General features: G+C 58.6%; 216 protein-coding genes and 1 tRNA gene (2 of these 217 only partly in view). 110 read left to right on the top strand and 107 right to left on the bottom strand.

Annotation, left to right across the window (positions count from 1 at the left end; all coding sequences use genetic code 11):
- The 4 genes from AC2TEL_RS05210 to hslO all read right to left on the bottom strand — a co-directional run.
- On the bottom strand, positions 1-324 hold the 5' end (the start) of the coding sequence (locus AC2TEL_RS05210) for an ABC transporter ATP-binding protein (protein WP_480902360.1). 1,527 nt of this gene lie to the left of the window's left edge; only the first 324 of its 1,851 coding nucleotides appear in the window; the start codon lies at positions 322-324; its stop codon lies beyond the left edge, outside the window.
- A gap of 191 nt (positions 325-515) precedes the next feature.
- On the bottom strand, positions 516-1,670 hold the full coding sequence (locus tag AC2TEL_RS05205; protein WP_480902357.1) for a CCA tRNA nucleotidyltransferase: 1,155 nt from the start codon (positions 1,668-1,670) through the stop codon (positions 516-518).
- Entirely contained in the window at positions 1,667-2,266 is a 600-nt protein-coding gene (locus tag AC2TEL_RS05200; RefSeq protein ID WP_480838667.1) for a CoA pyrophosphatase, read from the bottom strand. Before AC2TEL_RS05200 ends, AC2TEL_RS05205 begins: the two co-directional genes overlap by 4 nt.
- Positions 2,256-3,242: an Hsp33 family molecular chaperone HslO gene (gene hslO, locus AC2TEL_RS05195; RefSeq protein WP_480838665.1), complete on the bottom strand. Its 987-nt coding sequence runs from the start codon at positions 3,240-3,242 to the stop codon at positions 2,256-2,258. Before hslO ends, AC2TEL_RS05200 begins: the two co-directional genes overlap by 11 nt.
- A gap of 76 nt (positions 3,243-3,318) precedes the next feature.
- Between hslO and AC2TEL_RS05190 the strand changes: the two genes are divergently transcribed.
- Positions 3,319-3,765, top strand: a complete 447-nt coding sequence (locus tag AC2TEL_RS05190) for an NUDIX domain-containing protein (RefSeq protein WP_480902356.1) — start codon at positions 3,319-3,321, stop codon at positions 3,763-3,765.
- Positions 3,766-3,775: 10 nt separating this feature from the next.
- On the opposite strand, the gene AC2TEL_RS05185 is transcribed toward AC2TEL_RS05190, so the two are convergent.
- The gene (locus AC2TEL_RS05185; protein ID WP_480902353.1) at positions 3,776-5,047 is read right to left on the bottom strand and encodes a PP2C family protein-serine/threonine phosphatase; all 1,272 of its coding nucleotides are present in this window, start codon (positions 5,045-5,047) and stop codon (positions 3,776-3,778) included.
- A gap of 157 nt (positions 5,048-5,204) precedes the next feature.
- Here AC2TEL_RS05185 and AC2TEL_RS05180 point away from each other — a divergent pair, with 157 nt between their 5' ends.
- Positions 5,205-5,534, top strand: a complete 330-nt coding sequence (locus tag AC2TEL_RS05180) for an Hpt domain-containing protein (RefSeq protein ID WP_480838662.1) — start codon at positions 5,205-5,207, stop codon at positions 5,532-5,534.
- Here AC2TEL_RS05180 and ilvA read toward each other — a convergent pair.
- Together ilvA and AC2TEL_RS05170 are read right to left on the bottom strand one after the other, a co-directional pair.
- Positions 5,531-6,757 (bottom strand): threonine ammonia-lyase IlvA, encoded by a 1,227-nt coding sequence (ilvA, locus tag AC2TEL_RS05175; protein WP_480902350.1) that lies wholly within the window; start codon positions 6,755-6,757, stop codon positions 5,531-5,533. The two genes, AC2TEL_RS05180 and ilvA, sit on opposite strands and share 4 nt — an antisense overlap.
- A gap of 57 nt (positions 6,758-6,814) precedes the next feature.
- The gene (locus AC2TEL_RS05170; RefSeq protein ID WP_480902509.1) at positions 6,815-7,546 is read right to left on the bottom strand and encodes a hypothetical protein; all 732 of its coding nucleotides are present in this window, start codon (positions 7,544-7,546) and stop codon (positions 6,815-6,817) included.
- A 174-nt stretch (positions 7,547-7,720) separates the two neighbouring features.
- Between AC2TEL_RS05170 and AC2TEL_RS05165 the strand changes: the two genes are divergently transcribed.
- The 4 genes from AC2TEL_RS05165 to msrA all read left to right on the top strand — a co-directional run bounded on the left by AC2TEL_RS05165 (position 7,721) and on the right by msrA (position 10,515).
- Positions 7,721-8,947, top strand: coding sequence for an argininosuccinate synthase (locus AC2TEL_RS05165; RefSeq protein WP_480902348.1), 1,227 nt, complete (start codon positions 7,721-7,723; stop codon positions 8,945-8,947).
- Between the two features lie 32 nt (positions 8,948-8,979).
- Positions 8,980-9,384: a DUF1810 domain-containing protein gene (locus AC2TEL_RS05160; protein ID WP_480902507.1), complete on the top strand. Its 405-nt coding sequence runs from the start codon at positions 8,980-8,982 to the stop codon at positions 9,382-9,384.
- A 79-nt stretch (positions 9,385-9,463) separates the two neighbouring features.
- The gene (locus tag AC2TEL_RS05155; protein ID WP_480902346.1) at positions 9,464-9,745 is read left to right on the top strand and encodes an SCP2 sterol-binding domain-containing protein; all 282 of its coding nucleotides are present in this window, start codon (positions 9,464-9,466) and stop codon (positions 9,743-9,745) included.
- Positions 9,746-9,843: 98 nt separating this feature from the next.
- The gene (msrA, locus tag AC2TEL_RS05150; protein ID WP_480902343.1) at positions 9,844-10,515 is read left to right on the top strand and encodes a peptide-methionine (S)-S-oxide reductase MsrA; all 672 of its coding nucleotides are present in this window, start codon (positions 9,844-9,846) and stop codon (positions 10,513-10,515) included.
- Here msrA and AC2TEL_RS05145 read toward each other — a convergent pair.
- Together AC2TEL_RS05145 and AC2TEL_RS05140 are read right to left on the bottom strand one after the other, a co-directional pair.
- Positions 10,512-11,384, bottom strand: coding sequence for a ribokinase (locus AC2TEL_RS05145; RefSeq protein WP_480838651.1), 873 nt, complete (start codon positions 11,382-11,384; stop codon positions 10,512-10,514). The genes msrA and AC2TEL_RS05145 overlap by 4 nt on opposite strands.
- Before the next feature lie 3 nt (positions 11,385-11,387).
- On the bottom strand, positions 11,388-13,643 hold the full coding sequence (locus tag AC2TEL_RS05140) for an NADP-dependent malic enzyme (protein WP_480838649.1): 2,256 nt from the start codon (positions 13,641-13,643) through the stop codon (positions 11,388-11,390).
- A gap of 160 nt (positions 13,644-13,803) precedes the next feature.
- Between AC2TEL_RS05140 and mutS the strand changes: the two genes are divergently transcribed.
- Positions 13,804-16,419 carry a DNA mismatch repair protein MutS gene (gene mutS, locus AC2TEL_RS05135; protein ID WP_480902505.1) on the top strand — a complete coding sequence of 872 codons (2,616 nt, stop codon included), beginning with the start codon at positions 13,804-13,806 and terminating at the stop codon, positions 16,417-16,419.
- 58 nt (positions 16,420-16,477) lie between these two features.
- On the opposite strand, the gene AC2TEL_RS05130 is transcribed toward mutS, so the two are convergent.
- Positions 16,478-17,041: a nucleotide exchange factor GrpE gene (locus tag AC2TEL_RS05130; protein WP_480838647.1), complete on the bottom strand. Its 564-nt coding sequence runs from the start codon at positions 17,039-17,041 to the stop codon at positions 16,478-16,480.
- Between the two features lie 10 nt (positions 17,042-17,051).
- A complete protein-coding gene (gene hrcA, locus AC2TEL_RS05125) occupies positions 17,052-18,116 on the bottom strand; it encodes a heat-inducible transcriptional repressor HrcA (RefSeq protein WP_480861986.1) in 1,065 nt (354 codons plus the stop codon).
- Between the two features lie 112 nt (positions 18,117-18,228).
- On the opposite strand from hrcA, the gene rph reads away from it, so the two are divergent.
- The 4 genes from rph to AC2TEL_RS05105 are packed head-to-tail and all read left to right on the top strand — an operon-like array spanning position 18,229 to position 21,054.
- A complete protein-coding gene (gene rph, locus AC2TEL_RS05120) occupies positions 18,229-18,942 on the top strand; it encodes a ribonuclease PH (protein ID WP_480902341.1) in 714 nt (237 codons plus the stop codon).
- Entirely contained in the window at positions 18,939-19,553 is a 615-nt protein-coding gene (gene rdgB / locus AC2TEL_RS05115) for an RdgB/HAM1 family non-canonical purine NTP pyrophosphatase (RefSeq protein ID WP_480861984.1), read from the top strand. The genes rph and rdgB overlap by 4 nt, the downstream gene beginning before the upstream one ends.
- Positions 19,543-20,697 (top strand): radical SAM family heme chaperone HemW, encoded by a 1,155-nt coding sequence (hemW, locus tag AC2TEL_RS05110; protein WP_480902339.1) that lies wholly within the window; start codon positions 19,543-19,545, stop codon positions 20,695-20,697. Before rdgB ends, hemW begins: the two co-directional genes overlap by 11 nt.
- Positions 20,698-20,700: 3 nt before the next feature.
- The gene (locus AC2TEL_RS05105; RefSeq protein WP_480902337.1) at positions 20,701-21,054 is read left to right on the top strand and encodes a YbaN family protein; all 354 of its coding nucleotides are present in this window, start codon (positions 20,701-20,703) and stop codon (positions 21,052-21,054) included.
- Here the strand turns inward: AC2TEL_RS05105 and AC2TEL_RS05100 are convergent.
- From AC2TEL_RS05100 to AC2TEL_RS05070, 7 genes are all read right to left on the bottom strand, one after another.
- Positions 21,044-21,940 carry a ParB/RepB/Spo0J family partition protein gene (locus tag AC2TEL_RS05100; RefSeq protein ID WP_480902335.1) on the bottom strand — a complete coding sequence of 299 codons (897 nt, stop codon included), beginning with the start codon at positions 21,938-21,940 and terminating at the stop codon, positions 21,044-21,046. The two genes, AC2TEL_RS05105 and AC2TEL_RS05100, sit on opposite strands and share 11 nt — an antisense overlap.
- Positions 21,941-21,960: 20 nt before the next feature.
- Positions 21,961-22,764 (bottom strand): ParA family protein, encoded by an 804-nt coding sequence (locus AC2TEL_RS05095; RefSeq protein WP_480838633.1) that lies wholly within the window; start codon positions 22,762-22,764, stop codon positions 21,961-21,963.
- On the bottom strand, positions 22,757-23,380 hold the full coding sequence (gene rsmG / locus AC2TEL_RS05090) for a 16S rRNA (guanine(527)-N(7))-methyltransferase RsmG (protein WP_480902333.1): 624 nt from the start codon (positions 23,378-23,380) through the stop codon (positions 22,757-22,759). The genes AC2TEL_RS05095 and rsmG overlap by 8 nt, the downstream gene beginning before the upstream one ends.
- Entirely contained in the window at positions 23,377-25,245 is a 1,869-nt protein-coding gene (mnmG, locus tag AC2TEL_RS05085) for a tRNA uridine-5-carboxymethylaminomethyl(34) synthesis enzyme MnmG (protein WP_480902330.1), read from the bottom strand. The genes rsmG and mnmG overlap by 4 nt, the downstream gene beginning before the upstream one ends.
- 12 nt (positions 25,246-25,257) lie before the next feature.
- Positions 25,258-26,544 carry a tRNA uridine-5-carboxymethylaminomethyl(34) synthesis GTPase MnmE gene (mnmE, locus tag AC2TEL_RS05080; RefSeq protein ID WP_480902328.1) on the bottom strand — a complete coding sequence of 429 codons (1,287 nt, stop codon included), beginning with the start codon at positions 26,542-26,544 and terminating at the stop codon, positions 25,258-25,260.
- A gap of 31 nt (positions 26,545-26,575) precedes the next feature.
- The gene (gene rho / locus AC2TEL_RS05075; protein ID WP_480838625.1) at positions 26,576-27,847 is read right to left on the bottom strand and encodes a transcription termination factor Rho; all 1,272 of its coding nucleotides are present in this window, start codon (positions 27,845-27,847) and stop codon (positions 26,576-26,578) included.
- Between the two features lie 122 nt (positions 27,848-27,969).
- Positions 27,970-28,419: a CopD family protein gene (locus AC2TEL_RS05070; protein WP_480838624.1), complete on the bottom strand. Its 450-nt coding sequence runs from the start codon at positions 28,417-28,419 to the stop codon at positions 27,970-27,972.
- A 403-nt stretch (positions 28,420-28,822) separates the two neighbouring features.
- Here AC2TEL_RS05070 and AC2TEL_RS05065 point away from each other — a divergent pair, with 403 nt between their 5' ends.
- The 4 genes from AC2TEL_RS05065 to dnaQ are packed head-to-tail and all read left to right on the top strand — an operon-like array spanning position 28,823 to position 31,557.
- Positions 28,823-29,422: a Maf family protein gene (locus AC2TEL_RS05065; RefSeq protein WP_480902325.1), complete on the top strand. Its 600-nt coding sequence runs from the start codon at positions 28,823-28,825 to the stop codon at positions 29,420-29,422.
- Positions 29,419-30,252, top strand: coding sequence for a shikimate dehydrogenase (locus AC2TEL_RS05060; RefSeq protein WP_480902324.1), 834 nt, complete (start codon positions 29,419-29,421; stop codon positions 30,250-30,252). Before AC2TEL_RS05065 ends, AC2TEL_RS05060 begins: the two co-directional genes overlap by 4 nt.
- Positions 30,249-30,842 carry a dephospho-CoA kinase gene (gene coaE / locus AC2TEL_RS05055; RefSeq protein ID WP_480902321.1) on the top strand — a complete coding sequence of 198 codons (594 nt, stop codon included), beginning with the start codon at positions 30,249-30,251 and terminating at the stop codon, positions 30,840-30,842. Before AC2TEL_RS05060 ends, coaE begins: the two co-directional genes overlap by 4 nt.
- Positions 30,835-31,557, top strand: coding sequence for a DNA polymerase III subunit epsilon (gene dnaQ / locus AC2TEL_RS05050; protein WP_480902319.1), 723 nt, complete (start codon positions 30,835-30,837; stop codon positions 31,555-31,557). Before coaE ends, dnaQ begins: the two co-directional genes overlap by 8 nt.
- A 25-nt stretch (positions 31,558-31,582) precedes the next feature.
- On the opposite strand, the gene secB is transcribed toward dnaQ, so the two are convergent.
- Entirely contained in the window at positions 31,583-32,083 is a 501-nt protein-coding gene (gene secB, locus AC2TEL_RS05045; RefSeq protein WP_480838614.1) for a protein-export chaperone SecB, read from the bottom strand.
- A 54-nt stretch (positions 32,084-32,137) separates the two neighbouring features.
- Complete coding sequence (locus AC2TEL_RS05040; RefSeq protein ID WP_480902316.1) at positions 32,138-32,638, bottom strand: FxsA family protein; 501 nt, start codon at positions 32,636-32,638, stop codon at positions 32,138-32,140.
- 108 nt (positions 32,639-32,746) lie between these two features.
- On the opposite strand from AC2TEL_RS05040, the gene AC2TEL_RS05035 reads away from it, so the two are divergent.
- The 3 genes from AC2TEL_RS05035 to AC2TEL_RS05025 are packed head-to-tail and all read left to right on the top strand — an operon-like array spanning position 32,747 to position 35,030.
- The gene (locus AC2TEL_RS05035) at positions 32,747-33,406 is read left to right on the top strand and encodes a Tim44/TimA family putative adaptor protein (RefSeq protein ID WP_480838611.1); all 660 of its coding nucleotides are present in this window, start codon (positions 32,747-32,749) and stop codon (positions 33,404-33,406) included.
- Complete coding sequence (gene mltA, locus AC2TEL_RS05030) at positions 33,403-34,443, top strand: murein transglycosylase A (protein WP_480902314.1); 1,041 nt, start codon at positions 33,403-33,405, stop codon at positions 34,441-34,443. The genes AC2TEL_RS05035 and mltA overlap by 4 nt, the downstream gene beginning before the upstream one ends.
- On the top strand, positions 34,443-35,030 hold the full coding sequence (locus tag AC2TEL_RS05025; protein WP_480902312.1) for a Smr/MutS family protein: 588 nt from the start codon (positions 34,443-34,445) through the stop codon (positions 35,028-35,030). The genes mltA and AC2TEL_RS05025 overlap by 1 nt, the downstream gene beginning before the upstream one ends.
- Here AC2TEL_RS05025 and AC2TEL_RS05020 read toward each other — a convergent pair.
- The 3 genes from AC2TEL_RS05020 to hslU all read right to left on the bottom strand — a co-directional run bounded on the left by AC2TEL_RS05020 (position 35,027) and on the right by hslU (position 38,745).
- A complete protein-coding gene (locus AC2TEL_RS05020; protein ID WP_480838605.1) occupies positions 35,027-36,247 on the bottom strand; it encodes an MFS transporter in 1,221 nt (406 codons plus the stop codon). The two genes, AC2TEL_RS05025 and AC2TEL_RS05020, sit on opposite strands and share 4 nt — an antisense overlap.
- The gene (locus AC2TEL_RS05015; protein WP_480838603.1) at positions 36,244-37,341 is read right to left on the bottom strand and encodes an alpha/beta hydrolase; all 1,098 of its coding nucleotides are present in this window, start codon (positions 37,339-37,341) and stop codon (positions 36,244-36,246) included. The genes AC2TEL_RS05020 and AC2TEL_RS05015 overlap by 4 nt, the downstream gene beginning before the upstream one ends.
- Positions 37,342-37,437: 96 nt before the next feature.
- A complete protein-coding gene (gene hslU / locus AC2TEL_RS05010) occupies positions 37,438-38,745 on the bottom strand; it encodes an ATP-dependent protease ATPase subunit HslU (RefSeq protein WP_480838601.1) in 1,308 nt (435 codons plus the stop codon).
- A gap of 198 nt (positions 38,746-38,943) precedes the next feature.
- Between hslU and AC2TEL_RS05005 the strand changes: the two genes are divergently transcribed.
- Together AC2TEL_RS05005 and AC2TEL_RS05000 are read left to right on the top strand one after the other, a co-directional pair.
- A complete protein-coding gene (locus tag AC2TEL_RS05005; RefSeq protein WP_480838600.1) occupies positions 38,944-39,342 on the top strand; it encodes a DM13 domain-containing protein in 399 nt (132 codons plus the stop codon).
- Positions 39,343-39,449: 107 nt separating this feature from the next.
- Positions 39,450-40,691, top strand: a complete 1,242-nt coding sequence (locus AC2TEL_RS05000) for an MFS transporter (RefSeq protein WP_480902309.1) — start codon at positions 39,450-39,452, stop codon at positions 40,689-40,691.
- Here AC2TEL_RS05000 and hslV read toward each other — a convergent pair.
- Positions 40,683-41,240 carry an ATP-dependent protease subunit HslV gene (gene hslV, locus AC2TEL_RS04995; RefSeq protein ID WP_480902308.1) on the bottom strand — a complete coding sequence of 186 codons (558 nt, stop codon included), beginning with the start codon at positions 41,238-41,240 and terminating at the stop codon, positions 40,683-40,685. The genes AC2TEL_RS05000 and hslV overlap by 9 nt on opposite strands.
- Before the next feature lie 197 nt (positions 41,241-41,437).
- Between hslV and AC2TEL_RS04990 the strand changes: the two genes are divergently transcribed.
- The gene (locus tag AC2TEL_RS04990; protein ID WP_480838594.1) at positions 41,438-41,632 is read left to right on the top strand and encodes a DUF1127 domain-containing protein; all 195 of its coding nucleotides are present in this window, start codon (positions 41,438-41,440) and stop codon (positions 41,630-41,632) included.
- 61 nt (positions 41,633-41,693) lie between these two features.
- On the opposite strand, the gene AC2TEL_RS04985 is transcribed toward AC2TEL_RS04990, so the two are convergent.
- The 10 genes from AC2TEL_RS04985 to regB all read right to left on the bottom strand — a co-directional run bounded on the left by AC2TEL_RS04985 (position 41,694) and on the right by regB (position 54,296).
- Positions 41,694-42,056 (bottom strand): Lin0512 family protein, encoded by a 363-nt coding sequence (locus tag AC2TEL_RS04985; protein WP_480902306.1) that lies wholly within the window; start codon positions 42,054-42,056, stop codon positions 41,694-41,696.
- Positions 42,053-42,403, bottom strand: a complete 351-nt coding sequence (locus AC2TEL_RS04980) for a Lin0512 family protein (RefSeq protein WP_480902304.1) — start codon at positions 42,401-42,403, stop codon at positions 42,053-42,055. Before AC2TEL_RS04980 ends, AC2TEL_RS04985 begins: the two co-directional genes overlap by 4 nt.
- A 72-nt stretch (positions 42,404-42,475) precedes the next feature.
- A complete protein-coding gene (trxA, locus tag AC2TEL_RS04975) occupies positions 42,476-42,796 on the bottom strand; it encodes a thioredoxin (RefSeq protein WP_480838588.1) in 321 nt (106 codons plus the stop codon).
- Between the two features lie 59 nt (positions 42,797-42,855).
- The gene (gene addA, locus AC2TEL_RS04970; protein ID WP_480902303.1) at positions 42,856-46,215 is read right to left on the bottom strand and encodes a double-strand break repair helicase AddA; all 3,360 of its coding nucleotides are present in this window, start codon (positions 46,213-46,215) and stop codon (positions 42,856-42,858) included.
- Positions 46,212-49,139 (bottom strand): double-strand break repair protein AddB, encoded by a 2,928-nt coding sequence (gene addB / locus AC2TEL_RS04965; RefSeq protein WP_480902300.1) that lies wholly within the window; start codon positions 49,137-49,139, stop codon positions 46,212-46,214. Before addB ends, addA begins: the two co-directional genes overlap by 4 nt.
- Positions 49,132-49,818, bottom strand: coding sequence for a nucleotidyltransferase family protein (locus AC2TEL_RS04960; protein WP_480902297.1), 687 nt, complete (start codon positions 49,816-49,818; stop codon positions 49,132-49,134). The genes addB and AC2TEL_RS04960 overlap by 8 nt, the downstream gene beginning before the upstream one ends.
- On the bottom strand, positions 49,815-50,819 hold the full coding sequence (locus AC2TEL_RS04955) for an aminoglycoside phosphotransferase family protein (protein WP_480902295.1): 1,005 nt from the start codon (positions 50,817-50,819) through the stop codon (positions 49,815-49,817). The genes AC2TEL_RS04960 and AC2TEL_RS04955 overlap by 4 nt, the downstream gene beginning before the upstream one ends.
- A complete protein-coding gene (gene tsaE, locus AC2TEL_RS04950; protein ID WP_480902293.1) occupies positions 50,816-51,286 on the bottom strand; it encodes a tRNA (adenosine(37)-N6)-threonylcarbamoyltransferase complex ATPase subunit type 1 TsaE in 471 nt (156 codons plus the stop codon). The genes AC2TEL_RS04955 and tsaE overlap by 4 nt, the downstream gene beginning before the upstream one ends.
- Positions 51,287-51,326: 40 nt before the next feature.
- A complete protein-coding gene (locus tag AC2TEL_RS04945) occupies positions 51,327-52,835 on the bottom strand; it encodes a PAS-domain containing protein (RefSeq protein ID WP_480902292.1) in 1,509 nt (502 codons plus the stop codon).
- A 63-nt stretch (positions 52,836-52,898) separates the two neighbouring features.
- Positions 52,899-54,296: a sensor histidine kinase RegB gene (regB, locus tag AC2TEL_RS04940; protein ID WP_480902289.1), complete on the bottom strand. Its 1,398-nt coding sequence runs from the start codon at positions 54,294-54,296 to the stop codon at positions 52,899-52,901.
- A 91-nt stretch (positions 54,297-54,387) separates the two neighbouring features.
- Between regB and AC2TEL_RS04935 the strand changes: the two genes are divergently transcribed.
- Positions 54,388-55,008: an SCO family protein gene (locus AC2TEL_RS04935; protein ID WP_480838572.1), complete on the top strand. Its 621-nt coding sequence runs from the start codon at positions 54,388-54,390 to the stop codon at positions 55,006-55,008.
- A gap of 85 nt (positions 55,009-55,093) precedes the next feature.
- On the top strand, positions 55,094-55,648 hold the full coding sequence (locus AC2TEL_RS04930; protein ID WP_298382043.1) for an ActR/PrrA/RegA family redox response regulator transcription factor: 555 nt from the start codon (positions 55,094-55,096) through the stop codon (positions 55,646-55,648).
- Between the two features lie 106 nt (positions 55,649-55,754).
- On the opposite strand, the gene AC2TEL_RS04925 is transcribed toward AC2TEL_RS04930, so the two are convergent.
- A complete protein-coding gene (locus AC2TEL_RS04925; protein ID WP_480902287.1) occupies positions 55,755-56,120 on the bottom strand; it encodes a hypothetical protein in 366 nt (121 codons plus the stop codon).
- Between the two features lie 106 nt (positions 56,121-56,226).
- On the bottom strand, positions 56,227-56,820 hold the full coding sequence (locus AC2TEL_RS04920) for an HD domain-containing protein (protein ID WP_480902285.1): 594 nt from the start codon (positions 56,818-56,820) through the stop codon (positions 56,227-56,229).
- Between the two features lie 206 nt (positions 56,821-57,026).
- Here AC2TEL_RS04920 and AC2TEL_RS04915 point away from each other — a divergent pair, with 206 nt between their 5' ends.
- Together AC2TEL_RS04915 and ahcY are read left to right on the top strand one after the other, a co-directional pair.
- Complete coding sequence (locus AC2TEL_RS04915; RefSeq protein WP_480838566.1) at positions 57,027-57,341, top strand: hypothetical protein; 315 nt, start codon at positions 57,027-57,029, stop codon at positions 57,339-57,341.
- Positions 57,342-57,442: 101 nt separating this feature from the next.
- The gene (gene ahcY / locus AC2TEL_RS04910; protein ID WP_480838564.1) at positions 57,443-58,831 is read left to right on the top strand and encodes an adenosylhomocysteinase; all 1,389 of its coding nucleotides are present in this window, start codon (positions 57,443-57,445) and stop codon (positions 58,829-58,831) included.
- A 67-nt stretch (positions 58,832-58,898) separates the two neighbouring features.
- Here the strand turns inward: ahcY and AC2TEL_RS04905 are convergent, their stop codons facing one another.
- A complete protein-coding gene (locus tag AC2TEL_RS04905) occupies positions 58,899-59,546 on the bottom strand; it encodes a DUF899 family protein (RefSeq protein WP_480902282.1) in 648 nt (215 codons plus the stop codon).
- A gap of 189 nt (positions 59,547-59,735) precedes the next feature.
- Here AC2TEL_RS04905 and AC2TEL_RS04900 point away from each other — a divergent pair, with 189 nt between their 5' ends.
- Entirely contained in the window at positions 59,736-60,077 is a 342-nt protein-coding gene (locus AC2TEL_RS04900) for a DUF2853 family protein (RefSeq protein ID WP_480838561.1), read from the top strand.
- Positions 60,078-60,295: 218 nt separating this feature from the next.
- On the opposite strand, the gene AC2TEL_RS04895 is transcribed toward AC2TEL_RS04900, so the two are convergent.
- The 5 genes from AC2TEL_RS04895 to tsaD form a co-directional block, all read right to left on the bottom strand.
- A complete protein-coding gene (locus AC2TEL_RS04895; protein ID WP_480902279.1) occupies positions 60,296-61,489 on the bottom strand; it encodes a hypothetical protein in 1,194 nt (397 codons plus the stop codon).
- A gap of 159 nt (positions 61,490-61,648) precedes the next feature.
- Positions 61,649-62,071, bottom strand: a complete 423-nt coding sequence (locus tag AC2TEL_RS04890) for an EVE domain-containing protein (protein ID WP_480838557.1) — start codon at positions 62,069-62,071, stop codon at positions 61,649-61,651.
- On the bottom strand, positions 62,071-62,340 hold the full coding sequence (locus AC2TEL_RS04885; protein WP_480838555.1) for a YciI family protein: 270 nt from the start codon (positions 62,338-62,340) through the stop codon (positions 62,071-62,073). Before AC2TEL_RS04885 ends, AC2TEL_RS04890 begins: the two co-directional genes overlap by 1 nt.
- A 1-nt stretch (position 62,341) precedes the next feature.
- Positions 62,342-63,304 (bottom strand): NAD(P)H-dependent glycerol-3-phosphate dehydrogenase, encoded by a 963-nt coding sequence (locus AC2TEL_RS04880; RefSeq protein ID WP_480838553.1) that lies wholly within the window; start codon positions 63,302-63,304, stop codon positions 62,342-62,344.
- Positions 63,301-64,398: a tRNA (adenosine(37)-N6)-threonylcarbamoyltransferase complex transferase subunit TsaD gene (tsaD, locus tag AC2TEL_RS04875; protein WP_480861976.1), complete on the bottom strand. Its 1,098-nt coding sequence runs from the start codon at positions 64,396-64,398 to the stop codon at positions 63,301-63,303. The genes AC2TEL_RS04880 and tsaD overlap by 4 nt, the downstream gene beginning before the upstream one ends.
- A 19-nt stretch (positions 64,399-64,417) precedes the next feature.
- Here tsaD and AC2TEL_RS04870 point away from each other — a divergent pair, with 19 nt between their 5' ends.
- The 3 genes from AC2TEL_RS04870 to AC2TEL_RS04860 are packed head-to-tail and all read left to right on the top strand — an operon-like array spanning position 64,418 to position 67,991.
- A complete protein-coding gene (locus AC2TEL_RS04870) occupies positions 64,418-65,209 on the top strand; it encodes a uroporphyrinogen-III synthase (RefSeq protein WP_480838549.1) in 792 nt (263 codons plus the stop codon).
- Between the two features lie 54 nt (positions 65,210-65,263).
- Positions 65,264-66,508, top strand: a complete 1,245-nt coding sequence (locus AC2TEL_RS04865) for a COG4223 family protein (RefSeq protein WP_480902276.1) — start codon at positions 65,264-65,266, stop codon at positions 66,506-66,508.
- A 10-nt stretch (positions 66,509-66,518) separates the two neighbouring features.
- Positions 66,519-67,991: a heme biosynthesis HemY N-terminal domain-containing protein gene (locus tag AC2TEL_RS04860; protein ID WP_480838545.1), complete on the top strand. Its 1,473-nt coding sequence runs from the start codon at positions 66,519-66,521 to the stop codon at positions 67,989-67,991.
- A 79-nt stretch (positions 67,992-68,070) separates the two neighbouring features.
- Here the strand turns inward: AC2TEL_RS04860 and AC2TEL_RS04855 are convergent, their stop codons facing one another.
- The 8 genes from AC2TEL_RS04855 to AC2TEL_RS04820 all read right to left on the bottom strand — a co-directional run bounded on the left by AC2TEL_RS04855 (position 68,071) and on the right by AC2TEL_RS04820 (position 77,093).
- Positions 68,071-68,913: a fumarylacetoacetate hydrolase family protein gene (locus AC2TEL_RS04855; protein ID WP_480861974.1), complete on the bottom strand. Its 843-nt coding sequence runs from the start codon at positions 68,911-68,913 to the stop codon at positions 68,071-68,073.
- A 93-nt stretch (positions 68,914-69,006) separates the two neighbouring features.
- Positions 69,007-70,509: an aldehyde dehydrogenase (NADP(+)) gene (locus AC2TEL_RS04850; RefSeq protein WP_480902273.1), complete on the bottom strand. Its 1,503-nt coding sequence runs from the start codon at positions 70,507-70,509 to the stop codon at positions 69,007-69,009.
- A 13-nt stretch (positions 70,510-70,522) separates the two neighbouring features.
- The gene (locus AC2TEL_RS04845; protein WP_480902271.1) at positions 70,523-71,635 is read right to left on the bottom strand and encodes a fumarylacetoacetate hydrolase family protein; all 1,113 of its coding nucleotides are present in this window, start codon (positions 71,633-71,635) and stop codon (positions 70,523-70,525) included.
- A gap of 230 nt (positions 71,636-71,865) precedes the next feature.
- Positions 71,866-72,870 carry an endonuclease/exonuclease/phosphatase family protein gene (locus tag AC2TEL_RS04840; protein WP_480902269.1) on the bottom strand — a complete coding sequence of 335 codons (1,005 nt, stop codon included), beginning with the start codon at positions 72,868-72,870 and terminating at the stop codon, positions 71,866-71,868.
- Positions 72,867-73,907, bottom strand: coding sequence for an ABC transporter ATP-binding protein (locus tag AC2TEL_RS04835; RefSeq protein WP_480838534.1), 1,041 nt, complete (start codon positions 73,905-73,907; stop codon positions 72,867-72,869). Before AC2TEL_RS04835 ends, AC2TEL_RS04840 begins: the two co-directional genes overlap by 4 nt.
- A 12-nt stretch (positions 73,908-73,919) precedes the next feature.
- Positions 73,920-74,708, bottom strand: coding sequence for an ABC transporter permease subunit (locus tag AC2TEL_RS04830; protein WP_480840183.1), 789 nt, complete (start codon positions 74,706-74,708; stop codon positions 73,920-73,922).
- 126 nt (positions 74,709-74,834) lie between these two features.
- Positions 74,835-75,716, bottom strand: a complete 882-nt coding sequence (locus AC2TEL_RS04825) for an ABC transporter permease subunit (protein WP_480861969.1) — start codon at positions 75,714-75,716, stop codon at positions 74,835-74,837.
- 75 nt (positions 75,717-75,791) lie between these two features.
- Complete coding sequence (locus AC2TEL_RS04820) at positions 75,792-77,093, bottom strand: extracellular solute-binding protein (protein WP_480838530.1); 1,302 nt, start codon at positions 77,091-77,093, stop codon at positions 75,792-75,794.
- 256 nt (positions 77,094-77,349) lie between these two features.
- Here AC2TEL_RS04820 and AC2TEL_RS04815 point away from each other — a divergent pair, with 256 nt between their 5' ends.
- From AC2TEL_RS04815 to amaB, 3 genes are all read left to right on the top strand, one after another.
- Positions 77,350-78,354, top strand: a complete 1,005-nt coding sequence (locus AC2TEL_RS04815; RefSeq protein WP_480902266.1) for a LacI family DNA-binding transcriptional regulator — start codon at positions 77,350-77,352, stop codon at positions 78,352-78,354.
- Positions 78,355-78,486: 132 nt separating this feature from the next.
- Positions 78,487-79,593, top strand: coding sequence for a saccharopine dehydrogenase family protein (locus tag AC2TEL_RS04810; RefSeq protein ID WP_480838526.1), 1,107 nt, complete (start codon positions 78,487-78,489; stop codon positions 79,591-79,593).
- A gap of 18 nt (positions 79,594-79,611) precedes the next feature.
- Positions 79,612-81,108, top strand: coding sequence for an L-piperidine-6-carboxylate dehydrogenase (gene amaB / locus AC2TEL_RS04805; RefSeq protein WP_480902503.1), 1,497 nt, complete (start codon positions 79,612-79,614; stop codon positions 81,106-81,108).
- A gap of 39 nt (positions 81,109-81,147) precedes the next feature.
- Here amaB and AC2TEL_RS04800 read toward each other — a convergent pair whose 3' ends face one another.
- A complete protein-coding gene (locus AC2TEL_RS04800; protein WP_480902263.1) occupies positions 81,148-82,725 on the bottom strand; it encodes a DUF5928 domain-containing protein in 1,578 nt (525 codons plus the stop codon).
- Between the two features lie 142 nt (positions 82,726-82,867).
- Between AC2TEL_RS04800 and AC2TEL_RS04795 the strand changes: the two genes are divergently transcribed.
- Positions 82,868-83,686 carry a sulfotransferase family protein gene (locus tag AC2TEL_RS04795; RefSeq protein WP_480838521.1) on the top strand — a complete coding sequence of 273 codons (819 nt, stop codon included), beginning with the start codon at positions 82,868-82,870 and terminating at the stop codon, positions 83,684-83,686.
- A gap of 166 nt (positions 83,687-83,852) precedes the next feature.
- On the opposite strand, the gene ilvD is transcribed toward AC2TEL_RS04795, so the two are convergent.
- Positions 83,853-85,685 (bottom strand): dihydroxy-acid dehydratase, encoded by a 1,833-nt coding sequence (gene ilvD / locus AC2TEL_RS04790; RefSeq protein ID WP_480902260.1) that lies wholly within the window; start codon positions 85,683-85,685, stop codon positions 83,853-83,855.
- Between the two features lie 107 nt (positions 85,686-85,792).
- Here ilvD and AC2TEL_RS04785 point away from each other — a divergent pair, with 107 nt between their 5' ends.
- The 4 genes from AC2TEL_RS04785 to AC2TEL_RS04770 all read left to right on the top strand — a co-directional run bounded on the left by AC2TEL_RS04785 (position 85,793) and on the right by AC2TEL_RS04770 (position 88,766).
- The gene (locus AC2TEL_RS04785) at positions 85,793-86,368 is read left to right on the top strand and encodes a helix-turn-helix domain-containing protein (protein WP_480902257.1); all 576 of its coding nucleotides are present in this window, start codon (positions 85,793-85,795) and stop codon (positions 86,366-86,368) included.
- Entirely contained in the window at positions 86,365-86,634 is a 270-nt protein-coding gene (locus tag AC2TEL_RS04780; protein ID WP_480838515.1) for a CBU_0592 family membrane protein, read from the top strand. The genes AC2TEL_RS04785 and AC2TEL_RS04780 overlap by 4 nt, the downstream gene beginning before the upstream one ends.
- A gap of 93 nt (positions 86,635-86,727) precedes the next feature.
- On the top strand, positions 86,728-87,582 hold the full coding sequence (gene sseA, locus AC2TEL_RS04775; protein ID WP_480902255.1) for a 3-mercaptopyruvate sulfurtransferase: 855 nt from the start codon (positions 86,728-86,730) through the stop codon (positions 87,580-87,582).
- On the top strand, positions 87,582-88,766 hold the full coding sequence (locus AC2TEL_RS04770; protein ID WP_480902252.1) for an amino acid aminotransferase: 1,185 nt from the start codon (positions 87,582-87,584) through the stop codon (positions 88,764-88,766). Before sseA ends, AC2TEL_RS04770 begins: the two co-directional genes overlap by 1 nt.
- Before the next feature lie 69 nt (positions 88,767-88,835).
- On the opposite strand, the gene AC2TEL_RS04765 is transcribed toward AC2TEL_RS04770, so the two are convergent.
- Positions 88,836-90,164, bottom strand: coding sequence for an ammonium transporter (locus AC2TEL_RS04765; RefSeq protein ID WP_480861968.1), 1,329 nt, complete (start codon positions 90,162-90,164; stop codon positions 88,836-88,838).
- Positions 90,165-90,197: 33 nt separating this feature from the next.
- On the bottom strand, positions 90,198-90,536 hold the full coding sequence (locus AC2TEL_RS04760; RefSeq protein WP_480861967.1) for a P-II family nitrogen regulator: 339 nt from the start codon (positions 90,534-90,536) through the stop codon (positions 90,198-90,200).
- Positions 90,537-90,793: 257 nt separating this feature from the next.
- Here AC2TEL_RS04760 and AC2TEL_RS04755 point away from each other — a divergent pair, with 257 nt between their 5' ends.
- Positions 90,794-92,974, top strand: coding sequence for a transglycosylase domain-containing protein (locus AC2TEL_RS04755; RefSeq protein ID WP_480861966.1), 2,181 nt, complete (start codon positions 90,794-90,796; stop codon positions 92,972-92,974).
- Between the two features lie 64 nt (positions 92,975-93,038).
- Here AC2TEL_RS04755 and leuB read toward each other — a convergent pair whose 3' ends face one another.
- Entirely contained in the window at positions 93,039-94,142 is a 1,104-nt protein-coding gene (gene leuB / locus AC2TEL_RS04750) for a 3-isopropylmalate dehydrogenase (protein WP_480902249.1), read from the bottom strand.
- A 91-nt stretch (positions 94,143-94,233) separates the two neighbouring features.
- Here leuB and AC2TEL_RS04745 point away from each other — a divergent pair, with 91 nt between their 5' ends.
- Entirely contained in the window at positions 94,234-94,761 is a 528-nt protein-coding gene (locus tag AC2TEL_RS04745; RefSeq protein WP_480838504.1) for a redoxin domain-containing protein, read from the top strand.
- Between the two features lie 39 nt (positions 94,762-94,800).
- Here the strand turns inward: AC2TEL_RS04745 and AC2TEL_RS04740 are convergent, their stop codons facing one another.
- From AC2TEL_RS04740 to leuC, 5 genes are all read right to left on the bottom strand, one after another.
- Positions 94,801-95,829, bottom strand: coding sequence for an endonuclease/exonuclease/phosphatase family protein (locus tag AC2TEL_RS04740; RefSeq protein ID WP_480902246.1), 1,029 nt, complete (start codon positions 95,827-95,829; stop codon positions 94,801-94,803).
- Positions 95,826-96,605 (bottom strand): hypothetical protein, encoded by a 780-nt coding sequence (locus AC2TEL_RS04735; RefSeq protein WP_480902243.1) that lies wholly within the window; start codon positions 96,603-96,605, stop codon positions 95,826-95,828. Before AC2TEL_RS04735 ends, AC2TEL_RS04740 begins: the two co-directional genes overlap by 4 nt.
- A 381-nt stretch (positions 96,606-96,986) precedes the next feature.
- On the bottom strand, positions 96,987-97,592 hold the full coding sequence (leuD, locus tag AC2TEL_RS04730) for a 3-isopropylmalate dehydratase small subunit (protein ID WP_480902240.1): 606 nt from the start codon (positions 97,590-97,592) through the stop codon (positions 96,987-96,989).
- A 42-nt stretch (positions 97,593-97,634) separates the two neighbouring features.
- Positions 97,635-98,189 carry an HdeD family acid-resistance protein gene (locus AC2TEL_RS04725; RefSeq protein WP_480838496.1) on the bottom strand — a complete coding sequence of 185 codons (555 nt, stop codon included), beginning with the start codon at positions 98,187-98,189 and terminating at the stop codon, positions 97,635-97,637.
- Positions 98,190-98,226: 37 nt separating this feature from the next.
- Positions 98,227-99,630: a 3-isopropylmalate dehydratase large subunit gene (gene leuC / locus AC2TEL_RS04720; protein ID WP_480838494.1), complete on the bottom strand. Its 1,404-nt coding sequence runs from the start codon at positions 99,628-99,630 to the stop codon at positions 98,227-98,229.
- A 261-nt stretch (positions 99,631-99,891) separates the two neighbouring features.
- Here leuC and AC2TEL_RS04715 point away from each other — a divergent pair, with 261 nt between their 5' ends.
- The 4 genes from AC2TEL_RS04715 (at position 99,892) to AC2TEL_RS04700 (ending at position 102,770) form a co-directional block, all read left to right on the top strand.
- Entirely contained in the window at positions 99,892-101,244 is a 1,353-nt protein-coding gene (locus AC2TEL_RS04715) for a mechanosensitive ion channel family protein (RefSeq protein ID WP_480838492.1), read from the top strand.
- Between the two features lie 164 nt (positions 101,245-101,408).
- Positions 101,409-101,768, top strand: coding sequence for a ribosome silencing factor (rsfS, locus tag AC2TEL_RS04710; protein WP_171181054.1), 360 nt, complete (start codon positions 101,409-101,411; stop codon positions 101,766-101,768).
- Between the two features lie 44 nt (positions 101,769-101,812).
- Entirely contained in the window at positions 101,813-102,283 is a 471-nt protein-coding gene (gene rlmH / locus AC2TEL_RS04705) for a 23S rRNA (pseudouridine(1915)-N(3))-methyltransferase RlmH (protein WP_480902237.1), read from the top strand.
- Position 102,284: 1 nt separating this feature from the next.
- Positions 102,285-102,770, top strand: a complete 486-nt coding sequence (locus AC2TEL_RS04700) for a flavodoxin family protein (protein ID WP_480902234.1) — start codon at positions 102,285-102,287, stop codon at positions 102,768-102,770.
- 3 nt (positions 102,771-102,773) lie between these two features.
- Here the strand turns inward: AC2TEL_RS04700 and AC2TEL_RS04695 are convergent, their stop codons facing one another.
- A complete protein-coding gene (locus AC2TEL_RS04695) occupies positions 102,774-103,121 on the bottom strand; it encodes a hypothetical protein (protein ID WP_480840182.1) in 348 nt (115 codons plus the stop codon).
- Between the two features lie 35 nt (positions 103,122-103,156).
- Positions 103,157-103,867 (bottom strand): DUF599 domain-containing protein, encoded by a 711-nt coding sequence (locus tag AC2TEL_RS04690; RefSeq protein ID WP_480838484.1) that lies wholly within the window; start codon positions 103,865-103,867, stop codon positions 103,157-103,159.
- Positions 103,868-103,947: 80 nt separating this feature from the next.
- Between AC2TEL_RS04690 and AC2TEL_RS04685 the strand changes: the two genes are divergently transcribed.
- The 6 genes from AC2TEL_RS04685 to AC2TEL_RS04660 all read left to right on the top strand — a co-directional run bounded on the left by AC2TEL_RS04685 (position 103,948) and on the right by AC2TEL_RS04660 (position 110,173).
- Positions 103,948-105,387 carry an FAD-linked oxidase C-terminal domain-containing protein gene (locus tag AC2TEL_RS04685; RefSeq protein ID WP_480902232.1) on the top strand — a complete coding sequence of 480 codons (1,440 nt, stop codon included), beginning with the start codon at positions 103,948-103,950 and terminating at the stop codon, positions 105,385-105,387.
- Between the two features lie 44 nt (positions 105,388-105,431).
- Complete coding sequence (locus tag AC2TEL_RS04680; protein WP_480902229.1) at positions 105,432-106,532, top strand: FAD-binding protein; 1,101 nt, start codon at positions 105,432-105,434, stop codon at positions 106,530-106,532.
- A 4-nt stretch (positions 106,533-106,536) separates the two neighbouring features.
- A complete protein-coding gene (glcF, locus tag AC2TEL_RS04675) occupies positions 106,537-107,859 on the top strand; it encodes a glycolate oxidase subunit GlcF (protein ID WP_480902226.1) in 1,323 nt (440 codons plus the stop codon).
- Between the two features lie 118 nt (positions 107,860-107,977).
- Positions 107,978-108,769, top strand: coding sequence for a trypsin-like serine peptidase (locus AC2TEL_RS04670; RefSeq protein ID WP_480838476.1), 792 nt, complete (start codon positions 107,978-107,980; stop codon positions 108,767-108,769).
- Positions 108,766-109,581 (top strand): trypsin-like serine peptidase, encoded by an 816-nt coding sequence (locus tag AC2TEL_RS04665; protein WP_480902223.1) that lies wholly within the window; start codon positions 108,766-108,768, stop codon positions 109,579-109,581. The genes AC2TEL_RS04670 and AC2TEL_RS04665 overlap by 4 nt, the downstream gene beginning before the upstream one ends.
- A gap of 124 nt (positions 109,582-109,705) precedes the next feature.
- Complete coding sequence (locus AC2TEL_RS04660; RefSeq protein WP_480838472.1) at positions 109,706-110,173, top strand: Hsp20 family protein; 468 nt, start codon at positions 109,706-109,708, stop codon at positions 110,171-110,173.
- Between the two features lie 162 nt (positions 110,174-110,335).
- On the opposite strand, the gene AC2TEL_RS04655 is transcribed toward AC2TEL_RS04660, so the two are convergent.
- From AC2TEL_RS04655 to AC2TEL_RS04620, 8 genes are all read right to left on the bottom strand, one after another.
- Positions 110,336-110,911: a Rieske (2Fe-2S) protein gene (locus tag AC2TEL_RS04655; protein WP_480902220.1), complete on the bottom strand. Its 576-nt coding sequence runs from the start codon at positions 110,909-110,911 to the stop codon at positions 110,336-110,338.
- 239 nt (positions 110,912-111,150) lie between these two features.
- Complete coding sequence (locus AC2TEL_RS04650) at positions 111,151-112,290, bottom strand: S41 family peptidase (RefSeq protein WP_480902217.1); 1,140 nt, start codon at positions 112,288-112,290, stop codon at positions 111,151-111,153.
- A gap of 154 nt (positions 112,291-112,444) precedes the next feature.
- The gene (locus AC2TEL_RS04645; protein ID WP_480902214.1) at positions 112,445-114,628 is read right to left on the bottom strand and encodes an esterase-like activity of phytase family protein; all 2,184 of its coding nucleotides are present in this window, start codon (positions 114,626-114,628) and stop codon (positions 112,445-112,447) included.
- A 355-nt stretch (positions 114,629-114,983) separates the two neighbouring features.
- Positions 114,984-115,985 carry a tryptophan--tRNA ligase gene (trpS, locus tag AC2TEL_RS04640; protein WP_480902212.1) on the bottom strand — a complete coding sequence of 334 codons (1,002 nt, stop codon included), beginning with the start codon at positions 115,983-115,985 and terminating at the stop codon, positions 114,984-114,986.
- 235 nt (positions 115,986-116,220) lie between these two features.
- Positions 116,221-117,117, bottom strand: a complete 897-nt coding sequence (locus AC2TEL_RS04635) for a MurR/RpiR family transcriptional regulator (protein WP_480838462.1) — start codon at positions 117,115-117,117, stop codon at positions 116,221-116,223.
- 80 nt (positions 117,118-117,197) lie between these two features.
- On the bottom strand, positions 117,198-118,559 hold the full coding sequence (locus tag AC2TEL_RS04630; RefSeq protein ID WP_480902209.1) for an aminotransferase class III-fold pyridoxal phosphate-dependent enzyme: 1,362 nt from the start codon (positions 118,557-118,559) through the stop codon (positions 117,198-117,200).
- A 21-nt stretch (positions 118,560-118,580) separates the two neighbouring features.
- The gene (locus AC2TEL_RS04625) at positions 118,581-119,684 is read right to left on the bottom strand and encodes a mandelate racemase/muconate lactonizing enzyme family protein (RefSeq protein ID WP_480902206.1); all 1,104 of its coding nucleotides are present in this window, start codon (positions 119,682-119,684) and stop codon (positions 118,581-118,583) included.
- Between the two features lies 1 nt (position 119,685).
- A complete protein-coding gene (locus AC2TEL_RS04620; protein ID WP_480902203.1) occupies positions 119,686-122,163 on the bottom strand; it encodes an FAD-dependent oxidoreductase in 2,478 nt (825 codons plus the stop codon).
- Positions 122,164-122,321: 158 nt separating this feature from the next.
- On the opposite strand from AC2TEL_RS04620, the gene AC2TEL_RS04615 reads away from it, so the two are divergent.
- The 5 genes from AC2TEL_RS04615 to AC2TEL_RS04595 all read left to right on the top strand — a co-directional run bounded on the left by AC2TEL_RS04615 (position 122,322) and on the right by AC2TEL_RS04595 (position 125,844).
- Positions 122,322-123,410, top strand: a complete 1,089-nt coding sequence (locus AC2TEL_RS04615; protein ID WP_480838454.1) for an aromatic ring-hydroxylating oxygenase subunit alpha — start codon at positions 122,322-122,324, stop codon at positions 123,408-123,410.
- A 54-nt stretch (positions 123,411-123,464) separates the two neighbouring features.
- On the top strand, positions 123,465-123,848 hold the full coding sequence (locus AC2TEL_RS04610; RefSeq protein ID WP_480838452.1) for a carboxymuconolactone decarboxylase family protein: 384 nt from the start codon (positions 123,465-123,467) through the stop codon (positions 123,846-123,848).
- A 657-nt stretch (positions 123,849-124,505) separates the two neighbouring features.
- Positions 124,506-125,051, top strand: a complete 546-nt coding sequence (locus tag AC2TEL_RS04605) for a replication/maintenance protein RepL (RefSeq protein ID WP_480902199.1) — start codon at positions 124,506-124,508, stop codon at positions 125,049-125,051.
- A gap of 152 nt (positions 125,052-125,203) precedes the next feature.
- Positions 125,204-125,569 (top strand): hypothetical protein, encoded by a 366-nt coding sequence (locus tag AC2TEL_RS04600; protein WP_480902196.1) that lies wholly within the window; start codon positions 125,204-125,206, stop codon positions 125,567-125,569.
- Complete coding sequence (locus AC2TEL_RS04595; protein ID WP_480902193.1) at positions 125,569-125,844, top strand: hypothetical protein; 276 nt, start codon at positions 125,569-125,571, stop codon at positions 125,842-125,844. Before AC2TEL_RS04600 ends, AC2TEL_RS04595 begins: the two co-directional genes overlap by 1 nt.
- 34 nt (positions 125,845-125,878) lie before the next feature.
- Here the strand turns inward: AC2TEL_RS04595 and AC2TEL_RS04590 are convergent, their stop codons facing one another.
- Positions 125,879-126,217 carry a hypothetical protein gene (locus tag AC2TEL_RS04590; protein ID WP_480902191.1) on the bottom strand — a complete coding sequence of 113 codons (339 nt, stop codon included), beginning with the start codon at positions 126,215-126,217 and terminating at the stop codon, positions 125,879-125,881.
- The gene (locus AC2TEL_RS04585; RefSeq protein ID WP_480902189.1) at positions 126,214-127,203 is read right to left on the bottom strand and encodes a plasmid recombination protein; all 990 of its coding nucleotides are present in this window, start codon (positions 127,201-127,203) and stop codon (positions 126,214-126,216) included. The genes AC2TEL_RS04590 and AC2TEL_RS04585 overlap by 4 nt, the downstream gene beginning before the upstream one ends.
- Before the next feature lie 199 nt (positions 127,204-127,402).
- Between AC2TEL_RS04585 and AC2TEL_RS04580 the strand changes: the two genes are divergently transcribed.
- Genes AC2TEL_RS04580 through AC2TEL_RS04570 form a run of 3 tightly spaced genes read left to right on the top strand, consistent with a single transcriptional unit; the run spans position 127,403 to position 129,916 of the window.
- The gene (locus AC2TEL_RS04580) at positions 127,403-128,197 is read left to right on the top strand and encodes a DNA adenine methylase (RefSeq protein WP_480902186.1); all 795 of its coding nucleotides are present in this window, start codon (positions 127,403-127,405) and stop codon (positions 128,195-128,197) included.
- Between the two features lie 25 nt (positions 128,198-128,222).
- A complete protein-coding gene (locus AC2TEL_RS04575; RefSeq protein WP_480902185.1) occupies positions 128,223-128,747 on the top strand; it encodes a hypothetical protein in 525 nt (174 codons plus the stop codon).
- Entirely contained in the window at positions 128,744-129,916 is a 1,173-nt protein-coding gene (locus AC2TEL_RS04570) for a DGQHR domain-containing protein (protein WP_480902183.1), read from the top strand. Before AC2TEL_RS04575 ends, AC2TEL_RS04570 begins: the two co-directional genes overlap by 4 nt.
- A gap of 55 nt (positions 129,917-129,971) precedes the next feature.
- Here AC2TEL_RS04570 and AC2TEL_RS04565 read toward each other — a convergent pair whose 3' ends face one another.
- Positions 129,972-131,195, bottom strand: coding sequence for a tyrosine-type recombinase/integrase (locus tag AC2TEL_RS04565; RefSeq protein WP_480902181.1), 1,224 nt, complete (start codon positions 131,193-131,195; stop codon positions 129,972-129,974).
- A gap of 123 nt (positions 131,196-131,318) precedes the next feature.
- Positions 131,319-131,408: transfer RNA gene (locus AC2TEL_RS04560), tRNA-Ser, on the bottom strand.
- Between the two features lie 373 nt (positions 131,409-131,781).
- Between AC2TEL_RS04560 and AC2TEL_RS04555 the strand changes: the two genes are divergently transcribed.
- A complete protein-coding gene (locus AC2TEL_RS04555) occupies positions 131,782-132,654 on the top strand; it encodes a FecR family protein (RefSeq protein ID WP_480902179.1) in 873 nt (290 codons plus the stop codon).
- Positions 132,655-132,922: 268 nt separating this feature from the next.
- Entirely contained in the window at positions 132,923-135,166 is a 2,244-nt protein-coding gene (locus AC2TEL_RS04550) for a CHASE2 domain-containing protein (RefSeq protein WP_480902176.1), read from the top strand.
- A 216-nt stretch (positions 135,167-135,382) separates the two neighbouring features.
- On the opposite strand, the gene hemC is transcribed toward AC2TEL_RS04550, so the two are convergent.
- Positions 135,383-136,342 carry a hydroxymethylbilane synthase gene (gene hemC / locus AC2TEL_RS04545; protein WP_480902174.1) on the bottom strand — a complete coding sequence of 320 codons (960 nt, stop codon included), beginning with the start codon at positions 136,340-136,342 and terminating at the stop codon, positions 135,383-135,385.
- Positions 136,343-136,449: 107 nt separating this feature from the next.
- Here hemC and hemE point away from each other — a divergent pair, with 107 nt between their 5' ends.
- On the top strand, positions 136,450-137,484 hold the full coding sequence (gene hemE / locus AC2TEL_RS04540; protein ID WP_480902172.1) for a uroporphyrinogen decarboxylase: 1,035 nt from the start codon (positions 136,450-136,452) through the stop codon (positions 137,482-137,484).
- Between the two features lie 43 nt (positions 137,485-137,527).
- On the opposite strand, the gene AC2TEL_RS04535 is transcribed toward hemE, so the two are convergent.
- Positions 137,528-138,652, bottom strand: a complete 1,125-nt coding sequence (locus tag AC2TEL_RS04535) for a CaiB/BaiF CoA transferase family protein (protein ID WP_480902170.1) — start codon at positions 138,650-138,652, stop codon at positions 137,528-137,530.
- Positions 138,653-138,801: 149 nt separating this feature from the next.
- On the opposite strand from AC2TEL_RS04535, the gene AC2TEL_RS04530 reads away from it, so the two are divergent.
- From AC2TEL_RS04530 to uvrC, 7 genes are all read left to right on the top strand, one after another.
- Positions 138,802-139,326, top strand: coding sequence for an SRPBCC family protein (locus AC2TEL_RS04530; protein ID WP_480902168.1), 525 nt, complete (start codon positions 138,802-138,804; stop codon positions 139,324-139,326).
- Positions 139,327-139,417: 91 nt separating this feature from the next.
- A complete protein-coding gene (locus AC2TEL_RS04525) occupies positions 139,418-140,347 on the top strand; it encodes an ABC transporter ATP-binding protein (protein ID WP_480902166.1) in 930 nt (309 codons plus the stop codon).
- Positions 140,344-141,105, top strand: coding sequence for an ABC transporter permease (locus AC2TEL_RS04520; protein WP_480838437.1), 762 nt, complete (start codon positions 140,344-140,346; stop codon positions 141,103-141,105). The genes AC2TEL_RS04525 and AC2TEL_RS04520 overlap by 4 nt, the downstream gene beginning before the upstream one ends.
- 104 nt (positions 141,106-141,209) lie before the next feature.
- The gene (locus AC2TEL_RS04515) at positions 141,210-142,007 is read left to right on the top strand and encodes a S49 family peptidase (protein ID WP_480838435.1); all 798 of its coding nucleotides are present in this window, start codon (positions 141,210-141,212) and stop codon (positions 142,005-142,007) included.
- Between the two features lie 168 nt (positions 142,008-142,175).
- Entirely contained in the window at positions 142,176-143,138 is a 963-nt protein-coding gene (locus AC2TEL_RS04510) for a calcium/sodium antiporter (RefSeq protein WP_480902163.1), read from the top strand.
- A 21-nt stretch (positions 143,139-143,159) separates the two neighbouring features.
- Positions 143,160-143,939, top strand: coding sequence for an SDR family oxidoreductase (locus AC2TEL_RS04505; protein WP_480838431.1), 780 nt, complete (start codon positions 143,160-143,162; stop codon positions 143,937-143,939).
- Between the two features lie 290 nt (positions 143,940-144,229).
- A complete protein-coding gene (uvrC, locus tag AC2TEL_RS04500) occupies positions 144,230-146,104 on the top strand; it encodes an excinuclease ABC subunit UvrC (protein WP_480838429.1) in 1,875 nt (624 codons plus the stop codon).
- Here uvrC and AC2TEL_RS04495 read toward each other — a convergent pair.
- Positions 146,101-146,985: a DMT family transporter gene (locus tag AC2TEL_RS04495; protein ID WP_480902161.1), complete on the bottom strand. Its 885-nt coding sequence runs from the start codon at positions 146,983-146,985 to the stop codon at positions 146,101-146,103. The two genes, uvrC and AC2TEL_RS04495, sit on opposite strands and share 4 nt — an antisense overlap.
- Before the next feature lie 177 nt (positions 146,986-147,162).
- Between AC2TEL_RS04495 and pgsA the strand changes: the two genes are divergently transcribed.
- The 4 genes from pgsA (at position 147,163) to AC2TEL_RS04475 (ending at position 149,861) form a co-directional block, all read left to right on the top strand.
- Positions 147,163-147,831, top strand: a complete 669-nt coding sequence (pgsA, locus tag AC2TEL_RS04490) for a CDP-diacylglycerol--glycerol-3-phosphate 3-phosphatidyltransferase (protein WP_480902159.1) — start codon at positions 147,163-147,165, stop codon at positions 147,829-147,831.
- Positions 147,832-147,834: 3 nt separating this feature from the next.
- Entirely contained in the window at positions 147,835-148,080 is a 246-nt protein-coding gene (gene moaD / locus AC2TEL_RS04485; protein WP_480838423.1) for a molybdopterin converting factor subunit 1, read from the top strand.
- A gap of 4 nt (positions 148,081-148,084) precedes the next feature.
- Positions 148,085-148,528 carry a molybdenum cofactor biosynthesis protein MoaE gene (locus AC2TEL_RS04480; protein WP_480902157.1) on the top strand — a complete coding sequence of 148 codons (444 nt, stop codon included), beginning with the start codon at positions 148,085-148,087 and terminating at the stop codon, positions 148,526-148,528.
- A 124-nt stretch (positions 148,529-148,652) separates the two neighbouring features.
- Entirely contained in the window at positions 148,653-149,861 is a 1,209-nt protein-coding gene (locus AC2TEL_RS04475; RefSeq protein WP_480902155.1) for a trans-sulfuration enzyme family protein, read from the top strand.
- 20 nt (positions 149,862-149,881) lie between these two features.
- Here the strand turns inward: AC2TEL_RS04475 and AC2TEL_RS04470 are convergent, their stop codons facing one another.
- The 3 genes from AC2TEL_RS04470 to ubiA form a co-directional block, all read right to left on the bottom strand.
- On the bottom strand, positions 149,882-150,202 hold the full coding sequence (locus tag AC2TEL_RS04470; RefSeq protein WP_480838416.1) for a hypothetical protein: 321 nt from the start codon (positions 150,200-150,202) through the stop codon (positions 149,882-149,884).
- A 1-nt stretch (position 150,203) separates the two neighbouring features.
- A complete protein-coding gene (locus AC2TEL_RS04465; protein ID WP_480902152.1) occupies positions 150,204-152,108 on the bottom strand; it encodes an OmpA family protein in 1,905 nt (634 codons plus the stop codon).
- Positions 152,109-152,174: 66 nt separating this feature from the next.
- Positions 152,175-153,137 (bottom strand): 4-hydroxybenzoate octaprenyltransferase, encoded by a 963-nt coding sequence (ubiA, locus tag AC2TEL_RS04460; protein WP_480902150.1) that lies wholly within the window; start codon positions 153,135-153,137, stop codon positions 152,175-152,177.
- 12 nt (positions 153,138-153,149) lie between these two features.
- On the opposite strand from ubiA, the gene AC2TEL_RS04455 reads away from it, so the two are divergent.
- The 7 genes from AC2TEL_RS04455 (at position 153,150) to AC2TEL_RS04425 (ending at position 161,228) form a co-directional block, all read left to right on the top strand.
- A complete protein-coding gene (locus AC2TEL_RS04455; protein ID WP_480902147.1) occupies positions 153,150-153,875 on the top strand; it encodes a 16S rRNA (uracil(1498)-N(3))-methyltransferase in 726 nt (241 codons plus the stop codon).
- Positions 153,845-154,720, top strand: coding sequence for a GNAT family N-acetyltransferase (locus AC2TEL_RS04450; RefSeq protein ID WP_480902146.1), 876 nt, complete (start codon positions 153,845-153,847; stop codon positions 154,718-154,720). The genes AC2TEL_RS04455 and AC2TEL_RS04450 overlap by 31 nt, the downstream gene beginning before the upstream one ends.
- Positions 154,717-155,244: a hypothetical protein gene (locus tag AC2TEL_RS04445; RefSeq protein WP_480838407.1), complete on the top strand. Its 528-nt coding sequence runs from the start codon at positions 154,717-154,719 to the stop codon at positions 155,242-155,244. Before AC2TEL_RS04450 ends, AC2TEL_RS04445 begins: the two co-directional genes overlap by 4 nt.
- A 76-nt stretch (positions 155,245-155,320) precedes the next feature.
- Positions 155,321-156,691: a glutamate--cysteine ligase gene (locus tag AC2TEL_RS04440; protein WP_480838406.1), complete on the top strand. Its 1,371-nt coding sequence runs from the start codon at positions 155,321-155,323 to the stop codon at positions 156,689-156,691.
- Positions 156,692-156,773: 82 nt separating this feature from the next.
- Positions 156,774-157,847: a phenylalanine--tRNA ligase subunit alpha gene (pheS, locus tag AC2TEL_RS04435; protein ID WP_480902145.1), complete on the top strand. Its 1,074-nt coding sequence runs from the start codon at positions 156,774-156,776 to the stop codon at positions 157,845-157,847.
- 903 nt (positions 157,848-158,750) lie between these two features.
- The gene (locus tag AC2TEL_RS04430; RefSeq protein WP_480902142.1) at positions 158,751-159,365 is read left to right on the top strand and encodes a GNAT family N-acetyltransferase; all 615 of its coding nucleotides are present in this window, start codon (positions 158,751-158,753) and stop codon (positions 159,363-159,365) included.
- A 90-nt stretch (positions 159,366-159,455) separates the two neighbouring features.
- The gene (locus AC2TEL_RS04425; protein WP_480902140.1) at positions 159,456-161,228 is read left to right on the top strand and encodes an adenylate/guanylate cyclase domain-containing protein; all 1,773 of its coding nucleotides are present in this window, start codon (positions 159,456-159,458) and stop codon (positions 161,226-161,228) included.
- A 52-nt stretch (positions 161,229-161,280) separates the two neighbouring features.
- On the opposite strand, the gene AC2TEL_RS04420 is transcribed toward AC2TEL_RS04425, so the two are convergent.
- From AC2TEL_RS04420 to AC2TEL_RS04380, 9 genes are all read right to left on the bottom strand, one after another.
- Entirely contained in the window at positions 161,281-162,186 is a 906-nt protein-coding gene (locus AC2TEL_RS04420; RefSeq protein WP_480838396.1) for a pentapeptide repeat-containing protein, read from the bottom strand.
- Positions 162,187-162,335: 149 nt separating this feature from the next.
- Entirely contained in the window at positions 162,336-163,634 is a 1,299-nt protein-coding gene (locus tag AC2TEL_RS04415) for a gluzincin family metallopeptidase (RefSeq protein WP_480902138.1), read from the bottom strand.
- 48 nt (positions 163,635-163,682) lie between these two features.
- Positions 163,683-165,011, bottom strand: coding sequence for a TfuA-like protein (locus AC2TEL_RS04410; RefSeq protein WP_480902136.1), 1,329 nt, complete (start codon positions 165,009-165,011; stop codon positions 163,683-163,685).
- Positions 165,008-166,213: a YcaO-like family protein gene (locus tag AC2TEL_RS04405; protein ID WP_480902134.1), complete on the bottom strand. Its 1,206-nt coding sequence runs from the start codon at positions 166,211-166,213 to the stop codon at positions 165,008-165,010. Before AC2TEL_RS04405 ends, AC2TEL_RS04410 begins: the two co-directional genes overlap by 4 nt.
- Positions 166,214-166,347: 134 nt before the next feature.
- Positions 166,348-166,890: a DUF3833 domain-containing protein gene (locus AC2TEL_RS04400; protein ID WP_480902133.1), complete on the bottom strand. Its 543-nt coding sequence runs from the start codon at positions 166,888-166,890 to the stop codon at positions 166,348-166,350.
- Positions 166,887-167,498 carry a DUF3833 domain-containing protein gene (locus AC2TEL_RS04395; RefSeq protein WP_480902131.1) on the bottom strand — a complete coding sequence of 204 codons (612 nt, stop codon included), beginning with the start codon at positions 167,496-167,498 and terminating at the stop codon, positions 166,887-166,889. Before AC2TEL_RS04395 ends, AC2TEL_RS04400 begins: the two co-directional genes overlap by 4 nt.
- The gene (locus AC2TEL_RS04390; protein WP_480902129.1) at positions 167,495-168,718 is read right to left on the bottom strand and encodes an MFS transporter; all 1,224 of its coding nucleotides are present in this window, start codon (positions 168,716-168,718) and stop codon (positions 167,495-167,497) included. The genes AC2TEL_RS04395 and AC2TEL_RS04390 overlap by 4 nt, the downstream gene beginning before the upstream one ends.
- Positions 168,718-169,263, bottom strand: coding sequence for a hypothetical protein (locus AC2TEL_RS04385; RefSeq protein ID WP_480902127.1), 546 nt, complete (start codon positions 169,261-169,263; stop codon positions 168,718-168,720). Before AC2TEL_RS04385 ends, AC2TEL_RS04390 begins: the two co-directional genes overlap by 1 nt.
- Complete coding sequence (locus tag AC2TEL_RS04380; RefSeq protein WP_480902125.1) at positions 169,226-170,548, bottom strand: NAD(P)/FAD-dependent oxidoreductase; 1,323 nt, start codon at positions 170,546-170,548, stop codon at positions 169,226-169,228. Before AC2TEL_RS04380 ends, AC2TEL_RS04385 begins: the two co-directional genes overlap by 38 nt.
- 192 nt (positions 170,549-170,740) lie before the next feature.
- On the opposite strand from AC2TEL_RS04380, the gene AC2TEL_RS04375 reads away from it, so the two are divergent.
- Positions 170,741-171,466 carry an SDR family NAD(P)-dependent oxidoreductase gene (locus AC2TEL_RS04375; protein WP_480902123.1) on the top strand — a complete coding sequence of 242 codons (726 nt, stop codon included), beginning with the start codon at positions 170,741-170,743 and terminating at the stop codon, positions 171,464-171,466.
- A gap of 3 nt (positions 171,467-171,469) precedes the next feature.
- Here AC2TEL_RS04375 and AC2TEL_RS04370 read toward each other — a convergent pair whose 3' ends face one another.
- Both AC2TEL_RS04370 and AC2TEL_RS04365 read right to left on the bottom strand, forming a co-directional pair.
- Entirely contained in the window at positions 171,470-173,122 is a 1,653-nt protein-coding gene (locus AC2TEL_RS04370; RefSeq protein WP_480902121.1) for a DUF6504 family protein, read from the bottom strand.
- Positions 173,123-173,188: 66 nt separating this feature from the next.
- Positions 173,189-173,479: an I78 family peptidase inhibitor gene (locus tag AC2TEL_RS04365; RefSeq protein ID WP_480838376.1), complete on the bottom strand. Its 291-nt coding sequence runs from the start codon at positions 173,477-173,479 to the stop codon at positions 173,189-173,191.
- Between the two features lie 130 nt (positions 173,480-173,609).
- Here AC2TEL_RS04365 and AC2TEL_RS04360 point away from each other — a divergent pair, with 130 nt between their 5' ends.
- Positions 173,610-174,722: an S-(hydroxymethyl)glutathione dehydrogenase/class III alcohol dehydrogenase gene (locus tag AC2TEL_RS04360; RefSeq protein ID WP_480902120.1), complete on the top strand. Its 1,113-nt coding sequence runs from the start codon at positions 173,610-173,612 to the stop codon at positions 174,720-174,722.
- Positions 174,723-174,788: 66 nt separating this feature from the next.
- Here AC2TEL_RS04360 and AC2TEL_RS04355 read toward each other — a convergent pair whose 3' ends face one another.
- The 3 genes from AC2TEL_RS04355 to AC2TEL_RS04345 all read right to left on the bottom strand — a co-directional run bounded on the left by AC2TEL_RS04355 (position 174,789) and on the right by AC2TEL_RS04345 (position 179,283).
- Positions 174,789-175,745, bottom strand: coding sequence for a DMT family transporter (locus AC2TEL_RS04355; RefSeq protein WP_480902118.1), 957 nt, complete (start codon positions 175,743-175,745; stop codon positions 174,789-174,791).
- Between the two features lie 155 nt (positions 175,746-175,900).
- Positions 175,901-176,314 (bottom strand): group III truncated hemoglobin, encoded by a 414-nt coding sequence (locus tag AC2TEL_RS04350; protein WP_480838370.1) that lies wholly within the window; start codon positions 176,312-176,314, stop codon positions 175,901-175,903.
- A 50-nt stretch (positions 176,315-176,364) separates the two neighbouring features.
- Positions 176,365-179,283: an error-prone DNA polymerase gene (locus tag AC2TEL_RS04345; RefSeq protein WP_480902116.1), complete on the bottom strand. Its 2,919-nt coding sequence runs from the start codon at positions 179,281-179,283 to the stop codon at positions 176,365-176,367.
- 120 nt (positions 179,284-179,403) lie between these two features.
- Between AC2TEL_RS04345 and AC2TEL_RS04340 the strand changes: the two genes are divergently transcribed.
- On the top strand, positions 179,404-179,868 hold the full coding sequence (locus AC2TEL_RS04340) for a DUF1203 domain-containing protein (RefSeq protein ID WP_480902114.1): 465 nt from the start codon (positions 179,404-179,406) through the stop codon (positions 179,866-179,868).
- Here AC2TEL_RS04340 and AC2TEL_RS04335 read toward each other — a convergent pair.
- A complete protein-coding gene (locus AC2TEL_RS04335) occupies positions 179,865-180,857 on the bottom strand; it encodes an ABC transporter ATP-binding protein (RefSeq protein WP_480902501.1) in 993 nt (330 codons plus the stop codon). The two genes, AC2TEL_RS04340 and AC2TEL_RS04335, sit on opposite strands and share 4 nt — an antisense overlap.
- An 87-nt stretch (positions 180,858-180,944) precedes the next feature.
- Here AC2TEL_RS04335 and AC2TEL_RS04330 point away from each other — a divergent pair, with 87 nt between their 5' ends.
- Together AC2TEL_RS04330 and polA are read left to right on the top strand one after the other, a co-directional pair.
- On the top strand, positions 180,945-181,124 hold the full coding sequence (locus AC2TEL_RS04330; RefSeq protein ID WP_480838364.1) for a zinc-finger domain-containing protein: 180 nt from the start codon (positions 180,945-180,947) through the stop codon (positions 181,122-181,124).
- A 127-nt stretch (positions 181,125-181,251) separates the two neighbouring features.
- Positions 181,252-184,053, top strand: a complete 2,802-nt coding sequence (gene polA, locus AC2TEL_RS04325) for a DNA polymerase I (protein ID WP_480902112.1) — start codon at positions 181,252-181,254, stop codon at positions 184,051-184,053.
- A gap of 99 nt (positions 184,054-184,152) precedes the next feature.
- Here polA and AC2TEL_RS04320 read toward each other — a convergent pair whose 3' ends face one another.
- On the bottom strand, positions 184,153-184,908 hold the full coding sequence (locus AC2TEL_RS04320) for a hydroxypyruvate isomerase family protein (protein ID WP_480902110.1): 756 nt from the start codon (positions 184,906-184,908) through the stop codon (positions 184,153-184,155).
- 125 nt (positions 184,909-185,033) lie between these two features.
- On the opposite strand from AC2TEL_RS04320, the gene AC2TEL_RS04315 reads away from it, so the two are divergent.
- Entirely contained in the window at positions 185,034-186,026 is a 993-nt protein-coding gene (locus AC2TEL_RS04315; protein ID WP_480902108.1) for a DMT family transporter, read from the top strand.
- On the opposite strand, the gene AC2TEL_RS04310 is transcribed toward AC2TEL_RS04315, so the two are convergent.
- Positions 186,023-186,604, bottom strand: coding sequence for a DUF1285 domain-containing protein (locus AC2TEL_RS04310; protein ID WP_480838356.1), 582 nt, complete (start codon positions 186,602-186,604; stop codon positions 186,023-186,025). The two genes, AC2TEL_RS04315 and AC2TEL_RS04310, sit on opposite strands and share 4 nt — an antisense overlap.
- Before the next feature lie 64 nt (positions 186,605-186,668).
- On the opposite strand from AC2TEL_RS04310, the gene AC2TEL_RS04305 reads away from it, so the two are divergent.
- The 5 genes from AC2TEL_RS04305 (at position 186,669) to AC2TEL_RS04285 (ending at position 195,629) form a co-directional block, all read left to right on the top strand.
- Positions 186,669-187,676 (top strand): AAA family ATPase, encoded by a 1,008-nt coding sequence (locus AC2TEL_RS04305; protein WP_480838354.1) that lies wholly within the window; start codon positions 186,669-186,671, stop codon positions 187,674-187,676.
- Entirely contained in the window at positions 187,673-188,548 is an 876-nt protein-coding gene (locus AC2TEL_RS04300; RefSeq protein ID WP_480838352.1) for a DUF58 domain-containing protein, read from the top strand. The genes AC2TEL_RS04305 and AC2TEL_RS04300 overlap by 4 nt, the downstream gene beginning before the upstream one ends.
- Complete coding sequence (locus tag AC2TEL_RS04295) at positions 188,545-191,307, top strand: DUF4159 domain-containing protein (protein ID WP_480902105.1); 2,763 nt, start codon at positions 188,545-188,547, stop codon at positions 191,305-191,307. The genes AC2TEL_RS04300 and AC2TEL_RS04295 overlap by 4 nt, the downstream gene beginning before the upstream one ends.
- Positions 191,304-193,346, top strand: coding sequence for a hypothetical protein (locus AC2TEL_RS04290; protein ID WP_480902104.1), 2,043 nt, complete (start codon positions 191,304-191,306; stop codon positions 193,344-193,346). Before AC2TEL_RS04295 ends, AC2TEL_RS04290 begins: the two co-directional genes overlap by 4 nt.
- Positions 193,347-193,412: 66 nt before the next feature.
- Complete coding sequence (locus AC2TEL_RS04285; RefSeq protein WP_480902102.1) at positions 193,413-195,629, top strand: response regulator; 2,217 nt, start codon at positions 193,413-193,415, stop codon at positions 195,627-195,629.
- Here AC2TEL_RS04285 and yaaA read toward each other — a convergent pair.
- The 3 genes from yaaA to AC2TEL_RS04270 form a co-directional block, all read right to left on the bottom strand.
- Positions 195,620-196,390, bottom strand: coding sequence for a peroxide stress protein YaaA (gene yaaA, locus AC2TEL_RS04280; RefSeq protein WP_480902100.1), 771 nt, complete (start codon positions 196,388-196,390; stop codon positions 195,620-195,622). The two genes, AC2TEL_RS04285 and yaaA, sit on opposite strands and share 10 nt — an antisense overlap.
- Before the next feature lie 34 nt (positions 196,391-196,424).
- Positions 196,425-198,464, bottom strand: coding sequence for a DNA helicase RecQ (gene recQ, locus AC2TEL_RS04275; RefSeq protein ID WP_480902098.1), 2,040 nt, complete (start codon positions 198,462-198,464; stop codon positions 196,425-196,427).
- A 78-nt stretch (positions 198,465-198,542) separates the two neighbouring features.
- Positions 198,543-198,830: a YggT family protein gene (locus AC2TEL_RS04270; RefSeq protein ID WP_480838340.1), complete on the bottom strand. Its 288-nt coding sequence runs from the start codon at positions 198,828-198,830 to the stop codon at positions 198,543-198,545.
- Positions 198,831-198,959: 129 nt separating this feature from the next.
- Between AC2TEL_RS04270 and AC2TEL_RS04265 the strand changes: the two genes are divergently transcribed.
- The 10 genes from AC2TEL_RS04265 to smpB all read left to right on the top strand — a co-directional run bounded on the left by AC2TEL_RS04265 (position 198,960) and on the right by smpB (position 207,066).
- A complete protein-coding gene (locus AC2TEL_RS04265; protein ID WP_480902097.1) occupies positions 198,960-200,327 on the top strand; it encodes an MFS transporter in 1,368 nt (455 codons plus the stop codon).
- A complete protein-coding gene (gene mepA, locus AC2TEL_RS04260) occupies positions 200,324-201,187 on the top strand; it encodes a penicillin-insensitive murein endopeptidase (protein ID WP_480838336.1) in 864 nt (287 codons plus the stop codon). The genes AC2TEL_RS04265 and mepA overlap by 4 nt, the downstream gene beginning before the upstream one ends.
- Complete coding sequence (locus AC2TEL_RS04255; RefSeq protein ID WP_480902094.1) at positions 201,160-202,044, top strand: esterase-like activity of phytase family protein; 885 nt, start codon at positions 201,160-201,162, stop codon at positions 202,042-202,044. Before mepA ends, AC2TEL_RS04255 begins: the two co-directional genes overlap by 28 nt.
- A gap of 91 nt (positions 202,045-202,135) precedes the next feature.
- The gene (locus AC2TEL_RS04250; RefSeq protein WP_480838332.1) at positions 202,136-202,780 is read left to right on the top strand and encodes a queuosine precursor transporter; all 645 of its coding nucleotides are present in this window, start codon (positions 202,136-202,138) and stop codon (positions 202,778-202,780) included.
- Positions 202,781-203,042: 262 nt separating this feature from the next.
- Positions 203,043-203,462, top strand: a complete 420-nt coding sequence (arfB, locus tag AC2TEL_RS04245) for an alternative ribosome rescue aminoacyl-tRNA hydrolase ArfB (protein ID WP_480838330.1) — start codon at positions 203,043-203,045, stop codon at positions 203,460-203,462.
- 54 nt (positions 203,463-203,516) lie between these two features.
- On the top strand, positions 203,517-204,263 hold the full coding sequence (locus tag AC2TEL_RS04240) for an SDR family oxidoreductase (RefSeq protein ID WP_480838328.1): 747 nt from the start codon (positions 203,517-203,519) through the stop codon (positions 204,261-204,263).
- A gap of 26 nt (positions 204,264-204,289) precedes the next feature.
- A complete protein-coding gene (locus AC2TEL_RS04235; protein WP_480902092.1) occupies positions 204,290-205,303 on the top strand; it encodes a P1 family peptidase in 1,014 nt (337 codons plus the stop codon).
- Between the two features lie 114 nt (positions 205,304-205,417).
- The gene (locus AC2TEL_RS04230; protein WP_480838326.1) at positions 205,418-205,831 is read left to right on the top strand and encodes a c-type cytochrome; all 414 of its coding nucleotides are present in this window, start codon (positions 205,418-205,420) and stop codon (positions 205,829-205,831) included.
- A 157-nt stretch (positions 205,832-205,988) separates the two neighbouring features.
- Positions 205,989-206,531: an isopentenyl-diphosphate Delta-isomerase gene (gene idi / locus AC2TEL_RS04225; RefSeq protein ID WP_480838324.1), complete on the top strand. Its 543-nt coding sequence runs from the start codon at positions 205,989-205,991 to the stop codon at positions 206,529-206,531.
- Between the two features lie 58 nt (positions 206,532-206,589).
- Positions 206,590-207,066 carry an SsrA-binding protein SmpB gene (gene smpB, locus AC2TEL_RS04220; protein WP_480838322.1) on the top strand — a complete coding sequence of 159 codons (477 nt, stop codon included), beginning with the start codon at positions 206,590-206,592 and terminating at the stop codon, positions 207,064-207,066.
- A 40-nt stretch (positions 207,067-207,106) separates the two neighbouring features.
- Here smpB and glpK read toward each other — a convergent pair whose 3' ends face one another.
- The 3 genes from glpK to panB form a co-directional block, all read right to left on the bottom strand.
- The gene (gene glpK / locus AC2TEL_RS04215; protein WP_480902090.1) at positions 207,107-208,585 is read right to left on the bottom strand and encodes a glycerol kinase GlpK; all 1,479 of its coding nucleotides are present in this window, start codon (positions 208,583-208,585) and stop codon (positions 207,107-207,109) included.
- A 71-nt stretch (positions 208,586-208,656) separates the two neighbouring features.
- Positions 208,657-209,508, bottom strand: a complete 852-nt coding sequence (panC, locus tag AC2TEL_RS04210; RefSeq protein ID WP_480902088.1) for a pantoate--beta-alanine ligase — start codon at positions 209,506-209,508, stop codon at positions 208,657-208,659.
- Positions 209,505-210,344, bottom strand: a complete 840-nt coding sequence (gene panB / locus AC2TEL_RS04205; protein ID WP_480902087.1) for a 3-methyl-2-oxobutanoate hydroxymethyltransferase — start codon at positions 210,342-210,344, stop codon at positions 209,505-209,507. The genes panC and panB overlap by 4 nt, the downstream gene beginning before the upstream one ends.
- A 170-nt stretch (positions 210,345-210,514) precedes the next feature.
- On the opposite strand from panB, the gene AC2TEL_RS04200 reads away from it, so the two are divergent.
- The 6 genes from AC2TEL_RS04200 (at position 210,515) to AC2TEL_RS04175 (ending at position 218,012) form a co-directional block, all read left to right on the top strand.
- On the top strand, positions 210,515-212,002 hold the full coding sequence (locus AC2TEL_RS04200; protein WP_480902085.1) for an ABC transporter substrate-binding protein: 1,488 nt from the start codon (positions 210,515-210,517) through the stop codon (positions 212,000-212,002).
- A 65-nt stretch (positions 212,003-212,067) separates the two neighbouring features.
- Entirely contained in the window at positions 212,068-213,132 is a 1,065-nt protein-coding gene (locus AC2TEL_RS04195) for a ligand-gated ion channel (protein ID WP_480902083.1), read from the top strand.
- A gap of 40 nt (positions 213,133-213,172) precedes the next feature.
- Entirely contained in the window at positions 213,173-214,120 is a 948-nt protein-coding gene (locus AC2TEL_RS04190) for an ABC transporter permease (RefSeq protein ID WP_480902499.1), read from the top strand.
- Positions 214,117-214,932 carry an ABC transporter permease gene (locus AC2TEL_RS04185; protein ID WP_480902081.1) on the top strand — a complete coding sequence of 272 codons (816 nt, stop codon included), beginning with the start codon at positions 214,117-214,119 and terminating at the stop codon, positions 214,930-214,932. Before AC2TEL_RS04190 ends, AC2TEL_RS04185 begins: the two co-directional genes overlap by 4 nt.
- On the top strand, positions 214,929-216,527 hold the full coding sequence (locus AC2TEL_RS04180; protein ID WP_480902078.1) for an ABC transporter ATP-binding protein: 1,599 nt from the start codon (positions 214,929-214,931) through the stop codon (positions 216,525-216,527). The genes AC2TEL_RS04185 and AC2TEL_RS04180 overlap by 4 nt, the downstream gene beginning before the upstream one ends.
- Positions 216,528-216,560: 33 nt before the next feature.
- Positions 216,561-218,012, top strand: a complete 1,452-nt coding sequence (locus tag AC2TEL_RS04175; RefSeq protein ID WP_480902076.1) for an aldehyde dehydrogenase family protein — start codon at positions 216,561-216,563, stop codon at positions 218,010-218,012.
- Between the two features lie 3 nt (positions 218,013-218,015).
- On the opposite strand, the gene pncB is transcribed toward AC2TEL_RS04175, so the two are convergent.
- Positions 218,016-219,308: a nicotinate phosphoribosyltransferase gene (pncB, locus tag AC2TEL_RS04170; protein WP_480838302.1), complete on the bottom strand. Its 1,293-nt coding sequence runs from the start codon at positions 219,306-219,308 to the stop codon at positions 218,016-218,018.
- Positions 219,309-219,472: 164 nt separating this feature from the next.
- Here pncB and AC2TEL_RS04165 point away from each other — a divergent pair, with 164 nt between their 5' ends.
- Positions 219,473-220,006 (top strand): hypothetical protein, encoded by a 534-nt coding sequence (locus tag AC2TEL_RS04165; protein ID WP_480902073.1) that lies wholly within the window; start codon positions 219,473-219,475, stop codon positions 220,004-220,006.
- Between the two features lie 2 nt (positions 220,007-220,008).
- On the opposite strand, the gene pncA is transcribed toward AC2TEL_RS04165, so the two are convergent.
- Complete coding sequence (gene pncA, locus AC2TEL_RS04160; protein WP_480902071.1) at positions 220,009-220,602, bottom strand: bifunctional nicotinamidase/pyrazinamidase; 594 nt, start codon at positions 220,600-220,602, stop codon at positions 220,009-220,011.
- A 96-nt stretch (positions 220,603-220,698) separates the two neighbouring features.
- Between pncA and trhO the strand changes: the two genes are divergently transcribed.
- Both trhO and AC2TEL_RS04150 read left to right on the top strand, forming a co-directional pair.
- Positions 220,699-221,604 (top strand): oxygen-dependent tRNA uridine(34) hydroxylase TrhO, encoded by a 906-nt coding sequence (gene trhO / locus AC2TEL_RS04155; protein ID WP_480838296.1) that lies wholly within the window; start codon positions 220,699-220,701, stop codon positions 221,602-221,604.
- A gap of 65 nt (positions 221,605-221,669) precedes the next feature.
- Positions 221,670-222,170 (top strand): potassium channel family protein, encoded by a 501-nt coding sequence (locus AC2TEL_RS04150; RefSeq protein ID WP_480838294.1) that lies wholly within the window; start codon positions 221,670-221,672, stop codon positions 222,168-222,170.
- A gap of 15 nt (positions 222,171-222,185) precedes the next feature.
- Here AC2TEL_RS04150 and AC2TEL_RS04145 read toward each other — a convergent pair whose 3' ends face one another.
- Positions 222,186-222,515 (bottom strand): hypothetical protein, encoded by a 330-nt coding sequence (locus tag AC2TEL_RS04145; protein ID WP_480838292.1) that lies wholly within the window; start codon positions 222,513-222,515, stop codon positions 222,186-222,188.
- Positions 222,516-222,940: 425 nt separating this feature from the next.
- On the opposite strand from AC2TEL_RS04145, the gene AC2TEL_RS04140 reads away from it, so the two are divergent.
- Positions 222,941-225,385 carry a GcvT family protein gene (locus tag AC2TEL_RS04140; protein WP_480838290.1) on the top strand — a complete coding sequence of 815 codons (2,445 nt, stop codon included), beginning with the start codon at positions 222,941-222,943 and terminating at the stop codon, positions 225,383-225,385.
- A complete protein-coding gene (locus AC2TEL_RS04135; RefSeq protein WP_480838288.1) occupies positions 225,382-226,743 on the top strand; it encodes an MmgE/PrpD family protein in 1,362 nt (453 codons plus the stop codon). Before AC2TEL_RS04140 ends, AC2TEL_RS04135 begins: the two co-directional genes overlap by 4 nt.
- Positions 226,744-226,855: 112 nt before the next feature.
- On the opposite strand, the gene AC2TEL_RS04130 is transcribed toward AC2TEL_RS04135, so the two are convergent.
- Positions 226,856-227,098: the end of a hypothetical protein gene (locus tag AC2TEL_RS04130; protein ID WP_480902069.1), read on the bottom strand. It continues 1,914 nt past the right edge of the window; 243 of the gene's 2,157 nt are visible here — the last part of the coding sequence; its start codon lies beyond the right edge, outside the window; it ends in the stop codon at positions 226,856-226,858.

Genomic DNA, 227,098 nt, shown 5'->3' with positions numbered 1-227,098 from the left:
AGCGTTGTTGAGCAGCAAAACATCGATCACATGCAAAAGCGGCCTTAGCAGCAGAATGAAAGCTGCCATCAGCAAAAGCTCGGTGCCGTGCGCCTGCCAGACCTCGGTCGGGGAACTGCCCAAAAGGTCGACAACACGGCCCATATAGTAGATCAGCCCGATCTCAACACCGGCCACGATTACCGAAAGCAGCGCGGCCCAGACGAAGACGCGATAAAAAGGTCGCGAATAATCCAGCATGAAAGGCCACAGCCGCGTCGGCGGCGTGTCAACTTCGTCATAGGCGACAAATGGGTCTACGAGGTTTTCGAAATAGCGAAACATGGAGTGTGCTCCGATTGAGCAGTAAATAGGTCATGCGAAGTAAGATGGCGCCAGAACACCACCCCAACGGGTCACGTGTCCCGGCTTTAGCCGAACCAGATCCCGTAATACATTCGCATTCCTCCATCCATGTGACAGGCGCACCCTAGCCACAAACGGTTAGGCTTGTCATCCCCTTTTGAGACTTAATTTCACTTGGACAGCAATTCCTTGCGTGTCATCGCAAAATCCGAGGCGATCCAGCGGGCTTCAAGCTCGGCCAGTTTTTTGCCCAATGCCGGGCCCGAGAAAGCGGGGATCAGGTCAGCGGCCTTGATCGGAAAACTCGCCGCCGCGCCATGTTTCAACTGTTCCGCCAGATCGGCGGTCCAGGGCTGTTCGAGGAACGCGCAGCGCAGCAGGGCTTCGCTCAGCCCACCCTCGGCGCCGTTGCGATATCCCAGCTCGGCGATACTGGCCGATCCTGTTGCCTCGTCGCGCATGCGGCTCAGCCGTTGCAACTGTGCGCGACTCAGTCTCAGGGTTGCGGCGACCTCGGGCGGGACGATCACTGCCAGACGGCGCACCGGGTCAGGCGTGGCCACTGCGTCCTGTTCGAGCTTGATCAAAACGGACAAAGACCGGTCATCTGCACCGGGAAGAAGTTGCGCCAGAACACCAGCGCTGCGCATCGCCGCCACAGACGGTGCCGGATCGGGCGCGCCAAGCAGCTTCAGCAGTTCGGCCCCCACACGTTCACGCGACAGGCTTGCAAGCCCATCGAGATTGGCCGCGATGGCCGCCAGCGCGTCTGCATCGAATCCCGCATCCGCGTCTCCGTACCAGGCGTGAAAACGGAAGTAACGTAATGAGCGCAGGTAATCCTCGCGAATGCGGTCCTCGGCCCGTCCGATGAACCGGACACGGCGCGCCTGAAGGTCGGGCAAGCCCCCCAATGGATCAAGTATGGTGCCATCAGGATGCGCATAAAGTGCGTTCATCGTGAAATCGCGCCGCGCAGCGTCTTCCTCGACCTTGTCCGAATAGGCGACAACTGCTCGCCGACCATCGGTTTCCACATCCCTGCGAAAGGTCGTGACCTCGTGCGGAACACCTGCGCTGACGATAGTGACGGTCCCGTGGTCAATACCGGTTGGAATGGGTTTGAGCCCCGCCTGTTGCGCCAATTCCACCACCTGTTCGGGCCGCGCATCCGTGGCAATATCAATGTCCGAGACCGGGGCCTGCAGCAGCGCGTTGCGGACACATCCCCCGACGAACAAGGCCTGCGCACCGGCGTCGGCCAGCGCGGCGCACACTTTCTGCGTCGCCTCGGCCGCGATCCAGTCTTCGGTGATCCGTTTCATTCATTCACCCGCGCTGCCAGCCCTCGCAAGATCCGTGCCGTGGCGCCCCAGATGTAATATGGGCCGTAAGGCACGGCGAAATAATACCGCTTCTGACCACGCCAACGACGCGATTCGATCACATAATTCGCCGGGTCCAGCACATGCGCAAGTGGGACCGAAAAAACCTCGTCAACCTCGCCACGCTCCGGGATCGGTTCAAAGCCGCTGTCCAGCACCGCCACCACCGGAGTGACGGAAAAGGATGTCACGGTTTCATGAACGGGCAGCTGGCCCAGGACGCGCGGTACATCCGGCGGCAGGCCTATCTCTTCACGGGCCTCTCGCAGGGCGGTAGCGGTGACATCGGCGTCACCTTCATCCTGTTTGCCGCCGGGAAAGGCGATCTGGCCGGGATGATGCTTCAGCGCCGAAGATCGTTTGGTCAGGATCACGCAGGGCACATCATATGCCACGGAAACAGACACTAACACGCCAGCAGGCCGCAGTTTTCGCCCCGGCGGCAGGTTGACGTCCGGGTTCAGGTCAAAATCGCTGGACCCGGTGCCGGGGCGGCCCAACGCCGCCACCAGCTGTTCGATCGGGTCACGCACCATCCGAGTCTTTGGCTTCAAAACCCACGGTGCGGGGATCCAGCACGTAGTGGGCGCCACAGAACTGGCAGTCGGCCGTTACCGTTCCCTCATCCGTTGTCATCTTGGCAATGTCCTGAGCCGAGTATATCGACAGGCTTTGCCGCACACGCTCTTCCGAGCAGGTGCAGCCGAATTGAACCGGCTGGGCGTCATACACACGCGGCTGTTCCTCGTGAAACAGACGAATCAACAGATCCGTCGGCGCAACCGACGGCCCGATCAACTCAAGATCCTCGACCGTATCCAGCAGGATGTTTACACGGCCCCAGTTTTCGCCCTCTTCCCCGTCAACCAGATCGGCGGCGGTCAGGATGTCTCCGCTTCCTTCACTGGTTGCGGCAAAGGGCGAGGCCTTGGGCATGTGCTGCAACATGACGCCACCAGCGCGCCAATGTTCCCCTACACCCGGCTCGGTCGACTTGCCAAAGCTCAGCGAAAACCGTGTAGGCAATTGTTCTGACTGGGCAAAATAAGCCTCGGCGCAGGCGCGAAGCGACCCGCCCGCCAGCGGTGTGATGCCCTGATAGGGCTGCGTTCCCTTACCCTGATCGATGAGGATGGCGAAGTACCCCTCGCCCACCTGATCAAATGGCGCCGAATCCGTCAGCCGATCCCGATCGAAACTGGCATAGGCCCGGATCTGCGCGGGCTGCCCTTCTTGCTTGGGCGCATAGTAATCGGTGGCGATCATCCGCACGGCGCCCTTTGACTGCACCTGCAGCGACAATTTCCAGCGCAGCGCAACGGTCTGACCGATCAGGGCGGTCAGCAGCGCCATCTCGGCGACCAGCGCCTCGACCTGTTCCGGATAGTCGTGCTGTTTCAGGATGCCGTCCAGCACACCGTCCAGTCGCGCCACGCGACCGCGCATATCCGAGACGTCGAGTTGAAAGGGCAGGACGGTGTCGTCCCACGCGATTTTCGTTCCAATAGACATGGGGTTTCCTTACACGCCACAGGTTGGCATACCGCCACCATATAAGTCCAACAAACCGGGTTGAAAGGGGCCATACATGATCCGACGGTTTGGTGAAACCCCAGAGCCGGGACGTAAATACATCCGGCGGCCCGGCGTCTATGTGTTGTTGCCCCGCGGGCGCTCGTTGCTCGTCACATGGTACGACGATGGCATAAACCCGGAACTGCAACTGCCCGGCGGTGGGATCGATCCCGGCGAATCCCCAATAACCGCCCTGCACCGCGAGGTTTATGAGGAAACCGGCTGGCTGATCGCTGGACCCCGCCGCGTCGGTGCCTTTCGGCGATTCACCTTCATGCCCGAATATGATCTTTGGGCCGAGAAAGTCTGCACAATCTATCGTGCACAGCCGGTGCGCCGCATGGGACCACCGGCCGAAGCGTTTCACGAAGCGCGCTGGATAGACATCGATGATGCGGTGCACCTGTTGGGCAACGAAGGGGACCGACATTTTACCGGTCTTCATTTGCTGGGGGTGTAAACCGCGATTGTCACGACCCGTTGTATTCGAAGAACACGGCTGAAACGTCATCTTCCATGCCGCTGTCAGGCGCCATGACCTGCGTCAGCCGCCAGAACATGTCGTCCAGAAACTCGGGCCCGGTCCGGTCCGCCACGCAATCCGTCGCCATTTGCAAAAAACCGCCTTCGTCCAGGAAGCTGCCATCTTCGAGCGGACACTCGGTAAACCCGTCCGAATAGAGCAGCAGTTTGTCGCCTGGCTGCATATAGGTTTCCGTTCTGTGAAATTGGGCGTCGGGCAATAGCCCGATCGGCAGACCACCCTCGCCCAGAAACTCTGCGCTGCCGTCCCGTCGCAGTAGAAGCGGATGGGGGTGACCTGCCTGCACCATCTTGAGATGCCCGTTGCGCAGATCGATGATGGCATAGACCATCGTGAAATACTCTTCGATCCCGGCATCTGCCATGAGCCGGGAGTTCAGCAGCGCCGCAACTTCCTCGGGCGGCAACAGCGCGTAGAATTTGTTGAACCGCCGCTCCATCGCGATGTTCTGATCAAAATGCGTGCTGGACAGGTACCCGCCCAGCCGCGCTGTCATCATCGCCGAGGTAATACCGTGGCCGGAGACGTCGATGCTGTAGAATCCCAATCGATTGACGCCCGGTGAAAACATCCCAACCAGGTCGCCGCCGATGTGGCCGCAAGGTTTCAAAAGCAGGCTGACCCGAGACATGCCAAAGGTGCCGGTCAACTCGGGCACCAGAGATTCCTGAATTTTTCGTGCCTGCATCAAATCCTTGTCGATGGCGTCATGGGCCAGCTTCAGCTCATCCAGCGCCAATTCGATCATGCGATTTTTCTCGGACAGCTCACGTTGCATATCCAGAATACGTGCACCGGCCGAAATCCGCGCCCGAAGTTCATCCGCCTCAAGTGGCTTGATCAGAAAGTCGTCCGCCCCCGCGTCCAGCCCTCGTGCCACTTCCTGCTTTTCGCTTTTTGAGGTCAACAGAATGAAATAGCTGTACTGGTCATTGCCCAGCGCACGAAAGGCCCGGCAGAACTCCAGCCCGCTCATCCCCGGCATCACCCAATCGCTGAGAACCAGATCGGGCGGAGTGTCCCGACACAACGAAATCGCGTCCTCGGCATTGTCGGCCTCGGTTACCTCAAAGCCCCATTTTTTGAGCGAAGCCGCCAGAATACGCCTTTGCAAGCGGCTGTCGTCCACAATCAGCACATTTTGGATCGCACCAAAGTCCAGATCGACCCTGGCCTCGGTTTGACTGGTTACTGACACCCTGGAATCCTTGCGCGGCCTAAACGCTTCGAAGCTAACCGCACGACACTTAATATCCGGTGAAAGACCAATTGGCACCGCAGCCGAAAGGCCCTTAACGCACTCTTTACCGGTCTATCCTACCAATTCGATATACGGATGGATGCAGGGGGTAGCGATGATTCACTGGCCCAGAGTCAAACAATTGCGCGACGAAGTCGGTGCTGAGGAATTTGATGAGGTGGTTCAGATTTTCCTGGATGAAGTGCAGGAGGTTATCGCCCGCCTGAATCAGGACACCACCCGGTCACAGATCGAACAGAACCTGCATTTCCTGAAAGGCAGCGCGCTTAGCCTGGGGTTCGACCACTTCTCGAAACTTTGCCAAGACGGCGAGCGCCGCGCGGCCGCCGGTGAAAGGATGGAGGTCGACTTGCGTGAAATTTTATCCGTGTTCGATCAGTCCAGGCAAGTATTCGAGGCCGGATTGCCCGAAAACCTTGGTTAGATCACGAACTGCGCCAACGTCTCGTCTTCGGTTATGTCAGTATAGGTAAAACCGGCCTCGTCCAGATGGGCAAACAGGCGCATGAAGTTCTCGGGCTTGCGGGTTTCGATCCCGATCAGGACAGACCCGAAGTTGCGCGCGGATTTCTTCATGTATTCGAACCGCGCGATATCATCTTCGGGGCCGAGAATGCCCAGAAACTCCTTCAACGCTCCGGGTCGCTGCGGCAGGCGCAGGATGAAGTATTTCTTGACGCCCGAATAGCGCTGCGCCCGTTCTTTGACTTCTGGCAGGCGTTCGAAATCGAAATTGCCGCCAGAGGTGACGCAGACCACGGTCTTACCGCGGATAAAACTCTGAATATCGGCCAGCGCTTCGATCGCCAGCGCGCCCGCGGGTTCCAGAACGATGCCTTCGACGTTCAGCATCTCGATCATCGTCGTGCAGATGCGATCCTCGGACAGAACCAGGACATCCGACAGGTGGCGGGATTTCAGCAATTCATACGGCTTTGCGCCAATTCTCCCAACCGCCGCGCCGTCGACGAAATTGTCGACATGGTCCAGCGCCACCGGGTGCCCTGCCGCCATGGCCGCATGCAGACACGCCCCGCCCTTGGGCTCGACGAACAGGCAATGGGTACGATCCCCGAACCACGTCGCCACGCCCGAGGACATGCCGCCGCCACCCACCGGCAGAAGCACGTGATCCGGCACCCCGCCCAGCTGCGCCTCGATCTCGACAGCCAGCGAAGCCTGCCCCTCGATCACGTCTTCATCGTCAAACGGGGACAGAAAATGCCCGCCCTGCTCGGCGCACCAGACCTGCGCCGCGGAAAGCGTGTCGTCGAAATAATCGCCGGTCAGGTGAACTTCGATATTGTCGCCGCCGAAAATGCGGGTCTTCTGGATTTTCTGCTGTGGCGTCGTCACCGGCATGAATATCACACCCCGGACGTTCAGGTGTTTGCACATGAAGGCCACGCCCTGCGCATGGTTGCCGGCGCTGGCGCAGACAAACAGATCCTGACCCTGCTGCTTGCGCATGGCGTTGAACGCACCGCGAATCTTGTAAGACCGCACCGGGCTGAGGTCTTCGCGCTTAAGCCAGATATCGGCGCCAAACCGGTCGGACAGATGGGCATTCCGCTGCAGAGGTGTGGGCGGAAAGACAGTGCGCATCGCCTGTTCGGCGGTGCGGGCGCGGGTCATGAAGTCAGTCATGACCGTTTCACTGCCGCATCACCGGCGAAAGGGCAAGGAATACATATGTGTACGGGTTCAGGACAGCTCGCGTTTTTCGATGAAGACGCCATAGATTGTCGTCAGGATACTGACATTGATCAATGGAACGATCAGCATCGTCGCAAACAGCACAATCAGGACGCCGATGATGGGGATGAACAGAAGCAAGGAGGCCAAGAGCTGAAGCAAGAGTTGGAAGAGGACGGACAAAATGACCAGAAGCAAAATGGCTCCGCTTGCGCCCGAGGTTGCCTGCCACGCCTCAGATAGTGTTATCGGCTTTCCGATGGCTGCGCCGGGCAATATCGGAGAGGCCCGATAAAATCCGATGGTAAGAAAGATGACCAAGGCCAACCAGACCAGAATTCCCAACGCCGCCGAGGCCTGCGCCATCGCACCCATTATTAGCATCGCAGGTAACATGATTATGAGAGCTATCAGAAAGAGCATCAGGAGACGCCCGAAATAGGCGAGAACTCGGTCGAACCGGAAGGGTGGAACAACGCCCGTGGGGTATTCTTCAAGCAGGACAAAACGGTGCCACGACACGACAATCCAAAGCATGACCCCAAAAACAACCGCTACAAGACATAATAGAAACCCAGCGAAAGATCCTGCTGTCACCCCTTCAGGAAAGCCTGTTGTTTCACTGTTGAACTCTTCGAAAGGGATACCAAACAGATAAATCAGACCGATGGCTAACAAGCCACCAATCAGCGCTGGTACAACAGAAATCTGTAATGCCTGCGTCAGGTTCCTAAGAACCATCTTCACCGAATGCAAAAAATCTCTAACCCCAACATCAAAACCGCCCCTTCAACCAATCCTTGTTCTCTATTCTCCCGTTTCACCCCAATTCCCACTCTGCGTCAATGCTGCCAACTTGCCCCCGCGTCCAAAACCGGCTAGGGGCCAAGCGATCTACGCATAAAGGGAAGTCAGATGTCCGCGCCCAAGAAAGTTGTTCTGGCCTATTCCGGTGGCCTTGATACCTCGATCATCCTGAAATGGTTGCAGACCGAGTATGGCTGTGAGGTCGTCACCTTCACCGCCGATCTGGGTCAGGGCGAGGAACTGGAACCCGCCCGCAAAAAGGCCGAGCTGCTGGGGATCAAGCCGGAAAACATTTATATCGAAGATATCCGCGAGGAATTCGTCCGCGACTTCGTCTTCCCGATGTTCCGCGCCAATGCGGTTTATGAAGGGCTCTATCTGCTGGGCACCTCGATCGCGCGGCCACTGATCTCGAAACGTCTGGTCGAGATTGCCGAGGCGACCGGTGCCGATGCTGTCGCCCATGGCGCGACCGGCAAGGGCAACGATCAGGTGCGGTTCGAGCTGGCGGCTTACGCGCTGAACCCCGACATCAAGGTGATTGCCCCTTGGCGTGAGTGGGACCTGACCAGCCGCACCAAGCTGTTGGAATTTGCCGAAGCCAACCAGATTCCGATTGCCAAGGACAAACGTGGCGAGGCGCCCTTCTCGGTCGACGCCAACCTGCTGCATACCTCGTCGGAAGGTAAGGTTCTGGAAGATCCCGCCGACATGGCGCCCGATTACGTCTACCAGCGCACCGTCCACCCCGAGGACGCGCCGAATGAACCGGAATTCATCGAGATCGGTTTCGAAAAAGGCGACCCGGTCAGCATCAATGGCGAGACGATGAGCCCGGCCACGATCTTGACCAGGCTGAACGAGTACGGCGGCAAGCACGGAATCGGTCGTTTGGACCTGGTCGAGGGTCGCTTCGTCGGTATGAAGTCACGCGGCATCTACGAAACCCCCGGCGGTACCGTCCTGCTGGAGGCGCATCGCGGGATCGAATCCATAACCATGGACCGTGGTGCGATGCACCTGAAGGACCAGCTGATGCCGCAATATGCGGAGCTGATCTATAACGGCTTCTGGTACTCGCCCGAGCGTGAGATGCTGCAGGCGGCTATCGACAAGTCGCAGGAACATGTCACCGGTACCGTCCGCGTGAAACTGTACAAAGGTCTGGCCTCGACCGTTGGCCGCTGGTCCGATCATTCGCTCTATTCCGAGGCTCATGTGACCTTCGAGGAAGACGCCGGTGCTTATGATCAGAAAGACGCCGCAGGTTTCATCCAACTGAACGCGCTGCGTCTGAAGCTTCTGGCCGCGCGCGACAAGCGTCTGTCCAAGTGACCGAAGACGACGATATCGACAACGAGCTCGATATGTTCATCGAAGCGCAGGACACGGTTTGGGCCGATGTGCTGCGCGAACTGGAACAAGGGCAGAAATCCAGCCACTGGATGTGGTTCGTGTTTCCGCAACTGGCCGAACTCGGCCGGTCCCATATGGCACAGCTATACGGGATCGAGGATCTGGACGAGGCAGCGACCTATCTCGCCCATCCTGAACTGCGCCGCCGATTGATCGAAACCTCCCGGTTGATGCTTTTGCACAAGGGGCGTGACGCAAGCGACATTCTGGGTGGAATCGACGCAAGGAAACTGCGGTCGTCCATGACGCTGTTTTCTTCAGTTCCTGATGCGCCAGCCGAGTTTCAGGCTGTTCTTGAAGCCTTTTATGGCGGTAAGCCGTGTGACCTGACCTTGCAATTCTTGCGGGGGGCCTAGCCGCAGGTTCCCGTCAGGTCACCCTTGCCTGATGCCGGCTCCGACCTTTACGCAATCGGAAATTGCGAAAGGAAATCTAATGCTTCAGGACATCGCTGATGGGATCCAGAAAGGTCTGGACGGCAAGACTTTTGACGGGTCACTGAAATTCGATTGCGGCGACGATGGTGTTATCGTTCTGTCCGAAAATCGGGCCTCGACTCAGGATCAGGAGACCGACTGCACCATCCGGATATCCCAGGAAAACTTGACCAAGTTGCTGACCGGAAGGCTGAACCCGATGACCGGCGTGGCACTGGGTAAACTCAAGATAACGGGCAATATGGGTGTGGCGATGAAGCTGGGCCAATTATTGGGCTGAGCTCCGATAAACTCGCTTCACCAGCCTGTGACAAACCATGTCAGCGGATTGCCACGAGGGCAAAGACAAGGCAGCCTCGTCTCGGAAGGAGACTTGCCATGATCCGGACCGTTACCCTCAACTGCCTTAAACCTATCCTTCTGTTTGCCCTGATCGCTCTGGTCGCGTTGCTGCGTGCCATGCCTGCCCCGGCAGCTGGGACGGAAACGCTGACGGTTGCCGGAGGCTGTTTCTGGTGCGTCGAATCCGATTTCGAGTCCGTCCCCGGTGTGATCAGCGCGGTATCCGGTTATACCGGAGGAACGACGGCCAACCCCACCTACGATCAGGTCACCAAAGGCGGTACAGGCCATTATGAGGCCGTTCAGATTACCTTTGACCCGTCGCGCGTGTCCCGCGAGACGCTGCTGAGCATGTTTTTCCGCTCGGTCGACCCAACAGATGCCGGTGGCCAGTTCTGCGATCGCGGAAACAGCTATCGCACGGCCATTTTTGTCTCTAACACAGGGGAAAAGGCGCTTGCGCAATCGGTCAAAGATGACGCGCAGCGGGCTTTGGGGCAAACGATCGTAACTCCGATTCTTGACCAATCGACATTTTATCCGGCCGAGGCGTATCACCAGGATTACTACAAGGGGAACAAACTGGTGTTCACGCGGTTTGGCCCCAAACGGCAGAACAACGCATACAAAGCGTATCGCAAAGCCTGCGGCAGGGATGCGCGGGTGAAACAGCTTTGGGGCAGCGACGCGCCTTTTGCCAGTTCCTAACCGAGCTGCGCTTCGCGTACTTCTTTCAGATCAGGGATAACGTCGGCCGTACCGTGCCGCGTGACCATCAAGGCCGCGGCGCGGTTTGCCTGTGCAATCGCCTGCGCCATTGGCATATTGCGGTCCATTCCCGCCAACACATACCCCGTAAACGTGTCGCCTGCACCGGTCGTGTCCACCGGCTGAACGTCATGGGCCGCAAAATCAACCGGTGCGCAGCCTTGCCGATAGTAACGCGCGCCGTCAGAGCCCAAAGTCACAATGACATGCTCGACCGGCAGGTCCGAAGGCGCGAGGCCTGTAGCTTGGCGCAATTGGTCGGCCTCGATCTGATTCAGGATCAGGAAATCCAGGTAAGGCAGAACGGCCTGAACGGACTCGGCCTGAAACGGAGCGGCCGCGTAGCAAACGGTTAGTCCTTGTTCGCGCCCCATCCTTGCCGTTTCAACCTGCAGGTTGGTTTCGTTCTGCATCACCAACAAGTCGCCCACAACTGCCGCAGCAAGGGCCTGTCCCACCTGATCCCTATCGATGGCATGGTTCGATCCCTGAAACAGGATGATGTTGTTTTCGCCCTGCGCATCCACGGCAATGATGGCGTGACCCGTAGGTACGCTTGCCTCGGCAATGTATCTTGTGTCGACACCGTATTCGGTAAGGCGATCTTTTGCCCAACGCCCATCCGAACCAACGGCCCCGATATGCGCAACCCGCGCCCCGGCCCGGGACGCCGCAACCGACATATTTGCGCCCTTGCCGCCCAGAAACCGGTCCAGACGATTGGCCGACAGAGTTTCCCCCGGCCCGGGCAGGTGCGGCACATCATAGATCATGTCCGCGTTGATCGAGCCAAGGTTCCAGATCGTCATGACTTACCCGATATCGCAGGAGGCCAGAATGGCCATGTTCAGAATGTCGTTGGCTGTCGACACGGTCGAACAGATTTGAATCGGCTTGTCGACGCCGGACAGGATCGGGCCGATCACGGTCGCTCCGCCCATCTCCTGCATAAGTTTGGTCGAAATAGACGCCGAGTGCCGCGCCGGCACGATCAGAATATTTGCCGGTCCGGTCAGACGCTGGAATGGATAGACCGCCTGCTGTTCCACATTCAGGGCCACATCCACGGTCATCTCGCCTTCGTATTCAAAGTCGACGCCGCGCTGATCCAGAACGGCAGGCGCACGGTGCATCTTCTCGGCTCGTTCCGACACCGGATAGCCGAAGGTTGAAAAGCTGACGAAAGCAACACGGGGTTCAAGCCCCATGTGACGCGCCACAGCGGCCGAGCGTTCGGCGATATTGGCCAGATCGTTTTCGTCCGGCCACTCATGCACCAGTGTATCGCCGATCAGAACGATCCGTCCCTTGTGCAGCAGGGCGGTCACTCCGGCCGCACCATGGGCGGCATCTGCGTCGAAGACATGGTTGATCCGATCCAGTACATGTGCCGATTTGCGCGTTGCGCCCGTCACAAGGCCGTCGCCATGCCCATGCGCCAGCATCAGAGAGGAAAAAACGTGCCGGTCGCGGGCGGCCAGTCGGTGGATATCCTTGCTGTCGAAACCCTTGCGCTGCAATCGCTCGTAAAGAAAGCTCTTGTAGATATCGAGATGCGTTGTGTTGGCAGCGTTCACCACTTCCAGTTCGCGTACGGCGTCGCCCAAACCGGCTATTTCCAGCTTCTGTTTCACATCATCCGGACGGCCTACCACCAGCGCTTTACCAAAGCCCGAGCGTTGATACATCACGGCTGCGCGCAAGACGCGGGGATCGTCGCCCTCGGCAAAGATCATCCGGCTTTGCGCTGCACGGGCCCGGGCGTTCAGGCCGCGCAGGATGCTGGCGGTCGGGTCCATGCGCGATTTCAGGCTCAGCTCGTAGGCGTCCATGTCGATGATCGGACGCCGTGCCGCACCCGTGTCCATGCCGGCCTTGGCCACGGCGGGGGGAATGCGGTGGATCAGGCGAGGATCGAACGGGGTCGGGATGATGTAATCACGACCAAAGGTCAGCGACTTTCCATAGGCCATGGCGACCTCATCCGGCACATCCTCGCGCGCCAGACGGGCCAGCGCATGGGCGCAGGCAATCTTCATCTCATCATTGATGGCGCGCGCATGGATATCCAGCGCGCCCCGGAACAGGTAGGGGAAGCCGAGTACGTTATTGACCTGATTGGGATAATCGCTGCGGCCCGTGGCGACGATGGCATCGACGCGGACCTCATGTGCCTCTTCCGGAGTGATCTCAGGGTCGGGGTTCGCCATCGCAAAAATCACCGGATTGTCGGCCATACTGGCAACCATTTCCTGCGTGACCGCACCCTTGACCGAAACACCCAGGAACACGTCGGCGTCCTTCATGGCCTCGTCCAGCGTGCGCAGCTTGGTCGAGATCGCATGGGCCGACTTCCACTGGTTCATGCCTTCTGTCCGGCCCTGATAAATCACGCCTTTCGTGTCACAGACGATACAGTTCTCATGCTTCGCGCCCATGGCTTTCAGCAGCTCGATACAGGCGATCCCGGCAGCACCTGCACCGTTCAGGACGATCTTCACATCTTCGATCTTCTTGCCTGAGATATGCAGCGCATTGATCAGACCCGCCGCGCAGATCACCGCCGTGCCATGCTGGTCATCGTGGAAGACCGGAATATCCATCTCTTCCTTCAGGCGCTGTTCGATGATGAAACACTCAGGCGCCTTGATGTCTTCCAGGTTGATGCCGCCAAATGTCGGCCCCATCAGGCGCACAGCGCGGCAGAACTCATCCGGATCTTCGGTGTCCAGTTCGATATCGATCGAGTTTACATCGGCGAACCGCTTAAACAGAACAGATTTGCCCTCCATCACCGGTTTCGAGCCCAGCGCACCCAGGTTGCCGAGACCAAGCACAGCGGTCCCGTTCGAGATCACAGCCACCAGATTGCCCTTGTTGGTATAGTCATAGGCAGTCTCGGGCGCTTCGGCGATGGCTTCACATGGAACAGCGACACCGGGGCTGTAGGCCAGCGACAGATCCCGCTGCGTGGTCATGGGAACGGTGGCCTGCACCTCCCACTTGCCGGGGGTGGGGTCGAGGTGAAAGGCCAGTGCCTCTTCTTTGGTGATCTTCGCTTTGGGCATTTTAAACGTCGTTTCCATGACTTCGGGGCTGATGCCTCATAGCGCAGGCAGACGCGCGCCTCAACGAGAATACTTTTCACCTTTCGCAGCAGATGGTGGATTTGTAAGGTCGCGCCCGGAATACGCCAAAAGGGGGCCGCTCTTGTCCACAGTCACGCCGATGATGGCGCAATATCTCGAAATCAAAGAGGCCCATGCAGACGCCCTTCTGTTTTATCGCATGGGTGACTTTTACGAGATGTTCTTCGAAGACGCCGTCAACGCCGCCGAGGCGCTGGACATCGCCCTGACCAAACGCGGAAAGCACAATGGGTCAGACATTCCGATGTGCGGCGTACCGGTTCATTCGGCTGAAGGCTACCTGCTGACGCTGATCCGAAAAGGCTTTCGCGTCGCCGTGTGCGAACAGATGGAAAGCCCGGCTGAGGCGAAGAAAAGAGGCTCTAAATCGGTGGTAAGGCGCGATGTCGTGCGTCTGGTGACGCCCGGAACGCTGACCGAAGACGCGCTGTTGGAAGCGCGCCGCCACAACTTTCTGGCCGCCTATGCCGAGGTGCGGGATGAGGCCGCGTTGGCATGGGCCGATATCTCGACCGGGGCGTTTCACGTGATGCCTTTGACGCCGGTCCGGCTCAGTCCTGAACTGGCACGATTGGCCCCGTCGGAACTTATCGTCGCCGATGGCGTTGAGCAGAAATTGCAGGAACAGGTTGTTGATCTGGGCATCTCGCTCACTCCGATCGGGCGCGCGAGCTTCGACAGCACTGCGGCGGAAAAACGCATCTGCGGTCTGTTTCACGTGAGCGCGTTGGATGCATTTGGGAGTTTCGGGCGCGCCGAAACTTCTGCCATGGGCGCGTTGATCGATTACCTTGAGATCACGCAGAAGGGCAAGCTGCCCCTGCTGCAAACCCCGCTGAAGGAATCCGAGGACCGCGTCGTCCAGATCGACGCCGCCACCCGCCGCAATCTGGAACTGACCCGGTCTTTGTCCGGCGGACGGGCCGGATCGCTGTTGTCGGTGGTCGACCGCACCGTCACACCCGGCGGGGCGCGGCTGCTTGAACAGCGGCTCTCCAGCCCGTCCCGCAATCTGGACGTGATCCATGCACGTCTTGATGCCGTCTCATTCGCTGCCGAAGACAGCCTGACCGCCTCGGACCTACGCGAAGCCCTGCGCAAAATCCCCGATCTCGACAGGGCCCTGTCTCGTCTGTCGCTGGACCGCGGTGGCCCACGCGATCTGGCAGCGATCCGCAATGGTCTGACGCAAGCCGCTGCTATTGCCGAGATTTGCGCGGAACAGGATCTGCCTGTCGTACTGGCAACTGCTGTTCAGAACCTTGTCGGTTTCGACGACCTTTTGCGCCTTCTCGACGAGGCTCTGATTGCCGAACCACCCCTGCTGGCGCGTGACGGCGGGTTCATAGCGCCCGGTTTTGACGCGAAGCTGGATGAAGCTCGTACTCTGCGCGACGAAGGCCGCTCGGTCATCGCCGGGTTCCAGAGGAAATACGCGGAACACACCGGTATCGCCTCGCTGAAGATCAAACACAACAACGTGCTGGGCTACTTCATCGAAACAACAGCCACCCACGCCGAAAAAATGTTGAACCCACCATTCAGCGAAACATATATCCACCGCCAGACCACGGCGAATCAGGTGCGGTTCACCACCGTGGAACTCTCCGAGATCGAAACCCGCATCCTGAATGCGGGCAATCTGGCGCTTGAGATTGAAAAGCGGCTCTATCAAAGGCTATCAAGCGAGATTTTGACCCTCGCTGCCCGCCTCAACCAAGCTGCCCGAGGGCTGGCCGAACTCGACCTGACCACCGCGCTGGCCGATCTCGCGCGTGGAGAGAACTGGTGCCGCCCCCAAGTCGATGCCTCGCGCGCCTTTGACGTTCAGGGCGGGCGCCATCCGGTCGTGGAACAGGCGCTGCGCCAGCAGAGCGGCGATGCCTTCATCGCCAATGACTGCGATCTGAGCGCGGATCAGGGTGCCGCCATCTGGTTACTGACCGGCCCCAACATGGCCGGTAAATCGACCTTCCTTCGGCAGAATGCTCTGATCGCCCTTCTGGCCCAGATGGGAAGCTATGTCCCGGCGGAAAATGCACGCGTCGGTTTGGTCAGCCAGTTGTTCAGCCGCGTCGGAGCGTCGGATGATCTGGCCCGCGGGCGCTCGACCTTTATGGTCGAAATGGTCGAAACCGCAGCCATTCTGAACCAGGCAGATGATCGCGCTCTCGTCATCCTCGACGAAATCGGGCGCGGCACCGCAACTTATGACGGCTTGTCCATCGCCTGGGCCACTCTCGAACATTTGCACGCCACCAACCAATGCCGCGCCCTGTTCGCCACGCACTATCACGAACTCACCGCCCTTGCCGGTAATCTGGAGGGCGTCGAAAACGCCACGGTCGCAGTCAAGGAATGGGAAGGTGAGGTCATCTTCCTGCACGAGGTTCACAAGGGCGCCGCCGACCGATCTTACGGTGTTCAGGTCGCCCAATTGGCGGGGTTGCCTGCCTCGGTGGTCGAGCGCGCCCGTATTGTGTTGGATCAGCTGGAAAAAACCGAACGTGAAGGTGGCAAGCAAAAAGCCCTGATCGACGATCTGCCCCTTTTCTCAGCCGCGCCACCCCCGCCGCCGCCAGCACCCAAAGCCTCACCGGTGACAGAAATGCTGGCCGAAATCTTACCCGACGAACTCACACCGCGCGAAGCCCTCGACCTGATCTACAAATTGAAAGAGGCGGCCAAAACCTGACCGCCCCTTCATCTTTTTAAAAATACTCTCGCCGAAGGCACGCGCCCTCAGGCGCGTTTCAACTCGCTGGTGTCGACGACACGCCAACCTGCGCGGGACGCAGCAGACGGTCATGCAACATGAACCCTTCTGCCGAAACTTGAATGATGTCGCCCGCACGGGTGCCAGGCACTGGCGCTTCGAACATCGCTTCGTGAATATTCGGGTCGAACCGATCGCCGACCTCGGGCGTGATCACTTCGATCCCGTGTTTTTGAAACACGTCTTTCAACGCGCGCATCGTCAGCTCGATACCTTCAATCAGACCAGCGGCAACCTCTTTCTGCTCGTCGGTTGCAGCTTCAAGCGCGCGTTTCATATTGTCATAAACCGGCAGCATGTCGCGGGCCAGTTTCGATCCGCCATACTGTTCAGCATCGCGGCGGGCCTTGTCGCCGCGCTTGCGCGCGTTTTCGGCATCCGCCAGCGCACGCATGAACTTGTCTTTGTAATCATCCCGCTCAGCGCGCAGTGCGTCGATCTCAAGCGCTTCTTCGCTGATCTCTGCCAGTTCCTCTGCCAGCTCTTCCGCCTCGGCGGTTGCAATGTCGTCCAGAAAATCTTCGTTCTTGGGCTCTGCCATCTCTTACCCTCTAGCTCCGATCGGATATCAGCTTGCCGACCAGTTGCGCCGTATAATCCACGATTGGCACGATCCGTCCATAATTCAGACGCGTGGGCCCGATGACCCCGACCGCACCGATTATCTTTCGATCAGCGTTCATATATGGAGACACCACCAAAGAGGAACCCGAAAGTGAGAAAAGTTTGTTCTCGGAGCCGATAAAAATTCGCACACCCTCGCCTTCTTCGGTCAATTCGAGGAATTCTGCGATGTCCCGCTTGCGTTCCAGATCGTCAAATAGTGTACGAATCCGATCAAGCTCTTCCTCCTGACCGGTTTCGCCCAACAGATTCGCCCTCCCCCGCACGATCAGCCGGGCCGAGTCGGATTCGCCGCCGTCCCAGGCAGCGATCCCGCTATCCACCATCTCGCGCGCCAAATTATCGATCTCCTGCTTGCGCGCGGCGATCTGAGTTTGCATCTGGCGGTGTACTTCACTCAAAGTCCGCCCTTCGATCAACGCGTTCAGGAAGTTTGCAGCCTCGCGCATCGAACTGGGCGTCTGCCCCGGCGGCGGTGTGAACAGGCGGTTTTCAACATGCCCATCTGCAAAGACCAGAACCACCAATGCGCGGTCGTGGCCAAGCGAAACGAACTCGATATGTTTGATTTCGGATTCGTGCTTGGGTGTCAAAACCAATGAGGCGCCGTGCGTCACATGAGACAACGCCGATCCGACGCGATCAAGCATTTCGCCAACATCACCAGCGTTAGAGCCTAGTGTTTCGTCAAGTTTCTGCCTGTCATCCTCACCTAGATCGCCGACTTCGAGCAAACCGTCGACAAACATCCGCAGACCCATCTGCGTTGGCACACGACCTGCGCTGACATGCGGGCTGTCGAGAAGGCCGAGAAACTCCAGATCCTGCATCACATTTCGCACAGTTGCGGCGCTGACTTTTTCCGACAGGGTGCGCGTCAGGGTGCGGCTTCCGACCGGTTCGCCGCTATCCAGATAGCTCTCGACGATCAGCCGGAACACTTCCCGCGACCGGTCATTCATCTCGTCCAGAATTTTCTTCGCTTCGCTCATCGGCGTTCCCCTGCTGGTCCGTCATTAAATAGCAGGCATGTGAAAGGTCAATCGGGGTTGCATCACGACAGCAGGCAGCGTTATCCCCAAGCCAGCAAACAAAGGATTTTCCATGCGACCCTCTGGACGAGATTTAAGCGAAATGCGCGACGTTTCAATCGAAACGGAGTTCACCAAACACGCCGAAGGTTCCTGCCTGATCAAAATGGGCGACACCCATGTGCTGTGCACCGCCACGATCGAGGATCGCGTGCCGCCTTTCATCAAGGGATCCGGGCTGGGCTGGGTCACCGCCGAATACGGGATGCTGCCGCGCGCGACCAACACGCGAATGCGTCGCGAGGCGGCCTCTGGCAAGCAAGGCGGTCGCACCGTGGAAATTCAGCGCCTGATCGGCCGCGCCTTGCGCGCCGGTGTCGATCGGGTCGCATTGGGAGAGCGTCAGATCACCGTGGACTGCGATGTGATCCAGGCCGATGGCGGCACCCGCTGCGCCTCGATCACCGGCGGCTGGGTCGCGTTGCGTCTGGCGGTCAACAAACTGATGAAAGCGGGCGACGTGATCTCGGATCCCTTATTAGACCCTGTTGCTGCGGTTTCTTGTGGAATCTATGCGGGTCAGCCTGTGCTGGATCTGGATTACCCGGAAGACAGCGAAGCCGGCGTTGACGGCAACTTCATCATGACCGGTTCCGGAAAACTGATCGAAGTGCAGATGTCGGCGGAAGGCTCGGTCTTCAGCCGCAGCCAAATGGATCAATTGATGGATTTGGCGGAAAAAGGCGTGGCCGAACTGGCCGCCGCGCAAAAGGCCGCCACCGCATGACCCGCAAGTTCGAGGGCGACAAGTTACTGGTGGCCACGCATAACAAGGGCAAGCTCGAGGAGATGGAGCATCTCCTCGAACCTTATGGCGTGACAGTAGTTGGCGCAGGTGAAATGGATCTTCCCGAACCGGAGGAAACCGAGGACACCTTCGTCGGCAATGCACGTATCAAAGCGCATGCCGCAGCCAAGGCCACTGGCCTACCCGCCCTGTCGGACGATTCCGGAATCACCATCGACGCGCTGGACGGAGCGCCAGGCGTATACACGGCCGATTGGGCCGAAACGGGCAATGGCCGGGATTTCCTGATGGCCATGACCCGCGCCCATAACGAACTCGAGGCAAAAAGCGCAACCCATCCGCGCACCGCTCAGTTCCGCAGTACGCTGGTGCTGGCCTGGCCTGATGGTCACGACGAAGTATTCGAAGGCATCGCCCCCGGTCATCTGATCTGGCCCATTCGCGGTGAGGGTGGCTTTGGTTATGATCCGATGTTTGTCCCTGACGGCTATGACATTACTTATGCCGAGATGGATCGCTGGGAAAAGAACAAGATCAGCCATCGCGGCCGCGCGGTTGAGATGTTCGTGAAGGGCTGCTTTGGCGGATGATTGGCGCAACGGGGGCTTTGGCCTGTACGTGCATTGGCCCTTTTGCGAGGCCAAATGCCCTTATTGCGACTTTAACAGCCATGTGTCAAAAACTATTAATCAAAAACAATGGCTTAACTCGTATCTGAGTGAACTGGAGCGGTCCGCAGCAGAAACACGCGGCCGCGTTCTGAACACGATATTCTTTGGCGGCGGCACGCCTTCTTTGATGGCCCCCGAAACCGTTGACGCGATCATTGCCCAGGCCCGCACCCATTGGCGACCGGCCAATGACATGGAAATCACGCTCGAAGCGAACCCCGGTTCGGTCGAAGCCGGACGGTTCGCCGCCTATCGCGACGCGGGGGTCAACCGCATCTCGATGGGCGTTCAGGCGCTGAATGACGAAGACTTACGCCGTCTGGGCCGTATACACACTGTGGCAGAGGCCCGCTCGGCCTTTGACATCGCGCGAAACTGCTTCGACCGTGTCAGTTTTGATCTGATTTATGCCCGGCAACATCAACCACTGGATGCGTGGCAGGCTGAGTTAGGTGATGCACTTTCAATGGCGATCGATCACCTATCCCTTTACCAACTGACCATCGAAGAAGGCACCGCGTTTGGTGATCGCTATGCGGTCGGTAAGCTGCGAGGCTTACCGGAAGATGACAACGCGGCGGATATGTACCTGGCGACCCAGGAAATTTGCGAAGCACACGGCTTGCCCGCCTACGAGATTTCCAATCACGCGCTACCCGGCGCGGAGTCGCAACACAATCTGATCTATTGGCGGTATGGGGACTATCTTGGAATTGGTCCCGGTGCTCATGGTCGGATCACGCTGGACGGGCACAAATATGCAACGGAAACCCACCTTAATCCACAGCGTTGGCTGGATGCGGTTTCGCAGGGAAACGGTGAAAAAGCGCGGGCGTCATTGCCCACAGATGATCAGGCAAACGAATACCTTATGATGGGTTTGCGGATCACAGAGGGACTAGATATTGACAGATTTACCAGGCTTTCCGGTCGCACACTACCCCAGCCCAAACTGAAGCATCTGACTGAATTGGGCATGATTCAATGCCAAAACGGGCGATTGATGGCTACGGCAAACGGCCGCGCCGTGCTGAACGCAGTGATCCGGGAACTGTTGGAGTAGATGATGCATTATCTCTGGGCCGGATTGGGGTTGGTCTGCGTAGCGCTTGCTGCGGTCGGGATTGCTCTGCCCCTGCTGCCGACAGTTCCATTTCTGTTGCTGGCCGCGTTTTTTTTCGCGCGGTCCTCATCTCGGCTGCACAACTGGCTGATCACGCACCCTGCTTTCGGCCCCTTGATATTGGACTGGCAGAGTTCCGGCGCTATTCGACCTGCTGCAAAAAAGGCGGCAACGCTGTCCGTTGCCGCCGTCTTTGGTTTGTCGGTACTGTTTTCCGCTCCTACGCATGTTCTGATTATTCAGGCATTCGTTTTGAGCGCGGTAATGATTTTTATCTGGACCCGCCCTAACGGCTGAGCTTGGCGCACAAGTCATCCAGTTGATCAAGATTTTCATATGTCAGCACGACCTGTCCCGTCTCGCTGCCGGCCTTATGATTAATAGCCACTTTCATCGCCAAAATTGCGGACAGGTCCTTTTCCAGCGCGCGCGTGTCCGCATCCTTTCCGGCATTCAGGTTTCTCGACCGCGGTGCAGGCTGGTCTGAATTCGATTGCTGTTGCTTCTTGACCAAATTCTCTGTTGCGCGAACCGAAAGGGCGTCGCGCACGACCTTTTTCGCCAGTGCGGACGGATCCTCGGCTGTAATAAGCGCACGCGCATGTCCGGCGGACAGTTTACCTTCGATCACCAAAGCTTGCACGTCCATCGGCAAAGACAGCAGGCGCAACAGGTTGGCGATATGACTGCGGCTTTTACCCAAGGCTTCGGCCATCTTTTCCTGGGTGTGACCAAATCGGTCCATTAGCTGCTTATAGCCAGCCGCCTCTTCTACTGCATTCAGATCAGCGCGCTGAATATTCTCGATAATGGCGACTTCGAGGACCTCGGTATCATCGAAATCCCGAACGATAACCGGGATGTCATGCAGTTGCGCCATCTGTGCCGCGCGCCAGCGGCGCTCGCCCGCAACGATTTCATATTGGCCGCCGTCGACACTGCGGACAATCAAAGGCTGGATAATACCTTTTTCCTTGATCGACGCGGCAAGTTCATCCAACTGCTCTTGCGAAAATGTGCGGCGCGGCTGGTCCGGGTTCGCCCGCAGTTTTTCAATCGGAACTTTCAGATCGGGTCGGCGCGGCTCGGTCGGCGCCAAGCCATCCACTTCAGTCGTTACATCCGCCATCAATGCGGACAATCCCCGCCCCAATCCTCTGGGTTTGCCTTTTTTGGCGTTCACTTCGCCCTCCTGACGGCCGCTTAGACGGCTACTTTGTTATTCTTGTACATGACTTCGCGTGCCAAATGCCGATAAGCCATCGCACCCAGCGACCCAGAATCGTACTGCAAAACGGGTAAGGAATAGGACGGAGCCTCACTGACCCGCACATTTCTGGGTATCTTGGTTTTAAATACCATCTCACCCAGATTGTCACGCGCGTCTTTTTCAACCTGACGGGACAAGTTGTTGCGGTTGTCATACATGGTCAACACAACACCTTCGATTCTCAGGTCCGGATTCGCCGTCTGACGGACCTCGCGAATGGTCAGCATCAGTTGTGAAAGCCCTTCCAACGCAAAGAACTCACTTTGCAACGGCACCAGAACGGAATGCGCAGCAACCATCGCGTTGACGGTCAGCAAGTTCAGCGACGGCGGGCAGTCGATCAGCACAAAGTCCAGACCAAAGGCGTCGATTGCAGTCTGGCGCAACGCATCATGCAAAAGATAACTGCGTTTCTCGTTTGAAATCAGTTCAATATCTGCCGAACTCAGATCAACCGTCGCCGGGACGACCATAAGGTTCTCGATTTCGGTGTCCTGTACCACCGCTTCCAGAGGGGCATCATCGAGAAGCAAGTCGTAAGTTGTCCAATCGCGATCATCGATCCCCAACCCGGTAGATGCGTTGCCCTGCGGGTCCAGATCGACCACCAGAACTTTGCATCCTGCTTCTGCTAGCCCGGCTGCCAGGTTGATTGCTGTTGTTGTCTTTCCAACTCCGCCTTTCTGATTGGCAACCGCGATTATCCGGGGACCTGAAGGACGAGACAGATCAACCACGTGTGACTCCTTTGATCTTCAGAATGACGGCCTGGGGCTCGGTTATGCTTGTAATTGCTTCCGCTTGAAATTGCCATTCTTCGCGCGCGTCCGCCATCTCTTTTTCCCAGCTTTCGCCTTTCGGCAACAATGCTGTTCCGGAATTGCTTAAATGTCTGTCGCAAAAGGAGAATAGTGTTTTCAAATCCGCCAGCGCGCGCGCCGATAATATGTCGGCGTTCAAAGGATCTATCGCTTCAATACGCCGTGAAACAACAGCACAATTCCCCTTGCACTCGCGAACCACGTTCCTCAGGAACGCGGATTTACGCTGATCGCTTTCAACAAGGGTAAATTTCGTTTCCGGCGCTTCCTCGATTGCGATAATGGCGCAAACCAGCCCCGGAAAGCCGCCCCCACTGCCCAGATCGACCCAATGGGCCGCTGGACCAGCACACCGGTAAACCTGGATCGAATCCTGTATGTGCCGCGTCCACAATTCCTGCAAACTGTTGCGTGACACCAAATTGATTTTGGGGTTCCACCGCTTCACCAGTTCGGCATACAGCTCCAGGCGCTCGAATGTTTCACGTGAAACATTCAGATCGACAGAATCCGGGCCATTTTCCGATTTCATGCCTTGCGAACTTTCTGATCGCGTCGCAACCGGGCCAAAACCAGTGTCAGCGCGGCCGGAGTAACGCCTTCTACTCGACTGGCCTGAGCTATATTGGCCGGTTTGGCGCTGGACAATTTCTGCTTCATTTCCGTCGAAAGGCCATCCAGCGCAAAATAATCGAAGTTCGCTGGAATCGCATGAGCCTCATCCCTTTTCATCGCTTCCACATCCCGTTGTTGGCGTTCGATGTAATTGGCGTAAAGCGCATCGCGTTCTATTTGGCGTCGGGTTTCGTCATCGGTTTCGTACAATTCCGGAATCAAGGGCACAAGGTCTTCAAAAGACACGTCAGGAAACGCAAGGATGGCCATTCCATCTCTGCGGTTACCGTCCTGATTTACAGAAATCCCGGCGGAACGGATTTCTTTTGGCGTGTAGTTTTGCGATGTCAGCCTGGATTTTACTGCACTCAGCCTGTCCATCTTTTCACGAAACACCTGATGTCGGCGGTCACCGACACATCCCAGCTGTATGCCAATGGGGGTCAACCGCTGATCGGCATTGTCAGCCCTTAGGGAAAGCCGAAACTCGGCCCTGGATGTAAACATACGATAGGGTTCTGCAACACCGCGGGTGGTCAGATCGTCGATCATCACGCCGATATAGCTGTCGGCCCTAGTAAAATGGACCGGTTCCCGCCCCTGCGCAGCCAGAGCGGCATTCAAGCCAGCAACAAGACCTTGTGCCGCGGCTTCCTCATATCCAGTGGTGCCATTGATCTGACCCGCAAGATATAACCCCGGGACATCAGAAAGAGAGAGCGAAGAAGTCAGACTACGAGGATCTACATAGTCGTATTCAATGGCATATCCCGGCTGCAGAATCTTGGCGTTTTCAAGCCCCTTGATGGACTGAACATACTCAATCTGAACGTCCTGCGGCAACGACGTCGAGATCCCATTAGGGTACACGGTGTGGTCACTAACCCCTTCTGGCTCCAGGAAGATCTGATGAGATTCTTTGTCGGCAAAGCGTACGATCTTATCTTCGATCGACGGGCAGTATCTTGGGCCTATTCCGTCAATATGACCGCCGTACATGGCTGATCGCGCCAGGTTTTTTTCGATGATCTCATGTGTTCTTGCATTTGTGTGTGTAATACCGCACGCGATCTGAGGGGCGCTTACAGTCTTGGACAAAAAGGAAAATAACGTGGGTACTTCGTCACCCTCCTGCCTTTCAAGAACATCCCAATCAATCGACCGGCCATCCAGTCTTGGTGGCGTGCCTGTCTTCAAGCGGCCAATAGGAAGATCAAACGCATCCAGACGTTCGGCCAGCTTTACCGATGGGCGGTCACCCATTCGACCCCCGGAATGTGAGACATCGCCAATGTGGATCACGCCACGCAAAAACGTCCCTGATGTCAGGATGACCGCTGACGCAGGAATTTCTGATCCATCGCTTAGCGCCACACCTGTTACAGCGTCACCGGACATCAAGAAATCCACAACTTCGCCGGTGACAATTGTCAGGTTGGATTGCTCTGATGTCCTCTTTTGCATTGCTGATCGGTATAATGCCCGGTCCGCTTGTGCCCGCGGTCCTTGAACGGCCGGGCCCTTTCGACGGTTCAACAAGCGAAACTGAATTCCTGCCTCGTCCGCGACCCGCCCCATGACGCCGTCCAGTGCATCGATCTCGCGAACAAGGTGCCCTTTGCCCAGGCCGCCAATCGCCGGATTACAGGACATCACACCGGCGTCCTTTTCGGACAATGTCACCAAAGCCGTAGTCGCACCCATACGGGCGGCGGCATGTGCGGCCTCTGCCCCGGCATGGCCAGCACCGATGACAACAACATCAAACTTCGAATGTTTCACGTGAAACACTCCTCATTTTCCAAGGCAGAAACTTGCGAATATTTCATCCAGAAGTGTTTCCACGTCTATTCTGCCTACCAGAGATTCAAGCGCCCGGATTGCTGTTCTCAGCTCTTCCGCCGCGATATCATACATGTCCGGGCCCGATTCCAGAATATTCTGCGCCGCGCCAAGCGCCTGCAATGCCTTTTGCATTGCTACTCTGTGGCGTTCCCGCGTCGCTATACCAGATCTAGTGGTTCGCGTGCTCAGCTTCTGCGATATATCTGAAATAAGCTGATCGATGCCCTGCCCGGTTTTACCGGAAATTCCACCGACTGACCTGTCTCTCAAGTCGGACTTTGGAAGGACCTGGATGTCACCGTCCTGAGCAGGAATGCCCAGCCCGTCCAGCGATTCCGTCAGAAAGACCCTCAAATCGGCCGACATGGCGCGCTTTCTGGCAAGCTCGATTCCCAGATTTTCGACATGATCGTCTGTCTGTCGTAACCCGGCCGTATCCAGCAGTGTTACGGGTAGTCCAGCAAGGTCCATGCGAACTTCAATGACATCGCGCGTTGTCCCTGCATATTCAGACGTAATGGCAGCTTCACGCCCGGCCAATGCATTCAAAAGCGTGGATTTCCCCGCGTTTGGCAGCCCGACAATTGCAACCTCGAAGCCGGTGCGAATGCGTTCCGCAATCTTCACACCCGCGGCCTCTCGCTCAAGATCAGCCACAACGCCCGCGATCAGTTCACGGACTTCCGGCGTTACATCCGTCGGAACGTCCTCATCCGCAAAATCGATCACGGCTTCCAGCAAAGACGCCGCCCGGATCAGATCACGGCGCCATCGTTCCGCCAGCTCACCCAAGGCACCAGCGAGGATCGTTTGCGCCTGAACACGCTGCGCCTCGGTTTCCGCATCGATCAGATCGGCCAGCCCCTCGACCTGCGCCAGGTCCATCTTGCCGTTCTCCAAGGCTCGGCGCGTGAACTCACCCGGCTCTGCCAGTCGAAGATCTTCGAATTCCGACAGGGTCCGAAGCACAGCGTTGATCGAGGCAGTACTGCCATGAATTTGAAACTCAGCCACATCTTCGCCTGTGAAGCTGGCCGGAGCCTCAAAAGTCAGGACCAGACCGTCATCCAGTTTCGACCCGTCCCGAGCCCGAAAACTGCGCACGCACATTCCGCGCGGCGGCAGATCGCCACCGGTAATTTCATCTGCGGCCGAATGCGCCTGTGGGCCGGACAAGCGGATGACCGCAACACCAGCTTTGCCTTGTGCGCTGGCCAAGGCGAATATCGTATCCATTCGAAGGCCTCGCGTCGGTTACAAGACCGTATCAGGTATTCATCGAGTCGAAGAACTCGGAATTGGTCTTGGTCTGTTTCAGCTTGGACAACAGGAACTCGATTGCGTCGGTGGTTCCCATCGGGTTGAGAATCCGGCGCAGAACGAAAGTCTTGGCCAGATCGCCCTTGTCGACCAGCAGGTCCTCTTTCCGGGTACCGGACTTGAGGATATCGATCGCCGGGAACACACGTTTGTCTGCAATCTTGCGATCCAGAACGATTTCCGAGTTACCGGTGCCCTTGAATTCTTCGAAAATCACCTCGTCCATCCGGCTGCCGGTGTCGATCAGGGCGGTGGCAATGATGGTCAGCGATCCGCCCTCTTCGATGTTCCGTGCCGCACCAAAGAACCGCTTTGGTCGTTGCAAAGCATTTGCGTCCACACCACCGGTCAGAACTTTACCCGAAGATGGAACCACGGTGTTAAACGCCCTACCAAGTCTTGTGATCGAATCGAGAAGAATAACAACATCTCGTTTATGTTCGACCAAACGCTTGGCTTTTTCGATGACCATTTCCGACACGGCCACGTGGCGCGTCGCCGGTTCGTCGAAGGTCGAGGACACAACCTCACCCTTCACCGAACGCTGCATGTCGGTCACCTCCTCCGGGCGTTCGTCGATCAGCAGAACGATCAGGTAGCACTCTGGGTGGTTCTGTTCGATCGAATGCGCGATGTTTTGCAGGATCACGGTTTTACCGGTCCGCGGCGGCGCCACGATCAGAGAACGCTGACCCTTACCAATTGGCGAAACCAAGTCGATCACACGGGCTGACTTGTCCTTGATGGTGGGATCCTCGATCTCCATCTTCAGGCGTTCATCAGGATACAATGGCGTCAGGTTGTCGAAGAGAATCTTGTGTTTGGCCTTCTCAGGCTCTTCAAAATTGATCTTCGTGACTTTGGTCAGCGCAAAATAGCGTTCGTTTTCATCCGGGGCTTTGATGTCGCCCTCAACCGTGTCTCCGGTCCGCAACGAATGCTGGCGGATCATGTCGGGCGAGACATAGATGTCATCCGGACCCGGCAGATAGTTCGCTTCGGGCGAGCGCAGAAAGCCAAATCCGTCCTGAAGAACCTCAAGCACACCGTCGCCGCCGACAGTCCAGCCCTCATCCGCGCGTTCGCGCAGGATCTGGAACATCATCTCGCCTTTTCGCATGGTCGAGGCGTTTTCAATCTCCAGCTCTTCGGCCATCGCCAGAAGGTCTTTAGGGCTTTTGGCCTTCAGGTCGGCCAGATTCAGGGCATCAGTTGTCATGATATATACCTTCACCGCGTACAGCGCGGCACGAAGTGGAATTTCAGTATGGAAGATACGCCGCCCGGACGGGCGTGTTATGCGTTACATACGCATCCATTAAGCCAGAGTCAAATAGGCCCTCAGAACTTCAGAACGACCGCCAGAACGATGGCAACCATCAAAATGGTGGGAACCTCGTTCATCATGCGATACTGGCGCCCTGTGAGCGTGTTTCGGCCTTCCAGGAAATCCTTGCGACGGGCCATAAGCCAGTGATGGAACCATGTCATCCCGATCACGGCCGCGCCCTTCACCCAGGGCCAGCTCCAGTCCCACCCGACGATACCCGGCGTGAACACCATGATCAGACCGCAGACCCACGCCGCAATCATCGCCGGTCGCATGATCACACGCAGCAGCTTCTCCTCCATTTCCAGGAAGATTTCCTGCGCCCCGTCGACCGCCTGCGCCTTTTCTACATGATAAACGAATAGTCTGGGCAGGTAGAACAGCCCGGCCATCCACGAAATGACGGCCATGATGTGCAGGGACTTCACCCATGGGTACAGCGTGAATAGTAGATCCGTCATTTCGGTTTCCGACTTGGCCTGACCCTCCCTAATAAAAAAAATAGAAAAGAAAAAGGATGATGGTTTTGTTGGGAGGAGAAAAACCGTGGATTACTTTTTTACCCAACACTTTTCCCCAGGAAGAACAACACTTTTCGGCCAGATAGCGATTCTGTTGAAATCAAAAATTTGATTATAAAAACAATATGATAAGCTGGGAAAATTACCAAGGTCATGGGGATAATTCCGGGAATAACTTCGGACAACCCGGTTATCCTGAATTCCGAACTTATCCTTGTCCCGACTGGATAGTATCCGAGCGACTCGGAGAAGATTTTCGCGAAATTCCCCGGGTTGCGTGTCAACCAGAAAACCATACAAACCACCCCGGAACGTTCATCGAATTGCACACGGGGTTTTCCACATGTCTGTCCCCATTGTCCTGGCTTCTGGGTCCGAGATCCGCGCGCAACTGTTGCGAAATGCAGGTGTGCCGATTTCAGTTCAGACTGCCCGGGTGGACGAGGACACCGCCAAGCGAGCCTTGCTGGCCGAAGGCGCCTCACCTCGCGATATTGCCGACACCCTGGCTGAAATGAAAGCGCGCAAGGTCAGTGACAAGTTTCCCGATGCCATGGTGCTGGGCTGCGATCAGGTTCTGGATTTCGACGGGCAGGTTTTGTCCAAGCCTGAAACACCGGAAGAGGCGATGGCCCAGCTAAAGGCGATGCGGGGCAAGCGGCACATGTTGTTGTCTGCGGCCGTCATCTATCAGAATGGTGAACCCCTCTGGCGGCATGTCGGGCAGGTTCGATTGCGGATGCGCGTCAGTTCGGATGCCTATCTGCGTGACTACGTGGCGCGGAACTGGGACAGTATTCGTCATGCCGTCGGTGCTTATAAGCTGGAAGAAGAAGGTGTCCGGTTGTTCGCCACCATTGACGGCGACTATTTTAACGTCTTGGGTATGCCCCTGTTGGAGCTTCTCAATTTCCTGGCCGTTAACGGAGTGATTGATCAATGACGGACCACCGCATCCCCCTGGCCGGAGTGATCGGACATCCTGTTGCACATTCCAGATCGCCGAAACTGCATGGGCATTGGTTGAAAACCTACGATTTGGTGGGGCATTACATTCCGATGGATGTGGCCTCCGCCGATCTTGAGGTGGTATTGCGTACATTGCCAAAGGCCGGCTTTGTCGGGGCCAATGTGACCGTGCCACATAAAGAAGCGGCATTGCGTCTGGCCGATCATGTGTCGGACCGGGCGTCTGTCATCGGTGCGGCAAACACATTGGTGTTTCGTGAAGATGGCTCGATCCACGCTGACAACACAGACGGCTACGGGTTCATGGAAAACCTGCGCAGCGGTGCGCCGGACTGGAACCCAAAAGACGGTCCGGCAGTGGTGTTTGGTGCCGGCGGAGCGGCGCGCGCTGTTCTGCACGCACTGGCACAGGCCGGTGTGCCCGAAATTCTGCTGACCAATCGCACCCGCACCCGGTCTGATCACCTGAAAGAGGAATTCGGTCAGCGGATTACTGTGGTCGACTGGGTTCAAGCGGGGAATGTCATCGAAGAAGCCGAGCTTGTGGTCAACACTACGTCACTTGGAATGCAGGGTCAGCCGGAACTGCGCGTGCCTTTGGACGGTTTGCAGCCCGGTGCCGTTGTAACCGATCTGGTCTACGTGCCGTTGAAAACGCATCTGCTGGCACAGGCCGAAGAGGCCGGATGCACCACGGTGGATGGTTTGGGCATGTTGTTGCACCAGGCGGTTCCGGGGTTCGAACGCTGGTTTGGATTGCGCCCCGAGGTGGATTCGGAAACTCGCGCGGCGGCGCTGGCATGAGTTTCGCGCTTGGCCTGACAGGCTCGATCGGGATGGGAAAAAGCACCACCGCACAAATGTTCGTGGACGAAGGCTGCGCGCTTTGGGATGCTGATGCGGCGGTGCACAGGGTGTATTCCAGGGGCGGCGCGGCAATCGATCCGATGTCAGCGGCTTTTCCATCGGCCATCGTAGATGGTGCCGTCGACCGGACCGCGCTTAAGACGATTATCGCGTCCGATGCTGAGGCTCTGAAGACAATCGAAGCGATTGTGCATCCGTTGGTAGCGGCAGACCGTGCTGCGTTTCGCGAAAATGCAGCGGCTGATATTTTGGTGTTCGACATTCCATTGCTATTCGAAACCGGCGGCGATGCGGCGATGGATGCAGTGGCCTGTGTATCGATCCCGGCAGACGAACAAAAACGCAGGGTCATGGAGCGCGGAACCATGACCGAAACCCAGTTCGAACAGATCCGCGACAAGCAAATGCCGAACAACGAAAAATGCGCGCGGTCGGATTTTGTGATCGTGACGGATACGCTGGACCACGCCCGCGTGCAGGTGCAAAATGTGGTCAGGCAGATCAGGGCGGGAATGGCGGATGCGTGAAATAGTATTGGATACCGAAACCACGGGGTTCGATCCTGAAAGCGGTGACCGGATCGTTGAAATCGGCGCCGTCGAACTTTGGAACCATGTCGCCACCGGTGAAACCTATCACGTCTACATCAATCCCGAACGTTCTATGCCGGAAGAGGCATTCGGCGTGCATGGTATTGGCCCCGACCTGCTGGACCCACCCCGCCCTGCGGAGCCGGGGCAAATCACGCTGAAAGACAAACCGGTCTTTTCCAAGGTCGGCCAGGGATTCCGCGATTTTGTCGGTGACGCGAAGCTGGTGATCCACAACGCCTCGTTCGACATGAAGTTTCTGAATGCCGAATTGAGTTGGATGGGCGTCCCGCTGATCCCGATGGATCAGGCCATCGACACACTGGCCATCGCACGCAAACGATTCCCCGGCTCACCCGCCTCGCTTGACGCCTTGTGCCGGCGGTTCGGGATCGACAATTCGAACCGGGTCTTGCACGGAGCCTTGCTCGACTCGGAAATTCTGGCCGAGGTCTATCTGGAACTGATTGGCGGTCGCCAGCCGGACTTCGGACTGTCGTCTGTGGCCACTGGAACGTCAGGCGGCGAAGTCGACTGGCGCCCGGCACCACGCCCGACACCATTGCCCAGCCGGATCACCGAACAGGAACAGGCCGCTCATCAGGAATTTGTGGAAAAGCTGGGCGAAAACGCCCTGTGGACCCGCGCCTGACCTCGGCCCGGCGCGGGTCAATCGATCAGGCTTCGGTCTTTTGCGCCTGTTCGGCCTGGCGGCGCATCAGCTCGTTGCGGTACAGCGCAACGAAGTCGATGTTGTCCAGATTGACTGGCGGATAGCCGCCATCGCGGGTCACGTCGCTGACGATGCGGCGCAGGAAAGGGAACAGCATCCGTGGGCACTCGATCATCAGGAACGGGTGCAGCTGGTCTTCCGGCACACCTTCGATGTGGAACAGACCGCAATAGTCGATCTCGAACAGGAACAGAACGTCTTCCAGCCCTTTGGCCTTGGATTTCAGGTTCAGTTTGATCGCAACTTCGAACTGATGATCCGCAGCGCGCTTTTTCGCATCCAGGTTCACCTGAACGGCAATCTCTGGCTGTACCTCGCCCGACACGCCTTTCTGTGCCATGACGTTTTCAAAAGACATGTCGCGCACGAACTGGGACAGAACGCGCATCTGAACTTGCGGGGCGGCTTGGGCCGCGGTGTTTTCTGTGGCGCCTTCTTCGGCCATGGAACTACTCCAAATATGAATTTCGCCACTGCTTACCAAGTTGGGCGGGACACCTCAATGCTGGTGCGGCCCTTCGACCCATTTCGATGGCTTGGCAGGGTCTTTGCGCGGCCGAACCTCTGAGAATTCGCCGTCGATGATGTCGCCCTGATCGAACGATTGACCGCCCGACCGGAATTGTGCCCCAGTTCCCATCTGGAAATGCGTTATCGTCGCCTTGGATTTGAGGTAGCGGAAAACTGCAACGCGAATGCGGGGGATCAACAAGGCAAATCCAACCGCATCGGTGAAAAAGCCAGGTGTCAGCAGCAAAACACCCGACAACAGGATCATCGCGCCATGGGCCAGCGGTTCGGTCGGATCATCCAGCTCGGCAAAGGATCGCTGAAGGTTCGCCAATGCCATGCGACCTTGTGTCCGAACCAAAACGGTACCCAGAACAGCCGTCAGAACCACAATCGCAAGCGTTGGCCACAGGCCAATCAATCCACCGACTTGAATGAACAGGGCGATTTCGATGATCGGCACCAATAAAAATGCCAAGAACAGATACATTTGCGTTATCCTTTACCATAGGCCGGGATGTGGACTTGCCATCAACAGTCACCTACATAGTGGCATGAGGCCGCGTGTACAAAGTCTCGGTTCTGAAAAGAGGACAAAATGAATTCACCCCTGATCCAGCTTCTGGTGCTGGCCGGAATTGCCATTTTCCTGATTTTACGCCTGAGAAGCGTGCTTGGAACGCGGGAAGGTTTTGAAAAACCGCCGTTGCAGCAGCAGCCCGGTGCGAACAAGTCGCGGCGTGACTTTGAGGTGATCGAAGGCGGCCCGGACCATGACATCACGGATCATGTCCCCGAAGACAGCGAACAGGCGCAGACGCTTGCCGCGATGAAACGGGTCGAGCCCGCATTCTCGGTCACCGAGTTCGTGCAGGGTGCGCGCGGCGCGTATGAGATGATCGTGATGGGTTTCGAACGGGGCAATCTGGACGAAATCCAACCCTTCCTGTCCGAAGAGGTTTTTGACACTTTCGTTTCCGTCGTGGCTGACCGCGAAGACAAGGGCCTGACCATCGAAGCTGAATTCATCGGAGTGCGGGAGACCTCACTGACCGATGCGAAGTTCGACAAGGATACAAACGAGGCCGAGATCACCATGAAATTCGTGGGCGAACTGACCTCGGTCGTGCGCGACCGCGGCGGCGATATCATCGAAGGCAGCCCCAACACCGTCAAACGCCAAAAGGACAGCTGGACCTTTGCCCGTGTCATGGGCTCGGACGATCCGAACTGGCTGCTTGTTGCCACGGACGCATGATTGCCGCACTCCGGTCGCTTTTTCTGGTGGTTGTCATGACTGCCGCCAGCGCCGCCGGAGCCGAGGCGACGCGGTCCATTCTGTCATTTGAAGATCTGGACGGCTGGGCCAAGGACGATCACGGCGCCGCGCTTGCGGTCTTTCTGAACACTTGCGCTGATCTGGATGATCCGGACTGGCAAGCGCTGTGCGCGGTTGCCCGGACTTATGAGTCCGACGCCGCACGGTCATTCTTCGAACTGTTTTTTCGACCGGTTCTGGTCCAGGACGGTAAAGACGCGCTGTTTACCGGGTATTTCGAACCTGAACTGGATGGGTCGAAAACCCGGTCTGAAAAGTACCGCTATCCTCTCTACAAGATGCCGCCCGAGGCACGCGAGGTTGGGCAGTGGCTCAGCCGTCGGGAATTGCTGACGGGGGATGTGATGCAGGGGCGCGGGTTGGAAATCGCCTGGGTCGACGACCCGGTCGAGTTGTTCTTTCTGCAGATTCAGGGTTCGGGCCGTATTCGCCTTCCGGATGGCAGTGCCTTACGGGTCGGGTATGGTGGCGCGAACGGGCATCCCTATCGATCCATTGGGGCGGAACTGGTGCGGCGCGGGGCGTTGGGCGCGCATGAAGTCAGCGCCCAGATGATCCGCGCCTGGGTCCGCAAAAACCCCGAGGCCGGGGCCGAGTTGTTGTTCCACAATCCATCCTATGTCTTTTTCCGCGAGGTTACCCGTGTCGCGCCCGAGTTCGGCCCGTTGGGTGCGATGAACCGTTCAGTGACCACGATGCGCAGTATCGCGGCGGACCCGGCCTACACGCCATTGGGCGCCCCGGTCTGGGTCGAAAAGGACGGCAAAGAGCCATTGCGGCGGTTGATGATCGCACAGGACACTGGAGCCGCCATAAAAGGGGCCCAAAGGGCTGATATCTTCTTTGGTACCGGAGATGACGCCGGTCAGGCCGCTGGTCGCCTGAAAGATCCCGGCCGGATGGTTGTCCTGCTGCCGATCCAGCGCGCATATGCCCTGTTGCCGGATGAATTCTGATGTCCCGGCGCAAACTGACGGCTGAAGAGATCGAGCTGTGGCGCAAGGTGGCAAAACAGGCAGAGCGGCTGCACCCGGAACTGCCTCAGACCGTACATCCGGTTACGCTGCCCAAGCCGAAACCAACCAAAACGCCAAAATCCCGGATCGAGGCTTTTGAGCTGGGGCAGAATGCTCAGGTCAAGCCATCCCAAAACACCCTGAAACCTTCCGTCACCGAAGGCCTGCGGACCAGCCCTGTGCAAATGGACACAAAGGCATTCGGCCGCATGAAGCGCGGCAAGCTGAAGCCTGAAGGCAAAATTGACCTGCACGGGATGCGTGTCGACACTGCCCACCCTGCGCTGGTTCGGTTTATTCTGACAGCGCAGGCGTCCGGCAAGCGTCTGGTTCTGGTGATCACAGGCAAAGGTAAGGACCGGGACGAGCCCGGCCCGATCCCTACACCACGCGGGGTTCTGCGCAATCAGGTGCCGCAATGGTTGTCATTGCCGCCGCTGGCTCAGGCTGTGTTACAGGTGACCCCAGCTCATATCAGCCATGGTGGTGACGGCGCATATTACGTATATCTGCGACGCAATCGCTAAAGGCTGCGCGCCGCGCGGCTGACGCCAACCCAGACAGATAGACAGGACAACAGAAAAAAAACGCTGATCCAGAGGAATTGCGTCTCCAGCGGGATACCCGTGTCGATCAGGACGCCGGTCAATCCCGGCCCAACCGCCGACCCCAGAACCATCAATGCCGTGGCCATGGCCTTGATCGCACCGATATGACGGGTTCCGTAAAACTCGGCCCAGAACGCGCTGGGCAAAGTGCTGTTTGCCCCGACGGTGAGAGCCAGAATCACCAGTCCCAAAGCCGCACCGCCGATTGACGCTGTAAGTGACAGGACGGAAAATCCAACAGCCATCGGCAGTTGATAGGTTGGCATCATCCGAGCCGTGCCCCATTTGTCCAACGCCCAGCCGGACGCAAACATCGCCAGCATGGATGCGGCTGTGTACGCGGGGAAAAGGGCCACCAGCTGGATATGCGCCCAGCCTTTGATTTCTGCGAGATGGACCTGGTGAAAGAAAAATGCGGTAACAAAAGCTGACGGCCCCATCAGCGCAGGCGCCATGAACCAGAACAACGGATGGAACAACGCCTCTTTCCGCGTCCAGTGACGCCCTTCCATTCCTGTTGCAGAATAGGATTCGGCCAGGCTTTGCGGTGTGCGTTCCTGTCGAAGCAGGCGTATCAAAACCGGAACACCAAGCGCGGTAATGCCCGCCGCGACGACCCATAGCCACCTCCAGTCCATTACCGTCATGGCCGCCACAAAGCTGAGCGGCAGCACAATTTCGCCGGCGGCAAAGCCCATTGTCGCGATGGATAATGCCCGCCCCCTTGTCGCGGTAAACCAACGGGCCATGGCAACCATGGCAATATGGGTACTCATCCCCTGCCCGAACAGACGCAGCAGGAAGACTACTAACGGCAGCAGAACAACCCAGGTATTCAGCGCCATGACAAGCGCTGCCGCCACCAGTCCAGCCAATATCCACGGCCCGAGGGCGCGCACGCGGAATATATCCGTCAACCCACCTGCCCAGACCATCACAACGGCAGACATCGTGGTGCCGAGCGAATAGATCCCACCCCAAGCGCCATGGCTGAGCCCGAATTCGGCACGGATTTCGCCGGCAAAGATCGAGATGAAAAAAGTCTGCCCAAAGCTGGACAGGAAGGTCAGCAGAACACCCGCGCCCAGCCAGGTTGCGTTCTGGATCAGATACTGGCGCAGCCTGAACTGCGTCACGGAGAGCTGACCTGCGCCTGCCCGGTCTCTGTCAGCACGATCTCGGTCGCGCCATCCGGGTTACGCGTGCTTGGGGGCGCGATGACGTCGATACCGGGTCGATCCGGGCCAAAGGTCGAGCTGACGCGGCGGACCGAACTCAGGATGGCAAGCAGTGCCGGAGAGGTCGCGGCCACGAAATGCGACGATCCGGCATCACTGCTGAACGCCGTGGTGTCGATGACACTGATCGGATATTCGGCCAGCGCTTCGACCGAACTGATATTGCCCAACCGCTGGCTGTCCGCAGTGCCGCGCAGCCGGGCGGAAAGGTTCAGGATCTTATCCTTTTTTGACACCATCACTATGAATGGATCGGGCGGAGATTCGATGCTGTCCATCTGCGACCGGAACAGATCCACATCCAGGTCCGGGGATATCAGGATTACGCTTTCCAGATTTCGCCGGGACCAGCCAGGTTCGCGCAGTTCGGCCTGTCGCATCATCTCCATCGACAAGGCGCCGCCCATCGAATGCGCCATAAGGATCACCCGGCGCACACCCATCGCTTTGAGGTTGCGAATGGTGCTTTCAAGCCCATCGCGTGCAAACAGCATACTGTCCAGATCATAGGCATATCCTGTTCCACTGCCCTTGCTGGGCCAGGAATAGATGAAGGTTGTCCCGGGAATTCCGATGTCGTGGCTCAGTTGCGCGGCGCGGAAAGCTGTTTCGGTTTGCGTGGCGTTATACCCATGAACAAAGATGATTACGTCCTCGACCCCGCGCAGACGAGATTTCAGTTCCTGCGGTCCCGAGTACTCGGTGACGTCCGCCACAACAAACTGCTTGTTGGGGTTGGGGTTCGCGTATGAAAAGTTCAGCGTCCCGGGCGTATGCGATGGTGGGATGGAAACGGTCAGCTCCAGATACCGCAGCGCCTCGGCCCGTCTGGATCCGTATGTTCCGTCGGCTTCTTTGGCGCGCGTGGTGGTCGCAAAGACGGTAGCCGGTGTGCCGACCCTCAACGCGTCGGGCACCGTTTCAGTAACAGACCGATCCACGCAAGCGGACAGCGACAACAGGGTCACACAGATGATTAGATAGCGCAGCACAGTCGTCCCAATGAGGTTTTGTGCCCACGCTACCCAATTCCGGCCCGGCGTCCAGCCATACCTTGATGGCAGATGGCAAAATCCGGCCGGGCTTTGTTACAGAACGTAACGGCTGAGGTCCGTGGATTTGGTCAGCTCGCCTAGATTGTCATTCACAAATTTCGCATCCACGGTAATTTCCGCTCCGGCCTGATCGGGGGCTGTAAAGGAAAGCTCCTCGAAAACCCGCTCCATCACCGTGTACAGACGCCGCGCGCCGATATTCTCGACGCTTTGATTTACATCGGCCGCAATGCGGGCCAGAGCGGCAATGCCGTCTTCGGTAAACCCGACCGTGACCTCTTCCGTGCCCATCAGGGCAGTGTACTGACGGGTCAGCGCGTTGTCGGTCTCGGTCAGGATGCGCACGAAATCCGCTTCGGTCAACGCTCGCAACTCGACCCGGATCGGCAATCGACCCTGCAGTTCCGGCAACAGGTCCGAGGGCTTGGCGATATGGAACGCCCCCGATGCGATGAACAGAATGTGGTCGGTTTTGACCGGGCCGTGCTTTGTCGACACGGTTGTCCCTTCGATGAGGGGCAACAGGTCGCGCTGCACGCCTTCGCGGCTGACATCGCCGCCCCGCGCATCCGTTCGGGCGCAGACCTTGTCGATCTCGTCCAGGAACACGATGCCGTTCTGTTCCACCGACTCCAGCGCGGTACGTGTGACGGTTTCGTCATCCAGCAGCTTGTCCGCCTCTTCCCCGATCAGGGCGTCGTAGCTTTCGGCGACGGTCATCCGCTTCTTGACGGTTCGCCCGCCGAAAGCCTTGCCGAAGATATCGCCCAGATTCATCATGCCCATCTGGCTTCCCGGCTGTCCGGGGATATCGAACATCGGCATCGGGTTCGAGGTTTCGGATAGTTCCAGTTCGATCACTGTGTCGTCCAGCTCACCGGCTTTGAGCTTCTTGCGAAACATATCGCGCGTGCCTTCACGGGCATCGGTGCCGGCGATGGCCTCGATCACGCGATCCTCGGCGGCCTGATGCGCGCGCGCCTTGACGTCTTCGCGCATGTATTCGCGGGTCTGGATGATGGCCGCATCGGCCAGATCGCGCACGATCTGTTCCACGTCACGTCCGACATAGCCCACTTCGGTGAACTTGGTGGCTTCGACCTTGATGAAAGGCGCGCGTGCCAGCTTGGCCAGACGGCGGCTGATTTCGGTTTTACCGACACCGGTGGGGCCGATCATCAGGATGTTCTTGGGATAAACCTCATCCCGGATATCATCCGACAACTGCTTGCGCCGCCAGCGATTTCGCAGCGCAACAGCCACGGCGCGCTTGGCATCCTTTTGCCCGATGATGAAGCGGTCCAGTTCCGAGACAATCTCGCGCGGGGTCAGGTCGGTCATGTGTGTTCTATCCCGTTGTTTCGAACCGGAACCTAATCATAAGGCGCGAAAACACAAGCTGATCACGCTGATCTCACGCCAACACACGAAAAGCACACGGAAATTCGTGATGATGTGAATCGCTTCGTGAACCGTCCGTGCGCCATAAACGGCGTCGACGGGCAAACCTGTCCGTATCTGAAATCGGAGAAACACATCATGATGACTCGTCGTTCGCTTTTTGTGAATGCTGCTGCCGCGGGCGCGGCCCTGACACTGGCCGGCACCAATGCTGCCCTGGCCGGAGGCAAGAAAAAAGGCCAATTCGAAGGCCGGTCGAACCACATTACGACCGGTTCCGTAAACGTGATCAAGAACGGCGATCGCTATATTGTCGAACTGGGCGAAGACTTCTCGCTGGATGGCGGTCCCGATCCGCGCGTGGCGCTGGGCAAGGACGGAACATATGATCCCGACACCAAGCTGGGCGCGCTGCTGAACCTGACCGGCAAACAGTCATACGCAGTACCGCCAACCATGGACATCTCGGGTTACAACGAAGTCTACATCTGGTGCGAAGTTGCCGGTGTGCCGCTGGGCGTTGCATCACTGAACTAAACCTACCTGCGGAGGCCGGATCATGTCCGGCCTCCGAGACACTGTTAGGTGTCGCGACCTCCGTCTGCTACACTCCTCGGAAAATTTTCGAACCGGGGGCGTGCTTTATGACGAGGATTGCCAAGATCACCCTGCTGTTTGTGGTGTTTGTCGACCTGATCGGGCAGGGCCTGGTCTTTCCCATTATCAATTCACTGATCATGGAGACGAAGTCCGGATTTCTGCCGGAAAGCACCCCGGATGGGCGCCGGCATTTCTACTATGGGCTGGTGATCGGCTGTTTCTTCCTGTCGTGGTTCCTGGGCGTCGTTTACGTATCGAAGGTTTCGGACTCGATCGGGCGCAAGAACGCCTTGCTGATCTGTCTGGGCGGCGCTCTTGCAGGCTACGCAATTACAATTGCGTCTTTGTACCTAGACAGCCTTCTGCTGCTGATTGTAGGGCGATCGATCACCGGCTTCACCGCGGGCAATCAACCGATTGCACAGGCGGCGATGATCGACGGCAGCACCGACGCGGCGGACCGCGACCGTAACATGGGTTACATCGTGACCGGCGTCAGTTTTGGTCTGGTCGGCGGACCGATCATCGGAGCGGTTCTGTCGGACGCCGCCATTCTGGGCAGCGCGGCGACATTGAAAACCCCCTTCTACGGCGCCTTCGTACTGGTGCTGATCGCCATTTTCCTTGTGTTGCTCTATTTCCGGGACACCCGCACCGAACGCGCAGCATTTGTATTCCGGCCGCGGGATATCACTGACAGCCTGATTGCCGTCCGGGGGCATCCGATGGTCCTGAAAATCCTGCCGGTCTACGCGCTGTTCATGATCGCTAATGTCACGTTCTATGTGTTCGTTGACAATTTCCTGACCAGCGCGTGGGGCTATGGGGTGATTGGCGGCAGTATGGCGATGGTCGTGATCGGCTTTGCGCTCGCGTTTTCCAGTACGTTCCTTGTCAAACCCGCTCAGGAAAGGGTCAGCAAACACACGATCATTTACACCTCATTGGTGGTGATGGTGATCTGCGGCTTTGGCTTTGCCTTCAGCCCCAGCGGTGTCCTCAGCTACGTTCCCGTCTTCTTTTTCTATTTCTTTTTCGGTGTGTCCTACCCGACCATGCTGGGCCTGTTTTCTTCGTCCGTCAGCGAGGCTGATCAGGGCTGGGTCATGGGTGTGACAACAGCTGTATTCTGCCTGGCAGGCGGGGTCATGTCGCTCATCGGTGGTGGGTTGATGAGCGTCGACATCCGCATGCCCTATTACATCGTCATCGTGACGGCCGTGTTGGGCCTGATCGGGATGCACATGCGCTGGAAAGGGAAAGAGATCAAAGCGCTGTTAGCCTGAGATGGTCTCGACCGTCAGATTGCCGTTGGTGTAAACGCAGATATCCGAGGCAATTGCCATTGCTTCGCGCGCCACCTGTTCGGCAGATTTATCGCCGCCCATCATCGCGCGCGCGGCAGCGAGGGCGAAGTTCCCGCCCGACCCGATGGCGGCCACGTTGTGTTCAGGCTCCAGCACGTCCCCTGCCCCGGTAATCACGAACAACTCCTTGCCGTCAGTGACGATCAGCATCGCCTCGAGCTTTTGCAGATATTTGTCGGTGCGCCAGTCCTTGGCCAACTCGACCGAGGCACGCGCCAGCTGTCCCGGCGTGGCTTCCAGCTTGGCCTCAAGCCGTTCCAGCAGCGTGAAGGCATCGGCCGTTGATCCGGCAAATCCGGCGAGGATGTCGAACCCGCCCGGCGACAGGCGCCGCACTTTGCGCGCGGTGCCTTTGATCACAGTCTGACCCAGGCTGACCTGCCCGTCCCCGGCAATGACGACCTCATCACCTTTTTTGACGCCGATGATCGTCGTGCCATGCCATCCGGGAAAATCGCTGTCTGCCATGAATGCCTCCGTAATCTCTGGCGTCCTATATGGGCCGCGCAGGCAGAGGGCGCAACCCGTTCCCAAACTGCTCAAAAGATATGCACAAAACGCAATCCGGGGCTGTTGAACCAGCAATTGTGAGACTCGGGCTTTGATCCTAAATGAGCCTTACAACCGACACCGGGTCGGCTGTTTCACTTAAAAGGACTGCGCACATGGCAACCACTGCAAACATTCATGCGCCGCTCGGAGCAGCTACCATCCTGCACGTAGTGGACACGTTCACCACCGCATTCGACGCTGTTGTCGAATGGAACACTTCGCGTAAGACCCGCAAGCTGCTGTCGGAACTGACCGACGCCCAACTGGACGATATCGGACTGACCCGCGCGGATATCGCGAAACTCTGATCCTTCGCCAGTAATACCGATTTGGAACAGCCGCCCGGAAACCCGAGCGGCTTTTTCTTTTTCAGCTCAAAACATATGTGCCGGTTTGATCCGGAATGAAGGCTTCGATGGCGGCAGTTGCAACGACATGCCGTGTGCCCGCCACTTCGTCAAAGACATCCTGACCGCCCACTACCGCGCGCACGTCTGCCCGGCCTCTCGGCAGGTCGGCCGCCACGGCGACGCAATCCACCTGTTCCGGGTTCTGAACCCCGATCGTTACCTGCACGCGCATCTTGTTGTGATCGATTCCAAGGTTTGAAAACAAGGTGATCGATGAGTGATGCAGTGCGTCCTGCACCGCGCGGCGGGCTGCCTTGGTGTAGTCCTGACCGTACAGGTCATTTCCCATACCCATTTCCAGAATGATACGTTTCTCGCTCATCGTGCGGGCTCCAAATCGAACGAGACGGACAAAGCCGCATTGGCAATAATCGTGCGACCCGACCCGCCGGGCTTTTCAATATCCAGACCCCCCTTGGTGACGGTGATCCTGGGCTGGCCATACGGAAACACAGCAGAGAGTTTACTTGCATCGACCTGATCCGGTTTCTGAACCCCGATCTCCACATCGATGATCATCGCTTCCTTGGGAAAGCCGAACAGTTCGGCCATGTTGATCGAGTTGTGCCACAGCGCATCCCTGATCGCGCGCAGAGACGCCTCGGTGTAGTCTTCCCGCCTGAGCGATGTGCCCATACCGAATTCCACCAGAACCCGTTTCTTTGCCATCTGCTCCTCCGATATCTCAATAAAAAAGGCGCCCTTTGCAAGGCGCCTTTGATCTTTACCAATCACATTGGATCAGATGGATTCTTCAATCCAGCTTTGCAGTGCGGCTTTTGGGGCGGCACCTGCGCGGTTCGATACGACCTGACCGTCCTTGAAGATGAACAGGGCCGGAATGCCGCGGACGCCCATGGCGGCGGCGGCGTTCGGGTTGCTGTCCACGTCGACCTTGGCGATTTTCACCTTGTCGCCGTATTCGGACGCCAGTTCTTCGAGCGCGGGACCGATCTGCTTACAGGGGCCGCACCATTCGGCCCAGAAATCCACAACAACGGGGACGTCCGAGTTCTTGACCTCGGCGTCAAAGGTTTCATCGGTTACGGCTACGGTCGACATTGTCTGTCTCCTGAATGGGGATGCTTGGGTTCAGAACGTAGGTGCGGCGATTTGGGAGGTCAAGACACCCTCGCCCTCTCCAGCGCTTCTGTCACATGTTCGTGCGGCAGCCACATCAGGCTGGCTGTGCGCGTCCAAAGGATCGCGGTGCGGATCTCGCGCCCCGGATAAATTTGCGAAAGGGCCTTCGCGTAGGCCCCCATTTGTCTCAGCAGCCCTTCGGGGCAGTTCTCGGCGGCGGCAGGAACCGTGGCATTTGTTTTGAAATCAACAACCTGAACTTCCAAGTCGGTGACGATCAGACGGTCGATGATCCCGTGCACCCTCACCCCGCCCAGATCCGCCGACAGCGAGACTTCGGCCAGTGCTTCGGGCGCAAATACCGGTTTCAGGTGCTTTGCACTCAGGACTGCTGCCGCCTCGTCCAACAAGTCCCGCCTCTCCAAATCCCGCATATCCGGCAGTAGCCGGGTGCAAAGCTCGGGCCAGACATGATCCTGCGCAGCCGGTAAATGCTCCAGCAACAGGTGAATACGTGCCCCGCGCAGCTTGGCGGCCTCTTCGTCCAGCCCGTCGTCTCCGGGCAAAGCCTTTGCCCCGCCGAGGTCAGACGGGCTCAGCGTGTCTTGTGGCGGAACCGGGTCTGGCGGCAATGAATGGAACATATCCGGCAACACTCCGGGCTGGATGGGTGTGTCAGATTGCGTCACCAGCGGCAATCCCGCCCAATCCCCATGGGCCAATCTGAGGATATCGGTTCCTTCGACCTGAACGGCCCCCGCCTTCGCCATTGCCGCTTCGACCATCTGGTACCAGCTGGACCCGTCTTTGCCTACATCCCCCGCTGCGGCCACGATCAACCACTTTTCGGCCCGTGTTAGAGCCACATAGAGCAAACGCAGCCGTTCATTTTCTTCTTTTTCGCGTGCCTCGCTTCGTGCGCGTGCAATCAGATCGGGGGAGCCGTCAGCCGGTACCTTCCACACCGGTATTCCGTCGGCGACCATGATTTCGGCGTCCCTTGGCGGCGGGCGTTTACCGGTGTCCGGCAGGATCACGATTGGCGCTTCCAGCCCCTTCGAGCCGTGAACGGTCATCACCCTGATCATGTTGCCGACCCCGCTCATCTGGCGCTTGATTTCCAGATCGTCAGTCTGCATCCAGATCAGAAATCCGGTCAGGCTTGGAATATCCGTACGCTCGTAAGCCAACGCCTGCGACAGCAATGCGTTGATGCCGTCCTCCGCCTCGGCCCCCAGGCGACCGAGCAGTTTGCGACGACCATCGTGGCGGGTCAGAATGCGCTCGATCAGGTCGTATGGGCGCAGAAAGTCGATCTGTCCGCGTAGGTCGTTCAGAACGGCCAGCGTTTCCGGGTACTCCTCGGCCCGGTTGCGCAGGGCTGTCCACAAAAAGGGATCCGTCCGCCGATGCGCCAAATCGAACAACTGCTGTTCGGACCAACCGAATAGCGGAGATTTCAGGACCGTGGCCAGAGACAGGCTATCTTCCGGCGTCGCCAGAAAATTCAGCAAAGCGGCCAGGTCCTTGACCGCCAGTTCCGCGCCCACTTTCAACCGGTCGGCCCCGGCAATAGGCAAACCGGCTGCCTTGCAGGCGCGAATGATCTCGGCAAACAAGTCCGAGCGGCGCTGGACAAGGATCAGAAAATCGCCGGGCCGCACTTTTCGGCGCACGTAATTGCCGGGTTCAGTGCCGTCGTCCGGAATTGTTTCACCGGTATCGATCATCGCCTTGATCGAGTTTGCAACTTTTTCGGCCAAAACCACGGTGTGATGCCGAGCACCGGGTCGGTCGACGGGATCAGTCCAGTCGCCGTCCTCATCGTCTTCAACTTTTTCGATTACGGGCCACAGATCGACCCGACCAGGGAGGTCCGCCTTGAAGGCGCGGTGCTGCGACTCCTTGTGAAATCCCGCTTCCATGCGGTTTTCGAACAGAAAATCGACCAGAGACAGGATCGCGCTGGAGGAGCGGAAGGAATACTCCAACGTCCAATCCCACAGTTTAGAGCCTGATTCCTGCAACTTCCGCCCAAATTGTTCCCGCATCCGGTCGAAAGCTTGCGGGTCGGCGCCCTGAAACGAGTAGATCGACTGCTTTTTGTCTCCGACTACGAATATCGTGCGCTCAACCCCGGATCGGGCGCCTTCCCCGCTGGTGAATTCCTGCGCGAGTTTTTCCACGACGTCCCATTGGTCGGGGCTGGTGTCCTGTGCCTCGTCGACCAGAATGTGATCGATGCCTCCATCAAGGCGGTACAGCACCCATTCCGCCACGGCCGGGTCATTCAACACCTGCCGGGCGCGCAGGATCAGATCGTCGAAATCCAGCCAGCCGCGCAATTGTTTGCGGCGTTCGTATTCCGGTAGGAACGCAGCGGCGAACCGATGCAGAACATGTGCTTTCTGGGCGGCGACAAGCGCAAGCCGCCGCTCTCGCGCGGCCTCAACCCTCAGCATCAGGGCTTCGAGTTTCGGCATCCGGTCCGCCAACGTGCCTTCCCGCAAAGCCTTGGTTGGAAAGTTGCTGATCTTGGCGGTAAAGGGCTCTTTCGCCCCTTTACCGGTCAAAAAGACATCTTCGAAAACGGGAAGAGCAGCCAATTGAGGCTCGTTGACCATGGCAAGTTTTGTCGCTGCCTTGGCGTTGTTGCCGCCGCTCTCGGCCAGAACAGGCAGCAAAGACTGAATCAGGTCGACCTCACCCCCCAGAAACACGCTTTCGACCAGTGCATCCTCGTCAAATCCTTGGGGCAAGTCGAACCGCCGTAGCAGATCGACCCAGCCGAGAGGTCGGGAAAACAGGCTCCGCTTTTGCGTGATCGCGGCGGTCAGCCTTTCAAAACCGGTATCGGTCACAAACCGGGCAATGTCTTCGACAAGCCGTGCATGCGGGCCGTCGGCAAAATCCTCAAGGATTTCATCGCGCAGCAGGGCTGCCGCGCGGTCCTCCATCTCGGTGAATTGCGGACTGACCCCGGCTTCAAGCGGAAAACGACGCAGCAGTGACGCACAAAACGAGTGGATCGTCTGGATTTTCAACCCGCCCGGTGTCTCGATTGCTCGGGCAAACAATGTACGGGCCCGGCCGAGCTTGTCGGGGTCGACAATGCCCTCGATCCCCAGATCCGTTAGCTGCGCCAACAATGGTGCATCGCCTAGCATCGCCCATTCGCCAAGGCGCTTGAACAGGCGGTTCTGCATCTCGCTGGCGGCCGCCTTTGTGTAGGTCAGGCACAGGATATGCTGTGGCTGCACCCCATCCAGCAGCAAGCGCGCCACACGGTCGGTTAGTACTCGCGTCTTGCCCGAGCCGGCATTGGCCGCGAGCCAGGTCGAAGCATCGGGCCGCGCGGCCTGTACTTGCCGTTCGGTCGCATCATTTCGGACGGTCATGTCAGGTCCTCGGAGCGCGTCTCGGCGGTGCGGTCCCATTCGCCAAATCGTGCCAGATGGTCATAATCACCGACATCTGTGTCCTTGTGCAGCATGCGACGGGATGAGAAGCCCTGATCAGGCTCTAAATAAGCCGAAATTAGCTGTCTTAGGTCGGACAGAACCTTGTCGGGCGGTTCTTTGTCCAACGGTGCGGGGACCTCTTTGTATGTGCCGCCCATGCCGACAAAGGTGGCCTGAGCCACGGGCATAGGGTCCAACCCTTCGATTCCGCCTTGTTCGGCCAGTGCGGCCTCGATCAGCAGCTGTTTGTCGAACTTGGCCTGCTGGCTTTCTGACGGTGGCGTGCCGGTTTTGTAGTCGATAATCCGAAGCGCGCCGCGGCTGTTTCGATCGATCCGATCCGCGCGGCCGGATATGGTGAAATCGAGCGGCGCGAGTTTCAGATCCATCTTCGCTTCAAATGCAATTGGCCCACCATCAGCACGTCGTTCGGTTTCCGCGTTCAGGAAGGCATCGGCAATTCGCGTCAGACGGGCCAGCCACAGCGTCCGCGCGGTTGGCCATGCCACATGTAAGTCCAACAGTGTTTCTGCACGTTTCAGAAAGTTCTCGCGGGTCAGCAAGGCGGTATCCAGAACGCTGTCCTTGATGAAGTGCTCCAGAATCTCGTGGATAACGATCCCGCGCAACAAAGCATCCGGAGCCTGCGCCAACGGATCCAGCGGCCTCAACCGCAATACGTGTTTGGCATATATCGCATAAGGATCGCGGATCAGACGTTTGATCTCGGTCACCGTCAGGCGGCGCGGACGGGCCGCGACCGGAGGTCGGGGGGACGGGCGATGTGCGGCGTCCAAACGCGGCGCGTGTTCCAGCGCCTGTGACCATTGCAGCCACCGCTGACCACGATGGCGCATTCCGGCCAGCGCTTCAGGTCCGCCCTGCCCCGGCAACCCCTTCATCAGGTTGGTCAGACGGTTCAGCCAACGTGACGGCACGGTTTCGGCGTCATCCGACCGTGTTGAACGGGTCAGCCAAACCTCGGCCGCGCCCACGGCTTGCTGAAAATCATGCGCTGACAGGCCGATCCGCCGTTCGGGCAGCAACAATCCGGCCTTGGCACGCATTTGCCGGTTCAGCCAGGGGTCGGGCGCCGCGGCTTCGGGCCAACTGCCTTCGTTCAAGCCGCCAAGAATCAGCAGATCGGCCCCCTGGACGCGGGCTTCCAGCGTCCCCCAGATCATGATGCGCGGATGAGGGGCGTCGCGATCGCGTACTTCTTCGCCCGCAAGCAAAGCGCCCAGCAGATCAGCGAAGTCATGGGCTGTCATCCTGCCGCCATGGCCTGCCTCACCCTCAAGCGCGGTCAGGACGGCAAGCGCTTTTTGGCCTGCGTTCCTGTCCCAAAGCGTGCCGGCTTCGCCAGTTGAACCCGCCGAAATCGCCTCGGCAAGGCTGCGCAACCGGGTGACCCAGGAGTCCAAAGGCAGCTCTCCCGGCATTTGCTGGTCGCAGAAGTGTTCAATGACCCAGCGTGCCCACTCCGCGCCGGCGTCCTTTCGGGTTGCAAAACCAGAAAGGCTGGCAGCATCGGGGAATGGCGGGCCATTGCGGCGCAACTCAAGCTCCAGGTCACGCGTATGCAGTAGATGCACGCCGCGCTCGCCTCCGTCATGGCAAAGTGGATGCTTCAGCAGTGTCAACAAAGCCTCGCCGTCAAGCCGACGGGCAAACAAACCTGCCACATGTCGCAGGAAACGGCCCGGAGGAGACAGCTGCAGCGGCAGACCGGCACTATCGTCAGGCAGAATGTTCCAGCGGTCCAGCGCGGCGCTGACCTGACGGGTCAACATCCGGTCAGGTGTGATCAGGGCGGCCGTCTGGCCCGTCTCAGCCGCCTGACGCAGGCGCAGCGCGATGGCCAACGCCTCGGCACGGGGTGAGTTGGCCTCGACAAGCGTCAAGTCGGCGGTTGCACCGTCTAGATCGCTCAGGCGTGGGCCTTCGCTCATCCAGGCGTCAGTGATGGGGGCCGGGCGCAAAGCAAGGGAAATCAACCGGTTACGCTTGGGCGAGGGGGCCTGATCTCCGGTCCATGGGGTGATCTGATCCGGGTGCAGCTCCAGTTCGCGCATCAGTTTCTGAAACCGGTACTGGGGATGATCCTCGGACGTCAGGGCATCATCCATGCTTTGCCAGACGGCCTGAGGCTGGTCGAAATCGTAACCGGGCAGGATGAGCGCCCCTTGCGGCAGGCGCGCAATGGCTTTCATCAACATGAGTGTGGTTCCACGGGAACCGGTCGAGCCAGCGAGAATCACCGGATGCCGAGGCGGGTTTTCCTGCCAGTGCGAGATCAGCGATTCCACCACCAGTCGTTGCCGCGCCTGCGCGTCCAACGCGCCACCGTCTGAATAGATGAAGTTATCCGCAATACCGATAAAGGCCTGCGCCCGCGCCCAATGGCCGGACATGTCACTGACATCCAGTTGGCGAATGGCGTCGGGCGATACGCCTTCACCCTGCATTTCGTCGATCAGGGCGGCGAGGCTGTCGGATAGGTCAAACAACGATGACCGGGCGGCCAAATCCGGCTGCTGTTCGAGCAGTTTGGCGATCAACTGGGTCAGTTGCAGTTTGCGTCGCAAGGGCGGAATGGCCGGCGGTATCCGCGCCAGATCCACGCTTTCTCCCAAATCTGTGACAAGCGACAGTTTTGGAAGCAGACAAGGTGGACCCTGATCGAACAGGTCGCGGACGCGACGCGCCATACGCCGGGTGTTCACCACCAGTTGTACGCGGGCCAATGCTTCGGGCGATTGGTTGGCGGAGCGTTCGCGCAGGCCGTTTACCAGAACCTTGGGAAAGTCCGCACCCGGTGGTGCGGCAAAAACCTTTGGCTCGGTGGAGGGTTCAAACATCGGCGATCAGCCCTTGGGCAAGCGGGATCCCCTCGGGCCGGCCCACATCGCACCATCGCCCGGGATAGCTGAGGGCGAAAAGGCGACCACTTTCAATCATCTGATCCCATAGCAGGTTTAGTGAAAACGCCTCGTGCTCAAAGCTGTGCAGCCCGTCGGTTATAAGGATTTGCGCGCCGCCATAAACAAGGCCGGGACCTCGGGTGATCCTCCCGTCGGCATCTGCGGCAAAATCGCCGGACCCGGCATGGCCGATCGTGTGACCAACGGGGACACACATAAGTAGAGCGTCCATCTTTGTTGGATCCCATGCTTTTTGCAGCAATGTCAGGGGATTGGGCCCTGACCAAACGGCATCAGAGTTCAGCGTGAACACCGGATCAGGCCCAAGCAGCGGCAACGCCGCCCGCAAACCGCCGCCGGTTTCCAGGATATTTGGCGTTTCATGGGACAACAGAACGCCCTTGGGCTTCAGATGCGCGGCCATTTGATCAGCCCGGTAGTGAATATTGGCGACCGTACGTTCCGGTTGGAGATCTTCCACAAGATCCAGTGCGTGGTCGATCAGGGGTCGGCCGGCGACCGGGATCAGGGGCTTCGGGCAATTCTTCGTAAGCGCCCCCATGCGGGTGCCGAACCCTGCGGCGAACAACATGACGGCGCGCGGTATTCCGGTCATTGCTGTCTCAGCCTGGCAAGGTTCTCGGGGGTCGGTTTTGGCAGAGATTCGCGAATTATGTCAGCGACGGGAACCAGGGCAGGGTGTTCCAGATCGCGCATCAGATGAGCCCAGGCGGCCGGAATCAGATCGATGTAATGCGGTTTGCCGTAGTCGGTGGCCAGTCGGGCAAATCCGCCGAGAATGCGCAGGTTCCGCTGCGCACCCAGAACGCTGTAGGCCGTGCGAAAGTCATGGCTGTCGACGCCTGTGGCGGTGATATAGCGGTCGATCATGCGCATTTCGATTCCGGCAGGAACCGAGCGACGCACATCCTGCAACAGTGACATGAGATCGTATGCCGGATGGCACAGCATGGCGCTTTGAAAATCCAGAAGACCGACGCGGGCGACGCCCTCGCGGTCCGGTAGCCAGATCAGGTTTTCGGCATGGTAGTCCCGCAACACGACGACCCGAGTTCCGCCGGTCTCGCGGTGGAGGATGTCAGCAAAACGCAGCTCAAAACGTGACCGCGCGTCCGCGTCATGGCTGCCCAGGATGCCTTGCGCGTATTTCGTAAAGGCCAGCGCAGCATATTCGGTCATCAAAGCCGGATCGTAGCTGTCCAGGGACAACACCGGTGCCGCATGCAGGTGGACCAGAACGTCTGTCGCGGCATCATATAATTTCCGCTCGGACGAAGGATCCTTCTGTAGAACACGCGCGAACAGATCGTCGCCCAGATCCTCAAGCAATAGAAAGCCGAATTCACTGTCTTCGGCATAGATTTCGGGCGCGCTCAAACCGATTGAACGAAGATACTCAGCGACCCGAACGAATGGTTTGACATCTTCGCCTTTTTCCGGTGGCGCATCCATCAATACAGCGGTCCGGCCACTGATTGGGTCGGTCAGACGCTCATAACGACGGTTCGATGCATCTCCGGCCAGTGGGGCATGCGCGGCGTCGGTCCACGGTGTTCGGGCGATCAGCGCCTCGGCCAGAATAGCCCGGTTGGTCATAACGAATTCTCCAGTCGCGAGGTCCATTTCGGATCGGACCAAAGCAGGTCCAATTGCCGGACGTCATCGTCTCCGGGACTGGTCTGAAACTTCAGTGTTAGAGCCGATTTCGGGCTGACAGTGCCCAACTTGTCCGGCCATTCGACAATGCAAATGCCAGTCTCGAATGCTTCGGTCAAACCCAGTTCCTCGACTTCCTCAATTGCGGTCAGGCGGTACAGATCCGAGTGCCACACCTCGCCAATCCGGGTTCCATAGACCTGAACCAGCGTGAATGTGGGCGATGGGATGTCTTCCGGTTCCGTCATCACGGACTGGATCAGGGACCGCGCGAAATGGGTCTTGCCACTACCTATCGGCCCATCCAGAAGCAGAACGTCGCCGCGTTGCAGAGTCGCCCCCAGACGGGCAGCGAAATCGCAGGTTTCCTTGGGTGATTTCAGTGTGATCGACAACGGCGCATTCATGGCGCCACAATGGACCCGAGCCCGATCCTCTGCAACCGGTTCAGGCGCTGATTTTTTGCAAACCGTCGATATTTTCGACGCTGTCCAGAACGGTAAATCGCACGATTGTCGCGCCGTTTTGCATCGGACTAATTGTACAGCCAAGTTGCGGCCCGTTGCGCATCTGGATTTCCGCCGACCATTCGGCCCGGTTGTCACGCATTTCCACGAAATCCCGGATTTCGCCCAGAACAGGTGTCGCAAAGCACTGGTCCTGCCATCCTCGCGTCACATCCAGAACCGTGACGGGATCAATTCCGATCTCATCGCTTTCGCCCCAGAGCGCTTGATAGGCAAAGTTGGTAAAGGCCAGCGAACCGTCATCTGCAAACACGATTATCGCATCCGCCAACTTGTCCAGAATCGATTGCATCAGATCCATTTCCGAGCGGAACCTGCGGGTGAGTGTTATTTCAGCGGTGATATCCTCGAACAAAAAAGCAACGGCGCCATCAGGATGCGGGCGACCGCTAACGGAATAGACGGACCCCGACGGCAGAGACCAGGTTTCCTGATAATTGCCGTCCTGCGCTGCTTCGAGCAGGTCATTCATCTGCCGCCGCCAGCCGCGGTAGTTCTTGGGTTCCGGCATCATGTGCTGATCCCGCAACCGGTCAAAGAAACTGGACAGGCTGGGACGGCAACTCAGGAAATCCGGGGGCAGGGTGGTCAGGTCGATAAGCGCCGGATTGAACAGCGCCAGCTGCCGGTTGCGATCGAAAATCGCCAGCCCGATGGATAGCTGAGCAAAGGTCTTGGTCATCGTCTGAACGAATTTGCGCTGGGCAGTTTCCGCTTCGACGATGGCGTTAATATCAACGGCATAAAACAGGTGACCCTGATCCTGTTGCACATGAGTCAGATCGAACCACAGCCTTGCGTCGTCGTTGCCGGCCGTGATCGACATGCGGGTTTTACGTCCCAGCGGCGCCTCATCGACAAGGGCAGGAAACAAAGGCTCTGTCAGATCGGCGTCTGGTCCGCGGGTCTTTCGAACCAGCGAAACATAAGCTGCGTTACACCAGCGAATTTTTCCGTCATGACCCAGCAGCCATACCGGGTACGGAGCCTTGTCCATGGCGAGGCGGATCGGATCATTTGGATCGCGTCGTTTGGGACCGGGAGAACCGGAAAGATCCCTTAGCTGGACGCGAATGATCCCGTCGATCCATTCGCACAGGACCTCTCGTTCAACGGTGCAATCTATGGCCGAAACAACCAGATTGCCCTCGTTCCGCACGGGTTCCGGAGTTTCGGGAAATGCGGGAAAGTCCCGTTGCAGCAAACGCCGCAGATCGTTCCAATCGGCAATGTGCTCATACCCTGCCAGGGCGATATCCGAGTGGCTGATCAACCGGTCGCCATCGAACAGAAACACCGTGTCATACAATGAGGCCGGAGAAGACAGCCCGAAATCCGTGGACCTGTTTGGGCGGCGCGGGAGCAACCATTGAACCGCAAAGGTGATCGAGACCAGACTGATCCCGGCCAGAATGATCCAGTCCACCATGATTTCCCGCCTTTGGTAAATGCGGGAACCGTTATGGGTAACAAAGGTTAATAGCGTCTTAACTCAGATCTGGAACGGCTGGTTGGCACCGGAAGGAACCGGCGAGTCTCCGGTCTGCGCATCGACAAGGTTGCGTGGCCAGACCACCTGAACGATGGCACCGCGCCTGTCGGCCTGATCCGAGAGGTTCTGGTAGGGATCAGCGCCATTTGCGAATTTCAACTCGGCGCCACTGCGTTCCAGCAGGGTTTTGGCGATAAACAGGCCCAAACCCATACCTTCGTATTCCGGTCGCGTGCGCCTGTCGGTTTCCGACCGCCGCCGCCGCACAAACGGATCGCCAATTCGCCCGAACATGTGCGGAGGAAAGCCGCGCCCGTCATCCATGATGCAGATGGTGATCCAGTTCGTCGTCCACTCGGCCTCGACCCAGACATTGCCCCGCGCGAAATCCACCGCGTTCTGGATCAGATTGCGCAGCCCGTGGATGATTTCGGGCTTGCGCAGGATCGAGGGCTGCTGCACATCGCCATCCCCGGCCGGACCTTCATCAAAATGAATCTGTTTTCCGCGGTTGAGATGCGGTTCAGCGGCTTCGTGAATGACGCTGGACAACGGGGCCTGGCGCAAGTGCAGATCGTCTTTGCCCGCGCGCCCCATGTCGCGCAGGATATCGCGGCACCGGTTGGCCTGTTCACGGATCAATGCGGCGTCTTCCTTGAGGTCCGGCCGGTCTTCCAGCTCCTCGATCAGTTCCGAGCTGGCCAGTTTGATCGTCGCCAGCGGCGTGCCCAGCTCATGCGCGGCGGCGGCAACAACGCCGCCGAGATCGGTCAGTTTCTGTTCACGGGCAAGCGCCATGTGAGTGGCGGACAACGCTTCGGACATCGACTGGACCTCTGAACTCACCCGATGGGAATAGGCACCCAGGAACACAATGGCGATGACAATAGCCGCCCAGTTGCCGAACAAAAGGATGTCGGGGATGTCCAGAACAAGCCCCAGATTGGTTCGCAGCGGCAGGTGAAACTGCGCCAGCAGCGTCGTCAGGACAATGGCGACGCCACCGACGATCAGGGTCGAGCGGGTACTCATCACGCTGGCCGAGATCGTTACCGGACCCACAAGAAGCAGTGCAAAGGGGTTGTTCAACCCGCCCGTCAGATACAGCAGGAACGACAGCTGCAGCAGGTCGAACAAAACCATCAGGAAGTTTTCGTACTCCGACAGGCGCTTGTTTTCGGGAAACAGCAGAATTGCGGTCAGGTTTCCCATGACCGAAACGCCGATCGCCATGTAGCACAGGCCCAGTTCAAGCTGGACGTGGTAGGTTTGCTGCGCCACGGTTATTGCGGTGATCTGGCCGATGATGGCCACCCAGCGCAACAGGATCAATGTGCGCAGGCGAATCCAGCTGCTGCGCTCCTGACCCCGCCATAGACTGGTATTGGAATTTGCCATTGGTCGATTATGTCCTATTGCGTCGGCCCATCATGTTGATAGGTGTCCCGGCCGAAACGATCAACAACCCCGCTGCGACAGGATATTTGTCATGGTCCGCCTTTACGCCATTCTTGCAACTGTAGTTCTGGCCGTGGGTCTTGGCGCCATGTGGCTGCTGACACGCGGCGCAGGCTCGGATGACAAGTTCGCCCAATGCCGGACCAGCCAGATCGCAGGCGGCACAGCGGCAATCGGCGGACCATTCGAGCTGCTCAATGCCAAGGGTGAAACGGTCACCGACAAGGATGTTATCACAGAACCGACGCTGGTCTATTTCGGTTACACCTTCTGTCCCGACGTCTGCCCGTTCGACATGTCCCGCAATGCCGAAGCCGTAGACATACTGACTGAACGCGGGCAGTCGGTGACTCCGCTGTTCATATCGGTCGACCCGGATCGCGACACGCCCGAAGTGGTCGGCGATTTTGCCTTCAATCTGGGTGGAAAGACAATCGGGCTGACCGGATCGCCCGAGCAGGTCAAAGCCGCAAGCCAGGCCTACAAAACCTACTACAAGGCCCACGACAAAAGCGACGAGTATTATCTGGTCGACCATTCAACCTTCACCTATCTGGTGACGCCGCAGGACGGGTTTGTCGAATTCTTCGATCGCAACGCCTCGGCCGAGCAGATGGCGGATCAGGTCGGCTGCTTTCTGGAAAAGATGTAGCTGAAACGTGTTGTTTGACCTTTGTAACGGCGCTGCTATTACTCTTGTCTAAGCCAACGGCGTGAAATAGCGGAAAGAATAGACTATGGCGGACAGCGCTCCACTCGACATCGGTCCCGACAAATCCCTGCTTCTGGTGGACGATGACGAGCCGTTTCTGAGACGTCTGGCCAAAGCCATGGAGAAACGCGGCTTCGAGGTTGAAACCGCAGGCTCGGTCGCAGCGGGCCGCGCCATTTCCACTGCCCGCCCACCGGCTTATGCGGTTGTTGACCTGCGCCTCGAGGATGGCAACGGTCTGGATGTGGTCGAGGTGCTGCGGGAAAAGCGCCCCGACAGCCGGGTTGTTGTACTGACCGGATATGGCGCGATTGCCACTGCCGTGGCGGCCGTCAAGATCGGCGCGACCGACTACCTGTCCAAACCCGCCGACGCCACCGACATTACCAACGCATTGCTGGCCAAGGGCGACGAACTGCCCCCGCCGCCGGAAAATCCCATGAGCGCGGACCGCGTGCGTTGGGAGCATATTCAGCGGGTTTATGAGTTGTGTGACCGGAATGTCAGTGAGACCGCGCGCCGCCTGAACATGCATCGCCGGACGTTGCAGCGGATATTGGCGAAGCGCAGTCCGCGGTAACGAACCGTTCAAGAGCCGCGCCTAATATTTGAATCCCTGCTGGGAGATAGCAGCAAGGTCGGATTTGCGGGACATTGCTGCCGTCGGCGTCTTCACAGATGCGAACTTAGCCGACTAAACCAATCGTCAGTTTCTCGGCATCGATCCGCAGATGGTTGTCAGAGGATGATGTAAGCCGAACGCCCAAAGGAGTTTTAACAAAAACAAGCCCAGAAAGCTCGCTGCTAAGACTAGAAAGGCCTTGGAGTGATGACACTTCGACGTTCTCAAAACGGACGTAGATTTTTTTGATATCAAAGCGTTCATATGGGTCAACGAGGACAAGTTCAGCACGGTATTGTTGCTCAGTTAGTTCAGGTTTGTCATCAATGAAAATTCTGAGTTCCAGCACAACCCAATCATGAAACTCATCAAACTGCTTGGCCCAAGATGAGAAATTGAAGCCCGTTGAAAAATCATAAATTTCGCTCATTTAGGCCCCCCAATTTTCTTGGAAACTACATGCTCACCTTAGGTATTGGAAGGTAGGGTTATGGGGAGCTTTGGGCTCAGAAGTGACGTTCGACCAATTAGACACTTCAAAGGAGCGCTATCAATTCCCCATGCCGATCCGAGTACGCCTCCCTCACCTCAACTGGCGGTCTCAACCTGATTTCCAATCCTTCCATTACCGCTTTGTCCGGGCGACCAAAGAACTTCGTCGCCTCGGACTCGGAAAAGCCCGCGATTTGGGTGGCCTCCATCCAGGCGCTGATCTTGTCGGCCTTTTTGATCTGCCGTTTCACCGTTTTTGGCACCGCCGCAGGCAGGCCAAAGCGGATGTGGATCGCTGCCGCCAACCGGTCGTCCAGCGCACCGTAATCTGGCCCAACGGCGGATTTGACCGGCGAGATCATATCTCCGATCACATATTCCGGCGCGTCATGTAACAATGCCGCGAGCCGCCATTTTACTGGGGATTTGGGGGCGATCCGGCCAAACAATTCCTCAACCAGAAGGGAATGTTCGGCCACGGAATAGGCGAAATCGCCGCGTGTTTGCCCATTCCAGCGGGCCACAAAGGCCAGTCCGTGGGCGATATCTTCGATTTCGATGTCCACGGGCGTCGGATCCAGCAGATCCAGCCTGCGACCGGACAGCATTCTCTGCCACGCTCTGGGTTGTGTTGCCATTTTGCCATGCCCCTTGGGATCAGCCGCGATTGCGCCGCATTTTTATGCTATGATGTACCTGTCAAGATCACCTGCTGCCAACTTTTTCTTGAGCATTCGTGCTTTGCACAGGCACGAGGTGATCCCGACATAAGTACCGAGGGGGGCACATGCTCCTCCCGGTGTGCCCCTCTCGAGACCGTAACGCGTATCGAAAGGAGCTTGCTATGTTCAAGCGTTTGTTTGGAGTTGCACTGGCCTTTGGGATGGCCGCTACCGCGCCTCCCGCCTTGGCCCAAGCTTGTGCGCAGCGTGAACATGTCATCGCCAGGTTGCAGGACAGCTATTCGGAAGAGCTGGCCTTTGGCGGATTGCAGAAAACACGCGGTGCGCAGTCGGTCATGGAGGTGTGGACTTCGAAGGAAACAGGAAGTTACACCGTTCTGGTGACCCACGCCAACGGCATCAGTTGTATTGTCTCCGTTGGCACGGATTTTTTCGAGGCTGTCCCGAAAATCAAGGCAGAGGGCACGCCGAGCTGATTTTAACGCCATAAGTCCCGTTTCCGGCTATCCTCGTTGCCTCGCCCCGAAAGGGATGCTAGGGGCAGTCCGGATCAATTAATACCGGAGTGGAGTACCTGATGGCCGGGGACTATATCGTCAAAGACATTTCACTGGCCGAGTTTGGCCGTAAAGAGCTGGACATCGCCGAAACCGAGATGCCGGGCCTGATGGCCCTGCGCGCGGAATACGGCGACAGCAAACCGCTCAAAGGCGCGCGTATTGTCGGCTCGCTGCACATGACCATTCAGACAGGGGTTCTGATTGAAACGCTGGTGGCGCTGGGTGCCGATGTGCGCTGGGCGTCATGCAACATCTTCTCGACTCAGGACCACGCGGCGGCCGCGATTGCGGCGGCTGGCGTTCCGGTTTTTGCCATCAAGGGTCAGACGCTGGAAGAGCATTGGGATTACCTGGACAAATCCTTCCTGTTCCCCGAAGGCCCGAACATGATCCTGGATGATGGCGGCGACGCGACGTTGTACATCCTGCTGGGCGCACGCGCCGAAGCCGGTGAGGACATCATCCCTGTTCCGGGTTCGGAAGAGGAAGAGGTCATCAAGGCCCAGATCAAGAAGCGGATGGAAGCGTCGCCGGGTTGGTTCACCAAGATGCGTGACCAGATCCAGGGTGTATCCGAGGAAACAACCACCGGCGTGAACCGCCTGTATCAGCTGGTGAAAGACGGCCACTTGCCGTTCCCGGCGATCAATGTGAACGACTCGGTCACCAAGTCGAAATTCGACAACAAATACGGCTGCAAGGAATCGCTGGTCGACGGTATTCGCCGCGCCACCGACACCATGATGGCCGGTAAGGTTGCCGTGGTCTGCGGTTACGGTGACGTAGGCAAAGGTTCCGCCGCCTCACTCCGCGGTGCCGGTGCCCGTGTGAAAGTGACGGAGGTCGACCCGATTTGCGCGCTGCAGGCTGCGATGGACGGCTTTGAAGTCACCCTGCTGGAAGACGAAGTCGCATCGGCAGATATCTTTATCACCACCACCGGCAACAAGGACGTGATCCGCATCGAGCATATGCGCGAGATGAAGGACATGGCCATCGTCGGCAATATCGGCCACTTCGACAACGAAATTCAGGTGGCAAACCTGAAGAACCACAAATGGACCAACATCAAGGAACAGGTCGATATGATCGAGATGCCCTCGGGCAATCGTCTGATCCTGCTGTCCGAAGGCCGCCTGCTGAACCTCGGCAACGCCACCGGTCACCCTTCTTTCGTGATGTCGGCCTCGTTCACCAACCAGGTTCTGGCCCAGATCGAGCTGTTCACCAAAGGCGATGAATACGAAAACAAGGTCTACATCCTGCCCAAGCATCTGGACGAAAAAGTCGCGCGCCTGCATCTGGATCGGATCGGTGTGAAGTTGACCCAGATGGACAGCGATCAGGCGGCCTATATCGGCGTAAAGCCGGAAGGACCGTACAAGCCCGAGCACTATCGTTACTGATTTCCGCTTGCTGCGGATTGAAAACGGCGACCGTATTGGTCGCCGTTTTCATTTTCCCACCGCGTTGTCATCGCAGAGAAGGGAAGAAATCCCCGCGACCCTGCGGCGTGAAGTCCAGAACGTTCCACAAGGGCCAGGCCGCATCCATATGTCTTGGGTGCCAGTCGCTCGGCTCAAAGAACATCTCCGAACTCCAGAAGTGGTGGATGCCGTCCCGATCTTGCTGAAAGACGTTCAGGATCGGCAGTTGGCTTCCATCTTCGCCCTCCGCCAGGTAATCGCGCTGATAGTCGGTGCCAAGCGCGGAATAGAGCGGCAGGTCACTCCAACCCATTTTTGTTTTGAGCGCGGCCAGCTTTTCGGGCGTAGTCTGCGCTACTACTGCAAATGCGATATTCTGGGAAATATGGGCAACCTGCCCGTTCAACCCGTCCAGAAAGGCCGAACACATCGGGCAAGGCAATTCGGCATTTGGTCCGTACATCAACGAATAAATGGCCAAGGTGTCATGCGACCCGAACAGCGATGAAAGGGACGCAGGGGCTCCGTCCAGCGCCTTGAACGCATAATCCTGCGGAACATTCCCGCCTTTGGGCAAGCTGCGCCGCAGTTTGGCGACCTCTTCGACCCGGGTTCTCAAGTCAATTTCCGCGGCCAGAAGATCGTTGCGGGCGTTGCGGTATTCGGGGCTTTCATTCGGTAGGGAAACGGGCATGGGAATCTCCTTGCTGAACTATTTAACGCAAAGGTTAAATAAAGAGCTGCCGGAAATCAAGTGTGCCCGTTCGACGCGACAAGCTTAGGGGGAATGCGGGCAATTTTTCCCTTTGTGCAATTTCCACCTCCCGTTACCGTGTTTGCGGCGCTGGAATGGCCAGAAACGTACCCAAATCAGGAGACAACAATGGGAAAACGCGACGAACTGATCGCCAAATATGCCGAAGACCTGAAAACCAAGTGCGGCATGGATGCCGATATGGACCTGCTGACAAAGGTCACGATCGGCTGCGGCCCGGCCATTTACGACGCCGATGCATCGACTGTGGCAGCCAGCCAGGAAGGTGAACTGGAGACTGTCAAAAACAACTTCCTCATCAAAAAGCTGGGCCTGTCGGATGGCCCCGAGTTGATGGAAGGCATCAACAATGTTCTGGAAACCTATGGCATGTCCGAGCGCAACAAGTACCGTGCTGTGGTCTACTACATGCTGACCAAGCATTTCGGCAAAGAGTCGGTCTACAGCTGATCGCCTCGTTTTCCTTTGAGACGCCTGCCGGTTGCCCGGCGGGCGTTTTGAATTTGTTTTTAAGTTTAATAACTTACCATTTGAAGATCGGGGCAAAAACCGTCTAGTATCAAGCTGTGACCAGGACGGTCAGAACCAAGAACTCCAAACGCGTGTGGTGAGTCGGGAGCACGCGGGGGTAGGGAAGGTTCTGCGCCGTCAGAACCTTCCCGGAAATCTTACCGAAACTCATTGAGAAGCCGGGTAACAAATTGCTCCAGATTTACGGGCGATCGATTAGACTTGCGGCTCAGGTTTCCACCTTTGCCAGCCAGATATACCTCGATATGACCGGGTCGCGTTTTTGACCCAGCGTCCGTGAAATCCCTGGAAATACCACCGAGGGCCTTTGCCGTCACAGCGGCCATCGCCGCATCATTTTCGTGATAATAGCGAACCTGCGTCTGTTTGACCGAATAGCTCACGCGCGCAGTGGCAACCACGTCAGTTTGGCTCGCCTTCAAAGCATCCAGTACAGTGGCGCTCGTTTCCGCCGCCACACTCGCAGGAATGAAAAGCGAAATATCGGCAGCGCCGAGTGATCCTTTCGGGAAAAGCGACTCTAAACCGTCCCCTTTCGGTAAATCTGGCGGCTCCCGAAGTGCCGGAGCGACTTCATTCGCCGGCGCAAGGTCAGCCAAGATGTCCGCCGGGGCTTCTTTTGACGGAGGCGCAGGTGACAGGTCACCAACCGGCATCGCGGCGGGCGGTAAAGTTACTATGGTAATTCCAGACGACGTTGGCAGGTGTTTTACGGGCGGAAGCGGAGCGTCCAAAGCAGAAGAGGGGGCATCCGGGTCCATGTCCCCTTGCAGTCCGGACAAATCGGACTGAGCAGCGGTTTCCGTCCTTTCAATAGGGGATTGCACCGGCACCGCAATGGCAGCGTCATCGGCTGATAGCCCGGGACTCGAAAGTGAGGATTCGAGAGTGGACTCAATGACAGGGTCGAGAGGCGCGTCCACAGATAACTCTGCCTCATTGGCAGCGGACACCTGACTGGCCTGACCCCAGTCTCCCAATGCTCTGGCCGCCGCCCATTGCAAGAAAGCACCACACAGCATTGCTGCCAGAACGACTAGCAGAATGCCATTTGCCGCGTAGTTTCGGCTTTCAACCGGGGGGCGACTTGCGCCGACTTGTCTGAACACGACCTTCTCTAGCTTTGAGTCGCCCGGCTCGATTGGCGGTGTGTTTTCAGATACTTCCGGCCGATTTTCCGATGAATTCTTTTCCGCATCAAGGTCTCTGGCGCGGGCCAGTGCCTCCGCACGCTGCTGCCGCGCAATCTCCAGACGCGCTTCCCAACTACTTGAGTTCAAATCAGCAACAATATCTTCCGTTGCCCCAGTGCTGCCTTCATCGTCAGACATGGGTTCAGGCTTTCGAAATGAACAATCGATACTCGAACAACACCGAAAGATCTGAGGCAGCACAATACGCTGCCGACAAACCCCCACCCGGCGTAGCCTTAAAAATATACCATTTTTTTAAGCTATTGAGAAGATTTGAGCGCGACCGGGCCCTTGCCCTCAGTCAGCCAGGGTCTCGCCCAGCGCACATATTGCCATCCATTCCTCTTCATTCACCGGTTGAACGGACAGACGGGAATTCTTGACAAGAACCATCTCAGCCAGGCGCCCGTCTGCCTTGATCTGATCCAGCGTTACCGGTTTCGCAAAGGGACGAACCGCTTTGATATCCACACACTCCCAACGCTCATCATCGGTTGTGCTATCCGGATGCGCCTCGGCACAGACCTCAACGATTCCGACAATCGCTTTGTCTTTTTGGGAATGATAAAAGAACCCGCGGTCGCCGATCTGCATCTGCCGCATGAAGTTGCGCGCCTGATAGTTGCGCACACCGTCCCACTCTTCGCCAGCGTCCCCCTTTGCGACCTGCTGATCCCAGCTCCAGGTTGAAGGTTCGGATTTGAAAAGCCAATACGCCATCAGCCAATTACCTTTTTCCAGGGGATAAGCTCGACCGACTGAAACAGCCCGGCCTTCGCATAAGGGTCGCCGTCGGCCCAGCTCTGCGCAGTTGCCAGGTCTTCGACATCGAGAATAATCAGCGATCCGACCATCGCGTCGCCGTTCAGCAAAGGGCCCGCCTGAGCGACAACTCCGGTCTCCTCGATATAGGCCAGATGGGCGGACCGGTTGTCCAGCCGGGTTTGCAGGGCGCCGTCTTTGTCGCGCGCGATCAGTGCGATCAGCATATTATTCCTCCTTGAGCGGGCGATTGAGCAGGTTTTGGATTGCCTCGGACACACTGTAGGCGCCGTGGCTCAGATCCGCCACCGTCGTGCTGATTGGCATATCCAGACCCTCGGCTTTTGCGATCTCGGCCATGGCGCGGGCGGTTGCGACACCCTCGACGGTTGTCGTGCTGTCAAATGGGCGATTCAGACCCAAAGACAGGCCAAAGCGGTAGTTTCGGGACAGTTCAGACGAGCAGGTCAGGACCAGATCGCCCAGCCCCGAAAGCCCCATGAGCGTTTCTGTCTGCGCGCCCCGCATGGCCGCAAAGCGCTGCATCTCGGCAAATCCCCGTGTCATGAGCGCGGCCCGAGCGCTGTCGCCCAAACCGGCACCGATGGCCGCACCACAGGCAATTGCCATAACGTTCTTGAGCGCTCCGCCAAGCTCGGCTCCGATGGTGTCCGACGTTCGGTAGAGGCGCAGGTTCGCAGTGGTCAGTTCCTCCTGCAATTTCCTGCATAGTTCAACGTTCTGACAGGCCAGCGTCAAAGCCGTGGGCAGACCACGTGCGATATCGTCGGCAAAGCTGGGGCCGGTCAGAAGGGCAGGGCGTGCGTCAGGGATAACTTGGCTGATTACAGAAACCGGGCCGAGGCCGGATGACAGTTCAATCCCCTTGCAGCAGGCAACAAGCGTCTTCCCGGCCAGCGCTTGCGTGTTCTGCATCAGGGCGGCGCGCAGCTGTTGCATCGGCACCGCAACGAGCAGCACGGTATTCTGTGTGGCCATCGCCAGATCGGCGGTTACCGTCAGGTTCACAGGAAGTGAGACACCTGCGAGGCGAGCGCCGTTTTCCCGCGTTGCCTGCATCAAAAGCGCCTGCTCTTCTGATCGTGACCAAAGTGTTATTGGCCCATTCCCCGCCAACGAAATCGCCAGCGCGGTACCAAATGCTCCTGATCCCAGAACCGAAACGCTCATGCCTTGGCGCCCTTCTTGCCGCTGCCCAGCATCGACGGGCTGGTTTGATCCAGGGGCCAGCGGGGGCGGGCGGTCAGATCAAGCCCATCCCTTGCACCGGACCTAAATCGTTCGATGCCCGCATATGCGATCATGGCAGCATTGTCGGTGCACAAGCTAAGCGGAGGTGCGATAAACCGGGCACCCATTTCTGAAGAAACAGACTCTAACACAGAACGTATTGCCGAATTGGCGGCCACCCCACCCGCAACAGCGATCACGGGGTCCGACGGGTTTTCGTCAAGGTAAAGGCCAATCGCTCGTCGGGTTTTCTCGGCCAGGGTGTCAACGATGGCCTGCTGAAATCCGGCGCACAGATCAGCGCGGTCCTTGCGGGTCAAACCGCTCTGATCGCTCACGATTTGGTCGCGCATGCGCATCAGGGCCGTTTTGAGCCCTGAGAATGACAGATCGCAACCGGGGCGATCCAGCAGAGGTCGCGGAAACTGAAATCGTTTGGGGTCTCCCGACCTCGCCTCGGCCTCGACCGAAGGGCCGCCGGGCTGGGGCAGCCCCAGCAGGCGGGCGGTTTTGTCAAAGGCTTCACCGGGGGCATCGTCGATCGTGCCGCCCAGGCGAGTGAAATGTTCAGGCCCGTGGGCGACCAGGTATTGGCAATGGCCACCCGAAACCAGCAGCATGAGATACGGAAAAGCTACCCCATCCGTAAGCCGAGGTGTCAAAGCATGTCCGGCCAGGTGATTGACGCCGATCAACGGCAGACCGGTGGCGGCGCTCAACCCCTTTGCGCACATCACACCGGACATCACGCCCCCGATCAGTCCCGGACCCGCGGTCACGGCAATGGCGTCCATGTCCTGCAGCGTCAGCCCGGCGTCCTCCAGCGCCTGAATCACGCAGATATCCAGTTTTTCGGCATGAGCCCGCGCCGCGATCTCGGGAACAATGCCACCATAGGCGCTGTGCAGGTCGGTCTGACCATGCACGACCGAAGACAAGATCTCGGCTTGCGCGCCGTCTGCCTGGCGCACAACTGCGGCAGCTGTGTCGTCACAGCTGCTCTCCAATCCAAGGACTGTAAGTGTTTGCACCATTGGCCTGATCCGTTGCATCATGACTGCCAAGCGGGGTATCACCCTGCGCGGACGCAAACAATCCCAAGGCCGAAGGCGCCGCCTGTTGTATTTGTTGATGACCCGCCCTCGCGCCGCCTCGGAGAGGTTCGTTGCGCAGCTGCCGGCCCGCACCAGATCGCGGGTGACGGTCATTCATTCTCCTCTGATCGAGATCAAGGCACTACCGGTTCGGGTCCAGATGGACGGTATCCGGGGGCTGATATTCTCTTCAGCCAACGCCGTTAATGCCGCAGTCTCGCTGGGGGTGGATCGAAATCTACCAGCCTTTTGCGTAGGGCCTGCGACAACCGGAGCCGCAATGGGCGCGGGATGGCAGGCACAAATGGCGGGCGGTACTGCGGAAGAGTTGATTGCAACCTTGCTGCAGATACGGCCGGAAAGCCCCTTGATACATCTACGCGGCGAACACAGTCGGGGAAACGTCGCAGAACGGTTGACAGAGTCGGGCCTGACAGTGCGCGAGCAGCCGGTTTACCGGCAGAATCTGCTTCCCTTCTCGGACGAAGCCAAAATGGCAATCGCGGGAGACACCACGGTTCTTGCGCCTTTATTCTCGCCCCGAACGGCGCGACAATTTGCCGATGTCTGGACAGGAACCGCGCCCTTGTGGCTGGCGGCAATCAGCGAAGCAACGGCTGAACCCCTTGAAAATCTGGGCTACAGCCGCCTGAAAGTCGCCAAGGAACCCACACCCAAAAAAATGCGGAAAGCCGTTAAAAAGCTTGTGAAACTTGCGATGCGGGTTGAGAGCGCGCCAAGCGCAGATTAACTTGGTCTGGTCCGTAGTTCAGGTCTTTTTAGAATCGATAAGGGGAATGCGACGGTGGCTGGTAAGAAGAAATCCGATCAGGAACCGGTAGAGAACCCTAATCCGGACGAGATGGCTCAGGACGAAACACCTCAGCCCAAGCCGGAAAACGCAGACGCATCCCTTGACGCGGAAGAGCCGGTTGAGGAGGCAAATTCCGAAGCCGAAGCCGAAGCCGAAGCCGAAGCCGAAGCCGAAGCCGAAGCCGAAGCCGAAGCCGAAGCCGAAGCCGAAGCCGAAACGACGTCCGCACCGGTGGAAGAGAAGATCGTTGAACGCACGGTCGAAAAACGAGGCGGGTTTGTTCCGGCGCTGATCGGCGGTGTCATTGCGGCGGCAATCGGATTTGCTGCTGGAAATGCGGGTCTGTTTGCCAATGACACCAACACTTCGGACGCAATTGCCGCGTTTGAGGCGAAATTGGCCGATCAGTCGGCAGAGATTGCCAAGTTGTCGAAAGCCCTGTCCGACAGCCCGGACCTGTCCGGCCTTGCCGATCAGGTGACGGACCTGACAAACAAGCTGACACCTTTGGAAAGCGATCTTGGCGGGGTGAAGTCCAGTGTCGATGCACTGACGGGCAAGATCGATCCATTGGCCGAGCGGTTGAGCGCGCTGGAAAAACGGCCTGTCACCGAAGGCGCTTCGCCAGAGGCCGTGGCGGCCTATGAGGCGGAGTTGAAGAAACTTCAGGATTCACTGGCAACGCAGCGCGCCGAGGTTGAAAAAATGGTCGCTGACGCGCAAGCCCTTGAATCCAAGGCCGCCGCCGATGCGCAAGCCGCGGCCAACACGGCCATTCTGTCCAGATTGGTCGGCAAGCTGGACGCGGGGCAACCGTATTCCGATCTTGTGTCCGAGCTTCAGGCGGGAGGAGTGACGGTGCCGGATGCACTGTCCGCCCCGGCAGACAAGGGGGTTGCGACGATCTCGGCCCTTCGCGCGTCTTACGCTCCGGCGGCGCGAACCGCACTGGCCGACGCGCGGGACGCGGATAAGGGAACCGGGCTGGTGGCGTTCCTGCAACGCCAAACTGGCGCCCGGTCGGTGACGCCTCAGGACGGCGATGACCCGGATGCGGTCCTGTCACGGGCGCAGGCGGCCCTGGCGGATGGCGACGTTTCGACCGCGCTGACGGAACTCAAGTCTCTGCCCGAGGCCGCGCAATCTGCGATGGCTGACTGGGAACAAACGGCCCAAACACGTGTGGCCGCAGTTGAAGCCGCGAATGCGCTTGTTGCAAGCGCGAACTCGAAGTGAAGGACCTGCCATGCTGTGGTCATTGTTAAAGATCCTTGTTTTTGTTGCGATTATCGGCCTGCTGGCCATGGGCGCAGGGTACCTGATGGAAACCAGCGGCGGGGTTCAGATTACCGTTGCGGGCACGGAATACACGCTGGGCCCGTTGCAATCGGTGATCGCGCTGGGCGTGTTGGTTCTTGCGGTCTGGCTGTTTTTCAAACTGCTCAGCCTGCTGGTTGCAACGCTGAAATTCCTCAACGGTGATGAAACCGCCCTATCCCGCTATTTCGACCGCAGCCGCGAAAAGCGCGGGTATCAGGCGCTGGCCGATGGGTTGATGGCCTTGGCTTCGGGTGAAGGGCGCATGGCCATGACCAAGGCCAACAAGGCCGAAAAACTGCTGAACAAGCCCGAACTGACCAACCTGCTGGTAGCGCAGGCGGCTGAGATGACCGGCGACACGAAAAAGGCATCCGAGACCTACAAGAAGCTGGTCACCAATAATGCGACCCGGTTCGTCGGTGTGCGTGGCATCATGAAGCAGAAACTGGCCGAGGGTGATGATGAAACGGCCCGAAAACTCGCCGAAAAGGCACTGGCCATCAAGCCGCGCCACGAAGAAACACAGGATGTGCTGCTGAACCTGCAAACCAAGGCGCAGGACTGGGCCGGGGCACGTTCGACGCTGACGTCAAAGCTGAAGGCGGGGTATTTGCCGCGTGACGTATTCAAGCGTCGCGACGCCGTTCTGGCCCTGTCCGAGGCCAAGGATATTCTGGATGACACTGCAACAGTCGAACAACAAGAACACGCGATTGAGGCCAACCGCCTGTCACCCGATCTGGTTCCGGCTGCCGCCATGGCCGCCCGGGCCTATATCGCCAAGGGCAAACCGCGCGCGGCGACCAAGATCCTGAAAAAAGCGTGGGAGGTTCAGCCGCATCCTGACCTCGCTCATGCTTTCGCTGAAATTGCACCGGACGAATCCGCGCAGGACCGGGTGAAACGTTTCACGGCGCTGACCCGCATTCATCCTGAAAACATGGAAACCCGCTTGATCCTGGCCGAGCTTAACATTGTCGCCGAAGACTTCCCCGAGGCGCGCCGCGCCCTGGGTGATGTTGTGGAAAAACAGGGCGATGCACGGGCCTATACGCTGATGGCGGCGATCGAACGGGGTGAAGGCGCATCCGATGCTGTCGTGCAGGGGTGGCTGGCCCGGGCACTGAATGCACCGCGCGGGCCGCAGTGGGTCTGCAACAATTGCCACGACATTCAGGCTGAATGGGGTCCGGTCTGCCAGAATTGCCACAGCTTCGATACGCTCAGCTGGCAAACGCCGCAAACCCCGGAAATTGCAAGCGCAACTGGTGTTCACATGTTGCCGTTGATCGTCGGCGCGCTCGAGGACAAAGCCGAACCGGAACAGGTGGAAGAAAACGAAGACGTGATCGAGGCCGATGCCGATCCGATTGAGAAAGAAGCTGAGAAGCAGGCATAAGGCCCGTCGCGTTCATTTGGGTTCACGCATTACGGGCTGACGTCGGCATTTCGAATGGCGGATGCCTACAGTTTATCGCTCAACCAGCGACGACGTTCTGGCGTTGTATCCCCAAGCCTTCGATACCAAGCTCCAACTTGTCTCCCGGTCTGAGGTAAACCGGCGGATGCTGTCCCATGCCAACACCCGGCGGCGTCCCGGTGGAAATCACGTCGCCCGGCTGCAGTGACATGAAGTGCGACAGGTACGAAATGATCGTCGCCACACCGAAATGCATCGTCTTGGTCGAGCCGTCCTGATATCGGCGCCCGTTCACATCCAGATACATCGGCAGGTTCTGCGGGTCGGCGATCTCGTCCCGTGTCACCAGCCACGGGCCGATGGGACCAAACGTATCCGCTGATTTGCCTTTCACCCACTGGCCCGAGCGGTGCAGCTGAAAATCGCGTTCCGACAGGTCATTGATCACGCAATAGCCGGCAACATGGCCCATCGCCTCCGACTCCGAGACGTATTTGGCCTCTTTGCCGATGACGACACCCAGTTCGATCTCCCAATCGGTCTTGACCGATCCACGAGGTATTTCGACCGTATCGTTGGGGCCGATGATGGCCGAGGTCGCCTTGAGGAAAATCACCGGCTCCTGCGGCAACTCCATGTCGCTTTCTGCGGCGTGATCGGCATAGTTCAGACCGATGCAGATGAATTTGCCGACTTGCCCGACACAAGCGCCAATGCGGGGGTCACCCTCAACCAGAGGCAGGCTGTTTGGTTCGATCTGACGCAGTTCGGCCAGACGTTCGTCGCTCAGCACTTCACCGGAAATGTCTGTCACTATACCGGACAGGTCGCGGATCGCACCGCCGCTGTCCAGAAGGCCGGGCTTTTCCGTGCCCGCAGCGCCATAACGTAGAAGTTTCATTCACGGGTTCCTTTCACCTCGGATCGTGCAGTCACAGTTGAAGGCAATCGGCCGGTCGGTCGAGTATTGGCGGGTGGGTGATCATTCCGGTTGTCAGACTGCCTCGGGCAACAGATCTGCCGGGATGTCCTGGTAACAGACCGGGCGCAGGAAGCGACGGATTGATAGGGTTCCGACCGAGGTCGCGCCAAAATTGGTCGATGCCGGGTAGGGACCACCGTGAACCATGCTGTCGCAAACTTCCACACCGGTGGGAAAGCTGTTGGCCAGCAGGCGACCGGCCTTGCGCTCCAGCAAGGGCAGCAGGGCGCGGGCAGAGTCTGCATCCGCGTCGTCCATATGAAGGGTGCAGGTCAACTGACCTTCGACGGCGCGGGCGATCTGATGCATTTGCGCCTCATCGCGGGCACGGACGATAATCCCAAGTGGGCCGAACACTTCTTCCTGCAGAGTATGGTCGGCCAGCCAGTCATCGCCGGTGACAGTGAACAAATTGGGCGCCGCGTGGCGAGCCTCACAGCTGCTGCCGATCACCTGAGTAATACCGGTTCCGGCAGCTACCCGTGATACGCCCTCGCGATAGGCGTTTGCGATACCGTCGGTCAGCATGGTCTGATCGGCGACGGCAGACAGGGCCGTCTCGGCCGCGGATTGGAACGCGTCCGCCTCTGGTCCGTCAATGAGTACCGCGATACCGGGATTGGTGCAGAACTGGCCCGCGCCCATGGTCAGCGACCCGGCCCAGCCACTGCCAATCTCGGCGCCACGGACAGCGGCCGCATGGGGCAATATGAACATGGGGTTGACCGAACCCAACTCTCCAAAAAACGGGATAGGTTCAGGTCGGGCGGCACACAGATCGAAAAGCGCGCGACCGGCGCGCAGCGAGCCGGTAAAGCCCACCGCGCGGATCAGCGGGTGCTGCGCCAGCGCGGTGCCGACCTCGATCCCGTTGCTCTGGATCAAAGAGAAGACACCGGGATGAACACCCGTCGACCTGAACGCTGCGTCGATGGCCTGCGCAACGATCTCACCGGTGCCGGGATGCGCCGGGTGCCCTTTAACAACAACCGGACAACCCGCAGCCAAAGCTGCCGCCGTGTCTCCGCCGGCAACCGAAAAGGCCAGCGGGAAATTCGATGCTCCGAAAACCGCAACCGGCCCCAGCGGGCGCTGGATCATGCGCAGATCGGGCCGGGGCAGCGGTGCGCGGTCCGGCAGGGCCGGATCGTGGTGCAGGTCCAGATAGTCGCCCTTTTCGATATGATCGGCGAACAGGCGCAGCTGGCCGACGGTGCGCCCCCGCTCGCCCTGCAATCGGGCTTCGGGCAGACCGGTTTCCTGAGTGCCGATTTCTGTTATCGCATCCCCCCGGCTGTCGATCTCATCGGCGATGGCGCGCAGCAGCGCGGCGCGCTCGGCGCGGGAAGACCAGCCGAAGGTGGCAAAGGCGTCCTCGGCCCCGCTGACGGCGGCATCCACATCCGCAGGCGTGCCAATGGCGAACTCGCGGCTTGGTCCATGGGCGGGGCTCGAAGTGAAAGTGGCGTCCGCGCCAACCCAGGTCCCCGCGATCAGATGTTTTCCGGTCAACATGTTTAAGTCTTTCCTAAATCAAGCCCCGACGGGCCAGGTTTCGCATGAGATGAGACGCCCCAAACCGCCATTCGGGACATTCGGTCGACAGGCGCACGGTGTTGGTCAGCGCGCCCAGCTGGTCGTTGGCAATCGTGACGATATCTCCCAGCTTGTGGGTAAACCCTCCCCCCGGCGTATCGCGATCCTGTGTCGGTCCAAAGAGGGTTCCGAGAAACAGCATCAACCCGTCGGGATATTGGTGATGCCGCCCGATCGTCTGCGCCACCAGATCGGCGGGATCGCGGCTGATTTGGGACATGGACGAGGTGCCGTTCAGAACAAATCCGTCCGGTCCGGTTACGGTCAGTGTCAGTTCGGCCCGGCGCACATCGTCCAGTGTGAAGCCGTCGTCGAACAATCGGATCATCGGCCCGATGGCGCATGAGGCGTTATTGTCCTTCGCCTTACTAAGCAGCAACGCTGAACGCCCCTCGACGTCGCGCAGGTTGACGTCATTACCCAGCGTTGCACCCTTGATCTGTCCTTTCGAAGTCACCGCCAGAACCACTTCGGGCTCGGGATTGTTCCAGGTCGAGATCGGATGCAGGCCGACATCCGCGCCAAAACCCACCGAGGACAACACCTGCGCCTTGGAAAATATCTCGGCATCCGGGCCGATGCCAACTTCGAGGTATTGGCTCCAAAGCCCTTCGGATATCAACGCCTCTTTGACCTGTGATGCTGCATCCGATCCGGGGGCAATGTTCGACAGGCTTTCACCGATACGTGCGCCGATGCGGTTGCGGATGGCCCTGGCCTTCGAAGGGTCGCCTGCGGCCTTTTCCTCGATCACCCGTTCGACCATGGAGCCGGCAAAGGTCACACCGCAAGCCTTGATGGATTGCAGATCGCAGGGGGCAAGCCATTGGTGCCCGGCATCCGGCCCACCGATGTCTTCGCCCGCAGCAGCGCGCACGTATTCCACGGCGTCGTCTCGTTCCAGAACATCGCGTATGGTCGGTGCGGTCCTGGATGTGATGTCCACGACCTGCCCATCCCGTAGGGTAACGACGCAAGGGCCAAGCCCGGCGCGGTCGACGCGCCCTAGCCACAATCCGCTTGGATCAAGTGTCGGAAAAATCATTTCAGTCCCTGAGAACAAAGGCCCCGGCTGCATTCAGGCCGAAGATGGCCTCCCGGGCGCCAGTCGTCAACGCGCCTTTAGCGCCGACCCAGCCAAGGAACGTTTATTGCCCGGTATCCAGTTTTGATCGACGAAATCCAGAAGCATCGGGGTTGGTCCGACCGACACCCGGCCCGGGATTCCTGGTCAGGACCGAGGTCTGGGACCCCGGTCGCAACAGGGTCATTGCGCTAAGCGTTCGGAACAACCCGGCACCAGACGGCGTCGTGATCGGACAGCGGCCTGCCTTCCTCTGTCAGGGAAGACACCCGCCGTTTGTCGATACAGGTAAACCCGCGCGTGCAGAACCAGTCCAGCCGCATCTGCCTTGTTGGATGCGGTGTAATCAGGCTGGGCCGCGTGGTCATGCCTTCGGGTGAGCAGGACCAGTCATAGCCCCGATTTTCCGCGACATTGAACAAGGTCTCTTCCCGCCAGTCAAAGTTTGGGGGGATGTGATTTCCGGTATTCAGGTCGCCGCCAATGATCACGGGCATATCCGGCGCGAACTGGTCCAGCATATCCAGCAGCGCATCGAATTGTGCCGCGCGGTGGTCCGCGCCCGAGTTGCTTTCCAGATGGGTCGAGACGACACAGACCGGCCCGTCCTGGCCTTGCAATATCGCAGCAAGCGCCATGCGCCCGCCAACCCGGGGCTGATCGGGGTCGCCAGCACCCCCGTCGGTCATGAACCAGTGACCGTCCTGATCCAGTCGCAGCATCGCAAGCCGTTCAAACGGAACCGAACTGAGGATCGCATTCCCATGCCAACCGCGGGTATTGAAATCGTCAGTGCAATAGGCCCGTTCGGTTGGGCCACCGAGGTCGAGCTCGTGAAACTCGACCCCGTACGCATAGGTCATGCCCAGCGCGCGGGCCATGTCCTCTGTTGTGTGACGCTGCGCAGTACGGGCCATGCCATGGTCCATTTCGGACAGCAGCACGACCTGCGGCATGTAAGGACACAGATGGCTGGCGCTTTCCTCGGGGAACAGGCAGCGTTCCAGGTTCCAGGCGACAACCGATATCTCTGTTGGCAGACTTGATTCCGGTGCCTCACCGCCTGTTTGCAGCAGGTTCATTGCCGGCAGATCTGCCAGCAATGCGCGGTGGGCCTCAGCGGTGCGGGGCGCCGTAAGGATGCGCTGGTGCTCGGCCTCCGAGACCAGCGGCAAAGTCATAACGGTGTGAGTCAAAGGCGTTTTCCGGTCTCAGTTGCAAACAGGGATGCCGCGCCGGGTTTGACCGACAGGTTGGCAGGGCCGGGCGAGACCTCGGTATCCTTGCCAACATGCACCGTCAGTTTTTCCTGTCCGATCGAAGCGTGCAACAGGCGATGCGCGCCCAGTTCCTCGATGATGTCGATGTTGATCGACAGCGGCCCGGCCGGGTCCAGCAGCAGATCCTCTGGCCGGATGCCCAAGGTTACCGGGCCGTCGGTGGGCGCACCTTCCGCAATGTGAGTGTCGGCAAAACGTACCGAGCCGCCGCTGGCTTGCGCGTTCAGCAGGTTCATCGGCGGCGCACCCATGAAGGCCGCCACGAAAGTGGAGGCCGGAGCGTGGTAGACCTCGGCCGGGGTGCCGATCTGTTCGATCTTGCCGCTGTTCATCACGATGATGCGGTCGGCCATGGTCATCGCCTCAACCTGATCATGGGTGACGTAGATCGAGGTCACGCCCAGACGGCGTTGCAGGGCTTTGATCTCGATGCGCATCTGGTTGCGCAGTTTTGCGTCAAGGTTCGACAGTGGCTCGTCAAACAGGAACAAGGCCGGATCGCGCACGATGGCGCGACCCATTGCGACGCGCTGGCGCTGACCGCCGGACAGTTGCGAGGGCTTGCGATCCAGATAGTCGTCAAGGTTCAGCAGCGCCGAGGCTTCGGCAACTTTGCGATCGATTTCGGCCGCCGGAGTTTTGCGGTTCTTCAGACCATACGCAATGTTCTTGCGCACGGTCATGTGGGGATAGAGCGCATAGTTCTGGAACACCATCGCGATGTCACGATCGGCGGGGTCGATGTTGTTCACCTCGCGGTCGTCGATCAGCAGTGTGCCCTCGGTGATGTCCTCGAGCCCGGCGATCATGCGCAGCAGGGTGGACTTGCCGCAGCCGGACGGGCCGACAAGTACGACAAACTCACCATCGTCGATGTGAAAGCTGGAGGGCGTGACCGCCTCAAACCCGTTGGGATAAAGCTTGCGGATAGAGTTCAGGGAAACCTGAGCCATGGGTATTTTTCCTTACTTGTCGGATTCCGTCAGGCCCTTGACGAACCAGCTTTGGAAGAAAATGACGACGAAGACCGGCGGGATGATGGCGATGAATGCCAGCATGTTGGCGCGGCCGTATTCGGGGATATTGGTTCCCTCAAGGTCCTGCGTGATCTGTTTGATGCCGCGGACAAGGGTGAACATGTCCTCTTCGGTGGTGATCATGGTCGGCCACAAATACTGGTTCCAGCCGAAGACAAACATGATGATGAACATCGCGGCGATCATCGTGCGGCTGAGAGGCACCAAAATATCGATGAAGAACTTGACCGGGCCAGCCCCGTCGATGCGCGCCGCCTCGACCAGTTCTTCGGGGACCGAGCGGTAGTACTGCCGGAAGAAAAACGTCGCCGTGGCCGAGGCGATCAGGGGAATGATCAGGCCCTGATATGTGTTCAGCATCCCAAGTTTCTGAATCACCTCGTACGAGGGCAGGATACGCACTTCAAGCGGCAGCAGAAGCGTAGTGAAGATGATCCAGAACGCCAGTGTTGCAAAGCGGAGGCGGAAATAGACAATAGCATAGGCCGCCATCATCCCGATGATGATCTTGCCCACCGCAAACCCGATGCCCAGGATGAACGAATTGATCAGCATGCTGGTTCCGGTGTTCTTGCCGGAAAAGCCTGATGCCTCGAACATGGCCTTGTCAAAGTTGGGGCCAAGCTGATCGCCGATCTGCAAGGTGGGGCCGGTCTTGATGACCTCGACATCCGGCATGGTCGTCATTTGCAACAACACGACCAACGGTAGCAGCATGAACAGCGCCCCAAGGATCAGCACCAGATGGTCACCGATATCGCTGAGCCGGATCCGGCGCCGGGACGCAGTGGGGGTCGAGGCATCGACATTCTGTGCAGTATGAACATGTGTCATGACGAACCCTCAGGTGTAATGGATACGGCGTTCGACCAGCCGGAACTGGAAGACGGTCAAGGCCAGAACCAGCACCATCAGAATGACCGATTGCGCGGAGGACCCACCCAAGTCATTGCCGCGGAAACCGTCCACATAGACCTTGTAGACCAGTGTCATCGGGTTGTTGCCCGGCTCGCCCTTCACCAGCGTGTCGATGACACCGAACGTGTCGAACAGGGAATAGGTGATGTTGATGATCAGCAGGAAGAACCCGGTTGGCGCCAGCAGCGGGAAGGTCACGTCCCAGAAACGGCTCATCGCGGATCCGTTGTCGATCAGCGCAGCCTCGCGCACCGAGCGCGGAATGGATTGCAGGCCCGACAGGAAGAAGATGAAATTGACCGGTACCTGTTTCCAGACCGAGACGATGATCATGGCGGTGGCGGTGTCGAAGTAGTTGACACCCAGCTTAAAGTCCCAGCCGAATTTCTTGGCAAATTCGGTCAGCGGGCCCCAGCTCTGGTCGAACATGATCAGGCCAATGAAGCCAGCGACCGGGGGCGCGACCGCATAGACCCACATCAGCAGTGTGCGATAGCTGCGCGCGCCGCGGATGACCTTGTCCGCCTTGACCGCCAACAACAACGCCAGCGCCAGCGAGAAGAAGGTGACCAGCACCGTAAAGATCACGGTGAACCAGGCGATGCGACGGTATTCCGAATTTGCCGCCAGATCGGTGTAGTTATCGATGCCGACGAAGGTTGACCCAAATCCGAACGGATCCTGCAGAAACATCGATGACTGGATCGCATGCGCCGCGGGCCAATAGAAGAATATCGCGATGATGATGAGCTGTGGCAGCAGTAGCAGAATGGGCAGCCACTTCGTGTCAAAGCCTGCGCGCTTCATGCCGGCCTTCCTTTCATTCAACAAGGGCGGCGACCACAGAATCCTGCGGCCGCCGCGCCCGTTCAGGATATCAGATTACCCTTGGGTTTTCGAAAAACGCTCGAGCAGCTGGTTGGCTTCGGTCTCAATGTTCTGGAACGCTTCCTCAACCGAAGTTTCACCGGTCAGGATGCGGCCGTATTCACGGTTCATCACGTCACGGATCTGAACATAAAAGCCCATGCGATAGCCTTTGGTGTTGTCACCGGCCGGCAGCGACAGCTGCTTGATGCCAACTTCGGCCGCGGGCATCTTTTCATAGTGACCGTCAGACTTGGCCAGCTCATAAGCGGCTTCGGTAATCGGCACATAACCGGTTTCCTTGTGCCAGAAATACTGGGTTTCGGGCGAAGTCAGGAATTCAAAGAAAGCAGCGGTTGCTTCGTTTTCTTCCGCAGGTTTACCGGCCATTGCGAACAGCGACGCACCTCCGATGAAGGTCTGCTTGGGTTCGGTGGTCACGGCTTCCCAATAGGGCAGGTAGGTGGCCGAGAACTCAAATGGCAGGTCTTTCTTGGACAGGCCACCAAACGAACCCGACGAACCCAGCCAGATCGCAACCTTGCCTTCTTCGAACGGGGTCTGGTTGTCGCCCCAGCCGGTACCGAACCATTCGAAGTAACCGTTACTCTGCCAGTCCTGAACAGCGGTGAAATGCGCCTTGATGGCGTCATTGTTCACCAGAATCTTAGTGTCGATGCCATCATAGCCGTTGTTGTTGGTGGCAAACGGCAGGTCGTGGCGCGACATAAAGTTTTCGGTGAAGATCCAGGGCAAGTGCGACTGCGACAGCGCGGTGTACCCGGCATCTTTCAGTGCGGGCGCGGTGACGGTCTGGAATTCTTCCCAGGTTTTCGGCGGTGTCACGCCGGCTTTTTCAAGCGCGTCCACATTGTAATACATGATGGGCGAGGACGAGTTGAACGGCATACCGATCATCTTGTCGTCGCTGTCGGCATAGAAATAACGCACGCCCGAGATGTAGTCTTCGATGTCGAAGGCCACGCCGTTTTCTGTCAGAAGATCCTGAACCGGAATGGTCGCGCCTTTGGCACCGATGACTGTGGCTGCACCGGCGTCGAACACCTGCAGGATGTTGGGCTGCTCGCCCGCGCGGAAGGCTGCAATACCGGCGGTCAGGGCCTCTTCGTAGGTTCCCTTGAACACGGGGGTGACGACATATTCGTCCTGGCTGGCGTTAAAATCCGCAGCAATCTGGTTGACGGTTTCACCCAGCGCACCGCCCATTGCGTGCCACAAGGTGATTTCGGTTTCCGCAAAGGCTGCGCCGGACAGCAGCGTCGCGGCAGCGGCTGTGGCGATAGTCAGACGAGTCATTTTGTATCTCCGTTCAGAGAAGCCCAAAGGGCGTATTGGGATGATTTGGCCCGCAGAAATCTGCAACTCCAAATAGATAAGCACGTGATTCCACGCTTGTGCCCCGGACTAAGCCTTTGAAATTAATCACGGTTCTCAGCCCGGTTTTGCTTGCATGAAATCTGCACACGTGTTCACATACAGCCGCACTGTAACGTGGCTGTGACGAATGTGAAGTATTTTTACGAATTCGAAAAATTGAGTGTGAGCGTTTGAGATGAAGCCCAAAACCGGATCCCGGGCGAAACGGGTTACCGCCGAAGATGTGGCAAAGCTGGCTGGATCATCCCGTTCGGCGGTATCGCGGGCGTTCACTCCGGGCGCCTACCTGAATGACAAGAAACGCAAGGCAATCCTGAAGGCGGCCGAGAAACTGGGCTATCGCCCCAACGCACTGGCGGCCAACCTGCAGGCGGGTGGGTCGAACCTTGTGGCGATCTTCGTCGGCGAAATGCCGAACGAATATGATCAGGAAGTTCTCAAACACCTGACCACGGGGCTGTGCGGTGCAGGCCGCTGGCCCATTGTGATCGGAGGAACCGAGGATACAGCGCGCGAAGCCGTTTCGAACGTACTGCGCTATCCGTTGGAGGCGATTATCCTGCGCTCGGGCAGTATGAACGAAGATATCGTGAATTCCTGCGGAAAGCTGAGCATTCCGGTCATTTCCAGCGGTCGTCAATTGGATGCGCCCGGTGTTGATAATGTGAGTTGCCGAAACTCCGACGGAATGCGGCGTGGCACCATGGCCTTGCTGGACAAAGGCCGTACTCGCTTCGCCTATATCGGCGGGCCAGCGTATTTCGGTTCGTCGCATTGGCGTCGGGAAGGGCTTTGTGCGGCGTTGTCGTCCAGGGGATTGTCGCTGATAGCCGAAGAAACCGGCGATTTCACGGTTCAGAGTGGATATGATGCAGCCGAACGTCTGATGCGGGACGCTGCATTTGATGCGCTGGTCTGTGCAAATGACGCGATGGCGATCGGCGCCATGACGGCGTTGCGGGAAAGCGGGCGAAACGTTCCCGCCGATGTCTCGGTGCTGGGATTCGATGACATAGCCATGGCGGCCTGGCCCGCGTTCTCGCTGACCACACTACGCAACCCGATCCCGGAACTGGTCGGCGCAGTGATCGGGCTGTTGGACCGCAGGGCAGACGACCCGGACAAGCCCGAAGAGCAAGTGCTCTTGGAAACAGAATTGATCCTGCGGAGTAGTCATTGAGCGATGTTTTTCGGCAAATCGTCGAATTTTCCGTCGGTACGTCAAGATAATCCGTGATTTCGTCAAGATACACGCTGCTCTCCGAACAAGCTTTCCTTCAGACTTGAACAAAACGAAGTATGGAGGCGCGTTTTGAACTGGAATGTTTGTATCGTTGGGGCCGGAAAGATCGGGCAGATGGTTGCGACCCTGTTGAAAGGGTCTCGGAACTACAGCGTGACCGTTGCAGATCATGATCTGAAAGCATTGGGCGAAATTGCCAAAATGGGCGTTGGCACCAAGCAGATCGACGCCAAGAACGAAGAAGGGCTGGCCGCTGGCCTCGCTGGGTTTGATGCCGTGATCTCAGCCGCCCCTTTCTTTCTGACGCCAAAGATCGCAAAGGCCGCGAAAGAGGCCGGCGCACATTACTTTGACCTGACCGAAGATGTGGCCGCGACCAACGCCGTGCGAGAACTTGCCAAGGACAGCAACACGGCGTTCATGCCGCAATGTGGTCTGGCGCCGGGATTTGTCGGCATTGCCGGGGCCGCACTGGCAGCGGAATTTGATGAAATTGACAGCCTGCATATGCGGGTGGGTGCGCTGCCGCTCTACCCGACCAATGCACTGAAATACAATCTGACCTGGTCGACCGACGGCCTGATCAACGAATACTGCAACCCCTGCGATGCCATCGTGAATGGCGAACTGGTCAAGACCGCCCCGTTGGAGGATTACGAGGTTCTGGGCCATGACGGTGTGGAATATGAATGCTTCAACACGTCGGGCGGGCTGGGCACTTTGCCCGAAACGCTGGAAGGCAAGGCACGCGCCGTATCTTATCGCTCGATCCGTTATCCGGGCCATTGCGACATCCTGAAACTGCTGCTGAATGATCTGGGGCTGGAACGCCGCCGCGACCTGCTGAAAGAGATCTTCGAGGCCGCATTGCCGCGCACCGATCAGGACGTTGTTCTGGTCTATTGCACGGCCAAGGGCGTCATCGACGGTGAACTGCGGGAAAAGTCGCTGATCAACAAATCCTTTGCGCGTGAAATTGACGGCCAGGTCTGGAGCGCCATTCAGGTAACAACCGCCGCAGGCGTGCTGGGTGTTGTCGATCTGGTGCGCACCGGTGCGCTGCCTTCAAAAGGTTTTGTCCGGCAGGAGCAAGTGAAGCTCAGCGATTTCCTGAACACCGAATTCGGCCAGCTGTATCGGGCTGGTGATGTAACCCAACAGAACAAGGCGGCCTGAGACATGAAAGACGTAACGATGACAGCAGAAAATACATTAGCGAACCTGGGCCTGACCCAAGAGGAACTGACCGGAGGAACGCTGCGGGTGACGTCACCCATCGATGGCAGCCTGCTGGCCGAAGTGCACGAAACACCTGTTTCGGACATGGACGCCATTTTCGCCCGAGCCAAATCGGCCTTCAAGGACTGGCGTGTGGTGCCGGCACCCCGACGCGGTGAACTGATCCGGCTGCTGGGTGAAGAGTTGCGGGCCGCCAAGGATGATCTGGGTGCGCTGGTCAGCTGGGAGGCAGGCAAGATCACTTCGGAAGGGCTGGGCGAAGTCCAGGAGATGATCGATATCTGCGACTTTGCCGTGGGTCTGTCGCGCCAGCTTTATGGCCTGACCATCGCGTCCGAACGTCCGGGACACCGGATGATGGAAACGTGGCATCCCGCCGGTCCGGTCGGCGTCATCTCGGCCTTCAACTTCCCGGTTGCCGTCTGGTCGTGGAACGCAGCGCTGGCGCTTGTTTGTGGCGATCCGGTGATCTGGAAACCCTCCGAGAAAACGCCGCTGACCGCGATGGCCTGCCAGAAGATCTTTGAACGCGCGTTGGCGCGTTTCGGCGATGCGCCGGACGGGTTGCTGCAAACGCTGATCGGTGGTGCTGCACTGGGCGAGGCGTTGGTGGCCAGCGAGGATGTCCCGGTGATTTCGGCCACGGGCTCGACCCGTATGGGACGGGCGGTGGCGCCCATCGTTGCGGCGCGGTTCGGCAAATGCATCCTTGAGCTGGGCGGCAACAACGCGATGATCGTTGGCCCCTCGGCTGATCTTGAAATGGCGGTACGTGCCATTGTGTTCTCGGCGGTTGGGACTGCCGGCCAGCGCTGCACCACACTGCGACGCCTGATCGTGCATAACTCGATCAAAGAGGAACTGGTTGCGTGTCTGAAAAAGGCATATGCCGGCTTGCCGATCGGCGATCCGTTGGCCGACGGTACTCTGGTCGGTCCGCTGGTCGACGAAGCGTCCGGCACCGCGATGACATCCGCCCTGAAAGCGGCCGAGGTCGACGGAGGCATTGTTTTCGGCGGCAACCGCGTGACCGAAGGTGTTCCCGGCGGCGTCTATATGGAGCCGGCCATCGTCGAGATGCCGGGACAAACAGAGACGGTGAAAACCGAGACCTTTGCCCCGATCCTCTATGTGATGGGCTATGACGAATTTGATCAGGCTTTGGAAATCCAGAATGACGTACCGCAAGGCTTGTCCTCCTGCGTGTTCACTTTGAACATGCGCGAAGCGGAGCAATTCCTGACCGCAGCGGGTTCGGATTGCGGAATCGCCAACGTCAATATCGGCCCCTCGGGCGCCGAGATCGGTGGCGCGTTCGGCGGCGAAAAGGAAACCGGCGGCGGACGTGAAAGCGGCTCGGACGCGTGGAAGGCCTACATGCGTCGCCAGACCAACACTGTGAACTACTCTGCCGAGCTGCCGCTGGCGCAAGGCGTCAAATTCGACATCTGATCGCCTTGACCCGGCGGCGCCTCAATGCGTTGCCGGGTCTTAATCCGAGAACAGGTAATCCAGTCGCATGATGGCCTGCGCCTTGTCGGCTGAGACCCCGAGAAATCCGGCGACCGCGACTTCATTGTCTGCCTTCGATGCGGATTCTCGCAGCCGCAAGTAACCGTCGAATCCGGCGCCGCGGATCTGCTCGGATTCATAGGCAATGTCATTGCGGATGGTGGGCAACAGGCGTTCTACGGTTTTGACGGGGGTCGCCTCACCGGCCAACCCGACGCGCCGCGCATGACCTATCAGGTATTCGTCGGAATAGTCGCACTCGATCTCGAGCACGTGCGTCCGAGCCTGATCCGCGCAAAAGTCCTGAACAATGTCCAGGTTCGAGGGGTCCAGACACAAAACCAGTCGATCCGAATTGAAATGGTCATACAGCATCTGAACAAGAGCGCGGCGGTGGCGCGAGCGCTTAATCAAGGTGGTTTCGATCCCGCCCAGATCGGGCAGGGGCGTGCCCAGTTCATTGAACAGATACTCGACGCAGGGAATACCGGTTTCCGACGCGATCTGGTCGACCAGACGTTTTGCGACATGCCACTTTTTGCAGACAATCAGGTATATGTCGCGCTCGGGCCCAAGCGTATTCGCCGCCTCCCAGAACCGCTTTCCATACCGTCGACCGACGCGCCCCCGTCCGGCAAGGAAACTGTAGAGGCTTCGCCCTTCGTTTGAGACCTGAAGTGCGACCCCTTCGCTGGCGTACATCCTGCCCAGCCGGTCTTTCAGCTCATGCGCCTCGGCGCTGATTTTCCGCGCGAATAGGTAATCCTGGCTCAGCAACATGTCGTAGTGGTCATTATAGAACGTGACCGGCATCCCGTAATCCGAGAACATCAGGAAGGTCAGTGTGCGGTTCTCGATCTCTTCCCGCGGGATCAGGTGGCGGACCAGCGTCTGAAAGAACGTCTCATCCGGAATCCATGTGGTCGAGAAAAACCGGACGACATCCCGCCGTTGCCGCAGGAACGTCAATATCATCTCGATTGTCCGGCGGCGCAGACACCACCACTGGCTGCCGATCATGACCTGTAGATCCGCGGGAATCTCTCGTGTCAGACCAAAGCGTTTCTGCGCTTCATAAGCCGCGTAAAACCGGCCGCTTTGGGTGCGTTCGTTGAAGTAATGCCGGTAGATCAGCCGGTCTTCTTTCATGCCGGTCTTGATCCAGTTGCTTTCAAAGAAATCGTGGCTTTCGATGAAATCCTTGTCATTGTCATCCAGAAAGCGATGCGCATACTCCGCCGTTTTGATGGCCATGCAATCGCCGGACAGCATGTAGAAATGCGTGGCGCGGGGAAACGCCTCGACGGCCGACTGAACTGCATAAAGCGTCGCCTGAACCAGCGACCACTCCCCCCATCCGCATCTGGTTCGCTTGCCCGCAAGCACGACATTCGGATTGTCTTTCAGGGCATCGCGGATGCGCGCATAGTCTACTGCTTTCGCGCGCGCATCAAAATGGATGGCCATGCAGTCGCCAGCGGCGGTCAATTGCTCTGCCTGCGCGATGATTGCATCAGGGTCTTTGTGGCACAGCAAAATATAGGCAATCTTTGCCATGGGGGTCCGCAATTCTCATTTCTGCTCGTTTCCAACCGTGATACTGAGGATGGGCAATTGAATAAACAGAATATTTTTGGTTCTTTTACGTCGAATGCCTGAGTATCGGCCTGAGACCGAACCGGCGAAGGAGGCGCAGCGAATGGGTTTTCCCGGGACATGGATGACCGAAAGCCAGAGCATGGTCTATCGCGTGGTGCCCAAATGTGCCTGCTCGACCATCGGGCAGATCATGTATTTTTCCGATCACGGACAGTTCTTTGATGGCGATATCCATGACGCCCAGGATGGCATGCACAAATGGGCGTTTGATGGCAGTCAGGATGTGATTGCCGGGACTGTAAAGTCGCATGGAGCGTATACGTTCACTTGTGTTCGTAATCCCTACACCCGCATCCTCAGCTCTTTTTTTGATAAGATTTGCGGCATTCAGCGCAATGGAAAACGCTATCGCGGTAACCTTGTACCGACGCTGGTTTACAATTACGGGATCGAAGTCGGTGGCGACGACGGCAAGGGCGAATTCGACCAGATCGCAAGTTTTCGCCGGTTTCTGTTGTTTGCCCGCGATACGATCCGTTGGCGAAGGCCCATGGACCCGGATATTCACTGGTCGGCCATGTCAGGCCATGTATCGACACTGATTGCGAATGGGGGGCGGTACGACCGCATCTTCTGGACCGAGAAGTTCAACGACGGGATGCAGGGCGTATTGGACAATCTGCAAACGGCGCACCCCGTGACCTTGTCAGAAATCCCGCGTTTCAACGAATCCGAAGGCCACGGACCCAAGCGCGCCCATCCTGTCGAGGATTATTTTGACGATCTCTCGATGCATCTGGTCTATGAGATCTACAAACAGGATTTCGAACTGTTCAAATACGACTTCGAGAATCCGGGCAACAAGATGCCGGTTGGAGAGATCGATCTGGACGAGGTTCACGCCAAACTGGGCGACTGAGCAAAGGGGGCGAACGCTCCCGCCTATCGTCATTGTTTCTGGCGAAACATTTCCTCTGGTTGGGCCCGGCGCCGCGCCATGCGCGGCGCCGGGCCCAAGTCCGAAAGCGAAATCGGTGCAGCCGATGGCGCGTATCGGGCGCGGGAGCATTTCCGGTCGGTTGGGCTCAGAGCTGACGCACAGCCCCTTTTGCGGCGCTTGTCGCCAGTTTCGCGTATGCCTTGAGCGCTGTTGAAACCTTGCGCTTGCGCGGTTCGGCCGGATGCCAGCCCTTTTCGTCCTGCTCCTCGCGCCGCTCGGCCAGTTCCTCATCCGACACGGCCAGATGAATGGTGCGGTTGGGGATGTCGATCTCGATCTTGTCGCCGGTTTTCACCAGCCCGATCTCGCCGCCTTCGGCAGCTTCGGGCGAGACATGGCCGATGGACAGACCCGAGGTGCCGCCCGAAAAACGGCCATCTGTCAGCAGGGCACAGGCTTTGCCCAGTCCTTTGGACTTCAGATACGACGTCGGGTAGAGCATTTCCTGCATACCCGGCCCACCCCGCGGGCCCTCATAGCGGATGACAACAACATCGCCCTCTTTGACCTTGCCGGTCAGAATATCATTCACCGCCTGATCCTGGCTTTCGCAGACATAGGCCGTGCCCGTGAATGTCAGAATGTGCTTATCCACTCCGGCCGTTTTCACAATACAGCCTTCGCGCGCGATGTTTCCGTAAAGAACCGCAAGACCGCCATCCTGACTGAAAGCGTGTTCCTTGGACCGGATCACCCCGTTTTCACGGTCGGTATCCAGTTCCTTGTAGCGGTTCGACTGGCTGAACGCCTGGGTGGTGCGCACACCGCCGGGGGCCGCCTTGAACAGCTCTTGCGCTTTTGGGTTGTTTGCCACCTTGATGTCCCAGTTGGCAATCGCCTCGCCCATCGTGGCCGAATGAACCGTGCTGCAGTCTTCGTGCAGCAGACCTGCCCGGCTGAGTTCACCAAGGATCGAGAAAATTCCTCCCGCGCGGTGGACATCTTCCATGTGCACGTTTTCAGTATTCGGTGCGACCTTGCACAGACACGGCACCTTGCGGCTGAGGTGGTCCATATCGCTCATGTTGAAATGAACCTCGCCCTCATGCGCTATTGCGAGAAGGTGCAGAACCGTGTTGGTCGACCCGCCCATGGCGATATCGAGGCTCATCGCATTCTCGAACGCTTCAAACGTGGCGATCTCGCGCGGCAGAAAACCTTTTTCGTCCAGCTCATAGTGGCGCTTGGTGATCTCGACGATGCGGCGCCCGGCCTCAAGGAACAGCTCTTTTCGGTCGGCATGGGTGGCAAGGGTCGAGCCGTTGCCGGGAAGCGCCAGGCCCAGCGCCTCGGCCAGACAGTTCATCGAGTTGGCGGTGAACATGCCTGAGCACGAGCCGCAGGTGGGGCAGGCGTTTTCCTCGATGTGCTTGACCTGTTCATCTGTGAACTTGTCGTCAGCGGCGGCGACCATCGCGTCGACGAGGTCGATCTTCTTTGCCTCCAGATCTTCAATGTCGATCTTGCCCGCCTCCATCGGCCCGCCCGAGACAAAGATGGCAGGGATGTTCAGGCGCATCGCGGCCATCAGCATGCCGGGGGTGATCTTGTCGCAGTTCGAGATGCAGACCATCGCATCCGCACAATGCGCGTTGACCATATACTCGACGCTGTCAGCAATCACCTCACGCGAGGGCAGGGAATACAGCATTCCATCGTGGCCCATGGCAATACCGTCATCCACCGCGATGGTGTTGAACTCCTTGGCGACGCCACCTGCGGCCTCGACCTCACGCGCGACCATCTGGCCGAGGTCTTTCAGATGCACGTGACCCGGCACAAATTGGGTGAACGAGTTGACGATGGCAATAATCGGCTTGCCGAAATCGTCGTCGCCCATACCGGTGGCGCGCCACAGGCCGCGAGCACCGGCCATGTTGCGGCCATGGGTAGAGGTTCTGGATCGGTACAATGGCATGATGCTGTTTCCCTTTTGCCCCGGTTGCGATATTGGGGATGCGTACGTTATAGCGCACGTACCACATGTGCGCTATAACGCACAAGAAGATTCGGAAGACGATCAATATGGCACCGGAAGACATAACGCTGAAACTACGGGATGTGAGGGCGGCCTCGGGGCTGAGCCTGTCCAAAGTGGCGGAAATGACGGGCGTTAGCAAAGCCATGCTGGGCCAGATCGAACGCGGCGAATCAAGCCCGACGATTGCGACCCTGTGGAAAATTGCCAAGGGGTTTCAATTGCCGCTGAGCGCTCTGATCGGCTCGTCATCAATGCGCGATCCGGCCGATGCGTCTGTGTTTCGCACCGTGACCTTTCCCGGCAGCATTGAGGTCAAGATCGTGTTTCCCTTTGACCCGGCTTTGGGGGCTGAGACGTTTCACGTCGAACTTTCCCCGAACCAGAGCCACGAATCCGCTGCCCATGCCGCCGGAGTGACCGAAGAGGTCTTTGTGCTTGACGGGGCGCTGGACATTCTGCGCGATGGCGAATGGGTGCCGTTGAAAGCCGGGCAGGGCCTGCGCTTTTCCGCTGACCTGCCGCATGGCTACCGCGCCGGCGAACAGGGTGCCGCTTTCCTGAACATGCATCACTATTTGCAGCAGCCGGATGTTTCAGAACGGGATCAACCGCTTTCATGACAAGCCTCCTCGACAACCTGACATGGGTGGACGCCATTGGCTCGTTTGGCGCATTGCTCGTCGTTGCCGCCTATTTCGCCACGCAGATGCGGATGATGAATTCCGACGATCTTGCCTTTCCGGTGGTAAACCTGTTTGGATCGGCCCTGATCGTCTACTCGCTGTTGCAGAACTTCAATCTGGCCTCGATGCTGATCGAGGGATTCTGGATCGTGATCAGCCTGATCGGGATCGTTCAGCACTTTCGCCTGCGCCGCGCCCGATAAATCCTGTGTCGAAAGGGCGCTAGCGCTATCCAGCCTTGAACCCCCATGCCGCCGGGTATAGGGAATTTCCAAGCGCGCTCAGGGGAGGTTTTGATGCAGGACGATCCGAAAACCCTTGTTTCCACCGAATGGCTTGCCGCCCATCTCAAGGATCCGGACCTGCGGATTCTGGACGGGTCGTGGTATTTGCCGCAGCAGGGGCGGGACCCAAAGGCCGAATATGACGCAGGCCATATCCCGGGGGCGCGGTTCTTCGACATTGACGAGATCTCCGATCACCGCTCGGACCTGCCGCACATGGCGCCTCCGGTCGAGAAATTCATGTCGCGCCTGCGGGCGATGGGCGTGGGTGACGGCCATCAGGTCGTGGTTTATGACGGTGCCGGGTTGATGTCGGCCGCCCGGGTGTGGTGGCTGTTCCGGCTGATGGGACAGGAAAACGTCGCCGTTCTGGATGGAGGCTTCCCAAAGTGGCAGGCCGAAGAGCGTGAGATCGAAGACCTGCCGCCAGTGATCCGCGACCGCCACATGACCGTAAGGGTTCAGAACCACCTTGTCCGGGACGTCACGCAGGTTTCGGCTGCCGCTAAACTGGCCGATCACGAGATTATTGATGCACGTTCTGCCGCCCGGTTTGCCGGGGAAGAGGTCGAGCCGCGCGCAGGCCTGCGTTCGGGCCACATTCCGGGTTCGCGCAATGTGCCCTTTGGCAATTTGCTGAACAAGAACGGAACGATGAAATCGCCTGACGACTGCCGCATCGTGTTCGAAGCGGCAGGTGTCGATTTGTCAAAGCCGGTCATCACCTCATGCGGCTCCGGCGTGACCGCTGCGATCCTCAGCCTTGCGCTTGAACGCATGGGCAAGAAAGACCACTCGCTTTATGACGGCTCCTGGGCTGAATGGGGTGCCTTCCCGACCCTGCCCGTCGCAACCGGAGAGAACTGATGTTCGAAAACCTCAAACCGCAGCCTGCCGACAAGATCCTGGCGCTGATGCAGGCGTACCGCGACGACCCGCGCGATCAGAAGATCGATCTCGGCGTCGGTGTCTACAAGAATGCCGAGGGCATCACCCCAGTTATGCGGGCGGTAAAGGCCGCTGAGCAGCGTATTCTAGAAGAGCAGGACACCAAGGCCTATACCGGTCTGGCAGGTGATCCGGCTTACGCGGATGCGATGATCGGCTTGATTCTTGGCACGTCGGTTCCGCGCGGCAACATTGCCGCCGTGGCCACCCCGGGCGGCACCGGCGCTTGTCGGCAAGCGTTCGAGATGATCCGCATGGCCAACCCTTCGGCCCGCGTGTTCGTATCGAACCCGACCTGGCCGAACCACCTGTCGATCCTGAGCTATCTGGGTATCGAAACCGTCCAGTATCGTTATTTTGACGGCGAGACCCGGGGCGTCGACTTCGATGGCATGATCGAGGATCTGAAAACCGCCAGGGCAGGCGATGTCGTCCTGCTGCACGGCTGCTGCCACAACCCGACCGGTGCCAACCTGAATCTGGTGCAGTGGCAAGAGGTCGTGAATGTAATCAACGACCGTGGCCTCGTGGCGATGATCGACATTGCTTATCAGGGTTTCGGAGACGGTTTGGAAGAAGACGCACAGGCCACCCGGCTGGTTGCATCCTCGGTCAGCCGGTGCCTGATTGCGGCATCGTGCTCGAAGAATTTTGGCGTCTATCGCGAGCGGACCGGTCTGCTGATGGCCATCAGCGACAACGCGGAGGAAACCGCGCTGAACCAGGCCACCTTGGCCTTCCTGAACCGCCAGAACTACTCTTTCCCGCCGGATCACGGCGCGCGCGTGGTGACGACTATCCTGAACGATGACGTCTTACGTGCCGATTGGGCTGCCGAGCTGGAAGAGGTCCGCCTGTCCATGCTGGGTCTGCGCCAGCAACTGGCCGACGAATTGCAGCGCCTGACCGGTTCGGATCGGTTCGGGTTTGTCGCGCAGCACCGCGGCATGTTCTCGCGCCTGGGTGCAGCACCGGAACTGGTCGAAAAGCTGCGCGCCGATCACGGCATCTACATGGTCGGAGACAGCCGCCTGAACATCGCCGGCCTAAACGCGACGACCGTTCCGATTTTGGCCAAGGCAATTGTCGATGTCGGCGTGTAACTTCAAATCGTCGTAGAGAAAAAGAAAACCCGGGCGAAAACGCCCGGGTTTGTTTCCATGGCTTTTGGCTCAGCCTTTGGAGAACTCAGGGTAGGCCTCCATCCCCAGTTCTCCCATGTCGAGTCCGTTGATCTCTTCTTCCTCGCCAACCCGCAGACCGACGGTTGCCTTGAGGATCGAGAAGAGGATGAAGCTGACCACGAAGACAAAGATGCCGATAGCAGCAAAACCGATGATCTGGGTCACAAAGGACGCATCGCCATTGGTCCATGCCACGATGAAGGTGCCCCAGAAACCCGCAATCAGGTGAACCGGGATCGCACCGACCACGTCGTCGATCTTCATGCGATCCAGCATCGGAACGGTCAGGACGACAATTACGCCACCAATTGCACCGATGATCAGCGCCTGGAACAGCGATGGGGCCAGCGGTTCTGCGGTGATCGACACCAGACCGGCCAGAGCACCGTTCAGCACCATGGTAAGGTCGACCTTGCCATACATCACCTGCGTCAGGATCAGGGCTGCAACGGCGCCGGCGGCAGCGGCCATATTGGTGTTGGCGAAGATTCGGCTGATATCGGCCATGTCACCAATGGTGCCCATTGCCAGCTGCGAACCGCCATTGAAACCGAACCAACCCAGCCACAGGATGAACGTACCCAGAGTTGCCAGCGCGAGGTTCGAGCCGGGGATCGGAACCACTTTGCCGTCCTTGTTGTACTTGCCGATCCGCGGGCCCAGTACGATGGCACCGGCCAGCGCTGCGAAACCACCTGCGGCGTGCACCAGAGTCGAGCCGGCGAAGTCGCTGAAGCCCATCTCGGACAGCCAGCCGCCGCCCCACTGCCAGGAGGCCTCGATCGGGTAGATGACGCCGGTCAGGACGATCACGAAGATGAAGAAGGGCCATAGCTTGATGCGTTCAGCCACTGTGCCCGATACGATCGACGCGGTGGTGGCGCAGAACATCAGCTGGAAGAAGAAGTCCGAACCGACAGAGGCATAGGACAGGTCGGTTTCGACGCCTTCCAGGCCAACCGGTTCGAGGGCCGTTGGCGAGAAAGCGCCAAGAAATCCGGTGATGGTCCAACCATCGCCCGGATACATCAGGTTGAAGCCCACCAGCCAGTACATGATGGCGGCAAAGGAAAACAGGCCCATGTTCTTGATCAGCTGCATGGCCACGTTCTTGGAGCGGACCAGACCGGCCTCAAGCATGGCAAAGCCGGCAGCCATCCAGAACACCAGGAAACCGCCGACCAGAAACAGCAGCGAGGTCAGGATGTATTGCGTGTGCTGCGCGGTTTCGCCGGTTGCGGCGGCCTCTTGTGCAAGGCCCAACTGCGGCAGCGCGACGATCGCGGCGGCAGGGATGAGAGATTTCATCAGATTCATTGTCAGTCCTCGAATGATTTGGAGTGGGGGCGCCTACAGCGCCTCTTCGTTCGTTTCCCCGGTCCGCACGCGCAGGGCCTGCTCGACGTCGAGGACGAAAATCTTGCCGTCACCGATCTTGCCGGTCTTGGCTGTTTTGGTGATGGTCTCGACGATCAGGTCGGTCATCGCGGCGGGTACCACGATTTCCAGCTTGATCTTGGGCACGAAATTCACCGCGTATTCGGCACCACGGTAGATCTCCGTGTGGCCGGATTGCGAGCCGAAGCCCTTGATTTCGGTTACCATCATGCCGCGCACGCCAGCTTCGGTCAGTGCCTCGCGCACCTCCTCGAGCTTGAACGGCTTGATTGTCGCAATGATTAATTTCACGTCTTTCCCCTCTACCTCTCCGGCATGGCCGGTATTTTGCACCTGCAGAAAAAGAACGTGAGAGAACGCTTATAGGAATGGTTGCCCCCGGCGGATACGGCGGAAAAACCACGAAGTTGCACATTTTTTGCACAAATCCGGGCATATGATAAAAAAATAGGCAACAACAGGAGGGGAAATACCGGAAATTCACACCTCTACATGGCCGCGGCACCGGGGTATGGTGCCACAAAAGCATAAACGGGCAGAGTTTGAGCATGACTGAGTCCAAGCGCCGCAAGCCGCCCCTGGTCGCGGACAAAAGATACCCGTCGAAGCGGCGCAAGCCAGCGGCGACCAAGCGGGCCGCAAAGCCTGCGGGTAAGAAATCGACGGCCCGAAAGACCACCACGCGCAGGACGGCCCGGAAGAAGACGCGTCGCCGGTCGGGCGGCGGTGGAGGGCCGTTTCGTCGTCTGTTCAGGTGGATCGGGCGCCTTGTTTGGGGGGTGACCTGGCGTGTTGGTGCCGTCGCAACGCTGATGCTGGCGCTGGCAATCGGCATCGTCTACAGCACTCTGCCCGATGTCGACGCCCTGCTGGACGGGCGCGCGCGCGGATCGGTCACCCTTCTGGATCGCGATGGCAAGGTTTTTGCCTGGCGCGGTGACCAGTTTGGCGGTGTAATCACGGCTGACACCGTCTCGCCCCATCTCAAAAACGCAGTGATCGCGACCGAGGACAAGCGCTTCTACCGTCATTTCGGCGTCAGCCCGCGGGGTGTGGCCAGCGCCGTGCGGATCAACCTGAGCGAAGGGCGCGGGCCTTTATCCGGCCATGGCGGGTCAACCATTACACAGCAGACGGCCAAGCTGTTGTGCCTGGGCGTGCCCTATGAGCCCGGCAAATGGGAATCCGAGGCCGCGTACGAGGCTGACTGCCGTCAGGGTTCGTTGTGGCGTAAGGCAAAAGAGGCCATCTATGCGATGGCGATGGAGGTCAAATACTCCAAGGATCAAATCCTGACCATCTATCTGAACCGGGCCTTCCTGGGGGCAGGTGCACGTGGCTTCGAGGCGGCAAGCCAGCGCTATTTCGGCAAGTCTGCGGCCGAGGTCTCTCCGGCCGAAGCCGCGATGCTGGCCGGATTGCTGGTTGCGCCAACACGATATGCGCCCACCAACAACCTGCAACGCTCGCAGGATCGCGCCCGTTTGGTTGTCGGGTTGATGCAGGATCAGGGATATCTGACCTCGGCACAAGCCAGCGAAGCCCGCAGCCGCCCTGCTGAATTGTCCGAGGCGGCAGCCGCGCGGGCGGGCGGCTATTTCGCCGATTGGGTCATGGCCAGCGGGCCAGAGTTCTTTACGCGCAACACGACCGAAGATGTGGTTATCCGTACAACATTGGACCAACGCATCCAGAAATCCGCAGAAGAGGCGCTGAAATACATCTTCGAGGAAAAAGTCCGGGAAGGGTCGAAAGCGCAGGCCGCGATTGTTGTGATGTCTTCGGACGGGGCGGTGCGCGCCATGGTTGGTGGACGCAAAACCAAAGTCTCTGGTGCTTTCAACCGGGCAACCCAGGCGCTGCGACAGACCGGGTCATCCTTTAAACCCTTCGTCTACGCCACTGCGCTGGAACTTGGCTATTCCCCGCTGGACACGGTAATGGACGAACCCTATTGCGTGAACATCCCCGGTTCCGGTCAGTGGTGTCCCAAGAACTACACCAACAAGTTCTATGGCCGTGTCTCGCTTGCGGATGCGCTGAAGAACTCTCTGAACATCCCAGCCGTAAAGGTGGCTGAGGTTGCCGGGCTGGACAATGTCCGTACAGTCGCCAGCGGCTTTGGAATCGCCAGCGATCTGGCGCAAGGTCCTGCGTTGGCGCTGGGCGCATCTGAAAGCACTCTGATTGAAATGACAGGTGCCTATGCAGGTATACTGAACGGCGGTTCAGCGGTGGAACCTTACGGTTTGACCGAGTTGAAGCTGTTGGGCGATGACACCCCCGTTATGGTCACGACGACCGGTATCGGGGAACGTGTCATCAACGACACCGCTGCGAAGCAGCTGACCTGGATGATGGAACGCGTCGTCTCTGAGGGGACTGGTGCGCGCGCCAAATTGCCGGGTTGGCAGGTGGCCGGCAAAACCGGCACGACTCAGGCCGCGCGCGACGCATGGTTCATCGGGTTCACTGCGGATTACGTCGCTGGCGTCTGGATGGGCTATGACGACAACACGCCGCTTTCGGGTGTCACGGGTGGTGGACTGCCAGCAGAGATCTGGAAAGAGACCATGGTCCGCGTTACCGAGGGCATGACACCGACGCCTCTGCCGATGATGGCGCCCGAGCCTCCGGTTCGGACCGCACAACCGTCCCAACCACGTCGCCGTCAGGGCGGGTTCGCGCAGGAAATCAACAATCTTTTGAACAACATTTTCGGAAATTAGGCAGTAAACAAACAAAAGGCGGTGCATCCGGCACCGCCTTTTTCTCGATCCTATTCAGCGTGCCTCAGAGGCTTTCGTCCAATGCGGCGACAATCGCGTCACCCATTTCCGAGGTTGAAACCGGTTCGACTCCCTCCTCGGCCGCCAGATCGGCAGTTCGGACACCATCAGCCAGAACCTTTTCAATCGCAGCTTCCAGACGATCCGCTTCTTCGCCCTGATCGAAGCTATAGCGCAGCGCCATGGCAAAACTGAGGATACAGGCGATCGGGTTGGCTTTGCCCTGACCAGCAATATCCGGGGCCGAGCCGTGCACCGGCTCGTACATCGCCTTGGGACGGCCGTTTGCCATCGGAGCACCCAGCGAGGCCGAAGGCAGCATGCCCAGGGAACCGGTCAGCATAGCCGCGCAATCGGACAACAGGTCACCGAACAGGTTGTCGGTGACGATGACGTCGAACTGTTTCGGTGCGCGGACCAGCTGCATCGCGCCGTTGTCGGCATACATATGAACCACTTCGACCTCGGGGTAATCCTTGGCCACACGGTCTACCACCTCGCGCCACAGAATACCCGATTCCATGACGTTGGCTTTTTCCATCGAGCAGAGCTTCTTGTTCCGGCGCATTGCCAGTTCAAAAGCCGAGCGCGCGGCGCGTTCGATCTCGGATTCAGAGTAACGTTGGGTGTTGACGCCCACGCGCTCATTGCCTTCATGGAAAATGCCGCGCGGTTCGCCGAAATAAACGCCCGAGGTCAGTTCCCGCACGATCATGATGTCAAGACCGGCGACCACGTCCTTTTTCAGCGGCGAGAAATCGGCCAGCGCGTCAAAGCATTGGGCGGGGCGCAAGTTGGAATACAGGTCCATCTCCTTGCGCAGGCGCAGCAGACCGCGTTCGGGCTTGAGGCTGAAATCCAGATCGTCGTATTTCGGACCGCCCACGGCCCCCAGCAGAACCGCGTCCACTTCCTGCGCCCTGGCCATGGTCTCATCCGACAGGGGCTTGCCGTGGGCATCGTATGCTGCGCCGCCGACCAGATCCTCGCTCACGTCAAAGTGAAGGCCGCGATTGGTACCGAACCAGTCGATGATTTTGCGCACTTCGGCCATAACTTCCGGGCCAATTCCGTCTCCGGGCAGGATGAGGAGCGAGGGGTTGGACATGAAAGGTCTCCTTGCGTTTCGTCGCCAAGGCCCTAGCGTCTGCATCGCATCGGGTCAATGAGACGAACCCGTCAATTCGCGAGGAAAACACATGTTGATACCCGGAAATCCAGTGCCAGAGCTGAAAATCGAAACCGTAGGCCATGGCAGCTTTGATCTGGAGGCTGACAAGGGTGAAAACGGAACTCTGATCATCCAGTATCGCGGGTTGCATTGCCCGATCTGTATCCGGCAAATGGGCGAGGTCGAGGCGGCGCTGGACGATTTCGCTGCATTGGGCGTCGAAGTGATCATGCTCAGCACGGATACTGCCGAACGCGCTGCGGAAACCGTCGCCAAAGCCGGGACTTCGAAACTGCGTGTGGGTCACAGCCTGGCCTTGTCCGATGCCCGGGATGAGTGGGGCTTGCATATCTCGAAAGGTCGCGAAGGCACGGCCGAGGCGCCGTTCTTCGCCGAACCCGGTCACTTCTACATCGCACCCGACCGGACCTTGTATTTTGCGTGGCAGCAAACGACGCCCTTTGGCCGGCCCTCAATCTCGGACATTTCGGGTGGAATCAAATACGCGTTGGACAACAAGTACCCGCCACGGGGCACATATACCGGAGAGCTGTGAGGCGTCAGCCGAACGAGGCGCGCTGCCCTGAGGTGTGTCTCACTCCATCTCCAGATCAACCCAAACCAGCCGGTGACGGCTTGCTGCTTCGGCCTGTGTCCGGTCCGATGTGTCTGCATCTGGCCAGTAAACGCCGGCATCCAGAACCCGCCATCCGGCAGACGGCAGCACATAATCGACCCGCAACGCGCCGACACCCTTCCACTTCACTGTCGCAAGCGACCCCGAGGGGCTGCGCGGTTGCGGGTCCTGAATCCGATTGTCGGAAAGCAGGTTCCGGATAGCCTCTTTTCGCCCGTCGCCCTTTTCTGGATCCAGGTTCGCATCCCCGGCGATTACAAACCGATCCGCCAGCGGCTCTCCCAGCTCGCCGCCCAGAACCAAAGACCACAGCCGTATTTCATCACGGTTGCGCAGCCCGTTGCGGTCTTCGGGCCCGTCAAACACCGGAGGTGAGGCATGAAACGTCATCAGGTCAACCCGGCCTTTCGGCGTTTCGATCGGAACGATCCAGTGCGCGGTCGAGGACAGACGTTGCACCTCGTGTGCCTGTGCAGATGGGAAAGGCGCCCCGTCGACCCGTGGCAGTGTTGCGCCGGGCAGGTCACGCCACAACAGGTCCGAAAATGACTGAATCTGGTCCCGCAAAACCGGATAACGGGACAGGACGGCCAGCCCTGACTGGCCGGTAAACACTCCCCACCCTTGTGCGTCTCCCGGACCACCGGTTCGACCGTCACCATCCAGATCGAACCGGGTTTCCAGCCCTGCGTTTGGCTGGTCAGCAAAGACGTACGGGTACTCCAGCCCGGCGTCGCTCAGGACCTGTGACAGCGCCGACAGGGTCAGGCCGTCAAGGTCCCAGTCTATCCCCTGCAATGCCACGATATCGGGTCGGATCTCAGCCAATACCGCCGCAACCGCCGTAACCTGTGGATCGCCGCGCCGGATATCGCGCAGCAACAACCCCGGGCCGTCACGGCTGAGCTCGGTGTTGTAAGTGGCTATGCGAAGGGGCTCTGCCTGCGCCGCAATCGGTAGCAGCATCAGCAGAAGGGCACGGATCATGCGGTCTGTGTGGTCTCGGCTGTTGAATAGGCGCGGCGTTTTTCGACAATCAGATTGGCGACTCGAATGGTTGCCATCCCGCGCATGATCATGCTGGCCGGCAGGAAGGCCCAGGCGCTGAGTGTCCAGATCAGCGTCTGAGGATTGCTCATCGCAACGGGGCTGCCGAACTGAGACATAAGCTTGATCAGGGCCGGGATGATGAAGGGCAACAGCACACCGATCATGATGTTCAGCCGCCCGTCCCGTTGCAGGCGGGTGACAACGTCGCCGCCCTTCGTCGGGTCAAACAGCGGAAGATTGGTCCAAACATTGAACGCTCCGTTCCCGGTGGGCCAACCGCGCATTTTGATTGCATAGGCAAAGCTTGCAATCGTGACCAGCGCAGCCACGTAGGCAATGCCCGCCGAGATGCGCACAAGTTCGATCAGTGGCGCCGAGGCATCGGCAGGTAACATGAGCACGACAAGCCGGACGGGAGAGTATGGAAAATCGGCCACGTTGGCGACCATCAATCCCACGGAATAGAACGCGCCGGTCAGTTCGGTGGGGGCGTAAACGTTTTTGCAGATCAACGTCAGGAACGTGATCATCGAGGTCAGGCCGACAAAGCGCAGTCGATTCACCGGCGGCGCGTCACGGAATTCGATAAAGCTGGGAAAGGCAGAATTGTATTCGGAAAACGTCAGAATGAACGCCAGAATCGCGAGAAACACGACAATCTCTGTCCCGTTCGACGTCGATGTAGGCAGGTACAACGCAGGGGTAAGCACCATAAGTGCCACCAATAGTCCACGTATCGCCGCCCCCGTTGTGCGTGCAATCACAATCCGAACCCTTTCCAAACCGGAGCCGTCGATCTACGTCGACTTGCAGTCCAACTTGTGCCCGCCGTCTATTGTTTTGACGGATGCCTCGTTTCCGACAACACTGGCGGGAACGGACATTCAGCTCAAGCCAAGGGGCAGAAAACACGGCATTTCAGGCAAAATGATGGCGAAACTGGTGCGCCTTTGCATCATTCCCGACGCAAATTCGACGTGTAATTCAGAATGCGCCCTACATGTTGTGGTTGCTTGAAACTCAACCCCAAAAATGAGAACGGGGCCGCAATTGCGACCCCGATAGGTTGAGTGTCCACAGAATCATCCCCGGAATCATACCCAGGGGCGGGCCTGGCTTGCGTGTTCCTCGAACTTGTCGATGTGGTGGTCCTTTTCCATCGTCAGGCCGATGTCATCCAAACCGTTCAGCAGGCAGTGCTTGCGATGCGGGTCGATGTCGAACTCGATCACGAACCCATCCGATGTAGTGATCTTCTGATCTTCCAGATGCACGGTCATGCGGGCGTTTTCGCCCTTGTGCGCGTCTTCCATCAGGATTGTGTGATGCTCTTCTTCGACCACGATCGGCAAGATGCCGTTCTTGAAGCAGTTGTTGTAGAAGATGTCGGCAAAACTGGTCGAGATCACGACCTTGATGCCAAAATCCTTGATCGCCCAAGGTGCATGTTCCCGCGACGAGCCGCAGCCGAAGTTGTCGCCTGCGACCAGAATTTCAGCCTCGCGATAGGCGGGCTTGTTCAGGACGAACTCTTCATTCTCCTGCCCGTCATCGTGATAGCGCATCTCGTCGAACAGCACGACGCCAAGGCCGGACCGTTTGATGGTTTTCAGGTGCACTTTCGGAATGATCATATCGGTGTCGATATTGATCAGTGGCATAGGGGCGGCCACCCCGTGGACTTTGTCAAACTTTTCCATGTTCACACTCCTGCGGGAGAGGGCCGGCCCCTTACCCCGCGTTTAAGCTTCTTTCGCTTCCGTTGTTTCGTCGTTGGGGGCGTTCTTGACGAAGAACGCCATGAAGACCAGTCCGAACCCGTTGAACAGCATCTCGATGCCCAGCAGGATGCCCAGTAACTGGAGCAGAACCGCCGGGTCTGCGCTGGCAAGGCGCCAGATCAGGATCGCCAGGACAATCGACATGATGCCCGATATCAGCGTCGCCCAGAAAAACTGCGTTCCCTTCATCTGGAACGACAGGATGATCCGAGCGATACCACCTGCAAGGAACAGGATCAGCACCACCGTGGCCAGAGTCAGTGTTCCCTGCAGAGGGTGATCCAGAAAGGACCAGCCCAGAAACAGCATCACGACACCCATGATGAGTGACAGTATCTTGTTGCCGGTGCCTTCAACCGTGAAACCGCCCACAACCTGCAGCGCGCCGCAGATCAGCAGCAACACGCCGGTCACCACTGTCACGGCAATTGACGCCACCGCCGGTGCGCCCAGCACAAAAATGCCGAACGCTATGGATAGAAGCCCCAGAAGGAGCCATTTGATCCAGTCACTCATGTCTTCAATCCCTCAAATATCTAGATATGAGGGCACCTTACATCAATTCACGAACGTCTGTCAGCCGTCCTGTGATTGCCGCTGCGGCAGCCATCGCCGGGCTCAGCAGGTGCGTACGCCCGCCCCGTCCCTGACGGCCTTCGAAGTTACGGTTCGAGGTCGCCGCGCAGCGCTCGCCCGGCTGCAACTGGTCGGGGTTCATCGCCAGGCACATCGAGCATCCTGCCAGACGCCATTCGAAACCGGCCTCTTTGAAGATGTCCGCCAGACCTTCTTCCTCGGCCTGTGCCCGAACCAGACCCGAGCCGGGTACGACCATGGCGCGCAGGCCGTCCTTGATCTTTTTGCCCTTAAGGATTTCCGCTGCGGCGCGCAGATCTTCGATGCGGCCATTTGTGCACGAGCCGATAAAGACGGTGTCGATTTCCACATCGCTCAGCTTCTGTCCGGCTTCCAGACCCATGTATTCGATCGAACGGCGGGCCGCGTCGACCTTGCCGCCTTCGAAATCTTCGGGGTTCGGAACGGTCGCGGTAATCGGCAGTACGTCCTCGGGGCTGGTGCCCCAGGTCACGACCGGCGCGATATCCTCGCCGCGCAGGGTGACGACCTTGTCGAAATGCGCGCCCTCATCGGTGTAGAGCGTCTTCCACCAGTCCATCGCGGCTTCCCACTGGGCACCTTTCGGCGCGTGCGGGCGGCCTTTGACATATTCAAAGGTGGTTTCGTCCGGCGCGATCAGGCCCGCGCGCGCGCCGCCTTCGATGGCCATGTTGCAGACGGTCATGCGCCCTTCCATCGACAGATCACGGATCGCTTCACCGCAATATTCGATGACATAGCCGGTGCCGCCGGCGGTGCCGGTCTCACCGATGACGGCGAGGGTGATGTCCTTGGCGGTCACGCCCGGCTGCAGTTTGCCGGTGATCTCCACCTTCATGTTCTTGGATTTCTTCTGGATCAGGGTCTGCGTGGCCAGAACATGTTCGACCTCGGATGTGCCGATGCCATGCGCCAGAGCGCCAAATGCGCCGTGGGTGGCGGTGTGGCTGTCGCCGCAAACCACGGTCATGCCGGGCAGGGTCCAGCCCTGTTCCGGGCCGACGATGTGAACGATACCCTGACGGACGTCATTCACCGGGTAATAGTGAATCCCGAAATCCTTGGCATTCTTGTCCAGCGCCTCGACCTGAATGCGCGATTCCGGGTTCTCGATCCCGTTCACACGGTCCGGCGTGGTCGGCACGTTGTGATCCGGCACCGCGATGGTCTTTTCCGGCGCGCGCACCTGACGGCCTGCCATGCGCAGGCCTTCGAACGCCTGCGGGCTGGTGACTTCGTGCACCAGATGGCGGTCGATATACAGCAGGCAGGTGCCATCATCGGCTTCGTGCGCGACATGGGCATCCCAGATCTTGTCATAGAGTGTTTTGGGGGACATCGGTCCTCTCCCGTATGTATTGAGATATGCTGGCGAGTGGCTGGGCGCCGCCTATAGGCGGGCCAGAACCGTGCGGGCGGCCCCAAAGAACCGTTCACGCAGGCGCGTGCGGTCTTGCAACGTCGGAGCTGGGGCCAAGTAGACTCTCATGCGCACCAGATATATCGGGCCATCGCGTCAATCAAGGTTCAATCAGGCGCGGCGCAGGTTGGGCTTGCATCACATCGCCCCGCTGTCCAAGCTGACGGGCAGGAGACGTGCATGAACCAAGACCTGCTACCGGAAACATTATCAGAGCTTTACGCCAACATGACGGCGGCCTTCTCCTCGCAATTCCAGAACCTGATCGAACTGGTCGTGACGCCCGGCTGGCGGCAATATCAGCTGGTCATCATCCTGTTTCTCTGGGCACTGGCTTTCATGCTGAAGCTGCTGACCCAAAGCCGGTGGGAGGCATGGGCCCGGGCGCGGACCGGTTGGCCGAAATGGCGGCTGCGTACTCTGGTGCAACTGATGCAGCGATTGACGCTGGTCTATTTCGTGCTGGTGTCGTGGGTGTTGTACCTGATCATGCAGCAGGTCACCTGGCCATCGCGCAGCTACATTATAGGCGTGATTGCGACGCTGGCCGCCGCGTGGCTGGCGATTGCGCTGGTGGCCCGACTGGTGCGCAACCGGACGCTGCGTCGGATCTTCAAATGGGCAATGTGGGTCTACGCAACTCTGATTGCGTTGGGTTTGACCGACGATGTTGCAGTATTCCTTGACGGGGTGGCGATCTCAATTGGTGATCTGCACATCTCGGCGCTGGGAATCCTCAAGGCCGTTCTGCTGATCGGGGTCCTGCTGACGCTGGCCCGTATCGGCACCCGCGCGGCTGAGCGGGGGTTGCAGAACAACGACGACATCACCCCGTCGATGCAGGTTCTTTTGGCCAAAGGCATCCAGGTGCTGCTGTATGGTGCCGTCTTTCTGGTGGCAATCCGCACGCTGGGGTTCGATCTGACGGGCATCGCGTTGCTGTCGGGTGCGATCGGCGTAGGTATCGGTTTCGGTCTGCAAAAGGTGGTGTCGAACCTGATCTCGGGGATCATCATCCTGATGGACCGGTCGATCAAACCGGGCGACGTGATCTCGCTGGGCGATACGTTCGGCTGGATCAATGCGCTGGGCGCGCGATATGTCTCAGTCGTCACGCGGGATGGAAGGGAATACCTGATCCCGAACGAGGACCTGATCACCAATCAGGTGGTGAACTGGTCGCATTCGGATCGATTCGTACGCCTCGATCTGGATTTCGGCACCAGTTATGACGACGATCCGCACAAGGTGCGTGCCACGGCGATCCGGTCCGTGAAGGCGGTAGCCCGGGTTCTGAGTGGCGGATCGCATGAACCCGTCTGCCATATCACCGGATTCGGCGACAGCAGTGTGGACTATGTGTTGCGTTTCTGGATCAGCGATCCGACCAAGGGGCTGACCAACATTCGCGGCAATGTCTACCTCGCCTTGTGGGATGCGTTCAAGGAAGAAGGCATCTCGATCCCCTTCCCTCAACGCGAAGTTCGATTGCTGCCCGACGGCGCAGACACGCAACAGATCGCCAAAGAGTGAGCCTTCGTGCGGGCGCCACGGCGCGCGTTCATTGAAATGTTGCAATCCCCTTGTTACCTTATTAGTACCCCGGCGCCGGGGTTTGGCGGCGCGCAGCAAAGGAGGACTATGTCCTGTCTCTACATACACAGGCGGGTTTGCCCGCCGATGACGGTGCCAGTGTAATGGCTCACTCTCAGTCAATCAGCGACAAGCTGCTTGAGCGTATCCTTTCCTCACTTACCGACGACAAGGCCGAAGATGTCGTGCAGATCAACCTGCAGGGCAAGTCCTCGGTTGCGGATCACATGGTGATTGCCTCGGGTCGGTCGACCCGTCAGGTCTCGGCCATGGCGGAAAAGCTGACGGATCGCATCAAGCAGGAATTCGGTTTCACCTCGAAGGTCGAAGGCAAGGATGCCGGCGACTGGGTTCTGATCGATACGGGCGACGTGATCGTCCATATCTTCCGCCCCGAAGTGCGTGAATTCTATCAGCTGGAAAAGATGTGGCTGCCTCAGGGCGGCAGCGCCTCGGCGAACTGAGGCGCCATCCCGGCCTGCATTAACAGGCCGGTGGCGAGAGAAATATGCGTATCAGCATTTGTGCGGTCGGGCGATTGCGTGCCGGACCGGAGAAGTCCCTGCTTGATGATTACCTGACCCGATTTGACCGGACCGGCCGCAGACTGGGCCTTGGTCCTGCGAAGGTGATCGAAGTTGAAGACAAAAAAAACGCAGGCATGGGGGCCGAGGCTGCGCTGCTGCGCAAGGCGCTGCCCAAAGGTGCGGTGATCTGCACACTGGATGAACGCGGGCGGGTGATGTCCTCGCCCGATTTCGCCAAGAAACTGGGCGGCTGGCGCGATGCCGGGAGGCAGGATCTGTCACTGATTATCGGCGGGGCGGACGGAATAGACCCTAATCTGCAGGCTGAGGCTGATTTTTCCATCTCATTCGGGTCGATGGTCTGGCCCCATATGCTGGTCCGTGTGATGCTGGCCGAGCAACTTTATCGGGCCGCAACCATCCTGTCGGGCGGTCCCTACCATCGGGTCTGACATGGCGCAGCTTCTGATCGTTTACCATTCGCGCACGGGCGGCAGTCGGCAAATGGCCGAGGCAGCGAATGAAGCGGCGCGGTCCGAAGCGGACACCGTGCTGATATCCGCTGACCAGGCGGGCCCCGCAGACCTGCTGGACGCGGATGGCTATATCTTTTGCGCGCCCGAGAATCTGGCAGCAATTTCAGGTCTAATGAAGGACTTTTTTGACCGCAGCTACTACCCGGTGCTTGGTCGGATCGAGGGTCGGCCCTATGCGCTGATGATCTGTGCCGGATCGGACGGCGAAAATGCAGCCCGGCAAATGGCCCGGATTGCAACGGGCTGGCGCCTGAAAGAAGTACAGCCGCCACTGATCATTTGCACCCATGCGCAAACACCCGAGGCCATTCTGGCGGCAAAGACCATCCCGAACGACCATCTGGACCAATGCCGCGAAATTGGCGCGGCAATGGCTGCCGGCCTCAGCCTGGGTGTATTCTGAAGCTCAGTTCAGCGCGACCAATGTGGTCTCAGAGTTCCATCCATCCACGCTGCAGCGGGCCTGTATCTGAACCTGCGTCGTGCCGGCAGGAATTGCAACGCCGCCAAGGGACCGCGTGAATGGTTGTTCGTTCTCGTGCGGGTGGTGGAGGACGCGCATCCCCAGCTCGTTGCCGTCCATATCCAGAACACGCCAGCCATCGGCATAATGATCCCATCCGGTATCCGGATGCCGGATCGTCACATCGAATCGCCAGGTCTCACCGTTGGATGTGGCCGAGACTTTTTCGATCATGGATGGGTCGGCAAACGCGGGGCACGCGATTAGAGCACTGAGAATCACATATCGCATGGGTTGAATGTAGGCGGCGAAACGCAGCATCGTCATCACGTCTCCGTGTTGGGGGGTCGGGTCATAAGAACCGAGCGGGAATGCGAGGCAAATTCACGCCGATACAGAACACCAAAAGTAATCGCCGTGCCCAAAATCAGCGCCACAGGTCCCAGTATCCACGCAAGCGAGGCAAGTGCGAAATAGGTGACGCGCAGACCGCGATTGAAGCTGCGCGCCGCGGTGACACAGATCTCGGCCGCTTGCGCTGCGCGGGGGTAGGCCTGGGGGTCTTCGGGATCATTGGGCACGGCAGCCATCAGAACCGCGCAATACCCGAACAAGCGGTGGGCCCAGACATATTTCAGGAATGCGTTGGCTAGAAAAAGGATAACAATCAGTATCTTGATCTCCCAGACCATGGCTGGCGCACTGCCTATCGCCAGATCCTGGGCAACGCCTGCCAGACGCTCGGTATTGCCCAGCAGCGCAAGGCCGCCGCCAATCGCGATCATCGTGGTCGAGGCAAAAAACGTACTGCCCTGCCGCATGGCGGCCACGACCTGAGCGTCGAACATGCGCGGTTGACGCGTGACCATCTCATGCATCCAGTTTCGCCGGAATGCGTCCATCATCAACGCGACCGAGGGTTTGTGCGGGGACGGATTTTCGATCCGCCAGCTGATCCACAGCCAGCTGCCCAGCAGCAAAATTATGGCTGCATAATCGAGGGGTGAAAACAGATGCGCGCGGTCGATCCATGTCATGCCGCGACAGTACGTCCGGTTTTGCAATCTTGCCAGATCGGAAAATTGGTAATAATATTTTACCAAATGGAGGACCCGCCATGGAAATGCCTCAGCCCAACCCCGACGTGCTGCGCCGCAAGACCGCTGTGATCGCGCGGCTATCGCTGGCCCTGCCCGAAGACGCGATTATCCATGACCCGTCAGAGACCCGCGCCTACGAATGTGATGCATTGACCGCATACAAATGTCCCCCGATGGTGGCCGTATTACCCGCCAGTACGCAGGAAGTGTCGGCCATTCTGCGGATTTGCAAAGAAGAGGGCGTGCCGGTCGTCCCTCGGGGTGCGGGGACATCGCTGGCAGGCGGCGCGTTGCCAACCGCGGATTGCGTGATTCTGGGTGTCGCGCGGATGAACGACGTGCTGGAGATCGATTTTGACAACCGTTTCATACGGGTGCAGTCAGGCCGGACAAATCTGAGCGTTTCAGGTGCGGTCGAGGAAGAGGATTTCTTTTACGCCCCGGATCCGTCGTCGCAATTGGCCTGCGCCATTGCGGGCAATATCGCAATGAACTCGGGCGGTGCACATTGCCTGAAATACGGGGTAACCACCAATAACCTTCTGGGTGTCACGATAGTGATGATGGATGGCAGCGTGGTTGAGATCGGCGGCGCGCATCTGGATGCGCCGGGGCTCGACCTGTTGGGCGTCATCTGCGGATCGGAAGGGCAACTGGGCGTGGTGACCGAGGCGACCCTGCGGATATTGCGCAAACCCGAAGGTGCGCGGCCTGTGCTGATGGGCTTCGATGACAATGAAGTTGCGGGTCAATGTGTCTCTGACATTATCAAATCGGGCATATTGCCAGTGGCGATCGAGTTCATGGACCGGCTGTGTATTCAGGCTTGCGAAAACTTTGCTCACGCGGGATATCCGGATTGCGAGGCCCTGTTGATCGTCGAAGTCGAAGGCTCGGAAAGCGAGATCGACAGTCAGTTGGCCAAGATCATCGAAATTGCCAAGCGCCATAACCCGGTCGAGTTGCGTGAAAGTCAGTCGGAGGACGAAAGCGCCCGGATCTGGCTGGGGAGGAAATCGGCCTTTGGCGCCATGGGGCAGATTAACGACTATATGTGTCTGGACGGCACGATCCCGGTTTCCGCGCTGCCTGCCGTGCTGCGCCGCATAGGCGAGCTGAGCGAGGACTACGGACTATCGGTCGGTAACGTGTTCCACGCCGGTGACGGAAATATGCACCCCTTGATTCTGTTTGATGCCAACAAACCCGGCGATCTGGAAAAATGTGAGGCTTTTGGGGCCGAGATTCTGAAACTCTGCGTGGATGCCGGCGGATGCCTCACAGGTGAGCATGGCGTGGGGATCGAAAAGCGCGACCTGATGCATCACCAATACACACCGCAGGACCTTGAGGCGCAGATGGCCGTCAAGGATGTGTTTGATCCGGACTGGCTGCTGAACCCGGCGAAAGTGTTCCCGCTGGACGTGTCCGAGGCGCGACGAATGGCGGCGGAATAGATGCCTGATCTCGACGCCCGAAGACTTTGGAAAAGATAAACCGCATGAAACCTGAGACAGAAGCCGAGCTGGCGGATCTGGTGGCCGGACTAACCAATCCCGTGCAGATCGTCGGTGGTGCAACGCGTGGCGTGGCCGGACCCGAGCAACGTCTGAGCACCGCCGGACTGACGGGTATCACGCTCTATGAACCCGGCGCGCTGACGCTCGTTGCAAAAGCCGGAACGCCGGTGGCCGAAATCGAAGCGGCCCTAGATGCGGAAGGGCAGCAACTGGCGTTTGAACCGATGGATCATCGCGGTCTTTTGGGGACGGAGGGAGACCCAACCATTGGTGGGGTCGTAGCGGCGAATGTATCCGGCCCGAGGCGGATTCAGGCTGGCGCGTGCCGCGACTTTCTTCTGGGCGTGCGCTACGTGGATGGGCGCGGGCAGGTGGTCAAGAACGGCGGGCGGGTGATGAAGAATGTCACGGGCTATGACCTGGTCAAACTGATGGGGGGATCTTGGGGTACGTTGGGTATCCTGACCGAAGTGTCGCTGAAAGTGCTGCCCAGACCCGAACGAACTGCAACAATTTCGGTCACTGTGCCCGACACAGCGACCGCGGTTCAGGTACTTTCGGCAGCTTTGAAATCCCCGTACGAGGTGAACGGTGCTGCGTATGACCCAAAGGTCCAAAAAGGCTTACTTAGGCTCGAAGGTTTCGCTGATTCCGTCGGTTATAGGACCGAAAAACTGACCGCAGAACTCTCGCACTTTGGCGAGGTGTCGGAGGAGACCGATCCTGCCGCGCTCTGGGCTTCCATACGCGATGTCCGGGCATTTCATGGCGAAGACGGGGATATCTGGCGCCTGTCGGTCAAACCCGGTGATGCGCCAGAGATTGTAGCGCGCGCCGAGGTCGATCAGGTGTTGCTCGATTGGGGCGGCGGCCTGGTTTGGCTGCGTGTTCCAAGCGGTACGGATCTGCGCGCGCGCCTAGGTGTATTTTCCGGCCACGCAACACTGGTGCGGGCAAGTTCAGTGACCTTCGAACAGCTGGGACGATTCCAGACGGAAAACTCTGTGATTTGGGCTCTAACACAAGGGCTGAGGGCAAAGTTTGATCCGCGTGGGCTGTTTAATCCGGGGCTGATGGGATAGGGCGATGCAGACAACATTCAGCGAAAAACAGCTGCAGGACCTGGCAATCCGGCGCTCGAACGAGATTCTGCGCAATTGTGTGCATTGCGGGTTTTGCACGGCCACTTGTCCCACCTATCAGGTTTTGGGGGATGAGCTCGACAGCCCGCGCGGACGCATTTACCTGATCAAGGACATGCTGGAAAACGCGCGGGTGCCGGACGAAAAGACGGTCAAGCATATCGACCGTTGCCTGTCCTGTCTGGCCTGTATGACAACCTGCCCGTCAGGTGTGCATTACATGCATCTGGTCGATCACGCGCGCGAATATATTGAAGAGCATTACAAACGGCCCTTCACCGATCGGGCGTTGCGATGGGTTTTGGCGCGGATACTGCCTTATCCGATGCGGTTCCGTTGGGCTCTGATCGGCGCCAAGCTGGTGCGCCCGTTCCGGTTTCTGATGCCGGATGCGCGGCTGCGGGCCATGCTGGACATGGCGCCAAAGCATATCCCGCCTGTCAGTCGAAACGACGACCCGCAAAGCTTTGCCCCCGAAGGGTCGCGGGTCAAACGCGTGGCGTTGATGACAGGATGCGCGCAAAAAGCGCTGAACACCGATATCAACGACGCCACAATCCGATTGCTGACACGGATGGGATGCGAGGTGGTCGTGGCCGAAGGTGCGGGCTGTTGCGGAGCGCTTACACATCATATGGGCAAGACTCGCGAAAGCCATGAAGCAGCCGCTGTCAATGTCCGTGCCTGGGCCCGCGAGATGGACGGTGAAGGCCTGGGCGCCATCGTCATCAACACGTCAGGCTGCGGTACGACCGTCAAGGACTACGGACATATGTTCCGGAATGGACCGCTGGCTGCTGATGCCGCGCGCGTGTCCGCCATTGCGATGGATATCAGCGAGCTGCTGGTTCAGCTGGATATGCCTGATGGCGCCGACAAAGGGATGACGGTTGCCTACCATGCGGCATGTTCTCTACAGCATGGACAAAAGATCACGTCACTTCCCAAGGATCTGCTCAAGCGCGCCGGATTCGCAGTGTTAGAGCCTATTGATAGTCATCTTTGCTGCGGCAGCGCCGGTACCTATAACCTGATGCAGCCTGAAATTTCGGCAAAACTGAAAAACCGGAAAGTGCGAACGCTGGAAGCCAGGCAACCTGATGTCATCGCTGCCGGGAACATCGGTTGTATGATACAGATCGCGTCGGGCACGAAACTGCCGGTTCTGCACACCGTCGAACTCTTGGACTGGGCCACAGGCGGCCCCCAGCCACGTGCTGTGCGGCGGGGCCATCATGCCATCGAGGCTGTGCCGATCCTGCGTTAAGCAAAACCGTACCATCCCTGCATCGCTGTGTGGGGAAAACCCAACCCGATGCTGCTGCCCTAATTTCGCCAAAGGACTCGCGTATGACTCCTCCCTGAACGAAGGATCGGAGAGTCGCGTGCGCAATTGGATTACGGCCGCCGCCCTGGCAATGTTGCCGATGACGGCGATAGCGCAGGATAGCGGGCTGAAAAGCCTGGAAACCACCGATTCCGGCCGGCAATGGATGGCTGTGGGTCGGCTGGACGTCGAAGGGACCGGATTTTGCACGGGAACGCTGATCTCGCCAACGCTGGTTCTTACGGCGGCGCATTGCCTGTTTGACAGGGCGACCCGAAAACGTGTCGACCCCGCGAAAATCCAGTTTCTGGCGGGTTGGCGGCTTGGACGTGCGTCGGCTTATCGTGCGGCGCGTCAGGCCGTGATTCACCCAGATTACAGCTTTGACCGCGAAACTTCGGCGGAACGTGTGCGCCACGACATCGCCTTGATCGAACTGTGGCAGCCAGTCAGAAACACCGCCGTGGTTCCTTTTGAAACCGGAAACCGGCCCGCGCGCGGTGAAGAGGTGGGCGTTGTCTCCTACGCACAGGATCGGGCCGAAGCCCCATCGCTGCAAGAGGTCTGCTCGATCGTAAACCGGTATTCGGGCGTCCTGGTGATGTCCTGTGACGTGGATCTGGGCTCATCCGGGGCTCCGGTATTCTCATTTGCCGGTGACAGCCCCCGCATCGTTTCGGTCGTTGCGGCCAAGGCTGAGATGAGCGGGAAGAGTGTTGCCCTGGGAACGCCGGTCGAGGAATCGTTGCAGCTCTTGCAGGCGGAGCTGTTGGCTGGGCGGGGTTTTGGGTCAACTTCAAGCAGTTCCGGCGCAAACAAGAATATCGGAGCGAGGTTTATCCGGCCGTGATCAAAGCAGTTTCAAGTATTTTTCTTTGTGTTTCAGTTTTTGTATCCGCAGCTCACGCACAGGCCGACAAGCGAAAGCTGACGGATCGGGACGACCTCTATGGATGGGAGGCGATCGGGCGGCTGGATATTGGCACCAAATCCTTTTGCACCGGTACGTTGATCGCGCAGGATCTGGTGCTGACGGCGGCCCATTGCGCCCTGGACAAGAAAACCGGCAAGCCCTACCTGCCCGGTGAAGTCACGTTTCGGGCCGGCCTCAGCAACGGAACTGCATTGGCGGAACGTCAGGTTGTCCAGATCGCAGCACACCCGGATTATGGTGCCAATGACCCCCTGACACCGGCAAGTGTACGGGCCGATGTTGCTCTAATGCGGTTGAACGAGCCGATTCCCTATTCAATTGCCGATCCGTTTGCCCTTCACAACGGGCGCGTGCCCGGCAATGAGATCAGCATTGCATCCTATGGGCGCGGCCGGTCCGAGGCGATTACCCGCGAACGGTCCTGCCGGATACTCGAACGCTGGCAAGGCCTCATTACGTTCAACTGTGACATAACCTTCGGGTCGTCCGGCTCCGCCATTCTTGCCAGGAACGGGCCGCGCTGGCAGATCCTGTCGGTCGTTTCCGCTGTTGGCGTTGATCATCGTGGCAAGGTTGGATTTGGCATGGAACTGTCGGGGATCGTGTCGGAACTCAAGTCGATCCTGCGCCGGGATGCGCCGCAACCCAAGGCCGCGATTCGGCGCCTGCAGGTCGGTTCGGGTAAATCGAGTTCCGGCGCAAAATTCATCAGCTCCGGAGGGTCTTGAACTGCGCTGAATTGCTACCCATGTGGATTGTAGCGGATCGCCAGATTTGGGGTCCGCTATGCATCACCGCCCGTCCATTCGGAGGGCACAACACGTAAATCGCTCTAGGATGAGGATTAAACACATGCGTAGTTTTGACTTTGCACCGCTGCACCGCGCCACCATCGGTTTCGACCAGATCGCAGACATGATGGACCGCGTTCTGACCAATGATGTGGCTCAGCCCAGCTATCCCCCGTACAACATCGAAAAAACCGATGCCGACACCTACCGGATTTCGGTGGCCGTCGCCGGATTTGCCGAATCCGATCTTTCGGTTGAGGTGAAGGAAAACTCCCTCGTTGTCTCCGGCAAGAAAGCCGCCGAGGACAAGGGCCGCAGCTATCTGCACCGCGGCATCGCCACCCGCGCATTCGAACGCCGCTTCGCGCTGGCCGATCACGTGCGCGTCACCGGCGCGAGCCACGAAAATGGCATGCTGCACATCGACCTGAAGCGGGAAGTGCCCGAAGCGCTGAAGCCGCGCAAGATCGAGATTTCTTCGGCCAAAGCCATCGAAAAGGATGTGGTCGACGCCAAGGCCGTGAACTAACGTCTTTGATCCAACCGCGACGGTCCCGCCTCTTGGGATTATCGCAGACTGCACGCCCCGCGCACCTCCAGGCGCGGGGCGTTGTTTTGTTGTACCGGGGTGTTCGCTAAGCGGACAAAGCTGACAATAGTTTTGGGTGGTGTGGGCGTAATGTTGGCAAGCTCATCTCGTCGTTGGCATATCTGAAAGGTCCAAAAAGACTGACTGCCGGTCTTCAGAAAATTGAGCGGGGGTTACTTTCAGGTTTTCTGAGGTTGGACCCGCTTTTGGGCGACCCCACATATCAAAATGCACGTTTTGGCAAGGATCGAGAAAGCCATCGTAATCCCCGGCCTTCGCAAGAACAATACACCCATATCCGCCGACATTTATGGGGCTAGCTATGAACCATTCTAAACGATTGTAAGCTTCCGGGCCCATCTCGAGCGCGAGCGTTCCATCGTGCAGCACATTCGACCATTCTTCCTTGGAAAAATCTGGATCAAATTGTGCCATCGCAGCCGCAATTTCTGCGATATCTCGTCGCCACAAGACAATTAGTTTTCCATCAATGCGAAGTGTCCTGACCTCGCCGGGTTTCCAGTTTCCAAGCCAAATAGAGTGTACATCGTTTTGATGTCGCGCCTCGACATCGGCAGTTGGTTTCATACTGGCTGAAAGAAAAAATAGTCCAGCGGCGACCATGAACACAGCAAACGCCGCAGTGACGTAGTAAAGGATGACACCGTTCTGCTTCATTTGGCACCTGCACTACTGATCCAGCTCATTGCCAAGGTCAGCAAGAGGCCTTCGCTGAAGAGATTCACTCAGCTATTGCTCACAGAAGGAAGCATATTTCAACACGGTTAGTTATCGCCAAAGTACAATGCAAGACCGTGGCTTAGGGCTCAAACCGGTCATCCGACGCCTACTGTCGCGCTTGTAGCCTGTCCCGACACGACCAACGGCGGTTGTGCGGACAAGCTGCGTTTTGGGCGCTAAGCCAATTCTTCAACCAGCTTTTCATAAACGATGTCTTCAGGCGTTGTGTCGAACGGTGTCGAAAACCAATCTCGATCAATTCCAAGTCTATGGGCTGGCACCAACTGACGCGCGATGTCAGACGGCGTCGTTTGATCCGCTGATCCGGTTTCCCAATCGTGAAGCGCAGTCGAGTATCGGACGACGGCGCCGCTGGTCGGCAATTCGATCAAGCCGCCTTCCGCAAAGAACCTGAGCCCATCGCCCATTTCTTCCCCGACGATCTTCAGCTTGCGCCCGAGCCGATACCTGAGGATCGCTACAAAGACGATTGCTGCTGAAAAGGTGAATTTATCCACAAGCACAGCGCATCCGCATCGCCGAGCGCTTTCGGCTATTGCATCGATCAACGGCATAGTTACCAAAAAGTTGCCCCCGGTGTTGCCTCGAACATCGACTACAAGGAAACTGTCGCGGCGGTTCTGAACGTATGTGGCGGCTTTATCGATTGCTTCGGAAAGCGCGCCTTCGTTGGTATCGAAGAAACTTGGCAGCTTCAAAGCGAGGCCATTCTCAGAACAATCGTGGATTTCCACAAACCCATTGTAATTCCAGAAGGGGTCGACTTTGCCGTGTTCATTCCTTGGATACATTTCTGACGCCAGAACAGTATCGTCGTTAGGCACTCTTACTGTGTTTCTTCGCTCGTCGGCGCTTTGGAGAAGATACTGGGTCTCATGGCTGAACGGTGCGAACCCCAAATCGGCCAACGCGGCAGGCCACGCAAATATGAGAGGTCCAATCACGCGCTGTCTTTGCCGTGTTCCCGCCAGAAGACATGCTGCCGCGCGTTCGATTTTTTCTACAGGTATGCCGTTAACGGCGATCAGCTTGCTGGGCGCAAATTCCGTGAGGGGCGTTGAGGCCTTGGTCAGAAAGACCGTCCTCCCGATGGTCACAAATCGAAGCGGCAGAACTGAGATCGCGTCGTTTGGGATCAGGCGCGTGTGACCATTGCCAGAAAGGGCCAAGAGGCGCATTGCCGAAAGCAAGAACCGCTCTCGTGCATTATGAGACGCGTGCCTTTCGGCATCTTCGACATAGGCGTCAATTTTTCCTGGATCGACTGTCGCAAAGCTTAGGTCGGTACGTTTCACAATTTCCAGAATTGGTTCGAGGTCTTGGCTCAGCGACACAAACGATCCTAACGTCTTGGTAATATGTATGTCTAACAAAGGGTCAAAGCTGACGTTAGAAGTAAAATGACCCCGCATAATTTTGTGCGGGGTCCCTCAATTTTTTGCAAGTGGGTTAATTCCCAGCCGTTACCGACCCGATCGACCAGAACATCGTCTCGCCCGAGGCGTCGTCGACGCCGTCATTGTCGGTCATCACAAATGCCTCGCCCGACGGCAGGATGGCCAGACCTTCGATCTTGTCCAGAACGTAGCCACCGGTCGAGGTCAGGTCGGGCAGCAGGTCGCGGACCTCTTCCTTGCTGACAACTGGCAGAGTTTCACCCAACGGGGCCGGGGTCATTTCTGACAGCGGGATGCGGTAGATCTTTTTGGTCACGGCGCGGTGGTCATGCTGGTTGTCGCGCTCGATGACATAGACATGGTCACCAAAAGCCACAATTTCCGACAGACCAACCCAACCTTTTTCCGGATCGGCCTTGGGATAATGTACGGCACCCCATTCCTTGGTGTCGAGGTTGTAGGCCACCAGTTTCACGTGGTTCTCAGGGTCGTCTTTCCATTCGCGCTGAACGGCCATCCACAGGGTATCGCCGACACGAGTGATACCTTCAAAGCCGAAGCGTTTTTCGACAGCCATCAGCTCCGGCGGCAGGCCGATCTCGCCCTTGCGGTCCTTGATCTTGCCTTCGGCAGAGACGTGATAGATCGCGTGTGGGATGACGCGGTCGGTGCGGCCTTCGGAGGCAACGTAGAAACCACCTTTGCCGTCCAGCGTGATGCCTTCCAGGTCCAGCTTCTGCGCCGGGTTGCCGTCCTGTCGATGAATGCGGATCACATCCACGATGCGGGCAGGCTGCTGGCTGGGGTCGATCTTGAAGATCGAAGGCTGGAAGCCGTAGAAGCTGTCGTTGACTGCATAGATCATGCCGTCCTCATCAGAGACCAGACCTGACAGAGCACCCCACCCGATCAGCTCATCCGCGCCTTCCGAGGTCAGATGCGGGTAGTTGGCGGGGGCGTCCTGATACTCGAAGATCGAGACATGGGCACGCGGGCCGCCATCTTCGATCAGGTCTTTTTCGTTGGCCGACACCAGCAGGTTGCGTTCCGGGATCGCAACATAGCCTTCCGGGCCGACGCCTGACGGCAGCAGCTGTTTCAGCACTGGGTTGGCCGGATCGGTCGCGTCATAAACACCCACGACCGAGGCACGCTCGGCCCCCACGAAGATCATCGGCGTGCCGCCAAAGGTCGCTGCGGTCACGCTTTCCGGTTCAACGCCTTTGCTGTCGGACCGTTTGTCGGGATAGTGGCCGATTTGGATGATGGCTTTCTCGAAATCGGTGCCGTTCTCGTAAACAACGGTGCCGTCCTTGTGGAAGATGGTCCAGCCACGCGACCCACCTTCGTAGTCGCCTTCGTTGGCAGTGGCAAAGTGGTTGTCGTCGATCCACTTCACCGCGTCCGGCTCGCGCAGGCGGCCCGGCTGGCTTTCAGTGAAGATCAGCGCGCCGCGCTCGTCGGTGGCGTCGATGTCTTCCAGGTCAACCGCGCCAGCCGAGAAATGGCTGACTACGTTGCCGTCCTTGTCAACAACCGCGATGTGGTTGTTTTCTTGTAGGGTCACGACAGTTTCACCCAGACCATTGATGTCAACAAATTCCGGCTCGGGGTCGGTGGGGGCAACCTCGGCCAGACCGGCCAGTGAGGCCATCTTCATGCCGCCGCAATCCAGCGCACCGTCCTTCAACGGCACCAGCGCCAGCGATCCGGCGGGCAGCTGCGGGATAACACCGTCGTTCAGATCTTCGTCGCGCTCGTTTTCGATCGCCACGGCAACAAAGCTGCCATCGGGGGCAATCGCGACACTGTCGGGCTGACCGCCCACATCACAGGCGCCGGTTTCTACCTTGCCCGCGATATCGACCGAGATCAGTTTGCCCGACGGGGCAGTGTAGCTTTCCGACGTGTTCACGCCGACATAAGCCGTCGTTCCAACGATCCCAACTGAGGTCGGCTCGCCACCCACATCCATCGCACCCAGCGGCGCAGGATTTGCGGGATCGGTGATGTCGACCATACCGATCACACCCAGCGGGCTGTCGGTGTAGACCAGAGTCATCCCGTCCGCGGTCGCCGCGATGATCTCGGGCGAGGTTTCACGTTCGGTATCGGCCCCCTCGGCCATGTTCTTGACGACTGGGAAAGACGCAATTCGGTTGAAATTCATCTCTGCCGCAGCCTGACTGGCGGTCAGGGCAAGGGCAGACGTCAGGCAGACAAAGCGCAATGACATCGGTAGGTATCCTCTCTCACTTGGATAAGATTGGGATGGCTGCCGTTCGTTGCAGTATTGTGACGCTTTGACTGCGCTTTTGTAACAAGCCCATTAAATCTGGGGATGGTTTCCCGGACGCGACGAAATGCATCTCGCTGGTGCCGGGATTCGCAAAGCACGTATCAACCCCTGCCCCCAGCAGGGTTCTGACCAAGCTTTCCGCACCATTCGTTGCCCGACCTCGCCAGTTTATTGTTTTTACGTGGCTATAAGCCTAGAAATCGGGCGGGTGGACCCAAAGCAAAAGCTTTGATCCACAAATCGCTTGCTGCATCAAGATCTGACAAAGGGAATCATTGGTTTTGCGGCTGGCTCACATGCCAAACAAGCCGATACCATTCATGACTTCGCGCTTGGTCGTTTCAGTGCGTTCGCGCGCGCGCTCGGTTCCCTTGCGGATCGTGTCACGAACAAAGGCCAGATCCTGCAAAAGTTGTGCCCGCCTGTCCCGGATCGGAGCAATCAGCGATTGCAGGATGTCTTCCAACCGGCTTTTGATCTTTGCATCCCCCAGCCCGCCGTGCCGATAGCGCGCCTTCAGCTCGGCAAGCGCCGTTTTGTCGTCGTCGAAGGCATCCAGATAGGTAAAGACGGTGTTGCCTTCTACCTGTCCGGGGTCCTCAACGCGCAAATGACCGGGATCCGTGAACATGGCTTTGACGGCAGCCCTGATATCCTTAGGCGTGGCGGACAGAGGTATCGCGTTGCCACCCGACTTTGACATTTTCGTTTTGCCGTCTATTCCCGGCAGCCGCCCCGCTGGCGGAATGACGGCTTTGGCCTCTGGCAGGATAAGTGCGCCGGCAGTCGCGTTGATCCTGCGGACAATTTCGTTTGTCTGCTCGATCAGAGGGGCCTGATCTTCGCCGACGGGCACAACGCTTGCCTTGAAGGCCGTGATATCCGCTGCCTGCGCCGCCGGGTAACACAGGAAACCTGCGGGGATGTCCCGACCGAACCCTCGGGCCCGGATCTCATCCTTGATGGTCGGGTTGCGTTCCAGTCGGGAAACGCTCACGAAATTCAGATACAGCATGGAAAGCTCTGCCAAGGCGGGCAGTTGCGATTGCAGGCAAATCGTCGTGCGCTCCGGGTCGATGCCGACGGCCAGATAGTCCAGTGCGACTTCCAAAACATTGCGCCGTACCTTGGCCGGATCACGTGCATTGTCTGTCAGCGCTTGCGTATCGGCCAGCAGCAGAAACTGGTCGTGATCGTCCTGAAAACGCAGGCGGTTACGAAGCGAGCCGGCGTAGTGCCCGATATGCAACGGGCCGGTTGTGCGGTCTCCGGTCAGGATGACGGGTTTGTTCATTTGCGTGTCCTCTGAAAACTTGAGACACCGCATGGGGGAAGGAGATCAAAAAAAGGCCGCCCATACGGCGACCTCGGAATGAATGGAAATGTCCGGTCGCCTTATCAGGAGACCAGCCACCAGCGCTTGGGAAAAGTGCATGTGTTTTCCATGCCAATGCGTGTAGTGAACGAGAGTCTGCACGTCAAGCAGAGCCAAAGGACGCGAAGCGACAAGGAAAATGACCTTGGAGTATTCAGCGTGGTTCGTCGCGATATATGCCCAGCCTGTGACGACGCGAGTGAAACGCCTCGACCCGTTCAACTATTTCGCTTCCGGCCTGCGCGATGATGAAAGACAACAGCGTTTCCAAAAGCGCCACCGTACTGACCGAAGATGGAAAGAACTGCGGCGTATCGGCCGCGACGACAAACCCGTGATCGGCGGCCCGGTAAACGGGGCTGGCGAGGCTGTCGGTGATGCCGATGATCGTGACGCCCTGTTCCCGGGCGACACTCACCGCTTCGATGACTTCGCTTCTGTATGGGGCGCAGGTGATGGCGATCAGGACATCGCGATTGTCGGACCAGGCAAGATCATCTGTTGCAACCGAACCTGCGCGCGGAATGGCGTGGAACTGCACCATCCCGGTTGAAGCGAGATAGGTGAAATTGCGTGCGTTCGCGTTGTTCACACCGACACCCATCGTAAACACATTGCGCGAATTCCAGATCACCTCGGCCGCAGCGGTCAGGGCCTCGGTTGTTATGCCGGCAAATGTGTCCTCGATATTGCTGAGCGCGGATTGCACCATGTCCGCATATAGTTCACCCATCTGGCCGGATTTTCGGATGCCTTGCAGAAATCTGGCCCGGTCGGGAAAATCGACCTTTCCTTGTCGGATTGCCTCGCGAAACGGTTCGCGGAAATCTTCGTAACCTTCAAACCCGACCTGTCGCGCCATGCGGACAACCGTGTTTGGTTTGACCTCGGCCGCTCTGGCGATTTCACGCACGGTGGAAACGCCGACATCGCGCGGATTTTCCAGCACATATCTGGCGGCCTTTTGCGCTTCGGGCGTCAGGTCGCCGAATTCTTCGGCCAGACGGGAAAGGACGGTTGCAGAGAGGTTTGTTTCGTTCGTATCGGCCAATGGCTCAGGTATCCTGCTAGTGTATCCGGGGTTTAACCGACGCATTAGTGAAAGTCATCGCCCGGCCCGGCTTTGCGGCATCAAACACATTCGCGATCCGCGATTTCAAGGGTTCGGTCCAAAATCTCCAGTCCGGTCATCATGTCTTCTTCCGAGATGTTCAGGGGTGGCGTCAGGCGAATGACGTTCGAGAAGAAGGACAGGTAAAGCCCGTGATCCATGGCGAACGCCATCATCTCGGCCATGGGCTTCGCAGCATCACCTTTGGCAGCAAATGGAACCAGAGGTTCTTTGGTATCGCGGTTCCTGACCAGTTCGATACCGTTGAACATGCCCAGACCGCGAACGTCGCCGATCGAGGGATGCTTCTCGGCCAGACGCCTCAGTTCCGCGCGCATTCTCCGACCCATCCCGGTCGCGTGGTTCAGAATGTCCTCCTCCTGCATTGCTCGGATCGCGGCCACGCCGGAAGCACAGGCAAGTGGGTGACCCGCATAGGTCAATCCGCCGGGCAGGGGGGTATCGCGCATCCAGTCGTGCAGGTCACGCGACACGGACATGGTTCCCAGCGGCACGTAGCCCGAATTGATGCCCTTGGCGCTGGTGATGATGTCAGGTTCGACCCCCCAATGGTCGACGGCGAACCATTTCCCGGTGCGGCCAAAGCCTGCCATGACCTCATCGGCAATCAGCAGGATGCCGTATTTGGTGCACGTCTCCCGGATCGATTGCAGGTATCCGTCCGGCGGTACGATGATCCCGTTCGTACCAACCACTGTTTCGAGTATGACCGCGGCGACGGTGTTGGGGTTTTCGTACATCAGGATTTCTTCCAGATGCGGTCCACCTTGGGCGACGGGGCAATTGGCGGGGTCGGTGTGACCCGTCGGCAAGCGGTAGGTATAGGGGTCCAGCATCCGAACGACACCGGGCATATCGGCGCGGGTCAGGTGATGGCGCGGGTCCCCGGTCAGGGACAAGGTTCCCCCGGTAGCCCCGTGGTAAGATCGGTAACGCGCGATAATCTTGGTTCGCCCGGTTTTGTGGCGCGCGATGCGGATTGCGGTTTCGTTGGCCGCCGCGCCGCCGGTGGTGAAGAAGGTTGAGGTGATGTTGGGCGGCGTGATCTCGGTCATGATCGCCGCCAGTTCGCTGCGCACGTCACAGCCCATGGCAGGGCCGATATAGCAGAGCCGATCCGCCTGATCCTTGATCGCCTGCACGATCTTCGGGTGCTGGTGTCCCATATTGGCGTTCACCAGCTGGCTTTGGAAATCCAGATAGCGTTTGCCGTCGCTGTCCCAGAACCAGCTGCCTTGCCCGCCGGTGATGACCCGTGGGCGCGCGCCCTGCTTCGACCAGCTTTGCAGGTAATGATCCGCGTGCATGTCCCGCACCCATTCGGGATCGTGAATTGGGTAGGCGTTTCTCAGATCGTCCATGGCGACCTCCGTTGCGAATGGTCAGTCAAAGAGTGCGGCTGGGGTTCCAAGCGCATCCGGGTCCGGAGAAACCCCCAGCCCGGACCCCTCCGGCAGGGCGATGCGCCCGTCCTTGCGACCGGGTCCGGCCGGGTCCAGTCGGGGGCCGACATAGTGACTCAGGTCGCAGGTGTTCATGATCCCCCGCGCCGGGGTCGAGGCCGCAAGATGCAGAAGTGCGGCGGTGGTGATGTCGCTTCCCCAGGTGTCTTCGATACACATCTGGGTGCCAAGGCTGAGGCACAGATCGCGCACGCGGCGCGAAGCCGACACGCCCCCCATCTTCGACAGTTTCACGGCCACCGCATCCATACACCCCGCCTGATGCCCGGCCAGAACCGAGTGCACGTCACGCGCGCTTTCATCCAGCTTCATCGGCAGGCCAGTGGCCGCACGCACGTGGGCGCATTCCTCGATCGTGGCACAGGGTTGTTCCAGCATGATGTCCAGATGAGCAACCGCGCGACCGACGCGGGTGGCGGTCAAACTGTCCGAGCCGCAATTCCAGTCTCCGTAGACCAGCGGGCCTTCGCCAACTGCTTCACGCACGAGAGTCAGGCGCGCGACATCTGCCTGCCAGTTCCTGTCAGCGCCCAGTTTCACCTGAAACTGGCGCATGCCCTGATCGAATGCCTCACGCGCGATACGAGCCATCTCATCCGGCGCGACGCAGGTGATCGAGTGATAGAGCGGCATGTCCGCCACGGCCCGCCCCCCAAGCAGAGCATAGAGCGGCAATCCCGCAGCCTGCGCGGTCAAGTCCCACAGGGCGGTATCGATTGCAGATTTCGCATAGTCGTGACCGGGCAGATACTTGTTCAGCCGCTCCATCACCGCGTCCGGGCCGACCGGATCGGCTCCGATCAGAACAGGCACCAATTCCTCCAGCGCGGGGACGACGCCCTTGGCATAGGCCGGAAGGTAGTGCGGAATGGGGCAGACCTCTCCCCAACCTGAATGGCCTGTATCCGTATCCAACCGCACCACGACCGAGGTCGTGACGTCGCAGGTTTTGCCCTCGGCCATGTAGTAGGTCTCGTGGCTTTTCAGCGCAACGTGCCAGGCGGTGATGCGGGTGATCTTCATGTTATTCCGCCGCCACCTGTTCCAGATCGGTGCGGGGCAGGGTCGACGCGGGATCATAGGCGGCCTGCCCGAGGAACCGGCCTTTGCGTGGCTTTCCGGCGATGATTACCTCGACCTCTTTTCCGGGATCGACAGCGTGCTGTTTGACATAGGCAAAGGCCAGGATTTTGCCGACCGTGTGCCCATAGGCGACCGAGGCTGTTGCTCCGACAACTTCGCCATCCGCGATCACGGCTTCTCCGCCATGGCCGTCCTCGATCCCGTCGGGTTCGATTTCCAGATAAGCGCAAATCCACGTCATCTCGCCTTTTGCGGCCTGCTTGGCGCTGCGTCGCGTGGCCTCGGCCCCCAGGAACTCTTTGTCGAGCTTCAGGAATCGGCTCTGATTGGCTTCAGGCAGGGTGACTTCGTTGGTCAGTTCCCCTGCGCCGGGGAAAGCTTTCTCCATCCGCATCGCGTTCATGGCGAAAGAGCCGTAGTTGGCAATCCCATGCGGTTCACCCGCTGCCCACAACGCCTTATAGACATCGACACAGGCCTCGAACGGCATGTGGAATTCCCAACCAAGCTCCCCGGCATAAGACATGCGGAACGCCCAGACTTTGTGACCGGCGATGGTGATCTCCTGTGCTGACAGCCAACGGAAGCCAGCGTTGGACAGATCCGTGTCGGTGCATTGCATCAACACATCGCGGGATTTTGGCCCGTTCAGTGAAAGCGCAGCCCATTGGGATGAAAGGGCGGTGATCGTTACGTCTTCCACAGTCCGGTTGTGATTCAGGTGATCCAGCAAACGCTGCTCGAAGAAGGCCGCACAAACCAGATAGAACCGGTCATCGGCCATCCGGACCAGCGTGGTTTCAACCTCAATCCGACCGCGCCGGTTCAGCATATGGGTCAGAGTGATCGAACCCGTTTTTTGCGGCATCTTGTTGGCGGTCAGACGGTCCAGCAGGGCATAGGCATCGGGGCCGCTGACCTCGACCTTGGTAAAGGCGGTAACGTCCATGATACCAACGCCATTGCGCACCGCGTGAACCTCGGCCCCGACCATGTCGTGCACCGCATTGCGGCGGAAGCTGTAGTGGTCGCGTTGCTCGACACCGTCGCGGGCAAACCAGCGGGGGCGTTCGAAGCCGTAGACCTCTTCGTAAACCGCGCCCTGATCTTTCAGGATTTCGTACAAGGGCGACGGTTTGATCGGCCGGCCTTCCAAACGGTTGAAATGCGGAAACGGAATCTCGTGGCGCAGTTTGTAATCCTCATGCGCCTTGATCACCTGCCAGTCCTTAGTGGCATAGCTGCCAAAGCGGCGCGGATCGTAGTCGCGCATCGAGATATCCGCGGCGCCATGCACCATCCATTTCGCCAGTTCACGCGTCAGTCCCGGCCCCCATCCGATACCGATCTGAGTCCCGCAACAACACCAGTAATTCCGCACGCCCGGTGCAGGCCCGACCATCGGGTTGCCATCCGGCGGATGCGAGATTGCCCCATGCACTTCACGCGTGATGCCCAGATCGGCAAAGATCGGCATCCGGTCCAGCGCGTTTTCCAACCACGGCATGACCCGGTCGTAGTCGGCATCGAACAACCAGTTCTCGTATTCCCAGGGGCATTCGTCATGCCAGACCGAATTCACGTTCTCTTTCTCGTAAATCCCGATCAGGCCCTTTTTCTGCTCCATCCGGATATAGCCCGAGACCAGCTTGTCATCGCGGATCACCGGCAATTCGGTATCCAAATCCTGGAATTCCGGCACATCCTCGGTGACGAAATAGTGGTGAGTCATCGAGGTCATAGGCAATTGCAGCCCGGACCACTCGCCCATCTGCCGCGCATATGTGCCGCCTGCGTTGACGACGTGTTCACAGACGATCGCGCCCTTTTCGGTCTCGACCACCCATTCGCCAGCGGCATTCTGGGTGATGTTCGTCGCCCGGCAATGACGGAAGATCCTGACGCCTTTCTGCCGCGCACCCGCAGCCAGAGCCATGGTCACGTTGGACGGGTCCACATGCCCGTCATCGGGTGTGTAGAGCGCGCCAAGAACACCATCGAGATTATAGAACGGATGCTTCTGAGCGATGAACGCAGGGTCGACAAGTTCAATGTTGAATCCAAGCGACCGCCCGACCGAAAGCGTGTGCCGCAACCAGTCCATCTCATCTTCGGTATAGGCCAGCCGGAACGAGCCGCAGCCATGCCATGTAACAGCTTGGCCGGTCTCTTCTTCCAGCTTTCCGGAGTATAGACCGATATTGTAATCAACCATCTTGCCCAACCCGTACGAGCTGGTGGAATGGGTGATCTGACCGGCCGCGTGCCAGGTCGATCCGCTGGTCAACTCGGCCTTTTCAAGCAGAATCGTCTCGGACCCCCAGCCTTCATGGCCAAGATGATAGGCCAGGCCACATCCCATGACCCCACCGCCGACAATCACAACTTTTGCCCGTGCGGGCAGCTCGTTCTGGGCCATGGCCGATTTTCCTGTGCCAGAGTTGCAGATTTCTGTGGATTAACTATTGAAACAAATGTACCAAAGTCAAATAAAAATGGTACAACAAAATCAAAGGGAGATCGGCGGCGCCATTTTCGTATTGGCGTTCGCCGGGACAGAGGTCAGGAGAATAGCCTATGAATGCGCCGCTCACGCATACCCTCGAGGCCAGTTATTATACGGACCCGGATATCTTTGAGGCCGAGATGAACGGTCTGTTGTCGCGCACGTGGCAATATGCTTGCCATGCGGCAGACATTCCGAATGTCGGGGATTACTTCGCGTTCGAGATTGCCGGCCAGAACCTGTTCGCCATCCGCGGGCGCGACAACGTGGTGCGCACGTTTTACAACGTCTGCCAGCATCGCGCCCATGAGATGGTTAGCGGGACCGGCAATACGCGCGTTGTAGTTTGCCCATACCACCAATGGACATATGAATTGACCGGCGGCTTGCGCGCCGGACCGAATATCAAGAGTGTCCCGGGCTTTGATCGCAGCAAGATCTGCCTGACCGAGGTGCGCACCGAAGACTTTCTGGGTTTCCTGTTCGTCAATCTCGACAAGGATGCCGCTCCGATGGACGAATGGTTTCCCGGCGTTCGACAGGAACTGGCCGAGTATGTTCCGCAGATCAAGGATCTGGCACCATTGGAATGGGTTGAGGTCCCGGAGAACTGCAATTGGAAGGTTTCGGTCGAGAATTACTCTGAATGCTATCACTGCCCGTCCAATCACCCGACTTTTGCCGAAGGCGTAGTTGACCCGGACACGTATGACATTCAGCCGGCTGCTGATGGTTACGTTCTGCGGCACACGACGCAGTGTCAGAGCTTGGACAAGATGACCTATGACATTGACCCGGACAGCAATGAACACGCCTGCGATTACCAATCATGGTTTCTGTGGCCGATGTTTTCGTTCCAATGCTATCCCGGGAACGTTTTGAACACCTACCACTGGCGCGCCCATTCGGTTGACAACTGCACCGTCTGGCGTGGCTGGTTCACCGAAGGCGGCCACGAAAGTGACGTGATCCGCGGGTTGGCCATCCAGGATCGCGAAACGACCGTAGCGGAAGATGTAAGGCTGGTGGAATCCGTTCACCGCGGTATGAAATCCAGGGGCTACGTGCCCGGGCCATTGGTCCTTGACCCCGCATGTGGCGTGATGAGCGAGCATTCCATCGCACGTTTGCAACAATGGATGCGTGAGGCCGTGGACTAACGGTGCCTCATCGCCCAAAAAAACGGCAAAGCATCCACAAAACTGGAGACAGACATGAACGACGACCTTTTCGAGCGCGGCCTCAGCCAGCGCAAAGCCACGCTGGGTGCAGAATATGTCGAGAAAAACCTGGCGGCGGCGGATGACTTTACCCGTCCCTTTCAGGAGGCGATGACGGCATGGTGCTGGGGTTTCGGCTGGGGGGATGAGACAATCGACCCCAAGACGCGATCGATGATGAACCTCGCCATGATCGGTGCGCTGGGCAAGATGCATGAATGGGAGATTCACTGTAACGGCGCATTGAACAACGGTGTGTCAAAAGAAGAGATCCGCGCGATCATTCACGTGGTCGGTATCTACTGCGGAGTGCCCCAATCACTCGAGTGTTTCCGGGTAGCAAGGAAGGTTCTGCAGGAGCGAGGATTGCTGGATTGATCGGTCGAATACCCATCTCGATGACACAATTTGACCGTTCCCAGCGGTCACGAGATACGGTTTGGCCATGGGTGCCTTCGACCGGCGTTCCAAAGGAGCGATCAACTGCAATCGTTTTTGGGTGTGGTTGAACAAGACAAATCAACATTCATCGTTGCAGTTTCGAGTCAACAATTCCGCTAAAGGGACGCCCGCCTTCATTTACGGTCAGCAATAAACGTGTAGGCCGTAAATGTTGGCGAAAGTTAGTAATAGATTCAGCAGGTAATGGCGGAGACGAAGACCTCCGTGGAAATATGATAAGATATTGATAATAATTGATTAAAATGAGATTTACATTTAAGGAATGCACACTTTATCCCACATTATGACAAGCACTCAAAGAGATTGAGCTTCTGGGCTTTGAAGTGGAAGCTGTCGAGGCTTGCCCCCGGCAAGACGAGACAAGGTCAAATATGCTTTCATTTAATTTCAATGGGTTATCTACAACAGATCGGCCTCTTGTATGTCGGATCAGATACGACACGCGAAAAAACGATTTACTTTCAAATAGTTATGTGAGTTTATCAGGTTTTTGTGATGTAATCGGACTTTTTTGTCCCGGTTTTGGACACCGAGACCCATCTCCCCGGCAGACACAATGACGAGGAACGAAAAATGCGGTCTTACAAAACAAATACAGGCAATCCGAATGAAAGTGCAGCTCGCACCGATTTTGAGGAAAAAAAGGCTGAAAAAAAGGAAAAGCAAGCACGGGAAAACAAAGGTTTCGTCCAAGTGTATCCGCGTGGCTTTCGCAGATTCCGGGAACTTGCAGGCGATCCCAAGACGGTGAGTGCGGCGAGGCTTTATGCGGTTCTCGCAGAGAACATCAACAAAGAAGGGGCAGTTATAGCAACGCAAAAACTGCTCGCGAAAATCTTAGGTGTGTCGATCAAGACAGTGCAGCGGCACAGCGAGGTTCTGGAAGCAGAGAAGGCCATTCACCGCTTCCAGATTCAAGGCGGCGTCTATGTTTATGCGCTGAATCCAGAGGAAGTCTGGGCGGGCTACAACGCAGGAAAAGAACACGCCCCGTTCTACACGGGAACCATCTATTCCGGCGTTGGTGGCAATACTCGCTATGTTCGAAAATCGCTGAATGTGATGCTGGATATTGCTGAGCTGGCGGAACAGGCCAGAGCCAAAGAGGCCGCCGGATAATGGGGGCGAAAATAGCGTTTTTCCAGATCAGAAAATAAAAAATCCACTTTGGAAATCAGGGTTTTGGCCAATGTAATTTGGGGATTCAAACCGCTCTTGAAAACTCGTTTTGACCCGCCCAGATTACGGACCCCGAACACAGAGGAAACACTATGAAAGAAGTATTGGACAAACTGAATCAGCCTGTAGAACCGGTCTCGCACGAAGTCGGTCCTGATCTCTACACCCGAGAGTTTGTAGAGAATATCGCTGCCCACCCTCACACGGTCGAATTGATGACGGCCCTGACGCCGGGTGTCGAAGGGCTGGGATACCGCGACGAGCTGACAAATGACGAAAAGGAAAAGGCTGCTCAGATGGCGCGGGATTTTGTCGCTGAAAATGGGCACAACACATCTGCCGAAGTATGGCGCGTTATGCTGCTCATCACAGATCCATCAAGTCGGCACGAACGCGCAGAGACACGACTGCTTCGCACTTACATTGACGAGTTGATTGAAGCTCGGAGGTTGCTTTGATGCCGACGCAAGAAGAAATTCGTGCCGCACTGGATCATCTGTTGAACATCATCCGAGCTGACAGCGGTGTCAGCCAGCGGCTCGCAGAATTTGTCTGGACCGCGCACTGCGGAGCTGGGCAAGTTAATTTCAGCCTGTTCAACTCACTCGACACCAAGAACAAAGGGCTGGTAGCGATGATCTTGAACTACCGGCTGTATCCAGATCAAGGCGGGTATGAGCTGCCCCTGTCCGTCGCTGAAAAGGAATACCTCTATAACCGCGTAGCTCAATGACGCGCCCCGCGCCTTGGGCTATTCGCCCAGGGCGCTACTCCACTTTGTTCATCTTCCTGATAGACCGCTTCAAACCATTTCGGCGATCCGCGCTCATGTCTTCCATATGCGCGGAGGCAATCTCTCGCTTGATATGGCAATCACGCAATTGCGCTAACAGCGGGTCATCAACAGGGCACAGCTCACGAGCCACGAAGACGGCCTCTCTCCCAATGTCACGCGTGTGATGGTGCGGCATCAGCTTCCGAAGCTCTTTGTAAAGCGCAGTGCCAGCTTGTCGCAAAGTCGGTTTGTGATCGCTGTCAATCAGCAACTCAATCGCCCTGCGCAGCTCGGGAGTGTATTTTTCCGGCTCAATTTGCCTGCCCGTCATTTCTCGTGACCTCCAAATGTTCTAAATGCTGAATCGACCGCCCGTGAAGCCTTCTTTGCTGAAGGTGCCACCCGAGGCGCCCGTAAGGTCGTAGAGCGGCCCTGTGAGCGTTTCAGGCGCTCTTGCAGCCCTTTGAGCTTGGAGGCCACTTTTCCGTCGCCCTGACGCTCTGCGAGCTTTTTAGCGTCCGCCAAAATTGAGGCGACCTCGACCCGCTCTTGTGCAAGTCGCTCGGCCTTTGCTGTGTTCGCTGCCGCTTGCTCTTTGTTCCGGTTCCGGGCCGTGCGATCTGCAAGCAACAGATCACGGGCATTCTGCGTCAGCTTCTCTCGATCTTTCTTCAGCCCATGCGCCTCGGGTTCGAGCCGGTCTCTCGTCGTCGTTTTTTTTCGCTCTGGCGGCAACACACCCTCAAGTCCCATCTCATCGCGCAGATGCTCATAGAAAGCGTCTTGAAGGGCTGATCCCTGAGACCGCCGATCATCTTTCCCGAACCGCTCTTTCGCGTTAGCTTTACTGAACTTCGAGACCGACGCTTTCTTGACCGTCCTGCCGTCCCGGTAACGGAAATCGTATCGCGGCAACAGGAAAGCATCGACGGTATGCCTCCCGCGCTCGTCTCGGTCGAGGCGAGCGGCAAAGACAGCATCCCCGCCGTGATAGCGATTCAAGAAATCGACAGCCTGAACCAGCATTGCCCGCTGTTGATCTTCGTTAGCACCGTCCAGCAAGCCCGTAGGGAACTGCACAAGGGCATGAACGCAAGCAGAGCGCCCAGACTGCTTTACCCCTTCCATATGCGCTCTTCGAGCCTCTTTGAGGTTCAGGGAGCCATACACGAGAGGGTCGATATCTCGGACCCGCCGTTGTTTCCCATTTGCATCCTCTCGCTTGCCGTGCCGCTCCATGTTGGCGAGGTCAGGAAAGCCGATAGCTTTCTGTCTGACAGCCCCCACCAGTCCGGTTCTTTCATCCTTGATCTTCATAACGCAGAGGTAGGGACAAATTAACGCCTTTGAAAAAGGGTTAACCCGCTAACCCATTTTTCCGTAGTCGAAAAATGGCGGGCTCTGCGAGACTGACTGACCTATGTAATTTGGTCGCAAGTTGCGATTTGTTCGTGGGAGGTTGTTGTTCGCCGGGCAGACCAAGAATATCATTCTGCAACCTTTAGGAGAAGATTCGTTGAAGCCGTTTATCAAGTGGGCAGGTGGCAAGCGGTGGTTGGTCTCTGATCCCACCTTCGAACTGCCAAGTTTTTCAGGAAGATACATTGAGCCCTTCTTGGGTGGCGGCGCTGTATTTTTCCATTTGCAGCCCAAATCTGCGATTTTGTCGGACATCAATCCCCGACTGATCGAGACATACAAAGCCATTCGAGATGACTGGAAAAAGGTTGAAAAGGAGCTGTATCGCCTACAGAGATTGCACTCCAAAGACTTCTACTATCAGGAGCGTTCGCGGCAAAGAAAGACGCAACACACAAGAGCCGCCCAGTTCCTTTACCTAAACCGGACTTGCTGGAATGGCCTGTATCGTGAAAACCTGAAGGGAAAATTCAACGTCCCAATCGGCACGAAAACGAAGGTCATCTTCGAAGAGGAAAGTTTCGAAGAAATTAGCGCAACACTGCTTAGGGCTGAGATCCACTGCAACGATTTCGAAGATACAATCTCTGATGCGAGCGAGGGTGATCTACTGTTCGTAGACCCACCTTATACGACTGCTCACAACATGAACGGCTTCGTGAAATACAACCAGAATATTTTCAGCTGGGCAGATCAAATTAGACTCAAGGCAGCAATAGAGGCGGCTGTTAAGCGCGGCGCGAAAGCGGTGCTCACCAATGCTGACCACGAAAGTATCCGTAGTCTCTATTCGGGAACAGGAACTTTCAGATCTGTTGGGCGCGCATCCGTTATTTCCGGCAAATCACAATTCCGAAAAGCCACAACCGAGGCGTTGTATGTCTTCGAATGAAGCGCAGAATTGGCGACAAAAGTTAATGAAGAAGCTCACTTACAATCCACTTTGGCGGGCAGTGGCTGAAGTATTCTCAACGGTCTTCTTTACGTTTGGCCCGTTCTTACTACTTTCGATACATTTTACGCCGCAGGCCGGTGAGTTGAGTGTTAATGCATTTCAAGCAGAGTTTTTGGAGTTTTGGACAGGTGGGGAGCTTGTGCTTCCAATACTGGGGCTTTCCGGAGCGCTGGTGTCGTTAGCAGCGCTGAATAAACGGGCATTAAACGGCACGTTGAACTTCATTTGCTGGATCGGCGCCGTGGGATTTGCAATTGCAGGTGGATTTGTGCTGGCCGAGACAGACGGCTTTTCGATTGCCATACATCCCCCGGTGGTCTGGGCGGGTTTCGTAAGCTACGGCATCATGCTTGTGTTTTGGGCGATAGTTTCATTCCGGGTCCACGTCTTCAATCTTACCGATGAGGTGAGTCGGGAGAACCCCGAAGAACGCGCGAAGAAATTGAATAGACAAAAGGCCGCCTTAGAAAAGGCTGACGCGAAATGAAAACACTGAATGTTCTGAAAGTCGATCAGCCTATTGGTGAGTTTTATATAGGTGCAATTGATAGTTGGGATCTTTTAGATATCGCGACTGTGGATGTGCGCAAGTTCGAGGACGGGAACCCCGGTAGCATTGATGGAATCCAGCGAGATCTTTCGCCAAGCCGCCTATCATCTTTGAAGGCTTACGTGAATCTTGACTACGCTACATTTCCGACTTCGATCATTTTGGCTGTTGATGAACGGTGCGTGGAAATCGAGGAAATAGCTGGATGTGATGGTCTCTACCAGTTGAAGGTTGTTGGCTATGAAGGGTCCGGTGAAGAAGGAGACGAGTCCATTCCGGTAGATGCTTCAGCGTTTGTTATTGATGGACAGCACAGGCTGGCAGGCCTGACTGATAGAGACCGCACCAAGGGGCCTTTTGAAGTTAACGTTTCCATCTTTGTTGGGGCTGATATTGCAGATCAAGCCGAGATCTTTTCGCGTGTGAACCTCGCGCAGACTAAAGTGAACAAATCGCTGATGTATGATCTATTAGACTACGCGAAAGAAAGTAGCCCCTACAAAATGGCCCATGACGTAGTGGTTGCGCTGAACCGAGATGAAAACGGTCCGTTCCACGACAAAATCAAACGCCTTGGAAAGAGAACACCCGGAGTCGATGGCGAAACTTTGGCTCAAGCGACTGTCGTGAATGGATTGCTGCGCCATTTGCCAAAAGATCAGGAGAAAGAAAGGAGTAAGAGTCTATGGGGGTTGGTTTCGCGGTCAGAGCCCGGTGAGACTTGGCGAAATCGCGTCTTTGTAGATTTTTACCGAAATGAAGATGCGCTTTCAGTTTTGCTGACTGTTTCAAACTTCTTTGAGGCTGTTAGAGATCGGTGGCCTGAAGCATGGGATAGTAGCGAGAGAGGGCAGATCTTAGCAAGAACTACCGGGTTCAATGCTCTAATACGTTTCCTGAGGGACGCGGTTTTAGAAGTCGTTGAAGGTCCGAGGGTAGTTGAAAAAGCCGAATTCGCAAAAATTTTTGAAAGAATGAGCTTGAAGGATTCTGACTTCAATAGCGAGCAATACTTACCCGGCAGTTCTGGTGCGAGCTTGTTATACAAACACTTGCTTGAACAGGGGATCACGAAAGAAGACAGTCGTCAGGAAAGATTGCTGTAAGTCCACGGGTATTGGCCTTCGAACTGCTTAAGCTGACACGCCCGTGTCGAGGCGATCAGCTGTAGTGTTTTTCAAAGTCAAATAGACGGTCTGGACTCGCAATAAAGTCTGCCCAATCCTCCATTAAGTCTATGCGCTCGTAAAAGTATTCGGTTCGGTTGTATGCTGCCGCAACCTCATTTTGAGTCACATGAGCAAGCGCAGCTTCTTTAACGGCTTCTTTGTATTTGAGTTGGATGCCTTCGCTTTCCGCGAATTGTCGGAATGAAGTCCTGAACCCATGCGGAACGCAATCAATCTTATTGCGCTCAAGTATGGCACGGAAAGTTCCGTCTGAAAGCATCTTTCCGGGATTCATCTGCGAAGGGAAAATCAGAGAATCTTCACCCCTCTGAAACTCACGTGCCTCGTGCAATACCTGCAGAGATGCGAAGCCGATGGGGACTTGAAATTCTTTTCGAGATTTCATGTGTGCCTCAGGAACTGTCCAGCAGCCGCCTTCAAAGTCTATTTCATTCCATCTGGCCTTGCGCACCATGCCGACACGCGCTGCCGTAAGGATCAAAAAACGAAAAGCCAAGGCTCCGGTCCCTTGGGAGTTTTCAAGGGTTCGCATAAAAGAAGGAACGCTATCGCAATCAATAGCCTTATGGTGCCGAACCTGTTTCTGCATCTTCTTCGGGGCAAGGTCTTCTTTACTTCGCTCAACCGGATTGTCAGTCGCAATTCGATGAGAGATGGCATACTTGAAAACGCGACCCATCCTCTGCTGAACTCGGCGGGCGGTCTCAGACTTCGAAAGCCAAATCGGCAGAAGGATTTTCTGGATATCGTCTGTCGTGATATCATCCAGTGCCTTGTCGCCAATCACGGGAAAAGCGTATGTCTTCAACGTGTTGATCCACTGATACTGATGCTTCCCATTGGTGGTCGAATTTAGAACTACCTTCTCATAGACCTCTTGAGCGATCTCCTTGAAGGGCGTTGCCGCACGTTCTGCCTTTTCAACTTCTGCGAACGGATCAAGACCAGCTCTTGCTTGTTTTCGATATTCAAGAGCTTTTGCACGAGCCTCTTCTACATCGACGAGTGAAACTGACCCAAGGCCAAGGTCCCGCCGCTTCTTCTGTATGACGAGACGGACCATCCAGCGCTTTGCTCCAGACTTGTCTACAACAAGATAAAGGCCACCTCCGTCTGTGTGTCTTCCGGGTCCTGCGCGTTCTATTGCTCGCTTAGTGAGTCGCCGCTCGCCATGACGTCCCTTTGATTTGGGCATTCAAACCATCCTGGGCAAAATTTTCAGATCACATTTTGCCCCACATAATGCGCAAAATAACCAAGAAACTCAAGGTCGGTCGAAGCATAACCGCCCATAAAATAAAGGGGTTTCGAGAATGGGTGGCGGAGACGAAGGGATTCGAACCCTCGAAACCATTCCTGGTTTACTCCCTTAGCAGGGGAGCGCCTTCGACCACTCGGCCACGTCTCCGCTGGCGGGTATATCCTTGCCTGTGATCCAGTTACAAGGCGATTTTCTTGGATGGCTGTAATTTTCTGATTTCCGATGCAGGAATTCGGATCGGGCAGCTCGTGCAGTGGTGATCAATCGACTGTTTCAAACGTTTTTGGCCCATGAACCGTTTCAGTTTCGCTGACACGCTACGGATGCCGGTCGGCCGGCCCAGGAACAGAGTTCTTGCAAAATGAGGACTCTATAATGCATATTTGTCCACATTTAATAATTCAAATGACCAGTATTCTAGGTTTTGGGGTGACATATTACAGGCGCGGGGCGTGTTTCGCCCTTCTGGGATCCTTTGGGGGAAAGGGATTTTGTATTGGCCTGGTTAAGAGTATTATTGGTGTTTTGGGTCATACTGGCCCTGCCTGAAACGGCAACAGCGACAATCGGCAAGGTCCTGAGCGTCAAGCAGGGCGCCGAACTGACCCGCGCAGGTAAAACGTCGCGCATACGGCAAGGTATGGAAATCGCCTCCGGGGATACGATCACCACCAACAGTTCAGGTGTGGTGCAACTGATATTTGCGGACGAAACCAAGATAGCCGTCGGGCCGAATGCGAGCATGATCCTGGACGTGTCCATGCTGCGCGGGAACCGCAAGGCCAAAAGCTTTGCGATACAGGCCCTGGGCGGAAGCTTCCGGTTCATTTCCGGCAATAGCAGAAAACGCGCCTATACCGTCAGAACGCCAACGGCGACGATGGCTGTGCGCGGAACGATATTTGATACGTGGATTGCTTCGGACAGGCAAAGTGCAATGCTGGTTCTGGAAGGAACGGTTCGAATGTGTGGTCAAAGCGGCGCGTGCCGGTCGGCCCGGCGTTCGTGCAGCATGTTTGCCACCAGTTCCGGTGGCGGAGTTGGGCGCCCGGTCGATCAGGATCAATACCTCAAAGCTCTGGCGTCCGGGTTTCCCTTCGTTCAGTCCGAGAGTGAATTGCTGCCGCCATTCCAGGCAAATGGTGAGGGGTGCGCACGCGAGGCCGCTGCGGTCGTGGTACCTCGGATCGAACCGGAACGACCTGAAGTGCGTCGTGTGCAAGCTGCGCCGCCTGCGCCTGCGCCAGCGCCACCGGGCGAGGTTGTTGAAGTAGCAGTAAGCGAGCCGGATGACGGACCGGGAGATGAACCTGACGACGGGCCGGATGACGATTCAGATGACGAACCGGATGAAGAACTGGACGACGCCCAGGAAGAGGAATTGGAAGATTAACGGTATGATGTCACGAAGTGCGATGGGATTGGCGCTGCATCAACCAATGCGAAGGGCTGCGTTACGAAACCCCCTAGACGGGTGCGGTTGCCGCCTTCGAACAGGGGCCCGGCAAGAAATGGAATTTTCAACGTGCAATGGTTTCCGAGAAACATCCGATTGGCAGGGCGGTCTCTGAGACGAGAATTGAGCAGCCCAAACGCTATGTACCGCCCACTTTACTGGGCAACTGAACACTCTTTCTGACCCTGACGCCAAGGAGGCCGACGTGGCGGGCAAGACAAAAGATCAATTCAAACGACGACTTGCTTTTCGCCTTGTCGGTGTTGCGTTGATCCTGCTTGGGTGTTTCGTGCGCGTCAGTGACCCCTATCCGGTTCAGGTAACCCGGATGATCTATTTCGACGTATTGCAGAGGATTTCTCCGCGAGAGTTCAATCCAGACCTTCCAGTACGGGTTGTCGATATTGATGAACGGTCCTTGGCGAATTGGGGTCAATGGCCGTGGCCCCGGACCCTGCTTGCGCAAATGGTGGAAAACCTGGGCGAATACGGTGCAGCCGCCATCGCTTTTGACATGTTGTTTGTCGAACCGGACAGATACTCGCCTGCGCGATTGCTGAACGACCCTGCCCTTGCTGACATCATCTCGGTGGAACGTCGCGCCCAAAAATTGGACTATGACATCACTTTTGCGTTGGAAATGGCGCATTGGCCGGTCGTTCTGGGAACGGCTGCGCAATTGTCCGAACAGGGTGCAGACATCGCGTCCAAGGCCGGGATGATTGAAATCGGTGAATCGCCGACATCCGGATTGATCACTGTTCCCCATTGGTCGCCGATCGCCCCACCGCTGGGCAGGGGTGCGGCTGGCATTGGCGGGGTCAATGTCTCGCCCCTGGGAGGGTCCGGAATAATTCGTCGTGTGCCGGCACTATGGGGCGGTCCGGACGGCCCGCTGCCGGGGCTTGGCATCGAAGCGCTGAGGGTTGCCCTGGATGAACCCGTTATCCTGGTCGAGGGTGCGCAGGACGAAGCGGGCGTAATGCTGTCGGTCGAAATCGGAGACTTTTGGTTGCCGACAACTGCCAATGGTGAAGTCTGGATCAAGTACCGTCGCGACCGCCCCGAGATCTATCTTTCGGCGGACGACATCATGCAAGCCCCGGACGATCCCGACATTCGGGCCGAAATCGAAGGGCGGATTATTCTTGTCGGCACGTCAGCTGCAGGCCTGTTCGATATGCGCGAAACCTCTTTGGGTGAATCGGTGCCCGGCGTTTCGATTCATGCCCAGATCATAGAACAGATCATCGTGGGGGAAATGCTCAGCCGATCGGATGTAACGGCGGCGCTGGAACTGTTGGCCTTTGTAATTCTCGGGGTTGTGGTGACGGTGGTCATGTCCAGTTTTGGGGCCGTTGCCTCATTCATTGCCGGCGGGGTCGCAGCGGCGGTGGTCATGGTGATCAGTTGGTTGGCCTTTCAGAACCACAATGTGCTGTTTGACGCCACTTTTCCATTGCTGGGCGGAATGGCGAACTTCGGCGTCCTGGCGGGTTATTTGTTTATTTCGACCGAGCGGGAAAAGCGCGTGATCCGGCAGACATTCTCGCATTACGTCGCGCCGGAAATTCTGGACGAGTTGGAAGCATCGGATCATCGACTGCAATTGGGCGGCGAAACGCAAGAGATCACGGTGATGTTTTCGGACATTCGGGGATTCACGCCGCTTTCGGAATCGGTATCGGCGACGGATCTGGTGACTTTGCTGAATGAACTGTTTTCCGAGATCGGAGATCAGATTCTGCAGGAGCGCGGCACAATCGACAAATTCATCGGTGACGCCGTCATGGCGTTCTGGAATGCGCCGCTGCCGGTGGAAGATCATCCGTGGAGGGCCGCGCGGGCAGCATTGCTGATGCGGCGGGCTCTGGCCAATTTCAATGCCTCGGACCTGATGCAGGGGCGCCCGCCCATCGCATTGGCAACGGGATGCGCCACAGGAACGGCCTGTGTCGGCAATATCGGGTCACGCAGCCGGTTCAACTATACGGTGATCGGAGATGTGGTGAACGTCGCCGCGCGACTCGAGCAGAATTGCCGCCATGTCGACTATGACATTCTGGTGTCGCGATCTGTGCAACAGGCGGTGGGTTCGACCCTGGCACTGTTGGAGGCCGGATTTGTCGACCTCAAAGGCCGAAGCGAGCCCGAGCCTGTCTACGTTCTGGTCGGCGACCGTGTTCTTGCCGAAAGTGCCGGTTTCAAAACTTTGCTGGCGCAGCATCAGGAATTGGTCGCGGCCATTCGCGGAGGTGCAACCAGGGTGGATATCGAAGCATCCTGCGCCAAATGCGCCGCACTGGCCGTTGAACTTGAACCGGGGTTGGAACGCTTCTACAGGACGCTCGACAGCAGGGTGGCTGATTTCCGGTCCGACAGCCTGACGGATCAGGCAATGTTCAGTCATCACAACGGTCCGCCCAAGTTGGCTCGACAAGGGGACTGACTGCACAAAATGAAACGGGCCGCTGTCTGACTATAAGACAGCGACCCGCCTCGAACGGATATTTGGATCTGTCTCGCCCCCTCGAGAACTATCTAAAACAAAACGGGCTAAACTTTCGATATTCGAGACTGACCTTGTATCCTTCCGGAACATCCTCATATTGCATGGCCCCAAGGGGTCCGACAGTGAAGTAGTTCACATTTCAGAAAAAATTTGTTATCCGCGCCAGTCGAAGAACCCGGGGCCTGCCTGTTTCAGCAGGGATTGAGCCATGGCGTGTCCAAGTTCAACGCCGTCCTCGATTGAACCTGTCGCGGTTTCGCTGATGGATTCGGACCCGTCGGGGCGCAGCACCTCTCCGCGCAGGTGCAGCCGACCGTCGCGTAATTCCGCCAGCCCGGCGATCGGGGTTTCGCAAGACCCGTCCAGGCTTGCCAGCAGGCTGCGTTCGGCGGCAAGTCGATGCGACGTTTCTGAATGATGTATGGCTTCGAGCATCCCGGCGGCGCGGCTGTCATCGCTGCGTCGCTCAATCCCGATGGTGCCTTGTGCGATTGCGGGCAGCATGTCGTCGGGGGAAATCGCTGTCGCCGGGACGTCATCCCTTTGCAGGCGGCGCAGTCCGGCCATGGCCAGGAACGTGCAGTCGGCAACGCCATCGGCCAGCTTTTTCAAACGGGTCTGCACGTTGCCCCGGAACTCGACCACGTTCAGATCGGGTCGACGATTCAGCAATTGTGCCCGCCGGCGGAGCGACGAAGTCCCCACAACCGCGCCTTGCGGCAGGTCGTGGATTGAATTCAGGCTGGGTGAAATGAATGCGTCACGAACATCCTCGCGCGGCAGGAACGTGTCCAGAATCAAACCCTCTGGTTGAGCAACCGGCATGTCCTTGGTCGAGTGCACGGCGATGTCGATTTCGCCGCTCAACATTGCCTCTTCGATTTCCTTGGTGAACAGACCCTTGTTGCCGATCTCTTTCAGCGGCCGGTCCGCGTCGATCATGGCGCGATTGTCACCGGTCGTCTTGATCACGACGATTTCGAACGCCTCGTGCGGCAGGTCGAAAGCGGTGCTCAGCCGTTGGCGGGTTTCATGGGCCTGGGCCAGCGCCAACGGGGATCCGCGTGTGCCGATTCGAAGAGGTGATGCGGGAGAGGGCATGGTCAAAGTCATGGGCATAGCTTTAGTCGCGTCACATTGCCCTGACAATGGGGGCAGAGCTTGACAAATTGCCGCCGAAGGAAGACCCGTTGCGCCAGACCTTAATATCGGGGGCAGGCATGGCCGAAACAAAGAAAATTCTGCGGGCGCTGGCAGGCGAGGTTCAGGACGTTCCGCCTATCTGGATGATGCGCCAGGCAGGCCGGTATCTGCCCGAGTATCGCGCGACCCGTGCGCAGGCCGGGGATTTTCTGTCGCTGTGCTACAATTCCGAGCTTGCGGCCGAGGTCACGTTACAGCCGATCCGCCGCTATGGTTTTGACGCGGCGATCCTGTTTGCCGACATCCTGCTTGTCCCGCAGGCGCTGGGTGCGGATCTGTGGTTCGTCACCGGCGAAGGGCCGCGCCTGTCGACCATTACGCAACAGTCGGATTTCGACGCATTGAAACCGGTCGAGGATATTCATGAGACGCTCTCGCCCGTCTATGAGACCGTGCGCATCCTGTCGCGGGACTTGCCGTCAGAGACGACGCTGATAGGGTTTGCCGGGGCACCGTGGACCGTGGCGACCTATATGATCGCGGGGCGTGGCACGCCGGATCAAGGTCCGGCGCACAAGCTGCGCGAAGAAGACACCGTTTTGTTCGAGGCTTTGCTGGAACGGATTACCGCTGCCACGATCGAATACCTGTCGGCCCAGATCGATGCGGGCGCCGAGGTTGTCAAGATCTTCGATAGCTGGGCCGGGTCCCTGAAGGGTGAGGCATTTCGGAAATACGCGGTTGAGCCGTGTCGAGTGATCACTCAGGCCATCAAGGCCCGCCATCCCGGAATACCCGTGATCGGGTTCCCGCGCGAAGCGGGCGAGGGCTATGTCGGGTTCGCCGAGGCAACCGGCGTCGATTGCGTGGCGCTGGATAACTCGGTTTCGCCGGACTGGGCCGCCGCAAAGGTACAGGTGGACGGCTGTGTTCAAGGCAACCTGGCATCGTCGCATATGGTGACTGGCGGGCAGGCACTGGTGGACGAAACCCGAGCGATTGTCGAGGCGTTCTCGAAAGGGCCGCATATATTCAATCTGGGCCACGGGATCACGCCGGATGCCGATCCCGAGAACGTGCAGTTGATGATCGATACGGTGCGCGGGCGATAAAGGTTGGTAAGGGGGCCAGCCCCCTTCTTGGCCTTTGGCCAATTCATCCCCCGGGATATTTTCGGCCAGATGAAGTGGCGGATCCGGGATGTGCGTCGAGTTCGGCGAGGATTTCCTGAGTGTGTTCTCCGCGGGCCGGGCTGGGTTGGGGTTTCCAGTTATGATTTGAAAACCGTGGGGCGGCGGCGGCCTGAAGCGTTCCGTCCACTTCTTGCCATGTCCGGCGGGTATTCATCGGGTGATCCCAGGCTTGTTCGGGGCTGAGGATCGGGGCGACGCAGGCATCGGTCCCGGAAAAAAGGGTCACCCAATGATCGCGCGGTTTTTTGGCGAACAGATCCGTCAGGCGATCGGTCAATACAGGCCAGAGCTGACGGTCATATTGCTGTTGAAACTGCGGATCATCCGACAGGTCGAGCAGGTTCAGGAATATCGCGTAGAATTTCGGCTCAAGGCACTGCACCGAAATACAATGGCCGTCTGCGCAGGCGTAGCAGCGACTCCAATGCGGTCCGTCGAGCAGGCTTTGTCCGCGGGTTTCCGAAAGGTTGCCGGTCTGGCGCATGCTCATCAGCAGGTTCATCATGTGGGCCGAGCCGTCATAGATGGCCGCATCGACCACGCTACCTTGACCCGTTGCTTTCGCATTGATCAGCGCAGCCAGAATACCGGTCACCAGATACAGCGCGCCGCCACCGATATCGCCAACAAGGGTGGCGGGTGTCTGTGGGATCTGCCCGGCGGCCGAGGCGTACCACAGGGCGCCGGACAGGGCGATATAGTTCAGATCGTGACCTGCTGTGTCCGACATCGGGCTGTCCTGCCCCCAACCCGTCATCCGGCCGTACACCAGCTTGGGGTTCAGCGCGTGGCAAGCCTCGGGGCCAAGGCCGAGTTTTTCCATGACGCCCGGGCGGAACCCCTCGATCAAGGCGTCGGCCGAGGATATCAGGGTCAGGGCCGTGTTCAGGTCCTGTGGGTCCTTCAGATCCAGCGCGATGGATCGTTTTCCGCGATCCAGCAGAGATCGCTCGGGCATACCCGGCGTCACGGCGCCACCCTTGCGGTGAACGGTGATCACGTCGGCCCCGAGATCCGCCAGCAGCATTGCTGCAAACGGGCCGGGGCCCAGCCCTTCGATTTCGATGATACGCAATCCGCTCAGCATGGTTCGGCCTCCTGCCGGGCAGAGTTTCGCCAGAGCGTCGGGATTGCAAGGGGTTGATGAGGGTTCCAACCGCAAACTGGTTGCCTGCACCTGGTGTTAGAGGCTACGTCTGAGGTGATCTGCCACAGGGTTTCAGGAGGGCGTTTGACATGCATTTAAGCGACACGAGGACGATCAAGGCCGCGCCTGCTGCAGTTTTTGCGGCCTTGCTGGACCCCGAAGTGTTGAAGGCCTGCATCTCGGGGGCCCAGGATGTGTCCGGGAATCCCGCTGATGGCTATGAGGCGACGGTGGTGCAAAAGGTCGGTCCCGTAAAGGCTACGTTCAAAGGAACGGTTACCATGTCGGACATGGTCGAGGCGGAGCGGTTGACTATCACAGGTGAAGGCAAGGGCGGAGCGGCGGGTTTTGCCAAGGGCAGCGCCTCGGTCAGTTTTGCGCCGGACGAACAGGGTGGCACCGCGCTGACATACGATGTCGATGCCAAGGTGGGCGGCAAACTGGCACAGCTTGGCAGCCGTTTGATCGATGGGTTTGCCAAGAAGATGGCGGATCAGTTTTTCATGAACCTGCAAGAGCATCTGGAAGGTCCAGCCGAGCAGGAAACCGAAGGCGAGCCGGAAGAGGAAGAGGCCAAAAAGGGATGGTTGGGGCGTCTGACGGGGCGTGACTAGGCCCTGCGCATATGTGCAGGCTGCTGTGCGATTTTGACCTGTTCTGCGGCGGGTCGGCGCGATAGGGTGCCCGCCAGAACCGGGGAGACGCATGGCACCGATTTTGTCTATAAAGGATCTGCGCAAGACTTATGAGGGCGGCTTTGAAGCGCTCAAGGGGGTGTCGCTGGATATCGAACAGGGCGAGATACTGGCCTTGCTTGGTCCCAATGGTGCGGGCAAGACCACTCTGATCTCGACCGTCTGCGGAATCACCACGCCAACCTCGGGTTCCGTCACTGTAGGCGGACACGACATTCTGACGAATTATCGCGCTGCCAGAAAGATGATTGGCCTGGTTCCGCAGGAGATCGCACTGGAGCCCTTTGAAAAGGTCTGGAACACAGTCCGGTTCTCGCGGGGCCTGTTCGGCCATGGCACCGATAGTGCCAGAATCGAGGAAATTCTTCGCAAGTTGTCCTTATGGGACAAGCGCAAGAACGCGATCAAGGAACTGTCAGGCGGCATGAAGCGCCGGGTTCTGATTGCCAAGGCATTGGCGCATGAACCGCGCGTTCTGTTTCTGGATGAGCCCACTGCGGGGGTCGATGTAGAGTTACGCAAGGACATGTGGGACATCGTGGCCGAGCTGAAGGCCAGCGGTGTCACCATCATCCTGACCACACATTATATCGAAGAGGCCGAGGCCATTGCCGACCGTGTCGGTGTCATCGACAAGGGTGAACTGCTGCTGGTTCAGGACAAAGATACGCTGATGGCGCAGATGGGCAAGAAGCAGATCGAGGTGATGCTGACCGAACCGGTCTCGGCCATTCCCGATTGTTTGATGTCCCACAACCTGACCCTGAACGGTGAAGGGAATGTGCTGATTTACACCTATGACACCAATGCCGAGCGTACGGGCATAACGACGCTGCTAAACGATGTTGCGCAAGCCGGGCTGGTTCTGCGCGATGTTCAAACCCGTCAGTCGAGCCTTGAGGAGATTTTCGTCAATCTGGTATCCGGAGAGCCCGCATGAACTGGTCCGCCGTCGCTGCCATCTACCGGTTCGAGATGGCCCGTTTCTTCCGTACTCTGGCGCAGAGCTTTTTGTCGCCGGTTCTGTCCACCTCGCTCTATTTCGTTGTATTCGGCACCGCGATCGGCAGTCGCATTCAGGAGGTCGAGGGCGTCTCGTACGGCGCCTTCATCGTGCCGGGTCTGATCATGCTGTCGGTGGTGATGTTGTCGATATCGAATGCGTCCTTCGGTATCTATTTCCCAAAATTCCTGGGCACCATTTACGAACTTCTTTCCGCACCGATCAATTTTATAGAAATCGTAATCGGTTACGTAGGCGCTGCGGCAACCAAAGCGCTGTTCGTCGGATTGGTCATACTCGGAACCGCCACCTTTTTTGTCGATTTGCGGATCGAGCATCCCTTCGCCATGGCGGCATTTCTGATACTGTCCTGTCTCAGTTTCTCGCTGCTGGGGTTCATCATTGGCATCTGGGCCAGCAATTTCGAGCAGATGTCGCTGGTGCCGCAGCTGGTGGTGACACCGCTGATCTTTCTGGGCGGGACGTTCTATTCCGTCTCGATGCTGCCGCCGCTCTGGCAGACGATTACGCTTTTTAATCCGGTGGTTTACCTGATCTCGGGCTTCCGTTGGTCGTTTTACGGGATCGCGGACGTTCCGATTTTCTGGAGCCTTCTGGCGATCATCGCCTTCACCGGAATTTGCCTTGCGGTCATCGGCTGGATCTTCAAAACTGGCTGGCGCATCCGCAGTTAGGGCGTTGCATTTTTGCCCGCCGGGTGTGGGAAATTGGTTCACGTCGCGTTTATGGGCGCGCGTGTCCCTTGTTAACGGTCGTGGCGCGCTCTACATCGGCTTCCATGAAACTTCGCCTGCCTTTCCTGAAAAAGCAGCCCACTGTGGCCGTTGTCCGCCTGTCCGGCGCCATCGGAATGGCTGGGCGTGCCTCGATGAACGACGTGTCGCTTGCCCCGGTGCTGGAAAAGGCCTTTCGCAAAGGCAAACCCGTCGCTGTGGCGCTGGAAGTCAATTCGCCCGGCGGCTCACCCGTCCAAAGCTCTCTCATCGGGTCGCGCATACGTCGCCTGGCCGAGGAGCTGGACATCCCCGTCTATGCCTTTGTCGAAGACGTGGCGGCCTCTGGCGGCTATTGGCTGGCGGCTTCCGCGGACGAGATCTGGGCCGACGAAAGTTCGGTCCTGGGGTCGATCGGCGTGATATCGTCCGGCTTCGGTGCGCATGTCTTTCTGGCTCGGCAGGGCATTGAGCGGCGCGTGCACACCGCCGGCCAGTCGAAATCCATGCTTGATCCGTTCGCACCGGAAAAGAAAGAGGATGTCGCCCGCCTTCAGGTACTACTGGGCGATATACACGAGAACTTCATTGCGCATGTCAGATCCCGAAGGGATGGCAAGCTGGATGCAAATGCCGATCTGTTCAATGGCGAGGTCTGGCTGGCCCGACGCGCGAAAGAGCTTGGTCTGATTGACGGCATCGCGCATCTGAAGCCCAAGATGCAGGAGCGTTTTGGCGACAAGGTCAAGTTCCGCCGCTATGGTTTGCGCCGACCGATCTGGTCACGCTTTGGAGCCGCGATGGCGCAGGACGCGATCGCCGGGCTTGAGGAGCGCGCAGCCTTTGCGCGTTTCGGGTTGTGACGTGATCATCAAGGCCGTCACTCTTTTTCTGATTGGCATGGCTGTGTTGGCAATGTTCGGCAAGCTGCGCTTTCCGGGCCAGCGGCGTCTGAGCTCGGCCAAATGTCCCAAATGTGGACGGTTTCGGATCGGCAAGGGTCCGTGTCCATGTGAAAAGGGAGGCCGTGGATGACGGCATGGCTGCTATCCGGTCTCGGACTGCTGATCCTGTTGCTGGCCGGTGACGCGCTGGTACGTGGTGCCGTGAACCTCAGCCTGAGGTTGGGTGTGCCAGCCTTGATTGTCAGCCTGACCATTGTGGCCTTTGGTACGTCGGCACCCGAACTGTTGATTGCCATCAGCGCGGTCAAGGAAAACGCACCCGGTATCGCATTGGGTAACGTGGTCGGGTCGAATACGGCCAATATTCTTCTGGTTCTCGGGTTGCCCGCCCTATTGGCGACGCTGCACACCAGCGAATGCGACAGCCGCAAGAACTATGTCTTCATGCTGATGGCCTCGGTGTTGTTCATCGGGCTGGCTTTCTGTGGCGTGTTCAACCTGTTCAGCGGTGCGATTCTGTTGACGGGTCTGGGGCTGATGTTGTGGAACGCTTTCCGCGAGGCGCACGCACACCGCAAGGCCTGTGGCCCCGCCCGCGCGGAAGATGACGATCTGGAAGTGCTGGAAGAAGCAGACCCCGATATGCCCTATTGGAAGGTGTCGGTTTATCTGGTCCTGGGTCTGATCGGCCTGCCCATGGGCGCGCATCTGCTGGTGGAAAACGCCACGATCATCGCCCGCACTTATGGCGTCAGTGAAACGGTGATCGGTCTGACGCTGGTTGCTGTCGGAACCTCGTTGCCCGAACTGGCCACCACGGTCATGGCGGCACTGCGCCGTCAGGCGGATGTCGCGCTGGGCAATGTGATCGGGTCGAACATGTTCAATCTGCTGGCCATCGTCGGAATTGCCACCCTGTTTGGCCGCATTCCGGTCGACCCCGAGTTCCTGCATTTCGATCTGTGGGTCATGCTGGGCGCGTCACTGCTGCTGATCCCGTTTGTCTTCTTCAAACAGGATATTACGCGTGTATGGGGCATGATCCTTACCCTGTTGTACGCCGTATATATCATTATCCTTCTGGCATGACCTGACTGACGGAGATTCCCGATGACCCGAGCTTTGGTGACCGGCGCTGGCAAACGGCTTGGGCGCGCGATGGCCTTGTATCTGGCCGGGCGCGGGTATGATGTCGCCGTTCACTATGCGTCTTCCGATGCAGCAGCGCGTGATACGGTGGCGGAGGTTCAGGCTTTGGGCCGAGCATCCGTTGCGTTGCAGGCCGACCTTCTGGATGAGGCACAGGTCACCACGCTGCTGCCCCGCGCCGCCGAGGCTTTGGGCGGGCCGATCACCTGTCTGGTCAACAACGCCTCGATCTTCGAATATGACAACATCCACACTGCAACCCGTCAAAGCTGGGATCGGCATCTCGACAGCAACCTGCGCGCACCGTTTGTTTTGACTCAGGCCATGGCGGAACAGGGTCTTGCTGCGGAACCGGATGAGGCGGGTGAACCGGTCGCGACCGGTCTGATCGTCAATATGGTGGACATGCGGGTGCGCAAACTGACGCCCGAATTCATGACCTACACCATCGCAAAAATGGGGCTGTGGGCGCTGACCCGCACCGCGGCACAGGCGCTGACTCCGGCCATCCGGGTCAACGCAATCGGGCCGGGCCCTACGTTGCAGGGCCATCGTCAGTCTGAGGGTCACTTTAAAGCTCAACGGAAGAACACCGTGCTGGAGCGTGGGGCGAATCCCTCCGACATCACGGCCGCGCTGGGCTATTTTCTGGATGCCCATGCAGTCACCGGGCAGCTTCTGTGCGTGGATGGTGGCCAACATCTGGGATGGCAGACGCCAGACGTTCTGGGCGTAGAATAGACATATTCCTCGCAAGTTTTGCACCGCTTTCGTCCGTGTTACCGGCGCGTTACAAAATTGTCTTGTTTTTCATACACTTGTTTCAGGAACAAAAAAATATCATTCAAAAACAATGTGTTAGGATAGTGCTTAAATTTTGTGCAAATCAAAGAACAGGTAATGAAACAAGGGAAATTTGCGTTGCCCCAGAACTTATCTGCACAGTTATCCACAGAAGTCGTGGATTTGTTTTCTCTTGATCTGAGGCGCTCAAGATTGCAGCCATGGTCAGAGAATCATATCTCAGGCCCATGACCTCTCACGACGAACCGACTTCGGAAACCCAGCCCACCGGCTATGCCTGCATCCAGCGTTATGTAAAGACACTGGACAGTTCGCCCGGCGTGTACCGGATGCTCGACAGCGATAGTCGGGTTCTTTACGTGGGCAAGGCGCGGAACCTCAAGGCGCGGGTCTCGAACTATACGCGGCCGGGTCACTCGGGCCGGATCGAGCGGATGATCGCCTCGACCGCCTCGATGATGTTTCTGACGACGCGGACCGAGACCGAGGCGCTGCTGCTGGAGCAGAACCTGATCAAGCAGCTCAAGCCGAAATACAACGTACTGCTGCGCGACGACAAAAGCTTTCCGAATATTCTCGTCGCCAAGGATCATGCCTTTCCTCAGATCAAGAAACATCGCGGCGCAAAGAAAGAGAAGGGCGCCTATTTTGGCCCATTCGCCAGCGCCGGTGCCGTCAACAGAACGCTGAACCAGTTGCAAAAGGCGTTTTTGCTGCGCAATTGCTCGGATTCCATGTTCGACAGCCGCACCCGGCCTTGTCTGCTCTATCAGATCAAGCGCTGCTCGGGGCCTTGTGTCGGGCTGATCTCGGAAGCGGATTACCGCGAAAGCGTCCAGGATGCGGAAAGGTTTCTGTCCGGTCGTTCAACCAGGGTGCAGGAGGAACTGGCCGAACAGATGATGGCCGCGTCCGAAGCGATGGAATTCGAACGCGCCGCTGGATTGCGCGACCGCATTCGTGCGCTGACGCAGGTGCAGACGTCTCAGGGTATCAACCCGCGCGGCGTGACCGAGGCGGATGTGATCGGCCTTTATATGGACAGTGGTCAGGCCTGTGTGCAGGTGTTTTTCATCCGCGCCAATCAGAATTGGGGCAACCGAGATTTTTATCCGCGCGTTGGGCCGGACGTGTCCGCGGCCGAAGCGATGGAGGCTTTCCTCGGCCAGTTCTACGACAACAAGGAACCGCCCCGGCAACTGATCCTGTCGGATGCCATCGAAAACGCCGATCTGATGCAAGAGGCCCTGTCAGAGAAAGCTGGGCGCAAGGTTGAGATTCTTGTGCCCCAACGCGGTGAAAAACAGGAGCTGATCGCGGGTGCGCTGCGAAATGCACGAGAGTCGCTCGCGCGTCGCATGTCGGAAAGCGCAACACAGGCCAGACTCTTGCGCGGTGTGGCCGAGGCGTTTGATCTGGACGGCCCGCCGAACCGGATCGAGGTCTACGACAACTCCCACATTCAGGGCACCAACGCCGTCGGCGGCATGATCGTGGCGGGGCCCGAGGGGTTCATGAAAAACGCCTATCGCAAGTTCAACATACGCGGTGAAGACCTGACCCCGGGCGACGATTTCGGAATGATGAAAGAGGTTCTGACCCGGCGCTTTACAAGGTTGCAGAAGGAAGACCCGGACCGGGACAAAGGTTTATGGCCTGATCTGCTGCTGATCGACGGCGGCGCGGGGCAGGTGAGCGCCGTGCACGAAATCATGCAAACGCATGGCGTCGAAGACATCCCCATGATTGGCGTCGCAAAGGGTGTCGACCGGGATCACGGCAAGGAAGAGTTTCACCGGATTGGTCAGCGCCCCTTTGCCCTGAAACGCAACGACCCGGTGCTGTACTTCATTCAGCGTCTACGCGACGAGGCACACCGGTTCGCGATTGGCACCCATCGGGCCAAACGAGCCAAAGCCGTCGGCGCGACACCGCTGGACGAAATCCCCGGCGTCGGTGCGGCGCGAAAGCGGGCATTGCTGGCGCATTTCGGAAGCGCCAAAGCGGTCAGCCGGGCGAATCTTGCCGATCTCAAAGCGGTTGATGGGATTTCCGCCGGGCTGGCGCAAAAAGTTTATGACTTTTTCCACGACAAGGGCTAAGCCCGACGACCTCGCCAGAGGATATAAAGCCCCGAGGCCACGATCAGCGCGCTGCCGATCCACATGGTCTGATCCAGACGCTCGCCGAACAAGAACACGCCCAACCCGATGCCGAACAGCAACCGGGAATAGCGAAATGGCGTAACCGCCGAAACTTCACCCGTGCGCATCGCCTTCATCAGGGATGCATAGGCTATGGTGCCCATGAAGATTGCACCGGTCATGTGCAGTCCGGTATGGCCTGCCAGCGGAGCCGACGGCACGCCTTCCCAGAACCGGTAGGCCAGCCCGGCGACCACGATGCAAAGAAACCCATAGAACCCCAGAACCTCGGTTCCCAGGGTTGCGGGCGCGGCGCGGCTGGCCAGATCGCGACCGGCAAAGCCCAGCATCCCCAATACAGCGAGGATCGACAGGACAGAAAAACTGTCTCCGGTTGGTTGGATGATGACGACCACCCCGACCATGCCGACAAGAATCGCACTCCATCGCCGCCAGCCAACGGCTTCTCCGAAGAACACGGCTGCCCCTGCGACCACGACCAGCGGTGTGGCCTGCAAGATCACGGTTGCGGCGGACAAGGGCGTCAGCGCGATGGCCAACACGTAGAACAACCGCCCCAGGATTTCGAAAAGAACGCGTATCTTCATCGGCCGGGACAGCACATCTGGATGCAGCAGCCGAGTGCCGCGCAAAAGGGAAACACAGGCAAATATCACGGCCCCACCAGTGCCGAACAGAACCAGTACCTGCCAGATCGGCAGCGTCAGGGACGCGCTTTTCAACAACGCGTCTTCCAGCGCAAAACCTGCCATGGCAGCAATCATCCAACCGCTTCCGATCAGGTTGGATCGGGCGTCCATTGGAATTCGGGGTGTCATAGGGTTCGCGCGTCCGTGGCCAGTTTCATAGGCAATCTGGCGCGTTCGTGACCCGAGGCCAAGGGGTTTGACACGCGGGCCCACGAACTGTGACCCTTTGACCAAGCATCTGTGATTGGTACTGTTTTTTACCGCCCCGTCTTTTCTGTCCGAAGCCGGCACTGTAGGGTCCGCAGCATGAAATGGAATTTGCCGAACATACTGACCGTATTGCGCCTGCTGGCCGCGCCCGGCCTGGCCGTTATGTTTCTGTATTTCACGCGCCCCTATGCGGATTGGTTTGCCCTGATCCTGTTTCTGTCGGCGGCCATTACCGACTGGTTCGATGGCTACCTGGCGCGCGCGTGGAAGCAGGAAACAAAGATGGGTGCAATGCTGGATCCCATCGCCGACAAGGCCATGGTGGTGATCGCGCTTATGATCCTGGTTGGCTATTCGACCGAACACTGGACGCCATGGCTGGTGCTGCCCGCCACCGTGATCCTGTTCCGCGAGGTTTTTGTTTCGGGCCTGCGCGAATATCTGGGCGATGTGGCCGGAACATTGAAAGTAACGAAACTGGCCAAATGGAAGACCACCGCCCAGATGATTGCCATCGCGGTGCTGTTCTCTCAGGGCATCTTCGAGCATTACTTTGTGATGGCCACCTTCGGAATGGATGCAACAACGATCGATCAGGTCCTGACAGGACAGCTTGAAGATCTGAACGCTGTGCGCTGGAACCTGGAAGGGATGTTCTGGGCGGGTCGGATCGGGCTGTGGCTGCTTTGGATTGCGGCTGCGCTGACATTGATCACCGGCTATGACTACCTACGTAAAGCTATGCCCCATCTGAAGGAGAGCTAAGGGATGGATGTGCTGTATTTCGCCTGGGTGCGCGAAAGGATCGGCTTGCCCAAGGAAAAGGTCGACACCAATGCCGCGACGGTCTCGGATCTGGTTGCAGAGCTGAGCGCGCGCGAAGACCGCTACGCCGCTGCATTTGCCGACCTGTCTGCGTTGCGCGTCGCCTTGGATCAGGAGCTGTCGGATTTTGATGCACCGCTGTCCGGCGTCCGTGAGGTGGCTTTTTTTCCGCCGATGACCGGAGGCTGACGCAATGCGGATCGCTGTTCAGGAAGAGGCGTTCGATCTGGGGGCCGAGGCCAATGCCTTTGCCGCCGGCAACGCGGTGAACGGGGCGATCGTGACTTTCACAGGCGTTGTACGCGACCTGGCGACAGGTGATCTGGATGTCATGGAAATCGAGCATTATCCGGGCATGACCGAACGCGCCCTGACCAAGATCGCGCAGGAGGCCAAAGATCGGTGGTCTCTGGGCGATGTGCTGGTGATTCACCGGTATGGACGCCTGGCGCCGGGTGACCGGATCATGATGGTCGCCACCGCATCACGGCATCGCAAGGATGCTTTCGAGGCTGCGGAATATCTGATGGATTACCTCAAATCCCGCGCGCCATTCTGGAAGAAAGAAATTACCACAACCGGTGCAGAATGGGTTGCCGCGAAGGACGAGGACGAAGACGCGCTGACCCGCTGGTGAGATCAATTCACTGGTCATGCACTTTTGCAGTGTCGTTTTGAGAACACTGCGCGTTCAATTCGCCTCTAGACGTGTGATCGCCAATTCATGATGAATTGAAACCAAACGTCAAAAGGGGACCAGCATGCACAATGGATTGAAAGAAAAGGGGCTTGCAACCAAAGCCATTCATGCCGGTGAAGGCCCGGACAGGTCTACCGGCGCATCTGCCCCGGCGTTGCATATGTCCTCGACCTTTGTGACGGATCAGGTGGCCGGCTTTTCAGCCCACGACATCGAGGAAGAGGCTCCGTATCTCTATGGTCGCTGGGCCAACCCCAATGTCAAAACCCTAGAATCAAAGATCAGCGCATTGGAGGGAACAGAGGATTGTATCTGCCTGGCATCCGGAATGGCGGCCGCCACGGCCATCTTTCTTACATTTCTGTCGGCCGGAGATCACGTGATCGTGTCGGACGTATCCTATGCAGGCGTTGCAGAGCTGGCCCGCGACACTCTTCCGCGTCTGGGCATCGAGGTCAGCACGGTCAACATGTCCGATCTGAATGCTGTTGAGGCGGCAGTGCGCCCGGACACGCGGCTGATCCACACCGAAACACCGGTGAACCCGATCGGGCGGTTGACCGATCTGGCGGCTGTTGCCAAGATCGCGCATCGTGCAGGCGCGCTGTTGTCCTGTGATGCCACGTTCGCCTCGCCGCTTGGGCAGGCGAACAAGGACCTGGGCGTCGACTTGATCATGCATTCCGTGACCAAATACATTGGCGGACACGGGGATGCGATCGGTGGCGCGATTGCGGGTCGAAAGGAACTGATCGAAAAAATCCGCGGCGAATCCGCGATACACCACGGCGGCATCATGTCTCCGTTCAACGCTTGGATGATAGCGCGGGGCATGGCCACGTTGCCATTGCGCATGAAGGCGCACGAGGCCGGGGCCTTGGCCGTCTCCGAATGGCTGGAATCCCGCGGGTCAGTGACCAGGGTGATTTATCCGGGTCTCAAATCCCACCCGCAATACGATCTGGCGCGACGGCAGATGCAGAACACGTCAGGCATGATCACCTTTCAGGTCGGCGACAGGGCTGCCGGAGAGGCATTGGCCCAACAGATGATCGAAAAGTTGCAGATCATCCACTATGCGGTGTCGCTGGGCCATCATCGCAGTTTGATTTTCTGGATGGGAACCGATGCGCTGATGGAGACATCCTTCAGGCTAAAGGGAGCGCAGCTTGAAAGCTATCGCGACTATGCCGGTGACGGTGTGTTCCGGTTGTCCATCGGGCTTGAAGACCCAGAGGACCTGATCGCGGATCTGGCTCAGGTTCTCTGAGGTGACCTGCGGCCCGAACTCTAGTCCGCGTTGTTGATCCGCCCCCGAAGCAATTCAGCTTCCTGACGGGCGTCGCGCAGACCTTCCATTGCTGCGGCCAGTTCGGCCTCGGCCTGCGTCAGCTGGTTGGTCAGCTCCGCCTCGCGTTGCTGTAAGTATGTTATCGCCTGATCGCGGGATTCTTCAGCCTCGTGCAGTTCCTGGCTCATCCGATCCAGATCGGCCACGTCGCTTTGACGGACGCGGGACAGACGGTGTGCCAGCCAATTTGCGAACCATCCCATGCAGAAGGCCGCGAATAGGATAATGGCGGTTGCGATGACGAATTCTGTTCTGTTCAACTTACTGGTCCTCTGCGTCCGCATCTGAGGGGGTGGCGTCCGAAGTTCCCGAGGTCGCTTCCATGGCCTCCAACCCGGTTTCGGAATTTGGAACGGGTTCCGGCCGGATCAGGCGGAACTCGATCCGGCGGTTTTCCTCGCGGCCTTCCTCGGTGTCATTGTCGGCGATGGGCTGCGTTTCGCCATAGCCGACCGCGGTATAGCTCGAGGTCGGGATACGGCGTCCGCGCAGCTCGTTCAGGATGGATTGCGCCCGTGCCTGGCTCAGCTGTTGGTTCATCTCTTCACGGCCCTGACTGTCGGTATGGCCCTGAATTTCCAGGCGTATAGGGCCACAGTCGCGCAGAATATCCGCGATCTGATTGACGGTATCGCGCGAGTCCGCCGCAACAGTGGCCGACCCCGGTTCAAACGCAATCTTTTTGCTCGCCTGAACTTCGGCGATCTGCGCCTCGCACAGTTCCGGGTCGGGCAGCGCGTCTTCGGGTTCAGGTGGTTTCTGATAGGTGATCGAAAGCGTGAAATCCTGTGCATCGCCCAGCTTTTCGGACAACTGACCCGCTATCCACGCCTTCGCGTCCTCATTGTGGCTGACGCCTGACAGTTCCACCGAATCCGGCGTAACGGTCAGAGCCCCGTGATGGAGATGCGACAAAGCCTCGAGTCCAGCCAAAACCCGAACCGGCCAGTCTGCCGGCATGTCGGGGGCAATCCGGGTTGCCGTATGCACCTGCCCGAAGCCGAAGGCCGCGCGTGCGAAACTGTCGGTCATGTCGCGCAGGGTTTCGTCTCCGACGCGGCCGCGCAATTGGACAAGACCTTCGGGACTGCGCGTTGCAGTGAATTCGATGGGTCCGGATTGAGCAATGGTTTCCGGCTCAGGCAGGACCGCGTGCAGGGCAAAAACCTCGGGCAGTGCGGTTTCAAGTTCACCCACGACCCGGTCGAACAGCGCTGGTGCAGTGCCTGGCGCTGCGACCAGCGTGATGTCGGCATCCGTCAGCGTCACGCTTCCCTGCCCGATCTCGGCCAGTGCGCCGATGCTGAGTTCTGCTGCTTTGGCCCAGTTGGGCGAAGGTACGCCCAAGCCGATGGTGCAGGTGTACGGACCGGTCAGCCCCGCATTCTGCGCGGCTGCAACGATGATGTCGCGGGCCTTTTCATCCTGCGCGGAACAGGCGTCGAATTGACCGCCCTCTTCGTTGATCAGATAGCGCAGGGTGAACGGTGTGATCACCGGGCGCGGGGCTGAAATGGCAAGACCGATCCGCAGAGTCGGAGGCGCAGAGCGGGTCAGATCCTGCTCAAGCCGCTCTTTCTCGCGCTGGCTGTCGGCTATGGCGGTAATCCGGACCAATCCGGGGCTTGCCGAGATTTTGGCGCGCGGCAGTTTGGCCAGCGACTCGACGGCATAAGCAATGGCCTCGTCCCACCCCTTTGGCGCGGGGTAGTCCGCACTTTCCATAAGGTCCGAAACCGAGACGCCCTGATCCAGCGCTTGCAGATTGTCCATCAGCGCTTCGCGATCCTCGCTCGCCGGAACCAGTCCGATCACAGAGATACCACTGTCATTGCGCAGAATTTCGGCCGAGAATTTCGGAGGTGTCAGATCAGCGGTCGGCGCCACGTCCATCTCGTCGATCACCCGGGATGTGTCGACCTCGGTCCCCGCAGCCGTGAGGGCGTTGAAACGGGTCGCTTCGTCGGGCGCGGTGCCGGTCAGAACAACTCTCAATCCGTCGGACTGCACTTCGGCCCAATCATGCCCGTTCAGGTTCAATGCCCGGCGAACTGCCAGCTCCGATGCCTCTTCGATTTTTGTGACCGCAAACCCCGCCCCTACCAAAGACAGCACGGCGGACACCACAAAAATCACGGCAACGGCAATGGGAAACGGCAGACGCATGGGTGAGCTTGAAACTCCTCTGGCGATTGGCCCCGAACTCATAACGGGCGCGTGAGGAAGGTGCAATCAGAGCAGCAGCGCGACGCAGAGGAAGATCAGCGGAATAAGGCCGGTGTCGCGGTTTGCGCGGAACAGCTGCAGCAGTTTGGCATTGTCCTCGGTGTCCAGCCCCCGCAGTTGCCACGCCATGTGCCACCCCATGGCCCACGGTCCCGCCAGCGCGACGACCAGGGCCAGAACGGATGCCTGCGGGATGGCAGCATCTATTATGGCCAGCCCCATCAGACCAACCGTGGCGATCAGAAAGTACTTTAACCATCGGGCGGTATCGGTGCCGAACAGGCGGGCCGTCGACTTGATGCCAATCAATTCGTCGTCTTCCGCGTCCTGATGCGCATAGATGGTGTCATAGAACAGCGTCCACGCGATGCCCGACAGATACAGCGTGATCGCGGGCCAGCCAACGGTGCCGCTGTGGGCCGTCCAGGCCAGCAAAGCGCCCCAGTTGAACGCCAGACCCAGAAAGACCTGCGGCCACCAGGTAAAACGCTTTGCATAGGGATAAATCGTCACAGGCAGCAACGACAGCACGCCCATTGCGATGGCGGCCCGATTGAACGTCAGCAGAATCGCCAGCGCCAGCAGACATTGCAGAGCCATCCAGATCGCCGCTTGCCGCACGCTGACCTGACCGGATGGAATCGGGCGGGACCGGGTGCGCTCGACCTGCGCGTCGAACTTGCGGTCCGTGATGTCATTCCATGTGCAACCCGCGCCGCGCATCAGAAAGGCGCCGAAAGCGCATCCGACCGCAATCCACAGATCGCCCCATCGTGGGTTACCGTCGCTGAGGATCGCCAGAGCCAGACCCCACCAACAGGGAATCAACAGCAGCCATGTGCCGATCGGTCGATCTGCCCGTGACAACCTCAGATACGGGCGGGCGAACGCAGGGGCTCGGGTATCGACCCAGTTGCCGGTGACTGCATCGGCGACCTGACCGTCTGGTGTTGGGACATTGCCTTGCATATGTAAGGTCTCATGAGTGCAAAAATCAGACTGTATGTAGAGCACCCTTTGGGTCCGGGGCAATCGGTTCCTTTGACGCGCGATCAGGCGCACTACCTGTTCGGCGTCATGCGTCTGACCGTTGGCGGCCATGTTGCCCTGTTTAACGGGCAGGATGGAGAGTGGCTGGCCGAGGTCGCCGAGGCAGGCAAACGCGGTGGCGCGTTGACATGTGTTGAGCAGACCAAACCGCTGCAGTTGCCACCCGATCTGTGGCTTCTGTTCGCGCCCATCAAAAAGGCGCGCACCGACTTCATCGTTGAAAAAGCAGCGGAAATGGGCGCGGCGCGGATCGTTCCGGTGCAAACGGAATTCACCAATTCCGAGCGTATCCGCCAGGACCGCCTTCAGGCCCACGCGGTCGAGGCCGCCGAGCAATGCGGCGGGACATTTGTGCCCGAGGTATCTGAACTGCAAAGGCTCGACCGGTTTCTGGACAGCTGGCCCGAAGATCGTCAGTTGATGTTCTGCGATGAGGCAGAGGTTGGGTCCGCTCTGCGCCTTGCCGAGAATGAGGGAACCCTTCCCTGGGCCATCCTCATCGGTCCCGAGGGTGGGTTTTCCGAGCGTGAACGCAAGCGGCTGACGGGTTTGCCTTATGCCCATGTTGTCAGTCTGGGGCCGCGCATATTGCGCGCCGATACTGCTGCAGTCGCTGCGATGACCATGTGGCAGCAGGCACTTGGGGACTGGGCGTGATGTGGCGCGCCGCGCGAGCTCGGGATGTGCCCGAAATCGAGACGTTTCTGTATCGCCATGTGCAAAGTTCGATGTTCTTATTGGCAAATCTGCGGGATTTCGGGCTGAACGGGTCCGATCCGCGGGCAGTTCTGATTTGGCAGCTTGGGGACACGCCGCGGGCGGTGTTTGCAGTCACCAATGAGGGCATGATCCTGCCCCAATGCCCCGACTGTTCGGATGAAGACCTTCGGGACGCAATTCGCTTGGTCCGTGGCCGCAAACTGTTCGGAATTGCCGCCGAAGCGACGCAGGCCCGGCGGATCATGCGGCTTGCCGGTTGGGAAGACAGGCCCGCGACGCTGAACAGTGACGAACCCGGCTTCTCGCTCGACCTGAATAGGCTTGTTCTACCTGATGCGACCGGCGCGGAACTCGTGCCCTTGGGTGCTCTGGACCATATCATCACCGAGGGGTGGCGGCGGGATTACCTGATCGAAGCGATGGACTTCGAACGTGAACGGGCGCAGAAACAGGCCGGTGAGGACATTTTGGCTTACACGGCACGGGATTCTCACAGGGTTCTGCTTATCGACGGGCAACCGGTGGCTATGACCGGATTCAACGCGCGCCTGCCAGATGTGGTTCAGATAGGTGGTGTCTATACACCGCCCGAGTTGCGGGGGCGGGGCTATGCCCGTCTGGCTGTAGCTCTGCATCTGACCGAGGCGCGGAATGCCGGCGTTTCCCGCGCGGTCCTGTTTGCCGCTTCCGATGTTGCGGCGCGTGCCTATATTGCTATCGGGTTCAAGCCCGCAGGCCAGTATTCACTGATCCTGTTCACAGACCCGGAGGACGTTGCATGAGTTTCATCCGACCCGAAGCCAAACTTGCCCTGTGGCGATGGCGCGAGGTGTTGGCAGCAGGATTTGTTCTGCTGTTGGGCGTAAGCTGGATCAGTGGCCCCGGCGGATTGTTGGGCTGGTTGGGATGGGTGCTGGTTGTCGTCTCGGCCGCCTTGGCTGTTATCGGGGTGCAGCGCGCCCGCTTTCGTCTGGGTGTTGGTGGGCCCGGCGTCGTAACGATCGACGAAGGGCAGATCACCTATCTCGGCCCGCTGGATGGTGGCATCGTCGCTGCGCGGGAAATGGAGCGGCTGGCGCTGGACCCGACGTCGTCTCCGGCGCATTGGATTCTGGATCAGCCGGGGCAACCCACGCTTCACATTCCCGTGAATGCGGAGGGGGCCGAGGCTCTGTTCGACGTGTTCTCGGCCCTGCCGGGGCTGAAAACCGAGCAGATGTTGTCGGAACTGAACGGCGGGGCGACACATCCCGTTGTCATTTGGGAACGTCGCCCGATGCGCCCGGCCCATATCCGCCTGCATTGACGCTGCATTGACACCGGGGCGGTTTGCGACCACGACTGGCCTTCAAGAAAGACACATCAGGATCGGAGCACGCTTCATGTCCATCCCCCAGTCCGGCGGCGGACCGATCGAACGCCACGAACAACTGGCCGAATACCTGGAATCGGGCTGCAAGCCCAAACAGGATTGGCGCATCGGCACCGAGCACGAGAAATTCGGGTATTGCCGGGACACGCTGAAGCCGCTGCCGTATGAAGGCGAACGCTCGATTCTGGCCGTGCTTCGGGGTCTGCGGGATCTGCATGGCTGGGAGCCGCTGGAAGAAAACGGCAAATTGATCGGTCTGCAAAAAGACGGCGCCAATGTGTCGCTGGAGCCCGGCGGTCAGCTGGAACTGTCGGGCGCACCGTTGGAAACCATTCACGAAACGTGCGACGAGGTGAACGCGCATCTGCGCGACGTGAAGGACATCTCGGACAAGATCGGCGTGGGTTTCATCGGCCTGGGCGCCGCGCCGATCTGGACGCATGATCAGATGCCGCTGATGCCCAAGGGGCGCTATCAGCTGATGAATGACTACATGGAGCAGGTTGGCACCATGGGGCGCGCGATGATGCGCCGGACCTGCACGGTTCAGGTCAATATCGATTTCGGGTCCGAGGCCGATATGGTGCAGAAACTGCGCGTGGCGCTGGCGCTGCAGCCGGTGGCGACCGCGTTGTTCGCGAACTCGCCGTTTTTCGAGGGCAAGCCCAACGGCCAGAAAAGCTGGCGCAGTTATATCTGGCGGCATCTGGATGACGCACGCACCGGCATGTTGCCCTTCGTGTTCGAGGACGGATTCGGGTTCGAACGCTGGGTCGAATACGCCTTGGATGTGCCAATGTATTTTGTCTACCGCGACGGCAAATACATCGATGCGCTGGGCATGTCCTTCCGGGACTTTCTACAAGGCAAATTGCCCACCCTGCCGGGCGAAACACCCACACTTAGCGACTGGGCCGACCATCTGACGACCGCGTTCCCCGAGGCGCGGATCAAGAAATTCATGGAAATGCGCGGTGCCGACGGCGGTCCGTGGCGCCGCCTTTGTGCGCTGCCGGCCTTCTGGGTTGGCCTGACCTACGATCAGGGCGCGCTGGACGCCGCCTGGGATCTGGTCAAAGGCTGGGATGCCGACACGCGCGAGGCGCTGCGCGTTGGCGCTGCCAGGGATGGGCTGCAGGCGCAGGTTGGTGGGATCAACATGCACGATCTGGCACGGGAAGTGGTCTCGATTGCCGAAGCGGGGCTGAAATCGCGGGCGCGTCCGGGCGCGGGCGGACTGGTGCCGGACGAAACGCATTTCCTGAACGCGCTCAAGGACAGTATCGAATCCGGCAAGGTTCCGGCGGACGAGCTGATGGATCATTTCAATGGCGACTGGAACGGGGATCTGACCCGGATTTACCCCGAATACAGCTATTGATCCGCGCCGTCCGGCTTGCATTCGCAAGGATAGGCCGATAGCAGGTTCTGGACCAAATTCAGGGGCCAGTTCGGAAAGCGTCATGGACGATCTAAAGTCAAAATACCTGGGGCAGATCGCGCAAGCCGGCGATGAAAACGCGCTTGAGGCGATCCGCGTTGCGGCTGTCGGCAAAAAGGGCGAGGTCGCGTTGAAAATGCGCGAGCTGGGCAAGATGACGCCCGAAGAGCGCCAGGTCGCAGGTCCCGCGCTGAATGCCCTGAAGGACGAGATCAACTCGGCCCTGACTGCCAAGAAAGCAGCCCTTGCCGATGCCGCGCTGGATGAGCGTCTGCGCACCGAGTGGCTGGACGTCACCTTGCCGACCCGAGCGCGTCGTCAGGGCTCGATCCATCCTGTCAGCCAGGCGACCGAGGAACTGACCGCGATCTTTGCCGAACTGGGCTTCTCCGTTGCCGAAGGGCCGCGGATTGAAACCGACTGGCACAATTTCGACGCCCTGAACATCCCCGGCCACCACCCCGCGCGGGCCGAGATGGACACGTTCTACATGCACCGCGCCGAGGGCGACAATCGCCCGCCGCACGTGCTGCGCACCCATACGTCGCCAGTTCAGATCCGCTCGATGGAGAAACAGGGCGCGCCGATCCGCGTGATCTGTCCGGGCGGCGTCTACCGCGCCGACTATGACCAGACCCACACGCCGATGTTCCATCAGGTCGAGGGGCTGGCCATCGATAAAGACATCTCGATGGCGAACCTGAAATGGGTTCTGGAAGAGTTCGTGAAAGCGTTTTTCGAGGTCGACGATGTCGAACTGCGCTTCCGCGCCTCGCACTTCCCCTTCACCGAGCCGTCGGCCGAGGTCGATATCCGCTGTTCCTGGGATAACGGTCAGCTGAAGATCGGCGAGGGCGACGACTGGATGGAGATTCTGGGCTCCGGCATGGTCCACCCCAAGGTGATCGCCGCCGGAGGGATTGATCCGGATGTCTATCAGGGCTTTGCCTTCGGGATCGGGATCGACCGTCTGGCGATGCTGAAATACGGCATCCCGGATTTGCGGGCGTTTTTTGATTCTGACCTGCGCTGGCTGCGGCATTACGGGTTTGCGGCGCTGGATATGCCGAACCTGCATGGTGGTTTGTCGCGTTGAGCGAGGAACCGAGTCTAGTAACTCAGTTGCTTGACAACAGTTTAATAGTTGCCGCTCTGATCGGTGCTATTGCGTACCTCTTGCGTGGATGGCTCGAACGAAACAAAGCTGTGGCAGACGCTCGGGTCAAAAGTTCTGTTGTAATCGCCGATGCCATGTCACATTTTTTTGCTGTTACAGGGTCCGAGCGCGCACCCGAGATTGAGAGCGCTCTGAGAACTGTGAAAAGTGAGATGCCAAAAGGTGTCTTATATTTTTCGCGCCGCACTGAATTGCGGGCTTCAGAATTCTTGCTGTATGCCAACAATCTTGTAAATCAGCTCGGCGACGCGGGCAGTGACAAGGAAATGCTCCGATCTAACGCGACTGTCTCAGCGACTAACTTTATGAACTCATTAAGGTTGGATGTACTCGGTTGGAGTCTTTTTGGAATCTGGCATAGAATTTTGACTTTTTGTGACCGACAAAAGTACCGCAAGGAGAAGCGAAGTGCCAGTCGCGGGAAACAGTTGTCGCTCAGTGCGCGGAGCAAAGGCCGATAGGCCGCCGCGCCATCGGTCGTTCATTGCGGCGCCATTGGTTCAAGCCCAATGGACGACACCGCCCGCACGGGCTGGCGATTTGTCTCCGGGCGTAATGTTTCAACGACACACGGACTCGGCCAGCATAAGTTGCCCACCACATTCCGAGGAACGCCATCCTGCGCTCTGGCGATGACGCGGCTTGTGCGCCCAGCGGCCGCTTGGGACAACACCCCGCCAGCGGAAAAACTCCCTGCAGGGCACTGTGTGAAATACTACTTTCTTGTTTAGCGCCATTTCGTGCTAGTATCCCCCGAATAGATTTGTGCATTCATTTTGGAGGTCATTTATTTTGACCGAAACTTCGAAAAGGCTGTTCAGATTGCGCCCTTTGGAAAAGGCGGATCTGGCGGATGTTCAGCGCTGGTTCCAGGATGTCGAGGATCTGGCGCTGTTTGACCGGACCTGCCGCATTCCCCTCAATCAACCGCAAACCGAAAACATGTGGGAAGATGTCGTCAGCACATCCGAAGACAGCAACAAATGCTGGTTCGTCGTCGAGACGCACAGCGGCGAGTCGCAGGGCATGATCGGGCTTGAGGCGATCTCGAACGTCAATCGCGACGCGGTTATTGCCCTTTTCATCGATAAACCCGTGCGCGGTAGCGGTGCGGGCATCAGGGCCTCAGCTCTGCTTGTGGATTTTGCGTTTCGACAGCTTGGTCTGAACCGCGTCACCTCGTATTGTCGCTCCGACAACCGGCGCAGCCGGGATGTCGTGCGCTCTCTGGGTTTTCAGGACGAGGGCACGATGCGTCAGGCCTGGTTTGCGGACGGACGGTTTCATGACATCGTCGTGGTTGGCCTTTTGCAGCAGGACTGGATGGAACATCGCCAGTCCCTGGCGCGGGAATTGGGGTCCGAGACGGTCGTCACCTTTGGTTCCAACAACTCCGCCAGTTGGTCCTGGCCGCCAGAAGATACCGGAGGCACCTGAAATGTCACAAAAATTCGACCGCATTCCGCGGCGAAATCAATTATACGTAATCCGTCAGAACCGGCGATAGGACTTGATCGAGTATTACCAGTGAACAGTTCCAGTACGGAAAGACCCATCAAACAGAAGCTTGGCGCGGTGATGTTTGCCGACGTCGTTGGCTATTCCCGTTTGATGAGCGAAAACGAGATGGACACGTATAACGCGTTGAAATCGATAATTTCGCATTTGGAGGCCGTTTGCGCGACGTATTCGGGGGACGTGGTCGAGGTGCGGGGCGACGGTATTCTGGCCCTGTTCGAAACCGCGACCAGCGCCGTCGAATTCACGATTGAGTTGCATCGGGTTGCTGCCAAATACAACAAAACGCGCCCCTACGCCGAGCCGATCAGGTTCAGAGCCGGAGTTCATCTCGGCGAGGTGCTGATCGATGAGCGCGGTATTCATGGTGACAATGTCAATATCGCTGCGCGGCTTCAGGAAATTGCGGATCCCGAGCGGGTCTATGTCAGCTCGGCCGTCTATGACCAGATCCGCAACCGCTTGCGCTACGGGTATGAGTATCTGGGTCCCAAGCAACTCAAGAACATCATATCGCCGGTGCCCACCTATTGTGTCCGCAGCGAGGTTGAAGGAGCAACAATGGCCGCAACGATGCGGACGGACCCGCAGCCGGATCTTTTGCTGCAACGCCCAGATACGCCATCCGTCGCGGTTCTGCCCTTTTCCATCGCCGGACAGGATGAGGCGGACAATTGGATCGCCGAAGGTCTGACGGACGACATCATCATGAACCTGTCCAAGTTCCGCAATCTCTTTATCATCGCGCGGAACTCGTCGTTCTTTTTCAAGGCGCAGTCCATGCCACCGCAGGAGGCGGCGAAGCGGTTGAACGTTCGCTATGTCGCCCGCGGCAGCGTGCGCCGGTCGTCCAGCCGTATCCGGATCACGGCCGAACTGATCGATGCACAGTCCGAGCGCACCATCTGGGCGGAACGTTTCGATCGCAAGATCGACGATATTTTCGACATTCTGGATGAAGTCACCGAATGCATCGTCGCCGCCATGGCTGTGATGATCGAATCTCATGAAAAACAACGAACGGTTCAGGCCGTTCCTTCAGATCTCGAGGCTTATGGATCGGTTCTGCAGGGGCAGCATCATATTTTCAAGTACACCCGTAACGACAATCGAAAGGCGCAGAATTTCTATGAATCCGCCCTGCAGCGGGATGGGGGTTACGCCCGTGCCGCTGCTGCGTTGTCGCGGACCTTGAACATAGATTGGCGCTATTCGTGGACCGAGGACCCGGGAAGCGCGCTGGACAAGGCTTTGGGGTTGGCGCAACGCGCCATCGATCTGGATCCGACCGATGCCCGTGGATTCGGTGAACTCGGCTTCGTGCAGCTCTATCGCAAGGAACATGACGCGGCGATCCAGTCATATCGAAGGGCGCTGGCGCTGAATCCCAATGATGCGGATATGCATTCCGATTACGCCGATGCACTGGCCCATTCCGGCGATAACGAGGCGGCGATAAATCATTTGCAGCAGGCCATGCGTCTGAACCCCTATTTCCCCGACCAATACCTGTGGCACCTGGGCGGTGCGTATTACAATTTGAAACGCTACGAAGACGTGATCGAGTCGGTGAACAAGATGAACAACCCCACCGAGGGTCAGCGGATTCTTGCAGCCAGTTATGCACAGATGGGCAACATGGAAATGGCGCGCCACATTGCGGATCAGCACCGGCTCGCGCATCCCAATTTTTCGCTCTACCGATGGTCAAAGGTTCAGCCGGACCGGCTTGAAGATGACACACAGCACTTTGTGGAAGGTCTTCGAAAAGCGGGGTTCTGAAAACAAAAAAAGGGCGCGTTTTTCACGCGCCCGTTTTCTGGCATAGCCGGTCTTATTCGCCGCGCGCTTTCGCGCCACTGACTTTCGCGCCGCTGACCTTGGCACCACTGACCTTTGCGCCACTGACTTTCGCGCCACTGACCTTTGCGCCGCTGACCTTTGCGCCACTGACCTTTGCGCCACTCATCATCGGAGCGTCATATTCGAAATAGATGTCGAGCAGGACCTGCTCGAGCTGACCGGCCGTGATGTCCATGCGGATCGTATAATCGGCCTGATCGTAATTCCAGACGCGGATGTCGTTGGCCATCTGGTAATCTGCCGCTGCCACACCCGAAACCGATGGGTCGAGGGGCGCACGGGCTGTTTGCCGGGTCGTATCCGGACCACCGGCATTCTCGAGACTGAAGCCTCGTGGCAGGTTGCCCCCGGTGGCGCTTTCGCCATCGCCATGAACCAGGAAAACCGTGGGTTCCGGCAGTTCGTAGTAGGTCCCGTCGTATGCGAAGCCATAAATCCGGGCCAGCCGGGCATCGCCTCCGAACTGGTCCCCGATGAAATTATTGACGCCGCGACCCCTTCTGCGATCATCCTGTTCAATGAACAACTGGTTTTTGTGACTGTCTGCGGTCTGCTCCCAGAAGGTATGCTTGAATACTCGGCCTCTGCGAACATAGACAAAAGTTCCGCGCTGCACTTTTCTGCGTTTAACGAGCGTCAGATTGCCGCCGACTTCTGCAACCTTATAGATGCCTGATATCTGATTTGGGGTATCATCGCTCTGAACCAGTATCTTGTCGTCAACTCTGACTTTCACGCCATCGATCACATCGACCTGGGCCGGAAGGGCCCCGGCAATCTCAAGCGCCAGCCGGACCGATTTCTGTTTCAGTTTAAGATCGCTTAACTCTCGTCCAAACAATAATACTTCGGAAAAACTGAGTAAGGACTCAGACATATCTTTTTCTCCCTATCAAAAAGAACGATGACGTCACTGACGCCATCCATCCTTCTCAGCGCATTATTCGTGCGCCTCATCTCGAAATATCACTCCGCGCGTGTAACCTGCCATAAAACGGTGATAAAAACAAAGACTTTAGGTCATTGTCATTCCGGCCTAAGCGTTCGAACCGATGATGCGTGGCTGGTTCCGTCCGGTTTGGTCAACCGGGGGCCGGGCTGAGTCAGCCCGATATCGCGCATTCGGAAGTTGCTTTCAATGATCTGTCGAAACGCGCCACCTGTGATTTCCTGATCGACCACCACCAGGGCCCGCTCCACGCCAAAGTAACTCAGCATGTCGGCATCCAGCATCTCCCAGGCGTCGGCAAGATATGAGCCCAGCAAATCCCGTGCCTCGACCAGCGCGACGCGGAACCCTTCGGGGTCGGCCTCATAATGAGTGTCGAACAAATCCTGCATGATCTCGTTGTATTCCGGAGTTCCCTCCAATTCGTCCGACAGGTCCTCCATCTCGGGGTTGATCACGTCATGCGCCACCAGTCTTTCGTGATAGATATCGACCAGAATATCGAACATCGCTCCGGTCAGGGGTTCCGAAAGCGCGTGTTCGCTGGACCATCCATGCGAGAATTCTGACAAGGTACGATCGTTTGCGGCGATCCGAATCTGCGCGTTCTGGGACAGTTCGGCAAACCGGCTCAGGCGATTATAGGTATAGAGATTGCCTCGGGTGTTCTTCAGCAGCTCGTCCACGACCGAACCGAAATGCAGCGAGGCCAGCAGTGCCACCATGTCGGCGGCCGATTCATGGAACCCGTAATATTCGCCAGTTGCATCGTCCTCTGACGGCAGCCCTATGATGCTGTAGATTATGGCGTGACCGATCTCATGCGCGACCACGTCGAAATTCAGGCTGTAGGGGCGATATTCGTCGCCATGCTCCCATGTGCCGCCGGTTTCCAGAAACCCCCAGCCGATATGGGCGTTATCGAGGCTGGGCAGCAGTGACAGTTCCAGGCGCTCGAAATCATCTTCGAAATGCCAGGGGATGGGATGTCCGAAATACCCCTCCCACACATCCATTGTGAAATGGGCCGCCCCGAACAAATGCGCGGCCTCGAAGGCCGGGTCGTCGGGATCGATATGGATGAAATTGCCGTACTCGTCAGGCTCGGGTGGCGGCTGGATGTAACCGTCCCAGGCCGGCAAGTACATCTCGGGACCGTCGTCCCCCTCGATCATTGCCCCGTAGGGTGTCGTCTTTCCCACCGGGTTCATCGCGTACATACGCGGCCCGGATGGCCCGGCCCCGATCGTTCCCTGAGGGGCCGAGATTTCGACCAGTTCGGGCTTGGTGCCCGGTTCCAGATAGGGGGATTGCGGATACAGCAGGAACCGCGTTCCAGCCGTCTCGCCTTCTGTGTCTTCGGGCCAGTTTACCAATTTACCCTCCCGCATTTGGACCAGAACCGACCTTGGAGGTTGCAAGGATCAGGGTCCGGTGGGGTCGCCATCCGTCTGGCAAAACAAGAACTCAGCTTCGATCAATTCGTAAAATGCATCGCGCCCGGCCAGGCCGAGAGAAACTGCGTATGATTCAAGATCATCCGGGACCGGTTGGTCAAGTCGTGTTTCAAAATACCAAAGCAACACCTGTAAACGGTCCAGCGACGCCTCTCTTCCTGTTGGCAAATTGAGATCAGCGATCACCTCTGCCTTGCGGGCGGCTCGGTCACGTAACGCGGTATATCCACCGCTTTGCCGAAGTTCGGCCAGTAATGGAGTGTCCAGTGACTGTGCCCGGGCGGACAAGGCAGCCTGGACACGGGACCGAATGGCGAGCAATGCCTCGTATTCCTGCGGGTTCAGGTCATTTTCGTCCAGCCATCTCATCAGATCGGTGTGTCGATGTAGTCTGGCGCTGGCTCGGTGGCTGGACATTTGCGCAAGCAAAGCGTCACGGTCCGGTTCGCGTTTCTGCCGTATTGCTTCTTCGGCCGCGAGCAGTTGGAGCAGGGCGCGCTCCTGAAACTGTGCGTATCGTTCCGGGTCCAGTCTCAATTCATCAATGGTGCGTCGCTCGCTGGTCGATGCCGCCGCAGCTTCGTTGTCGACGCGGGCACGCAATTCGCGCCAGGCCAGCGTGGGTTCGACCCGGACCGGAGTGCCGTTGATCCGTTCGGGTACGTCCTGCTGCGCCATCTGCATCAGCATTTCCCGCGCGTCGTCAGCCTTGGCGTCGACCCGGCCGTCGGCAAGCCAGCTTTTGAAATCCGATGCGCCAGGACATCCGGCCAGCGTATCGCATACAGTGTCCCACGTCCGGTCGCGATAATGTAATGCCTTCGCGACCCGCAACATCTCCGCTGCGGCGTCCGGCGTCAGTACGCCTGCGTCGACGGCCCGTTCCGCCGTGGCGCGGAACGAGACCATGGGTTCGCTGAGCGGCTGAAACCCAAGCTCGGCAGGGCTGTGCAGCACGGCGACCTCGTCATCGTCCTGCAGCACGCGGCTCAGGTAGTCCTGATAAATGCGCCCGACGCCGATCATTCCGAAATCGGCCAATTCGGCGGCCCGCAGCGCCCCCATGCTGGCGCTGCCGTATACGGGAACACCCTGTTCGATCGCCCAAAGGATTTCCTTGTGCCAGACCGACGGAACACCTTCAAAGAAGCCGTCAATAATTCCGATTGCACTCGGTCTGCCGCGAACAGCGCGGTATACGTCGCCCTGTTGCACGGGCGGCAATATGGTCGCGTCCAGATACCGGGCGACGTCCTCGGCGGGCAGGGTAGGTCCAACGAATACAACAGGCTTCATGCCGCTGCATCTCCGACATGTTTTGCCCGCTCTCCCGCGACGTAGTCCGGATCATCATGCGGCGCCTCCAGCCCCGGAATGACTGCCCGGATCACCGCAATGTCAAATTCGGGACGGGACAGATCGACTGTGATCACCTGATCGATCCCGGCGCCGGCCAAACCGTCCAACAAAAGGCCGAGGTCTTCGTCAAACGAACCGGTGACATGTGTAGGGCAGGCTGAAAATTCGACAGAGGCCGTTGCAGCGCTGATCACGCGCCGAACATAAGCACACCGGTCCGCCTGCGCGGTGTTCGTGAACTCTGCCGGATCAAGATCGTCTCGAGCGCCCGAAATATAGGTCAGCCGCGTCTGCGCGGCCTCGGTCAGCGCCCGCAGCAAGGCAATCGACCGGTCCGGGTGGCAGCCATCGCCGATACCGATATGGCCGGGCGTGTCCCCCGCCTCGCAGATCATGCAGCGGAAACAGGCAATCCCGATATCTGACGTTGTGTCCCATATCCCCATCTCAAGCCCTGCGGCTGTGATCAGATCCATCGCCTGTCGGCAGCGCGGATCGTCGACGCTGTCAGGATCGACACGCGCCGGCACAGGGCGGTGATGCCAGAGTGTGGTCGCGTCCCGTTCGATCAGCTCACAGATGGCATGGCAGCTTGCTTCGGTGCCGTTGTTGCCCGAGGCCAGCCCATTGGTTGTACGCGGAAAGGCCCCTTGCCCTGCACCATGTGAAACAGTGTAGTCGGTGTCGACCATCTCATACGGAACCCAGCAGGGCTGGTCGGCGACCAGGTCACGCCCCTCTACCCACAGCATGCTGCGAAACGGGTCAAAGCGCCCGCCAGTGACCTTGGGCAGTGCCGAGACATCGGCGACATGCGCCTCATGCACAAGATCGGCATGGCTGGTCAGCCGCAGGGGCAATTCGATCCGTTCGGCATGCCAGGATTCAATGGCCTCCATCACGCCGGACGCTTCCGCCGCGCGCTGAGACAGGCCCTTGCCCAACGACACCGCGACGGATCGGGAATTGGGACGCGTCACCATCACTGTCGGCAGACCGATCCTGTCCAGCCCTGTCAGGTTGGCGATGCGGGTGATGCCCATTCGTTTGAGATGAGGCCGGACGATCGCAAGGGTCTGTTCCGGGTCCCTCAGCCGATGGGTGTCCAGAACATATGTCTTCTGCGATGTTTCGGGCATCCACCTGACCTTGCCGATATGTCTGTCAAACCGCATGCGCCACGCAGACGTCGAAAACACGAAACGGTCCGGTTCCGGCAAGGATGCGGGAGGAAATCGCAGGGGTCAACCGTTGCGAAGCCGCTGGTCAAAAATCATTTCTTTTCAAAGTACAATATGACCTCGCCCAGCCGCACTCCGTATTGGGACACATAGGCGCGGTTGAGCAGCCTGTCGTCGCTGAGCAACCACATCCAATCGTCGAAATTCACCCGCATCGTACCGTCTTTAACAGGAAGATCGATCTTGTATGTCCAATTGAACGTATCACCGCGCTCGATCCCTGTTGCGGTTCCCAGAACGCCCGGAGCGGACCCGGTCCAGGTGTCCTCACCTGTCTTGATCAGGGTCCAGATCCGCTGTTCAGTGGCACCGTCGTCATAGAGGAAATCCTCGACCAGCGTCAGGGTTTTACCATCCCAAGTGCCATCGATCTCGACCGTGAAGCGGCGGGGGACGTTGCCGAGAATGTCCTGAAACTGGCCGTAAGCCACGGTCCTTCCCTCGAAGAACTCCTCAAGGTTCAGCTGTCGGTCGGACAGAAAGGTCTTGGGTATTCGAGGTTTGGCGGAACAGGCGGTCAGGGCCGCCAAACCGGCAATGGCAAGCGCGACTATCAGGCAACGACGCGGGATCATTGCAGCGGCCTCGCTTCGGCGTCATAACCGTTGGCCCCGTTCAGATGTGCGGATGCGACTTCCGGCGCCGGGCGCATGGTGGCGATCAGTTCGGCCACCTTGAGGCCGAATTTGCGCATCTCGGAGCGGTTCATGATCGCGCCGCTTTCGGTCAGATACATCCAGTCGGTCACGTCCAGTGTGTGACCGCCGGCGTCTTCGGGCAGGATGATGCGATAGGTCAGTTTGACGGTCGAGCCCGAAATCACGCCGTGCCCTTCACCCACGATATCATCGGCCGTGGCCGTAAACGCGTTGCCGGTGCCCAGTGTCAGATGCCACTTCCGGGTTATCTGTTTGCCGTTGGAATAGGTGAAGTATTCGGCCAGCGTGCCCGAGTTCCCATCCCATTCCCCGACCATTCTGGCAACGAAGCTGTTCGACATCTTTCCGTTCGGGCCATAGATCAGGCCTTCGGACAGGATTTCCCCGTTCAGATGCCGTTTGAGCGAGAATTGCGGACCGGTGCTGGCATAATCCGCCGGTGATTGCGACCGGAAGCTGAGGAACCGGGCTTTGCCAACGATCAGGGCCAGCACCGCTAGAAGGATGACAACGAAAAGTTTCATTTGGCAGAGACCTCCGTCGGCAACGTCAGGACCATGCCGAACGCGCCGAGTTTGAGAATGCAGGGAAGGACGGCATAGGCGAGGTTGAGCGTTTCAAGCGCCTGGGCCGAGTTGGATTGTCCGGGGACAAACCCGCTGCGCTCCAGCAGCGGAAGCGTGAGGAAGGCGGCCAGTGCGAGGCCAAGTTTGCCCGCAAAAGACCAGATGCCAAACGCGGTCGAGGCATTTAACCCGGCGCGCGTCAATACGATTGAGAACATGGCCGGAAGAACGACCATATCCGCTCCGAGTGCGGCACCGGAGGCCACGCAGATCAGGGCAAAGCCAATCAGGTTTCCGGTGGATAGCATGGCGGCTCCGACAAAGCCCGCAATCGACAGCGGCATGGCGATAATCAGAGTCTGTTTTGGGCCAATTCGGTTGCTGAGACGCGCCCAGAAGGGCACGCTGAGCCCGGCGCTGAGGAAGAACAGGATCAGTAAAGGCCCCGCCATTCCCGGCAATTGCAGTCTGTCCTCGACAAAGAACAGAAACAGGGTCGAGGTGATGGCGACCGGCAGGCTGTTGATCAGCGCCAACGCCAACAAACGGAGTGCTCCGGCTTGTCGCAGCTCGGCGATCGACAATGCGTGTCCGGTGATCGGGGCACGCCGCCAGATAGGGAGCGTCAGGAGAAGTGTGACAACAGCCAAAAGCCCGAGAAATGCACCGTAGGCAGGGTAACCCTGCGCTCCGGCTCCAAGAGCCACAAAAAATGCGGGCGCGGCGGCGGCCAAAATGACACCCGTCAGTTGCCCGCCTTCCCGAAAGGCGGCCAGGATCATCAGTTCATTTGCATCCGCCTTCTTCGCCAGCGTGGCGCTGCGGCCATAGAGCAGGATGGTTCCGAGGCTGTATGCGGAAAACAGTAATACTAGAACGACCACCAAGATACTAACACTGGCGTTTTCGGGCAGAGTGAACAGTAGTGGGAACCCAATCGCCAGTCCGAGTGCAGCGGCAGAAGCAAACAGAACCTGCCCGCGCGGCCATCGATCAATGGCCCAGCCGATCAGCGGGTCCTGAATCAGATCCACCAGCCGGATGAACAATAAAACGGTGCCAATCACGCTCAATCCAATGCCCAGATTAACGGCGGCAAAGCGCGGCAGGTGGATATACAGCGGTATTCCAGCCGCAGCCAGCATCAGGGCGTACAAGCTGACCCGGGGATACAGCATCATTGCCCCTTCAACTGACGGGTAAAACTGGCCGACCGCGTGTTATTGCCGAGAAAAATGGACATGAAAGACCGCTTTGCGCCCGGATAGGTCAAAGAACAGGTCTTGCGGCCATTGCGCCAGAAGTCGACCTCGTCCGGACCGTTGGACACGGCCAGATAGCTGTCGCCTTTATCGACGGCCTGAAAACACCGTTCCAGTTGCGCCTGTGTCGGGGCCGGGTTTCCTTGCCGGGCCATCTCTTCAAGCGTCGATTCAACCAAGGCTTTTTGTTTGAGGTTCTTGCGGTAGGTTAGCTTCAAACCGAAATCCTCGTTCCAGTTGAACGCGGCGCCGTCCGGAGTGAAGAGCTTGGCGTCATAGACCGGCAGGCCCAGAAACCGAAAGGTTGAACTGCCGACAAGCTGCGGGTCTTTCAGACCTCCGGGCAAGGGGGACGCCGCCGACCCTACAGGGGTCAGCAGCAACGCCGACACAAGCGTTGCGCTGAAAAAAGCATTTATCGACCTACGCGGGAATGGACTGATCTTCTTTGTGAATACCATTGTCGGCTCCGATCGTTTGCGGGCTGCCATTGAGCAGATCAACAACGTGCATTGCGCTTGCGATCCCGTCTTCGTGAAACCCATGCCGGTTGTAAGCACCGGCAAACCAGGTTCTGTTCTGTCCCTGGATCTCGCGGATTTGCTTCTGCGCACGCAGGGCGGCCTTGTCGAAAACCGGGTGAGCAAACTCGACCTCATCATAGATTTTGTCCGCGCAAATCTCCTTCGGTGCGTTCAGCGTCACAAATAGCGGGTCACTGTCCGGAATGTTCTGAAGTCTGTTCATCCAATAGGTGACGCCCACATTTCCGGCCTGCGAACGGTAGGTCCAGCTGGACCAGCAGGCTCGCCGCCTGGGCATTTGGGCAGGATCGCAGTGCAGAACGGCCTTGTTTGGTTGATATCGGATGGCACCGAGAGCTGCGCTCTCTTCCGGTGTGGCGCTGTTTCCCAGTATCGACAGGGATTGATCGGAATGTGTCGCCAGAATGATTTCGTCGAACAGGTCGGCTTGCCCGTTGCTCAGCACCGTCACGCCCAACGCATCGCGTTGGATGTGATCTACGGGTGAGGCCAGACGGATATCACAATTGCGGGTTCTCAACGCGGCTTCGATCCGGCGGACATATTCTATGCTTCCGCCCTTGACCGTCCACCATTGATGCTGGTTGGCGCGCCCGCTGGCCAGCAGGGCATGGTTTCGGAAAAACTGCACCAATGAACGGGCCGGGAACTGATCCACGAACTCGACCGGGGTGGACCAGATCGCACCGCACATCGGCATCAGATAGTTGTGGCGGAACCAGTGGCCAAGGCGCAATTGATCGACAAGCTCTCCGATCGTGGTGTCATCGTCCCGCGCTGCGTCAGGGGCTTCCTTGCTGAAGCGCAGTATGTCGGCGATCATCTTGTAATAGGCGGGACGGGCCAGATTACGTTTCTGGGCGGTCAACGTGCGCAGATTGTTCAATCCATACTCGATGCGGCCGTTGTCGATGGTCGCGCCAAAGCTCATTTCGCTTTTGGTGACCGGCACGTTCAGTTCGTCGAACAGTTTGGTCAGGTAGGGATAGGTTGCGTAGTTGAATACGATAAAACCGGTGTCCACCGGTTGGTCGCCATTCCTGCCAGCCAAAACCGTGCGAGCGTGACCTCCCAGACGGGGTTCGGCCTCATAAAGCGTCACGTCATTGTTGTCTGAAAGATAGTAAGAGGCGGAAAGCCCTGAAATACCTGCACCTACAATCGCGATCTTTTTTCGGGCACTCCGGGATTCGTCGAACATTCCAGCCTCTTTAAGTGACGTTTTACAGTAGGATACGCAGGACAGGCGCGGCTGGATCAATCCCATTAGAAGTTTTTCACCATTGATCTACATCGTGACTTCGGGTTGCGGGTCCGGATACTGTCGATCCGTTGTGATCCGAAGCTATCGCGGGGGCGTAAAGGTAACATTCAGGAGCGAAACGACCCACGCATGAACAGTTTTGACGGCAAAACCTACTGGATTATCGGCGCAAGCGAAGGATTGGGCCGGGCGCTGGCCGAAGCGCTGGGCCGTCAGGGCGCACACCTGATCCTGTCTGCCCGCAATGCCGAGCGACTTGCTCAAATCTGTGCAAACCTGCCGAATGCACGCGCGATCCCGTGCGATGTGACCGATTTAGAGTCTGTTCGTGACGCTGTTGGACAGGTCGGGGCCATCGATGGTTTGGTGTATAACGCCGGGGCCTATGACCCGATGCGGTCAACCGAATGGAACACCGAAACAGCGCTTGCGATGAGTGATGTGAACTACTCTGGCGCAGTGCGGGTACTCGGAGAAACCGTGCCCGGCTTTGTTCGCGCTGGTCGGGGTGATATCACCTTGATCGGATCTCTGGCGGGTTATCACGGCTTGCCAGCCGCTATCGGTTACGGGGCCAGTAAGGCGGCACTGATCTCTCTGGCCGAGACAATGCGGCATGATCTGGCGGGCACCGGTGTGACCGTTCGGATTGTCAATCCGGGCTTTATCAAGACACGCCTGACCGAGAAGAACAGCTTTAACATGCCGATGCTGATGACGCCCGAGGACGCGGCTGGGCGCGTGGTCAAGGCGATGTCACGCCGCCGTTTTCGCACCGATTTCCCTGCGCCGTTTTCCTGGTTTATCCGTCTGATTGACTACCTGCCGGATCTGCTGGTTTATCGCGGAAAGTAGAGTCTAACCAAACTGTCCCTGGCAAAACCAGCCTGCGGACATGGTGCCGCCGTGGCCGTAGAACAGCCACAGCCGCTCACCCTGTTCGGTCACCACCACCCAGTAATCGCGCACGCCGCTGCGCCAGTTGGGGTCATCCAGCCACCATTCCGGCGCGATCCGCTCTGGGCCGGTGGCCTGTGCCAGTTGCCAGTCGCGCCCGCGCCAGCGGAAGGCGGTTGGAACATCCGGAGTTTCCGGCGCCATCACCGGTTCGGGCTGCCACATCTGCAGGGGGCGGGGGCGCGGCGGGGCAGGCCAGTCGCGGGCCGGTTCCGACCAGGCCGCCGCCAGCGTCTGCGCCGTCTTCTCGGGGATATGCGAGGCTGCCGGGTGTCGCCGCGTGATCGCCTCCAGCCCCACCCGGGCACCCAGCTTGCCGATCAGGTCATCCACGGCTGTATTACCCTCAAGCCGGTTGCGGGCCACGCGGCGGGCCTCGGCATGGCCGGCTACGGTGCGGGCGTGGATGGGTTCGGTCTGCACCGCCTCCAACCGCAGCATATCGATGCCATAGCCCGCGTCGATCTTATCGATTTTCATCTCTAACAAAGGGCGAATGCGATATTTGTCATGGGTCGGGCGGGCCAGACCGACCTCGATGATCTCGGCCGCCTGATCGGCGCGATGCGCCTCGAGCCGCAGGGTGCGGACGCCGCGGCCTTTCTCTTCCAGTTTGGCGCAGAGCGTCGGCAGCACCCGGTCAATGGCGGCCATCACGTCCTCGGTCAGCCCGATCGGGTTGGGCAGGGTCATCCGCACCGCAAAGTGATGCGGCGGACGCGCAGGCGAGACCGGCTCGGGCGCGCTGCCCATCGCCTGATCCAGCCGCAGCACCAGCCCGCGTCCGAAGCGGCGGGCCAGAGAGGCGCGGGGCTGGCCCAGCAGGTCGCCGATCCGGCGCAGGCCCAGCCGGTTGAGCTGCGCCACGACGGGGTCATCCAGCCGAAGTGCCGCAATGGGCAAGGGGCTGAGCGCGCCATAGGACTGCCCTGGTTCTGAAATCCGCGCGCCACCGCCCAGCGCCATCACCTGCGGTGCGGCCCCGCCCTTGGTCCAGTGCCGTCGCTTGCCCGCGCGGGCGCGGGTGGCGCGCGCCTCTTGGCTGATGGCGTCGCCATTGCGGTCGGACGTGGCCTCTTGCCCGGCATACCGTGCCAAAGCCCACGCGGCCCCCAGCGTGTCGGCGATGCCCATCTGCACGCTCAGGCCCATGTCTGCGCAGTCGGTTTCCAAAACGCTCAGCAAGGTCTCTTCGCCGCCGAACAGATGGGCGCAGCCCGACAGGTCGACGATCAGCCCGTCCGGAGCTTCTTCGGCGACCCACGGGCTGAACTTGCCCGCCCAACGGCGCAGGGCGGTCAGGAACGCGGCCTCGGCCGGGGCGTTGCGAGGACGGGTGATCAGGTTGGCGCACATGGCATGGGCGTCGCGCACCGGCTGGCCGATGCGCAGACCGGCGGTCTGAGCCTCGGTATTAAGAGACGTGACGACCTGCATGTTCGCCTGTTCGGCCACCACGGCCAAAGGCCCAGAGTGCAGGCCCCGCGCGGCGCGGACCAGCCGTTCAGCCCCCAGACGGGGGAACCAGAGCGAGAGTATTCGGCGTTTGGGCATTGGGCAGACATCAACATGTTCTCATTTTGTTCTAAATGAGAATCACGCCCCGAGTCGAGTCTGCCTTTATCCGCAGGTCAGGCGCTGAACGACGTCTGCATCGTCCACAAAGACGTTCAGCCGGTCGATGCGATAGTCCTGAGTCGCAATCCCATCCGGCCCCAGCACACGCGCGCGTTCAGGCAACTGGTTTTGAATGGTCGAGACCGGTTGACCAATGGAATTGATAAAGGCGTCGCCTTCACAAAAGGCCAAATCTACCGGCGCGGCTTCGGGCGCAAGGCGGGCGTCTTCGGGTGGTGGGGCCGTCTCGGCACAGGCCGCCAGAACAACAAAAAATGGAACAAAACGGCGCATTGGCGCTCCTCTTTCCGGCAATGTCGTTTCTGCAATATCAAAGAATTAGCCAATCTGTCACCAAAGCACAGTTGAAAACACCCTGTAATTGACGCAGGGTCGGGGCAAAATTGACAGGGAGACAAGCACCATGCGCACCCGTGCCGCCGTCGCCGTTCAGGCGGGCAAACCTTTGGAAGTGATGGACGTGAACCTCGAAGGCCCCAAGGCGGGTGAGGTTCTGGTCGAGATCAAGGCCACCGGCATCTGCCACACCGATGAATTCACCCTGTCGGGCGCCGATCCCGAGGGTCTGTTTCCGGCAATTCTGGGTCATGAAGGCGCGGGCGTGGTGGTTGAGGTCGGTCCGGGCGTGACCAGCCTGAAACCGGGCGACCATGTGATCCCTCTCTACACACCGGAATGTCGCGAGTGTGAATATTGTCTGCACCCCAAGACCAATCTGTGTCAGGCGATCCGCGAGACTCAGGGTAAGGGACTGATGCCCGACGGGACGTCTCGTTTCTCGACGCTGGATGGCGATCCGATCCTGCACTACATGGGTTGCTCGACTTTTTCGAACCACACGGTTCTTCCCGAGATTGCGTTGGCCAAAGTGCGTGAGGACGCGCCGTTCGACAAGATTTGCTACATCGGTTGCGGTGTCACGACCGGTATCGGCGCGGTGATCAACACCGCCAAGGTGGAAATCGGCAGCCGCGCCATCGTGTTCGGCCTGGGTGGTATCGGTCTGAACGTGATCCAGGGCCTGCGTCTGGCCGGGGCCGATCAGATCGTTGGTGTCGACCTGAACCCCGCCAAGGTGGAAATGGCCGAGAAATTCGGCATGACCGATTTCGTCAACCCGAAAGAGGTCGAAGGCGATCTGGTCCCCTATCTGGTCAACCTGACCAAGGGTGGCGCGGATTATACATTCGACGCCACCGGCAATGTCGGAGTGATGCGCGACGCACTGGAATCGGCACATAAGGGCTGGGGTGAATCGATTATCATCGGTGTGGCACCTGCCGGGGCCGAAATCTCGACCCGTCCGTTCCAACTGGTCACCGGTCGTTCATGGCGCGGGACCGCGTTCGGTGGTGCGCGGGGCCGGACCGATGTGCCCAAGATCGTCGACTGGTACATGGATGGGAAGATCGAGATCGACCCGATGATTACGCACACCATGGGTCTGGATGACATCAATCACGGCTTCGACCTGATGCATAAGGGCGAAAGCATCCGGTCGGTTGTAGTATACTAACTGAGACTAAGGCTCTAATTCGGGCAATTCATGGCTTGCGGCGCACTCTCGGGTGCGCCGTTTGCGTTAGGTATTTGTTTCCGGTTGCCTGTTCGGTCTTGCCGATGCACCCGTATCGACCCGCGGAGAGCGGATTCGCAGAACTGGTTTGTTTGGCGACACATCCGCCCGGCTTTCCCGCCAGACAACGAAGACACCCGACGCGATGATGATCCCTGCGCCGAACGCAACCCATGCATCGGGGCGCTCTCCGAAGAACACCATGCCGAAAATCGTAGCCCAGATGATCTGGCTATACTGGCTGGGGGCCACCACACCGGCAGGCGCGGCCCGGTAGGCCAGAATAATCAGGTGTTGAGCGATCACAGAGAACAGACCAACCAGCGCCATCATCGCCAAATGCAACAGAGACGGCGGTTGATATACTGCCGGCTGCGCCACGCTCATAACCACAATGGCCAGAAGCATCGGATAGAGGATCAGAACCGCCGACCGTTCTTCATTACCAATTTTGCGCACCAGAACGGATCCAAAAGCACTGCAAAACGCGGCCGTCAGCGCGGCCAGATGGCCCAGGGTGATGTCTGTCGAACCGGGACGCAGAACGATCAGAACACCGATCAGGCCAACACCCACGGCTGCCCAACGCTGAACGCGAACGACCTCTCCCAGAATCGGGATCGACAGAACCGTGACGATCAGCGGGAACGAGAACAGCAGAGAGTAGACCTCGGCCAGCGGCAGGACAGAAAAAGCGTAAAAGGCGCAGGACATGGCTGTGACAACGAGGCCCGAGCGCAGCATCACCAGCCACGGGTGACGTGGGCGGAAATTGCTGGGTGTCCGGTCGGCCAGCATGGACACGGCCATCGGGACAAAAGAAAACAGCGTGGCAAAAAAGATGATCTGCAACACTGAATAGGTCCCGCCAAGCACCTTGATCAGCGCGTCATGACTGGCAAAGACCGCGAATCCAAGAAACGCGAAACCAAGTCCCCTGAGGGTGGTGTTTTGAGTGCTCATCGGTGTGGCCTCGGTCAATGGGTCAGTGTGGCGGCGGTCTGCCATGGCAGCGCGGACGGAATCTCCGGCTGTCTTTGTCGCTGCTTAACCCCATTTTGCCGAGGCGGGTAGTCCTTATTTTACCGCTAACATGTCAAACCTGCCATGATCCGAGATCATCGCAGGACCGGTGGCGCGTCCTTGGGTTGGCGCGCAGATTGCAAACCCGCTTTCATCCCGATACCGATGCGCCGGGCCAGAGCGACCCACGGGGTGGCGGTTTCCGGTGGCAGCGTCTGGGTGGCGACTTCTTCGAACAGGTCGAGCCAATGGGCGAACATCTCGGGTTTCACGTCGGGTCGCTCGATATGGACCCGCTGCGGATTGCCGTCATAGCTGCGCTCGAACAGGATGGCGTTGCGCCAGAAACGGGCGATCTTTTCCTCATGCGCGGGCCAGTTTCCTACATGTTTCGCAAAGACCGGACCCAGTAGCGTGTCTTCACGGACGCGGGCGTAAAAGGCGCGAACCTGCGCGTTGATCTGTTCGGGCGTCGCGGGAAAGCGTGGGGGCAGGGTTGGTCTGGACATGTGCGGTCTCGGGTTTCGACTCTGTCCAGGGCAAATATCCGGTTGCGCCGTCATGCTACAGAGGTGGTTTTGTCGCGCTGGTCCGGTGTCAGCAGATGCCGCAGCAAGGCCACCGGATGCGCCTTGAGGCTGAGGCGGGTGGCGACGTAGTCCTCGACCACCTGCTCGCCCAAAGTCATTTGCGGCAGGTAAGCCTCGGGTTCGTCCAGCGCCTCGCCTTCCAGATCCTGTGAAAACAGCGGCAGCGGCTTGGCGGTCGCAATCGCCTTGGCCTGCCACAGCGCCTCGCGCCGGGTCAGGTCGCAGGCGGCGAAGGCGTCGGCTTCGGCCAGCCGTTCGATGACCGACGGGCCAAGCCCTGCCCTGCGCCAGACGTCATCCACCTGATGGTAGCCATTGCCACGCGCGGCGGTGAGCCAACTGGCGTCCTCTTCGCTCAGCCCCTTGATCTGGCGGAAGCCCAGCCGCAAGGCCAGCCCGCCTTGGCCGTCGGGCTCCATCACATTGTCCCAGAAACTGGCATTGATGCAGACCGGGCGCACCTGAACCCCGTGTTCGCGCGCATCGCGGACGATCTGGGCCGGGGCGTAGAATCCCATCGGTTGCGAGTTCAGCAGCGCGCAGGCGAAAATGCCGGGGTGATGGCATTTGATCCAGGCCGAGGCATAGACCAGCAGCGCAAAGCTGGCCGCGTGGCTTTCGGGAAAGCCGTACGACCCGAACCCCTCGATCTGGGAAAAACAGCGTTCTGCGAAATCCTGTTCATAGCCGTTACGTTCCATCCCGCGCAGAAACAGGCTGCGGAATTCGCTGACATTGCCGTGTTTCTTGAACGTCGCCAGCGATCGCCGCAGCCGGTCGGCCTGTTCCGGGGTAAAGCCTGCGCCGACAATGGCGATCTGCATCGCCTGTTCCTGAAACAGCGGCACGCCCAGCGTCTTGCCCAGCACCTCGCCCAGTTCGTCCGAGGGGAAGCTGACCTCCTCCTCGCCATTCCGCCGCCGGATATAGGGGTGGACCATGTCGCCCTGAATCGGGCCGGGGCGGATGATGGCGACCTCGATCACCAGATCATAGAAGTTGCGGGGCCGCATCCGGGGCAGGAAGTTCATCTGGGCACGTGATTCCACCTGAAACACGCCGATACTGTCGGCCTTGCACAGCATGTCATAAACCGCCGGGTCCTCGGGCGGCAGGGTGGCCAGCGTATAGCTGGTTTGGTGGTGCTGGCTGATCAGATCGAACGCCTTGCGAATGCAGGTGAGCATCCCAAGGCTGAGCACATCGACCTTCAGAATGCCCAGCGAGTCGATGTCGTCTTTGTCCCAGCAGATGACCGTGCGGTCCTCCATCGTGGCGTTTTCTATGGGGACAAGTTCGTCCAAACGCCCCTCGGTGATGATGAAACCACCCACGTGCTGAGACAGGTGACGGGGAAAGCCGTCGATCTCATAGACCAGTGTTAGAGTCTGTTTCAGGCGGCGATCCTCGGGGTCGAGACCAATTTCACGCATGCGGTGCGCCTCGAGCCCCTTGGCCGAGAAGAAGCCCCAAAGCTGTGAGGACAGCGCCGAGATCGTGTCCTCGGTCAGGCCCATGGCGCGGCCGACCTCACGGATGGCGCGTTTACCACGGTAATGCACCACCGTGGCGCAGAGGCCCGCGCGTTCCCGTCCGTAGCGGTCGTAGATGTGCTGGATCACCTCTTCGCGGCGTTCATGTTCGAAATCCACGTCGATATCGGGGGGCTCGTCGCGGGCTTCGGAGACGAAGCGTTCGAAGACCATGGTGCCCATCTCGGGGCTGACCTCGGTGATGCCGAGGCAGAAGCAGACGACCGAGTTGGCGGCTGATCCCCGCCCTTGGCACAGGATATTGCGGGACCGGGCAAAATGGACGATGTCGCGGACGGTCAGGAAGTAGGGTTCGTATTTCAGCTTGCCGATCAGCGCGAGCTCATGCGCCAGCATCTTTTTCGCCTTATCCGGCGCGCCCGCCGGATAACGCCATTTCAACCCCTCATGCGCCAGACGGTGCAGGCGTTGGGTTGGGGTTTCCTGTTCGCTGCCCTCGCTGGGGTATTCATAGCGCAGTTCGTCGAGCGAGAAGGTGAGCTGTTCGCTTAGGTCATGGGCGCGGGTGACGGCGCCTTCATGCCCTTTGAAGATGCGCAACATTTCAGGCTCAGAGCGCAGGCGTTGTTCACCGTTGGCCAGTGCCGCGCGGCCCAGATCGTCAACCTTGCGGCGCAGACGGATGGCGGTCAGGACGTCGGCCAGTTTGCGGCGGGTGCCGTGATGCATCATCGGCGTGGCGCTGGCGAGCGTGGGGATGTCGAGTTTTTTAGATTCAATCTCTAACAAAGAAAAATACGCGCTGTCTGCGCCGTCATACCGAGGATGCATCAATAGATGCATCCGCCCCGCAAAGCGGCGCGTCAGCTGTTGCGCCTGTGTCCGCCATGCCTCCGCGCCGCCCGGGGAGCGGGCCGCCTGTGGCCAGAGGAGCAGGTGGAGACCGTCGGAGAATTTGAGCAGGTCGGATAGGTACAGGATGCAGTCGCCTTTCTCGGCGCGCAGGCGGCCCTTGGACAGGATGCGGCACAGATTGCCCCAGCCCTGCCGGTTCAGGGGCAGGGCGGTGACGGTCGGCGCGTCGGTAAAGATCAGCCGCGCCGCCGGGATCAGGCGGGGCACCGCGTGGATCGGGTACGAGGGCGGCTTGGGGATGTGATCGGGACAGGCTGGGCCGATGGAGGTGTTCTGCGCTTCCCACTCCAGCCGTTCGCGGACCTTGCGGGCAATCTCGCGCCCCTGGGTGTGGGCGCGGACGATGCCGGCGACCGAGTTGTCATCGGCGATGGCGATGGCGGGCAGGCCCAGGGTGACGGCACGCTCCATATATTCCTCGGGGTGCGAGGCCCCGGTGAGGAAGGTGAAGTTCGACGTGATCGACAGCTCGGCATACATGGCGATTCCATATTATATTCACGTTTTGTTCTTTTTCGAGTCCTTTGCGTCATTGCGCAGGAAACGGGTCGTCCGAACTCGTGATGAAAGGCATGTTCAGGACAACGAAGGAGACCAGAGATGTTCAAGATCACTGCATTATCTACGGAAGAGGTACGCGCCCTTCAGGCAGGCAGACCGGATGCTTACGGAGTCAAACCCGAGCGTGCCATTTCGACGGGTGCAGGTAATCCCTGCCGTCATTGCCTGCAGAACATTCCAGAGGGCGAAGAGATGCTGATATTGGCATTTCGGCCTTTTTTAGAGACACAACCTTATGCCGAGACCGGGCCGATATTTCTGTGTGCCGCGCCATGTGAGCGGTACGAGGGCGCAGATCTACCCGAAATCCTGACCTCATCCCCGGACTACCTGATCAAGGGATACGGATCGGATGACCGGATCGTCTATGGCACCGGAGCAATCACTCCCACGGATCAGATCGGCGCAAAGGTCAGCGAAATCTTTGCCCGCCCGGATGTTGCCTATATCCACGTCCGGTCTGCACGGAACAACTGCTATCAGGCGCGGATCGACCGCACCTAAAGCTTGACCCGGTGAATGCCCCGGCGCGGCTGATCCTGATCATCCGCCGGCGGATCATCTTTGCGACTGGAGGTCAGCGCAAGGAACACATCCTCGAGGTCGGCCTCTTCGGTCCGGACGTCGCGGATGCGGATACCGGCAGCGCGGACGGATTCCAGAACCTGCTCGGCGGCGGTTATGGCACTGCGATATTGCAGCACCAGACTGCCATCGTCGCGCAGGGCGGACTCGACACCCTCGGTTTCAGGCAGTTTTGTGACAGGGCCATCAGGAATGATCACCATCGTGCGGCTGTCCATGCGGCCCAGCAGATTGGCAGTGCTGTCCTGCGCGATCTTTTCGCCATGGTTGATGATGGCGATCTCGTCGCACATTTCCTGTGCTTCTTCCAGATAATGCGTGGTCAGGATGATGGTCATGCCTTGTTCATTCAGCTTGCGCACATTTGTCCAGAGCATCTGGCGCAGTTCGATGTCCACGCCGGCTGTGGGTTCATCCAGCACCAGAATCTTGGGGTGGTGCACCAGAGCCTTAGCCAGCAGCAACCGACGCCGCATGCCGCCGGAGAGCGTGCGCGCATAGGCTTCGGCCTTGTCACTGAGGCCGACAAGTTCGAGAATCTCATCGCTGCGGCGCTGCGCCTTGGGCACGCCGTAAAGCCCGGCCTGCACCTCGAGCGCGCCGCGCGGGGTAAAGAACGGATCGAGATTCAATTCTTGCGGCATCACTCCGATTGCTGCGCGGGACTGGCGTGGATACTGATCCTGATCGAAACCCCAGATCGACACCTTGCCCGCTGATTTTACAACCAACCCGGCAAGAATGTTGATCAGGGTCGATTTTCCAGCTCCATTGGGCCCCAGCAGGCCAAAAACCGAGCCGCGCGGCACCGCCAGATCAATGCCTTTCAACGCATGTTTCTCAGGCTGGCCCTTGCCGCCCCGATAGGTCTTGCGCAGCCCGTCGATCCTGATTGCCGCATCGGCCATGTGGCTCTTGCCCCCGGTTTGTTCATCGCTCATAAACGCACCTAATGCATGCCCGCGAGGCCGACAACCGAAGAAGGATCGCCAGCCGTGACCATCGAAGCGCCGGAAACCAAGATCGTCGAAACCGCCCGTGTCGCCTGTGACGGCGGCGAAGGCGCATTGGGCCATCCGCGTGTCTGGTTGCAGATCCCTGAGGATACCGGCTGGGTCGAGTGTCCTTATTGTGACTGCAAGTATGTGCTGGCGGGACGCGAGGCCGAAGCCTAAACGCGTGCCGCCCGGGTCGGGCATTGAGTATTTTTGAAAAGATGAAAGTCGAGGCCGAGGTGTGGGTGGTTCTGCCGCCGCGCCCGTGGCATTAGTGTTGTCGGATGAGATCAGGAGAGGGTGCGCAATGACCACGAATTTCGGAAAAGGGTGTCATCTGCATCTGATCGACGGATCAGCGTTTATTTTTCGCGCCTATCACGCGCTTCCTCCGCTGACGCGAAAATCGGATGGGTTGCCGATCGGGGCTGTATCCGGGTTTTGCAACATGCTGCAAAAGTATGTCGAAGGTAACGCTGGGCCGGACGCACCTACCCATGTGGCGGTGATCTTCGACAAGGGGTCTCACACATTCCGCAATGACCTTTACGACCAGTACAAGGCCAACCGCGAGGCGATGCCCGAGGATCTGCGCCCGCAGATACCTCTGACGCGTGAAGCGACAAGGGCCTTCAACATCGCCTGCAAAGAATTGGAAGGTTATGAGGCGGACGACATCATTGCCACACTGGCTGTTCAGGCGCGCGAAGCCGGGGGGCGTGTGACCATCGTGAGTTCCGACAAGGACCTTATGCAACTGGTCGGCGACGGGGTCGAGATGTTGGATGCAATGAAGAACAAGCGCATCGACCGGGATGGGGTGTTCGAGAAATTCGGTGTGGGTCCCGAGCGGGTGGTCGATGTGCAGGCTCTGGCCGGGGATAGCGTGGATAACGTGCCGGGCGCGCCCGGCATCGGGGTCAAGACAGCGGCCTTGCTGATCAACGAATTTGGCGATCTGGAAACGCTGCTGGATCGGGCGGAGGAAATCAAGCAACCCAAGCGCCGCCAGACCCTGATCGACAAGCGCGACCAGATTGAGCTGTCCAAGAAACTGGTGCAATTGGATGAGAATACGCCTCTGGACTTCACGCTGGATGATCTTGAAGTGCGCGATCCCGAGCCGGGCACGCTGATGAGTTTCCTGGCCGAAATGGAGTTCCGCACCCTCACCAAGCGGATTGCCGAAAAACTGGGGGTCGAGGCGCCGGTGATTGCGGATGCACCGTTGCCTGTTGCAGAAGTGCCGGAGGCCGAAGCCCTCCCGTTTGACGCGTCGAAATACGAATGCGTGCGGGACGCAGGTGCTCTGCGGAAATGGATCGATCAGGCTTACGAGCGCGGTTGGATTGCTGTGGATACCGAGACTACCGGGCTGAACGAAATGATCGCTGATCTGGTCGGCATCTCTTTGTGCGTGGAGCCGGGCGAGGCCTGTTACATCCCGCTGGGACATCGCGATGGGGCGAGTGGCGATCTGTTCGGCTCGGATGCCTTGGCAGAGGGGCAGATGCCGTTGGATGAGGCTCTGACACTGCTTAAGCGCATGTTCGAGGATCCGTCGATCCTGAAAATCGGGCAGAACATGAAATACGACGCCAAGATTTTCAAGCGCTATGGGGTGACGGTGACCCCAATCGATGACACGATGCTGATGTCCTACGCGATGCATGGGGGTGAGCACGGGCATGGCATGGATACTTTGTCCGAGCGGTATCTGAGCCACACACCGATCCCGATCAAGCCGTTGTTGGGATCCGGCAAGTCGGCCATCACCTTTGACAAGGTACCGATCGACGAGGCCACGGCCTATGCCGCCGAGGATGCGGATATCACGCTACGCCTGTGGGAGCTGTTCAAACCGCAATTGCACCAGGTGCAGGTGACGACGGTCTATGAAACCCTCGAACGTCCTTTGGTGCCGGTTCTGGCCGAAATGGAGATGCACGGCATCAAGGTCGACCGCGATGTCCTGTCGCGCATGTCTAACGCTTTTGCGCAAAAAATGGTCGGGTTAGAGGCTGAAATCCACGAATTGGCGGGTGAAAATTTCAACGTCGGGTCGCCCGCGCAGCTGGGCGAGATCCTGTTCGACAAGATGGGTCTGGAAGGCGGCAAGAAGGGTAAGACCGGGAAATATTCTACCGGAGCAGACGTTCTTGAGGATCTGGCGACCGAACATGAGTTGCCACGCAGGGTGCTGGACTGGCGTCAACTTTCCAAGCTGAAATCGACCTATACGGATGCGTTGCAGACCCATATCAATCCGGATACGGGTCGGGTGCATACATCTTATTCGATCACCGGAGCGAACACGGGACGTCTGGCCTCGACCGATCCGAACCTGCAGAACATCCCGGTGCGCACCGAGGAAGGACGGCGCATTCGCGAGGCGTTCATTGCCGAGCCGGGGAACGTGCTGGTCAGCCTGGACTACAGTCAGATCGAGCTGCGTATTCTTGCGCATATCGCTGATATTTCGGCTCTAAAACAGGCTTTCGCGGATGGGTTGGACATTCACGCCATGACCGCGTCCGAGATGTTCGATGTGCCGCTGGACGAGATGACGCCGGATATCCGTCGGCAGGCCAAGGCGATCAACTTTGGTGTGATCTATGGCATCTCGGGCTTTGGACTGGCGCGCAACCTGCGCATTCCAAGGGCCGAGGCGCAGGGGTTCATCGACCGCTATTTCGAACGCTTTCCGGGCATTCGCCGCTATATGGACGACACTGTCGCGTTCGCTAAAGAAAATGGCTATGTGCAGACTCTGTTTGGGCGCAAAATCCATACGCCTGAGATCAATGCGAAGGGACCGCATGCCGGCTTTTCGCGCCGGGCAGCAATCAACGCGCCGATTCAGGGTACCGCGGCGGATGTGATCCGGCGCGCGATGGTGCGGATGCCGAGTGCTATCGCCGACCTGCCCGCAAAAATGCTGCTGCAGGTGCATGACGAACTGCTGTTCGAAGTGGCCGAAGACGCTGTGGATCATGTGATCAAGGTGGCGCGGGACGTGATGGAGGGCGCATCTGATCCCGCCGTAGAGCTGGACGTGAAGCTGGTGGTTGACGCAGGACAGGGCGCCAATTGGGCCGAGGCGCACTGAGTTCGGGCAAAGGAACGCGCGGCTCATCAGGCCCGGCGGGCCATCTTTGCAGCGGGTCAAGCCTGCGGCCTGACCGGGCACACCGCAGCGAAGACGATATTATTGCCGCATCCAATGCAGACTGGCGAGGGTTTGAGTTGTCGACGGTGTGTATTCAGCACTGACCCAGCCGGAGTATCCGCTAGCGTCCATTGCAGTGAACAGGGCCGGGAAATCCGTTGCACCGCGCCCCGGTTCCGATCTGTCCGGCGCGGCCCCGATCTGGGCATGTGAAATACGGTCCCGATACCTCTCCCACACGGCAATTGCATCGCCGTGAATCATATGTGCGTGAAAACTATCGAATTGCAGGGCGACATTCGGACGGTTCACGCGATCCAGAACTTCGGCAGCCAGTGCGTAGTCATTCAGAAAGTAATCCGGTTGGGAGACCGGATTCAGGGGTTCGATTGTGAAGCTCTGCTGTGGCGCGAGATCTGCGGCCCATTGCAGGTTTTGTACAAAGCAATCCAGCGCCTGAGACCCTGATGAGTATCCCGACATGATATGGATCAGGCCGGGCCGCAGCACCTCGGCATACCGCAGGACGCGTTTGATATCTGACTGAAAGCGCGCCTCACCGCCCGGAACTGCGGCATAACCGGGCGCCCCGCCTGTGTAGTTGGGCGGTGGCGCGTTGATCAAAACAAGCTCCAGCCCGTTGGCCAGCAGCGCCCGGTGGGTTTCCTTGGCGGCCAGTTCGTAGGGAAACAGGATCTCGACCGCATCGAACCCGGCCTGTGCTGCGGCCTCGAACCGCTCGAGGTAAGGAAGCTCGGAAAACAGGAGAGAAATATTGGCGGCAAACCGGGGCATGGGCAGTCTCGAGTGGCAGGCGCGGCAACCTTAGCGGCCGGATGTGATCGCCGAAAGGGACTGAAAACGACAGATTGTCGAAAATCGACCAGAACCCACCTGCCATTTCAGAAATCGTAAGCCCATTGCGGCGAATCAATTACCTGACGCCGTGTCGGAAAAAAGGTCTGAATGCGATGGCGATGAGCCCGGAGCCCGTTCGCGGGAACACCCTTGTTGCGTCTGATGGTCGGCAATCGGCATTGTCCGGCAATTCACTGGCCGTCGCCTCTATGCTGACGTGGGCTGCCGGGTTTCCGGCGGCTGAGATATTGCTGCAGACCTGGCCGCCCGTGGCTTTGCTGACCGCTCGACTGGCACTGGCGGTTCTTTTCCTGATCCCGGTTTGGGTGCTGATTGACGGGCCGGATCGCGTTCTGCGTGCCCGATGGGGGCATGCGCTGTTCGTAGGTGGGTTTGGCCTGGGTACGGGCATGTTTCTGCTGATTCTGGCGCAGAAACTGACCGACCCGGTGACCGTGGCCATTATCGCCTCTTGTGCGCCCCTCACAGCAACCTTGCTGGAGCTTGCTGCAGGCACAAGACGTCTGAAATGGAACTTCGCCATCGGTGTTCTGGTTTCCATTGTGGGCGGCTTGGTCGCCACCAGTGCCATGGCCCCCGCGCAGCTTGGGTTGGGTGCGGCTTGCGCGGTACTTTCAACGGGTCTGTTCTGCTGGGCCAGTCAGGCGACGGCGCGGGATTTTCCCGAATTGAGTCAGACCGGGCGCGCCACGATCATATTCGCCGGTGGGCTGGTCATGGCGGCTATCCTGATGTTCGCCTCACACCAGTTGGGCATGGATATCATGCCCAAAGCCGCAATTGATTCCGAGCAGATGGGGATGTTGGCGATCTATGCGCTGATTTCGATGGGAATCAGCCAGATACTGTTCGTCGGGTCGATTTCCAGATTGGGTGTCGCGCTCGCGTCATTTCACATCAACATCGCGCCGTTCTACGTGATGGTGATCATGGTCATGCTGGGGGACGAGTGGAACTGGACCCGCGCGCTGGGGGCCGGCATCGTGGCATGTGCCGTCATTCTGGCGCAGGATCGCAAGCCACGGCTGTCTTAATCCTCTGCCAGACTGTCCGACGTCGTGAGCGGGAAGAACTGGCCGCCAGACCAGACACCGAACCAGTTTTCGTGATGGATTCCAATGTCCACCAGGCGATAGAAGCTTTTGCGATCGATGCGGGCCTCAAGGTTTGCGCGGATCAATACATAGGGTGATGGCTCGTCTGTTTCCGTATCGAATTCAATTCTGATCGGGTGATCCGGGCTGGCCGTCGCCGTATCCCCGACCTGGGTTGTAAAGGTCAGCATCTGGTTCTCGCCTTCCCCTGCACGATCGACATCCACAGCGACAAACGGTGCGTCCTCGACGGTGATTCCCACCTTTTCGACCGGCGTCACGAGGTAAAACCGGTCACCTTCTTTCTTAAGAATTGAGGAAAATAGCTTCACAAGCTCGAACCGGTTGATGGGCGACCCTAAATAACTCCAGGTCCCATCTTTTGCGATCCGGATGTCCAGATCGCCACAAAACGGAGGATTCCACAGGTGAACAGGCGGTAAACCCCGCGTTTTCGCCGCTTTGACTGATGCCGCCAAACCATCAGGCGAAGGTGTAACAGGTTTTTGTCCGCTCATTGCTTTTGCCATTTCCTCTCAGCGCGATACACTTCAATCATAATAGTCCACGGAAGGGAAAGTCATGACCGAACCCGCCGACCTCGTAGCCGAGATCGAAGCGCTGGAAAACAAGCTGCAAGACGCCAAATCATCGATCACGCGCCGTTTTATCGGGCAAGAGAGGGTCGTGGATCTGACGTTGACGGCCTTGTTGTGTGGCGGTCACGCATTGTTGATCGGACTTCCGGGGCTGGGCAAGACCCGCCTGGTCGAGACGCTGTCGACCGTGATGGGTCTGCATGGCAACCGAATCCAGTTCACGCCTGACCTGATGCCGGCCGATATTCTGGGGTCCGAAGTGCTGGACACTGCCGAGGATGGCAGCCGCCACTTCCGGTTCATCTCTGGTCCGATTTTCTGCCAGCTGCTGATGGCCGATGAAATCAACCGCGCCAGTCCAAGGACTCAGTCGGCGCTGCTGCAGGCAATGCAGGAGCGTACGGTGACCGTCGCGGGTGAAGATCGTTCGCTGGGCGTACCGTTCCACGTGCTGGCCACGCAGAACCCGATTGAACAAGAGGGGACCTACCCGCTGCCCGAAGCCCAGCTGGACCGGTTTTTGGTGCAGATCGATGTGGATTATCCCGACCGCCAGACCGAACGCGACATCCTGCTGGCCACGACCGGGGTCGAAGAGGAAGAGGCCAGCCAGATATTCACCAAGGACGAACTGCTGGCCGCGCAGGTTCTGTTGCGCCGGATGCCTGTTGGTGACTCGGTCGTTGAACTGATCCTTGATCTGGTGCGCGCCTTCCGCCCGGAAGAACCGGGCGTATCTGACCGCGTGGCGGAAACCGTGGCCTGGGGCCCGGGCCCTCGCGCGGCACAGGCGCTGATGATGACGGTACGGGCCCGTGCGATGTTGCAAGGCCGTCTGGCGCCCAACGCCGAAGATGTGCTGGACATGGCGCGCCCGGTGCTTAGCCATCGTATGGCGCTGAACTTTGCCGCGCGCGCGCGCGGTGACAGTCTGGCTGATCTGATCGAAACCACAGCGCTCGGACTGACCCGGACCGAGGCCGCGGCGTGAATGCCGCGCTGACCCTTCGCGAACGATCCGAGGCCGAGGCGTCCCGGCTGCCACCGCTATTGGCGCGAGCCGAACACCTGGCAGGCACCGTTCTGCTGGGCGACCATGGGCGCAGGCGCTCGGGGTTGGGCGATGATTTCTGGCAATACCGCCCCGCGCAGGTCGGCGACAGTCGCCGGTTGATCGATCACCGGCGCTCGGCACGCGGGGATCAGCAATTTGTCCGGGAACGGGAATGGCAGATTGCCCAATCCATCATGCTGTGGGTCGATCAGGGTGCGTCGATGCGGTTTGCATCGGACAAGGCTTTGCCAGCCAAGGCTGACCGCGCGCGTCTGTTGGGACTGTCGACTGCCATACTTCTGGTGCGCGGGGGCGAACGCGTTGGCCTGACGGGCACCACGCTGCCACCCCGGCGCGGCAATGCGCAGATCATCCGACTGGCAGAAGCGTGGTCCGAGGATGTAGTGACGGACTATGCGCCACCAGAGCACCGCGCGATGATTCCGCACGCGCGGGCTGTGTTCATCTCCGATTTTCTGGGGCCTCTGGACGAAGTTGAACTGGCCTTGACGAAATCTGCCGACCGAGGGGTACGCGGTGTTCTGCTTCAGGTCCTCGATCCGAGCGAAGAGGCGTTTCCCTATCGCGGCCGAACCATATTCGAAAGTGTTGGCGGTACCGTCCGTCACGAAACCCTCAAGGCCGGTGACCTGCGCGAGCGATACCTGGACCGGCTGGCAGAGCGGAAGGACGCGTTGGCGCAACTGTGCCGTTCGACCGGCTGGCAACTGGGCCTGCATCACACCGGAGAAAGCGCGCAATCGGCTCTGTTGTGGCTCTATCGCGCGCTGGATGGAGGTGCATTGTGACGGTTTTGGCGGGTATCGGTTTTACCGCCCCTTGGGTATTGCTGGGTCTTCTGACCCTGCCGATCCTGTGGCTGATCCTTCGCGCAGTGCCGCCAGCGCCAATCCGCCGCCTGTTCCCGGCCGTCACTTTGATGCTGGGCCTGAAAGACGACGAGAGCGTTTCTGACCGAACGCCCTGGTGGCTGTTGCTGCTGCGCATGCTGGCGGCGGCGGCGATCATCATCGGTCTGGCCGGCCCGGTTCTGAACCCTGCGCGCGACGAGACCGGTTCAGGACCTCTTTTGTTGGTTCTGGACGCCAGCTGGGCGGGCGCGACGCGCTGGGCCTCGACTTTGGACCAGATCGATACGCAATTGACCGAGGCAGGCCGGGCGGGGCGCCCGGTATCGATCCTGCGCCTGACAGAGCCGGAAACGCCGATCTTCCAGTCGGCCGAAGCCTGGCGCGGTCGCTTGCCCGGTCTGACACCGATGCCATGGCAGCCGACCGAAGCGCAGATTTCGGCCGCGATTGCAGCACTGGACGAAGTTTCCGGCGAATTCGATACACATTGGTTCAGTGACCGCCTGTCCTATGAAGGGCATGACCGGTTGCTTTCGGCATTACAATCACGGGGAGCGGTCACGGCCTATTTGTCTCCGTCTCAGGTGGTCGCGGTCGCTCCGGCTGCCTATCAGGACGGGTCGATCTTACTGACCGCGCTGCGGGCTGATACAACCGGGCCGGTTTCCATCACTTTGCTGGCGCAAGGACGCGATCCGGCAGGCGCCATGCGGGTTCTGCATTCGGCGGAAATGCAGTTCGAAAGCGGCTCTGATCAGGCGCAGACCGAGTTGGCACTGCCTTCCGAGCTGCGCGCCCGGATTACCCGGTTCGAGATACAGGGCCAACGGTCTGCCGGTGCCGTTACCCTGATCGACGACAGCCTGCGCCGCCGCGAGGTCGCGCTGATTGCTGGGACGCTCAACCGTGAAGGGTTGGAGCTGCTGTCTCCGTTACACTATCTGACGCAGGTCCTGATCCCGACTGCCGATTTTGTCGACGGTGGTTTGTTGGAGGTTCTGCCCGCCAATCCGGACGTGATCGTACTGGCGGATGTGGCCAAACTGTCCGACACCGAACAGTCAGAGCTGGTCGAATGGGTTGAACAGGGCGGTTTGTTGCTGCGCTTTGCCGGGCCTCGCATGGCTGCCAGCGACCTTGGCCGGGACGAGGAGGATATCTTGCTGCCGGTTCGATTGCGCAGCGGTGGACGGTCGGTTGGTGGCGCGATGAGCTGGGGCGAGGCCAAGGGATTGGCGCCTTTCCCGGAAAGCTCTCCGTTTTATGGGCTGAAGGTGCCCGAAGACGTGACCGTGACCACTCAGGTCATGGCGCAACCGGATCCCAACCTTGCGGACAGGGTGGTTGCGTCCTTGTCCGATGGCACGCCTCTGGTGACGCGCAAGTCGTTGGGGCTGGGTCAGGTGGTTCTGTTCCATGTCACCGCGGATGCGGAATGGTCCAGTCTGCCGTTGTCAGGTTTGTTCGTCGAGATGCTCGACCGGCTTGCTGTCGCTTCGGCCGCCAAGTCGCGGCAGGTGGAACAACTGGAAGGCACCACGTGGGAGCCGATCCAGATTCTCGATGGATTCGGAGCCCTGTCGGAAGCCGGGAATTTGCCCGGAGTGGACGGGGTCGAACTGGTCTCTGACGACATTGGCCCTGAACTGCGTCCCGGCCTTTATGAAAGCGGCAAACAGAAACTGGCGCTGAATGTTTTGTCGGATGGTTCTGTTCTGAACCCGATCGTCTGGCCTCAGGACATTCCGATCAAAGGGCAGGAAGTCAGTGCCGAAACGCCCATCGGAGGGCTGCTGCTGAGTCTGGCCCTGATCCTGCTGACCGTGGATGTGATCGCTTCGCTGTCTCTGTCGGGTCGTTTGGGTCTGGCGCGCGCGGCAGTCATTGGGCTGGGGGTTTTGATGGCGGTGCCCCAGGCCCAGGCGCAAACGCCCGAGGAAACTGAATTTGCGCTGGATGCCACTCAGGAACTGGTTCTTGCACATGTGCTGACGGGCGATACACAGGTGGACGACATCGCGCTGGCCGGAATGCGCGGGCTGGTTCAGACGCTCTATTATCGCACCTCCGTCGAACCGGCGGAGCCGATTGGCGTCGATCTGGAACGTGACGAGCTGGCTTTTTTCCCGCTGCTCTACTGGCCCATCACCTCGGATCAGCCACAACCCTCGGCCGAGGCCTATGCAAAGCTGAACGCATATTTACGCTCGGGTGGGATGATCCTGTTTGACACGCGTGACGCGAATATCGCTGGATTTGGGGCATCCAGTGCAAATGGCCGTAAACTGCAACAATTGGCGGCCCCGCTGAATATCCCGTCGTTAGAACCTGTTCCCCGCGACCACGTTTTGACCCGCGCGTTCTATCTGCTGCAGGATTTCCCCGGCCGCTATGCCGGTGCCGAGGTCTGGGTCGAAGCGGCCCCGCTGGATGCGGAACAGATCGAAGGGATGCCTTTCCGAAACCTGAACGACAATGTCACGCCGGTGGTCATAGGCGGTAACGACTGGGCCGGGGCCTGGGCCGTCGATCGCAATGGGCAGGCGCTGTTGCCGGTCGGCCGAGGCTATGCGGGCGAGCGCCAACGTGAGTTGGCCCACCGCTTTGGCGTCAATCTGGTGATGCATGTTCTGACCGGTAATTACAAATCCGATCAGGTCCACGTGCCCGCCCTTTTGGACAGGTTGGGACAATGACCGGAACCGTAATATTTGACCCATTGGTTCCCTGGCCGATCCTGGCGCTCGTGGCCACGACTGGCCTGGGCGGAGTTATCCTGGCCCTGTGGCGCGGCCTTTCGGGCTGGGCGTTGCGTGGGCTGGCGGCTCTGGTTGTGATCGCGGCCCTGTCGGGCCCGGTTTATCAAATCGAAGACCGCGCGCCGCTGACGGACATCGTTTTGATGATCGAGGATGAAAGCGCCAGTCAGGCGCTATCGGACCGTGCCGAGCAGACGGCACAAGCCGCCGGGGAACTGGCAGCCGAGATCGAAAACCGTGAAAACACCGAACTGCGCCGAATCCGCGTCGGCGACGGGGACGGCGACGAAGGCACGCAAATCATGGCCGCCCTGAATGCCGCCCTGGCCGAGGAACCGCGGGCGCGCATTGCCGGGATCCTTGTGGTCTCGGATGGCATCGTCCACGATGTTGATCAGGCCCCGGACCTACCCGCGCCCATGCATCTGTTGCAGACGGGGCGCGCTGATGACTGGGATCGTCGTTTGATCGTTCGCAACGCTCCAGCCTTTGCCATCATCGGCGAACCGGTAACCCTGACATTGCGGGTCGAAGACAGCGGTGCCGTGCCACCCGGCGCCGTCACCGCACCGCTGGAAATCTCGGTTGACGGTGGCGAACCTGAAAGCTTTGCCATGCCCATCGGGCTCGACGTCGACGTGCCGATTACGCTGCCGCATGGCGGACGCAACGTCATCCAGTTCACCGTGCCCCGGGCCGAGGGTGAGCTGACCGATCGCAACAACACAGCGCTGATCCAGATCAACGGCGTGCGCGACCGGCTACGTGTTCTGCTGGTTTCGGGTGAGCCGCATCCGGGCGGGCGCACCTGGCGCAACCTGCTGAAATCCGACAGCTCGGTTGATCTGGTGCATTTCACCATCTTGCGCCCCCCCGAAAAACAGGATGGCGTGCCGGTGGATGAGCTGTCGCTGATCGCCTTCCCGACGCGCGAGTTGTTTCTGGAAAAGATCAACGATTTTGATCTGATCATCTTCGACCGCTACAAAAGGCGGGGCATTTTACCGGCGATCTATCTGGACAACGTCACCAACTATATCAACGACGGTGGCGCGGTGCTGATTGCCGCTGGCCCGGATTTTGCATCGGCAGACAGTATATTTCGGTCGCCGCTGGCACCGCTGCTGCCGGCGCAACCCACCGCGCGGGTCATCGAGGAACGATATGTTCCCATGGTCTCGGAGCTGGGCCAACGTCACCCTGTGACCACAGATCTGGGCGATGCAGACAGCTGGGGCGCGTGGTTGCGCCAGATCGATGTGAACCACCGCACAGGCGAAGTGTTGATGACGGGCGTGGATGAGCGGCCTCTGCTGGTTCTGGACCGCGTCGGCGACGGGCGCGTGGCGCTGCTGGCTTCGGACCATGCGTGGCTGTGGAGTCGCGGGTTCGAAGGCGGCGGCCCGCAGCTTGAGCTGTTGCGCAGGCTGGCCCACTGGATGATGAAAGAACCCGAGCTTGAGGAAGAAGCGCTTTGGGCCGAGGCCACCGGTCAATCCATGCGCATCATTCGCCAAACCCTGAGCGATGAGGTTGGTTCGGTGACTGTGACCCGTCCCAACGGCGAAACCCTACAGGTCGAGCTGCAAGAGGTTCTGCCGGGACGGTTCGAAGCACAGTATTTCGGTCCCGAGATTGGCCTTTACCGCCTGCAGGAAGGCGACCATTCCGCAGTGATCGGCCTTGGTCCCGCAGCCCCCAAGGAGTTTGAACGCACAATTGCCACCGACGAGGTTTTGGATCCGGTTTTGGCCAGCCTGCGCGGCGGTGCGATCCGCGTTGAGGATGGCTTGCCCGTGATCCGGAACGTGCGCGCCGGGCGGCCGGCTGCCGGGCGTGGCTGGATTGGGCTGACACCGCGAAACGCGTATGAGACCCGCGATGTCACACAGGCCGGGCTGTTGCCACCGTGGCTGGTTCTGCTTCTTGCCGGTGGGTTCCTGCTGGCCGGTTGGCTGCGAGAGGGACGGCACTAGCCAGCTTAAGCACTTTTTCATCGTCTGCCGGGATGCTGTACGCAAACTGTCCCGGAAGGTTCAACGATGAGTCTTGCAGAAAAACTGGCCCAGGAAAGGCGCGCGCGTCTGGCGGCCGAGCGGTTGTTACACCTCAAACAGGCGGAACTGTCAGCCGCGAACCGCAAACTGGGCCGCCACGCCATCGCGCTGACCCGCCAGATTGGCGAAACTCAGGCCGAGGTCGAAACAGTCCGCGACGAAAATGAAAAGGTCAAATCCGACCTGACCGTCGCAAATGCCAAAATCGAACTGGCCGAGCGGCGGCTGTGGCATTCGATCCAGACCATTCAGGACGGCTTTGCCTTTTTTGACGGAAATAGCCAGTTGATCAGTGCCAACACGGCGTATCTGAGTGTGTTCGAAGGGTTGGACGAAGTGGTCCCCGGAATCGACTATCGCCGCATTCTTGAAGTGCTGACGGATGAGGGCATCGTCGATATCGGGGCCGAGCCGGTTGCAGAATGGCGCGAACGCATGCTTGCGCGCTGGTCCGGTGCCAACCCCGAACCGGTCGTGATCCAGCTGTGGAACGGCCAGTACATCCGGTTGATCGACCAACGCGGATACGGCGGGGATGTAGTAAGCTTGGCGCTGAACATCACTGCATCGGTCCGGCATGAAGCTGAACTGCATGCGGCACGCGAACGGGCCGAGGCCGCCAACCGGGCGAAATCCGCTTTTCTGGCCAATATGAGCCATGAGATTCGCACTCCGATGAACGGGATCGTCGGTATGACGGAGTTGCTGACCGAAACGCCCTTGGACGAAGAGCAGCGGCTTTATGTCAACACCATCCGCAACTCGGGCGAGGCGCTGTTGGTCATCATCAATGACGTGCTGGATTATTCGAAGATCGAGGCCGACAAGCTGACCCTGCACCCCGAACGGTTCGATCTGGAACGTTGCATCCTCGAGGTGGCGATGCTGCTGCAACCCAGCGTGCGCGACAAGGGCCTGACCCTGCTGGTGGATTACGACCTGTTCCTGCCCACACTGTTCGTTGGCGATCCCGGTCGCATACGCCAGATCATGACCAACCTTGTGGGCAACGCAGTCAAATTCACCACCAACGGGCATGTACTGATCCGTGTCACCGGGGTGCCGGATACAGAGGCGCAGCGCTGCGACATTCACGTGGCGATCGAGGATTCCGGTATCGGCATCGAACCCGAGAAGATGGGGCATATTTTCGGCGAATTCAATCAGGTCGAGGATGAGAGGAACCGCCAGTTTGAAGGGACGGGGTTGGGGCTGCCCATCACCAATCGTCTGATCACGATGATGGGCGGCAAGGTCTGGGTCGAAAGCGAAGTGGGCAGGGGCTCATGTTTTGGTTTCCGTATCTCGCTGCCCACCGCCGAGGGACCGCAACCCGCCCCGCCCGACCTGGACGGGCGTTTGCAGCATGTGCTGGTCGTCGAAGATCTGGCCGTGAATTGCGCGATCCTGACCAAGCAATTGGGGCGGTTGGGGTCTCGCGTCACCGTCTGCAATACCGGCGGCGAGGCGCTGAAGGCGGTTGACGGATCGGTTGACCTGGTTCTCTGCGATCAGGACCTGCCGGATATGGATGGTCTGGAACTGGCCACCACTCTGCGAGAGCGGGGCTGGGGCGATCTGCCGATCGTCGTGATGTCCGCCAATCCGGGCGTAATTCATGCCGACCCTGCCCATCGCCTGATCGAAGGGGTGCTGCAGAAACCCATCCCGAGGGCCGAGTTGTATTCCCGGCTGATGGCCCTTGGCGCGCCTGTTTTCACTCCGAAGGACCATACGAAGCCCGACGAAGACATAGTGGGTTCTGCGCAAAAACCCCAAGGTCAGAGACTGATGCGGGTCTTGGCCGCCGAGGACAACCGGACCAATCAACTGATCCTGAAAAAGATGACCAAGAATCTGAACATCGATCTGCAATTCGTGGCCAATGGGATTGAGGCGGTCGAAGCCTATGCCGAATTCGACCCCGACCTGATCTTCATGGATATCTCAATGCCAAAAATGGACGGTAAAGAAGCAACTGCCGAGATCAGGCGGCGCGAAATCGGAACGCCGCGCCGGGTGCCCATCATCGCCCTGACTGCACATGCCATGGCGGGGGACGATCAGGGTATTCTGGCGGCAGGGCTGGACCACTACCTGACCAAACCCCTGCACAAAAACCTGATCCTGCAAACAATCATGGACCACTGTCCGTCTGAGGCGCAGCCGCCCGCCCCCAAGCCGGATTGCGATCAGGCCTGATAGGGTCGCACGAAAACGGGTTTGTCTTCCGAAGACAGCTCGGGGCGGTACTCATAACCGCCGGTGTCAAAATCCTTGAGTCCGGCAGGATCGGTCAGCCGATGCTGAACGACATATCGCGCCATCGCTCCGCGCGCCTTCTTGGCAAAGAAACTGACGATCTTTGGGGTGCCACCTTTGTCTTCCATGAAAACCGGTGTGATAACGCGAAGCTTCAGGGCATTCAGGTCGACAGCCCCGAAGTATTCCTGGCTGGCGCAGTTGACCAGAACCTGAGTCCCGATCTCGTCTGCCTGTTTGTTCAGAGCTTTGCTCAGTTGATCACGCCAATACTCGTACAGGTTCCTGCCGCGCCGGGTCTTCAGCCTGCTGCCCATCTCAAGCCGGTAGGCCTGAATGGCATCCAGCGGGCGCAACACGCCGTACAGCCCGGACAGAATGCGCAGGTGGTCTTGCGCCCAGGCCATTTCATCGACGTCAAGAGAGGCTGCTTCAAGCCCCTGATAAGTGTCCCCGGCAAAGGCCAGCGCGGCCGGTCGGGTCACATCCGCGCAAGGTGCATCGGAAAAGGCGCGATAGCGGTCACGATTCAAGCGTGCCAGATCATCGCTGAGATCCATCAACTTTTTCAGATTGCCCAGCGTCAGGTTGCGGGCGGTTTTTGACAGCCTGATCGCGTCATCCTGAAAGTCGGGCTGCGTAACTTCGACGTCCCGCTCTGCCCAATCCAGCCGCTTGGCCGGGGAAATCACTACCAGCATATCCGCCCCTTATCCTTGCCTGTCCCGAGCGTATCTAGCCCGCCCGGCGCAGCACGTCCAGAAATGCGGCGCCAAATCTTTCGTGACGGCGGTCGCCCAAAACCTGCTCCATGCCGCGCGGGTCGTCGGGCCGCAGCTGCGCCACTTTGGCCAGTTGTGAGGCAGAGCAGGTCAGCGGCTTGTCGATCCCTTCCGGTCCACGTGACAACCTTGTTTGAACTTCAAGCAACCGGTCGTAGATATCGCCCTGATCGCGCCCGGCCAGTTTACGCCGCGCCGGATGCAGTTCCTCGACCGCACCGGTCAGGACTTCAAGGAACATTGCCCCATAACGCTCCAGTTTTTTCGCGCCCACGCCGCTGATCCGGGCCATGTCGTCCAGTGTTGTCGGGCGCGTTTCGGCCATCTCGATCAGGGTCCGGTCGGGGAAAATGACATAGGCCGGGACGCGCGCGGCCTCAGCCAGTGCGCGGCGCTTGGCCTTGAGCGCGGACAGCAGCGGTGCATCTTCTTCGGACACCATCATCTTGACCGCGGGCCGCCTGTTCGCCTTGCGGATCGTGTCCTTGCGCAGATTGATCTGAGCCTCTCCCTTCAGGATCGGTTTTGCGGCCTCGGTCATGCGCAGGGCGCCGTGGCGTTCCGGGTCCGGTCGCACCAGATCGTGGCCCATCATCTGCCGGAAGATCGCCTGCCACTGCGGGCGCGACCACTCTGTGCCGATGCCCCAGGTAGAGAGGTTATCGTGACGCCGCGCACGGGCCTTGTCGGTTTCATTGCCCAACAGGATGTCGATCAGATGCCCGGCACCGAACCACTCCTCGGTGCGCAGGATGGCGGACAGGGCCATACGAACCGGCGTGGTGCCATCGAACACCTCGGGCGGGCTGTCGCAGAGATCGCATTTGCCGCACGGCGCGGCCTGTTCTCCGAAATAACCCAGCAGTGTTTGGCGGCGGCATTCCAGCGCCTCGGCCAGACCCAGCAAAGCGTTCAGGCGCGCGTGATCGGCCATGCGGCGTTCGCTCGGGGCCAAGCCTTCGTCGATCTGCGAGCGGCGCAGGCGAATATCGTCGGGGCCGAACAGGGTCAGGGTTTCCGCCGGGCCCCCATCTCGCCCGGCGCGTCCGATCTCCTGATAATAGGCTTCGATCGATTTGGGCAGGTCCGCATGGGCGACCCAGCGGATATCCGGTTTGTCTATCCCCATGCCGAAGGCCACGGTAGCGACGACGATCAGCCCATCCTCGCGCGCGAAACGGGTCTCGACGACGCGACGGTCCTCGGCCTCCATCCCGCCGTGATAGTGGCAGGCCGAGTGCCCCTCGGCGCGCAGGGCTTGGGCCAGCACCTCGGTCTTGTTGCGGGTGCCGCAATAGACGATGCCTGACTGGCCCTTGCGGGCTTCGGCGAAGTCGAGGATCTGTTTGCGGGGACCGTCCTTTGCGGCAAAGGCGAGGTGGATGTTAGGCCGGTCAAACCCGCGTAGGAATTTGCGGGGGACGCTGCCGTCGAACAGCTTCTCGACAATCTCATCCTGCGTTTCCGCGTCGGCGGTGGCGGTGAAAGCGGCCAGCGGTACCTTCAGCGCCCGCCTTAACTCTCCGATCCGCAGGTAATCGGGGCGGAAATCATGTCCCCACTGGCTGACGCAATGGGCCTCGTCCACGGCGATCAGGCTGACATTGATCCGGCGGAGCATTCCCATCGCCGATCCGGCCGCCAAACGTTCCGGCGCCATGTAGAGCAACTTCAGCCGCCCGGCCTCCAGCGCCTGCCACACCGCATCGGTTTCTTCGGGTGTGTTGCCGGATGTCAGCGCCCCGGCCTCGACACCTGCCTCCTGCAAGCCGCGCACCTGATCGCGCATCAGGGCGATCAGCGGAGAGATCACCACCGTCACGCCGTCGCGCATCAGTGCAGGCAATTGGAAACACAGGGATTTACCGCCGCCGGTTGGCATGATGGCCAGCACGTTTTCGCCCAGCGTGACGGCATCGACAATCTCTTCCTGCCCGGGTCGGAAGGCGTCGAATCCAAAGACATCTCGCAGCATCGGTGCGGCGTCGAACATGTGCGGGGTGGCCCTGTTTTAAGGTTTATCTGCTCTTAAGACAGGACAATCACATACTAAGATTCGGTGAACAAGAGGTCAGACGAAATAGACCGCATTGTTGATCAGGATGATCCGCAGCGCATAGACCCCGACCAACACCACCAGCGGGGTCAGGTCAAGCCCGCCCATATTGGGAAGAATGCGCCGGATCGGGGCATAGATCGGCTCCAGAATACGGTTCAGGCCGTACCAGATCTGCGCCACCAGTTGTTGGTGCAGGTTCAATACCTGAAAATTGATCAGCCAGCTCATGATCACGTGGACGAGGATGATGAACCAGACAATGTCCAGGATCAGCAGCAGGATTTGGATCAGCGACAGCATGGGCACTCCGTTTTCATATCTGTCGAGACCTAAGCGCCCCGGCGGCAAAGAGCAAGACCGCCCGAATAGAACGCTTGCGAATTGGCTGAAAGGTCCGTCTTATGAAGACAAAGAGCATAAGGGGCAGAGATGGCAGAGATTTCCAGGCGCAAGCGCATTTGGGGCTGGTGGTTTTTCGACTGGGCCAGTCAGCCCTATCACACGCTACTGGTGACCTTTGTCTTTGGTCCGTATTTCGCGGGTGTTGCCGCCGGTTTTTTCACGGATACCGGCCTCGACGCGCAGGCCGCTGCGGCGCGGGCGCAGACGGTCTGGGCCAACTGCCTGACCATCACCGGGCTGATCATCGCCTTTGGCGCGCCGCTTCTGGGGGCCTTGGCCGATGTCTCGGGCCGGCGCATCCCGTGGATTTTTGCCTTTTCAGTGATGTACGCGGTGGGCTCTGCCGCGTTGTGGTACACGATGCCCGATGGTTCGAACATGTGGCTGATGTTGTCGGCGTTCGGGCTGGGTTTTGTAGGTGCGGAATACGCGCTGATCTTTATCAACTCTCAATTGCCCGATCTGGGCGACGACAACGAAGTGGGTGAGATCTCGGGATCGGGGTTTGCGTTTGGCTATTTCGGCGGGCTGATCTCGCTGGCGATCATGCTGGCGCTGTTTGTCGAGCAATCGAACGGCAAGACTTTGATCGGGATGGATCCGTTGTTCGGACTGGATGCATCCCGGCAGCAGGGCACGCGCATTGTCGGGCCTTTCACCGCCGGATGGTTCGTTTTGTTCATGGTGCCCTACTTCCTGTGGGTGCGGGATGATCCTCAGACAGACAAAAAAGGCAGCGTAGGCGAGGCGTTACGGCTTTTGGGCAAGTCCATTGCCGCCCTGCGTCACCGGGGCAGCCTGGCGGCATATCTGGGATCGTCCATGTTCTACCGCGATGCGCTGAACGGGCTTTACAGTTTTGGCGGTGTCTATGCCCGGCTGGTGCTGGAATGGGATCTGATCAAGATCGGCATATTCGGGATCGTCAGCGTTCTGGCCTCGGCAATCTTCGCGTGGGTCGGTGGTAAGATGGACAAGAAATACGGCCCTAAACCGGTCATTCTGACATCAATCTGGGTGCTGATCTTTGTCTGCGCCACTGTCGTGTCGATGGACAGAACGCAGATATACGGCATCACGCTGCCCGAAGGTTCGAACCTGCCAGATCTGGTGTTCTTTGGATGTGGTGTGCTGATCGGCGGCATGGGCGGCATCCTGCAATCGGCCAGCCGATCAATGATGGTGCGCCACACCGACCCGAAGACCCCGGTTGAAAGTTTCGGCCTTTATGGATTGTCCGGCCGCGCCACCGCCTTCGCTGCGCCGCTGCTGATCGGGATTGCCACAACCGTCACCGGCAATGCGCGGCTGGGGGTGTCACCGATCATTCTGTTGTTTATTCTGGGCCTATTCCTGATGCGCTGGGTGAAGCCGGAAGGGGATCAGAGCAGATGATTTTATTACGTTTTTTCGCAATACTGGCAACACTGACGCTTGCGAACACCGCAGGGGCGCAGCCTTTGGCAAAGCAATTGTTCGGAGCTCAGAAGGTCAGTTCACAACAAAAACCGGCCGCCTTCGGCAGTTATTCGCGCGGATGCGCTGCCGGGTCGGTGCAACTGCCCGAAACCGGGCCAACGTGGCAGGCGATGCGCCTGTCGCGCAACCGCAACTGGGGCCACCCCGAGGCAATTGACTACGTACGGGACCTGAGCCGGTTTGCAGCCAAGCAACCGGGTTGGAATGGTCTCTATATCGGGGATATCAGCCAGCCACGCGGTGGTCCGATGACATCCGGGCACCGTAGTCACCAACTGGGTCTGGACATCGATATCTGGATGCTGCCGGGTGACAATATGCGGCTGAGCCGCAAGGCGCGCGAGAATATCTCGTCTATCTCTCTGCGCCGGTCAAATGGCGCCTATGTAAACGGCAACTGGACCAAACAGCATCACGCGGTTCTGCGAGAAGCGGCCAAGGATAAGCGGGTGGCGCGAATATTCGTGTTTCCGGGTGCCAAGGTTCAGATGTGCAACGACGAAAAAGGCAACCGGGCCTATCTGCGCAAGATCAGGCCGTGGTGGGGGCATCACTATCACTTCCACGTTCGCCTGAAATGCCCAAAAGGTTCGCGCGGCTGTGTCAACCAAGACCCTCCGCCCAAGGGTGACGGCTGCGCCGAGGCTCAGCAGTGGGTGCGCAACATTCTGAACCCGCCGCCGCCTGATCCGAACGCGCCGCCGCCCAAGAAACGCCGCGAATATGTTCTGGCTGATTTGCCCCAGCAATGCACAGCGGTATTGCAGTCCAACTGATCGCCACGCTGTTGCTGGCCGGATCAGCCTGGGCGGTCGAGGTCAAGACCGCCACCCATCTCGGCAGCTATGCATGGCGACACAACGCCGATTGGTTCGGCGGGTTTTCTGCCGTCCACATCTCGGAAAACGGTCGGCATTTGATCGCTCTCGGCGATCGCTCGTTGTTGGTGAAGGCCCGGGTCGAGCGTGACGGAGATCGGATCGAGAGCGTTGAAATTGTGGGTCGGTGGCCCCTTTTGTCCAGCAGGGGACGCACCATGCGGGGTCAGGTTGGCGATTCAGAGGGCATCGCCATCGCACCTGACGGCAGCCTCTATGTCTCCTTCGAGGGTATTCATCGCGTGGCTTACTACTCGGCGCCGGGCACAAACGCGCGGGTGTTGCCGCGTCCCGATGCCTTTGAAAGCCTGGAGTCCAATGGGTCATTTGAAGCCCTTGCCCTTGATGAACAGGGGCGTCTTGTCACCCTGACCGAGAAAAATCGCACGATTGAAGGTGATATTCCGGTCTACCGCTGGAATGGCCGCACGTGGTCGACGCCCTTTGTTTTGTCCCCGTATGGCAAGTTTCAGCCGGTGGCGGCAGATTTTGGCCCCGATGGCCGCCTCTATGTTCTTGAGCGCGCCGTGTCGCTGACCGGCTTCCGCTCACGCCTGCGGCGTTGGCGGATCGAAGGCGATGCCCCCAGCGCCGAAGAGATACTGTTTGAAACCGCCACCGGGGCGCATGACAACCTCGAAGGGTTGTCGGTCTGGCGTGATACTCAGGGGCGCCTTCGTGCGACAATGGTGTCTGATGACAATTTCCTTGCCCTGCAACGCACCGAACTGGTCGAGTATCTGCTGCCCGATTGACAGGGCCCAGGCAAAGGTCTAGAAGCGCGGCTTGCCTTGGGACGGTCCCTTGGCCAAGTCGCCGCTACCTTGTCAAAACGGGCATCAAAACATGCAACGCAGCTTTATTCCCGGCATCATTGCCATGGCCGCCATTGTTGTGGCCTCCAACATCCTGGTCCAGTTCCTGATCTTCGATGGGCTACTGACCTGGGGTGCATTCACCTATCCGCTGGCCTTTCTGGTCACCGACATCATGAACCGCGTCTACGGCGTGGGTCCTGCCCGCAAGGTCGTGTTTGCCGGATTTGTCACCGGTATCATCTGTTCGCTGATCGGTACGCAAATCATGCTGCAGGGCGATGGCTTCACCTATGCTGCCGTGCCGCTGCGTGTAGCAGTCGCCTCTGGTACCGCCTTCCTGATCGCCCAACTGACCGACGTCACCGTGTTCAACTCCCTGCGCGAAGGTCGCTGGTGGCGCGCGCCGCTTGTGTCGACTCTGGTCGGGTCGGCGCTGGACACTGCTCTGTTCTTCACCATCGCGTTCTCGGCTTCGGTGACCTTCTTCGGCGCCAATGCCGACGCTGCAATCAACTGGGCGTGGGAACCTGTACCCTTCATGCTGTCGGGCCCGATCGCGCCGCTGTGGGTGACACTGGCCTTTGCAGACTGGCTGGTAAAACTGTCGCTGGCACTGATTGCGCTGATTCCGTTCAAGGTGATCGTTGCGCGACTGACCGCTCAGCCTGCGTAAAAAACGCTTTGAGTTTGGCACAACTTGTGCCACGCTCAATCTCAACCGCAACAGATAGAAAAGGAGGTGATCCAGTGTCGAGAAAGAGATTGGAGAGAGGTGTCGGAACAACCGGGGGGATCGCCTGCTAGGGCAGCCCTTGGCGGAGCGCGCGCTCCGGCTGGTCGATTGATCTAACCGACCCCACCTCCTGAACTTTCGAAGGGCCGTCCCACCGGGGCGGCCCTTTCTGTTTCCACCAGCGCCTTGTAAGGTCTGACCCATGTTGCGCATCACTGACGATATCGTTCTACAAGACTGGGAAATGACCGAGAGCTTCGTGCGTTCGTCCGGTCCCGGCGGGCAGAACGTGAACAAGGTCTCGACAGCTGTTGAGCTGAGGTTCGAGGTTGCGCGCTCGCCCTCCTTGCCGGACCCGGTCAAGGCGCGGCTGAAACGACTGGCCGGGCGACGCTGGACCAAGGACGGGGCTATCATCATCCAGTGCGAAGAGACCCGTTCACAAGCCCGAAACCGCGAAATCGCGCGCACCCGTCTGGCAGAGTTGATCGCCCGCGCATTGGTCAAACCCAAGCGACGGATCGCGACGAAGCCCACATATGGTTCGATCAAGCGGCGGCTGGCGGCGAAAAAAGCGCGATCAGATGTGAAGGCGTTGCGCGGCAAGGTGTCGGAAGATTGATCTGGTAGTTTCGTCGCGCCTTGCTAGTCTGATCCCGCAAGGGAGAGCAAGATCATGAGGTTAGAGGGAAAAACCGCAATCGTGACCGGCGGTGCGTCTGGATTTGGCGCCGGGATCGTGCAGAAGTTCCTGTCCGAAGGGGCGCGGGTTATGATCGCCGATATCAATGGTGACGCAGCCGAGGTTCAGGCAAAGCAACACGGGCCCAATGCGATTGCCCAGATGGTTGACGTGGCAGACGCGGCCTCGGTGCAGGCCATGGCGGATATCGTATTGGATCGGTTCGGGCATCTGGATGTTCTTGTAAACAATGCCGGTGTGACGCACCTGCCAATGCCGCTGGAAGAGGTCACCGAAGAGGACTTTGACCGCGTCTTCAACGTGAACATGAAATCCGTCTACCTGACCGCGCGGGCTTTTGTTCCGCATATGAAAGATCGTAGGGCCGGGGCCATCCTGAATGTGGCCTCGACGGCGGGTCTGTCGCCGCGTCCGAACCTGAACTGGTACAACGCCTCCAAGGGCTGGATGATCACCGCGACCAAAACCATGGCCGTGGAACTGGCTCCGTCCGGCGTCCGCGTGAACGCCATCTGCCCGGTGGCGGGTGAAACCCCGTTGCTCAAATCCTTTATGGGGGAAGACACGCCCGAAATCCGCGCCAAGTTCCTTTCCACCATTCCATTGGGCCGATTTTCCACGCCGGAAGACATGGCCAACGCCGCCTGTTTTCTTTGCTCGGACGAGGCCAGCATGATCACGGGCGCGGCGCTTGAGGTCGATGGTGGACGCTGTATCTGATAGAAAACGCTAAAGTTAGAGACGCCATGACCCCCGGCCCAAGAAATCTGATCACCGATGTCCCCGGCCTGAAGGTCGGCAACGCGCAGGACGATGTTTTGAAGTCCGGAACAACTGTGCTGACGGCGGAAGAGCCTTTCACCGCGTCTGTACATGTGATGGGCGGTGCACCGGGAACTCGGGAAACCGATTTGCTGGCTCCGGACAAATCGGTTGAACGGGTCGATGCGATCACCCTGTCCGGCGGTTCGGCCTTTGGGCTGGATGCCGCCTCTGGCGTGTCGGACGCGCTGCTTGCCGACGGCCGCGGCTTTCAGGTCGGTTCGGCAATCGTGCCTATCGTCCCCGGTGCAATCCTGTTCGATTTGCTCAATGGTGGCGACAAGAGCTGGTCAGAAAATCCCTATCGCGCGTTGGGCAGGGCGGCTTTCGTTTCTGCGTCCGAACATTTTGACCTCGGCTCAGTCGGCGCTGGCACCGGTGCGCTTGCGGCGATGCACAAGGGCGGGTTGGGTTCGGCCTCTGCGGTGTTGGAAAATGGCGTCACGGTCGGCGCCTTGGTGGCGGCCAACCCGCTGGGCAGCGTCACAACACCCGGTGACCGGCATTTCTGGGCTGCCCCTTTCGAATTCGGGGATGAGTTCGGCGGGTTGGGGCCCGACACTTCATCTGGTCTGGGCCGGGCTCTGGTTAGCCGCAAGGCGCAGGTGATGCATCCCGCGGAACCCGACAAGACCAACACCACCATAGCCATTGTCGCAACGGATGCGATCCTGGCGAAACCCCAATGCCACAGGTTTGCCGTTGCGGCCCACGACGGCATCGCCCGGGCGATCGTGCCTGCCCACACGCCAGGTGATGGCGATCTGGTCTTCGCGGTCAGTACAGGCGCGCGCCCGGTCAAGGCCAGTGACATCGGAATGATCGGTCACGCGGCGGCCCTGTGCCTGTGCCGGGCCATTGCGCGCGCGATCTATCTGGCAAGACCCGCGCAAGGTGATCTTTTGCCCTGTTGGTCCGATTTACATGACTTTGGTTAAGGAGGACCTATATGCCGCAGTGGCACAATGCCCTCGCGCGGCAATCTGCGCGTTGACTCTTTTTCGCACCGACGGTCCATTCGGTGCAGCCAATTCGTATCGGAGCAAAAAGCTATGAACCGCATCCTCGCTACAGCACTCGTCGGCCTTTTGGCCGTTCCCGCCTTTGCCGAAGGCGATGCCGAGGCTGGCAAAAAAGCCTTCAACAAATGCAAATCCTGCCACCTGATCGCTGACCCGGCAGGTGAAGTCATCGTCAAAGGCGGCAAGACGGGTCCCAACCTGTATGGCATCGCCGGACGCACCGCAGGCACGGTAGAAGGGTTCAAATACGGCGACAGCATCGTGGCCGCCGGTGAAAACGGTCTGGTTTGGGATGAAGCCACATTCGTGGAATACGCTCAGGACCCCAAGACGTTCCTGAAAACCTATCTGGACGACACGGCTGCGAAGTCAAAAATGACCTTCAAGCTGAAGTCGGGTGCCGAAGATGTTTACGCCTATATCGTGAGTGTTTCGGGCGAATAACACCGTTCACCTGACAAGATAAAGATGTGCAAAAGGCCGCAGCCCCTGCGGCCTTTCGTGCGCTTGATCAGGGGATCGATCAGCGCCACTTTGGGGGAAAACCGGTAATCAGCGGAACATCCGCGCGAACTGCCCGACCGGCAACAGGAGAGGACAAATGGGAATCACGATCCCGGCCTGGGTCGAGGGCGAACTGGCCCCCGTCGACAAGCTTGAAGCGCATGAAAAAGGGCTCAAGCACAAAGCGGTGTCGGTGTTTGTCGTGCGGGGCACTGAAATCCTGATGCAGCGCCGGGCGTTGGGCAAATATCACACGCCGGGGCTGTGGGCGAACACGTGCTGCACCCATCCCGACTGGAACGAAAGCGCCTCGGCCTGCGCCGTGCGACGCCTGCAGGAAGAACTGGGCATCAAGGGTCTGTATCCCGAATATCGGCATCGTCTGGAATACCACGCCGATGTCGGCAACGGCATGGTCGAGAACGAGGTGGTCGATGTATTTCTGGCCCACGCGCGCGGCCCTCTGGAGATAGAACCCAACCCTGACGAAGTCATGGCTATCCGTTGGGTCGATTATCACGATTTGCTGGCCGAGGTTCAGCGTCACCCGGATCGGTTCACGCCGTGGCTCAAGATCTATTTGCACAATCACGCCGACACGATTTTCGGCCCGGACCTGATCATTTCCGCCAAAACTTGAAGCGCGGGATCAAACCCTGCCTTGCAAGGGGACTGCAAGCCGCCTAAATCTCCGCGTCATGGCCAAGCAAAAGACAGATCCGAACTACAAGGTAATTGCCGAGAACCGGCGCGCCCGCTTCGATTACGCAATCGAGGAAGACCTCGAGTGCGGCATCGTGCTGGAAGGCTCCGAAGTCAAATCGCTGCGTGCCGGCGGATCGAACATCGCCGAAAGCTATGCCACCGTTGATGACGGAGAGCTGTGGCTGGTGAACAGCTATATCGCGCCATACGAGCAGGCCAAGGTGTTCAGGCACGAAGAGCGGCGGCGGCGCAAACTTCTGGTCTCGCGCAAGGAATTGTCGAATCTGTGGAACGCGACCCAGCGCAAGGGCATGACCCTTGTGCCGTTGGTTTTGTATTTCAACCACAAGGGCCTGGCCAAGGTGAAGATCGGAATCGCCAAGGGTAAGAAAACCCATGACAAACGCGAAACCCAGGCCAAGCGCGACTGGTCACGGCAAAAGCAACGTCTTCTGAAAGATCACAGTTAAGGCGGTCTGGTTCTTTTCGATTCAAATCAAGCTGAACCGGCTAGAATGCCATGGTCGCCTGAACTGCGCGCTGCCAGCGAGCATAGGCCGCGTCGCGTTCCTCATCGCTTTGACCGGGCTCGAACCTTCGATCCAGTTCCCAGGTTTCGGCAAACCCGGTTTGGTCCGGGTAAACCTCGGCCTTCATTCCCGCCAGCCATGCGGCACCAAGGGCGGTGGTTTCCTGCATCACCGGGCGGTCTACAGGCGCGCCAAGACAGTTCGACAAACCCTGCATGGTCCAGTCGGATGCGCTCATCCCGCCATCGACGCGCAGGATGACGTCGGCTTCGGAACCCCAGTCGCCCTGCATGGCATGCCACAGGTCGCGGGTCTGGAATGCGATGCTCTCAAGCGTGGCGCGGGCGATTTCGGAGCGCCCGGAGTTTCGGGTCAATCCGAACATTGCGCCGCGGCAATCGGGTTTCCAATACGGTGCGCCAAGACCGGTGAACGCTGGCACCAGCACCACATGCTGCTTCGGGTCGGCGTTGACAGCCAGATCACCGCTTTGCGGAGCCGAGTCGATGATCTGCAACGCGTCGCGCAGCCATTGCACGGCGGCGCCGGCGATGAAGATCGACCCTTCCAACGCGTAAGTCCGCTGACCGTCCAGTTGATAGGCGATCGTGGTCAAAAGGCGGTTTTTGGACAGAACGGGCTGGTCGCCCGTATTCAGCAATGCGAAACATCCGGTGCCATAGGTTGATTTCATCATTCCCGGCTGGAAACAGGCCTGCCCGATGGTGGCCGCCTGTTGGTCGCCGGCGACGCCCAGAATCGGTATGGACCCGCCCAGCAAACCGGTCTGCCCGAAATCTGATGCACAGTCGCGCACGTCGGGCAGCATCACCTTGGGAATGTCGAGCAATTCGCAAATTTCGGCACTCCATTCGCCCTTTTGGATGTCGAACAGCAGCGTCCGGGCTGCGTTGGTGGCGTCGGTGGCATGGACGCGCCCTTCGGTCAGGCGCCAGATCAGGAATGCATCGATGGTGCCGAACAGCAGCTCACCGGCAGCGGCGCGATCACGGGCGCCAGGGATGGAATCCAGCAGCCATTTGACCTTGGTTCCCGAAAAATAGGGATCTAACAGAAGGCCGGTTTGAGCGGTCACGTCATCCTCGCATCCGGCTTTCCGAAAGCGTTCGCAAATCTCGGCGGTGCGGCGATCCTGCCAAACAATCGCGTTGTGGATGGCCTTTCCGGTCGCCTTTTCCCAGACAACCGTGGTTTCACGCTGGTTGGTGATGCCGATGCCCGCGATCTGTTGGGCCGTGACTCCGGTCGTCTCCATCACTTCGCGGCAGACGGTTAGAACGCTGTCACATATGTCCTCAACATCGTGTTCGACCCAACCTTCCTGCGGGAAGTGCTGGGGAAACTCTCGTTGAGCCGTCCCGACACGTTGCATTTGCGCGTCAAACAGTATTGCGCGTGAGGACGTTGTGCCCTGATCGATTGCCAGAATGTAGGTCATGCCTGCGCTTCTCCCCCGTTTCATTTTGCGGGACTTTAGCGCAAACAGTGATGCACGGGCCAGAGCGGATTTCAGGCGGGTGAAACCGGAATATTGTCGATCAGACGGACCCCATCCGCCCAGGCGGTGACGAACAGACGCGCCGGGCGAGAGGCTTCTGAAAGCGCCTCCAACGTTTCGGCGCACCGCAGGTCGACATACTCGATTTCGGTAAATCCGGCTGTGATCAAACCAGCCTCGGCCTCTTGCGCCAGCGTCGCAAAGACTTCGCCTGCCGCCAGCCGGGAGGCAATCTCCCGCATAATCGCGTTCATGTTCGCCGCGATGTCCAGCCCTTCAGGCGACAGCAGCAGATTTCGGGAGGACATGGCCAACCCGGAAGGTTCGCGCACGGTCGGGCAGCCGATCACCTCGATGGGAATATCCAGGTCGCGGGCCATGCGTCGGACGATCAGCAACTGTTGATAATCTTTTTCCCCGAAATAGGCTCTGTTTGCCTGGGTTTGCAGGAACAGTTTCGCCACAACGGTCGCCACGCCGTCGAAATGTCCGGGGCGGAATGGCCCTTCCATCACATCGGTCAGACCCGAGACGTTTACGGTCGTCGAGAAACCTTCCGGATAGATCTCTTCCGGGTCCGGGACATAGATCGCGTCCACGCCGTAAGGCGACAACTTTTCCGCGTCGTCCTGTTCGGTCCGGGGGTATTTGGCCAGATCCTCGGGGTTGTTGAACTGCTTGGGGTTCACAAAGATCGTGACGATCACCCGGTCGCAGCCTGCTTTGGCGGCTTCGACAAGTGACAGATGGCCCTGATGCAACGCGCCCATGGTCGGAACCACACCGATTACTTCATCCTTGCGCTGCCATTGCGAGGTCAGCGCGCGCAGGTCGGCCAGGCGGCGCAGGATCGGAGGGGTCATGCCTTGCGCCCTTGGTCCGGGGCCTGATCCGCAAAGACATGCTCGTCCGCCGGGAAGGTGCGTGCACGGACGTCAGCGGCGTATTCTGCGATGGCAGCTTCGGCCAACGGACCCAGATCAGCGTAACGTTTGACGAATTTTGGTTTGAAGGCGGTGAAAAAGCCCAGCATGTCGTCGACAACCAGGATTTGCCCGTCGCACCCGGCCGAAGCGCCGATCCCGATGGTCGGGATCGCGACCTCGGCGGTAATCCGGTCAGCCAGACCTTGAGGAACCTTCTCCAACACAACGGAGAACGCGCCGGCCTCGGCCACGGCGCGGGCGTCGGCCAGTACCGCCTCGGCCTGTTCGTCGCGACCCTGAACCTTGTAGCCACCCAGCGTATTGATCGATTGCGGCGTCAGGCCGATATGCGCCATCACCGGGATACCACGCTTGACCAGAAAGCGGATCGTCTCGGCCATCTCGACCCCGCCTTCCAGCTTCACAGCGCCCGCGCCGGTTTCCGACATCAGCCTGGCCGCGTTTCGGAAGGCATCGGACGCGTCGTGTTCATAGCTGGCAAAGGGCATGTCGATAACCATCATCGCCTTGTCCAGCCCGCGTGCCACGGCTTGCCCGTGCATGATCATCATTTCCATGGTCACGCCCAGAGTCGACGACATACCATGCAACACCATGCCAACGCTGTCTCCGACCAGTACGAAATCGCAATGGGCATCCATCAGCCGGGCCATCGGTGTTGTGTAGGCGGTCAGGCTGACCAGGGGATCACTGCCTTTTCGGGCGCGAATATCCTCGGCATTCGGGGCTTTTTTGCGGGCGGTGGCGCTCATACTCGCTCCTGCGGGGTCCATGTTGCAGTGCGGCATAGCAGATTGCAATGGGCCAGAGAAACCCCGGTTGCGCGAACATTTCCTTGAATGACCCAAGGTTTAAAGGGACATTGGTAGAAGAAAAGCCCGCAAAACAGCGGGCGCACGTTTTCAACAGGGGAGAGATTTTCATGACAATGCAGGTGTTTCGGTCCTTTGCATCCGCACTGGCGCTGGGTGCAAGTCTGTTCGCAACGCAGGCTTTGGCCAAATCCGACATCACGATTGCGATGCAGCTTGAGCCGCCGCATCTGGACCCGACAAGTGCTGCGGCTCAAGCTATCGATTCGGTGGTTTACACCAATGTATTCGAGGGCCTGACACGTTTCATGGGCGATGGTTCGGTTGTTCCGGGACTGGCCGAAAGCTGGGAAATTTCCGACGATGGCACGGTCTATACATTCAACCTGCGCGATGGTGTCACCTTTCATGATGGTACTGAGATGGACGCCGAAGACGTCAAGTTCAGCCTTGATCGCGCCCGTGCCGAAGACAGCGCCAACGCCCAGAAAGCGCTGTTTGCCGGGATAGAAAGCGTCGAGGTGGTTGATCCGCTGACGGTCAAAGTTACCCTGTCCGAGCCCAACGGCAATTTCCTGTTCAACATGGCGTGGGGCGACGCGGTAATCGTCGCGCCCGAGAGCATCGAAAATATCAAGACCAACCCTGTTGGCACCGGTGCCTTTACCTTTGGCGACTGGGTTCAGGGCGACAGCATTACCCTGAACCGCAATCCGAACTACTGGGGCGATCAGCCCGCATTAGAGACTGCGACCTTCAAGTTCATATCTGACCCCACCGCCGCCTTTGCTGCAATGATGGCAGAGGATATCGATGTCTTCGACAATTTCCCCGCGCCGGAAAACCTGCCCCAGTTCGAGGCTGATCCGCGGTTTCAGGTTCTCGTTGGTTCCACCGAAGGTGAGACGATCCTGTCCACCAACAACAAGAGCGCCCCGTTCGACGACATCCTTGTGCGTCAGGCGCTGGCGCACGCAATCGATCGGCAGGCCATCATTGATGGCGCCATGTTCGGATATGGCACGCCGATCGGAACGCATTTCGCGCCCCATCACCCGGCCTATGTCGACCTGACTGGCCAGTCTGCCTATGACCCCGAGAAAGCCCGCGCGCTGCTGGCCGAAGCTGGGTTTGCCGAAGGCTTCGAAACCACACTTCACCTGCCGCCACCTTCATATGCGCGGCGGGGTGGAGAGATCATCGCGGCGCAGCTGGCGGATGTTGGTATCAAGGCCGAGATCATCAATGTCGAATGGGCACAATGGCTGGAGTCGGTGTTCAAGGGCAAGGATTTTGGCCTGACCATCGTCAGCCATACCGAGCCAATGGATATCGGTATCTATGCGCGGCCCGACTATTACTTTCAGTACGACAGCACCGATTTTCAGGCTCTGATGGACACGCTGAATTCCACAACCGACCCGGATGAGCGCAAAAGGTTGCTGGGTGAAGCGCAACGGCTGATCTCGACTGATTACGTCAACGGATACCTGTTCCAGCTCGCCAAGCTGGGAGTTGCCAAGGCGGGTGTGCAGGGTCTTTGGAAAAACGCCCCGACGGCAGCAATCGATCTGACCGCCATCAATTGGTCCGAATAACAAATCACCGGGGCCGTAACGGCGGCCCCGGTAATGTCTGTTCCCGTGCGTACCAGATTATGACTATGTTTCGCGTTCTTTGTCTGATTGTTTTTGCTCTTTGCCTGACATTTGCACCGGTCAGGCAGGCAAAGGGGCAGAACGTCCTCGACAGCCGATTGGACGCGCTTGCCGGCACGCCCGAGAACCCATTGGACGTTGGTGTGGGTATCAAGATCGACCAGATCACCAGCGTTGACCAAAAGGCCGAGAACTATGGTGCAGTTGTGCAGTTGCGCGTTGAATGGACGGACCCCGCGCTGGCCTTTGACGCGGACGCGTTGGGACGAGAGATCCGGGTCTTCAACCCACCGGCGCTGGCAGATCATGCCGCTGAAATCGGTGCGATACTGCCCGCATTTGTCATTCACAACCAGCAGTCAAACAAATGGATCCACGAATCCGCGGCTTCTCTGCGATATGACGGGCGTGTTGTATACGTCGAGAAATCGTCGCTGACCTTGCAGGCGCCGCATTTCGATTTCCGGAAATACCCGTTCGACACGCAGGAATTTCACTTTGAGGTCGTCTCGATTTTCCCGTCCGACTACGTGTCCTATTACCCGTTGGACGCATTCTCTGGCCTTGGCGACCTGCTGGGCGAGGAAGAGTGGATTCTGGGGAATGCCCGAATGGAGACATCACAGGTCATTGGGTTGTCAGGCCGTGAAAGCGATCAGGTCGCGCTGGTGTTCGAGGGCAAACGGCACCTGACCTACTACGTCATTCGGGTTTTTCTGCCGATGCTGGTTCTGATCTCGGTCGGCTGGGCGCTGTTTTTCCTCGACGAATACCGCCGACGGATTGAAATCGCTGGTGGCAACCTGCTTGTGTTCGTGGCTTTCAACTGGGCAATTTCCGCTGATCTTCCGAAACTGGGCTATCTGACATTTCTGGATTTTGTTCTGCAGTGCATGTTCCTGATGACCGGTGCGCTGATCGTATTCAATGTCGCTTTGCGCAGATTGAAGGTATCGGGTCGCGAAGGTGCGGCCAGACTGCTGGACAATTATGCGATCAAGTGGATTTACCCGCTGGGATATGCGGCCATCGTCGCCTACGCGGTTTTTGCCTATCTGTTGGTGACTTAGATGCTGGACCCGTATCGCAAGCGACCCTAACGTGGCGGGGATGCTTCGCTATGCGCTCAAACGTCTGATTTCACTGGTGGTCAGCCTGGTCGTGGCCTCGGTTGTCATTTTCACGGTGATTGAGATTGCTCCGGGTGATCCGGCATCTTTTATGCTGGGTGTAAACGCCCAGCCCGATACGCTGGCTGCTTTGCGTTCTGAGCTTGGGTTGGATGTGTCCAAGGCACAGCGTTATTTCAATTGGGTCGGTGGGATGTTGGTGGGGGATTTTGGAACCTCATACACCTACCGGACCCCGGTTTCCCAAATGATCGCCGATCGGCTGTGGGTGTCACTTCCGCTGGCGCTATATGCGTTGACCCTTTCAACCCTGATTGCCTTTCCGGCCGGGATCTACGCGGCCGCACGGCGGGGAAGAACTGGCGACACTGCGGTGATGGGGGCGACGCAGCTGGGCATAGCAGTGCCGAATTTCTGGTTTGCCATGATGCTGGTGCTGGTCTTTGCCATCAAACTCGGCTGGTTCAACGCCGGAGGGTTCGCCGGTTGGGACAATGGGTTCTGGACAGGGCTGCATTCCCTGACCCTGCCCGCCATCGCGCTTGCCTTGCCGCAGGCGGCGATCCTGGCCCGTGTGATGCGTTCGGCCCTGCTGGATATTTTGGGCGAGGAATTCATGCGCACGGCCCGTGCCAAGGGATTGTCCCGGCGTCAAGCGCTTTGGCGGCATGGCGTTCGCAATGCGCTGATTCCGGTCCTGACCATCATCGGCTTGCAGTTTTCCTTCCTCCTGGCAGGGTCGATCATCATTGAACAGGTGTTCTATCTGCCCGGCCTTGGTCGGTTGGTGTTTCAGGCGATCTCGGCGCGCGACCTGATCGTGGTGGAATCTGTTGTCATGCTGCTGGTGTTCGCCGTCATCACGGTAAATTTCTTCGTCGATTTGGCTTACGCAGCCGTCGACCCGCGGTTGAGGAGCAGGACATGAGCCGTAATCTGATCCTCGGCATGTGCTTGTCTTCGCTGGTGTTGCTGGCGGCTCTCGTGTCGCTTGTCTGGACACCCTACGACCACACTTCACTAGACATTCCGGCCAAGCTGCACCCCCCCAACCCGCAGAACTGGCTTGGAACGGATCATTTCGGGCGCGATATGCTGTCGATGATCATGGTCGGTGCGCGGACCTCGATTGCAGTGGCTCTGGTGGCTGTGGGGATCGGCATGGTCCTGGGCGTTCCGTTGGGCCTGACAGCGGCGGCGCGCAAAGGGTCGTGGCTGGATGAGGTGATCATGCGTGGGAACGATCTGGTCTTCGCCTTCCCCTCTCTGGTCATTGCCATCCTGATCACTGCCGTATTCGGCGCCGGCGCAATCAACGCCATCATCGCCATCGGGATTTTCAACATCCCGGTTTTTGCCCGCATCACCCGCGGTGCTGCCCTGTCTTTGTGGGAGCGGGAATATATCCTCGCCGCGCGGGTCGCCGGCAAGGGCGCGGCCCGCATCTCGGCCGAGCACATCCTGCCCAATGTCGCCAACCTGTTGATCGTTCAGGGGACCATTCAGTTTTCCCTTGGGATTCTGGCCGAGGCGGGGTTGTCCTACGTCGGTCTGGGCGCGCAACCGCCCACGCCAAGCTGGGGCCGCATGTTGGCCGATGCGCAGACAATGGTCGGATTTGCCCCGCATTTGGCTCTGATTCCCGGGCTTGCCATCATCGTGACCGTTCTTGGGTTGAACCTGCTTGGCGATGGCCTGCGCGACTGGCTGGATCCACGCATCAGGGTGGCCCGCACATGAGTTTGCTGCAGATCGATAACCTCTCGCTGGTCATTCACGGCACGCCAATCCTCAAAAACCTCAGCCTTGCGATAGAACCGGGCCAGATTGCGGCGGTGACCGGGGAAAGCGGTTCGGGGAAATCAATGACGGCCCTGGCGGTCATGCAACTGCTGCCGAACGGGGCCGAGGCTGCCGGATCGATTTTGTTGGGCGGGCAGGACTTGCTGGACTGTACCGAACCTGAGATGTGCGCCTTGCGCGGCGCATCCATCGGGATGGTCTTTCAGGAACCGATGACCGCCCTGAACCCGGTCAAGGCAATCGGCGATCAGGTGATGGAAACCATTCTGATTCACAAGGCCATGCCAAGGTCCGAGGCGCGGCGGCGCGCGCAAGAGGTTCTAACGCGCGTCGGCCTGCCGCCCGACAGGTTTCCCCTCTCCCGCTATCCACATGAGTTGTCCGGTGGGCAACGGCAACGGGTTGTGATCGCTATGGCAATCGCCTTGCGCCCTCGGCTGCTGATAGCGGATGAGCCGACAACGGCTTTGGATGTGACGACGCAAGCGCAGATTCTGGACCTTCTGAAAGGGTTGGTGCGGGAATATGGGATGGGTCTGCTGATGATCACTCACGATTTGGCTGTTGTGGCCGACATGGCGGATCAGATCGTTGTAATGCGCCATGGAGAGGTCGTGGAATCCGGTACAACCGACCACCTGCTGCGGCACATGCAACACCCCTATACCCGCATGTTGTTCGAGGCGTCCGGCCATCAGGTCACGTTGCCGGAAGCAAGGGATCCACGCCCGCTGCTTGAAGTGGCTGATGTGATCCGCGACTACCGCTTGCCGCGCAAACGCCTGTTTGTTCAACCAGACCATCATCGCGCCGTGGATCGGGTTAGCTTCACGCTCAATCGGGGTGAGAGACTTGGGTTGGTAGGAGAGTCTGGCTGTGGAAAATCGACCCTAACACGGGCGATATTGGGGTTGGATGACGTGCAAGGTGGCCGAATTTATTTGGATGGGCAGCCTGTGTACTCTGGTCACAAACCCAACATGTCCGTACGTCGGAAAATGCAGGTGGTGTTTCAGGACCCGTTTGGCAGTTTCAATCCGCGCCATCGCGTTGCGCGCCTGATAACCGAACCGTTTCACTTGCTCGAAAACGCGCCCGCAGCCACGGAGCGCCAGGAACGGATTGCCGAGATGCTGACGGCCGTCGGCCTCAGCCCGGACGATGCGAGTAAATACATCCATGAATTCTCGGGCGGGCAACGTCAGCGTATCGCCATCGCCCGGGCGCTTATCATTCGGCCGGAACTGATCCTGTTCGACGAGGCAGTCTCGGCCCTCGATGTATCGGTACGCGCGCAAATCCTGGACCTGCTTGCGGAACTGTGTGACGCATATGACCTGACCTACCTGTTCATCAGTCACGATCTGAGTGTGGTGCGCACGGTCACCGATCGCGTTATGGTGATGCAGGCGGGCAAGATCGTCGAACAGGGTGAAACTGAGAAGGTCTTTTCAAACCCACGACATCCCTACACCCAAAAGCTGATCGAAGCAGCTCCGACACTGCCAGACATCGGCCAAAACGTTGCATGAATTGCAGTGTTAGAGCCTAAACAGGAGGACCACATGCCTAACTCTCTTTGGTTCGATCCCACCATGTGCCTGATTGGCGGCGAATGGGTTCCACCGGTGTCCGGGATGACCCTGCCTCTGGTCGATCCGTCGGATGGATCGGAAATCTGCCAGATCGCACGCGGAGACGCGCAGGATATCGATCTTGCTGTCGCGGCTGCTCGGTCCGCTCTTGAGGGTAGATGGGGCCACATGACCGCTGTCGAGCGGGGCCGCATTCTGACCCGTTTGGGCCAGTTGGTGCTGGAACGTGCGGATGATCTGGCACGGCTTGAGGCGACGGATGTCGGCAAACCGCTGACTCAGGCGCGGGCGGACGCTGTTGCCCTGGCGCGATACTGCGAGTTTTACGGCGGTGCTGCCGACAAGGTTATGGGTGAAACGATCCCCTATCTGGACGGGTATACGGTTTATTCCCTGCGTGAACCGCATGGGGTGACGGGGCACATCGTGCCCTGGAACTACCCCATGCAGATAATAGGCCGTTCTGTTGGTGCGGCGCTGGCCATGGGCAATGCCTGTGTTCTGAAACCGGCGGAAGAGGCCTGCCTGACCGCGCTGGCTTTTGCCGATCTGGCAATTGAAGCCGGATTGCCTGCCGGCGCGCTGAATGTTGTACCCGGGCTTGGGGCCGAGGCGGGCGCCGCCTTGTCGGCGCATCCTCGGGTCAATCATATCTCGTTCACTGGATCCGTTGCTACTGGCGCTTTGGTCCAGCAGGCTGCGGGACGAAACGTAGTGCCGGTGACGCTGGAACTCGGGGGCAAATCTCCTCAGCTTGTCTTTGATGACGCCGATCTGGACGCCGCCCTTCCATTTCTGGTGAATGCGGGCATTCAGAATGCAGGGCAAACCTGCTCGGCCTCGTCACGCATTCTGGTCCAGAACGGCGTTTACGAGCAGGTGAAGACGCGGATGGCGGAATCTTACGCGGAACTCACAGTCGGCCCGGCCATGCAGGATCTTCGTGTGGGCCCATTGATTTCGGCCCGTCAGAAACAGATCGTTAACGGCTTTCTTGCGAAGGGGTCAGACCTGACCATAGCCGCGCAAGGGCAGATCTTGGACAACGCCCCGGCCTTGGGTGCCTATGTGTGTCCGACACTGTTTTCGGATGTTCCGCCCGATCACGTCCTGGCAAGGGATGAAATTTTTGGTCCGGTACAGGTCCTGATCCCGTTTGACACTGAAGAACAGGCTCTAACAATAGCAAATGGCACGGAATACGGCCTTGTCGCCAGTATCTGGACCCGGGATGGCGCACGGCAAATGAGGCTGGCCAAGGGGCTGCACTCTGGGCAGGTATTCATCAACAACTACGGGGCCGGAGGTGGGGTGGAATTGCCCTTTGGCGGCGTAGGAAAATCGGGCCATGGCCGTGAAAAGGGGTTCGAGGCGCTTTATGGGTTTTCACAATTAAAAACGGTGGCTGCCTATCACGGCTAAGGATCAGACGATCACTTCATATGCCTGTTGTGCGCCAACATCGAACACGTGTTTGTAGCGCGCGATTTCACCCGCAGGCCCCATCGCCTTTTCTGGGTTGTCGGACAATTTGACCGTCGGTCGCCCATTGGCCGAAACCGCCTTGCACACCAACGAGAAAGGCGCGAGCGCGTCGTTCGGAACAAGGTCCCTGAAATCATTGGTCAACAATGTACCCCAGCCAAATGAGACGTTGGTCCGACCCGCAAACTGTGCGTGCAATTCGCGAATTTTGTCCACATCCAAACCGTCCGAGAAGATGATACGCTTTTGCATCGGGTCTTCGCCCCTGGATTTCCACCACGCAATTGCGATTTCCGCACCGGATGCAGGATCGCCGCTGTCGATGCGAATACCCGTCCAACCCGCGAGCCAATCCGGCGCATTGTCCAGGAACCCCTTGGTTCCATAGGTGTCAGGCAAAATGATACGCAGATTGCCATCATGTTCGTCATGCCAGTCGCTAAGCACCTCGTAGGGCGCTTGCGCCAATTCCTCGTCCGTGTCGGCCAGAGCGGAATAGACCATCGGCAGCTCATGTGCGTTGGTGCCGATGGCCTCAACTTCGCGTCGCATGGCGATCAGGCAGTTGGATGTTCCGGTGAAATCGGATCCCAACCCTTCGATCATGGCCTGTACGCACCAGTCCTGCCACAGGAATGAATGTCGCCGGCGGGTGCCAAAATCAGCGATGCTCAGACCGTCGATCTCGCGCAGTTGGCCGATTTTCTCCCAAACACGGGTCATGGCGCGGGCATAAAGCACCTGAAGTTCGAACCGGCGCATATCGTTCAGAACTGCCCGCGACCGAAGCTCCATCAATACTGCCAGTGCAGGGATTTCCCACAGCATGACTTCGTGCCACTTGCCTTCGAAGGTCAGTTCGTACTGATCGCCCTTGCGTTCCAGGTGATAGGGCGGAAGCCGCAGGTTTTCGAACCACTCCATGAAATCCGAGCGGAACATCTGCCGCTTGCCATAGAACATGTTGCCGCGCAGCCAGGTGCTTTCCCCCCGGCTGAGGCTGAGCGAGCGGATGTGATCAAGCTGTTCGCGCAGTTCCCCCTCGTCAATCAGGCGGGCCAGCGGGACGTGATTCGAACGGTTTATCAGTGAAAAAACGACGTCCGTTTGGGGCTTATTTCGAAACACTGACTGGCACATCAGCAGTTTGTAGAAGTCCGTGTCGATTAAAGACCTGATAATTGGGTCTATTTTCCATTTGTGATTGTAGACACGCGTTGCGATGTCGACCATGGGAAACTCCTGCGATTTCGATTGTTAGATCAATCGAGGCGGTAATTGGCAAGAGTCGCCAAATTGGTAACAATGCCAAGGACAAGTCACATTGCAGGCTTATTGTGAGTTCTCTTCACGCGTTAGTGGAGGGTGGGGGATGGTAAAGAAGGTTAGTTTTGTGAATGGGTCTAGAGTACGATTTTGACATAGTTGCCATTGCACCTGACGAAGTTGATCCGGAACATGGTTTTGCGGCCATGACAGGCACGCGCCCTGTACGCGCGTTGTTTCGTGACTTTGACACCGCGCAGGCATTGCGGTCGGCATCTCCAAAAATTCGCAGAATTTTCCTTGAATCCGGGTTCAGCCTTGAAACCCGCAACAGCGGCGCGCGCCGCGGATACTATCCGCCCGAAGATGCTGCGGATCGAGAACGCATTCTGAAACGGTTATTCACGAATATCCGCAACATGGGCCTGCAGGGCGAATATTGCGGCGAGTTCGACTTTTGGGATTTCCTGCACCATGTTCGGACCGCGAAGCCGGGCGAGGTACGCGTCAATCCCAAGCCCGAGCAACTGCCAAAGCTGCAAGAACCGGTCAGCCCCCCTCCGGAACGGCGGAGCGTGGCCGGGCGTGTTGGCTTTGCGCTGGCGGCGGCAATTATTCTGTATGTCGTGCTGAAATACCTGGCCGAGCGTGGCGGTACTCCCTGACCCTAAATAAGGGAAATACCTGCTGCACGCATGGCTTGCTCTGCCGCGGCGAGTGACCCATCCATGTCGATGGCACGGCACGCTGCGGTGTTGACTGTCACATCAAAACCCAGTTCGGCTGCGTCCAATGCCGAGTAATGCACGCAGAAATCGGTGGCCAGGCCAACCAGCGTCAATTGGTGAATGCCACGCGTGTCCAGATACCCCTTCAGACCGGTAGGAGTCTCTCTGTCATTCTCAAAAAACGCGGAATAGCTGTCGATGGTGCTGCGGAACCCCTTGCGCAGGATCAGGTCTGCATCGGTGCGCAGGTCTTGGTGAAATGCCGCGCCCCTTGTCCCCTGCACACAATGATCCGGCCACAAAACCTGCGGGCCATAAGGCATCTGCGTCATCTCAAACGGGGCCTTGCCCGGATGAGAGCTGGCGAATGAAGAATGCCCCGCCGGGTGCCAGTCCTGTGTCAGAATAACGGCGTCGAAATCGTCCATCATCGCGTTGATCGGAGCGACGATCTCATCTCCGCCGGTCACGGCAAGGGCACCGCCGGGGCAGAAGTCATTCTGGACATCGATTACGAGCAGAGCGTGAGTCATCAAGGCCTCCTATGCTTGGTCTATCGGTATGAGCAGGGAAGGTGCCCGTCAATCCGCTCTCTTGCGTCTGATCCGCGCGGGCATTAGATCGCGCTCATGTACACAATAGCCGCGCTCTATCATTTCACGCGCTTCGCCGACCCCGCGGCCTTGCGCCCCGTATTGCTGGAACTGTGCCGCGCGCAGTCCGTCAAGGGCACGCTGCTGCTGGCGCATGAGGGGATCAACGGCACGATCGCAGGACCGCGGGCGGGCATTGATGCGGTTCTGGCGCATATCCGGGCTTTGCCCGGGTGCGACGGGCTGGAGTGGAAAGAAGCCACCTCCGATCATCCGCCGTTCGGCAAGATCAAGGTTCGCCTGAAAAAAGAGATCGTGACAATGGGGCAGCCGGACGTCGATCCGCGCGCCAGCGTGGGACATTACGTCGAGCCGGAAGATTGGAATGATCTGATCCGGTCGGACGATGTCGTGGTGATCGATACCCGCAATGATTATGAGGTGGCGATTGGCACATTTGAAGGTGCAATAGACCCTAATACGGCAAGTTTCAGCGAGTTTCCTACCTGGTGGGAAGCGAACAAAGATCGCTTTCACAACAAGCGAGTCGCCATGTTCTGCACCGGAGGTATCCGGTGTGAGAAATCGACAAACTACTTGCTGGGACAAGGGATCGAGGAAGTCTATCACCTAAAAGGGGGCATCCTGCGGTACCTGGAAGAAATGCCGGCGGAGGGCAGCGCTTGGCAGGGCGACTGTTTCGTATTCGATAACCGTGTGTCGGTTGGCCACGGTCTGGTCGAAGGACCCCACAAGCTGTGCCATGGTTGCCGCCGCCCGATCCTTCCGGAAGACATGACGCGGCCGGAATACGAGCAGGGCGTGTCCTGCCACCAGTGCGTCAACGAAACCTCCGAGGTGGACAAGATGCGGTTCCGGGAACGGCAGAAGCAAATTCAGCTGGCGCGCGCACGTGGGGACGAGCATCTGGGTTCGGATTGAATTCGGCTTGCAGGCCTGTGCGGGAATCCGGATGATCCGAGGCGCACCAGCATGGCGGAACCATTATGACCAACGAACCCAGAACCTTGGAAGAATGGAAGTCGACCCTTTTAGCCGCTCTCGGTCTGGTCCTGGCCAGTTTTCTTGCTTGGTTCGGCTTGTCGCGGCTCAGCGAAGCCACTGCCGGTGACACGATCGGAACGATCGCCGCAGTGGGGCTGGTGATCTGGATCGTCTCGCAGTCCTGGTATTACATGACCCAGGTCAAATCGCCCCGGCGGCTGTTGTTCCTGATGGGTGTGTCTTTCATCCAGGTCGTCCCCTTCCTGTTTGCGGCAGTGTACGGAGCGTTCGGGTACAACGATCATTGCGTCACGGGCGCCGAGGGCCCGGCCGATATCCTGTACTTCTCGTATGTCACGTTCACCACCGTTGGATATGGTGACATGACGCCAATAGGACTGTGCCGCGGCTTGGCCGTTGCCGAGGCCGTAATGGGTTATATCCTGTTGGGCATGTTTGTCGCCGCTGCCGTGGCGCTTTACGCCCGCAATCATGGAAAATAAGGCTCTAACTCAGGCCTATTTGTTCTGATCGATCCAACGCGACATCAAGTTCTTGTCGCGAAAACACTCATTCGGAATCGGGCGGCGTTTGCTGCGGGATATCCGCTCGGCAAAAGCAACTTGCTTGCCGGTAGGGTAGTTTGAGAAGGGCGAAGCGTCCTGCGGTTTGTGTGCCGAAATCCAGTCCGACATCGACTTGCGATCCCGCTGCGCCTCGACCGGTATCTCCAGTGCCGATTGTTGTGCGATCGCGCGGGCATAGCGCATTTGCCGGTCCGTGACCGGAAGAAGGTGGTAATCGTTGCTGGGCGCATCGAACCAGCTTTGACGGGCAGCGTTGGTCATAGCTCGAAAACCTCCGTTCCACCTGCAGCATTCCGTGGAACAAATATAGAACATTTTAGGAACTTTTTCAAGATTTCAGCCGGATGAGGCGCTTGTTGCGCCCTTTCAGATCCAACCTGTCCCACCGTTTTGCGGCCACAAAGGCGCGTTTTTCACGCGCTCAGAACCTATCAAAGAATCATTCTGCGTCGGTTCAACCCATAGCTGGTCACATCGCCGCGTGCGCCGATGCAGTTGGCGGGACTTCGCTCATGGCCTGTGTGAAACAATGCCAAGACGATCGTCCGACGGGTGCCCGCCTGTCCGGATTGTATCACTTCCTGTTAATCAAACTCTGTTCCCGACATTTCGCGTCGGGAACAGAGCATCAGTTGGGTTCGGTCTGTGGCTGACTTTCGGGAATGGATGCAGTCAGGAGAGAACCCATGAAAACCCATGCGCAAGCGGTAGTGATAGGAGGCGGCCTGGTTGGCTGTTCTATCCTGTATCATCTTGCAAAGCTGGGATGGCGCGATGTTGTTTTGCTGGAGCGGGACGAACTGACCAGCGGGTCAACCTGGCATGCGGCGGCGAACATTCACGGGCTGCACGACAACAACAACGTGACCCGCGTCCAGCATTACACGATGAACCTGTACAAAGAGCTGGAGAAGGAAACCGGGCAGGGCTGCGGTGTGTTCCAGCCCGGATCTCTCTATCTGGCGCAGACCGAGGATCGCGAACATCAGCTGCGTCTGCAGGAGGCAAAGGCCAGATTCTACGGTCTGAACTTCTATGAAATCAGTCGCGAGCAAGCGATGGAGCTGCACCCGCTGGCGCAGTTCGATGACATTCGTTGCATCATGTATGAACCCGACGGCGGCAATGTCGATCCGTCCGGGGTGACCATGGCCTATGCCGCCGGGGCGCGGGCCATGGGCGCAACGATTGAGCGGTTCTGCCCTGTAATAGGGACTGAACAGCAACCCGACGGGTCGTGGATCGTACGCACCGAAAAAGGTGATATTCACACCCAGTGGGTGGTCAATGCGGGCGGTCTTTGGGGGCGCGAAGTTGCCGCGCTGGCCGGGATCGAACTGCCGTTGCAACCGACCGAACATCAGTATTTCGTGACTGAAGCGATTGATGAGGTCGCTGCGCTGGGTCGCCGCCTGCCGTCCATCGCGGACCGGGATGGCGAGTATTACTTTCGCCAGGAAGGCAATGGTCTGCTGATCGGTGCCTATGAGAAAGACATGCGATTCTGGGCCGAAGATGGCACGCCGCTGGATTTTGCCCATGACCTGTTCCCCGACGATCTGGACCGGATCATGGAAAACGTCATTCGCGCGACGGAACGGGTGCCTGCTGCCGCCACAGCTGGTGTCAAACGGGTGATCAATGGCCCGATGATCTGGTCGCCCGATTCCAACGCGATCTGGGGCCCGGTGCCGGAGTTGAAGAACTATTTCTGCTGTACCGGCATTATCCCCGGCTTCTCGCAATCCGGCGGTCTGGGCCTGCTTGCGGCGCAGTGGATGATCGAGGGTGAGCCGCAATATGACATGTTCGCCTGGGATTTGGCGCGGTTCGGCGACTGGGCTGACAAGGCGTTTACCAAGGCACGGGTCGAAGACGCCTATACCCACCGCTTTGCCATCCATTTCCCGAATGAAGAGCGTAGCGCCGGGCGCCCGGCGCGTGTTCGTCCTGCTTATGAGATGCAGAAAGCGATGGGCTGCGTTTTTGGCCTGAACTGCGGTTGGGAGCATCCGCTGTGGTTCGCAGATCAGCCCGACCTGGTCGAAACAAATGGTTTCACACGCCAGAACTGGTGGGAACCCGTCGGGCGCGAAGCGCGGATGCTGCGCGAACATGTGGGCGTCATCGACATCTCGAACTTCGCCAATTACGTCATCAAGGGCTCGGGCGCTTACGACTGGCTGGACCAACTGGTGGCCAATCGTGTGCCGACTGAAATCGGGCGCAGCTGCCTGACACCGCTGATCTCGGTGCGTGGCGGTGTGGCCGGGGATTTCACCATCACCAAGGTGGCCGAAGACGAATACATGATGATCGGGTCCGGCATGGCCGAGCGTTATCATCAGCGCTTTTTCGACATGGTGGACCTTCCCGAAGGCACGACGTTCGAAGTCGCCACCAACCGTATCGCAGGGTTCAACGTTGCCGGGCCCAAGTCGCGCGACCTGCTGCAACGTCTGACGAACGCCGACCTGTCGAATGAAGCGTTCCGCTTTATGCGCTCGCGGACAATCGACGTGGCGGGCGTTACCTGTCTGGCGATCCGTGTCAGCTTTACCGGCGATCTGGGTTGGGAACTGCACTGTGCCGAGGAAGACCAGATCAGGCTCTATTCCGCGCTATTGGAGGCAGCAAAGCACTGCGATGGTGGCCCGGTCGGAGGTCGCGGGCTGGGCTCGTTGCGGATCGAGAAAGGCTATGGCTCGTGGGGCCGCGAGTATTCTCAGGAGTACTGGCCGCAAGAGGTCGGGCTGGCCGGGTTGATCAAGCTCGACAAGGATTTCCTGCATAAAGAGGCGTATCTGGCAATCAAGGACAACGCCCCGCGCGAGGTACTGTCGATCTTCGAAGTTGACACGGACATTGCCGACGCATCCGGCGGTGAACCGATCTTTACTCCCGACGGCAAGCCGGTGGGCCGGGTAACCTCGGGCGCCTATGGCTATTCGGTCGATAAATCTCTGGCCATCGGCTACGCCGACCCGTCCGTTGCGCAATCGGGCGACACGGTGGAAATCTTCATCCTCGGAAAGCCGCATAAAGCCAGAATTCTCGAAAACCCACCCTTCGACCCCAAAGGCAATCGTCTCCGAGGTGTCCCGACTGCTCAGATGGAGACGGCCGAATGACCGGCGCCTTTGAGCGTGTCGCTGAATTCACATTGAACTGTGCTGCCGATCAGATGCCCGACAGCGCGCATGAAGCCGCCGCACGGATGTTGCTGGATACGTTGGGCGTCCTGATCGCGGCGGGCCCAATGGAGGCCGGGATAATCGCCCGCGAAACTGCGGTGTCGCTTTATGGTAGTTCCGATCCGTCCTGCAGCGCCCGCATGTTGTTCGATGGTCGCACGGTCAGCCTGGCTGGCGCGGCTTATGCGGCGGCTACACAGACGGACAATCTTGATGCCCATGACGGTTTCAATCCGACCAAAGGCCATATCGGGGTGGTTGTGGCCCCAGCCCTTGCGGCACTGGCCGAGCATAGCCCTGATCTGACCGGACCCGATGCGCTGTCCGCCGTGATCACCGGGTACGAGATTGCGGGTCGCGCCGGCCTGGCTCTTCATGCCTCGGTTAGTGATTACCACACTTCCGGTGCTTGGAATGCGCTGGGCGTCGTGGCGATGGCAGCACGTTTGCGTGGATTTGCGCCCGATCAGCTGCGACAGGCTTTTGGTATTGCCGAATATCATGGGCCGCGCAGTCAGATGATGCGTGAGATTGCCAACCCGACCATGCTGCATGACGGATCAGGCTGGGGTGCGTTGGCCGGTATGTCGGCGGCAATTCTCGCTGAACGCGGCTTTACCGGTGCGCCGGCCATCACCATTGAAGAAGATCGCGCGGCCCCGTATTGGGCCGATCTGGGCACGGTCTGGCAGATGGGCCAGCAATACGTAAAACCCTATCCGATCTGCCGATGGGCGCATGCGGCCATTGACGGCGTTCGGCTTCTGGTGCGCGATAACGATCTGACCCACGAACAGATCGAAAGCATCCAGATCAACAGCTTTCACGAGGCCGCCTGCCTGTTTCAAGGCATGCCGCAAACAACATCTCAGGCGCAGTATTCCCTGCCATTCGCCGTTGCGGTTCAGGCAATTCACGGCCGGATTGGTGTCGAACATATCACCGGCGCCGGACTATCGGATCCGGTGGTTGCGGATCTGATTAATCGCGTGCACGTCGCCGAAAGTGAGCAGCACAACATGCGGTTCCCTCAAGGGCGCTGGGCGGACGTCCGGATTATTACCAAAGACGGGCGGAACCTCCATTCCGGAGACCTCAACGCCCGTGGCGGCCCAGACGTGCCGATGACCCGTCAGGAAATTGTCGAAAAGTTCAAGGAGTTCTCGGTTCCATTTGTCGGCGAAGCGCGCGCCGACAAGATCGAAGCAGCAGTCTTTGGGTTGATCGAAAAGGGCTCGCGATTCTCTGACCTGGCGGACCTGCTATACGACCCGCCGGAGAGCGGACGGGTTTGAACCGGTCAACTGCCGGGATTGCACGACGATGCGACAAAACACTGAACTGATGCCTTAATTCTCTTTCCGTTAGCTCACAAATCTCACGACACTTGCAAGAACCGCTTGGCTATTACTCAGACATGTCGGCGTTCAGGACGCCGAACATCTCGCTGATTTGTTCCCGTATCCGGGCGCTGTTCTGCAACAATCCCGCTGCATCAGCCAACGGCTTGTGCGGTTGACGATCAATCGGGTTGTCCAATGACAAGCTCAATTGCGCCAGGGTTTCGTACTTCCCTGACGGACCGTTCCGGGCATCGTCCAGCAGCCCGGCCCGCCAAAAGTTCCGCTGGGCTCCGGTTGCGTCGCCGAT

Source organism: Ruegeria sp. HKCCD9138, from assembly GCF_057220975.1.
The sequence above is the reverse complement of the archived record's forward strand: the minus strand, read 5'-3'. Positions and strand labels throughout refer to the sequence as shown.

Excerpts from the sequence above, each read along its gene's own strand:
- AC2TEL_RS05205 (WP_480902357.1), bottom strand. The coding sequence starts at position 1,670 with ATGAAACGGATCACCGAAGACTGGATCGCGGCCGAGGCGACGCAGAAA.
- AC2TEL_RS05200 (WP_480838667.1), bottom strand. The coding sequence starts at position 2,266 with ATGGTGCGTGACCCGATCGAACAGCTGGTGGCGGCGTTGGGCCGCCCC.
- hslO (WP_480838665.1), bottom strand. The coding sequence starts at position 3,242 with ATGTCTATTGGAACGAAAATCGCGTGGGACGACACCGTCCTGCCCTTT.
- AC2TEL_RS05190 (WP_480902356.1), top strand. The coding sequence starts at position 3,319 with ATGATCCGACGGTTTGGTGAAACCCCAGAGCCGGGACGTAAATACATC.
- AC2TEL_RS05180 (WP_480838662.1), top strand. The coding sequence starts at position 5,205 with ATGATTCACTGGCCCAGAGTCAAACAATTGCGCGACGAAGTCGGTGCT.
- ilvA (WP_480902350.1), bottom strand. The coding sequence starts at position 6,757 with ATGACTGACTTCATGACCCGCGCCCGCACCGCCGAACAGGCGATGCGC.
- AC2TEL_RS05170 (WP_480902509.1), bottom strand. The coding sequence starts at position 7,546 with ATGGTTCTTAGGAACCTGACGCAGGCATTACAGATTTCTGTTGTACCA.
- AC2TEL_RS05165 (WP_480902348.1), top strand. The coding sequence starts at position 7,721 with ATGTCCGCGCCCAAGAAAGTTGTTCTGGCCTATTCCGGTGGCCTTGAT.
- AC2TEL_RS05160 (WP_480902507.1), top strand. The coding sequence starts at position 8,980 with ATGTTCATCGAAGCGCAGGACACGGTTTGGGCCGATGTGCTGCGCGAA.
- AC2TEL_RS05155 (WP_480902346.1), top strand. The coding sequence starts at position 9,464 with ATGCTTCAGGACATCGCTGATGGGATCCAGAAAGGTCTGGACGGCAAG.
- msrA (WP_480902343.1), top strand. The coding sequence starts at position 9,844 with ATGATCCGGACCGTTACCCTCAACTGCCTTAAACCTATCCTTCTGTTT.
- AC2TEL_RS05145 (WP_480838651.1), bottom strand. The coding sequence starts at position 11,384 with ATGACGATCTGGAACCTTGGCTCGATCAACGCGGACATGATCTATGAT.
- AC2TEL_RS05140 (WP_480838649.1), bottom strand. The coding sequence starts at position 13,643 with ATGCCCAAAGCGAAGATCACCAAAGAAGAGGCACTGGCCTTTCACCTC.
- mutS (WP_480902505.1), top strand. The coding sequence starts at position 13,804 with ATGATGGCGCAATATCTCGAAATCAAAGAGGCCCATGCAGACGCCCTT.
- AC2TEL_RS05130 (WP_480838647.1), bottom strand. The coding sequence starts at position 17,041 with ATGGCAGAGCCCAAGAACGAAGATTTTCTGGACGACATTGCAACCGCC.
- hrcA (WP_480861986.1), bottom strand. The coding sequence starts at position 18,116 with ATGAGCGAAGCGAAGAAAATTCTGGACGAGATGAATGACCGGTCGCGG.
- rph (WP_480902341.1), top strand. The coding sequence starts at position 18,229 with ATGCGACCCTCTGGACGAGATTTAAGCGAAATGCGCGACGTTTCAATC.
- rdgB (WP_480861984.1), top strand. The coding sequence starts at position 18,939 with ATGACCCGCAAGTTCGAGGGCGACAAGTTACTGGTGGCCACGCATAAC.
- AC2TEL_RS05105 (WP_480902337.1), top strand. The coding sequence starts at position 20,701 with ATGCATTATCTCTGGGCCGGATTGGGGTTGGTCTGCGTAGCGCTTGCT.
- rsmG (WP_480902333.1), bottom strand. The coding sequence starts at position 23,380 with ATGAAATCGGAAAATGGCCCGGATTCTGTCGATCTGAATGTTTCACGT.
- mnmE (WP_480902328.1), bottom strand. The coding sequence starts at position 26,544 with ATGGATACGATATTCGCCTTGGCCAGCGCACAAGGCAAAGCTGGTGTT.
- rho (WP_480838625.1), bottom strand. The coding sequence starts at position 27,847 with ATGACAACTGATGCCCTGAATCTGGCCGACCTGAAGGCCAAAAGCCCT.
- AC2TEL_RS05070 (WP_480838624.1), bottom strand. The coding sequence starts at position 28,419 with ATGACGGATCTACTATTCACGCTGTACCCATGGGTGAAGTCCCTGCAC.
- AC2TEL_RS05065 (WP_480902325.1), top strand. The coding sequence starts at position 28,823 with ATGTCTGTCCCCATTGTCCTGGCTTCTGGGTCCGAGATCCGCGCGCAA.
- AC2TEL_RS05060 (WP_480902324.1), top strand. The coding sequence starts at position 29,419 with ATGACGGACCACCGCATCCCCCTGGCCGGAGTGATCGGACATCCTGTT.
- coaE (WP_480902321.1), top strand. The coding sequence starts at position 30,249 with ATGAGTTTCGCGCTTGGCCTGACAGGCTCGATCGGGATGGGAAAAAGC.
- dnaQ (WP_480902319.1), top strand. The coding sequence starts at position 30,835 with ATGCGTGAAATAGTATTGGATACCGAAACCACGGGGTTCGATCCTGAA.
- secB (WP_480838614.1), bottom strand. The coding sequence starts at position 32,083 with ATGGCCGAAGAAGGCGCCACAGAAAACACCGCGGCCCAAGCCGCCCCG.
- AC2TEL_RS05040 (WP_480902316.1), bottom strand. The coding sequence starts at position 32,638 with ATGTATCTGTTCTTGGCATTTTTATTGGTGCCGATCATCGAAATCGCC.
- AC2TEL_RS05035 (WP_480838611.1), top strand. The coding sequence starts at position 32,747 with ATGAATTCACCCCTGATCCAGCTTCTGGTGCTGGCCGGAATTGCCATT.
- mltA (WP_480902314.1), top strand. The coding sequence starts at position 33,403 with ATGATTGCCGCACTCCGGTCGCTTTTTCTGGTGGTTGTCATGACTGCC.
- AC2TEL_RS05025 (WP_480902312.1), top strand. The coding sequence starts at position 34,443 with ATGTCCCGGCGCAAACTGACGGCTGAAGAGATCGAGCTGTGGCGCAAG.
- hslU (WP_480838601.1), bottom strand. The coding sequence starts at position 38,745 with ATGACCGACCTGACCCCGCGCGAGATTGTCTCGGAACTGGACCGCTTC.
- AC2TEL_RS05005 (WP_480838600.1), top strand. The coding sequence starts at position 38,944 with ATGATGACTCGTCGTTCGCTTTTTGTGAATGCTGCTGCCGCGGGCGCG.
- AC2TEL_RS05000 (WP_480902309.1), top strand. The coding sequence starts at position 39,450 with ATGACGAGGATTGCCAAGATCACCCTGCTGTTTGTGGTGTTTGTCGAC.
- hslV (WP_480902308.1), bottom strand. The coding sequence starts at position 41,240 with ATGGCAGACAGCGATTTTCCCGGATGGCATGGCACGACGATCATCGGC.
- AC2TEL_RS04990 (WP_480838594.1), top strand. The coding sequence starts at position 41,438 with ATGGCAACCACTGCAAACATTCATGCGCCGCTCGGAGCAGCTACCATC.
- AC2TEL_RS04985 (WP_480902306.1), bottom strand. The coding sequence starts at position 42,056 with ATGAGCGAGAAACGTATCATTCTGGAAATGGGTATGGGAAATGACCTG.
- AC2TEL_RS04980 (WP_480902304.1), bottom strand. The coding sequence starts at position 42,403 with ATGGCAAAGAAACGGGTTCTGGTGGAATTCGGTATGGGCACATCGCTC.
- trxA (WP_480838588.1), bottom strand. The coding sequence starts at position 42,796 with ATGTCGACCGTAGCCGTAACCGATGAAACCTTTGACGCCGAGGTCAAG.
- addA (WP_480902303.1), bottom strand. The coding sequence starts at position 46,215 with ATGACCGTCCGAAATGATGCGACCGAACGGCAAGTACAGGCCGCGCGG.
- addB (WP_480902300.1), bottom strand. The coding sequence starts at position 49,139 with ATGTTTGAACCCTCCACCGAGCCAAAGGTTTTTGCCGCACCACCGGGT.
- AC2TEL_RS04960 (WP_480902297.1), bottom strand. The coding sequence starts at position 49,818 with ATGACCGGAATACCGCGCGCCGTCATGTTGTTCGCCGCAGGGTTCGGC.
- AC2TEL_RS04955 (WP_480902295.1), bottom strand. The coding sequence starts at position 50,819 with ATGACCAACCGGGCTATTCTGGCCGAGGCGCTGATCGCCCGAACACCG.
- tsaE (WP_480902293.1), bottom strand. The coding sequence starts at position 51,286 with ATGAATGCGCCGTTGTCGATCACACTGAAATCACCCAAGGAAACCTGC.
- AC2TEL_RS04945 (WP_480902292.1), bottom strand. The coding sequence starts at position 52,835 with ATGGTGGACTGGATCATTCTGGCCGGGATCAGTCTGGTCTCGATCACC.
- regB (WP_480902289.1), bottom strand. The coding sequence starts at position 54,296 with ATGGCAAATTCCAATACCAGTCTATGGCGGGGTCAGGAGCGCAGCAGC.
- AC2TEL_RS04935 (WP_480838572.1), top strand. The coding sequence starts at position 54,388 with ATGGTCCGCCTTTACGCCATTCTTGCAACTGTAGTTCTGGCCGTGGGT.
- AC2TEL_RS04930 (WP_298382043.1), top strand. The coding sequence starts at position 55,094 with ATGGCGGACAGCGCTCCACTCGACATCGGTCCCGACAAATCCCTGCTT.
- AC2TEL_RS04925 (WP_480902287.1), bottom strand. The coding sequence starts at position 56,120 with ATGAGCGAAATTTATGATTTTTCAACGGGCTTCAATTTCTCATCTTGG.
- AC2TEL_RS04920 (WP_480902285.1), bottom strand. The coding sequence starts at position 56,820 with ATGGCAACACAACCCAGAGCGTGGCAGAGAATGCTGTCCGGTCGCAGG.
- AC2TEL_RS04915 (WP_480838566.1), top strand. The coding sequence starts at position 57,027 with ATGTTCAAGCGTTTGTTTGGAGTTGCACTGGCCTTTGGGATGGCCGCT.
- ahcY (WP_480838564.1), top strand. The coding sequence starts at position 57,443 with ATGGCCGGGGACTATATCGTCAAAGACATTTCACTGGCCGAGTTTGGC.
- AC2TEL_RS04905 (WP_480902282.1), bottom strand. The coding sequence starts at position 59,546 with ATGCCCGTTTCCCTACCGAATGAAAGCCCCGAATACCGCAACGCCCGC.
- AC2TEL_RS04900 (WP_480838561.1), top strand. The coding sequence starts at position 59,736 with ATGGGAAAACGCGACGAACTGATCGCCAAATATGCCGAAGACCTGAAA.
- AC2TEL_RS04895 (WP_480902279.1), bottom strand. The coding sequence starts at position 61,489 with ATGTCTGACGATGAAGGCAGCACTGGGGCAACGGAAGATATTGTTGCT.
- AC2TEL_RS04890 (WP_480838557.1), bottom strand. The coding sequence starts at position 62,071 with ATGGCGTATTGGCTTTTCAAATCCGAACCTTCAACCTGGAGCTGGGAT.
- AC2TEL_RS04885 (WP_480838555.1), bottom strand. The coding sequence starts at position 62,340 with ATGCTGATCGCACTGATCGCGCGCGACAAAGACGGCGCCCTGCAAACC.
- AC2TEL_RS04880 (WP_480838553.1), bottom strand. The coding sequence starts at position 63,304 with ATGAGCGTTTCGGTTCTGGGATCAGGAGCATTTGGTACCGCGCTGGCG.
- tsaD (WP_480861976.1), bottom strand. The coding sequence starts at position 64,398 with ATGGTGCAAACACTTACAGTCCTTGGATTGGAGAGCAGCTGTGACGAC.
- AC2TEL_RS04870 (WP_480838549.1), top strand. The coding sequence starts at position 64,418 with ATGACTGCCAAGCGGGGTATCACCCTGCGCGGACGCAAACAATCCCAA.
- AC2TEL_RS04860 (WP_480838545.1), top strand. The coding sequence starts at position 66,519 with ATGCTGTGGTCATTGTTAAAGATCCTTGTTTTTGTTGCGATTATCGGC.
- AC2TEL_RS04855 (WP_480861974.1), bottom strand. The coding sequence starts at position 68,913 with ATGAAACTTCTACGTTATGGCGCTGCGGGCACGGAAAAGCCCGGCCTT.
- AC2TEL_RS04850 (WP_480902273.1), bottom strand. The coding sequence starts at position 70,509 with ATGTTGACCGGAAAACATCTGATCGCGGGGACCTGGGTTGGCGCGGAC.
- AC2TEL_RS04845 (WP_480902271.1), bottom strand. The coding sequence starts at position 71,635 with ATGATTTTTCCGACACTTGATCCAAGCGGATTGTGGCTAGGGCGCGTC.
- AC2TEL_RS04835 (WP_480838534.1), bottom strand. The coding sequence starts at position 73,907 with ATGGCTCAGGTTTCCCTGAACTCTATCCGCAAGCTTTATCCCAACGGG.
- AC2TEL_RS04830 (WP_480840183.1), bottom strand. The coding sequence starts at position 74,708 with ATGCTGCTACCGTTGGTCGTGTTGTTGCAAATGACGACCATGCCGGAT.
- AC2TEL_RS04825 (WP_480861969.1), bottom strand. The coding sequence starts at position 75,716 with ATGAAGCGCGCAGGCTTTGACACGAAGTGGCTGCCCATTCTGCTACTG.
- AC2TEL_RS04820 (WP_480838530.1), bottom strand. The coding sequence starts at position 77,093 with ATGACTCGTCTGACTATCGCCACAGCCGCTGCCGCGACGCTGCTGTCC.
- AC2TEL_RS04815 (WP_480902266.1), top strand. The coding sequence starts at position 77,350 with ATGAAGCCCAAAACCGGATCCCGGGCGAAACGGGTTACCGCCGAAGAT.
- amaB (WP_480902503.1), top strand. The coding sequence starts at position 79,612 with ATGACAGCAGAAAATACATTAGCGAACCTGGGCCTGACCCAAGAGGAA.
- AC2TEL_RS04800 (WP_480902263.1), bottom strand. The coding sequence starts at position 82,725 with ATGGCAAAGATTGCCTATATTTTGCTGTGCCACAAAGACCCTGATGCA.
- AC2TEL_RS04795 (WP_480838521.1), top strand. The coding sequence starts at position 82,868 with ATGGGTTTTCCCGGGACATGGATGACCGAAAGCCAGAGCATGGTCTAT.
- ilvD (WP_480902260.1), bottom strand. The coding sequence starts at position 85,685 with ATGCCATTGTACCGATCCAGAACCTCTACCCATGGCCGCAACATGGCC.
- AC2TEL_RS04785 (WP_480902257.1), top strand. The coding sequence starts at position 85,793 with ATGGCACCGGAAGACATAACGCTGAAACTACGGGATGTGAGGGCGGCC.
- AC2TEL_RS04780 (WP_480838515.1), top strand. The coding sequence starts at position 86,365 with ATGACAAGCCTCCTCGACAACCTGACATGGGTGGACGCCATTGGCTCG.
- sseA (WP_480902255.1), top strand. The coding sequence starts at position 86,728 with ATGCAGGACGATCCGAAAACCCTTGTTTCCACCGAATGGCTTGCCGCC.
- AC2TEL_RS04770 (WP_480902252.1), top strand. The coding sequence starts at position 87,582 with ATGTTCGAAAACCTCAAACCGCAGCCTGCCGACAAGATCCTGGCGCTG.
- AC2TEL_RS04765 (WP_480861968.1), bottom strand. The coding sequence starts at position 90,164 with ATGAATCTGATGAAATCTCTCATCCCTGCCGCCGCGATCGTCGCGCTG.
- AC2TEL_RS04755 (WP_480861966.1), top strand. The coding sequence starts at position 90,794 with ATGACTGAGTCCAAGCGCCGCAAGCCGCCCCTGGTCGCGGACAAAAGA.
- leuB (WP_480902249.1), bottom strand. The coding sequence starts at position 94,142 with ATGTCCAACCCCTCGCTCCTCATCCTGCCCGGAGACGGAATTGGCCCG.
- AC2TEL_RS04745 (WP_480838504.1), top strand. The coding sequence starts at position 94,234 with ATGTTGATACCCGGAAATCCAGTGCCAGAGCTGAAAATCGAAACCGTA.
- AC2TEL_RS04740 (WP_480902246.1), bottom strand. The coding sequence starts at position 95,829 with ATGATCCGTGCCCTTCTGCTGATGCTGCTACCGATTGCGGCGCAGGCA.
- AC2TEL_RS04735 (WP_480902243.1), bottom strand. The coding sequence starts at position 96,605 with ATGGTGCTTACCCCTGCGTTGTACCTGCCTACATCGACGTCGAACGGG.
- leuD (WP_480902240.1), bottom strand. The coding sequence starts at position 97,592 with ATGGAAAAGTTTGACAAAGTCCACGGGGTGGCCGCCCCTATGCCACTG.
- AC2TEL_RS04725 (WP_480838496.1), bottom strand. The coding sequence starts at position 98,189 with ATGAGTGACTGGATCAAATGGCTCCTTCTGGGGCTTCTATCCATAGCG.
- leuC (WP_480838494.1), bottom strand. The coding sequence starts at position 99,630 with ATGTCCCCCAAAACACTCTATGACAAGATCTGGGATGCCCATGTCGCG.
- AC2TEL_RS04715 (WP_480838492.1), top strand. The coding sequence starts at position 99,892 with ATGAACCAAGACCTGCTACCGGAAACATTATCAGAGCTTTACGCCAAC.
- rsfS (WP_171181054.1), top strand. The coding sequence starts at position 101,409 with ATGGCTCACTCTCAGTCAATCAGCGACAAGCTGCTTGAGCGTATCCTT.
- rlmH (WP_480902237.1), top strand. The coding sequence starts at position 101,813 with ATGCGTATCAGCATTTGTGCGGTCGGGCGATTGCGTGCCGGACCGGAG.
- AC2TEL_RS04700 (WP_480902234.1), top strand. The coding sequence starts at position 102,285 with ATGGCGCAGCTTCTGATCGTTTACCATTCGCGCACGGGCGGCAGTCGG.
- AC2TEL_RS04695 (WP_480840182.1), bottom strand. The coding sequence starts at position 103,121 with ATGCGATATGTGATTCTCAGTGCTCTAATCGCGTGCCCCGCGTTTGCC.
- AC2TEL_RS04690 (WP_480838484.1), bottom strand. The coding sequence starts at position 103,867 with ATGACATGGATCGACCGCGCGCATCTGTTTTCACCCCTCGATTATGCA.
- AC2TEL_RS04685 (WP_480902232.1), top strand. The coding sequence starts at position 103,948 with ATGGAAATGCCTCAGCCCAACCCCGACGTGCTGCGCCGCAAGACCGCT.
- AC2TEL_RS04680 (WP_480902229.1), top strand. The coding sequence starts at position 105,432 with ATGAAACCTGAGACAGAAGCCGAGCTGGCGGATCTGGTGGCCGGACTA.
- glcF (WP_480902226.1), top strand. The coding sequence starts at position 106,537 with ATGCAGACAACATTCAGCGAAAAACAGCTGCAGGACCTGGCAATCCGG.
- AC2TEL_RS04660 (WP_480838472.1), top strand. The coding sequence starts at position 109,706 with ATGCGTAGTTTTGACTTTGCACCGCTGCACCGCGCCACCATCGGTTTC.
- AC2TEL_RS04655 (WP_480902220.1), bottom strand. The coding sequence starts at position 110,911 with ATGAAGCAGAACGGTGTCATCCTTTACTACGTCACTGCGGCGTTTGCT.
- AC2TEL_RS04645 (WP_480902214.1), bottom strand. The coding sequence starts at position 114,628 with ATGTCATTGCGCTTTGTCTGCCTGACGTCTGCCCTTGCCCTGACCGCC.
- trpS (WP_480902212.1), bottom strand. The coding sequence starts at position 115,985 with ATGAACAAACCCGTCATCCTGACCGGAGACCGCACAACCGGCCCGTTG.
- AC2TEL_RS04630 (WP_480902209.1), bottom strand. The coding sequence starts at position 118,559 with ATGGACGATCTGAGAAACGCCTACCCAATTCACGATCCCGAATGGGTG.
- AC2TEL_RS04625 (WP_480902206.1), bottom strand. The coding sequence starts at position 119,684 with ATGAAGATCACCCGCATCACCGCCTGGCACGTTGCGCTGAAAAGCCAC.
- AC2TEL_RS04620 (WP_480902203.1), bottom strand. The coding sequence starts at position 122,163 with ATGGCCCAGAACGAGCTGCCCGCACGGGCAAAAGTTGTGATTGTCGGC.
- AC2TEL_RS04615 (WP_480838454.1), top strand. The coding sequence starts at position 122,322 with ATGAATGCGCCGCTCACGCATACCCTCGAGGCCAGTTATTATACGGAC.
- AC2TEL_RS04610 (WP_480838452.1), top strand. The coding sequence starts at position 123,465 with ATGAACGACGACCTTTTCGAGCGCGGCCTCAGCCAGCGCAAAGCCACG.
- AC2TEL_RS04605 (WP_480902199.1), top strand. The coding sequence starts at position 124,506 with ATGCGGTCTTACAAAACAAATACAGGCAATCCGAATGAAAGTGCAGCT.
- AC2TEL_RS04600 (WP_480902196.1), top strand. The coding sequence starts at position 125,204 with ATGAAAGAAGTATTGGACAAACTGAATCAGCCTGTAGAACCGGTCTCG.
- AC2TEL_RS04595 (WP_480902193.1), top strand. The coding sequence starts at position 125,569 with ATGCCGACGCAAGAAGAAATTCGTGCCGCACTGGATCATCTGTTGAAC.
- AC2TEL_RS04590 (WP_480902191.1), bottom strand. The coding sequence starts at position 126,217 with ATGACGGGCAGGCAAATTGAGCCGGAAAAATACACTCCCGAGCTGCGC.
- AC2TEL_RS04585 (WP_480902189.1), bottom strand. The coding sequence starts at position 127,203 with ATGAAGATCAAGGATGAAAGAACCGGACTGGTGGGGGCTGTCAGACAG.
- AC2TEL_RS04575 (WP_480902185.1), top strand. The coding sequence starts at position 128,223 with ATGAAGAAGCTCACTTACAATCCACTTTGGCGGGCAGTGGCTGAAGTA.
- AC2TEL_RS04570 (WP_480902183.1), top strand. The coding sequence starts at position 128,744 with ATGAAAACACTGAATGTTCTGAAAGTCGATCAGCCTATTGGTGAGTTT.
- AC2TEL_RS04565 (WP_480902181.1), bottom strand. The coding sequence starts at position 131,195 with ATGCCCAAATCAAAGGGACGTCATGGCGAGCGGCGACTCACTAAGCGA.
- hemC (WP_480902174.1), bottom strand. The coding sequence starts at position 136,342 with ATGACTTTGACCATGCCCTCTCCCGCATCACCTCTTCGAATCGGCACA.
- hemE (WP_480902172.1), top strand. The coding sequence starts at position 136,450 with ATGGCCGAAACAAAGAAAATTCTGCGGGCGCTGGCAGGCGAGGTTCAG.
- AC2TEL_RS04535 (WP_480902170.1), bottom strand. The coding sequence starts at position 138,652 with ATGCTGAGCGGATTGCGTATCATCGAAATCGAAGGGCTGGGCCCCGGC.
- AC2TEL_RS04530 (WP_480902168.1), top strand. The coding sequence starts at position 138,802 with ATGCATTTAAGCGACACGAGGACGATCAAGGCCGCGCCTGCTGCAGTT.
- AC2TEL_RS04525 (WP_480902166.1), top strand. The coding sequence starts at position 139,418 with ATGGCACCGATTTTGTCTATAAAGGATCTGCGCAAGACTTATGAGGGC.
- AC2TEL_RS04520 (WP_480838437.1), top strand. The coding sequence starts at position 140,344 with ATGAACTGGTCCGCCGTCGCTGCCATCTACCGGTTCGAGATGGCCCGT.
- AC2TEL_RS04515 (WP_480838435.1), top strand. The coding sequence starts at position 141,210 with ATGAAACTTCGCCTGCCTTTCCTGAAAAAGCAGCCCACTGTGGCCGTT.
- AC2TEL_RS04510 (WP_480902163.1), top strand. The coding sequence starts at position 142,176 with ATGACGGCATGGCTGCTATCCGGTCTCGGACTGCTGATCCTGTTGCTG.
- AC2TEL_RS04505 (WP_480838431.1), top strand. The coding sequence starts at position 143,160 with ATGACCCGAGCTTTGGTGACCGGCGCTGGCAAACGGCTTGGGCGCGCG.
- uvrC (WP_480838429.1), top strand. The coding sequence starts at position 144,230 with ATGACCTCTCACGACGAACCGACTTCGGAAACCCAGCCCACCGGCTAT.
- AC2TEL_RS04495 (WP_480902161.1), bottom strand. The coding sequence starts at position 146,985 with ATGACACCCCGAATTCCAATGGACGCCCGATCCAACCTGATCGGAAGC.
- pgsA (WP_480902159.1), top strand. The coding sequence starts at position 147,163 with ATGAAATGGAATTTGCCGAACATACTGACCGTATTGCGCCTGCTGGCC.
- moaD (WP_480838423.1), top strand. The coding sequence starts at position 147,835 with ATGGATGTGCTGTATTTCGCCTGGGTGCGCGAAAGGATCGGCTTGCCC.
- AC2TEL_RS04480 (WP_480902157.1), top strand. The coding sequence starts at position 148,085 with ATGCGGATCGCTGTTCAGGAAGAGGCGTTCGATCTGGGGGCCGAGGCC.
- AC2TEL_RS04475 (WP_480902155.1), top strand. The coding sequence starts at position 148,653 with ATGCACAATGGATTGAAAGAAAAGGGGCTTGCAACCAAAGCCATTCAT.
- AC2TEL_RS04465 (WP_480902152.1), bottom strand. The coding sequence starts at position 152,108 with ATGCGTCTGCCGTTTCCCATTGCCGTTGCCGTGATTTTTGTGGTGTCC.
- ubiA (WP_480902150.1), bottom strand. The coding sequence starts at position 153,137 with ATGCAAGGCAATGTCCCAACACCAGACGGTCAGGTCGCCGATGCAGTC.
- AC2TEL_RS04455 (WP_480902147.1), top strand. The coding sequence starts at position 153,150 with ATGAGTGCAAAAATCAGACTGTATGTAGAGCACCCTTTGGGTCCGGGG.
- AC2TEL_RS04445 (WP_480838407.1), top strand. The coding sequence starts at position 154,717 with ATGAGTTTCATCCGACCCGAAGCCAAACTTGCCCTGTGGCGATGGCGC.
- AC2TEL_RS04440 (WP_480838406.1), top strand. The coding sequence starts at position 155,321 with ATGTCCATCCCCCAGTCCGGCGGCGGACCGATCGAACGCCACGAACAA.
- pheS (WP_480902145.1), top strand. The coding sequence starts at position 156,774 with ATGGACGATCTAAAGTCAAAATACCTGGGGCAGATCGCGCAAGCCGGC.
- AC2TEL_RS04420 (WP_480838396.1), bottom strand. The coding sequence starts at position 162,186 with ATGTCTGAGTCCTTACTCAGTTTTTCCGAAGTATTATTGTTTGGACGA.
- AC2TEL_RS04410 (WP_480902136.1), bottom strand. The coding sequence starts at position 165,011 with ATGAAGCCTGTTGTATTCGTTGGACCTACCCTGCCCGCCGAGGACGTC.
- AC2TEL_RS04405 (WP_480902134.1), bottom strand. The coding sequence starts at position 166,213 with ATGCCCGAAACATCGCAGAAGACATATGTTCTGGACACCCATCGGCTG.
- AC2TEL_RS04400 (WP_480902133.1), bottom strand. The coding sequence starts at position 166,890 with ATGATCCCGCGTCGTTGCCTGATAGTCGCGCTTGCCATTGCCGGTTTG.
- AC2TEL_RS04395 (WP_480902131.1), bottom strand. The coding sequence starts at position 167,498 with ATGAAACTTTTCGTTGTCATCCTTCTAGCGGTGCTGGCCCTGATCGTT.
- AC2TEL_RS04390 (WP_480902129.1), bottom strand. The coding sequence starts at position 168,718 with ATGCTGTATCCCCGGGTCAGCTTGTACGCCCTGATGCTGGCTGCGGCT.
- AC2TEL_RS04385 (WP_480902127.1), bottom strand. The coding sequence starts at position 169,263 with ATGGTATTCACAAAGAAGATCAGTCCATTCCCGCGTAGGTCGATAAAT.
- AC2TEL_RS04380 (WP_480902125.1), bottom strand. The coding sequence starts at position 170,548 with ATGTTCGACGAATCCCGGAGTGCCCGAAAAAAGATCGCGATTGTAGGT.
- AC2TEL_RS04375 (WP_480902123.1), top strand. The coding sequence starts at position 170,741 with ATGAACAGTTTTGACGGCAAAACCTACTGGATTATCGGCGCAAGCGAA.
- AC2TEL_RS04370 (WP_480902121.1), bottom strand. The coding sequence starts at position 173,122 with ATGCCCAAACGCCGAATACTCTCGCTCTGGTTCCCCCGTCTGGGGGCT.
- AC2TEL_RS04365 (WP_480838376.1), bottom strand. The coding sequence starts at position 173,479 with ATGCGCCGTTTTGTTCCATTTTTTGTTGTTCTGGCGGCCTGTGCCGAG.
- AC2TEL_RS04360 (WP_480902120.1), top strand. The coding sequence starts at position 173,610 with ATGCGCACCCGTGCCGCCGTCGCCGTTCAGGCGGGCAAACCTTTGGAA.
- AC2TEL_RS04355 (WP_480902118.1), bottom strand. The coding sequence starts at position 175,745 with ATGAGCACTCAAAACACCACCCTCAGGGGACTTGGTTTCGCGTTTCTT.
- AC2TEL_RS04350 (WP_480838370.1), bottom strand. The coding sequence starts at position 176,314 with ATGTCCAGACCAACCCTGCCCCCACGCTTTCCCGCGACGCCCGAACAG.
- AC2TEL_RS04345 (WP_480902116.1), bottom strand. The coding sequence starts at position 179,283 with ATGTATGCCGAGCTGTCGATCACGTCGAACTTCACCTTCCTCACCGGG.
- AC2TEL_RS04340 (WP_480902114.1), top strand. The coding sequence starts at position 179,404 with ATGTTCAAGATCACTGCATTATCTACGGAAGAGGTACGCGCCCTTCAG.
- AC2TEL_RS04335 (WP_480902501.1), bottom strand. The coding sequence starts at position 180,857 with ATGGCCGATGCGGCAATCAGGATCGACGGGCTGCGCAAGACCTATCGG.
- polA (WP_480902112.1), top strand. The coding sequence starts at position 181,252 with ATGACCACGAATTTCGGAAAAGGGTGTCATCTGCATCTGATCGACGGA.
- AC2TEL_RS04320 (WP_480902110.1), bottom strand. The coding sequence starts at position 184,908 with ATGCCCCGGTTTGCCGCCAATATTTCTCTCCTGTTTTCCGAGCTTCCT.
- AC2TEL_RS04310 (WP_480838356.1), bottom strand. The coding sequence starts at position 186,604 with ATGAGCGGACAAAAACCTGTTACACCTTCGCCTGATGGTTTGGCGGCA.
- AC2TEL_RS04305 (WP_480838354.1), top strand. The coding sequence starts at position 186,669 with ATGACCGAACCCGCCGACCTCGTAGCCGAGATCGAAGCGCTGGAAAAC.
- AC2TEL_RS04290 (WP_480902104.1), top strand. The coding sequence starts at position 191,304 with ATGACCGGAACCGTAATATTTGACCCATTGGTTCCCTGGCCGATCCTG.
- AC2TEL_RS04285 (WP_480902102.1), top strand. The coding sequence starts at position 193,413 with ATGAGTCTTGCAGAAAAACTGGCCCAGGAAAGGCGCGCGCGTCTGGCG.
- yaaA (WP_480902100.1), bottom strand. The coding sequence starts at position 196,390 with ATGCTGGTAGTGATTTCCCCGGCCAAGCGGCTGGATTGGGCAGAGCGG.
- recQ (WP_480902098.1), bottom strand. The coding sequence starts at position 198,464 with ATGTTCGACGCCGCACCGATGCTGCGAGATGTCTTTGGATTCGACGCC.
- AC2TEL_RS04270 (WP_480838340.1), bottom strand. The coding sequence starts at position 198,830 with ATGCTGTCGCTGATCCAAATCCTGCTGCTGATCCTGGACATTGTCTGG.
- AC2TEL_RS04265 (WP_480902097.1), top strand. The coding sequence starts at position 198,960 with ATGGCAGAGATTTCCAGGCGCAAGCGCATTTGGGGCTGGTGGTTTTTC.
- mepA (WP_480838336.1), top strand. The coding sequence starts at position 200,324 with ATGATTTTATTACGTTTTTTCGCAATACTGGCAACACTGACGCTTGCG.
- AC2TEL_RS04255 (WP_480902094.1), top strand. The coding sequence starts at position 201,160 with ATGCACAGCGGTATTGCAGTCCAACTGATCGCCACGCTGTTGCTGGCC.
- AC2TEL_RS04250 (WP_480838332.1), top strand. The coding sequence starts at position 202,136 with ATGCAACGCAGCTTTATTCCCGGCATCATTGCCATGGCCGCCATTGTT.
- arfB (WP_480838330.1), top strand. The coding sequence starts at position 203,043 with ATGTTGCGCATCACTGACGATATCGTTCTACAAGACTGGGAAATGACC.
- AC2TEL_RS04240 (WP_480838328.1), top strand. The coding sequence starts at position 203,517 with ATGAGGTTAGAGGGAAAAACCGCAATCGTGACCGGCGGTGCGTCTGGA.
- AC2TEL_RS04235 (WP_480902092.1), top strand. The coding sequence starts at position 204,290 with ATGACCCCCGGCCCAAGAAATCTGATCACCGATGTCCCCGGCCTGAAG.
- AC2TEL_RS04230 (WP_480838326.1), top strand. The coding sequence starts at position 205,418 with ATGAACCGCATCCTCGCTACAGCACTCGTCGGCCTTTTGGCCGTTCCC.
- idi (WP_480838324.1), top strand. The coding sequence starts at position 205,989 with ATGGGAATCACGATCCCGGCCTGGGTCGAGGGCGAACTGGCCCCCGTC.
- smpB (WP_480838322.1), top strand. The coding sequence starts at position 206,590 with ATGGCCAAGCAAAAGACAGATCCGAACTACAAGGTAATTGCCGAGAAC.
- glpK (WP_480902090.1), bottom strand. The coding sequence starts at position 208,585 with ATGACCTACATTCTGGCAATCGATCAGGGCACAACGTCCTCACGCGCA.
- panC (WP_480902088.1), bottom strand. The coding sequence starts at position 209,508 with ATGACCCCTCCGATCCTGCGCCGCCTGGCCGACCTGCGCGCGCTGACC.
- panB (WP_480902087.1), bottom strand. The coding sequence starts at position 210,344 with ATGAGCGCCACCGCCCGCAAAAAAGCCCCGAATGCCGAGGATATTCGC.
- AC2TEL_RS04200 (WP_480902085.1), top strand. The coding sequence starts at position 210,515 with ATGACAATGCAGGTGTTTCGGTCCTTTGCATCCGCACTGGCGCTGGGT.
- AC2TEL_RS04195 (WP_480902083.1), top strand. The coding sequence starts at position 212,068 with ATGTTTCGCGTTCTTTGTCTGATTGTTTTTGCTCTTTGCCTGACATTT.
- AC2TEL_RS04190 (WP_480902499.1), top strand. The coding sequence starts at position 213,173 with ATGCTTCGCTATGCGCTCAAACGTCTGATTTCACTGGTGGTCAGCCTG.
- AC2TEL_RS04185 (WP_480902081.1), top strand. The coding sequence starts at position 214,117 with ATGAGCCGTAATCTGATCCTCGGCATGTGCTTGTCTTCGCTGGTGTTG.
- AC2TEL_RS04180 (WP_480902078.1), top strand. The coding sequence starts at position 214,929 with ATGAGTTTGCTGCAGATCGATAACCTCTCGCTGGTCATTCACGGCACG.
- AC2TEL_RS04175 (WP_480902076.1), top strand. The coding sequence starts at position 216,561 with ATGCCTAACTCTCTTTGGTTCGATCCCACCATGTGCCTGATTGGCGGC.
- pncB (WP_480838302.1), bottom strand. The coding sequence starts at position 219,308 with ATGGTCGACATCGCAACGCGTGTCTACAATCACAAATGGAAAATAGAC.
- AC2TEL_RS04165 (WP_480902073.1), top strand. The coding sequence starts at position 219,473 with ATGGGTCTAGAGTACGATTTTGACATAGTTGCCATTGCACCTGACGAA.
- pncA (WP_480902071.1), bottom strand. The coding sequence starts at position 220,602 with ATGACTCACGCTCTGCTCGTAATCGATGTCCAGAATGACTTCTGCCCC.
- trhO (WP_480838296.1), top strand. The coding sequence starts at position 220,699 with ATGTACACAATAGCCGCGCTCTATCATTTCACGCGCTTCGCCGACCCC.
- AC2TEL_RS04150 (WP_480838294.1), top strand. The coding sequence starts at position 221,670 with ATGACCAACGAACCCAGAACCTTGGAAGAATGGAAGTCGACCCTTTTA.
- AC2TEL_RS04145 (WP_480838292.1), bottom strand. The coding sequence starts at position 222,515 with ATGACCAACGCTGCCCGTCAAAGCTGGTTCGATGCGCCCAGCAACGAT.
- AC2TEL_RS04140 (WP_480838290.1), top strand. The coding sequence starts at position 222,941 with ATGAAAACCCATGCGCAAGCGGTAGTGATAGGAGGCGGCCTGGTTGGC.
- AC2TEL_RS04135 (WP_480838288.1), top strand. The coding sequence starts at position 225,382 with ATGACCGGCGCCTTTGAGCGTGTCGCTGAATTCACATTGAACTGTGCT.